Origin of the sequence: Christiangramia fulva, assembly GCF_003024155.1 — a bacterium.
Classification (GTDB): Bacteria; Bacteroidota; Bacteroidia; order Flavobacteriales; family Flavobacteriaceae; genus Christiangramia; species Christiangramia fulva.
Genome location: NZ_CP028136.1, coordinates 2,938,213 through 3,168,898, shown reverse-complemented (window position 1 = coordinate 3,168,898; position 230,686 = coordinate 2,938,213). Strand labels below are relative to the sequence as shown.

195 protein-coding genes, 1 tRNA gene, 1 other RNA gene and 1 pseudogene (1 of these 198 cut by a window edge) are annotated in these 230,686 nt (G+C 39.7%); 84 read left to right on the top strand and 114 right to left on the bottom strand.

Annotation, left to right across the window (positions count from 1 at the left end):
* On the bottom strand, positions 1-30 hold the 5' end (the start) of the coding sequence (gene galE, locus C7S20_RS14100; protein ID WP_107013078.1) for a UDP-glucose 4-epimerase GalE. 1,011 nt of this gene lie to the left of the window's left edge; only the first 30 of its 1,041 coding nucleotides appear in the window; the start codon lies at positions 28-30; its stop codon lies beyond the left edge, outside the window.
* 144 nt (positions 31-174) lie between these two features.
* Between galE and C7S20_RS14095 the strand changes: the two genes are divergently transcribed.
* The 4 genes from C7S20_RS14095 (at position 175) to C7S20_RS14080 (ending at position 3,824) form a co-directional block, all read left to right on the top strand.
* Positions 175-459 carry a DUF3817 domain-containing protein gene (locus tag C7S20_RS14095; RefSeq protein WP_107013077.1) on the top strand — a complete coding sequence of 95 codons (285 nt, stop codon included), beginning with the start codon at positions 175-177 and terminating at the stop codon, positions 457-459.
* A gap of 3 nt (positions 460-462) precedes the next feature.
* Positions 463-1,743, top strand: a complete 1,281-nt coding sequence (locus C7S20_RS14090) for a mechanosensitive ion channel family protein (RefSeq protein WP_107013076.1) — start codon at positions 463-465, stop codon at positions 1,741-1,743.
* Positions 1,744-1,748: 5 nt separating this feature from the next.
* Positions 1,749-2,828, top strand: coding sequence for an endonuclease/exonuclease/phosphatase family protein (locus C7S20_RS14085; protein WP_107013075.1), 1,080 nt, complete (start codon positions 1,749-1,751; stop codon positions 2,826-2,828).
* Between the two features lie 81 nt (positions 2,829-2,909).
* A complete protein-coding gene (locus tag C7S20_RS14080; RefSeq protein WP_107013074.1) occupies positions 2,910-3,824 on the top strand; it encodes a mechanosensitive ion channel family protein in 915 nt (304 codons plus the stop codon).
* Between the two features lie 3 nt (positions 3,825-3,827).
* On the opposite strand, the gene C7S20_RS14075 is transcribed toward C7S20_RS14080, so the two are convergent.
* From C7S20_RS14075 to C7S20_RS14060, 3 genes are all read right to left on the bottom strand, one after another.
* The gene (locus tag C7S20_RS14075) at positions 3,828-4,214 is read right to left on the bottom strand and encodes an acyl-CoA thioesterase (RefSeq protein WP_107013073.1); all 387 of its coding nucleotides are present in this window, start codon (positions 4,212-4,214) and stop codon (positions 3,828-3,830) included.
* Between the two features lie 87 nt (positions 4,215-4,301).
* Entirely contained in the window at positions 4,302-4,709 is a 408-nt protein-coding gene (locus tag C7S20_RS14070; protein WP_107013072.1) for an NUDIX domain-containing protein, read from the bottom strand.
* Positions 4,710-5,036: 327 nt separating this feature from the next.
* Positions 5,037-6,395, bottom strand: coding sequence for an NAD-dependent succinate-semialdehyde dehydrogenase (locus C7S20_RS14060; RefSeq protein WP_107013071.1), 1,359 nt, complete (start codon positions 6,393-6,395; stop codon positions 5,037-5,039).
* Between the two features lie 170 nt (positions 6,396-6,565).
* On the opposite strand from C7S20_RS14060, the gene C7S20_RS14055 reads away from it, so the two are divergent.
* Entirely contained in the window at positions 6,566-6,973 is a 408-nt protein-coding gene (locus C7S20_RS14055; RefSeq protein ID WP_107013070.1) for a glyoxalase, read from the top strand.
* On the opposite strand, the gene C7S20_RS14050 is transcribed toward C7S20_RS14055, so the two are convergent.
* Together C7S20_RS14050 and C7S20_RS14045 are read right to left on the bottom strand one after the other, a co-directional pair.
* Positions 6,950-7,678, bottom strand: a complete 729-nt coding sequence (locus tag C7S20_RS14050; protein WP_107013069.1) for a DUF3307 domain-containing protein — start codon at positions 7,676-7,678, stop codon at positions 6,950-6,952. The two genes, C7S20_RS14055 and C7S20_RS14050, sit on opposite strands and share 24 nt — an antisense overlap.
* The gene (locus C7S20_RS14045) at positions 7,668-8,330 is read right to left on the bottom strand and encodes a hypothetical protein (protein ID WP_107013068.1); all 663 of its coding nucleotides are present in this window, start codon (positions 8,328-8,330) and stop codon (positions 7,668-7,670) included. The genes C7S20_RS14050 and C7S20_RS14045 overlap by 11 nt, the downstream gene beginning before the upstream one ends.
* Before the next feature lie 183 nt (positions 8,331-8,513).
* Between C7S20_RS14045 and C7S20_RS14040 the strand changes: the two genes are divergently transcribed.
* Positions 8,514-8,966: a transcription elongation factor gene (locus tag C7S20_RS14040; RefSeq protein WP_107013067.1), complete on the top strand. Its 453-nt coding sequence runs from the start codon at positions 8,514-8,516 to the stop codon at positions 8,964-8,966.
* On the opposite strand, the gene C7S20_RS14035 is transcribed toward C7S20_RS14040, so the two are convergent.
* Positions 8,967-11,012 (bottom strand): HD family phosphohydrolase, encoded by a 2,046-nt coding sequence (locus C7S20_RS14035; protein ID WP_107013066.1) that lies wholly within the window; start codon positions 11,010-11,012, stop codon positions 8,967-8,969.
* 112 nt (positions 11,013-11,124) lie between these two features.
* Between C7S20_RS14035 and C7S20_RS14030 the strand changes: the two genes are divergently transcribed.
* Entirely contained in the window at positions 11,125-12,306 is a 1,182-nt protein-coding gene (locus C7S20_RS14030; RefSeq protein ID WP_107013065.1) for an acetyl-CoA C-acyltransferase, read from the top strand.
* A gap of 20 nt (positions 12,307-12,326) precedes the next feature.
* Positions 12,327-13,076, top strand: coding sequence for a C40 family peptidase (locus tag C7S20_RS14025; protein ID WP_107013064.1), 750 nt, complete (start codon positions 12,327-12,329; stop codon positions 13,074-13,076).
* Between the two features lie 73 nt (positions 13,077-13,149).
* Here the strand turns inward: C7S20_RS14025 and C7S20_RS14020 are convergent, their stop codons facing one another.
* Together C7S20_RS14020 and gyrA are read right to left on the bottom strand one after the other, a co-directional pair.
* Positions 13,150-14,400 carry a tetratricopeptide repeat protein gene (locus C7S20_RS14020; RefSeq protein ID WP_107013063.1) on the bottom strand — a complete coding sequence of 417 codons (1,251 nt, stop codon included), beginning with the start codon at positions 14,398-14,400 and terminating at the stop codon, positions 13,150-13,152.
* A gap of 20 nt (positions 14,401-14,420) precedes the next feature.
* On the bottom strand, positions 14,421-16,952 hold the full coding sequence (gene gyrA, locus C7S20_RS14015) for a DNA gyrase subunit A (protein ID WP_107013062.1): 2,532 nt from the start codon (positions 16,950-16,952) through the stop codon (positions 14,421-14,423).
* Between the two features lie 248 nt (positions 16,953-17,200).
* Between gyrA and C7S20_RS14010 the strand changes: the two genes are divergently transcribed.
* Positions 17,201-19,765 carry an ATP-dependent Clp protease ATP-binding subunit gene (locus tag C7S20_RS14010; RefSeq protein ID WP_107013061.1) on the top strand — a complete coding sequence of 855 codons (2,565 nt, stop codon included), beginning with the start codon at positions 17,201-17,203 and terminating at the stop codon, positions 19,763-19,765.
* A 114-nt stretch (positions 19,766-19,879) separates the two neighbouring features.
* Positions 19,880-20,257, top strand: coding sequence for a hypothetical protein (locus C7S20_RS14005; protein WP_107013060.1), 378 nt, complete (start codon positions 19,880-19,882; stop codon positions 20,255-20,257).
* Here the strand turns inward: C7S20_RS14005 and hutH are convergent.
* Positions 20,254-21,765, bottom strand: a complete 1,512-nt coding sequence (hutH, locus tag C7S20_RS14000; RefSeq protein WP_107013059.1) for a histidine ammonia-lyase — start codon at positions 21,763-21,765, stop codon at positions 20,254-20,256. The genes C7S20_RS14005 and hutH overlap by 4 nt on opposite strands.
* A gap of 90 nt (positions 21,766-21,855) precedes the next feature.
* Complete coding sequence (locus C7S20_RS13995) at positions 21,856-23,394, bottom strand: NAD(P)H-hydrate dehydratase (RefSeq protein ID WP_107013058.1); 1,539 nt, start codon at positions 23,392-23,394, stop codon at positions 21,856-21,858.
* A 133-nt stretch (positions 23,395-23,527) separates the two neighbouring features.
* Between C7S20_RS13995 and gcvT the strand changes: the two genes are divergently transcribed.
* The 4 genes from gcvT to C7S20_RS13975 all read left to right on the top strand — a co-directional run bounded on the left by gcvT (position 23,528) and on the right by C7S20_RS13975 (position 26,616).
* Complete coding sequence (gcvT, locus tag C7S20_RS13990; RefSeq protein WP_107013057.1) at positions 23,528-24,610, top strand: glycine cleavage system aminomethyltransferase GcvT; 1,083 nt, start codon at positions 23,528-23,530, stop codon at positions 24,608-24,610.
* 6 nt (positions 24,611-24,616) lie between these two features.
* Positions 24,617-25,432 carry a sugar nucleotide-binding protein gene (locus C7S20_RS13985; protein WP_107013056.1) on the top strand — a complete coding sequence of 272 codons (816 nt, stop codon included), beginning with the start codon at positions 24,617-24,619 and terminating at the stop codon, positions 25,430-25,432.
* Positions 25,433-25,518: 86 nt separating this feature from the next.
* Positions 25,519-25,809: a 4a-hydroxytetrahydrobiopterin dehydratase gene (locus C7S20_RS13980; RefSeq protein WP_107013055.1), complete on the top strand. Its 291-nt coding sequence runs from the start codon at positions 25,519-25,521 to the stop codon at positions 25,807-25,809.
* A gap of 90 nt (positions 25,810-25,899) precedes the next feature.
* Entirely contained in the window at positions 25,900-26,616 is a 717-nt protein-coding gene (locus C7S20_RS13975) for a YebC/PmpR family DNA-binding transcriptional regulator (RefSeq protein ID WP_107013054.1), read from the top strand.
* On the opposite strand, the gene C7S20_RS13970 is transcribed toward C7S20_RS13975, so the two are convergent.
* Both C7S20_RS13970 and C7S20_RS13965 read right to left on the bottom strand, forming a co-directional pair.
* Positions 26,617-27,156, bottom strand: a complete 540-nt coding sequence (locus C7S20_RS13970; protein ID WP_107013053.1) for a 1-acyl-sn-glycerol-3-phosphate acyltransferase — start codon at positions 27,154-27,156, stop codon at positions 26,617-26,619.
* Positions 27,157-28,356 carry a proline dehydrogenase family protein gene (locus C7S20_RS13965; protein WP_107013052.1) on the bottom strand — a complete coding sequence of 400 codons (1,200 nt, stop codon included), beginning with the start codon at positions 28,354-28,356 and terminating at the stop codon, positions 27,157-27,159. It lies immediately after the preceding gene.
* Between the two features lie 89 nt (positions 28,357-28,445).
* On the opposite strand from C7S20_RS13965, the gene aroB reads away from it, so the two are divergent.
* Both aroB and C7S20_RS13955 read left to right on the top strand, forming a co-directional pair.
* On the top strand, positions 28,446-29,516 hold the full coding sequence (gene aroB, locus C7S20_RS13960; protein WP_107013051.1) for a 3-dehydroquinate synthase: 1,071 nt from the start codon (positions 28,446-28,448) through the stop codon (positions 29,514-29,516).
* 76 nt (positions 29,517-29,592) lie between these two features.
* Positions 29,593-29,907 carry a hypothetical protein gene (locus C7S20_RS13955; RefSeq protein ID WP_107013050.1) on the top strand — a complete coding sequence of 105 codons (315 nt, stop codon included), beginning with the start codon at positions 29,593-29,595 and terminating at the stop codon, positions 29,905-29,907.
* Between the two features lie 70 nt (positions 29,908-29,977).
* Here the strand turns inward: C7S20_RS13955 and C7S20_RS13950 are convergent, their stop codons facing one another.
* The 6 genes from C7S20_RS13950 to C7S20_RS13925 all read right to left on the bottom strand — a co-directional run bounded on the left by C7S20_RS13950 (position 29,978) and on the right by C7S20_RS13925 (position 36,569).
* Positions 29,978-30,526, bottom strand: a complete 549-nt coding sequence (locus tag C7S20_RS13950) for a type 1 glutamine amidotransferase domain-containing protein (protein WP_107014245.1) — start codon at positions 30,524-30,526, stop codon at positions 29,978-29,980.
* Between the two features lie 123 nt (positions 30,527-30,649).
* Positions 30,650-31,660 carry a YihY/virulence factor BrkB family protein gene (locus tag C7S20_RS13945; protein ID WP_107013049.1) on the bottom strand — a complete coding sequence of 337 codons (1,011 nt, stop codon included), beginning with the start codon at positions 31,658-31,660 and terminating at the stop codon, positions 30,650-30,652.
* The gene (locus C7S20_RS13940) at positions 31,660-32,178 is read right to left on the bottom strand and encodes a DinB family protein (protein ID WP_107013048.1); all 519 of its coding nucleotides are present in this window, start codon (positions 32,176-32,178) and stop codon (positions 31,660-31,662) included. The genes C7S20_RS13945 and C7S20_RS13940 overlap by 1 nt, the downstream gene beginning before the upstream one ends.
* Complete coding sequence (locus C7S20_RS13935; protein ID WP_107013047.1) at positions 32,178-34,760, bottom strand: phosphoenolpyruvate carboxylase; 2,583 nt, start codon at positions 34,758-34,760, stop codon at positions 32,178-32,180. Before C7S20_RS13935 ends, C7S20_RS13940 begins: the two co-directional genes overlap by 1 nt.
* A gap of 84 nt (positions 34,761-34,844) precedes the next feature.
* Positions 34,845-35,324, bottom strand: a complete 480-nt coding sequence (locus C7S20_RS13930; protein WP_107013046.1) for an Lrp/AsnC family transcriptional regulator — start codon at positions 35,322-35,324, stop codon at positions 34,845-34,847.
* A 72-nt stretch (positions 35,325-35,396) separates the two neighbouring features.
* Complete coding sequence (locus C7S20_RS13925; protein ID WP_107013045.1) at positions 35,397-36,569, bottom strand: M14 family zinc carboxypeptidase; 1,173 nt, start codon at positions 36,567-36,569, stop codon at positions 35,397-35,399.
* Positions 36,570-36,849: 280 nt separating this feature from the next.
* Between C7S20_RS13925 and C7S20_RS13920 the strand changes: the two genes are divergently transcribed.
* Together C7S20_RS13920 and C7S20_RS13915 are read left to right on the top strand one after the other, a co-directional pair.
* Entirely contained in the window at positions 36,850-37,248 is a 399-nt protein-coding gene (locus C7S20_RS13920; RefSeq protein WP_107013044.1) for a helix-turn-helix domain-containing protein, read from the top strand.
* A gap of 31 nt (positions 37,249-37,279) precedes the next feature.
* Complete coding sequence (locus tag C7S20_RS13915) at positions 37,280-37,660, top strand: DNA topoisomerase IV (protein ID WP_107013043.1); 381 nt, start codon at positions 37,280-37,282, stop codon at positions 37,658-37,660.
* On the opposite strand, the gene mscL is transcribed toward C7S20_RS13915, so the two are convergent.
* The 5 genes from mscL to ychF form a co-directional block, all read right to left on the bottom strand.
* Positions 37,657-38,103: a large-conductance mechanosensitive channel protein MscL gene (gene mscL, locus C7S20_RS13910; protein WP_107013042.1), complete on the bottom strand. Its 447-nt coding sequence runs from the start codon at positions 38,101-38,103 to the stop codon at positions 37,657-37,659. The genes C7S20_RS13915 and mscL overlap by 4 nt on opposite strands.
* Positions 38,104-40,749 (bottom strand): DNA gyrase/topoisomerase IV subunit A, encoded by a 2,646-nt coding sequence (locus C7S20_RS13905; RefSeq protein ID WP_107013041.1) that lies wholly within the window; start codon positions 40,747-40,749, stop codon positions 38,104-38,106.
* Positions 40,749-41,243 carry a hypothetical protein gene (locus C7S20_RS13900; RefSeq protein WP_107013040.1) on the bottom strand — a complete coding sequence of 165 codons (495 nt, stop codon included), beginning with the start codon at positions 41,241-41,243 and terminating at the stop codon, positions 40,749-40,751. Before C7S20_RS13900 ends, C7S20_RS13905 begins: the two co-directional genes overlap by 1 nt.
* Positions 41,240-43,102, bottom strand: coding sequence for a DNA topoisomerase IV subunit B (locus C7S20_RS13895; protein ID WP_107013039.1), 1,863 nt, complete (start codon positions 43,100-43,102; stop codon positions 41,240-41,242). The genes C7S20_RS13900 and C7S20_RS13895 overlap by 4 nt, the downstream gene beginning before the upstream one ends.
* Before the next feature lie 154 nt (positions 43,103-43,256).
* Positions 43,257-44,351, bottom strand: a complete 1,095-nt coding sequence (ychF, locus tag C7S20_RS13890; protein ID WP_107013038.1) for a redox-regulated ATPase YchF — start codon at positions 44,349-44,351, stop codon at positions 43,257-43,259.
* 187 nt (positions 44,352-44,538) lie between these two features.
* Here ychF and treS point away from each other — a divergent pair, with 187 nt between their 5' ends.
* A complete protein-coding gene (gene treS, locus C7S20_RS13885; protein ID WP_107013037.1) occupies positions 44,539-47,847 on the top strand; it encodes a maltose alpha-D-glucosyltransferase in 3,309 nt (1,102 codons plus the stop codon).
* A 27-nt stretch (positions 47,848-47,874) separates the two neighbouring features.
* On the opposite strand, the gene C7S20_RS13880 is transcribed toward treS, so the two are convergent.
* Positions 47,875-48,087: a hypothetical protein gene (locus tag C7S20_RS13880; RefSeq protein ID WP_107013036.1), complete on the bottom strand. Its 213-nt coding sequence runs from the start codon at positions 48,085-48,087 to the stop codon at positions 47,875-47,877.
* A gap of 282 nt (positions 48,088-48,369) precedes the next feature.
* Between C7S20_RS13880 and C7S20_RS13875 the strand changes: the two genes are divergently transcribed.
* Positions 48,370-48,930: a hypothetical protein gene (locus C7S20_RS13875; RefSeq protein ID WP_107013035.1), complete on the top strand. Its 561-nt coding sequence runs from the start codon at positions 48,370-48,372 to the stop codon at positions 48,928-48,930.
* 20 nt (positions 48,931-48,950) lie between these two features.
* Here C7S20_RS13875 and C7S20_RS13870 read toward each other — a convergent pair whose 3' ends face one another.
* The gene (locus tag C7S20_RS13870; protein WP_107013034.1) at positions 48,951-49,700 is read right to left on the bottom strand and encodes a ZIP family metal transporter; all 750 of its coding nucleotides are present in this window, start codon (positions 49,698-49,700) and stop codon (positions 48,951-48,953) included.
* Positions 49,701-49,734: 34 nt separating this feature from the next.
* Positions 49,735-51,543 carry a family 43 glycosylhydrolase gene (locus tag C7S20_RS13865; protein ID WP_193510769.1) on the bottom strand — a complete coding sequence of 603 codons (1,809 nt, stop codon included), beginning with the start codon at positions 51,541-51,543 and terminating at the stop codon, positions 49,735-49,737.
* A 184-nt stretch (positions 51,544-51,727) separates the two neighbouring features.
* Here C7S20_RS13865 and C7S20_RS13860 point away from each other — a divergent pair, with 184 nt between their 5' ends.
* Both C7S20_RS13860 and C7S20_RS13855 read left to right on the top strand, forming a co-directional pair.
* Complete coding sequence (locus C7S20_RS13860; protein ID WP_107013033.1) at positions 51,728-52,114, top strand: hypothetical protein; 387 nt, start codon at positions 51,728-51,730, stop codon at positions 52,112-52,114.
* Positions 52,111-52,308, top strand: a complete 198-nt coding sequence (locus C7S20_RS13855) for a helix-turn-helix transcriptional regulator (RefSeq protein WP_107013032.1) — start codon at positions 52,111-52,113, stop codon at positions 52,306-52,308. Before C7S20_RS13860 ends, C7S20_RS13855 begins: the two co-directional genes overlap by 4 nt.
* A 180-nt stretch (positions 52,309-52,488) precedes the next feature.
* Here the strand turns inward: C7S20_RS13855 and C7S20_RS13850 are convergent, their stop codons facing one another.
* From C7S20_RS13850 to C7S20_RS13825, 6 genes are all read right to left on the bottom strand, one after another.
* Positions 52,489-53,628, bottom strand: a complete 1,140-nt coding sequence (locus C7S20_RS13850) for an efflux RND transporter periplasmic adaptor subunit (RefSeq protein WP_107013031.1) — start codon at positions 53,626-53,628, stop codon at positions 52,489-52,491.
* A gap of 7 nt (positions 53,629-53,635) precedes the next feature.
* Complete coding sequence (locus C7S20_RS13845; RefSeq protein WP_107013030.1) at positions 53,636-57,982, bottom strand: CusA/CzcA family heavy metal efflux RND transporter; 4,347 nt, start codon at positions 57,980-57,982, stop codon at positions 53,636-53,638.
* Positions 57,983-58,056: 74 nt separating this feature from the next.
* Entirely contained in the window at positions 58,057-59,430 is a 1,374-nt protein-coding gene (locus tag C7S20_RS13840; protein WP_107013029.1) for a HAMP domain-containing sensor histidine kinase, read from the bottom strand.
* Positions 59,427-60,098 (bottom strand): response regulator transcription factor, encoded by a 672-nt coding sequence (locus tag C7S20_RS13835; RefSeq protein ID WP_107013028.1) that lies wholly within the window; start codon positions 60,096-60,098, stop codon positions 59,427-59,429. Before C7S20_RS13835 ends, C7S20_RS13840 begins: the two co-directional genes overlap by 4 nt.
* Positions 60,099-60,167: 69 nt before the next feature.
* Entirely contained in the window at positions 60,168-60,872 is a 705-nt protein-coding gene (locus C7S20_RS13830) for a response regulator transcription factor (RefSeq protein WP_107013027.1), read from the bottom strand.
* On the bottom strand, positions 60,862-62,130 hold the full coding sequence (locus C7S20_RS13825; protein WP_107013026.1) for a sensor histidine kinase: 1,269 nt from the start codon (positions 62,128-62,130) through the stop codon (positions 60,862-60,864). The genes C7S20_RS13830 and C7S20_RS13825 overlap by 11 nt, the downstream gene beginning before the upstream one ends.
* Before the next feature lie 289 nt (positions 62,131-62,419).
* Between C7S20_RS13825 and C7S20_RS13820 the strand changes: the two genes are divergently transcribed.
* Positions 62,420-62,857 (top strand): nucleoside deaminase, encoded by a 438-nt coding sequence (locus tag C7S20_RS13820; RefSeq protein ID WP_107013025.1) that lies wholly within the window; start codon positions 62,420-62,422, stop codon positions 62,855-62,857.
* Between the two features lie 3 nt (positions 62,858-62,860).
* Here C7S20_RS13820 and C7S20_RS13815 read toward each other — a convergent pair whose 3' ends face one another.
* A complete protein-coding gene (locus C7S20_RS13815) occupies positions 62,861-64,486 on the bottom strand; it encodes an ArnT family glycosyltransferase (protein WP_159039940.1) in 1,626 nt (541 codons plus the stop codon).
* Between the two features lie 171 nt (positions 64,487-64,657).
* Between C7S20_RS13815 and C7S20_RS13810 the strand changes: the two genes are divergently transcribed.
* Complete coding sequence (locus C7S20_RS13810) at positions 64,658-65,116, top strand: outer membrane protein assembly factor BamD (protein WP_107013023.1); 459 nt, start codon at positions 64,658-64,660, stop codon at positions 65,114-65,116.
* On the opposite strand, the gene C7S20_RS13805 is transcribed toward C7S20_RS13810, so the two are convergent.
* The gene (locus C7S20_RS13805) at positions 65,117-66,214 is read right to left on the bottom strand and encodes a fatty acid desaturase family protein (RefSeq protein ID WP_107013022.1); all 1,098 of its coding nucleotides are present in this window, start codon (positions 66,212-66,214) and stop codon (positions 65,117-65,119) included.
* A gap of 169 nt (positions 66,215-66,383) precedes the next feature.
* On the opposite strand from C7S20_RS13805, the gene mgrA reads away from it, so the two are divergent.
* A complete protein-coding gene (mgrA, locus tag C7S20_RS13800; protein ID WP_107013021.1) occupies positions 66,384-67,379 on the top strand; it encodes an L-glyceraldehyde 3-phosphate reductase in 996 nt (331 codons plus the stop codon).
* A gap of 3 nt (positions 67,380-67,382) precedes the next feature.
* Here mgrA and C7S20_RS13795 read toward each other — a convergent pair whose 3' ends face one another.
* From C7S20_RS13795 to C7S20_RS19570, 5 genes are read right to left on the bottom strand one after another with little or no spacing between them, the layout of a single operon-like run.
* Positions 67,383-68,351 carry a type I phosphomannose isomerase catalytic subunit gene (locus C7S20_RS13795; RefSeq protein ID WP_107013020.1) on the bottom strand — a complete coding sequence of 323 codons (969 nt, stop codon included), beginning with the start codon at positions 68,349-68,351 and terminating at the stop codon, positions 67,383-67,385.
* The gene (locus tag C7S20_RS13790) at positions 68,348-69,973 is read right to left on the bottom strand and encodes an ArnT family glycosyltransferase (protein ID WP_107013019.1); all 1,626 of its coding nucleotides are present in this window, start codon (positions 69,971-69,973) and stop codon (positions 68,348-68,350) included. Before C7S20_RS13790 ends, C7S20_RS13795 begins: the two co-directional genes overlap by 4 nt.
* Complete coding sequence (locus tag C7S20_RS13785; protein ID WP_107013018.1) at positions 69,957-70,583, bottom strand: lipid-A-disaccharide synthase N-terminal domain-containing protein; 627 nt, start codon at positions 70,581-70,583, stop codon at positions 69,957-69,959. Before C7S20_RS13785 ends, C7S20_RS13790 begins: the two co-directional genes overlap by 17 nt.
* Entirely contained in the window at positions 70,576-71,292 is a 717-nt protein-coding gene (locus tag C7S20_RS13780) for a glycosyltransferase family 2 protein (RefSeq protein WP_107013017.1), read from the bottom strand. The genes C7S20_RS13785 and C7S20_RS13780 overlap by 8 nt, the downstream gene beginning before the upstream one ends.
* A complete protein-coding gene (locus C7S20_RS19570; RefSeq protein WP_159039939.1) occupies positions 71,289-71,456 on the bottom strand; it encodes a hypothetical protein in 168 nt (55 codons plus the stop codon). The genes C7S20_RS13780 and C7S20_RS19570 overlap by 4 nt, the downstream gene beginning before the upstream one ends.
* Before the next feature lie 193 nt (positions 71,457-71,649).
* On the opposite strand from C7S20_RS19570, the gene C7S20_RS13775 reads away from it, so the two are divergent.
* Positions 71,650-71,904, top strand: coding sequence for a hypothetical protein (locus C7S20_RS13775; RefSeq protein ID WP_107013016.1), 255 nt, complete (start codon positions 71,650-71,652; stop codon positions 71,902-71,904).
* 206 nt (positions 71,905-72,110) lie between these two features.
* Positions 72,111-72,184, top strand: a tRNA-Arg gene (locus C7S20_RS13770).
* Between the two features lie 409 nt (positions 72,185-72,593).
* On the opposite strand, the gene C7S20_RS13765 is transcribed toward C7S20_RS13770, so the two are convergent.
* Positions 72,594-73,976 (bottom strand): YopA family protein, encoded by a 1,383-nt coding sequence (locus C7S20_RS13765; RefSeq protein ID WP_107013015.1) that lies wholly within the window; start codon positions 73,974-73,976, stop codon positions 72,594-72,596.
* Between the two features lie 464 nt (positions 73,977-74,440).
* Between C7S20_RS13765 and C7S20_RS13760 the strand changes: the two genes are divergently transcribed.
* On the top strand, positions 74,441-74,950 hold the full coding sequence (locus C7S20_RS13760; RefSeq protein WP_107013014.1) for a hypothetical protein: 510 nt from the start codon (positions 74,441-74,443) through the stop codon (positions 74,948-74,950).
* Positions 74,951-75,527: 577 nt separating this feature from the next.
* On the opposite strand, the gene C7S20_RS13755 is transcribed toward C7S20_RS13760, so the two are convergent.
* Genes C7S20_RS13755 through C7S20_RS13745 form a run of 3 tightly spaced genes read right to left on the bottom strand, consistent with a single transcriptional unit; the run spans position 75,528 to position 78,050 of the window.
* Positions 75,528-76,511, bottom strand: coding sequence for an MlaD family protein (locus C7S20_RS13755; protein WP_107013013.1), 984 nt, complete (start codon positions 76,509-76,511; stop codon positions 75,528-75,530).
* Positions 76,512-76,516: 5 nt separating this feature from the next.
* Complete coding sequence (locus tag C7S20_RS13750) at positions 76,517-77,269, bottom strand: ABC transporter ATP-binding protein (RefSeq protein ID WP_107013012.1); 753 nt, start codon at positions 77,267-77,269, stop codon at positions 76,517-76,519.
* A gap of 4 nt (positions 77,270-77,273) precedes the next feature.
* Entirely contained in the window at positions 77,274-78,050 is a 777-nt protein-coding gene (locus C7S20_RS13745; RefSeq protein ID WP_107013011.1) for an MlaE family ABC transporter permease, read from the bottom strand.
* Between the two features lie 168 nt (positions 78,051-78,218).
* On the opposite strand from C7S20_RS13745, the gene nadE reads away from it, so the two are divergent.
* Positions 78,219-80,099, top strand: a complete 1,881-nt coding sequence (nadE, locus tag C7S20_RS13740; RefSeq protein ID WP_107013010.1) for an NAD(+) synthase — start codon at positions 78,219-78,221, stop codon at positions 80,097-80,099.
* A gap of 67 nt (positions 80,100-80,166) precedes the next feature.
* Entirely contained in the window at positions 80,167-82,092 is a 1,926-nt protein-coding gene (locus C7S20_RS13735; RefSeq protein WP_107013009.1) for a glycoside hydrolase family 97 protein, read from the top strand.
* 65 nt (positions 82,093-82,157) lie between these two features.
* Here C7S20_RS13735 and C7S20_RS13730 read toward each other — a convergent pair whose 3' ends face one another.
* The 16 genes from C7S20_RS13730 to C7S20_RS13655 all read right to left on the bottom strand — a co-directional run bounded on the left by C7S20_RS13730 (position 82,158) and on the right by C7S20_RS13655 (position 105,534).
* Positions 82,158-83,126 (bottom strand): transketolase family protein, encoded by a 969-nt coding sequence (locus tag C7S20_RS13730; RefSeq protein ID WP_107013008.1) that lies wholly within the window; start codon positions 83,124-83,126, stop codon positions 82,158-82,160.
* 2 nt (positions 83,127-83,128) lie between these two features.
* Entirely contained in the window at positions 83,129-83,977 is an 849-nt protein-coding gene (locus C7S20_RS13725) for a transketolase (RefSeq protein WP_107013007.1), read from the bottom strand.
* Positions 83,977-84,630: a fructose-6-phosphate aldolase gene (gene fsa, locus C7S20_RS13720; protein ID WP_107013006.1), complete on the bottom strand. Its 654-nt coding sequence runs from the start codon at positions 84,628-84,630 to the stop codon at positions 83,977-83,979. Before fsa ends, C7S20_RS13725 begins: the two co-directional genes overlap by 1 nt.
* A 6-nt stretch (positions 84,631-84,636) precedes the next feature.
* Positions 84,637-86,256, bottom strand: coding sequence for a sodium:solute symporter (locus tag C7S20_RS13715; RefSeq protein ID WP_107013005.1), 1,620 nt, complete (start codon positions 86,254-86,256; stop codon positions 84,637-84,639).
* A 1-nt stretch (position 86,257) separates the two neighbouring features.
* Positions 86,258-87,448 (bottom strand): aldose epimerase family protein, encoded by a 1,191-nt coding sequence (locus tag C7S20_RS13710; protein ID WP_107013004.1) that lies wholly within the window; start codon positions 87,446-87,448, stop codon positions 86,258-86,260.
* Positions 87,449-87,466: 18 nt separating this feature from the next.
* Positions 87,467-88,975 carry an L-arabinose isomerase gene (gene araA, locus C7S20_RS13705; RefSeq protein WP_107013003.1) on the bottom strand — a complete coding sequence of 503 codons (1,509 nt, stop codon included), beginning with the start codon at positions 88,973-88,975 and terminating at the stop codon, positions 87,467-87,469.
* Positions 88,976-88,984: 9 nt separating this feature from the next.
* Positions 88,985-89,686 carry an L-ribulose-5-phosphate 4-epimerase gene (locus C7S20_RS13700; protein WP_107013002.1) on the bottom strand — a complete coding sequence of 234 codons (702 nt, stop codon included), beginning with the start codon at positions 89,684-89,686 and terminating at the stop codon, positions 88,985-88,987.
* Positions 89,673-91,364 (bottom strand): ribulokinase, encoded by a 1,692-nt coding sequence (locus tag C7S20_RS13695; RefSeq protein ID WP_107013001.1) that lies wholly within the window; start codon positions 91,362-91,364, stop codon positions 89,673-89,675. The genes C7S20_RS13700 and C7S20_RS13695 overlap by 14 nt, the downstream gene beginning before the upstream one ends.
* A gap of 78 nt (positions 91,365-91,442) precedes the next feature.
* Positions 91,443-93,422 (bottom strand): alpha-L-arabinofuranosidase C-terminal domain-containing protein, encoded by a 1,980-nt coding sequence (locus tag C7S20_RS13690; RefSeq protein ID WP_107013000.1) that lies wholly within the window; start codon positions 93,420-93,422, stop codon positions 91,443-91,445.
* Positions 93,423-93,457: 35 nt separating this feature from the next.
* Positions 93,458-94,438, bottom strand: coding sequence for an arabinan endo-1,5-alpha-L-arabinosidase (locus C7S20_RS13685; RefSeq protein WP_107012999.1), 981 nt, complete (start codon positions 94,436-94,438; stop codon positions 93,458-93,460).
* Position 94,439: 1 nt separating this feature from the next.
* Entirely contained in the window at positions 94,440-95,387 is a 948-nt protein-coding gene (locus C7S20_RS13680; RefSeq protein ID WP_107012998.1) for a glycoside hydrolase family 43 protein, read from the bottom strand.
* 1 nt (position 95,388) lies between these two features.
* Positions 95,389-97,770, bottom strand: coding sequence for a glycoside hydrolase family 127 protein (locus C7S20_RS13675; protein WP_107012997.1), 2,382 nt, complete (start codon positions 97,768-97,770; stop codon positions 95,389-95,391).
* A gap of 13 nt (positions 97,771-97,783) precedes the next feature.
* Positions 97,784-99,304, bottom strand: a complete 1,521-nt coding sequence (locus C7S20_RS13670) for an arabinan endo-1,5-alpha-L-arabinosidase (protein WP_107012996.1) — start codon at positions 99,302-99,304, stop codon at positions 97,784-97,786.
* A gap of 1 nt (position 99,305) precedes the next feature.
* Complete coding sequence (locus tag C7S20_RS13665) at positions 99,306-100,859, bottom strand: alpha-N-arabinofuranosidase (RefSeq protein ID WP_107012995.1); 1,554 nt, start codon at positions 100,857-100,859, stop codon at positions 99,306-99,308.
* 82 nt (positions 100,860-100,941) lie between these two features.
* Positions 100,942-102,495, bottom strand: coding sequence for a RagB/SusD family nutrient uptake outer membrane protein (locus tag C7S20_RS13660; protein WP_107012994.1), 1,554 nt, complete (start codon positions 102,493-102,495; stop codon positions 100,942-100,944).
* Positions 102,496-102,519: 24 nt separating this feature from the next.
* Complete coding sequence (locus C7S20_RS13655; RefSeq protein ID WP_107012993.1) at positions 102,520-105,534, bottom strand: SusC/RagA family TonB-linked outer membrane protein; 3,015 nt, start codon at positions 105,532-105,534, stop codon at positions 102,520-102,522.
* Positions 105,535-105,727: 193 nt separating this feature from the next.
* Here C7S20_RS13655 and C7S20_RS13650 point away from each other — a divergent pair, with 193 nt between their 5' ends.
* From C7S20_RS13650 to C7S20_RS13635, 4 genes are all read left to right on the top strand, one after another.
* Positions 105,728-106,417 (top strand): NUDIX hydrolase, encoded by a 690-nt coding sequence (locus tag C7S20_RS13650; protein WP_107012992.1) that lies wholly within the window; start codon positions 105,728-105,730, stop codon positions 106,415-106,417.
* 227 nt (positions 106,418-106,644) lie between these two features.
* Positions 106,645-108,495, top strand: a complete 1,851-nt coding sequence (locus tag C7S20_RS13645; RefSeq protein WP_107012991.1) for a peptidase MATCAP family protein — start codon at positions 106,645-106,647, stop codon at positions 108,493-108,495.
* Positions 108,492-109,538 (top strand): glutathione synthetase, encoded by a 1,047-nt coding sequence (locus tag C7S20_RS13640; RefSeq protein WP_107012990.1) that lies wholly within the window; start codon positions 108,492-108,494, stop codon positions 109,536-109,538. Before C7S20_RS13645 ends, C7S20_RS13640 begins: the two co-directional genes overlap by 4 nt.
* Positions 109,539-109,549: 11 nt before the next feature.
* Positions 109,550-110,467: a M14 family metallopeptidase gene (locus tag C7S20_RS13635; RefSeq protein ID WP_107012989.1), complete on the top strand. Its 918-nt coding sequence runs from the start codon at positions 109,550-109,552 to the stop codon at positions 110,465-110,467.
* On the opposite strand, the gene C7S20_RS13630 is transcribed toward C7S20_RS13635, so the two are convergent.
* From C7S20_RS13630 to truA, 4 genes are all read right to left on the bottom strand, one after another.
* Entirely contained in the window at positions 110,464-110,793 is a 330-nt protein-coding gene (locus C7S20_RS13630; RefSeq protein ID WP_107012988.1) for a hypothetical protein, read from the bottom strand. The genes C7S20_RS13635 and C7S20_RS13630 overlap by 4 nt on opposite strands.
* Positions 110,794-110,870: 77 nt before the next feature.
* Entirely contained in the window at positions 110,871-112,013 is a 1,143-nt protein-coding gene (locus tag C7S20_RS13625) for a lactonase family protein (protein ID WP_227009013.1), read from the bottom strand.
* Between the two features lie 16 nt (positions 112,014-112,029).
* Positions 112,030-113,109: a magnesium/cobalt transporter CorA gene (gene corA, locus C7S20_RS13620; protein ID WP_107012986.1), complete on the bottom strand. Its 1,080-nt coding sequence runs from the start codon at positions 113,107-113,109 to the stop codon at positions 112,030-112,032.
* A gap of 52 nt (positions 113,110-113,161) precedes the next feature.
* Positions 113,162-113,950 (bottom strand): tRNA pseudouridine(38-40) synthase TruA, encoded by a 789-nt coding sequence (truA, locus tag C7S20_RS13615; protein ID WP_107012985.1) that lies wholly within the window; start codon positions 113,948-113,950, stop codon positions 113,162-113,164.
* Positions 113,951-114,116: 166 nt separating this feature from the next.
* Here truA and C7S20_RS13610 point away from each other — a divergent pair, with 166 nt between their 5' ends.
* From C7S20_RS13610 to C7S20_RS13570, 9 genes are all read left to right on the top strand, one after another.
* Complete coding sequence (locus C7S20_RS13610) at positions 114,117-114,389, top strand: DUF4242 domain-containing protein (protein WP_107012984.1); 273 nt, start codon at positions 114,117-114,119, stop codon at positions 114,387-114,389.
* Positions 114,390-114,570: 181 nt separating this feature from the next.
* The gene (locus C7S20_RS13605) at positions 114,571-115,647 is read left to right on the top strand and encodes a DUF3616 domain-containing protein (RefSeq protein WP_107012983.1); all 1,077 of its coding nucleotides are present in this window, start codon (positions 114,571-114,573) and stop codon (positions 115,645-115,647) included.
* A 55-nt stretch (positions 115,648-115,702) separates the two neighbouring features.
* Positions 115,703-117,889: a S9 family peptidase gene (locus C7S20_RS13600; protein ID WP_107012982.1), complete on the top strand. Its 2,187-nt coding sequence runs from the start codon at positions 115,703-115,705 to the stop codon at positions 117,887-117,889.
* Positions 117,882-118,364 carry a GyrI-like domain-containing protein gene (locus C7S20_RS13595; protein ID WP_227009012.1) on the top strand — a complete coding sequence of 161 codons (483 nt, stop codon included), beginning with the start codon at positions 117,882-117,884 and terminating at the stop codon, positions 118,362-118,364. Before C7S20_RS13600 ends, C7S20_RS13595 begins: the two co-directional genes overlap by 8 nt.
* A 1-nt stretch (position 118,365) precedes the next feature.
* Positions 118,366-119,187 (top strand): DUF1853 family protein, encoded by an 822-nt coding sequence (locus C7S20_RS13590; protein ID WP_107012980.1) that lies wholly within the window; start codon positions 118,366-118,368, stop codon positions 119,185-119,187.
* A 47-nt stretch (positions 119,188-119,234) separates the two neighbouring features.
* Entirely contained in the window at positions 119,235-120,116 is an 882-nt protein-coding gene (locus C7S20_RS13585) for a cation diffusion facilitator family transporter (protein WP_107012979.1), read from the top strand.
* A gap of 131 nt (positions 120,117-120,247) precedes the next feature.
* Complete coding sequence (locus tag C7S20_RS13580) at positions 120,248-121,402, top strand: baeRF7 domain-containing protein (protein ID WP_107012978.1); 1,155 nt, start codon at positions 120,248-120,250, stop codon at positions 121,400-121,402.
* A 128-nt stretch (positions 121,403-121,530) separates the two neighbouring features.
* Positions 121,531-122,268, top strand: a complete 738-nt coding sequence (locus C7S20_RS13575) for an NYN domain-containing protein (RefSeq protein WP_107012977.1) — start codon at positions 121,531-121,533, stop codon at positions 122,266-122,268.
* A 2-nt stretch (positions 122,269-122,270) separates the two neighbouring features.
* Complete coding sequence (locus C7S20_RS13570; protein WP_107012976.1) at positions 122,271-123,125, top strand: pirin family protein; 855 nt, start codon at positions 122,271-122,273, stop codon at positions 123,123-123,125.
* A gap of 19 nt (positions 123,126-123,144) precedes the next feature.
* Here the strand turns inward: C7S20_RS13570 and hisIE are convergent, their stop codons facing one another.
* From hisIE to C7S20_RS13460, 22 genes and pseudogenes are all read right to left on the bottom strand, one after another.
* A complete protein-coding gene (gene hisIE / locus C7S20_RS13565; protein ID WP_107012975.1) occupies positions 123,145-123,765 on the bottom strand; it encodes a bifunctional phosphoribosyl-AMP cyclohydrolase/phosphoribosyl-ATP diphosphatase HisIE in 621 nt (206 codons plus the stop codon).
* 4 nt (positions 123,766-123,769) lie between these two features.
* Entirely contained in the window at positions 123,770-124,525 is a 756-nt protein-coding gene (gene hisF, locus C7S20_RS13560; RefSeq protein WP_107012974.1) for an imidazole glycerol phosphate synthase subunit HisF, read from the bottom strand.
* 29 nt (positions 124,526-124,554) lie between these two features.
* On the bottom strand, positions 124,555-125,280 hold the full coding sequence (gene hisA / locus C7S20_RS13555; RefSeq protein WP_107012973.1) for a 1-(5-phosphoribosyl)-5-[(5-phosphoribosylamino)methylideneamino]imidazole-4-carboxamide isomerase: 726 nt from the start codon (positions 125,278-125,280) through the stop codon (positions 124,555-124,557).
* Positions 125,281-125,318: 38 nt separating this feature from the next.
* Positions 125,319-125,546, bottom strand: a pseudogene (locus tag C7S20_RS19795) (four helix bundle protein); the annotation flags it as partial.
* A 137-nt stretch (positions 125,547-125,683) separates the two neighbouring features.
* Entirely contained in the window at positions 125,684-126,289 is a 606-nt protein-coding gene (hisH, locus tag C7S20_RS13545; RefSeq protein ID WP_107012972.1) for an imidazole glycerol phosphate synthase subunit HisH, read from the bottom strand.
* Between the two features lie 30 nt (positions 126,290-126,319).
* The gene (hisB, locus tag C7S20_RS13540; protein WP_107012971.1) at positions 126,320-127,462 is read right to left on the bottom strand and encodes a bifunctional histidinol-phosphatase/imidazoleglycerol-phosphate dehydratase HisB; all 1,143 of its coding nucleotides are present in this window, start codon (positions 127,460-127,462) and stop codon (positions 126,320-126,322) included.
* Positions 127,455-128,507 (bottom strand): histidinol-phosphate transaminase, encoded by a 1,053-nt coding sequence (hisC, locus tag C7S20_RS13535; protein ID WP_107012970.1) that lies wholly within the window; start codon positions 128,505-128,507, stop codon positions 127,455-127,457. Before hisC ends, hisB begins: the two co-directional genes overlap by 8 nt.
* Position 128,508: 1 nt before the next feature.
* Complete coding sequence (hisD, locus tag C7S20_RS13530; protein ID WP_107012969.1) at positions 128,509-129,792, bottom strand: histidinol dehydrogenase; 1,284 nt, start codon at positions 129,790-129,792, stop codon at positions 128,509-128,511.
* A gap of 20 nt (positions 129,793-129,812) precedes the next feature.
* Positions 129,813-130,676 carry an ATP phosphoribosyltransferase gene (gene hisG, locus C7S20_RS13525; protein WP_107014243.1) on the bottom strand — a complete coding sequence of 288 codons (864 nt, stop codon included), beginning with the start codon at positions 130,674-130,676 and terminating at the stop codon, positions 129,813-129,815.
* A 204-nt stretch (positions 130,677-130,880) separates the two neighbouring features.
* Complete coding sequence (locus C7S20_RS13520; protein WP_107012968.1) at positions 130,881-131,696, bottom strand: prohibitin family protein; 816 nt, start codon at positions 131,694-131,696, stop codon at positions 130,881-130,883.
* A 15-nt stretch (positions 131,697-131,711) separates the two neighbouring features.
* Complete coding sequence (locus C7S20_RS13515; protein WP_107012967.1) at positions 131,712-133,745, bottom strand: hypothetical protein; 2,034 nt, start codon at positions 133,743-133,745, stop codon at positions 131,712-131,714.
* Positions 133,746-133,842: 97 nt separating this feature from the next.
* The gene (gene fabG / locus C7S20_RS13510) at positions 133,843-134,589 is read right to left on the bottom strand and encodes a 3-oxoacyl-[acyl-carrier-protein] reductase (protein ID WP_107012966.1); all 747 of its coding nucleotides are present in this window, start codon (positions 134,587-134,589) and stop codon (positions 133,843-133,845) included.
* A gap of 132 nt (positions 134,590-134,721) precedes the next feature.
* A complete protein-coding gene (gene sucD, locus C7S20_RS13505; protein ID WP_107012965.1) occupies positions 134,722-135,597 on the bottom strand; it encodes a succinate--CoA ligase subunit alpha in 876 nt (291 codons plus the stop codon).
* Between the two features lie 131 nt (positions 135,598-135,728).
* Positions 135,729-137,351 carry a M56 family metallopeptidase gene (locus C7S20_RS19890; protein ID WP_159039938.1) on the bottom strand — a complete coding sequence of 541 codons (1,623 nt, stop codon included), beginning with the start codon at positions 137,349-137,351 and terminating at the stop codon, positions 135,729-135,731.
* Positions 137,352-137,385: 34 nt separating this feature from the next.
* The gene (locus C7S20_RS13495) at positions 137,386-137,751 is read right to left on the bottom strand and encodes a BlaI/MecI/CopY family transcriptional regulator (protein WP_107012963.1); all 366 of its coding nucleotides are present in this window, start codon (positions 137,749-137,751) and stop codon (positions 137,386-137,388) included.
* Between the two features lie 104 nt (positions 137,752-137,855).
* Positions 137,856-138,248, bottom strand: coding sequence for a nuclear transport factor 2 family protein (locus C7S20_RS13490; protein WP_107012962.1), 393 nt, complete (start codon positions 138,246-138,248; stop codon positions 137,856-137,858).
* Positions 138,249-138,256: 8 nt separating this feature from the next.
* The gene (locus C7S20_RS13485; RefSeq protein ID WP_107012961.1) at positions 138,257-139,186 is read right to left on the bottom strand and encodes a UDP-3-O-(3-hydroxymyristoyl)glucosamine N-acyltransferase; all 930 of its coding nucleotides are present in this window, start codon (positions 139,184-139,186) and stop codon (positions 138,257-138,259) included.
* Entirely contained in the window at positions 139,187-139,753 is a 567-nt protein-coding gene (gene efp / locus C7S20_RS13480; protein ID WP_107012960.1) for an elongation factor P, read from the bottom strand.
* A gap of 9 nt (positions 139,754-139,762) precedes the next feature.
* Positions 139,763-140,548, bottom strand: a complete 786-nt coding sequence (lpxA, locus tag C7S20_RS13475; protein ID WP_107012959.1) for an acyl-ACP--UDP-N-acetylglucosamine O-acyltransferase — start codon at positions 140,546-140,548, stop codon at positions 139,763-139,765.
* Positions 140,549-140,554: 6 nt separating this feature from the next.
* Positions 140,555-141,955: a bifunctional UDP-3-O-[3-hydroxymyristoyl] N-acetylglucosamine deacetylase/3-hydroxyacyl-ACP dehydratase gene (locus C7S20_RS13470; RefSeq protein ID WP_107012958.1), complete on the bottom strand. Its 1,401-nt coding sequence runs from the start codon at positions 141,953-141,955 to the stop codon at positions 140,555-140,557.
* Entirely contained in the window at positions 141,948-142,976 is a 1,029-nt protein-coding gene (lpxD, locus tag C7S20_RS13465; RefSeq protein WP_107012957.1) for a UDP-3-O-(3-hydroxymyristoyl)glucosamine N-acyltransferase, read from the bottom strand. The genes C7S20_RS13470 and lpxD overlap by 8 nt, the downstream gene beginning before the upstream one ends.
* A 24-nt stretch (positions 142,977-143,000) precedes the next feature.
* Positions 143,001-144,230: an HD domain-containing protein gene (locus C7S20_RS13460; protein ID WP_107012956.1), complete on the bottom strand. Its 1,230-nt coding sequence runs from the start codon at positions 144,228-144,230 to the stop codon at positions 143,001-143,003.
* Positions 144,231-144,362: 132 nt separating this feature from the next.
* On the opposite strand from C7S20_RS13460, the gene porX reads away from it, so the two are divergent.
* The 5 genes from porX to C7S20_RS13435 all read left to right on the top strand — a co-directional run bounded on the left by porX (position 144,363) and on the right by C7S20_RS13435 (position 149,064).
* Positions 144,363-145,916, top strand: a complete 1,554-nt coding sequence (porX, locus tag C7S20_RS13455; RefSeq protein ID WP_107012955.1) for a T9SS response regulator signal transducer PorX — start codon at positions 144,363-144,365, stop codon at positions 145,914-145,916.
* Between the two features lie 128 nt (positions 145,917-146,044).
* Positions 146,045-146,449 (top strand): tRNA (adenosine(37)-N6)-threonylcarbamoyltransferase complex ATPase subunit type 1 TsaE, encoded by a 405-nt coding sequence (gene tsaE, locus C7S20_RS13450; protein ID WP_107012954.1) that lies wholly within the window; start codon positions 146,045-146,047, stop codon positions 146,447-146,449.
* A gap of 280 nt (positions 146,450-146,729) precedes the next feature.
* Positions 146,730-146,876 carry a hypothetical protein gene (locus C7S20_RS19640; RefSeq protein WP_162496972.1) on the top strand — a complete coding sequence of 49 codons (147 nt, stop codon included), beginning with the start codon at positions 146,730-146,732 and terminating at the stop codon, positions 146,874-146,876.
* 602 nt (positions 146,877-147,478) lie between these two features.
* Positions 147,479-148,681, top strand: a complete 1,203-nt coding sequence (locus tag C7S20_RS13440) for an alanine dehydrogenase (RefSeq protein WP_107012953.1) — start codon at positions 147,479-147,481, stop codon at positions 148,679-148,681.
* A gap of 8 nt (positions 148,682-148,689) precedes the next feature.
* Entirely contained in the window at positions 148,690-149,064 is a 375-nt protein-coding gene (locus tag C7S20_RS13435) for a hypothetical protein (protein ID WP_227009011.1), read from the top strand.
* A 38-nt stretch (positions 149,065-149,102) separates the two neighbouring features.
* Here C7S20_RS13435 and bcp read toward each other — a convergent pair whose 3' ends face one another.
* Positions 149,103-149,555, bottom strand: a complete 453-nt coding sequence (gene bcp, locus C7S20_RS13430) for a thioredoxin-dependent thiol peroxidase (protein ID WP_107012951.1) — start codon at positions 149,553-149,555, stop codon at positions 149,103-149,105.
* Between the two features lie 32 nt (positions 149,556-149,587).
* Here bcp and C7S20_RS13425 point away from each other — a divergent pair, with 32 nt between their 5' ends.
* Positions 149,588-150,244, top strand: coding sequence for an endonuclease III domain-containing protein (locus C7S20_RS13425; protein WP_107012950.1), 657 nt, complete (start codon positions 149,588-149,590; stop codon positions 150,242-150,244).
* A 48-nt stretch (positions 150,245-150,292) separates the two neighbouring features.
* Here C7S20_RS13425 and C7S20_RS19670 read toward each other — a convergent pair whose 3' ends face one another.
* Together C7S20_RS19670 and C7S20_RS13420 are read right to left on the bottom strand one after the other, a co-directional pair.
* The gene (locus tag C7S20_RS19670) at positions 150,293-150,442 is read right to left on the bottom strand and encodes a hypothetical protein (protein WP_193510768.1); all 150 of its coding nucleotides are present in this window, start codon (positions 150,440-150,442) and stop codon (positions 150,293-150,295) included.
* A gap of 60 nt (positions 150,443-150,502) precedes the next feature.
* A complete protein-coding gene (locus C7S20_RS13420; RefSeq protein WP_107012949.1) occupies positions 150,503-151,087 on the bottom strand; it encodes an RNA polymerase sigma factor in 585 nt (194 codons plus the stop codon).
* A gap of 232 nt (positions 151,088-151,319) precedes the next feature.
* On the opposite strand from C7S20_RS13420, the gene uvrA reads away from it, so the two are divergent.
* Positions 151,320-154,115 carry an excinuclease ABC subunit UvrA gene (uvrA, locus tag C7S20_RS13415; RefSeq protein ID WP_107012948.1) on the top strand — a complete coding sequence of 932 codons (2,796 nt, stop codon included), beginning with the start codon at positions 151,320-151,322 and terminating at the stop codon, positions 154,113-154,115.
* A 129-nt stretch (positions 154,116-154,244) separates the two neighbouring features.
* Positions 154,245-155,522, top strand: coding sequence for a hypothetical protein (locus C7S20_RS13410; protein WP_159039937.1), 1,278 nt, complete (start codon positions 154,245-154,247; stop codon positions 155,520-155,522).
* Positions 155,523-155,660: 138 nt separating this feature from the next.
* On the opposite strand, the gene C7S20_RS13405 is transcribed toward C7S20_RS13410, so the two are convergent.
* From C7S20_RS13405 to C7S20_RS13390, 4 genes are all read right to left on the bottom strand, one after another.
* Complete coding sequence (locus C7S20_RS13405) at positions 155,661-157,118, bottom strand: lipopolysaccharide biosynthesis protein (RefSeq protein ID WP_107012946.1); 1,458 nt, start codon at positions 157,116-157,118, stop codon at positions 155,661-155,663.
* Positions 157,118-158,401: a glycosyltransferase family 4 protein gene (locus C7S20_RS13400; RefSeq protein ID WP_107014241.1), complete on the bottom strand. Its 1,284-nt coding sequence runs from the start codon at positions 158,399-158,401 to the stop codon at positions 157,118-157,120. Before C7S20_RS13400 ends, C7S20_RS13405 begins: the two co-directional genes overlap by 1 nt.
* Before the next feature lie 11 nt (positions 158,402-158,412).
* On the bottom strand, positions 158,413-160,827 hold the full coding sequence (locus C7S20_RS13395) for a YfhO family protein (RefSeq protein ID WP_107012945.1): 2,415 nt from the start codon (positions 160,825-160,827) through the stop codon (positions 158,413-158,415).
* Positions 160,828-160,899: 72 nt separating this feature from the next.
* Positions 160,900-161,181, bottom strand: a complete 282-nt coding sequence (locus C7S20_RS13390) for a DUF4834 family protein (RefSeq protein WP_107012944.1) — start codon at positions 161,179-161,181, stop codon at positions 160,900-160,902.
* 104 nt (positions 161,182-161,285) lie between these two features.
* On the opposite strand from C7S20_RS13390, the gene C7S20_RS13385 reads away from it, so the two are divergent.
* Positions 161,286-162,272 carry a transporter gene (locus tag C7S20_RS13385; RefSeq protein WP_107012943.1) on the top strand — a complete coding sequence of 329 codons (987 nt, stop codon included), beginning with the start codon at positions 161,286-161,288 and terminating at the stop codon, positions 162,270-162,272.
* Between the two features lie 70 nt (positions 162,273-162,342).
* On the opposite strand, the gene capB is transcribed toward C7S20_RS13385, so the two are convergent.
* The 3 genes from capB to C7S20_RS13370 form a co-directional block, all read right to left on the bottom strand.
* Positions 162,343-163,605: a cysteate-C-fatty acyltransferase gene (capB, locus tag C7S20_RS13380; RefSeq protein ID WP_107012942.1), complete on the bottom strand. Its 1,263-nt coding sequence runs from the start codon at positions 163,603-163,605 to the stop codon at positions 162,343-162,345.
* 143 nt (positions 163,606-163,748) lie between these two features.
* Positions 163,749-164,789, bottom strand: coding sequence for a cysteate synthase (capA, locus tag C7S20_RS13375; RefSeq protein ID WP_107012941.1), 1,041 nt, complete (start codon positions 164,787-164,789; stop codon positions 163,749-163,751).
* A 78-nt stretch (positions 164,790-164,867) separates the two neighbouring features.
* On the bottom strand, positions 164,868-166,931 hold the full coding sequence (locus C7S20_RS13370; RefSeq protein ID WP_423738338.1) for a S9 family peptidase: 2,064 nt from the start codon (positions 166,929-166,931) through the stop codon (positions 164,868-164,870).
* Positions 166,932-167,056: 125 nt separating this feature from the next.
* On the opposite strand from C7S20_RS13370, the gene C7S20_RS13365 reads away from it, so the two are divergent.
* Positions 167,057-167,383: a YbaB/EbfC family nucleoid-associated protein gene (locus tag C7S20_RS13365; protein ID WP_107012939.1), complete on the top strand. Its 327-nt coding sequence runs from the start codon at positions 167,057-167,059 to the stop codon at positions 167,381-167,383.
* Positions 167,384-167,572: 189 nt separating this feature from the next.
* Here the strand turns inward: C7S20_RS13365 and C7S20_RS13360 are convergent, their stop codons facing one another.
* Complete coding sequence (locus C7S20_RS13360) at positions 167,573-168,601, bottom strand: threonine aldolase family protein (RefSeq protein ID WP_107012938.1); 1,029 nt, start codon at positions 168,599-168,601, stop codon at positions 167,573-167,575.
* Between the two features lie 52 nt (positions 168,602-168,653).
* On the bottom strand, positions 168,654-171,044 hold the full coding sequence (locus tag C7S20_RS13355) for a zinc-dependent metalloprotease (RefSeq protein ID WP_107012937.1): 2,391 nt from the start codon (positions 171,042-171,044) through the stop codon (positions 168,654-168,656).
* Positions 171,045-171,141: 97 nt separating this feature from the next.
* Between C7S20_RS13355 and prfB the strand changes: the two genes are divergently transcribed.
* The 4 genes from prfB to C7S20_RS13335 all read left to right on the top strand — a co-directional run bounded on the left by prfB (position 171,142) and on the right by C7S20_RS13335 (position 175,653).
* Positions 171,142-172,240 (top strand): peptide chain release factor 2 gene (gene prfB / locus C7S20_RS13350; RefSeq protein ID WP_159039936.1). Its coding sequence is split into 2 segments (ribosomal slippage): positions 171,142-171,204 and positions 171,206-172,240, totalling 1,098 coding nucleotides; the frame shifts between segments, so codons are not numbered across the junction.
* 66 nt (positions 172,241-172,306) lie between these two features.
* The gene (gene arsC, locus C7S20_RS13345) at positions 172,307-172,648 is read left to right on the top strand and encodes an arsenate reductase (glutaredoxin) (protein ID WP_107012935.1); all 342 of its coding nucleotides are present in this window, start codon (positions 172,307-172,309) and stop codon (positions 172,646-172,648) included.
* Between the two features lie 18 nt (positions 172,649-172,666).
* Positions 172,667-173,035, top strand: a complete 369-nt coding sequence (locus tag C7S20_RS13340; RefSeq protein WP_107012934.1) for a hypothetical protein — start codon at positions 172,667-172,669, stop codon at positions 173,033-173,035.
* 113 nt (positions 173,036-173,148) lie between these two features.
* Positions 173,149-175,653: a TonB-dependent receptor gene (locus tag C7S20_RS13335; RefSeq protein ID WP_107012933.1), complete on the top strand. Its 2,505-nt coding sequence runs from the start codon at positions 173,149-173,151 to the stop codon at positions 175,651-175,653.
* Positions 175,654-175,700: 47 nt separating this feature from the next.
* On the opposite strand, the gene C7S20_RS13330 is transcribed toward C7S20_RS13335, so the two are convergent.
* The gene (locus C7S20_RS13330; protein WP_107012932.1) at positions 175,701-175,883 is read right to left on the bottom strand and encodes a hypothetical protein; all 183 of its coding nucleotides are present in this window, start codon (positions 175,881-175,883) and stop codon (positions 175,701-175,703) included.
* 193 nt (positions 175,884-176,076) lie between these two features.
* Here C7S20_RS13330 and fumC point away from each other — a divergent pair, with 193 nt between their 5' ends.
* Entirely contained in the window at positions 176,077-177,474 is a 1,398-nt protein-coding gene (fumC, locus tag C7S20_RS13325; RefSeq protein WP_107012931.1) for a class II fumarate hydratase, read from the top strand.
* 79 nt (positions 177,475-177,553) lie between these two features.
* Here fumC and C7S20_RS13320 read toward each other — a convergent pair whose 3' ends face one another.
* Positions 177,554-180,787, bottom strand: a complete 3,234-nt coding sequence (locus C7S20_RS13320) for a cytochrome c biogenesis protein (RefSeq protein WP_107012930.1) — start codon at positions 180,785-180,787, stop codon at positions 177,554-177,556.
* Positions 180,788-180,916: 129 nt separating this feature from the next.
* Here C7S20_RS13320 and C7S20_RS13315 point away from each other — a divergent pair, with 129 nt between their 5' ends.
* From C7S20_RS13315 to C7S20_RS13275, 9 genes are all read left to right on the top strand, one after another.
* Complete coding sequence (locus C7S20_RS13315; protein WP_107012929.1) at positions 180,917-181,678, top strand: Rossmann-like and DUF2520 domain-containing protein; 762 nt, start codon at positions 180,917-180,919, stop codon at positions 181,676-181,678.
* Complete coding sequence (locus C7S20_RS13310) at positions 181,662-182,177, top strand: KdsC family phosphatase (protein ID WP_107012928.1); 516 nt, start codon at positions 181,662-181,664, stop codon at positions 182,175-182,177. Before C7S20_RS13315 ends, C7S20_RS13310 begins: the two co-directional genes overlap by 17 nt.
* Positions 182,177-183,088, top strand: a complete 912-nt coding sequence (locus C7S20_RS13305; RefSeq protein ID WP_107014240.1) for a geranylgeranylglycerol-phosphate geranylgeranyltransferase — start codon at positions 182,177-182,179, stop codon at positions 183,086-183,088. Before C7S20_RS13310 ends, C7S20_RS13305 begins: the two co-directional genes overlap by 1 nt.
* A 4-nt stretch (positions 183,089-183,092) precedes the next feature.
* Entirely contained in the window at positions 183,093-183,683 is a 591-nt protein-coding gene (locus tag C7S20_RS13300) for a Maf family nucleotide pyrophosphatase (protein ID WP_107012927.1), read from the top strand.
* 18 nt (positions 183,684-183,701) lie between these two features.
* The gene (locus C7S20_RS13295) at positions 183,702-184,583 is read left to right on the top strand and encodes a septum formation inhibitor Maf (RefSeq protein WP_107012926.1); all 882 of its coding nucleotides are present in this window, start codon (positions 183,702-183,704) and stop codon (positions 184,581-184,583) included.
* Positions 184,583-185,122: a mechanosensitive ion channel domain-containing protein gene (locus tag C7S20_RS13290; protein WP_107012925.1), complete on the top strand. Its 540-nt coding sequence runs from the start codon at positions 184,583-184,585 to the stop codon at positions 185,120-185,122. Before C7S20_RS13295 ends, C7S20_RS13290 begins: the two co-directional genes overlap by 1 nt.
* Before the next feature lie 67 nt (positions 185,123-185,189).
* On the top strand, positions 185,190-187,679 hold the full coding sequence (locus C7S20_RS13285; RefSeq protein ID WP_107012924.1) for a PIG-L family deacetylase: 2,490 nt from the start codon (positions 185,190-185,192) through the stop codon (positions 187,677-187,679).
* Between the two features lie 115 nt (positions 187,680-187,794).
* Positions 187,795-189,498, top strand: coding sequence for a sodium:solute symporter family protein (locus C7S20_RS13280; protein ID WP_107012923.1), 1,704 nt, complete (start codon positions 187,795-187,797; stop codon positions 189,496-189,498).
* Positions 189,495-190,469, top strand: coding sequence for a Gfo/Idh/MocA family protein (locus tag C7S20_RS13275; RefSeq protein WP_107012922.1), 975 nt, complete (start codon positions 189,495-189,497; stop codon positions 190,467-190,469). Before C7S20_RS13280 ends, C7S20_RS13275 begins: the two co-directional genes overlap by 4 nt.
* A 126-nt stretch (positions 190,470-190,595) precedes the next feature.
* Here the strand turns inward: C7S20_RS13275 and C7S20_RS13270 are convergent, their stop codons facing one another.
* Positions 190,596-191,441 carry a DUF2911 domain-containing protein gene (locus tag C7S20_RS13270; RefSeq protein WP_107012921.1) on the bottom strand — a complete coding sequence of 282 codons (846 nt, stop codon included), beginning with the start codon at positions 191,439-191,441 and terminating at the stop codon, positions 190,596-190,598.
* 142 nt (positions 191,442-191,583) lie between these two features.
* On the opposite strand from C7S20_RS13270, the gene C7S20_RS13265 reads away from it, so the two are divergent.
* The 3 genes from C7S20_RS13265 (at position 191,584) to C7S20_RS13255 (ending at position 194,160) form a co-directional block, all read left to right on the top strand.
* On the top strand, positions 191,584-192,090 hold the full coding sequence (locus tag C7S20_RS13265; protein ID WP_107012920.1) for an SRPBCC family protein: 507 nt from the start codon (positions 191,584-191,586) through the stop codon (positions 192,088-192,090).
* Positions 192,091-192,157: 67 nt separating this feature from the next.
* Positions 192,158-192,853, top strand: a complete 696-nt coding sequence (locus tag C7S20_RS13260; protein ID WP_107012919.1) for an SDR family NAD(P)-dependent oxidoreductase — start codon at positions 192,158-192,160, stop codon at positions 192,851-192,853.
* Complete coding sequence (locus tag C7S20_RS13255; protein ID WP_107012918.1) at positions 192,853-194,160, top strand: cryptochrome/photolyase family protein; 1,308 nt, start codon at positions 192,853-192,855, stop codon at positions 194,158-194,160. Before C7S20_RS13260 ends, C7S20_RS13255 begins: the two co-directional genes overlap by 1 nt.
* Here the strand turns inward: C7S20_RS13255 and kdsB are convergent.
* Together kdsB and C7S20_RS13245 are read right to left on the bottom strand one after the other, a co-directional pair.
* Positions 194,157-194,885, bottom strand: coding sequence for a 3-deoxy-manno-octulosonate cytidylyltransferase (gene kdsB / locus C7S20_RS13250; RefSeq protein WP_107014239.1), 729 nt, complete (start codon positions 194,883-194,885; stop codon positions 194,157-194,159). The genes C7S20_RS13255 and kdsB overlap by 4 nt on opposite strands.
* 38 nt (positions 194,886-194,923) lie before the next feature.
* Entirely contained in the window at positions 194,924-196,360 is a 1,437-nt protein-coding gene (locus tag C7S20_RS13245) for an ATP-dependent DNA helicase (RefSeq protein WP_107012917.1), read from the bottom strand.
* Between the two features lie 124 nt (positions 196,361-196,484).
* Here C7S20_RS13245 and C7S20_RS13240 point away from each other — a divergent pair, with 124 nt between their 5' ends.
* From C7S20_RS13240 to C7S20_RS13220, 5 genes are read left to right on the top strand one after another with little or no spacing between them, the layout of a single operon-like run.
* Positions 196,485-197,135: a hypothetical protein gene (locus tag C7S20_RS13240; RefSeq protein WP_107012916.1), complete on the top strand. Its 651-nt coding sequence runs from the start codon at positions 196,485-196,487 to the stop codon at positions 197,133-197,135.
* Positions 197,119-197,931 (top strand): DUF3822 family protein, encoded by an 813-nt coding sequence (locus C7S20_RS13235; RefSeq protein WP_107012915.1) that lies wholly within the window; start codon positions 197,119-197,121, stop codon positions 197,929-197,931. Before C7S20_RS13240 ends, C7S20_RS13235 begins: the two co-directional genes overlap by 17 nt.
* Positions 197,931-198,467, top strand: coding sequence for an RsmD family RNA methyltransferase (locus C7S20_RS13230; protein WP_107012914.1), 537 nt, complete (start codon positions 197,931-197,933; stop codon positions 198,465-198,467). Before C7S20_RS13235 ends, C7S20_RS13230 begins: the two co-directional genes overlap by 1 nt.
* Before the next feature lie 12 nt (positions 198,468-198,479).
* On the top strand, positions 198,480-198,857 hold the full coding sequence (locus C7S20_RS13225; RefSeq protein WP_107012913.1) for a hypothetical protein: 378 nt from the start codon (positions 198,480-198,482) through the stop codon (positions 198,855-198,857).
* Complete coding sequence (locus C7S20_RS13220; RefSeq protein ID WP_227009010.1) at positions 198,827-199,672, top strand: glycoside hydrolase family 16 protein; 846 nt, start codon at positions 198,827-198,829, stop codon at positions 199,670-199,672. The genes C7S20_RS13225 and C7S20_RS13220 overlap by 31 nt, the downstream gene beginning before the upstream one ends.
* On the opposite strand, the gene rnpB is transcribed toward C7S20_RS13220, so the two are convergent.
* An RNA gene (gene rnpB / locus C7S20_RS13215) (RNase P RNA component class A) lies at positions 199,670-199,997 on the bottom strand. The genes C7S20_RS13220 and rnpB overlap by 3 nt on opposite strands.
* A 113-nt stretch (positions 199,998-200,110) precedes the next feature.
* Here rnpB and C7S20_RS13210 point away from each other — a divergent pair.
* Both C7S20_RS13210 and C7S20_RS13205 read left to right on the top strand, forming a co-directional pair.
* Positions 200,111-201,907 carry a DNA polymerase III subunit gamma/tau gene (locus C7S20_RS13210; RefSeq protein ID WP_107012912.1) on the top strand — a complete coding sequence of 599 codons (1,797 nt, stop codon included), beginning with the start codon at positions 200,111-200,113 and terminating at the stop codon, positions 201,905-201,907.
* Between the two features lie 2 nt (positions 201,908-201,909).
* The gene (locus C7S20_RS13205) at positions 201,910-202,491 is read left to right on the top strand and encodes a MiaE family protein (protein ID WP_107012911.1); all 582 of its coding nucleotides are present in this window, start codon (positions 201,910-201,912) and stop codon (positions 202,489-202,491) included.
* On the opposite strand, the gene C7S20_RS13200 is transcribed toward C7S20_RS13205, so the two are convergent.
* The 4 genes from C7S20_RS13200 to pdxH are packed head-to-tail and all read right to left on the bottom strand — an operon-like array spanning position 202,488 to position 206,634.
* A complete protein-coding gene (locus C7S20_RS13200) occupies positions 202,488-203,396 on the bottom strand; it encodes a Ppx/GppA phosphatase family protein (protein WP_107012910.1) in 909 nt (302 codons plus the stop codon). The genes C7S20_RS13205 and C7S20_RS13200 overlap by 4 nt on opposite strands.
* Complete coding sequence (gene ppk1 / locus C7S20_RS13195) at positions 203,393-205,495, bottom strand: polyphosphate kinase 1 (protein ID WP_107012909.1); 2,103 nt, start codon at positions 205,493-205,495, stop codon at positions 203,393-203,395. The genes C7S20_RS13200 and ppk1 overlap by 4 nt, the downstream gene beginning before the upstream one ends.
* 5 nt (positions 205,496-205,500) lie before the next feature.
* Entirely contained in the window at positions 205,501-205,986 is a 486-nt protein-coding gene (locus tag C7S20_RS13190; protein WP_107012908.1) for a SixA phosphatase family protein, read from the bottom strand.
* Between the two features lie 3 nt (positions 205,987-205,989).
* Positions 205,990-206,634 carry a pyridoxamine 5'-phosphate oxidase gene (pdxH, locus tag C7S20_RS13185; RefSeq protein ID WP_107012907.1) on the bottom strand — a complete coding sequence of 215 codons (645 nt, stop codon included), beginning with the start codon at positions 206,632-206,634 and terminating at the stop codon, positions 205,990-205,992.
* Between the two features lie 608 nt (positions 206,635-207,242).
* Between pdxH and C7S20_RS13180 the strand changes: the two genes are divergently transcribed.
* The 4 genes from C7S20_RS13180 (at position 207,243) to C7S20_RS13165 (ending at position 219,457) form a co-directional block, all read left to right on the top strand.
* Positions 207,243-214,844 (top strand): HYR domain-containing protein, encoded by a 7,602-nt coding sequence (locus C7S20_RS13180; RefSeq protein WP_107012906.1) that lies wholly within the window; start codon positions 207,243-207,245, stop codon positions 214,842-214,844.
* 12 nt (positions 214,845-214,856) lie between these two features.
* Positions 214,857-215,768 (top strand): PorP/SprF family type IX secretion system membrane protein, encoded by a 912-nt coding sequence (locus tag C7S20_RS13175; protein ID WP_107012905.1) that lies wholly within the window; start codon positions 214,857-214,859, stop codon positions 215,766-215,768.
* Positions 215,769-215,785: 17 nt separating this feature from the next.
* A complete protein-coding gene (locus C7S20_RS13170; RefSeq protein ID WP_107012904.1) occupies positions 215,786-217,660 on the top strand; it encodes an OmpA family protein in 1,875 nt (624 codons plus the stop codon).
* A gap of 309 nt (positions 217,661-217,969) precedes the next feature.
* Positions 217,970-219,457, top strand: coding sequence for a S41 family peptidase (locus tag C7S20_RS13165; protein ID WP_107012903.1), 1,488 nt, complete (start codon positions 217,970-217,972; stop codon positions 219,455-219,457).
* A 310-nt stretch (positions 219,458-219,767) separates the two neighbouring features.
* Here C7S20_RS13165 and C7S20_RS13160 read toward each other — a convergent pair whose 3' ends face one another.
* The 5 genes from C7S20_RS13160 to pyrR all read right to left on the bottom strand — a co-directional run bounded on the left by C7S20_RS13160 (position 219,768) and on the right by pyrR (position 223,241).
* Positions 219,768-220,274, bottom strand: coding sequence for a CAP domain-containing protein (locus C7S20_RS13160; protein WP_107012902.1), 507 nt, complete (start codon positions 220,272-220,274; stop codon positions 219,768-219,770).
* Between the two features lie 157 nt (positions 220,275-220,431).
* Complete coding sequence (locus tag C7S20_RS13155) at positions 220,432-221,349, bottom strand: ribonuclease Z (protein WP_107012901.1); 918 nt, start codon at positions 221,347-221,349, stop codon at positions 220,432-220,434.
* A gap of 25 nt (positions 221,350-221,374) precedes the next feature.
* Positions 221,375-221,710, bottom strand: coding sequence for a ribonuclease Z (locus C7S20_RS13150; protein ID WP_107012900.1), 336 nt, complete (start codon positions 221,708-221,710; stop codon positions 221,375-221,377).
* Positions 221,711-221,762: 52 nt separating this feature from the next.
* A complete protein-coding gene (locus C7S20_RS13145) occupies positions 221,763-222,695 on the bottom strand; it encodes an aspartate carbamoyltransferase catalytic subunit (RefSeq protein ID WP_107012899.1) in 933 nt (310 codons plus the stop codon).
* 6 nt (positions 222,696-222,701) lie between these two features.
* Positions 222,702-223,241 (bottom strand): bifunctional pyr operon transcriptional regulator/uracil phosphoribosyltransferase PyrR, encoded by a 540-nt coding sequence (gene pyrR / locus C7S20_RS13140; protein WP_107012898.1) that lies wholly within the window; start codon positions 223,239-223,241, stop codon positions 222,702-222,704.
* Positions 223,242-223,384: 143 nt separating this feature from the next.
* Between pyrR and C7S20_RS13135 the strand changes: the two genes are divergently transcribed.
* Entirely contained in the window at positions 223,385-224,224 is an 840-nt protein-coding gene (locus C7S20_RS13135; RefSeq protein ID WP_107012897.1) for a GNAT family N-acetyltransferase, read from the top strand.
* Here the strand turns inward: C7S20_RS13135 and C7S20_RS13130 are convergent, their stop codons facing one another.
* Positions 224,225-226,933 carry a S9 family peptidase gene (locus tag C7S20_RS13130; protein ID WP_107012896.1) on the bottom strand — a complete coding sequence of 903 codons (2,709 nt, stop codon included), beginning with the start codon at positions 226,931-226,933 and terminating at the stop codon, positions 224,225-224,227.
* A 274-nt stretch (positions 226,934-227,207) separates the two neighbouring features.
* Here C7S20_RS13130 and C7S20_RS13125 point away from each other — a divergent pair, with 274 nt between their 5' ends.
* The gene (locus C7S20_RS13125; RefSeq protein ID WP_107012895.1) at positions 227,208-229,583 is read left to right on the top strand and encodes an alpha-L-rhamnosidase-related protein; all 2,376 of its coding nucleotides are present in this window, start codon (positions 227,208-227,210) and stop codon (positions 229,581-229,583) included.
* Between the two features lie 99 nt (positions 229,584-229,682).
* A complete protein-coding gene (locus C7S20_RS13120) occupies positions 229,683-230,597 on the top strand; it encodes an alpha/beta fold hydrolase (RefSeq protein ID WP_159039935.1) in 915 nt (304 codons plus the stop codon).
* Positions 230,598-230,686: the final 89 nt, after the last annotated feature.

Genomic DNA, 230,686 nt, shown 5'->3' with positions numbered 1-230,686 from the left:
GCCGGTGACAAGAACCTTATTTTTATACATAAATTTATTTTTCAACCGCAAATTAAGAAAATTCAATAAGCTGTTCCTTCAGGAACCTATAAAAACCAAAATTAATATTGAAAGACCCCAATGGTCATAAATTTTATAAAGAGTATCTTTGAACAATTTTTAAAATCAAGCTTTATGTCTTTGGAAAAGCAGCTCACTTTATTTAAATGGATTAGTATTTTGGAAGGAATTTCTTTTCTTTTACTACTCGGTATTGCGATGCCGCTTAAGTATATCCTAGACATGCCTCAAATGGTGCAGCAGGTGGGAATGATCCATGGTGTCTTGTTCATCGGATATGTTCTTGGAGGCTTTCTTCTCAAACAACCCATGAACTGGAACCGCAGGCAGGTCTTGACCGTTTTGGGATGTTCGCTCATTCCCTTCGGACCGTTTTATGTTGAAAGAAAATATCTTTAAATCATGCAAGTTCGCGAAGGACTAAAAGACGGGATCGTTTTTTTTGAAAAGCTCTTTAAGAGACACGGCATGAACGAAGTTCTTGCTGAGTACATGAATATGCTTATAAACCTGGTGATCCTTACCCTGGTGGTGATTGGGGTGAATTATCTTATCAAAAGGTTTATCATAGGGACTTTCAAAACTTTTACCAATAAAACCAAAACCACATTTGATGATTTTCTTATCAAAAGTAATTTCCCGCGATATGTAGGGCGTATTGTGCCGCTTTATATTGTCTATTACTTTTTTCCCCTCATTTTTTCTGAATTTCCCCGCACACTGGAGATATTTTACAAATTGTTCAATATCTATGTGGTAATTCTTGTGGTTTGGATTTTCCGGAGTATTATCAGGACCACCAGAAATTACCTTAAAACAAGGCCGTCCTTTAATGATAAACCCCTGGAAAGTTTCAGCCAGGTGATCATGATCTTTATCTGGCTCATTGGCATCATGTTCATTTTTTCAGAGCTTACCGGGAAATCGGTGATTGGTTTTGCCATTTCTTTAGGTGCTGCCTCTGCAGTGATTCTCCTAATTTTTAAAGATACCATACTTGGTTTTGTCGCTTCCATACAGGTTTCAGTAAACGATATTGTTCGAATTGGCGACTGGATCACTTTTGAAAAATACGGTGCTGACGGGACAGTAACCGAAATTAATCTCGCCACGGTAAGGGTTCAGAACTGGGATAATACCTTCACCACTATTCCTACTTACAGCCTTATTTCCGACTCGTTTCAAAACTGGCGCGGAATGCTTGAATCTCCGGGCAGGAGGATAAAAAGATCTATTTATATTAAGCAGAATTCGGTAAAATTTCTTACCCCTGAAGATTTAAAAAAGCTGAAAAACATTAGCTTAATATCGCCCTATCTTGAAAACAGGCAGGCAGAAATAAATAAATATAACGAGTCACACAACATTGATAAAAGTCTCCTTATTAATGGTCGAAATCAAACAAATCTTGGTGTTTTTAGAAAGTATGCCGATTCTTATTTGCATGAACATTCTGCTGTTCACAAAGAGATGTATATCATCGTAAGACACCAGGCTCCAACTGCTCAGGGTATCCCCCTTGAGATTTTATGCTTCAGTAAAGACAAAAGGTGGGAAAATTTTGAATATATTTCAGCTGATATTTTTGATCATTTAATAGCTGCCATTCCTTATTTTGGGCTTCAGCTTTTCGAAAACCCTTCAGGAGATGATGTGAGAGCAGTGCTAGAAAGTATAAAATAATTTTTATGAAATTAAAATCCTTTCTACAGGCTTTTGGCATTTTTGCAGTACTTTTAACACTTATTCCTCTGTTTGCTGCAGATTTCTGGTGGATAAGAGTATTCGATTATCCACATATTCAGCTAACTATTCTTACCCTTACTGCCCTGGCTTCTTATTTTATAAGGTTTGAAATGAGGTCATGGAGAGATTACACATTTGTTTTGGTATTATTGGCGTGTTTTATTTTCCAGTTCACTAAAATCTATCCCTATACGCCTTTATCTTCATTAGAGGCGGGAAAACCGGGTAAAAACGCGGATATTAAGGATAGCTTTGTCATACTTACTTCTAATGTGCTCCAAAAAAACAAGAAAGCCGATCTTGTCATTAACGAGATAAAAAAAATAAATCCTGATCTGGCAGTATTCACCGAAACGAATACACGTTGGCAAAAAGATCTGCAAGAAGGAATTGGGCAAATGTATCCCTATAAAATTTCTGCTCCGCTGGATAATACCTACGGAATGATCCTTTATTCAAAATTAAAACTTGAAAATCCCCATACCAGCTATATTGTAGACGATAGTATTCCTTCCATGCATGCTGTTGTACAGCTGGCATCTGGTAAAAAATTTCAATTGCACGCGATACATCCCACTCCCCCGATGCCGCAGGAAAATCCTTCATCTACAGATCGTGATGCCGAACTAATGAAAGTAGCGCTTGAAACCCTGGATGCGAAAATGCCTGTTGTGGTAATTGGTGATTTTAATGATGTTGCGTGGTCACAAAGCTCTCACTTGTTTAAAAAACTCGGAGGTTTACTGGATGTAAGGGTGGGCAGGAATTTCTATACTACTTTTGATGTCAACAGTATAATAATGAGATGGCCTCTCGACCAGATCTTTGTTACCGAAGAATTTAGAGTTGCCGATATTTCCAAAGGATCAGATGTAGGTTCTGATCATTTTCCTTTTTACGCTAAGCTTTATCTTCAGCCTGAACTTGCCAAAGAGCAAATTCCTAAAAAGGCGACCAAAGAAGAAATCAAGACCGCGCGCAAGGAAATAAGGAAAGAAATTCGGCATGACGGACACCAATAAGAAGCGCCTCCACGTAAATCATAACATTTATTTAGGAGCTTCTATGAAGGGGAATCTATATTTTTAGGAAAACTGCTAAAAATGACCTCCACTTTTCAGGAAGAAAATACTTCTGTATCAGAGTCTTTTTCAAGATTTTATAATCGTTTGATCGACCAGCTTCCAGGGATCGGCCTCGGCCTTTTAATAATTATCCTGGGCGTTTTAATCGGCACCATGATCGGGAATTTTGCAAGAAATCGCATTTCCCACAGAACTAATGATCCTTTGATGAGCCGCTTTCTTGGGAAAGCCATTCGTTTTGTAATAATCATAACCGCGATTATGCTTGCCCTTCGTGCAGCTGGCTTGAACGGCATAGCCACAGGGATTCTTACAGCGGCAGGGGCAGGTGCTGTTGTCCTTGGTTTCGCGTTTAAGGATATTGGAGAAAATTTTATATCAGGGATCATTCTTGCCTTTAATCGTCCGTTTAATATTGACGATACCGTTGAAATAGGAGCTAATTTCGGAAAGGTGAAAGCCCTTGAATTTCGATATACAAAACTTAAAACCTTTGATGGGAAGGATGTGTATATTCCTAATTCTGATGTATTTAAAGAACCGGTTACCAATTTTACTGAGGATGGTTTTTTTCGCTGGAACTTCAAAGTTGGGATCGATTACGATGATGACATTAGCAAAGCTAAGATATGCATCATGGAAGCTCTAAAAAAAGATCCGATGGTCATTGAAGATGCCTCGCATGCTAATTTTGTTATTGAAGACGAATTAGCTACAAGTACTGTAAATCTAAAAGTTTTCTTTTGGGTAGACACGAAAGATTTCAGGATGCAGGCCCTTATCACCAAAGGAAATGTAGTTCGAAATGTGAAAGAAGCACTGATGCAAAACGGATTTTATCTACCTTCCGATATACAGGAGATCAAGTTGTATGGAGCGCAAAGAGATTCTCCCATTCGACTTCAAAATGAGTCAAAAAATAAGGAACTCTAATTTTTATTTCAGCCGGTCTTTTACAAATTCTACTTCTGTTTTGCCATGCGGTTTTGGTTTTCCCTGTTCATCGAGGCCAACCATCACTATTTTATCAATGCTAATAATGGTTTCCCTTGTCATTTTATTTCTTACCTCGCATTTTAAGGTAATCGAAGCTGTACCAAATTTTAAGACCTCAATTCCAATTTCAATAATATCACCCTCTTTAGCCGAGCTTTTGAAATCGATCTCACTCATATACTTGGTGACGGTTTTCGGATTTTCAAGCTGAACGATGCTATAAAGAGCACATTCTTCATCGATCCATTCCAGAAGCCGTCCGCCAAAAAGTGTACGGTTAGGGTTCAGATCCTGGGGCTTTATCCATTTGCGCGTGTGAAATCTCATTGTTTTTTCTTTTAAAAGTAGAAAGATTGGGTAGTTTCAGAAAATATCCCCACCCAAAATTTAGTTTTCAAAAGAAGAATTTCAGATTTATAGAAATTGCCTGGCTACTTTTATGATTTTATCATGATCAAAGGCCAGATCTGGTAATTTATCAACTTCAAACCAGCGGGCATCTTTGGCATCATCTGAAGGTTTCAGATCCTCTTCACAATAGATTCGGCTGAGAAAAGCTATAGTTACAGTGGGACCTCGGGGATCGCGACCGGGGGTACCAAAGGCCTTTACCTGTTCCATAGAATCTACTTCTACACCTGTTTCTTCCTTCAATTCCCTTTTCGCGCCGGTTTCTAGATCCTCCCCTTCTTCAAGAAAACCGCCGGGCAAAGCCCATTGATCTTGGAAAGGTTCATTTTTGCGTTTTACCAGCAGGACCTTGAACTTGTCTGCCTTGCAAAAAACCACGCTGTCTACAGTTATTGCTATGTTCTGTTTCATATTAAATTAATGTTTTCGGGATCTTTAATTCTGTGCCGAATCTCTTATTCAATTTTTCAATAAAATAAGCTGAAAGCAATGGCGAAGCTTCTTTCATATTCTCATGCACGAAGAAATAAAAGTTTTTCAATCCCAGTTCATGCCATTCTTTGATGTGATCAATCCATGCATCCAAACGGCTCTGTACTGTACCACCTACGCGAACCTCATTGAATTCATAGGATTTTAAAAGCTGAAAGAACCTGTTCGTTTTGGATATGTTTCAGTGGAAGTGAAAATCTGCGTTTTCTGGATCCTCTAATCTTCCGAATTTCATTGCGGTGAATTTCAATATTTATTAAAATATACCGTTTTTTTATTGACGAATTCCTTTATTCCGTCTTCCGAAAGTTCGCGGCCGTAACCGGAAATTTTCGTTCCTCCAAAAGGAAGTCTGGGATCGCTCTTTACCAGCTCGTTTACAAACACGGCCCCATCTTCAAATTTTGGATAAATTCTTTCGGCAAGATCCATGTCTTCAGTAAAAATAGACACACCCAGTCCAAAATCTGAGCGATTTACAAGCTTTACCGCCTCCTCTTCAGTTTTAAACCTGGTAACTCCAATTGCGGGACCAAAGGTCTCTTCAGTAAACATCGGCATTTCCGGTGTTACATCTTCCACGATGGTCGGCTCGAGATAGGCTTTATCCCTTTTGCCTCCAAGAAGGATCCTCGCGCCCTGTTTAACTGATTCCCTGATCTGTTTTTCCAGATCTTCGGCAAGATCTACCCGGGCCAGGGGTCCAATAAAAGTATCCTCGTCTAAAGGATCTCCGCTTTTTAATTCCCGTACCTGTTTTTCAAATTTCTCCATAAATTCATCGGCGATACTGTCCTGTAGCAGAAGCCTTTTACCGGCAATACAGCTCTGCCCGGTATTTTGATACCTCGCCATCACACAGGTTTTAACGCTTTCTTCAATGTTGGCATTCTCAAAAATCACAAGCGCATTGCTGCCACCCAATTCCAAAACTGATTTTTTAATTTCCTCACCTGCCACAGAAGCAACTGCCGCACCTGCCGGTTTACTACCGGTTAGAGTTACAGCCTTTACTCTTTTATCTCTGATAACATCCTCAACTTTACTGCTGCCAATCACCAGATTCTGAAAACATCCTTCTGGAAAACCGGCTCTCTCGAATATTTTCTGAATATTATTGGCACAACGCATCACATTGCTGGCATGTTTCAAGACCCCTATGTTGCCTGCCATCAACGCCGGAGCCGCAAAACGGAAAACCTGCCAATACGGATAATTCCAGGGCATAATTGCAAGTACCACTCCCAAAGGTTCATAACTTACAAAACTCTTATCTGCATCGGTTTCAATGGTTTTTTTTGAGAGATGTTTTTCAGCGTTTTCAGCATAATACTCACAGGCCCATGCGCATTTTTCAACTTCAGACAATGCCTGTTTTATAGGTTTACCCATTTCAAGAGACATATCTTTGGCATATTCCTGTTTATTCTTTTTAAGCTCCGCGGCAGCTTTCAGCATCAATTCCTTTTTTTCTTTAAAAGGGACATCGCGCCAGGTTTTAAATCGTTTTTCAGCTTTTTCAAGTTTTTGATCGATCTCTGATTTGGAAAGTTCTTCAAATTTCTCAAGAACTTCATCGTTATAAGGATTCCTGGACTCTATCATAATTCAATTTTCTTTTTCTGCTTTACTTAAAGATAAAAAGATGCTTGCGGCCTGGAAGGCAGATTAAGACATATTTAACTCCGCCGTTGTTTATAACCGGTTAACAAGTAAATGAAAGCAGCTTTATTCCGGCTTTTATAAATTCCTATATTTAAGAAACTTTACTTGCCATGAATCCAAGAGATTTTAACCTAACGGAGCTCAGGCCTGAGATTCCTTCAGCAAGAATTACAGAAAATATGAGTTCAGATGAGCGGTTTCAAAATGAAACACTACGTCCCGTAATTAAATTACAGGATGATTTACTCGTTGCTGTTTTTAGAAATTACGTTAGCAAACACAAGAATGCCTTTTATGAGCTGAAGCTGGAAAAAAGGTTGCTTTACATCGAAAATGCCATTCAAAGGGACATCAAATTTCGAAACAGCGTAAAGGGAATGATCATCGGGCAGTTTACTATTCAGGAATATGAAAATTACATTAAGAATTCATCGGCTTTGAACAAACGTATGATGAATATTGTAAGAGAAAGACTGCAAAGCAATATCCAGCTTTTAGAACGCGATCTGGCGTACTAAAAGTCCGATGATGATTGTGATAGAAAAGCTCAATAAAGTTCCCACCAGGACGTATTCGGTTTGCTTGCGTGCGCCGGCCTGAGATTTATCGCTGAACCTGAGAATCGATTTGGCAGCAATAAGAAAGCCTATTGCTGAAAAGTTGGAAGTTAGAATAAAAGTGAGCACGAGAATCCGTTCAAAAATTCCGATATAACGTCCCGCGGAATTGAGGCCGTCATTGAGCAGAACTCCATCTGCTTCGGTTTGCCATTTTTTGGTCGCTTTCCCAATTAGAAAACCTGCGGGAAAAATTATAATAAGATAACCCAGAAGAAGGCTTAGAAAAGTTGTGGATTCTAATAATTCACGGAAAAACGGAATTATATTTTCAAAATTTGAGGTAAGAAAAAGCCAGGCAACCAGGATAGCCAGTAGATGAAGGAACTGATCGAAAAGAAAAAGTTTAAGATTGTCTCCCTTATGGAGTTTCCACAAATCGGTAAAAAAGTGAGCTACACTTATAAAAACGGCTATATACCACCATTCCAGCCGCATTAGAAAAATAAAAGTAAGTAACCCTGCTATTAAAGAATGAACATACAAAAAGGCTGATCTTGATTTCTTTTCCCTTTTCTGAACGATCAATTTTGTGGGTTGTAGCGCAAAATCAGTGATGATATGCGCCAGCAGCAACTGAAGTAATATTAGGAGGCTATTTTCCATTTGAAAAATGTTCAGAAATTACCTTTTCATAACGCAGTAACAGGGCGTTGATTGCTTCCCAGCCCGCCGCCTTCTTTCGCTGATTGACCGCCGATTGACTGATATCAAGCTCTTCAGCGATCTCGGTTTCTTTTAGGCCTTTTAAAAGATAATAGATCACTTCAGCTGAAGCAGTGCTCCACTTATCGGCGAGCGTATCAAAAAGAAAAAGAGAAGTATTAAACTCTTCATTTACGGCCTCAACAGGAGTTTTTAGCTGCGTTTTCCGATTAAGAGTCTTCATACTATCAAGGGTTCGGCCAGAAAACTGAAAAGCCTGGCCGTTGGCTTCGGCAATCGACTCTCTTTCAAAATCATAAGTACCGATCCCAATAGCACATTTCATATCGGCCTTTATAGCCATGTTTCTTTTATTGCTAAGATCAGATTCGTCAAGCTGATTGATAGCAGTTTTAATCTTTAATACTACCCGCAACGCCTCTTCGGGATTTTTTAATATTCCCTGAAAACTGTCTCCCCTATAGATCCTGAAATCTGAACCAGATTCTTTCAAAATATCAAATTCCAGCTTCAAAACATGCAGGACCTTCTCCAGTAAGGTATGGGAATAACCGGAGGAATTAAGGAGATCGGCTGAAATTACTGCTATCATATTATCAAATATAGAAAAAATAAGATTAAAAGCTTATAACTATCTTTAATAAGCCTGTATGCTTATATTTTACAATTATAAGCTTAAACCTTCCCTGCCCCGCTTATTAAATATTTGCTAAATGTTCGGTAAGCCGGTAAAGCTTATTTAATTTTAAAATCCATCCAAAAAAGAAACCGGAAAATGATAAAAAATAAAGAAGAACTATTTATAAAATGCCTGGAAACCGTAAACCGTCAAATTGAAAAATACGAGCGGGAAATGGACGACATCAGGGAATCGATGGAAAACAATGACGTGCATACCGATTATGACGAGGATGACAGCAAAGGTCAACTGCTGAATGACTTTGAGAAATACGCCGAATACCTTGATAATTCGCGTAAAATGAAAGAAAAACTCAGCCGCATTGATCAGAAACACTACAGTGAAACAGTCGATTTTGGAAGTGTGGTAGAAACCAGTGAAAACTATTATTATATATCGGTAGCATTGGGAAAAATTGTACTCGATGAAGGAAGCGTAGTTTTTGCCATTTCAACAGAAGCGCCAATTTATAAAGAGATGAAAGGCAAAAAGGCCGGAGAAAGCTTCAGTTTTAATGGAAAAGACCACAAGATTGTAAACATCCATTAATTATTCGGGGTACTCAATACGCAAATGGTAAATATTCTTAAGCTTACGCTTAAGAATTTTTTTAACCATTTGAATCTCCTTAAAGGTAATATTTGAATTCAGGAACTGACCTTCCTCCATTTGTTTATTGATGATCTTTTCAACAAAATTGTCGATGAGCACAGAGGTTGGTTCTTTCAAACTTTTACTTGCGGCTTCAACACTATCACACATCATGAGAATTGCCGTTTCCTTGCTAAAAGGAATGGGCCCGGGATACCTGAAATCAAGAGAAGAGGTATTGTCATTGGCTTCTTTTTCTTTTCGGTAAAAGTAATATACCGTGGTTGTTCCGTGATGGGTTCGAATAAAATCAATTACTCTATCAGGTAAATTGTTCTTTTTGGCAATCTCGATCCCTTTAATCACGTGATCAATGATGATCTGAGCACTTTCACGCGGTGACAATTCATCATGAGAATTTACTGAAGTGGTTTGATTTTCAGTAAAATAAGTAGGATTCTGCATTTTGCCAATGTCATGATATAGAGCCCCAACCCTTGAGAGCATGGCATTTGCATTGATCTCATTCGCGGCGGCTTCAGCTAAATTTGCCACATTAAGGCTGTGGTGAAAAGTTCCCGGTGCCTTTTCTGCCAGTTCTTTTAACAGTTTTGAATTAGTATCTGAAAGTTCAAGTAAAGACATATCGCTAACCATTCCGAAGATCTTTTCATATACATAAATCAAGGGCTGCACGAAAAGTGTTGCAAGACCACCTAACAGAAAAGTGAGAAAAACTTCAATTTTCACATCCTGAATCTCTCCCTCCTGGATAATCGTAAAAGCAAAATAAGAAATGATATAAACCAGCGTAATCTGGCCAACTGAAATAAAAAGATTAGCCCTCTTGTAAAGTTCGCTAACGGTTAGTATGGTAACGATCCCTGCAATGATCTGCAAAAACATATATTCATAACTATTGGGAACGATAAACCCTAAAAGCAGAACCGTTAAAACATGGGTGAACAATCCCAATCTTGCATCAAAAAAAGCTTTGAGAGTAAGGGGCAGGATACATAAAGGTACCACATAGACATACTGAATATTAAAGTTTACCACGAGAGTAGTCAGCATTACCATAAAAATAATGTTGAAAAAAATGAAGGTCACCTTTACATTATTTTCAAAAATGTTCGGACGGTATTTTCTCATGAAAAGCAAAAGCATGAGCAGGGCCAGTGCAACAAGGGTGCTGTACCCCACAATGATCCAGTTGTAATTAGATTTGCTCCAGACCTGTGATTCATATTCAGCTTTTAGAGACCGAAGGATATTGTATTTATTCCCCTCAACCACTTCACCTTTGGCAATGATCCGGCTGCCCTGTTCTATAATTCCCCGCGTATAGGAAATATCATCGAGTTTACTTTGAAGATCTTTTTGTGTAAGTTCACTGTTAAAGGTAACATTGGGTTCTATGGAATTAAAAAAGACTTCTAAAAGTTCGGTTTTAAAAGAAGTAAAGCCCGCAGCTTCAATTTCATGAGTTATAAAAGATCGTACTTCTCCCTGCTTCATGATCTTTTTATAGGAAACTTCAGAAGCCTCATTTCCTTTTAAAAGATAAACAAGCTGGTCTGGTTCCAGCCGATTGCTTTCCTGAAGCAGCCCGTGTTCATAAATCTTGTCGATAGTTTTTGTGACAAAATTATCAATGATCTTTTGATAAGACTTAAGGATAGAATCAGCAAAAACATTCTGAACCTGTTGTAAGGCTTCCTTTTTAACTTTTGATGGAACAAGGGTATCATAGGAGTAATAAGGAATATGAGAATTTTTTATCTCATTCCGTTCTTCCTTTAATTCTTCATCAGATTTAAGTATGGCGAAATCAAAAGGTGCGTAAAGGTTTTCATATTGCCAGGGTTTCCCCTTGGGGATATCGTATTTGAATTTACCTCCTTTCGGAAGGAGATAAACAATTAAAACCGCAGTAAGCACGTATAGAAAAACCTTATAAAAAAGTGCCTGATTTTTATACAGCTTATTTATAAAATCACTCATAGATTCAAGAGCTAATGCCCAAATGTAGTAAAAATAGGTCTGAAAGCAGAGGTTATTTAATTCCTTATAAAATCACTAACTTCGCAATTCCTGAATAAAATAAAATATCATCATGAATAAAGACGTAGTAATAGTAAGCGCAGCAAGGACTCCAATTGGTAGTTTTCTGGGCGAACTTTCCACTGTTCCAGCACCAAAACTCGGATCTATTGCCATCAAAGGAGCCCTCGAAAAAATTAATTTAAAACCAGAAATGGTTGAAGAAGTTTTAATGGGAAATGTAGTGCAGGCAGGTGTAGGTCAGGCACCAGCAAGACAGGCATCATTGGGCGCGGGAATTCCCGATACCGTTCCCTGTACTACCGTCAATAAGGTGTGCGCAAGTGGTATGAAAGCCGTTATGCAGGGTGCCCAGTCAATTATGCTTGGCCATACCTCTATAGTAGTTGCCGGCGGAATGGAAAACATGAGCCTTATACCTCATTATCTGCATTTAAGAACGGGAAAGAAATTTGGTCCTGCCAATATGGAAGATGGAATGCAGAAAGACGGACTCGTAGATGCCTATGACCATAATGCAATGGGCGTTTGTGCCGATCTTTGTGCCAGGGAATATGAATTTTCGAGAGAAGAACAGGACAAATTTGCCATCCAATCTTATGAACGCTCAGCCAAAGCCTGGAAAGAAGGAAAATTTGATAATGAAGTCGTTCCTGTGGAAGTTCCACAGCGCAAAGGTGAGCCCTTGATCGTAAAAGAAGATGAAGAATTTAAAAATGTAAGAATAGATAAAGTGTCTTCCTTACGACCTGCCTTTTCAAAAGATGGAACTGTAACCGCGGCAAATGCCTCTACCATAAATGACGGAGCAGGCGCAGTTGTATTGATGAGCAGGGAAAAAGCCGAAGAACTCGGATTAAAACCTCTCGCCGTAATTAAAGGATTTGCTGACGCTGCGCAGGAACCAAAATGGTTTACCACGGCACCTGCCAAAGCCTTACCAAAAGCACTTGCCATAGCAGGTGTAAAACAGGAGGAGATCGATTTCTTTGAATTTAATGAAGCCTTTGCTGTAGTAGGCCTTGCCAATATGAAAATATTAGGTTTAAGCGATAAGAATACCAATGTAAATGGCGGAGCTGTTTCTTTGGGCCATCCGCTTGGATGCAGTGGCGTTCGAATTTTAATAACCCTGATGAATGTTCTTGAACAAAATCAGGCAAAATATGGTGCGGCTGCAATTTGTAATGGCGGCGGCGGAGCATCTGCAATGATTATTGAACGTATTTCTTAATTAATCAGCATTTTACTTTAATGCAATACGGAATTTGCCCTTTAAGTATTGTACCTCTAAGAGTGTCCCCTTCTCATGAAAGTGAGATGACTTCGCAGCTTTTATATGGCGAACATTTTAAAATTCTGGAAGAAAGATCCCAATGGTGCAGAATTCGGGGCGCTGCTGATGATTATGAGGCATGGGTAAACAATCTCCAGATCTATAAGATTTCTCAGGAAGAATTTTTTGAAATAGAAGAAAGTCCCCTGGAATTGTTATCAGATCTTATTGATCATATCACCGATAAAGAAGGATTATTAATGCCGATTGCCATGGGTTCGGTTCTTAATTTTGTTCAAAAGCTGCAACATCAATTCGAGGGAGAATCGCTTTCGGGTCAACTTCAGAAAGAGAACCTGGTGAATACAGCCTTGTTATATCTCAATGCACCGCATCTCTGGGGAGGTAAAACCGCCTTTGGAATTGATTGCAGCGGACTCGCCCAGATGGTCTATAAATTAAATGGCTATAACCTAAAAAGAAAGGCTGCTGAACAGGCTAAACAGGGAGAAGCTTTAAGTTTTATTGAAGAGAGCGAAGCTGGAGATCTTGCGTTTTTTGATGATAATGAAGGGATCATCAATCATGTAGGCATCATGATGAACGACAATTATATCATCCATGTTCACGGAAAGGTTAGAATAGACAGGATTGATCATTCCGGCATTTTTAATGTAGATTTTCGCAAACATACTCACAAACTCCGCGTGATCAAGAAGATCCTTTAAAATTGATCTTTTTAGAATTAGCATATAAAAAAAGCCGCTTCAAAAGCGGCTTTTAAAATTTTAAACGATCTTCTTATTGATTTGCCTGAGCTAACAACTCTTTCATCTTTTCAACCTTTTCCTGCATTCCTAAATTGGAATAAATATTCATTGCGGTTTTGATCACATTAGTATCGGTAGAGTCAACTTCCAGCGCTGCTTCAAGATAAGGCAGGGCTCTTTTATAGATTTCCTGTCTTTGTTTGTTTAGCTCATCATATTTCTTGGTGTCTTCCTTGCTCATTCCCAAGTTGTTCATCTGGTCAATAAGATCACGTTCATTGCTTAAAATGGCCGCAACTAGATTAATTCTTGCTTCATTATAATCGTCCTTAATAGCGATCGCTTTTTTATAATTCTCTATAGCTTTTTCATTTTTTCCTAATTCGGCATACATTAAACCAATATTATTAAAAACTATAGGATTAGTAGGATCCATTTCGCCAGCTTTCTCAAGGGTAGAAATCGCTTTTTCCTTTTCTCCCATTTGATAGTACATATTGGCTTCAGAAAGAACAAGAGTAACATCATCAGGATTATTGGCTTTTGCCTCATTCATCGCATCGATCGCTTTATCATATTCTTTTTGATTGATATAAATCCTTGCGATCAAAGAAGTAATATCTCCTTTTTTAGAAGGAATTTTTTCATCCTTTGGGTCTTTGTATTCTTTTGTTTTCAGCATCAGGTCTCTTTGAGATTTTGAACTAAAAGTTTCTCTCTCTCCGCTTTCAACATTCACTGCGGTATAAGCAACCCCGGAACCGTCATATCCCAGATCATTCAACATTTCAAGATAATCCACCGCTTTATCATAATCCTGAGCCTGTACAAGATTGTTGGCTGCATAATAAAGATAAATAGTGTCTTTTGGACTTATCTCGTAACTGGTGTAAAGTTTTTCAGCCGCTTCAGCATACTTTTGGTTGTTCTGATCATCAATGGCGCTTTGAATCATATTATTTTTCAAAGCTATTAACTTTTCTGCAGCATCATCATTTCCCATATCGGCTGCTTTCTGAAAAGCCATGGCTGCAGTTTTTAAATCATCGGCTGAGGCATTTTTGCCATTTCCCATATACGCCTGACCTTTATACAGATAAAAACGTTCTTTCCATTTATCATTCAATTCACCAAGATTAGGCTCTGCAACTTTCAGCTGAGCTTTAGCCTCGGCATAATTTCCATTTTCAATAGCATCTTCGGCATTTTTTACCTGATCTTTTTGAGCAACGGCTGCAAAAGTCAGAAGAGCCAGCGCTGCTGTAATAATATTAGTTTTCATTGTGGTTTTGGTTTTAGTTTTTATTCCTCACTATCGTCTGCAATAGTTGTGCCATTTGCTGATTCTGTACTGCCGGCAGGCTTTTCGGCCTCTTCGATGCTTTCTACGTCATCCTCATCATGCAGCACTTTTGCTACTGCGGCAATGGCGTCGTTCCCTTTCAGATTGATAAGTCTAACTCCCTGAGTTGCACGACCCATTACGCGAAGATCTTCCACAGCCATCCTGATGACGATCCCCGATTTATTAATGATCATTAGATCGTCGCTATCAGATACATTTTTAATTGCGACAAGTTGTCCGGTCTTTTCAGTGACCGAAATGGTCTTAACCCCTTTACCTCCACGGTTGGTGATGCGATAGTCTTCGAGGCTGGAACGTTTTCCGTATCCATTTTCAGAAACAACCAGAATATCAGAATCAAAATCGTTCACCGCTATCATTCCAACTACTTCATCGTTATCATCGGCAAGGGTAATTCCCCGAACTCCGGAAGCATTTCTGCCCATTGGCCGTGTTTTACTTTCTTCAAAGCGGATAGCCTTACCACTTTTTACGGCCAGCATCACCTGGCTATTTCCTGTGGTTAATTTAGCTTCCAGCAGCTCATCACCTTCTTTTATGGTAATTGCATTTATTCCGTTTGTTCGTGGACGAGAATATCTCTCTAAACGGGTTTTCTTGACCTGGCCTTTTTTGGTCGCCATGATCACAAAATGATTTTCTACATAATCCTCATCTTTTAGATCCTGGGTACAGATGAAGGCTTTCACGCGATCTTCAGGTTCAATATTGATAAGGTTCTGAATAGCACGGCCTTTTGAAGCCTTTGAACCTTCAGGGATTTCATAAACCCGCATCCAGAAGCATTTACCATTCTGGGTAAAGAACAGCATATACTGGTGGTTAGTTCCCACGAAAAGATATTCGAGGAAATCTTCATTCCTGGTATTGGAGCCTTTTTGACCAACGCCGCCTCGGTTTTGAGTTTTATATTCGGTAAGAGAAGTTCTTTTGATATAACCAGCATGGGAAATTGTGATTACAACTTTTTCATCCGGGATCATATCTTCGATACTAAGATCGCCACCGGAATATTCAATTTCAGATCTTCTTTCGTCGCCATACTTTTCTTTAACTTCCTGAAGCTCTTCTTTGATCACTTCCATTCTTCTCTCCTTTCTGGCGAGAATATCCCTGAGGTCTTCAATGGTTTTCAGAATTTCTTCATATTCGGCACGCAGTTTATCCTGTTCAAGACCAGTAAGCTGTCTCAATCGCATATCGACGATCGCACGCGCCTGGATTTCGGTCAATTCAAAACGCTCCATCAATTTCTCACGTGCCTCGTCGGCATTCGAAGAAGCTCTGATAAGCGCAATAACTTCATCAATATTATCTGAAGCGATGATCAAACCTTCAAGGATGTGAGCTCTGTCTTCAGCCTTTTTTAATTCATAGGTTGTCCTTCTAACCACCACATCATGACGGTGCTCCACAAAATGATAAATAAGATCCTTTAAATTGAGCATTTCGGGACGCCCGTTTACCAGGGCAATGTTATTAACACTGAAGGAAGATTGAAGTGCGGTATGTTTGAAAAGGGTATTCAATATAATATTAGGAATTGCGTCCCGTTTTAACTGATATACGATTCGCATTCCCTTACGGTCAGATTCATCCCTGATCAAACTAATTCCGTCAATCTTCTTTTCATTAACAAGATCGGCCGTTTTCTTGATCATATCGGCCTTATTGACCTGGTAAGGAATTTCAGTAACCACCAAACATTCCCGGCCATTGATTTCTTCGAGATGGGATTTTGCCCGCATCACAATTCGGCCACGGCCTGTTTTAAAGGCTTCACGAACGCCGTCATAACCATAAATAATCCCTCCTGTTGGAAAATCGGGCGCTTTTATATGCTGAATAAGTTCATCAATTTCGATATCGTGATTATCGATGTACGCGATGGTTCCATCAATAACTTCTGAAATATTATGTGGAGGCATATTCGTTGCCATACCAACGGCAATTCCGCTTGCTCCGTTAACAAGAAGATTAGGCACCCGTGTAGGAAGAACTACCGGTTCGCTCAGGGAATCGTCAAAGTTCAATTGGGTATCAACTGTTTCTTTGTCGATATCGGCAAGTAGATCTTCACTTATTTTTCGCATTCTTGCTTCGGTATATCGCATCGCTGCCGGACTGTCACCATCAACAGAACCGAAGTTACCCTGACCATCTACAAGCATATACCTCATACTCCATTCCTGGGCCATTCGCACCATGGTATCATATACCGAAGAATCACCATGAGGATGATATTTACCCAGAACTTCACCTACAATTCTTGCAGATTTTTTATAAGCCCTGTTAGAAAGAACTCCTAACTCATACATCCCATATAACACCCTTCGATGAACAGGCTTTAACCCATCACGCACATCCGGCAGAGCACGTGACACAATGACCGACATCGAATAATCGATGTAAGCCGACTTCATTTCATCTTCAATATTTATAGGAATAAGCTTTTCTCCTTCAGCCATATTTATATATTTAATTTTATCTTAAAATTCTAACGCGGCAATTTACGCATTTTCTCCTTGTTTTACAGGCCTTCAAGGCCATTGAACTTCAATTTTTATTAACAAATTTTTATTGGCATTTGGTTAATAAGTTCACTAATTTACCTTTTGATTATTGAAAGTAATTTTGTCTATTAGCTACTAACTCCTTATTAGGTACAGTTTTTGAACTTTCAGGAGTGAACAAAAAATGAGAAAGGAAAGAAAAGATGGATGATAATTTTTCACCAAGAGTAAAAGATGTGATTGCGTACAGCAAGGAAGAAGCATTGAGACTCGGCCACGATTTTATCGGGACTGAACATCTTATGCTTGGTTTGCTGCGAGATGGAGATGGAAAAGCTATAGAAATATTGAATGCTCTGGAAGTAGACCTTGGACACCTGCGACGTAAAGTCGAGATCTTGAGTCCGGCGAACCCCAGTAATGTGTCGATAAGTAATGAAAAACGCAACCTGCACCTAACCAGGCAGGCAGAGCGCGCATTGAAAACAACATTTCTTGAAGCTAAATTATTTCAAAGTTCCTCAATAAATACCGCACACTTACTGCTGTGTATTCTGAGAAATGAAAACGACCCTACAACTAAACTTTTGAACAAATTGAAGATCGATTACGACGGAGTAAAAGACCAGTTTAAATATATGATCGCCAGCGATGAGAATGATTTTACCGACAGCCCTTCTGCGGAATCTTTCTCAGATGACGATACCTCAGGTGATGAGGCCACCCGGGAAAATCCGTTTAGCAGCAGTGGAAGCGGCGGCACCGGAAAAACTTCCAAAAAATCGAAAACACCCGTTCTCGATAACTTCGGAAGGGACCTGACCGCATTGGCCGAAGCCGATAAACTGGATCCTGTAGTTGGTCGTGAAAAAGAAATTGAAAGGGTTTCCCAGATACTTAGCCGACGAAAAAAGAATAATCCGCTGTTGATCGGTGAACCCGGTGTGGGTAAATCGGCAATCGCTGAAGGACTTGCATTAAGAATTGTAAAACGAAAAGTGTCAAGAATCCTTTTTGACAAAAGAGTGGTTACCCTTGACCTTGCAAGCCTGGTTGCGGGAACTAAATATCGCGGACAGTTCGAGGAACGAATGAAAGCAGTAATGAACGAGCTGGAAAAGAATGATAATATAATTCTTTTCATAGATGAGATCCATACGATCGTTGGTGCCGGTGGTGCTACGGGAAGTCTGGACGCCAGCAATATGTTCAAACCTGCACTTGCACGTGGAGAAATTCAATGTATTGGAGCTACGACTCTCGATGAATATAGACAGTACATCGAGAAAGACGGTGCCCTGGAAAGAAGGTTTCAGAAGGTGATCGTAGAACCTACCACGGTTGAAGAAACTATTGAAATTCTTAACAATATCAAGAATAAATACGAAGAACATCATAATGTCGTGTACACACCTGAGGCGATCGATGCCTGCGTGAAACTCACTAACAGATATATGACCGACCGTTTTCTTCCAGATAAGGCGATCGATGCCCTGGATGAATCCGGATCACGGGTACATATAACTAATATAGATGTTCCCAAGCAGATACTTGATTTGGAAAGGAGACTTGAACAGGTTCGGGAAAATAAAAATTCTGTTGTTAAAAAACAGAAATATGAAGAAGCTGCGAAGTTGCGTGATGATGAGAAGAACCTTGAGAAGGAACTAAGCATTGCACAGGAAAAATGGGAAGAAGAATCGAAAAAACATAAAGAAACAGTTTCTGAAGAAAGTGTCGCTGATGTTGTATCGATGATGACCGGAATTCCTGTTAATAGAATTGCTCAAACCGAAAGCAACAAACTGGTAGAACTTCCAAAGAAAATCAAAGGAAAAGTTATTGGTCAGGATGAGGCCGTTGGCAAAGTGGTGCGCGCAATCCAGCGTAACCGTGCCGGGCTTAAAGATCCGAATAAGCCAATTGGTTCTTTTATTTTCCTTGGGCAGACAGGTGTAGGTAAAACCCAGCTGGCAAAGGTTCTGGCCCGCGAACTTTTTGACAATGAAGATTCTCTTATTAGAATTGACATGAGCGAATACATGGAGAAATTCGCTGTTTCCAGATTGATCGGAGCCCCTCCGGGATATGTGGGATATGAAGAAGGTGGACAGTTAACCGAAAAAGTAAGAAGGAAGCCTTACGCGGTAATTCTTCTGGATGAGGTTGAAAAAGCCCACCCTGATGTATTTAATATGTTATTGCAGGTTCTGGACGATGGTTATCTTACGGATAGCCTTGGCAGAAAAATCGATTTCCGCAATACCATTATCATCATGACATCCAATATCGGAGCAAGAAAGCTTAAAGATTTTGGTCAGGGAGTTGGTTTTGGTACTTCAGCGAAGAAATCACAGGTTGATGAGAATGCTCGAAGCGTGATCGAAAATGCTCTTAAAAAAGCCTTTGCTCCTGAATTTCTTAACCGTATCGATGATGTTGTGATCTTTAATACGCTTGAGCGGGAAGACATTCACAAGATCATAGATATCGAGCTTGCCAAGCTTTTTGAAAGGATCAGGGACCTAGGTTATAACCTTAATCTTACCAATAAAGCGAAAGATTTTATCGCCGAAAAAGGTTTTGATAAGGAGTATGGTGCAAGACCTTTAAACAGAGCTATTCAGAAATATATCGAAGACGCTTTGGCGGAAGAGATAATCACCTCCAACCTTAAGGAAGGAGATACTATTGAGATGGATCTCGATGAAAAAAATGATGCGCTCAATATTAAAATTGTGAAATCTGTTAAAGAAACTGAATCTTGATAACAGTAAAAATCAGAACTTTAAAAGCCGGTTTAAACCGGCTTTTTTATTGCAATTTTCTTTTTGACTTTCTGAAATTAAGCTACCTTTATACCATTAAGCCCTACACAAAAAATGACAACAAAAGAGATTGATCTTGACTTTGGAAAAGTCATTATCCATAAAAACATTCTCATCGCAAAGCTCAATGAAGGTATTCTTTTCGATGTAGAAAGCAATCGCAAATTATTAGATTTAGGAAAAGAAATTTTTAAAGGCGAAGATTACGGGTATATTTCTCATCGTGTGAATTCTTACGCTGTCGACCCTATGGTTTATTTTGAATCTGCCAATGTCCGAAACTTAAAAGCGATCGCTGTGGTAAGCTACAATGAATTTACGCGCAAAAATGCTGAAATGGTAGAAAGAAATTTTTATAAAGACCCTGAAAATGCTTTTGGAGTTTTTGTAACTCTTGAAGAAGCTGTTGCCTGGATGCTTACAAAATTTTAATCTACTATAAAGTCAGTTATTCTATAGTTTTGGATAAACGACCGGGCCTTTTTGATAAAAGGAGCCATTGTCACATCTTCTTTCAAAACGGGAACTTCTTTCCTGAAATCCTGCAATATTTCTTTAATTTTTGGAGAAGTCTTTGCCGGCTCTCTGAAGTGCATTGCCTGGGACGCATTGAACAATTCTATTGCCAAAACGGTATGTAAATTTTTTATAGTTTTCAATAGTTTTGTGGCGGAATTAGCTCCCATACTTACATGATCTTCCTGCCCATTTGAAGAAACAATTGAATCTGTCGAAGCTGGAACAGAAAGCTGTTTATTCTGGCTCACAATACTTGCCGCAGTGTATTGCGGTATCATAAATCCGCTGTTCAAACCCGGGTTTTCTACCAGGAAAGCCGGTAATCCACGAAGTCCTGATACCAGCTGGTAAGTTCTTCTTTCAGAAATATTGGCGAGCTCAGAAACGGCTATCGCAAGATAATCCAGGCCTAAAGCCAATGGCTGACCGTGAAAATTACCTCCCGAAATTATTTTATCGGCTTCAATAAAAATATTTGGATTATCGGTAACCGAATTGATTTCGGTTTTAATCGTTTTATGAACAAAAGCAAGGGTGTCTTTACTCGCTCCATGGACCTGAGGAATACACCGAAACGAATATGGGTCCTGCACATTCTTTTTCTCTGAAAGTGCAATTTCACTGCCGTCGAGAAATTCCCTTATCCTCTCAGCTGTTTTTACCTGCCCGCGATGCGGACGAACCTGGTGTACCAGATCGTCAAAAGGAGACAAATTACAATCAAAAGCATCTACAGAAATCGCTCCTATAAGATCAGCCCAATAAGATAGTCTATAGGTTTGAAGAAGTGCATAAACACCATGAGCACTCATGAACTGGGTTCCATTAAGAAGGGCGAGACCTTCTTTGCTCTGTAGTTTCAGGGCTTGCCAGTCAAACTTTATAAGAATTTCCTTTCCGCTCCAGCGCTTCCCATTATAATAAACTTCCCCATCACCAATAAGCGGTAGAGCTAAATGCGCCAGGGGGGCAAGATCTCCAGAGGCTCCAAGTGATCCCTGTTCATAAATAACGGGTAAAATATCATAGTTATAAAAATCGATAAGCCTTTCGATGGTGGCCAATGCCACACCGGAATTACCATAACTTAAAGACTGGATCTTTAATAGCAGCATAAGTTTAATCACAGGTTTGGAAACCCGGTCTCCCGTTCCGCAAGCGTGTGAACGCACCAAATTTTCCTGTAATTCAGTAAGTTTTTCTGAAGTGATCTTTACATTACAAAGCGCGCCAAAACCTGTATTTATGCCATATACCGGCGAATCGCTCTGTTTTATCTTTTCATTGAGATAAGTCCTTGCTTTTTCAATATTTAAACGGGCTTCATCACTTAATGCCAGTTTTTTATCATTTTCGATTATTTCCTGTATATCCTGGAGGTCTAAAACGGCCGAACTTATATAGTGAAAATCTTGATGCATTTTAATTTATTGGTTATTGGCTTCGCAAAAATCCCACTTCCTTTAAAAGATTCCAAATATTATATGGGTAAAAATATCAATATGAGAATTTTATTGACTTTCTGCCTCATATCCTGAAAAATCTTCAGATATTAACTTAAAAGCCTTTCCCATATTTTTGGCGATATCCCCGGCCAAAACGCTTTCCATCCCCAGTTTTGAGGCGGCAATATCTCCTGATAGTCCATGGGCATAAACACCCAGAACCGCAGCCGTAACCGGATTGTATTTTTGCCCGATAAGTGAAGTTATGACTCCCGAGAGTACATCACCGCTACCCGCAGTGGCCATTCCGGGATTTCCCGTGCTATTTATATAGATCTCATCATCGCTGATAATGAAAGTATGAGCCCCTTTAATCAAAAGTGTTACTTTGTATTCTTTACTGAATTCTTTGGTCTTTTCCAGTTTTTCAAAATCATCCTTCCACTCTCCTATCAATCTTTTCAATTCTCCCGGATGAGGCGTTAATACTGAATTTTCAGGAATTAGCTTAAGCAACTCATTATTTTTAGAAAGTATATTGAGACCATCGGCATCGATTACTACCGGTTTTTCTACTGATCGCAGAAATTTTTCCATGGCTTCGACTGTTTGCTTTGCCTTCCCAACGCCCATTCCAAAGCAATTAACATCTGCTCCGAAACCTTCGGGAAAATTGGTTATTATTTCTTCATTTTCATCGGTAAGCACCATGGCTTCGGGTAATCCTGACTGAATAATCTGGTATCCGCATTTCGGAACATACAGGGTGCATAAACCCGTACCGGTTCTCAAAGCTGCAGTAGCCGAAAGTAAAACACTTCCAATTTTACCATAGGAACCGCCAGAAATCAACACATTTCCATAATCGCCTTTATGAGAATTCTTTTTCCGTTCCTTATAGAACATTCGGGCTTCCTCATCTTCAATAAGAAAAATTCCCGATTTACTTTCAGAAATACACTGCCTGTCCAAACCGATATCTAAAATTTCAACTTCACCCGCATAATCCATAGTTTGCGGGAGATAAAACACAAGTTTCGGGGTTTGAAAACTAAGGGTATAGGAAGCATTTATTACCGCCGCATCTTTTTCGGGAACACGATCTGAAAATAATCCGCTGGGCATATCAACCGCAAGTACAAAAGCTCCGGATTTATTAATAGTTTTTACCAGTTTGCCCATCCAGCTTTCAATAGGCCTGTTCAGGCCAATTCCAAAAATCGCATCGATCACAAAATCACCTGTCCCGATTTCAGGAAAATCATCCTCCCCTTTGATCGAGATAGGCCAGTTTCGGGTAATCTTTTTCAACTTTTCATAATTGGCAAGAAAATCATCTGAGCGTTTGTCACTGTAATTCACGATAAAAACCTGCACATCGTACTTATGCTGAATCAGGTGGCGCGCCACCACTAATCCGTCTCCCCCATTATTTCCAATTCCGCAGAAAATTTTAATCGGTATGGGAGCTCCTTCAAGTCTTTTATGGATTTCTTCAAAAACAAGAGTTGCGGCTCGTTCCATGAGCTCTTCTGAAGTTATACCCTGTTTTTGAATAGTGATCTTATCGGCTTCTGAAAGTTGATCGGCAGTAAGTATTTTCATAAAATCAGTATCATTTTGTGGCTTAATTCAAAGATAAGCTTTCTAAAAGAGATTAAATATTATCAGATAAAAAGGCTAATTAAATCTTGTATTCATTCTGAATTGAATAAATTTGGGCAAATTTTCGGAAATAATGAAAGAAACAGCACTTTCTAAAAAACATAAAGAGCTAAACGCTAAAATGGTTCCCTTCGCGGGATATAATATGCCTGTCTCTTACGAGGGCGTGAATATAGAACATCAGAATGTGAGAGAAGCTGTGGGGGTATTTGATGTCTCGCATATGGGTGAATTTCTTATAACGGGTCCTAATGCACTGGAGCTTATTCAAAAAGTCTCCAGTAATGACGCTTCAAAACTTGTTGACGGCAAAGCACAGTATTCCTGCATGCCAAATGAAGACGGTGGAATTGTGGACGATTTGATTATTTATCGAATGGATGCTGAAAAATATCTCCTGGTGGTAAATGCTTCAAATATCGAAAAAGACTGGAACTGGATCGCTCATCATAACTCGGTGGATGCTACCATGAGGGATATGAGCGATGAGATGTCTCTCCTGGCCATTCAGGGCCCGAAAGCCGCCGAAGCCATGCAGTCGCTAACAGATGTTGATCTCGCGAATATGAAGTTCTATACCTTTGAAGTGGGAACATTTGCCGGGGTCGATAAAGTGATCATTTCAGCAACAGGCTATACCGGTAGCGGGGGTTTTGAAATTTATTTCAAAAATGAAGATGCAGAGCAAATATGGGACGCTGTACTAGAGGCAGGAAAAGATTTTGGCATTAAACCTATCGGCCTCGCCGCACGGGACACTTTACGCCTGGAAATGGGATTTTGTCTTTATGGAAATGACATTGATGACACCACCTCTCCTATTGAAGCCGGTCTTGGCTGGATCACCAAATTCACCAAGGATTTTGTAAACAGCGAAGCACTGAAAGCTGAAAAAGAAAAAGGGCCAAAGCGCAAACTTGTGGCTTTTGAACTGGATGAAAGAGGAATTCCCCGCCAGGATTATGATATTGTTGACGAGAATGGTAAGAAAATTGGAGAAGTAACTTCGGGCACCATGTCCCCATCTCTGGAAAAAGGGATTGGGCTTGGATATGTACCTGCTGAAGTTGCAGGAATTGGAAACAAAATTTTTATTCAGATAAGAAAAAAAGCCGTTCCTGCCACCCAGGTAAAATTGCCCTTTTATAAAGGATAATTTTTTTTGAAAAGAATACTCATTTTAGGTGCCAGCGGCTTTATAGGCAATGCCTTGTATAAAGAGCTATGCTCCTATTTTGATACGCACGGCACCTACCGCACTGAAACAGATGTTTTTCGCGAAAATCAGCAGTTTCATCATTTCGATTTGGAAACTGAAAACGTGGAAATCCTGCTTGAAAATTTAAAACCAGATGTCATTATTTCCTCCTTAAGAGGAAATTTTGACGCCCAGGTGGCGACCCATTTTTCTATTATCAACTATATTTTGCGTACGAACTCGAAACTTATGTTCATCAGTTCTGCCAATGTTTTTGATGCGTTTACAAATTTTCCTTCTTATGAATATGACAAAACCTTAAGCCAGAGCATTTACGGAAGGTTTAAGATAAAAATCGAAAATGCGCTGCTTCGTTTGCCTAATCATAATTACAATATCCTGCGCCTTCCCATGGTCTTCGGAAAATCCTCGCCCAGGATTAGAGAATTAAAGACCCTGATTGAGCTTGGGGAACCGGTAGAAGTTTTTCCGAATGTGGTGATCAATGCTACCGAAATTCAGAAGGTAACTCAGCAGGTGCATTACATCATCAACCGCAAAAAACAGGGAGTCTTTCATCTTGGGAGTTCTGATCTTACCCATCAAAAAGATTTTATAGAAGATATTTGTCTTGAGCTTGGTTATGAAAATCCGCTGTTCAAAAATGTCTACGATTCAAATTACGACAGGTTCCTGGCCGTACTTCCCAAAGACAATAAACTGCCAAAAAACCTGGAGATCACCATTAGCCAGGTAATTGAGGCATCTACTAAAGCCTAGCTGTTAATCTTATATTAAGAAACCTTCATTTTCAGCCTGCTACCGCTTAATTCTTTACTTTTATTTAAACCGAAAAATAAGAAATCATGAAAAAGCTAAGCGAGGACGAAATACAGGAAAAACTGAAGGATTTTGACGGATGGACCTATGCAAAAAAGGCTATTCACACTTCTTTCCAGTTTGAGAATTTCAAGGAAGCTTTTACGGTTATGACGCGTATAGCTTTTGAAGCTGAAGACCAACAGCATCACCCAAACTGGGGGAATGTGTATAACCAGCTTGAAATTTCACTTTCTACGCATGACGCCGATGGAGTTACCGAAAAAGATTTTAAAATGGCCCGGGCCATCGAAGATATTATCGAAGCCGGTAACTAGTAAAAAAATCTTACCATCGAGCTCCTGATTTTCATAGTTGAATTAGGAGCTTTTTTATATTTTTGCGGCATCTTTATTATACTTTGAAAAATGGGAAGAGCATTTGAATTCCGCAAGGCGCGCAAAATGAAACGCTGGTCGGCCATGGCCAAGGCCTTTACAAGAATAGGAAAAGACATTGTAATGGCAGTGAAAGAAGGCGGCCCCGACCCCGATACCAATTCTCGTTTGCGCGCGGTGATCCAGAACGCGAAAAGTGTGAATATGCCTAAAGATAATATCGAAAGGGCTATAAAACGTGCTTCTGATAAGTCACAGGGTGATTATAAAATCGTTCTTTTTGAAGGCTATGCTCCCCACGGGATCGCTGTTTTAGTTGAAACCGCTACCGACAATAATAACAGAACGGTTGCCAATATCCGTTCTCATTTCAATAAAAGTGATGGAAACCTGGGCACTTCAGGCTCGGTTGAATTTATGTTCGATCACACCTGCAATTTCCATATCAACAAAGAAGGAATTGACCCCGAGGAACTTGAACTGGAGCTTATAGATTTTGGAGCCGAAGAAGTTTTTGAAGACGAAGACGGAATTCATATTTATGCGCCTTTTCAGAATTTTGGAGCAATTCAGAAGGAACTTGAAAGCAGGGAAATTGAAATAATATCTTCCGGTTTTGAAAGGATCCCGCAGGTTACCAAGACTCTCAGCCCGGAAGAAGCCGAAGATGTGGAAAAATTGCTCGAAAAACTGGAAGAAGATGATGACGTACAAAACGTGTATCACACCATGGAAATTTCGGAATAATCAGAAGTTTTCAGGGATTTTCCCTTCCACACCTTCATAATAGCTTTTTATCCTGGCAAAATCGGTGTCAAAATTTCCGGTAGGCCAAAAAGGATCCGAAATTTTCACCAGTTTTTTCCGAAAATCAAAAGAAGCCATAATAATTGGGACTTTTGCTTTCACAGCTATAAAGTAAAAGCCGGTTTTCCAGCGCTCTACTTTTTTGCGAGTGCCTTCGGGTGAAAGTGCCAGCCTGAAAATTTCGTGCTCCTCAAATAGCTGAACAATAGCATCTACTTTTTTCTGATTTTGATTTCGATCTACGGGAGAACCGCCAATCATACGGAAATACCAGCCATAAGGAGGCCGAAAAAGCTCCTTTTTCCCAATAAAATCAATATGAATGTTCATGATCTTCCGCACTAAAAGACCAATGAAGAAATCAAAGTTACTGGTATGTGGAGCGACAATAATGACGCATTTTTTAATGCTGGGATCGAAATGATTTTCCAGATCCCAGCCTAAAATTTTAAAGAAAATAAGCTTTGATAGCCAATGCATTTATTCTCTGGCGTGCTTTACAGAAGTATGGCCTTTACGCCTTTTCTTTTCTTCGCGTAAAAGGGAAAGTTCCCTTCCGGTTTGTCCTTTTACCGAAGTATTTTCTTCTGCTCGTCTTAAAAGGTACGGGATCACTTCTTTAACAGGTCCAAAAGGCACGAGTTTAGCCGAATTATATCCTTTTCTCGCCAGGTTATAGCTAATATGGTCACTCATTCCATAAAGCTGGCTAAACCAGATTCTTTTATCATCGCGGGAAAGGTCTTTATCTTCAATAATTTGAAGCGCCAAATAACTGCTCACCTCGTTATGAGTTCCTATAAAAAGGGAAATATCATCAAGATGGTTAAGGCAGTAAGAAAGGATACTGTTAAAATTTACATCTGTGGCTTCCTTACTTTCACAAATAGGCGTTGGATAACCTAATTTTTTGGCACGGGCGTTTTCTTTTTCCATATAAGCTCCCCGCACAATCTTTACCCCTACTTTAAAACCTTCTTTTTTAGCTTTTTCATGAAGCTGTTTAAGATATTCTGCCCGATCCCAGCGGTAACATTGAAGGGTGTTGAAAATTAGCGCTCTTTCCTTATTGTATTTGCGCATCATTTTTTCCATAAGCTCATCGGCGGCAGTTTGCATCCAGGTTTCTTCAGCATCAGCATATAGCCTTACGCCCAGTTCATAGGCCCTTTTACAGAGTTTCTCAACTCTTTCTTTTACCTTTTCCCATTCCTCCTGCTCTTCATCTGAAAGGTTGATTTTTTCACTTACTTTCTCCCAGATTTCGAAACGGCCAATCCCCGTAGGTTTGAACATCGCAAAAGGAATCTCTTCCCTTTCACTGGCATACTCGATGAGGCTTAATTTTTTATTCATCGCAGCATCAAATTCGGCATCGGTTTCTTTACCTTCTACCGAATAATCAAGGATACTATGAAGATTTTCTTCATACATTTCCCTGGTGGTTGGTTTACAATCTTCCTCTGTAATTCCACCACAAAACTGCTCAAAAATGGTCTTTTTGATAATTCCTTCAACAGGAAGGTGAAATTTTAGTGAAAAATTGGTCAGAGCAGTACCGGCCTTGACAAGTGTAGGGCGGTTTATCATTCCAAAAAGGAAGAGGGCTCTGTCAAGCTCCGCATCAGATTTTAACTTAAATGCGGCCTTTGTATTATTAAAAATTTTTTTTCTAATCATTTTGGTAGTATACTTACATCAAAGATAAAAATTAAGCACCAATTAATCTTTTTTTTAGGTGCAAATTATAAGCGAAAAACCCAGTAAAAATGAATGTTTCACGGGATTTAACCAATCCGGTTTTTTATGGCGAAAATGCCTTTGACAAATTAAATAAGTTTCTGACTAACAGCGATATATCTACCCTCTTTATTTTGGTAGACAGCAATACCCACGAATACTGCCTGGCTTCCTTTCTTCAAAAACTGAAAACCACACTAAAAACTGAAGTAATAGAGATAGAAGCCGGAGAAGAATTTAAGCACCTGCAGACCTGCGAAGGGGTGTGGAATGCGCTTTCTGAATTAGGAGCCGACCGGAAAAGCTTAATGCTGAATCTTGGAGGCGGTGTGATTACCGATCTTGGCGGTTTTGTGGCCTCAACTTTCAAAAGAGGAATAAATTTCATTAATATTCCCACTACCCTTCTTTCTATGGTTGATGCTTCTGTTGGCGGAAAAACGGGCGTGGATCTCGGAAACCTGAAAAACCAGATAGGTGTCACCAATCAGCCGGAAATGGTATTGATAGATTCTGCTTTTTTGAAAACACTTCCGAAGGAAGAAATGAGAAGCGGACTGGCTGAAATTCTCAAACACGGATTAATTGCCGATGAAAAATACTGGCAAAAAGTTTCAAAACTTGATCAACTCGAGCTTAATGATCTCGATGAAATTATACAGGAATCCGTTAATATTAAGGCTGCGGTAGTAGAAAAAGATCCTGTTGAGAAAAACATACGTAAAACACTCAATTACGGCCATACTCTTGGACATGCAATAGAATCTTACTGTCTAACCCATCCTGAAAAAAAGAAACTCCTCCATGGCGAGGCTATCGCTATCGGGATGATCCTGGAAACTTTTATTTCTGTTAAGCAAACAGGTTTTCCTTCAGAAAAACTTGATAATATAAATTCGGTTATAAAAAACATTTACGGAAAACACCAATTCAACGACAGCGATATTGAAGAAATAAGTCAATTAATGAAATTTGATAAAAAAAATGCTCATGGAAAGATCAATTTCGTACTGCTGGAAGACATCGGTAAACCGGTAATAGACCGGGAAGTAGATCAGGCTAACATTACAATGGCCTTCGAATATTATCTGGAGAACTGAGGTTTTTTATATAAATCTTCTTTCCTATTGCTTCAAATTTGAATTTTTATTTATAATTGCATAAACCATTCAAACTATGAAAAGGATAATCGTAGATTACAAAAAATTAACTCCAGAAATTTTAAGCCTCCTGGTCGATAAGTATCCCGACGGCTATGATGATGACCAGATTATATCTTTCAAAAATGCAAAAAATGAAACCGTAGATGCCGTTGAAGTTCGCACCGAGGATACTGTTTACCTGGTTAAGGTAAGTACCAGGTTAGAAAATACCATGGCTAATTTTGATGAAGACGATTACGATGATTCAGAATTTTCCGATCCTATTGTTGATCTTCCGGAAAAAGGTGAGGAAGCCGAAGAGGATGAGGAAGACGATCTTGATAAATAACAGCTCAACCTAAACAAAAAAAGGAACGCCAAACGGCGTTCCTTTTTCTTTGATCGTATTACCTACCTGACTAGGCGTGTTGTAAATCATGCTTTCCTTCTTTGATCTCTTCGATCACTTTGGCATTGAAAGCTTCAAGATCATCAGGATTTCTACTGGTTACCAGAGCCTGGTCTACCACAACTTCTTTATCTACCCAATTAGCACCGGCATTTTCAAGATCTTTTCTTACTGTATGGTAAGAAGTCATTGTTCTACCTTCTACCACTTCTGCGTTAATTAAAGTCCATGCCCCGTGGCAAATAGCCGCAACCGGTTTACTTTGTTTAAAGAAATCACGAACAAATTTTAGAACATCTTCGTTAGTCCTTAAATTATCAGGATTCATAACACCACCTGGCAAAACAAGGGCATTGTAATCTTCAGCAGAAACATTGCTGATATTTTTATCAACAGTGTATTCGCCGCCCCAGTGATCTTTATCCCAGGCTTTTATTTTTCCTTCCTTCGGGCTCACAATATCAACTTTAAAACCTTCTTTTTCCATAGCTTTTTTGGGAGAGGTAAGTTCAACTTCCTCAAACCCGTTAGTAGCTACCATTGCAATTCTCTTTTCCATAATCTTCTTCATTTTTTGATTCTCTTAAAGATACCAATCGATCTACTTAATTACCTTTAAAGCCTTACTAAATCTTGGGTTGCTTACGTTAAAGCTTTACTAAGTGAAGAAAAAATTGAATTTTTACCTGTCCTTACTTTCTTGTTTTTCCTGCTTTTCCTTTGTGAAGTCTAAATGTGATTTCAATTTATCCAGAATATGCTTTTCATCTTCGAGTTCCATTTTTCTCTCTTCGAGTTTAGCCATTTCCTGATAGATCGCGGGTTCACCAAATCTGTTTGGCTCAACTTTTTCCTTCCTGAGCAAAGCATACTGCACGGTAAATTCGGCGCCAAAAAAAAGAATTAAGCAGGTAAAATATACCCACAACAAAATAAGTACGATGGAAGAAGCACCTCCATAAACAACACCTGGATGCGTTTGGCCAAAATAAAAGCTGATAATATACTCTCCCAGCAAGAAAAGAACGGTGGTTACCGAAGCTCCAACATAAGTAGTTCTAAGCCTAATTCGAATGTCTGGAAGTAATTTAAAAATAGCCGCAAAAAGCGTTGTTATGATAATGAAAGAAATAAAAAAATTCCCCACCCTAACCATGAAACCCGTGATATTAGGCAAATATTCACCAATTTTATCAGCCAGGAGTTTAAGAAGTGTAGAAACAACCATGGCGATTAACAGCAAGAGGCCAAGCACGAAAACCATTCCGAGAGAGATCACCCGATCAAGGACGAGCCTCAAAAAATCGGTTTTTTTGGCAGCAACATTCCAGATATTGTTCATGGCCAGCTTAAGCTGAAAAAAAACTCCGGTAGCCCCAAATACAAGCATTAAAATTCCAAAAATCACCGCCCAGGTTGAATTCTGTGATAAAGCGGCATTTTGTATCATGGCTTCTACTGCATTGGCAGTATCATAGCCAATAAACCGGCCAATTTCACTGGTTAACCTTCCCTGTACCGCATCTTTTCCGAAGAAATATCCCGCTATGGTAACCACGATGATCAGTAGCGACGGAAGTGAAAAAAGTGCGTAGTAAGCAATGGTGGCACTGCGGCCATATGCCCCGTTCTTGACCCAGCTAAAATATGCCTTCTTAAAAAGTTTTAAGTATGTTTTTAGCTTTTTCCACATCAAAGGTATCTTTCATTAATGATATTCTTATGATGTAGGGCATGACCGGCCATAACGAAGGCAATAGCGCGTGGACTCGCAGGGTTCCCGTTTACCGTTCCCTGCCGGCTTAACATTTTTTCATTAAAATTTCTATACATCCAGATAGCCGCTTTTCTAAGTGTGCGAAATTCTTCCACAAGTTCGGCCCCTTTTCGGGTGCCGGCTTCACTGGCTTTCACATACTGGTCATGATCAAATCCGGGAAGAGGTTTTTCCTCTCCCCGGGCAATGCTCAAAGCTCTGTATTGAAAAACCCTTTCGGTATCTATTATATGCTGAATTACCTCTAAAATTGACCATTTTTCATTTTCATACCTGTATTCCCATTTTTCCTGGGGAAGGGATAGCAGAAAATGGCAAATCTCAGCAGTATTTTTTTCCAGCGTTTCTATCAGACTGGCATCCTCCGGAATAAGATTGATATACCGCCAGTAAAAGTCACCGATTTCATTTTTTTGAAGCTCTTTTCTCTTCATTAGGCTGAATTTCGACTTGCATTAATATTTCCATAAAGCGAACGGGTGACCATTTTTTCATATACTTCCAGCTTATCCCCCGCTTTTGAAGGATCTTTGCTTAGGTCATGAACCATTCGCAAGGCATGCTGCTGGATGGTGAGAAGCGGAAGCACAATGCGCTCCCTCGCCTGGATACTTGCTCTTCCGGCCGGCTGGTTTTGCATGAGATCATCATAGCCGGTAACCTTCAGCAACATTCTTTTTGATCGTTCAAATTCTTCATGGATCAGCTCCCAAAATTCTCCAAATTCCTCATCATTCTTCATATATGCAGTTAAAGGAAAGAATGACTTGGTTAGACTCATCATGCTGTTTTCCAGCAGTGTCTTGAAAAATTCAGAATTTTCATAAAGTTGCTTCACCCTATCAAATTCGCCTTTTTTCTCCAGGTTTTCGATTGCCGTACCTACACCAAAGAATCCTGGAACATTTTGTTTTAACTGGCTCCAGCTTCCTACAAAAGGTATGGCCCGAAGATCAGATAAATTCAGTTCAGCAGACTTATTCCTTTTAGATGGGCGGCTTCCAATATTGGTTTTGGCATAATACTTTAAGGTACTCATCTTTTCCAGGTAAGGTATGAATTTAGGGTGCTTTTTAAAGTCGGAATAAGTTTTATAACTTATATCTGCCAGTTCAGTCATGGTTTTTCTGTCTTCCTCTTTAAGGCGATTCTTTCCTTCGCTAAAGATCTCATTAGCAATCCCGGCACTCACCAGCTGTTCCAGGTTATAAGTACACGAATCCCTGGTGCCAAAATTAGAACTAATGGTTTGTCCCTGAACAGTGATCTGAATTTCCTCATTTTCAATTGTAGGCCCTAAAGAAGCATAGAACTGGTGAGTTTTACCTCCACCTCTTGCCGGCGGACCTCCACGGCCATCAAAGAAAACTACTTTGATGCCATATTCGCGGGATATTTTGGTAAGGGACTCTTTTGCTTTATAAATACTCCAGTTCGCCATGAGGTATCCTCCATCTTTAGTACCGTCACTAAAACCAAGCATAATAGTTTGCTTATTCCCCCTGCGCTCTAGGTGCTTTTTATACACAGGATTGGTGTAGAGTTTTTCCATTACATTATGAGCATCCTGAAGGTCTGGAACAGTTTCGAAAAGCGGGATTACATCTACATCTGGATCTTTCCAACCACACATTCTCATAAAAGCAAACGGCTGAAGCACTCCCTGCACACTTCCGCAGTTACTAATGATATATCTGTTTGCTCCCTCTTCGCCATTTTTCTGCTGGATCTCCTGCATTGCATAGATCGAAGAAAGCGTGGCCCTTCCCATACCTTCCTCTAATTTTTCAGGATCAATTTTGCCTTTTACATTACTGAGAATTTCCACCTGTTCTTCTTCGGTACGCTCATGGAAATTAGCCGGAAATTCACCATTGTTTTTGCTGGAAAATTCAATGATTTCATTAAGAACATCCTGATGAATCCGGGAATCCTGCCTGATATCAAGGGTTGCAAAATGATAACCGAAAAGTTTGGTTTTATTCAGTAGATCATCTACTTCTTCTAAGAATAATGACCTGTGATCTTTCTCAAGTATATCTTTGATTTGATGTAGTTTATTTCTGAATTCTTCAAGGCTTAATCGAACTTTCCCTGTGGTGGAAACAGCCGATTCATATAAACTTTCTTCAAGTTCTCCCATTATCTCGTGAACGCCTCTGAAAGTAAGTCGGCGTTTCAACTTTCTTACATCTTTATAATAATTCTGCAGAATGGTTTTGCGCAGTTTTTCGGCAACTTTAAGCGTAATTTCAGTAGTAACAAACGGATTTCCATCACGGTCCCCTCCGGGCCAGAAACCTAAATTTATAACCTGGTTACCTACTTCATCACCGCCAAACATATTATACTGTATATAATTATGGATCTTGCTGGCACTCTGGTAAAAGACGTTTTCAAAATACCAGATCAGACTCACAGCCTCGTCATAAGGAGTTGGTTTCTCCTTTTTGAAAAAAGGAGTTTTTCCCAGCTGGGCCAATAACTGTTTGATCTTAATCAGGTCATTTTTTTGTATGGCTTTATCCAGATCGGTAATTATTCCCAATACTGAACCAGGATAAAACTGTGTAGGGTGTGCCGTTAAAGTGGGTCTGACCTTAAATCGCTTTAAGAAATCTTTCAACTCATCGATCTTCTGAGTAGCTTCAACTTCTTCCTTAACGCTGCGCAGGGTACCTCTACCGTCCATATTATGAACAACGGGGAAAGAGGCATCTTCAATAGCATCAAATAACACTACCTGTCGCTCGATATACTGGATAAAACGGAACAACAAATCTATTTTCTCTTCTTCCGTGGGATCCTCGCCGTATTTATTAAAGAACCGTTCAACAATTTCTGAAGGATTCTTGTTCTTTTTAAACCCATTTTCACAAACTTCCAGGAACAGTGGCAAAAGGGCTCCAGTTTTCCTGATTTCATCATAAGGAAGCGTAAGAAAAATACTGTTATAAACCTGGTATTTTGCGAGTACGTTGTTGTTAAATCTCTCTAATCTGGGTTCTCTTGTCATGGTTGCTTGGTGTTTCTATTAAAATTAAAAAAAAACCCTCTAAACGCAACAGTCTAAAGGGCCTTTAATATAAGTTTAGTACTGTTACAGATCCTTGAAAATGGAGTGCATCAGCCGTTTCTTATCATTGATGCTTTCTTCTAAAGAAATCATTGTTTCGGTTCGATATACCCCTTCAATATCATCCAGCTGGAAAATTATTTCCTTGGCATGCTGCGTATTACGAGCCCTTATCTTACAGAAAACATTAAATTTTCCCGTAGTGACATGTGCTACAGTAACAAATGGAATCTCATTGATCCTTTCCAGAACGAATTTTGTCTGGGAAGTATTTTTAAGGAAGACGCCTACATAGGCAATAAAAGCGTAACCTAATTTTTTATAATCGAGGGTTAGTGAAGAGCCAATAATAATTCCGGCCTCTTCCATTTTTTTTACCCGAACGTGAACTGTTCCGGCAGAGATAAGCAATTTTTTAGCAATATCTGTAAAGGGCGTCCTGGTATTCTCGATGAGCATATCGAGAATCTGATGATCTGTTTCGTCTAATTTAAACTTGGCCATTTTGAAACTTCGGTTTTAATGAAGTTCAAAAATAATACAAATTCATTGAATTATTGTCAAATAATTGGAGAATTAGCCTTCTTTAAACACCAATTCTTCATTTTTTAAGATAATTTTATTAACTACAACGTTTTCGAGAGGTGCAGATAATCCAGGAATCTTTAATTCTTCTTTATTTGCCATGATCTCTCTATGGCCAAATCCAGAGATGAAAGACGCCTTTTTTTCCAATATTGGCTCGAATTCTATTTTTCCTTTCACTAGCTTTTCAGAATAATGAATCGCAACATCTACTATCTCCCCTTCCACCTGCGCTTCCCTGATGATAATATCCTTAAAAAGCTTCTTATTTTCAGGAATTGAAAAATAATCTTCGAAATCATCTGAAATATCTTTCTCTGTAAAAGATGAAATACGGTACAAGGCAGAAATCAGGGCTTTAAATACATATTTGCGGGTTTTCTCGCGCTGATAATCACCGGGAAAATGCCCGGCTTCAAAGAGTAAAGTTGGCGTTGAAAGGCTTTGAAAGGTATCGCCCGCACAATTAATATTAAAGGCATCGTCGTACCTGCCAATCATACCTGGCAGATCTTCCCGAAGATCAGTAGCAATCCCGGCAATCAGTCCCATGCTTATTTTCCGGGATTCATCAATACTTCTTTTCGGATCTTTAGAAGGAGTTAAAAAAGAAAGTGTTGCGGGATTTCTCCTGGCGCCTGCACTGAAAATAGTACGCTGATCATGCAAATTCAAACAAAAATCAGGTAAAATTTCATTGTAGGTATCTTTAAGAATGCTGCTTTCAGGCTGACTCAGCTTTTGCATATCTCTATTTAGATCCACCTGATTCGCATTTACGCGTGTATACGCCCTTGCTCCATCAGGATTAAGAATGGGAATAATAAAAAGGGAACATTTGGATAAAATCTCCTGAAAGATTTCATGATCAATTTCCTTAATGAAGGCATTGCACAAATCCAGCACCGCTTTGGTCGTGGTAGATTCATTGCCGTGCATCTGCGACCACATGAGAATTTTCTTTTTACCTGAACCAATCTTAAAAAGTCTTATAGGTTCTCCTGCAACCGAATTACCAATTACCTTAATATCTATTTCTGAAGAAAAATGATCGAGATGCTTTTTCAGATTATCATTGTTGATATACCTGCCTGAAATTTCAGCTAATTTAATTGCCTCATACCACTCATCTTTTAGTAGATCCTGAAACCGATTTTTTTTCATGTTTACAAAACTAAACAATGTATTTTTTACAAATGTAAACATGTCAATTCAATCGAAATGTCTACAATTGTAAACGAGCGTGGAGGCTTTAGCTTAACCAGACTTGGAAATTATCCTATCCTTAGGTTTTGTAGTTTTAAATATCTGTTTTTTAGTTTATTAATAATGTTTATCTCAATTAAAAATTGAGTTTATTTCAAAGAATTTGCAATTGTAAATAGGACAAGTCTTATTTATTATTTACATTTGTAAATATTCTGTTAGGATTAGAAAATTCACAATGGTAAACACGGAACAATTCGCGGAAAGACTTCAGAAAATACTGGAATATTATGAACTTTCGGCTGCAGCATTCGCTGATGAAATTGAAGTGGGTCGCTCCTCTATTTCTCATATTATTTCAGGAAGGAACAAACCAAGTTTGGATTTTGTAATGAAGGTCGTGAAAAAATTTCCTGAGGTAGAACTCTACTGGCTGTTAAATGGAAAAGGTTCCTTCCCTTCTTCCTCCGCATCTCCCGAAAAGGAAAAATCAGCCGCTACAACTCCTCCAATTCCTGCTCAGGAAATCCCCGGGATAAAGCCTGAAATGAACCCAACTAAAACAGAAGGGGGTAAAACCATTAGTAAAATTGTTATTTTTTATACAGATGGAAGTTTTGAGGCCTTCGAAAATTGATAATCCGCAATAAATTGAATTATTTTGCGGTATGAAAAAGCTCATTCTTCTACTCCTGATGGTTTTTAGTGTTTATTCCTGCTATAATCCTGAAAAAAACTGCAAAGATTTCCATACAGGGACCTTCAAATTTGAAACTTATATAAATGGGGAACTGGTAACCTCAACTTTTATTCGGAACGATTCCATTGAAATTGAGGAATTCCAGGGAGAAATTGATACTTCTTCAGTGAGATGGGTGAATGATTGCGAATACATTCTCCGAAATTTAAATCCTGATAATATGGCTGAAGAGAAGGCCATAGAAATGCGAATTCTCACCACGAATAAAAACGGATATACCTTTGAATACGGTGTTGTGGGCGACCCGCAGAAGTCAAGAGGCTCGGTTACCAGAGTAGAAAAAGACTAATTCTGACGTTCTTTCAGGATCTTGTTTTGCTCTTCCATTAAATCTCTTAAATTCGAAAGCAATTCAATGTCTTTTGGAGTAGTTACTTTAACATTCTTCGGATCCTGGGATTTAGCCCTGAACCGGTTCATAAACCTGATAAATAGAAAAAGTACAAATCCAACAATAATAAAATTGATGAGGTTTTGCAATAGAATTCCGTAGCCAACAGCTATTTCCTGAACGTAATTCGCGGCACCTGGATCACCAACGGCTTCTCTTAAAATGATCTTTTTATCGGGAAAATGAATATCACCTGTTAAAAGGCTTAAAGGCGGCATGATCACCTGCTTTACCAGCGCATCTACCACTGAATTGAAGGCGGCACCAACGATGATCCCCACGGCCATATCGACCATATTGCCTTTAACAGCAAATTCTTTAAATTCCTTTAGCAATCCCATTTACTCGTCAAATAAGGAAGGTTGGCCATCTGAAGATGACTTTTTATCTACCTTTTTTATTTCTCCAGATTTGATATCTTCTGCCGTAATGTCTTTCTCTGAATCGGTTTCGTCTTCAGTATCTTCTTCATCCTCGTTTTGTCCTTCATAAGGAATTGGATCCAGAAGATTAATTTGGTTAACTTTTTCAGTAGTTAATTGATTTCCAAGAGCTTTAATCCCTTTCACTGAAATAAATTCTTCAAGGTTAATTTCATCGTTTTCCCGGCGTTCTTTTCCTTTAGGTTTTGTATAAACTACTTCTGCAACAGGATAATAATCGGTAGAAATCACCTCCAAAAATGAATCGGGATGTTCACTGATAAATTTCTCTTCCTTATCTGGATTTTCAATCAGGAAACGCTTTACATAATAACGCTCCTTTTCAGGCTCCCAGTAAATTGCGGAAATAGGTTTGTCTTTTACCCATTTCTCAAGAACTACCATTTCTTCGTCAAATCTGGTGGTTAATTCCGGTTTTATGGTTTTCGCCACTCCATCTTGCGTGATGACCAGCAAACGATCTTCCCCACGGAATTCACCTAAAAGTTCTCCACGTTCATCTACATTGAGTCTTTTCACGGTTTCATCAAACCAGATCCTCCTGGGTTTTAAGGTAGAGACTCCTTCTTCTTTAAGCTCAATTCGTTTTACCGAATATTTTGTAACGATATTTCCTTTTACGTTTCGGCCTTTAATAAGAACTTCAGCAAAATCCAGATCGAATTTTACCTTTCTGATACTTCCAACCTGGCGAAGGAATACAGTGACCACCTCAGCCTCCCCATTTGGATTGGCAGAAAAATAAAGCACTTTCGAATCTTTCTTCCCTTGCGTAAGATCATATTCCCTATCCCTGGTAATCGAGGTCACGGCAAAACGTTTTACATAAACATTTCCGCCTTTACCATCACGGTAGATCATATTGTAGATCGTGCGCTTATCTTTTTTCTTGAAAATAGCAACATGAATAATATCTTTTCCAATAAAAGTCTTGGAATCGACTTTTGTGACCATCATGGTACCATCGGCGGTGAAACAAATCACATCATCGATATCGGAACAATCGGTTACATATTCCTCTTTTTTCAGGGAAGTGCCCACAAAACCTTCTTTGCGGTTCACGTAGAGTTTGGTATTCCTGATGACTACCTTAGTAGCTTCAATATCATCAAAAATCCTCAGTTCTGTTTTTCGCTCCCGATCCTGCCCGTAATCTTTCTTCAGTTTTTTGAAATAATCTACAGCGAAATCTACGATATTGTCAAGATGATGCTTCACCTGGGCGATTTCTCCTTCGAGGGCTTCTATTTTTTGTTGTGCTTTGTCAATATCGAATTTGGAGATCCGTTTGATCCTGATTTCGGTCAGGCGAATGATATCTTCTTCAGTTACCTCGCGTTTTAAATGTTTGGTAAAAGGTTTCAAACCCTCGTCAATAGCGCGAATTACTCCTTCCCAGGTTTCTTCCTCTTCAATCTCACGATAAACGCGATTTTCAATAAAGATCCTCTCAAGGGAAGCGAAATGCCATTGTTCCTCAAGTTCATTCAGTTTGATCTCCAGTTCCCGCTTCAATAATTCCAGCGTGTGATCTGTAGATCTTCGTAAAATTTCAGAAACTCCCAGGAAGATGGGTTTATGATCAATAATCACACATCCCAGCGGAGAAATTGAATTTTCACATTGCGTAAATGCAAAAAGGGCATCGATGGTCTTATCGGGAGAAATGCTTGACGGCAGATGAATAAGAATTTCGACTTCGGCTGCTGTATTGTCTTCGATCTTTTTGATCTTGATCTTTCCTTTGTCGTTTGCCTTCAGAATGGAATCAATGAGGCTCGTAGTGGTTGTCCCGTAAGGAATTTCATTAATTACCAGCGTATTTTTGTCCAACTGACTAATTTTGGCGCGTACTCTGACTTTTCCGCCCCGTAAGCCATCATTGTAATTGGAAATATCGGCAACCCCGCCCGTTGGGAAATCGGGAAATAATTTGAATTTCTTTCCTCTTAAATGCAGGATCGAAGCCTCGATAAGCTCATGAAAATTATGCGGAAGAACGCGGGTGCTCAATCCCACGGCAATCCCTTCAGCTCCCTGAGCCAAAAGCAATGGAAATTTTACCGGAAGGTTTACCGGTTCATTCTTTCGTCCGTCATAGGAAAGCTGCCATTCAGTAAGCTTCGGACTATACAGCACCTCCAGAGCGAATTTTGAAAGTCTCGCTTCAATATAACGAGGCGCGGCAGCACGATCGCCGGTTAGGATATTTCCCCAGTTTCCCTGGGTATCAATGAGCAGGTCTTTTTGACCAATCTGAACCATCGCATCCCCAATACTGGCATCTCCGTGAGGGTGATACTGCATGGTGTGGCCCACAATATTGGCAACTTTATTATAGCGACCGTCATCAAGGTCTTTCATGGAATGCATGATACGGCGCTGAACCGGTTTGAAACCATCTTCGATGGCGGGAACAGCTCTTTCCAGGATCACATATGAGGCATAATCAAGAAACCAGTCTTTGTACATCCCGGTGACCCGGATGAGTTCTTCCTTTTTTTCAAACTGCTCTTCCTGAGCTCCTTCTTGGTGTTCTTCCATTAGGCAGTAACTTTAGGGGTGGTTTCCAGCACTTTATTAAGTGCGTTAACCATACCTTTTTTCTTTTTTCTGGTTAGAAATGTGGTGTTAAAAGTATATTTCCGAAATCCTCTTTTCCTCCTGGACCGAATGTAAATGGTTAATGCTGAATAAATTCCGTAATCTACAAATTTGAATTTCCCCAGTTTACGTTTGGGAAATTCAGCTTTCTTCACCCGGTATTCCATGAATTTGGAAAAGAAAACGCCGTTATTCTTAAAATTTAATGTTTCACCATCGCTGTCGAAATCGAAGGTTTGCCCAATCCGGTGGATATAAAGTGCCAAAACCAGGGTTACGATATTGGGCAGAATATGGCCAAAAGTAAGATGCTGTTCAGAATCTGAAGACAGCGCAACCTCGATATTTACAAAGATATTGGTTATAAAAACGGCAACCAGCACGATATAAATAGAAGGTACAACCTTTATTTCATTCCTGTTTGTAAACCTCATATTCCCAGTTGTTCAACAAGATCAAGTTCAACTTTGAGGTTATCGATGATAAACTCCTGTCGATCGGGCGTGTTTTTTCCCATATAGAATTCCAGCATCTCTTCAATAGATTTTTCCTTATCAAGCATCACCGGATCCAGACGTATATCGTCACCTATAAAATGTTTGAATTCATCAGGAGAAATTTCACCAAGCCCTTTGAAACGTGTAATTTCAACTTTTCCCGAAAGTTTCTCGATCGCCTGCCTTCGCTCCATTTCGCTGTAGCAATAGATCGTTTCTTTTTTATTTCTTACCCTGAAAAGAGGAGTTTGCAGAATGTAAAGGTGATTTTCTTTGATCAATTCTGGAAAGAACTGAAGGAAAAAAGTGATCAGCAATAATCGAATATGCATTCCGTCGACGTCGGCATCAGTAGCGATCACAATATTATTATACCGAAGATCTTCCAGCGATTCTTCAATATTCAAAGCCGCCTGCAAAAGGTTGAATTCCTCGTTTTCGTAAACAATTTTCTTGGTAAGTCCGTAGCAGTTCAATGGTTTTCCTTTTAAACTGAAAACGGCCTGGGTAACAACGTCCCGGCTTTTTGTAATGGAACCACTCGCCGAATCACCCTCGGTGATAAAAAGTGTCGTTTCAAGGGAACGTTCGTGCTTGCTGTCGCCAAGGTGTACCCGGCAATCTCTTAGTTTTTTATTATGCAGACTGGCTTTTTTAGCCCTTTCACGAGCTAATTTCCGAATACCTGAAAGATCCTTACGTTCCCTTTCAGCCTGTAAAATTTTTCTTTGAATCTTTTCGGCAACATTCGGATTTTTATGAAGATAATTATCCAGTTGCGTTTTTACAAAATCGTTGATGTAAGTCCTTACCGTTGGAAGATCACCTCCCATATCGGTAGATCCAAGTTTGGTCTTCGTTTGACTTTCGAAAACCGGCTCCATCACTTTTATGCTAATCGCGGCAACCACCGACTTACGAATGTCGCTCGCGTCGTAATTTTTATTGAAATGTTCCCGTATCGTTTTTACCAGTGCCTCGCGGAAGGCTAAAAGATGGGTTCCTCCCTGGGAGGTATTTTGGCCGTTTACAAACGAATGATATTCTTCACTGTATTGAGATTTACTGTGGGTGATAGCCACCTCGATATCATTCCCCCTCATGTGAATAATGGGATACAGCATATCTTCCTCACTAATGCTATCCTGAAGAAGGTCTTTTAAACCGTTTTCGGAATAGAACTTTTCCCCATTAAAAACTATGGTCAGCCCGGGATTGAGATAAACATAGTTCTTGAGCATTTTTTCTATGTACTCATTCCTGAACTTATAGTTTTTGAAAATAGCCTCGTCAGGAACAAAAGTGATCTTGGTTCCCCTCCTTCGGGAAGTTTCTTCAAGATGCTCCTCATCGGTAAGATTTCCTGTTTCAAATTCGGCGGCATGGCTTTTACCGTCACGGCTGGATTCCACACGAAAATAAGAAGAAAGAGCGTTCACCGCTTTGGTACCAACACCGTTTAGACCTACCGATTTTTTGAAGGCGCGGGTATCGTATTTCCCGCCGGTATTCATTTTAGAGACAACATCCACAACCTTTCCCAGAGGGATCCCCCGGCCAAAGTCTCTTACGATCACTCTGTTATTCTGTACCGAGATCTCAATAGTCTTCCCGGCACCCATAACAAATTCGTCAATACTGTTATCGATAACCTCTTTTAGCAGAAGATAAATTCCGTCATCCTGGCTGGAACCGTCGCCAAGTTTCCCGATATACATCCCGGGACGCATGCGTATATGTTCCTTCCAGTCCAGTGACCGAATATTCTCTTCGGTATATTTAGTATTCTCGCTCATAAGTAGTCTTGGAGTTGTAGCCCTAAATATAGCATTTAAGCCAAGAAGCCGAAACAGAATCGCCTGAAAGTAATTAACAAAGATTTAGGATGAAATGTTAATTGCGCAATGAGAATTACGAAAATTCTACTTCGTTTCTCTGAATTCCAAATTCCTAAACATTAAAGCGGAAGTGCATGATATCACCATCTTTAACAATATACTCCTTGCCTTCAACCCTCATTTTTCCCGCTTCTTTCACTTTTGCCTCACTGCCGTAGTTCACATAATCTTCGTAACTAATCACTTCAGCACGAATAAAACCTTTTTCGAAATCGGTATGGATCACTCCTGCTGCCTGCGGAGCACTGGATCCCACTTTTATGGTCCACGCACGCACTTCCTTTTCGCCCGCGGTAAAATAGGTTTGAAGGTTTAGAAGATTATAAGCACCTCTGATCAATTTTGCTGAACCTGCTTCATCAAGGCCAATATCCTGAAGAAACATCTGTCTTTCTTCATAATCTTCAAGTTCTGCGATATCAGCTTCTGTAGCTACGGCGAGCACTAAAACTTCAGCATTTTCGTCTTTTACCGCCTCTTTTACTCTTTCAACATGGGCATTTCCCGCAACTGCTGACGATTCTTCCACATTACACACATACATCACCGGTTTATCGGTAATAAACTGAAGCGGTTTTATGAATTCTTTCCTTTCATCTTCGGTTAGGTCTATCGCACGAACCGATTTTCCTTCTTCCAGCCCCTGTTTCACTTTTAACAGAGCAGTCTCTTCTTTCTGAGCCTCCTTATTTCCGGTCTTTGCCGCACGTTTTACCTTTTCCAGCTTCTTATCAACCGTTTCCAGATCTTTAAGCTGCAATTCCATATCGATCGTTTCCTTATCCCTAATAGGATTGATAGAACCATCAACATGAACAATATTGTCATTCTCAAAACACCTTAGCACATGCAGGATCGCATCGGTCTCACGGATATTTCCTAAAAACTGGTTTCCAAGACCTTCACCCTTACTGGCTCCCTTTACAAGGCCCGCGATATCAACAATTTCTACTGTCGCGGGAACGATTCTTTCAGGATTAACGAGCTCACCCAATTTGGTCAACCTCTGGTCGGGAACATTCACAACTCCAATATTTGGCTCAATGGTGCAAAAAGGGAAATTTGCACTTTGGGCTTTGGCGTTGCTTAGACAGTTAAAAAGGGTTGATTTCCCAACGTTTGGAAGTCCTACGATTCCTGCTTTCATAAAATTATTTTATTAGGTGCTTTTTTGCGGCTGCAAAGATACGTAATTGTATTTAATATCATTCTGTGCCTTTTAATTGAAAAACGGCGGTATTCGCGTATGGTTTAGTATTTTTTTAACTGATCACAGTTTCAGATTTTATAATTTAGGAAGATAGCTTCAATTGAAAACACTGAAATAAAATTTTATGACAATTTCTCCTAATCCCGATGACCAGCTCTGGTATAAAGACGCCATTATTTATGAACTTCATATAAAAGCTTTTTTCGACAGCAATGGCGATGGGATTGGTGATTTTGAAGGCCTGTTAAAAAAGCTTGATTATCTCGAAGATCTTGGGGTCACAGCTATCTGGCTGCTTCCTTTTTATCCTTCACCCCTGCGCGATGACGGGTATGATATCGCTGATTATTATTCAATAAATTCCTCTTACGGCGATTTAAAAGATTTCCAGCATTTAGTTAAGGAAGCACATAACCGCGGACTTAAAGTTATTACCGAGCTGGTAATTAACCACACCTCAGACCAGCATCCATGGTTTCAGAGGGCGCGAAAAGCTCCACCGGGATCGGATGAAAGGGATTATTACGTTTGGAGCGAAGATCCGCATAAATATAAAGATGCGAGGATCATTTTTACCGATACCGAACCTTCCAACTGGAGCTGGGATTCTGAAGCTCAGGCATATTACTGGCACAGGTTCTTTTCCCATCAGCCGGACCTGAACTTTGATAATCCTAAAGTTCAGCAGGAAGTGTTCAATATCCTTGATTTCTGGATGAAAATGGGTGTTGATGGTTTCCGCCTCGATGCTGTGCCTTACCTTTTTGAAAGAGAGGATACCAACTGTGAAAATCTTCCGCAAACACATGAATTTCTTAAAAAACTTCGCGCTCACGTAGATAAGAAATATGATAATAAATTGCTGTTAGCCGAAGCAAATATGTGGCCAGAAGATTCGGCTGCGTATTTCGGGGATGGTGACGAATGCCATATGAATTATCATTTTCCCATCATGCCCAGGATGTTCATGGCTCTTAAAATGGAGGACCGCTACCCTATTATTGATATTATCGATCAGACGCCGGAAATTCCTGAAAACTGCCAGTGGGGAATTTTTCTAAGGAATCATGATGAACTTACCCTCGAGATGGTGACCGATGAGGAAAGGGATTATATGTATAAGGTATACACCAAAGATCCGCAGGCAAAGATCAATGTAGGAATTCGGCATCGTCTGGCACCACTTCTCGAAAACAACCGGAGCAAGATAGAACTGATGAATGTGCTTTTATTCTCCCTGCCCGGTACTCCCATAGTATATTATGGTGATGAAATAGGAATGGGTGATAACTTTTATCTTGGTGACCGGGATGGTGTGAGAACACCCATGCAATGGACTGCCGACAGGAATGCCGGATTTTCACTCGCCAATCCGCAGAAACTTTATTTACCTCTGATCATCGATCCCGAATATAAATACGAATCGATTAACGTGGAAACTCAGCAAATGATCTCTTCTTCCCTGCTTTGGTGGATGAAAAGGATCATTGGAATGAGGAAAAAATACAAGGCATTCGGCCGTGGCGATATTAAATTCCTTACCCCTGGAAATTCAAAGATCATCGCTTATACAAGATGTTATGAAGACGAACAAATTCTCGTTCTGGCAAACCTTTCAAGGTTTTCCCAACCTGCCGAAATAGATCTCGAAGAATATAAAGGCTACACTCCCGTGGAGGTTTTTAGTCACAATAAGTTTCCGAAGATCACCGAAAAACCTTATTTATTTACCATGTCTCCTTATGGTTATTACTGGTTTATCCTGGAAAAAGAAAGGGAACGTGTAAAAGGAGAAACAAAAATCCCCGTACTGAAAATTGACAGCTGGAGCAGTCTGCTAAAAAACAGAAATGTTCAGAAGCTATCGGCAAAAATTCTTCCACCCTATCTTCATAATCGGCGGTGGTTTGAAAGTTATGGTCGTACCCTTCAGGAAATTATCGTGAAAGACAGCATAGATCTGAAAATAAAAGATCTGCCGTCGCAGATCCTAATTCTCGAGGTAACATACAATGAAGGACTGCCTGAACTTTACCAGCTTCCCATAGCTTTTGCTGATTGTGAAGATGAAAGGCTGGTTAACAAAATTCCAAAAAAAGGAATTATTGCTGAACTTCAAACAGGTAAGAAGAAAGGCCTCCTCTTTGATGCGATTTACGCCCCGGCATTCAGGGATTTTATACTGGATAATTTCAGAAATCCTTCAAAAACGAAATCCCGTCTTGAGTTCGACCTCAGGAAAAACAGCCTCGAAGAACTTGAGGAAGATGTGAAATCTGATTTACTGGACACCGAAAACCGTCGTACTATTTTCAGGTATGCCAATAAATATGATTTCAAACTCTATAGAAAGCTCGATCAAACCTTTAATCCCGATGTGGAAACCATAAAATTCCTTTCCACAGAAACAAATTTTGACAATATTCCCAAATTCTGCGGATTGATGCAATTCACCCAAAGAGGAATAAAACCCTATTCCATGGGAATGCTTCAGCAGGTAACTGAAAACCAGGGCGAGGCATGGATACATATAAAAGATGCGGCAGACCGGTATTTTGAAAATGTCCTTACCAGGTCTAAGAATATCGAACGTTCTGAAGATGATATTCAGCTTACCCAGCCCCTGGGATTTGAGGAATTTCCAGAATATATGCAGGAATTAATGGGTATTATCCTTCCGGAACGGGTTTATGAGCTGGGAGAATTTACTGCACGGCTGCACAATGCGCTTTCCAAAGACCATTCTGTTCCTGATTTCAGCAAAGAAGAGTTTTCACTGCATTACCAGCGCTCCCTCTACTCCGGGCTGCAAACGCTCACCCGTACAACTTTGCAACATCTAAAAAGCAATATTAAGCATCTACCCGAAGAGTTCCAGGAGGAGGCCAAAGAGGTGGTGGGAATGCGAAGTAGTATCTTAAAATGTTTTAAACGCATTTATGATCACAAGATCCCGGTGATGAAAATTAGAACTCATGGAGATTATCATCTAAAGCAGGTGCTTTGGACAGGGCGGGAATTTATCGTAAATAGTTTTGAAGGCGACGCTTCAAAATCGTTTAGTGAAAGAAGGATAAGAAGATCGGCAATGCGCGATCTTGCGGCCATGATACGCTCCATTCATTATGCAGCGTACAGCAGCATTCTCTCCCCGGAATTCGATCAGCAGCGTAAGGAAGGGAAACTGGAAGAATGGGCTGAAACCTGGCATTATTATGCAAGCAGGCTCTTTATAAAAGGTTACCTCGAAAAAGCCGGAAAAAGCGATTTTATTCCTGATGATCCGGAAGATTTCAGAATTCTGATGCACACTTTTCTACTCGAAAAAGCACTTTTTGAATTGAGCTATGAGATCAATAACCGGCCGGAATGGGTGATCATTCCACTTAGGGGAATAAAGGCAATTATTAACTACAATAATAAATTTCTTTAGGCTGAAAGCCCTACTCCAGCATAAATCTTATTCCTGAAGACAATACCTGCATGACTGCAAATGCGGGTATTTTTGTTTAAGGGTTTGAAAAGCCACTAGCTGATTCGGAAATAAACCGGCGTATTTCCGGGTTAAGGGATTGAGAATATAATGACAGTTCTCCCGGTGTAAGATCACTCCACTTGCAGAAGATACATTACTCAGATAAAAATAGATAATTTCGGTTGGATCGGTTTTCATACTTCTATTTTCAACAGGTAAATCAAATAATCCACCAATTAGTTTAAAACCTTGTTGATCCCTTTGCTGATATAAGAAACGGCCGGAAATGAGTAAAAATAAACTTCAGAAAAATTGGCATAATTTTCCCCATTTTGAGGGAATTATCCCCAAAACTTATTCTTTTTTGCCACGGCGATTAAAATCTTAATACGCTAATAAATTTTTGTTAAAAACTTCTCTTAAAAGGTACTACTCGACTGCATTCCTTAAATTAAATAGGAAGATTAAAAATTGAAAAAGATGGATACGAATGAAGATGTTTTTGGATCTCTGGCGAAAGCTGGAGGTGCCATTGGAAAAGGTTTGATTGCCGGTTTTGCAGGAACAGTGGCTATTACTATTTCACAAATGATCGAAATGAAGATTACCGGCAGGCAAATGAGTGATGCTCCGGTAAAGGTAGGGGGAAAAGTACTTGGCGTAGAGCCTAAAGGCAAAGCAAAAGTGGAACAAGAAAAAGAATTCACCCAGGACAGAAAACCTACTCCCAATACCAGGCAGGATATGGAAGAAAATAAAGAAAGATTCTCTCAGTTTATGCATTTTGGATATGGAACTGGCTGGGGAGTTTTTCGAGGAGCCATGGATCTTGCCGGTGTTCACGGAGCCGCTGCCGACCTGGCATTATTTGGCGGAATTTGGGGAACAGCCCAAATCATGCTTCCCGCGGCAACCGAAAGTAAGCCTATTACCAAATGGAGCGCTAAACAGATAGCTATTGATGTTTTTCATCATGCTGTTTATGCCGCTGCTGCCGGTTTGGTCTATGAATGCATGCGAAAAGCTGAAAATAAAAGCTAATTTCTTTAAATTCGGGATAATCACGCGAGATGTGACAGGAGAAAAGAACCGAGAAATCCGAGCACGGTTACAATTCCTATAAGATTATGTCCTTTATCAAAAGCTTCAGGGATCATTGTAGCCGAAACCATATTTAGAATTGCTCCCGCGGCTACCGCTAAAGTTGTTCCGGTGATGGTAGCGGAAAGCTGCCCAAATACGGTATAACCCAAAATAGCCGCTATTCCTGAAATAATAGCGATGCCACCCCAGATCCCAAAAATGAATTTTTTTGATCTTCCCGCATTTTTCATTCCTGAAGAACTTGAAAGCCCTTCGGGTAAATTGGAAATGAAAATAGCGATTACGGTTGCGAGGCTTATTGTGCCGCCACCAAGCATGCTTATCCCAATGGCCATAGATTCGGGAATGCCATCCAGCAAAGCTCCCATGGCTATAGCAAGGCCGCTTCCCTCATTTTCTTCTTCTGAAGGTTGTTGACGGGATCTTTTACGGTGTTTTGCACCTAATTTTTCCAGAATGAAATTAGCAACAAAATAAATCAGGGCACCACTGATGAATCCGAAGGAGGAAGCCCAAAGGCCGCTTTGTTTAAAGGCTTCTTCCATCAATTCAAAAGAAAGTGCCGAAATGAGAACTCCGGCCCCAAAACCCATTATAATGGCAATTTTGCGTGGCGAAAGTTTGATGTAATATCCAATTAATGAACCTACTACGAGAGAACTCCCTGAAAATAATCCCCATAAACCGGCTATTATCCAATGCGACATTTTAAAGAACTTAGTGGTTGGAATTTCTTTTTAATTAATCAACATGCAGAATTTTACTTTTTTCAGAAATCCCGTTTTCATTGAAAGCCTCAACCTGGAAGTAATAATCCTGATCGGTATTTAGCGCCCTTATTTCATAATCTGAGTCATTATACATTAACACCGAGAGATTTAGTTTATTTTTTTCAATGCCCCAGTAGAGAACATAACCGGTTGCTCCCTTTACCTTTTCCCAGCTAAGATCGGCGTTTCTTCGATCTTCCTGTCTTTCTACTTTAAAGTGTTTAGGAGTTTTGGGTTTAGGACCCTGTCCTTTTCCGAAGATTCGAAATTCTGAAATAGAAAGAAAATTATTAGTCACATATTTATGGTCATATCTTATATACCTTGCCTCTACCGGTTCCTGCAATTCGATATACGCGTGAGGCATATCTTTTTTATTTTCAGAATAATCAGCAATGGTTTTCCATGATTTGCCATCCAGGGAAGCTTTTATTTTGAACTGTTGCCTTAAGGTGTCAGGCCTTCCAAAAATATGGCTGTTGAAATCCTGAAAATTAATCTGAAGTGCCCTTACCCGCATTGGTTTCTGAAGGTCTACCTGCACATAAATTGAGTCGTTATTAGCTTCCGAAACCCAGTAAGAACGAATATTCTCATCATTGATACTTTGGATGGAAAAATCTTTTATCTGCTCCTGCATATAACCTTCCCCGCTCTCATCAACGACGTTTATATCTTTTTTTACCACAGGAGAATTGGTAGAAACGGGTTTTTTATACGAAAGGAGCATCCAGCCGGTAAATCGGTGTTTGTGATCTTTTGCTTCAGAAAGGTCAAGGTAATGCGGATAATCGCCGTAGGCCGTGTTCACATACATCTGGCCATCGTCTTCAAATCCGGCGGGATACATCCCGATTCTTCTTTCAAATTTGTAATTAACAGAAATCGCCATCGTGGCGAAATGCCAGTAATTACCGTTTTTATCCTTAATGGTACTTCCATGACCAGAGCCGGTGAGAAAACCTCCCGGTTTATAGGAAACAGGATTGTAAGGTGCATATTTAAAAGGCCCCATAGGACTGTCACTGGTATAAACCCCGTCGGCATAAACATTCCACTGGGTTCCCGGAGCACCAAATTCGAGGTAATAAGTGCCGTTGTGTTTCACCATCCATGGGCCTTCGATATAAGGATCGATATCTGAAGTATGGTTTTGCCCGAAACGCTCCCAGCCATGTTTTTCCGGATGAAGTTTAAAAAGGTCTTTTTCTTCTCCTTTCGGAATAAAATAATTAGCCGTGTCCAACTCCACTACCCGAATTGGCCATTTATTTGAAGATTCCTCATAAAGATAAACCCTTCCGTCATCGTCAACAAATAGATCAGGATCCTGAATTCCGTTTGAAAGGTTGATAACGGCAAAATTTGTTTTCCAGTCCCCAAGCTCCGGATTATCGGTCTCGATGATCGGTCCCCTACCCGAAGGATCCCCATAAGCGATAATTTTATCTTTATAAACGGCAGCGGCGGGAGCGTTGGAACCTTTGAAATACCAGCTTTGCGGACGAATGAACTTCCAGTTGCTCAAATCATCTGAAACCCAGTAACCATGAGACCTGGTCACAAACAAATAGTATTTCCCCTTATACCTTACTACCGCAGGATCAGCTCCTGAACGATAAGAAACATCATAGCTCGCCCTGTAATGCGACATATAGGAATAATCAATATCCAGCGGATTGCAATAGGTCTTAAAATTCTCTTTTGATTTTACCGTCTGCGCGAAAGAAGAGGTAACAACAAAAAGGCCGGTCAAAAAAGTGAAAATTAAAGATTTCATCAGAAATAATTTAGTCTTATTCAAAGTTCGGATTTTTTAAAAAGAGATTTCAGGATGCGTGTACTAAGCTTCAGTTAAAATGTTAAGTGTAGAAAAAAGGTAAATCAACTTTTATTTACTTTTTGTAAAATAAACTTTACTTTTTAATTTATTTATCTATATTTGTGTCAAATAAACTTTACATATGAATACAAATAAATACACTTTAAAACTGGCTTTCTGGACCTTAGGATGGGTCTTAAGTCTGGCGCTGGTGACATTTGGAGCGAAATTCATCTGGAATTTCAATGTTACTATTTCGGTGATAATGATCCTGGCAAACCTGCTGATAGGAGTTGGTATGATCCTCGCAAATATCCGGCTGCTTCAGCAAATAGATGAGCTACAGCGCAAAATTCAACTGGATGCAATGGGCATCACCCTTGGAGTGGCATTGGTTGCCGGCATAGGTTATTCTGCTTTGGATATTACCAATGTGATTGGATTTGACGCCGAGATCTCCCATCTGGTCTTTCTGCTTGGAATAACCTATATCGCCGCCATTTTAATCGGAAATGCCCGCTACAAATGAAAAACCGACTCAAAGTACTGAGGGCAGAAAATGATATGACCCAGGCCCAGCTTGCAGAGGAAACCGGAGTTTCACGCCAGACCATAAACGCTATTGAAAAAGGCAAATTTGATCCCAGTTTACCTTTAGCTTTCAAATTTGCAAGGCTTTTCAAGCTACAAATTGAAGATATTTTTGAAGATGAAAAGAATTGAAATAACTCTTTACCTCAAGATTATTTTCTTTGTCCTTGCTTTCTTCTTCAACACTTTAGTAATTTTTAAAAAATGATCTCCTTAATACTTTATCTTCTCAGCTTCCTTATCACTTTCCTATTTCTCTGGCTTTCGGTAAAGTGATCGGTCATTAATCAAAAATGAGGTTTCAGGACTAAATTATTCCGCTGTGATCAATGGAAATGCACCTTTTACCAGCAGCTGGTCTCCATTTTTAAAATCGGCTGCATTTTTTATGAGAGTATAACCTTTATAGCTATCTCCCGTTAATACTTCTCTTCGATCGAGGTAATAAATATTTTTTTCTTTCGAGTTAAGAACAAGAACATAATTCTTGTCGTCAAGCGAAACCACGCTTTCTGAAGGAATCGCCATAGCTTTTTGCGATCCGATCACGATCTGGGCATCCACAAACATCCCCGCTGCGAAATTATTATTTTCTTCATCTTTAAAATGACCGTGAACGCGCACGGTTCGTTTATCTTCATCTATAGATTTGCCAATAAGGTGAATTTCGGCTGCAAGAGTGTCTTCTGTAGCCTCAGGAATATTAACAAGAATGTCCTGCCCCGCTTTAAGTTTCATAACATCTTTTTCAAAAACGTTCAATTCCAGGTGGAGGTGATTGATATCAGTAATTTGCATAAGCTTATCAGCAGCCGAAACGTGCATTCCTTTACTAATCATCATTTCTGTTATGCTCCCTGAAATTGGAGCGTAAAGATTTACTGTTGAAGTTATATTTCCTTTTTCCACATTGGAAGGATCGATATTGAGCATCTGCAGCTTTTTCTTCAATGCATTATACCTGGAAAGGTTTCTTTTATAATCGCTTTCGGCTTTGAGAAAATTCTTTTGGGAAGTGATTTTTTCTTCGGCCAGAGTTTTTTGTCGCTCGTATTCCGACTTTAAAAACTGAAGCTGCTCCAGTGCATCCAAATAATCCTGCTGTAATTGTACATAATCAGGGTTTTCCAGGCTCACCAAAAATTGTCCGCGCTCCACCTTATCGCCAATTAAAAGCGGGGTATCTTTCACATAACCTTCCATATACGGACTTATTATTGCCTTATTTTCCGGCGGAACATCAATAATTCCCGTAGATTCCACCATCTGTGGAAAATCCTTTTCCTGGATCTGGCCCAGCCGCATATCATTGCCTTTGAACTGATTCTCTGTTACCTGAATATCGGATTTGACCTCGACTTCTGAAACAATTTTCTTTTCAGAATTTGCACAGGAAGCGAGCATTAGACCCAAAATTGATAAAATTAACCGATGTATTATTGTTGTTTTCATCACCAGATTATAGTGTTAAATAATTTATTTGAATTACAGTTTGATTGTATTTGTTAAGATCATCCAGGTAAGCCAGCCTGATCTGAAATGCATTTTCCAGACTTTGTATGTATTCAAAAAAGTCTATTTCACCATTTTTATAGCTTACCACGGCTGTTTTTTCTATTTCTCCCGCAAGGGCGTTCCCTTCTTCTTCGTAATAGGAAAGCGATTGCTGATATTTCTGCAGGTCATTCAGCAACATCTCGTATCTTGATTGCAGCTGCACCCTGTAATTTGTAAGTGTATTTTCAGCGATTTTTTCTGAAATTTTGGCGGCTTTGATCCGGGAGGAATTTGCATTAAAAAAAAGAGGAATTTTTAGTCCCACCTGATATCCAATCAGATTATCTGAAATAGCCGAATTATCGGCTTCAAAATAATTAAGAGTGATATCGGGAAGCAAATGCTGCTTTTCCAGCCCTGCCTGAGATTTTCTCACTTCCATCTGATTCTGATAGAAATCAAGACCCGGGTGGTTTTCAAGGCTTATATTCCTCAATTCCAACTTGTCCAGGGGTACTCCGGGCAGATAAAAATCCTTTTCGGTTTGAACAAGAGATTTGATTTCATCAAATGTTGACCTGATGTCTTTTTCGCTTTGCTGAAAAGCTGTCTCCAGTTGTTTTTGCCTGGCCCGTGCCGTGATCTTCTCGAGGTAATTAGATTCTCCCAGCTCAAATTTTCGTTCGGCAGCATGGGCGAAATTCTTATAAAGACTATCAATTTTCTCATATACCCTGCTTTTTGCTTTTTCATACTGAAATCTGTAATAAGCGGCGGCTAAAGCCTGTTCAAGCTGAAGAGAATTGAGATCAAAAGCACTGCTTTGGGTTTTTGTGATTTTCTTCTGAAGTTTATTTCGGGCAAAATAGACTGTGGGAAAAAGAAAATCCTGTTGTACCCCGAAAGTTTTCAGCGGTACGTTACCGGAAAGGTTACTTTCGTCATATTGATAATAAACTGCTGTTTTACCAAAGTCGAATGCAGTTCCTTCGAGTGCCCGGGCTTCATCAACTCCAAGCGACGAGGCTTTAAGGGCATTATTGTTTTTAAAGGCCAGTTCCCGAAGTTCTTCAAAACTGTTTACAGGCCTGTTTTGGGAAAAACCAGGGATACTTAGAAGCAATAGAATTGTAGCTAACGCCTTAATGCGGTGATTTTTATTGTTATTCAGACGTTTTATCTTTTTAGGTTCTTCATCTTTATGGAACATAGAGTAAACCACCGGTAGTACAACAAGTGTAAGTAAAGTGGAAGTTATGAGCCCTCCAATCACCACCGTTGCCAAAGGTCGTTGAACCTCAGCGCCTGCGCTGTTAGAAATGGCCATAGGCAGGAATCCGAGTGCTGCAGCCGATGCGGTAAGCAAAACAGCCCGCAGACGATCCTTCGCTCCGTTAACAATGAGTTCATCGCTGTGCGGCATTCCTTCTTCCCGTAATTCTTTGAAATGTTCGATCAAAACAATACCATTCAGCACGGCGATACCAAAGAGCGCGATAAAACCAACACCCGCCGAGATACTGAAAGGCATATCCCGCAACCATAAAAGAAGAACTCCGCCCACGGCCGCAAGAGGGATTGCAGAAAAGATCATTAAAGCCTGCCTCATGGAATCAAATGCGAAATAAAGCAAGAGGAAAATCAGAAATAAAGCGATAGGCACAGCTAATTTCAAACGTTTTGTAGCGCTCTGCAGATTCTCAAATTGTCCGCCATAAGTGATGCTATATCCTGGAGGCAGGCTAATATCTTCATCAACTATCTTTTGAATATCTTTTACTACCGATTCCAGATCCCGATTACGAACATTTACACCCACCACAATTCGGCGTTTGGTATTATCCCTGGAAATTTTCGCAGCGCTCTTTTGATAAGTAATATCGGCTACTTCACTAAGTGGAATCTTTCCACCGGCCGGAATATCTATATAGAGATTTTTTAAATTTGAAATATCCTGGCGCTTTTCTTTTGCCAGCCTGAGCACAAGATCGAATCGTTTTTCCCCTTCAAAAACGCTACCCATAGATTTTCCTGAAAAGCCCATGGTTACAATTTCATTAAGGTCATGGATATTCAGCCCGTAGCGGGCAATTTTGTCCCGGTCGTATTTCACATTCATTTGCGGAAGGCCCACTATCTTTTCCACGCTGATATCAGAAGCGCCATCAACGCCTTTGATCTTTTCTTTGATCTGGTTGGCCTTGGTATTTAATATATCCAGATCTTCACCGAATACTTTAATGGCAATATCGGCCCTAACCCCAGTGATCAGTTCGTTGAACCTCATTTCAATTGGTTGTGTGAATTCAATTTCCATATTTGGAAAAACGGAAAGCGCCTTTTTAATTTTTTCAGCTAATTCATCTTTAGATTCGGCAGAAACCCATTCGCTTTTTGGTTTCAAAGTAACAATGACATCGGTTTCTTCCATAGACATGGGATCGGTAGGTACTTCGGCGGCGCCAATACGGCTTACCACCTGTTCTACTTCCGGAAAACTATCACGAAGTATATTTTCGATTTTCGTGGTGGTTTCTATGGTCTTGCTCAATGAAGTACCGGTTTTCAATACCGGCTGGATCACGAAATCTCCTTCATCTAACTGCGGAATAAATTCCCCGCCCATCGTTGTGAAAACATACACTGAAAGAGCGAGCAATCCTGCTGCTACGCCAATGACAAACTTTTTCCTTTTCAGCGCCCAGTAAATGGTTCTTTCATAGCGCCTGTTCAAAAATGAAATGATCCGCACAGAAATATTCTTAGGGGAAGGCTGTTTTGCCTTCAGAAAAACTGAAGACATTACCGGAACGTAGGTCAGGCAGAAAAGCATAGCGCCTATCAATGCGAAACTGAAAGTGAGTGCCATAGGACGGAACATTTTACCTTCCACGCCGCTCAGGGATAGAATTGGAATAAAAACAATGAGGATGATCAATTGCCCGAAAATTGCCGAACTCATCATTTTTGAAGCGCTTGAATAGGTGGCCCTGTCTTTCAGGTTTTTGGTCTCCCTTCCTGAAAGTTCTCCATATTCCTTCTGTTTTCGGGTGATCTGGTAAGCGGTGTATTCCACAATGATCACCGCCCCGTCTATGATGATCCCAAAATCTATGGCACCAAGGCTCATAAGATTGGCATCAATTCCGAAAATATACATCAGGGAGAGAGCAAATAACAAACAAAGGGGAATAACTGAAGCTACAACAAGTCCGGACCTAAAATTTCCCAGAAGCAAAACCACTACAAAAATTACGATCAAACAACCCAGGATCAGGTTTTCGGCAATGGTATTGGTGGTTTTGGCGATAAGGCTACTTCGGTCTAAAAAAGGTCTTATCATTACTCCTTCTGGAAGGTTTTTAGACACTTCTTTCACCCTTTCTTTTACGGCATTGATGACTTTATTTGAATTTGCTCCTTTCAGCATCATCACCTGCCCCAGTACTTTCTCGCCCTCACCATTTCCAGTAATGGCTCCGTATCTCGGCGCGTGGCCGAAACCTACTTCTGCTACATCTTTAATATAAACAGGCGTTCCATTGTCATTTTTTACCACAATATTGCGGATGTCATCCAGCGAATTTACCCTTCCCTGGCCGCGAATGAAATAGGCCTGCCCTGATCTTTCAATATAACCGCCACCTGCCACGCTGTTATTCTTTTCCAGCGCATCGAAAATAGTGGTAACCGGAATGTTCATCGCGTTCAGCTTTTTCGTATTGATGGCGACCTCATATTCCTTAAGATATCCACCCCAGGCATTGATCTCGACCACACCGGGAATTCCCGATAACTGCCTTTTTACGATCCAGTCCTGAATGGTTCGCAATTCACGGGCAGAGTATTTATTTTCATAACCGGGTTTGGTGTCTAAAATATATTGATAGATCTCTCCGAGGCCAGTCGTAATCGGGCCCATTGTAGGTGTGCCAAAGCCTTCGGGAATTTTTTCGGAAGCAGATTTTATTTTTTCGGCGATAAGCTGACGCGGAAGATAGGTTCCAAGGTTTTCTTCAAAGACAATAGTAACCACTGAAAGACCGAACTTGGAAACCGATCGGATCTCCTTCACCCCTGGCAAATTCGCCATTTCAAGCTCTACTGGATAGGTTATGAACTGCTCCATATCCTGCGTGGAAAGATTTTGTGAAGTAGTGATCACCTGAACCTGGTTATTGGTCACATCGGGTACCGCGCCTATGGAAATATTGGTAAGTGAGTAAATACCAAATCCAACGATTACTGCAGTGAAAACGAAAATGATCAGCTTATGGGTAAGACTGAATTTTATAATTTTTGATAACATGAACCGGATTTCTTATTTTTTTCAAATCTATTACCGGTCCCTTAGCTCTTTCTGAGGGTTATCTTAAGATTCGCTTAAAAATATACGCTGAAAATACTTCCGTTATTGAGTTCGCTTTCAACCTCAACTTTGGCATTAATAGCATCTGCTGATTTTTTAACAATTGATAAACCAAGTCCGTTTCCGGGAATATCTTTATGATTTAGCGCGTCTGAGCGGAAGAAATTATTGAAGAGTTTTTCCTGATCTTCCTTCCTGATGCCTATTCCGTGATCTTTAACCATACATACCAAATGGCCATCGATTTCTTTAAGTACAATTTTTATAGAAGCATCCCTTCCGGAATATTTTATGGCGTTATTGATGATATTATCCATTATAAGGTTGGAATAATATTCAGGTACCTGAGTGTCGATTTCAGGCTGAAATTGAAGATCTATTTTAAGATTTTTCTTTTTAATTTCAGCTGTATATCTTTCTAAAATCTGATCGAGAAGTTCGGGAAGCAGGATCTTTTTTTGCTTATTTAAATCGGATGCTGAATCCATGCGAGCCAGCGTCAGCAGCTGTTGAATGATATTGCTCATCATATCAATTACAGATAAGCTGTATTGGATCTTTTCTTCATACTCCTCCCTGCTCCTTTCTTTTCTAACGAGCACTTCCAGCGTCCCTCTTAAGGAGGAAAGCGGAGTTCGCAGTTCATGAGAAGCATCTGAGGTAAACTCACGTTCGCGCTCAATGGTCTTTTCAATACGGCTGAGCAGTTCATTGATCGCTGCAGAAAGTTCGTAAAGTTCATCTTTTTGTGCCGGTAACTCTACCCGTTCACTTAGATTTTCCTGAGTTATCCTGTTGGTGGTGGTAATAATGGAACGTATTGGTTTAATACTTCGATGCGCCAGGTAACTCGAAATAAAGAAAAGTCCGAAAAGGATAATCGGAAATAATATTAACAGCGTATTTTTCAGTTTATCAAGAAGAATGAGTGACGCGTCCAGGGACATTCCGGCAATCACATAACCTTTGATCACCCCGTTTCTTTTAACCGGTAGTTGCACCTGTCGAATCAATTTATCTGAAAATCGGGAGTTAAAATGACTTCCGTCAGGCTGGAGTGAAGATATTTTAAGCTCCTCATCTTTTAAATTCGGAGATTTGTCAAAAATGGTACCGGTGGTATCTATTAATTGTATAAAAACAGGGTTTACCTGCACTTCCTGATGCTCCCGTTCTTCCAGTTCTTTTTTATTATAGAAATAGATACTGTCATTTCGCACAACAATTTCTTCACTATGTTTATTTATCTCGAAATTGAGATCATGATCAAGATTGGCATATACCGTTTCTTTTACAATCAGGAAAATAGTAACAAAAACCACGGCTATAACAATCGCTGTGGCCACGATATAATGTAATGCTATTCGGTTTCTGAAGTGGAGTTTCATATTTCTTTGGCAATGTAACCTACACCACGCACGGTTTGAATATAATTATCATTTGGGCCTAATTTCAATTTTTTTCTTAGTGAATTGATGAAAACATCAATAACGCCCGTGTTGTATTCAAAATGTATATCCCAAACTTTTTCTATTATTTGGGTACGCCGGCATACCCTCCCCTTATTGCGCATCAGGTATTCAAGCAGCGCAAATTCTTTCTGAGTAAGTAAAATTTCCTCAGAATTTCGAAATACCTGGTGAGTGGCAGTATCGAGTCCAATATCTCCAAGAGTGAACTTTAAATGATTTTCGGAAGTAACCGGCCTAAGCTGAACTCTTATACGTTCCAGTAATTCGGCAAAATGAAAAGGTTTTTTCAGGTAGTCATTCGCCCCTGACTGAAGACCGAAAATGGTTTCATCAACAGTATCTTTCGCGGTTAGAAAAATAACCGGTGTTTTGGGAAAATTCTCTCTGAACCTGCGGCAGATTTCGATACCGCTGTAGCCGGGAACCATCCAGTCAAGAAGTAATAGATCATATACGCCGCTTAAGGCAAGTTCAAGGCCTTTCTTCCCGTCTTCGGCCACATCAACAGCAAAAGATTCTTCTTCCAGGCCCTGTTTGACGAAATTGGCAATTCCAGGTTCGTCTTCAACGATTAAAATTCTCATGCTACAAAACTTATTCAATAAATTTAAACCATTCTTATCGCTCTCTTAAGATTTGCTTAAAATTCCTGATCATTCAACCTTTAGAATAAACCCCCTTTTATGTACATTTTCGATGCTGAGGTGAGGATCTTTTTGAAGGTATTTTCGAAGGTGAGAAATAAAAACATTCAGGCTCTTACGATTGAAATAATCGTCTTTCCCCCATATTTTGGTAAGCAGTTCTTTATGTGAAGACAACTGATTTTTATGAATAATCAGGAATTCCAGGATCTCACTCTCCCTGCCGGTTAGAGAAATGCTTTCTTTTTCATGTTTAAGTTCCTGATTCTGACTATCGAATGTATATTCCCCAATTTTATAGGTTTCTTTTGGCTGATTTTCTGTGCCCTGATCGGTCCCCATTCGTGAAAGAATGGCTTCGATGCGTGCTACCAGTTCTTCTTCATCTATGGGTTTTTTAAGATAATCAACTGCTCCCAGGGAAAAGCCTTTGAGAACATCAATTTTAAGGGAACGCGCCGTAAGAAACAGAAACGGAAGATTAGGGAAATCTTTTTGAAGTCTTCCCGCGAGATCGAACCCATCAATGTCCGGAAGCATCACATCAAGAATAGCCAGGTTAAAATCCTGGTTTTTTCTCAGAATTTCCAAAGCAGATTTCCCATTTTTCGCCCATTCTACAGAGAAATTTTTGATCTTCAGATACTCTGATAATAAATATCCAAGCGCATCGTCATCTTCTACAAGTAATATTTTTTTTGTTTCAGGCTGCATTTCTTAGTGGTAAAATGATGAAAACGGTGGTACCTTTACCCGTTTCGCTTTCAATTTTAATTTTTCCTTTATGTCTTTTAATAATTTCCTTTACATAGCTGAGTCCAAGGCCATAACCTTTTACTTTATGGACATCGCCATTTGAAATTCGATAATATTTTTTAAAGATATGCTGCTTTTCTTTTTTATCGATTCCAATCCCGTTATCGGCGACACTAATAATAAGATTTTTGCCTTCTTTCACAGCTTTTAGTTTTATTTCCGGCACATCTGAATATTTCCTCGCGTTATCGATCAAATTGGCAATGGCATTTTCGAGATGGTTCGCGGCAGCCATGACCATAAAATCGCGTTCTTCTATTTCACACTGAAAACTGGTCTTTTCCACTTCAGAAATTTCCCTGTAGTAATCACACCATTCTTTCAATAGAGGCCGAAGGTTGATTTCTTTTAATTCAAAAAGCTTTTTTCGGGATTCAAGATTCCCGAGTTCAAGCACCTGGTCTATGTGCCTTTTTAGTTTTTCCACCTGTTGACGGATCATTGCAACTATAGGTTTTTGTTTTTCCTGGACACTTTCCTCGAGGATCTTAGTGGCCAGGCCTACTGAAAAAACCGGTGTTTTAAGCTCGTGGGTAAGATTATTAATAAATTCATTGGTAGTGGTAATCACATTACTTTGCCAGTAAAATGAACGAAGAATCCAGACTACCACGAGAATGATCGCTAAAATAAAAAGTAAACTCGGGACGGTTAAACCGTTCAACTGTGAAATGAAATAAGAGTTTAAATCATTGAACTGTAATTCCAGGATGAGAGGTTTTTCAATGACTGTAGGAAGGTAACCTTCCAGTGAGAAGGGGTAATTAATTAAGGAGGAATCTTCATCAAAGGGATGCGGAGATTGAAGATAATCCAAAGTATCGCGGGTATAAAGGCGATAACTGAAATCGGTATTTATTCCATTTTCTGAAAGCTGCTGCCTGATAAAATCGTTTAAAAAATATCGGGAAGCATCCTGAACACTGTCTTTGCTTAATTTGAAGTAATTGTCTTTGGTAATTGCCTGAGCTACCAGGAAAGATAATTGATTTTCGGTAGCGAGTTCCTCTTTAATCCCCACTCCGGCAGAAGCGATCTTTTTATCGAATTGTACCCTCGCCAGGTTCAATCCAATGCGAAGATACTGGTACTGAACCACGAAAAGTCCCAATACTGAGATGATAAAAATGGCTATGTAAATATTTCGGCGCTTCACAACTATGCAACTATATTACTAAAAATTACGCTTTCTTAGAGCTGGTTAGTTTTTTATTAGTCTTATTAACCTTTCATTAATCTTTCTTGACCTATTGTTATTCCTGCGGATCCTTCTTCTGCCTTAAATTAGCGGTATTGAACACAAACAACAATAGATAAGATTTAGTTTTAGGGAATAATTTAATTTAAGCTCACAACACACAAAAGATCTTTAAAACTGAACAATAAAAGAAAGCCTGGTAAAAATTGCCGGGCTTTCTTTTATTTTTAACCCAAATTAGAAATGCATGGATAAGTTTCTGAAAGCAGCCATTGAGCAGGCTCAAAAAGGCAGAAAAGAAGGAGGAATTCCTATTGGAAGTGTTCTGGTCCACCAGGGAAACATCCTTGGTAAAGGCCATAATCGCCGGGTACAAAATAACAGTGTTATTTTACATGCCGAAATGGATGCCCTTGAAAATGCCGGCAGACTGCCTGCAAAGGTTTATCGCGAAAGTGTTCTCTACACCACTCTTTCTCCATGCCCAATGTGTACCGGAGCGATTCTTTTATACAAAATTCCGAAGATTATCATTGGGGAAAATACCAGTTTTATGGGTGCAGAAAACCTTCTAAAAGATCACGGTGTGGAAGTGATAGTTCTAAATGATGAAGAATGCATCCAAATGATGAACGATTTTATCAAAGAAAATCCCGGTCTCTGGAATGAAGATATCGGGGAATAAATTCTAATAATAGATCTTCCATTTTCCTGCTTCCTCTACTTTATATTTTGATAAATAATGCTGAAGGGAATCTGGTAAATTGCCTTTTCTTCGCATGATCAATACATTTTTATCTCCCTGCAGATAATCAGTAAAGCGCCTGAGATCTTCCGGTTTATTAACATTGAGATAGGTTTTTTTATACTCAGAATCCTGTTCAAACTGAACTTCCCTGTTTGTATTAAAATTACCTTCATGAACGGTGATTATAGGCCTGTCAAGGTAAAAAGCTGTAGACGGTATCATATAATCATAAACCATAATATTTTCGGCATTTTCAAGCTCACCGTTCTCAAGTTCTGCCGCAAGGTCACGAGTGGTATTGATCAAATACGGATTCTGATCTCCAACAAAAGCAAAAGCCGCGATCACACAGGTAGTGAACGCAACACCTAAGGCCAGTAATTTTGATCTTGCGGAAGTTGAAAATTTTATGCTCAATACCAGCCCGAGAACCGCAATTACAACAATCGCTATAATTGAAATCACATCCAGCTGAATTTGGCCGATCAGCTTTAGTAGAATTAGCGCCAGGATAAAGAGGACAAAAAGCACATAATAAGTAATATTGAAATTTTTCTTTAGCCTTTGGGAGCTTTCCGAAAGGAAAAATCCGCCTACTACCGCTAATAGTGGAAAAATAGGAAGAATATAAAGCACCAGTTTTGAAGAAAATGCCGAAAACATTAAAAATACAATTCCGGAGGACCAGAGCAGTATTTTGATGAATTTTCGTTCGGTTTCTGGTGTGGGTTTATATTTTTTAACTGAAAGAATTATGGTGTAAATAAACCAGGGTAATCCCACCAGTGGTGCTAAAACAATAAAATACCAGAAGGGTTTGTCCCGGTGGAAAGTTTCGGCTGAAAGTGCCCTGTCTACCGTATGCTTCTGAATAAAATAGTTCCACAGTTCAGGGATTTCCCTGATGATGAGGATGAACCAGGAAGCCGAAACCAGTAAAAAAAGCAGAAAACCGAGCAGGTGATGGATAGAAAATTTCCATTTATCTTTTAAAATCACTTTCCACGGAATGGTAAATGCCAATACCGGAAGAATAATTACTGGGCCTTTATTTAGAAATCCGAGGCCCATTAAAAAATAGCACAGGTATAAATAAAATGTTTTCGACTTGATCTTGTAAACCGCGTAAGCATAAATGCAACCCAGAATTGTAGTGGCAAGATATGAGTCGGTAGTAAGGTTTCTACTGGCAATAAGCACAATGGGGAACGTGAAATAAATTGCCGCCGAAGAAAAGGCGATCTTTTCATTTTTAAACAACAACATGGCCAGTTTGAAAACCAGCAACAACTGAATAATGAGGGAAACCTGAAGGAAAAAACGGGCGCCAAATTCGTTGATCCCGAAAATATTATAACCAAGCGCGGTAATATAGTAAGTGAGTGGCGGTTTATGGAAATGCTGAATATCGAGCAGGCGAGGATGCAAATAATCACCGGTTTTCACCATTTCACGACTAATTTCAGCATACCTGGCTTCACTGCTTTCGGTAAGACCCCAGCTACCAAGGCCTACTGTTACAATCACAAAAATTAAAAGCAGAAACGAATAAAATCTGGTTTTCAAAATAAAATGTACTTGATTAACGGCTTCGAAATTAGTCAAATTTCGATAATTATCGGCTCCATTTACATGTGGAGTAAAAAGCAATTGTTAATTAAGGAATAGAAAGAGGCCCAACTGCTTAAGCTTTGTAATTTTGCAATCTGAAAAAATCTTTAAAATAGGCCCTACCCTATGAAAAAATTAAAACTTTTATTAGCGGCTGTTAGCCTGATGGTTATCACTTCCTGCGGAAAAGATAATGACGACATTCTTTCTACCGATGCGCAAGTAAAAGAACTGAAATTACTCCTTCAGGACGGAAACTGGAAAATTTCGAATTTTGTGAAAAACCAGGAAGATCTTACCGCTTATTACAGCGATATTGTTTTCAGTTTTGAAAATAATAATGTTTTAAAAGCTGTTTCAGCCGGCAATGAAATACCAGGAACGTGGAGGATCAGCAATGATACAGGTAATGATGTTGATTCTTATTTTGACGTGGATTTCAATCTTTTCTTTAATGATGATTCAAAATTGAAGGAGCTGAGAAATGATTATTCGGTGATTTCAGCAAATTCTGAAAAAATTAATCTCGAAATTGGAGAAAATCCCTTGGGAAATACCGTCAGCCTTAGCTTTAGCAAGAATTGATCACATGGTTTCCTCAAAGATATTTTCATTGAAAGCATTGGCTTTTAAAAGCCTGTAATGACCTCGAAGCGATTCCAGCAAACTCATTTTGCGGTATTCCAATCCGTTTTCTTTTGCGAATTTTTCAATTACCGGGGTTATTTGCGGATAATAAACATGAGCTATATCGGGAAATAAATGGTGAGCAATATGATAGTTGAAACTTCCCATAAAAAACCGGATGAAAAAATTATCATTAGAGATATCATTGGTACACCGCAGCTGGTGTTCCATCCAGTTATATGGCATTTTTCCCTTTCCATCGGGCTGCGGAAAATCACTGTTAATATTAGCGTGTGGAGAAAGCAATACCAGTAAAGAAATAAAACTGGCAGTAAATACCATAACTACAAACCCGCTAATCACATTTAACCACGGCAGGTCAAGCACGAATTTGGGAATAAAAATGAGATAACCCAGGAAAACCGCCTTAAAGAAAAATAATTTGAAATATTCTTTTTTTGGGATCTCGGCTACCTTTCGAACCAGCACATCCTTTTTGAAAAAATCTTTAAAATCCCTTACCAGAAGCCAGTTAAAAAGGTAAAGAGGATAAAGAAACGGCAAATAGATATACTGGTATTTATGGAATTTCTTGAATTCGCTTTGCGGAAACACCCTCACCAGCGGACTTTGTTCAAAATCGCTGTCCCAGTTCATAATATTGGGATACGTGTGATGCAATTTTATATGCCTTATTTTCCAAACATAACTGTTGGCGCCTAAAAAATCGAAAAAATGAACGCAAAAATCGTTCAGCCACCTTTTTTTAAAGATAACACCGTGAACTGCATCATGGATAAGATTTAGAAATATAAGTATTAATAATATTCCAAGTAAAAAATAGGAAGAATAGAACACCAGTGGGTTTTTCCCGTATATCAGCAGAATGCTATAAGCAGCTATATAAAGCAGCGGAAAAAGAACCGCTTTTATTTTTAGCTGGTTTCTCTTTGGAGAATTTTTTACAATACGATTTACTTCACTCCTGAGTTTCCTGAAGCTAGCTTTTTTTGGTCTTTGATAAATGGGTTTTTTAGTAATAGTTGGTTCTTCCATATTTACCAGTTTAGAAAAAAGGGAAAATCCTATTTCTAAGTTAGAACAAGTAAGAATTAAAATCAATATTTTAGTAATAGCTTAAGATAGAAATCAGTAAATACTTAAGATTTTCTATATTTTAAGATGCTTTTCTTAAATTCGATAAAATTCAATAAAAAACCATTTTATGAGCAGTTATAAACCGGCTGAAAACCGTTATGAAAAGATGAAATACCGCCGTTGTGGCCATAGTGGAATAGATCTTCCGCTTCTTTCCATTGGCCTTTGGCATAACTTTGGAAACCATGACGACCTGGAAAATTCACGTGAGATACTCAGAACAGCTTTTGACAATGGGATCACCCATTTCGATCTGGCCAATAATTACGGGCCGCCCTACGGAAGTGCAGAGCAAAATTTCGGACGTATTTTTAAAGAAGATTTTAAACCATATCGCGATGAGCTTATCATTTCAACCAAGGCGGGCTGGGATATGTGGCCGGGACCTTACGGTAATTTTGGATCACGAAAATATCTTATAGCCAGTCTTGACCAGTCTTTGAAAAGAATGGGATTAGATTATGTTGATATTTTCTATCACCACCGCCCAGATCCTGATACGCCGCTTGAAGAAACTATGGGCGCGCTGGATCAAATTGTAAGACAGGGTAAGGCGCTGTATGTGGGAATTTCCCAATATAACGCTGAAGACACGAAAAAGGCCGCAAAGATACTTAAAGAACAACGCACTCCTTTTCTTATTCATCAGCCGCGGTATAACATGATAGACCGCTGGGTGGAAGACAAACTCCTGGGAACCCTTGATGATCTTGGTATTGGCAGCATTGTATTTTCACCTTTGGAACAGGGAATATTGACCAACAAATACCTGAATGGCATTCCGGATGATTCCAGGGCAGCTACTGAAGGAAGTTATCTCGATAAATCTCAGATAACCGATAAGGTGGTAAAGCAAATGCAGCAGCTTAATGAAATTGCCAAAAAGCGCGATCAAAGCCTCGCGCAAATGGCCGTGGCCTGGCTTTTAAAAGACCAGCGTGTGACCTCTGTATTGATAGGTGTTAGCCGTGTTTCACAATTAGAAGACAATATTAAGGCTATAGGAAATATTGAATTTTCTAAAGATGAATTAAAAGAGATCGATTCGATCCTTGAAAAATAAGCTTCAGATATAAACCTCAAGTAACTCTGCATTATCTGCTTCCAGCAAAACCTCTTTGCAGGAAGCAGGTATCAGAATACTTTCTCCTTTTTTAATATTTTCAGAATTTCCTTCCAAACGGATCTTAGCTTCACCTTCCACGCACATATAGATTACGAAAGAATCAAGTGAAGAATAATCTTTCTTTAATTTCCCTTTTACCGGAAGAAAATTAGTTGTGAAATATTCACAGGAAGCAATTTGAGAAGACGAATTGATTTTTTTATCATACGTCAATTTGTAATCGTCTTTTTGTTCGAAATCTATAGCATCCAGTGCCAGTGCAGTGTGTAATTCACGGCTGTTTCCTTCATCATCTTTCCTGTTCCAGTCAAAGATCCGGTACGTAACATCAGAGGTTTGCTGAATTTCGGCCAGCAATATTCCTCCTCCTATCGCGTGAACTTTTCCGGTATTTATAAAAACGGCATCTCCTTTTTCAACCTCTTCAAAATGCAGCAGCTCGGTTATTTTTCCTTTTTCCAGATATTCCAGATATTCCCTTTTATCAAGAGTTTTATTGAAACCAATATTTAATTTCGCACCTTCATCGGCTTGTAAAACATACCACATTTCGGTTTTTCCAAAAGAATTGTGGCGCTGTTTTGCCAGTTCATCATTGGGATGAAGCTGTACGGAAAGATCGGTTTGCGCATCGATAAATTTGATAAGCAATGGAAAATCATCACCAAATTGATCATATATTTTTTTTCCAACCAGATCAGCTTTGTGGCTATGGATAATTTCTTTTAAAGTACGCCCTTTTTGACAGCCATTATCTACAACCGAAACATTTCCTTCAACGCCGGAAATTTCCCAGCTCTCTCCTATTCTATTCCGGTTGGTATCTTTGTTTAATATTTCCTTAAGTTTATTGCCACCCCAGATCTTGTCTTGTAAAATGGGTCGGAATTTAACTGGATAATTAATCATTTTTTGTTGGTTTTTTGTATTAAATATAATTCCCGAAACAGTCTTTCTTTATGTGTATTTCCAACGGGATTCATGTCTATTTCGTCTATTTTTTTCGCTATATAATTTCTGAATATTTCAGATATTTCTTTTTCCTGCTCTTCTGTAGCTAATAATAAAAACCGATTTTTCTCAGGAAGCTCATAATTTTCACCATTCCACAGCACCTTTATAGGTTTACCAAATTCCCAGATAATTTCAGGGGTAAATCCTTTCAGTTCAAATATCGGGAGAGAATATTTTTCAATATAAGCATCTACAGAGCGAATACTCCTATAATGCGGATTAGTTTCAATTTTTCCTGCCATTGGAAGACCAAAAAATACAATACTAATGATGAACCAGACGCTTAAATAAAAAACCGGTTTTATTTTCTTCTGTTTCAGAAATATCAAAATAAAAATCCCGATGCTCAAAAGACAGACAGATGTCATTAAGAACCATGGCCAGATGTCTCCTAATTTTTCCTTGAAGTAGATAATTCCGGCAAAAGGAAAGGCTATTCCTATCACCGCGATTAGGATGAAATTGAAGTAGACCACCCAACTTTCCTTTCGCGGCATCATATCAAAACGGCGAAAAAGATACTCCATATAAAAAGCCGTGTTCATTGCCAGCGGAATAAGCACAGGCAGCAAATAACGGGATTTCTTTTCAGGAATTACTGATAAAAGTATGACGGAGATAAGCGTCCACAAAAGGGCGAATTTATAAGCGGGTTTATTGAAAACCCTGTTTTTAAGATACGGATAAAGCAGTGCAACAAATGCCGGCAAAGTCCAAATTCCGCTCTGTACAAAAAAGCTCCAGTAGTAATAAAAGGGCCGCACGTTATAATCTAACCAACGGCCGGCTTCCCTGCCTGTTATTCGGGAAACGTCATGAGTATCGAAAAAATACACATATAAGCTCCATGAAGCCGAAACTATTACAGTAACTATAATTACCAGTAATAAAGCAGGCCAGATCTTTTTAAAGGAGCGATACCGATAAACGATACCATACGCAATTAAAAAAGGAAGCAGAAGTGCATACATTGAAACCGGGCCCTTACTCAGAAAAGAAAAGCCTATAAAAAGGCCGGCTCCCAGTGCATTTTGGTATAAATGTTCCTCGTTTTGAAAAGTCTTGAGAAGAAGATAAATACCCATGGTCATAAAAGCGTGGGTGAAAATGTCCCATTGTCCGTCCCGGCCAGAGAGAAGAATATAGAACGAAGTAGCGCCGATAAGGCCTGCTACAAAAGAAAATTTTCTATGAGCCGTAAGCCGGAGACTTATTTTATAAAGGTAAACCACCAAAAGGCTTCCCATAATTGCCGCTGGTAATCTAAGCGCGAAAAGACTTTTCATCCCGAAAAGCATCATTGAAATAGCGGTTAGCCAGGTAGGAAGAGGCGGTTTTTCATAGCGTGGTTCCCCATTGATCGTTGTGAAAATCCAATGATTCATAGTCACCATTTCCCGGGCAGTAATAAAATTCCGGGCCTCCATAATATTCACATATATGGCGTCAAGATTCACGAAAAAGATCGCGAAACAAACAAGAACCAGTAGAAGAAGGTAATTATCCTTTAATTTCATTCTTCTGAATATATAGATTACGCGTGTACATGATCACTCCTATTCCATGCCCCACAAGCAATACAGGATCTCTTCTGAAGATGCCATAGACCAGGATCAGGCCGGATCCCAACAAACTCAACAACCAGAATCCCATGGGCAGGGATGAAATCTTTCTCCTTTCAGAATAAACCCATTGATAAACGAACCTTAAGGTAAAAATTAATTGCGCAAATGAGCCTAAAATTAGGAGCCAAAATGGAATATCTTCATTATGGAACAGCTTCTGAACATTGTAGACGTTATTATTAAAGCCATAAATAACAATAAGTACAGGGAAAATCCACAGAAAGATACGCAGGAATTTTGGCATTTTCAGCCATTCTCCCTGCAACTGTAAATTTCTGATATAGATAAAATATGTGAGCGCCTGCCCCAGCATAATGGCAAAATCATCTCGTAAATAACCATATAAAAAAAGAAGAAAAGATGCGAGTAAACTTAGCTGCCAAAACAGGACGGGAGTTATAATTTTTTTACTCTTTTCACTAAGTACCCATTGCAGGAACATTCTACCCGAAAAAAGAAGTTGTGCCAAAAATCCTATTGCATAGACCAGCCAGCTACTCATTTTTTTCCTTCACATTATAATTGATGTACGATTTGCGCATCCACACATAGGCAAAGCAATCAATTAAAGGTCCCATGAAACGATTTTTGAAATTATATTTAGATTTTCCTGCCAATCTGGGGTAATGAGGGATTTCTATTTCAGCAATTCTTCCATTCTGCAGCAGGACCATGGCCGGCAAAAACCTTTGCAGACCTTTGAACATGGGAATTTTTTTGGCGTAAGAAGTTTTGATGATCTTTAATGGGCAACCTGTATCGTGCATATGGTCACGGGTAAACATTATTCGAACACCGTTTCCAATTTTAGAAGAAATTCGTTTGATCAGGGTATCTTTTCGTTGTTTTCTCCAGCCGGTCACCAGGTCATTTTTACTGGAAAGTGAAAAAAGAATTTCAAAATCTTCAGGATAGGTTTGTAAATCGGCATCCAGGTAGCCAAGCCAGGGCGTATCAATATGATCAAAAGCCGCTTTTAAGGCGGCACCTTTTCCGAAATTTCTTTCGAAAAGAAGGTAATGAAAATCTTCATTAGCATCACAAAACTCTTTGATCATTGCCGGACTTCCATCTGTTGATCCGTCATCTACCAGCAAAACTTTTGATTTTTTAGAAGAACTTTGAAGATAGTCCTTAAGCTTCTGGAACAGTTCAGGAAGACATTCCTGCTCATTATATACCGGAACAATAATGGTGAATTCGTAATTCATGCTTTTGCAGTAAAATCGTCGCTAACTGTGATAAGTCTTTGCCCATTTTTCATCACCAGCGACACTGAGTAAAATCCGGTGGCAACATAATTAGCAGAAATTATTGAAGTTTCATGGATCTCTTTCTTTAAAACAGGAGAGATTTTTAGCATAAATTCAGGCATAAAAGTCTTGAAAAATTTTCCGCTGCTAAATTAAGACAATTTTAATTAATGCTCTGAAAGCTTTTTACCGAAGAAATCGGGCGTTTTGAAGATTTTTCGGTTGGGTTTTATGTCTGAGAACTATTTCCTTCTATATTTGAATTGCCAAATCTATAGTGAATTTCCTGCATGGCTAACTGTACAACAACAAGTTATGCTTAGACAACAGGAATATATTTTAAATACCGAAGAGGAATTTCAACAAATCGAATCGGTAAAAGACCAGTTAAAAGATCTTCATGAAAATGGAAATTTCTTCCATTTTTCATTGCAGACTCTTGAGCTAATAAGAAGATTCAATAATTTATATATTGAATATTTCGAGAAAGGAAATGAATCTGCCAGCAACTTTAATCAACTGGTAATTATTTCCAATAACCTTGAAACTCACCTTGTAAGGGAAAATTAGAACTAACCAGCCATTTTATATAAGAAAACTTCTCTTATTGGGGAAGTTTTTTTTGTTTTAGCAAATTTCATTTTTGACAAAAAAGCATTGTTTTATTTATAAAGAGGTTTATATTTGCAACCGCAAAAAAGAGGTCGCGTAGCTCAGTTGGATACCTGCCTGCCGGCAGGCAGGGAGCATCAAAACCTTAAGTTCATTATAATATTGGTCGCGTAGCTCAGTTGGATAGAGCATCTGCCTTCTAAGCAGACGGTCACAGGTTCGAATCCTGTCGCGATCACTTTTTTAAGGTAACTTTCTGAAAATAGAAAGTTACCTTTTTTTTGACACAGCATCTTTTAAGGTCAATTTGAACCTCCTCATTTCAAAATATCTCTAAAAAACTACTTTTTTCGTGTTTGTATGGTAACAGGTTTATATCTTGGATAACAAAAAGTAGTATAAAGGTTAGAATCATAATCAAAGAGTGATCTTATGGCTATTCGAACCTTTATCTTTTTTGATTTTTTCATACTAACTGATCGCAACTTTTAGTGTTAGGGAAGTAGCACTATTGGGTAAGTATCGAAAGTTAAAAATCCTCAATAAAACTTCATGAAGTTCGATTGGTCATTTTAACGAAAGACAGAGTGGAAAGTCTTCTGTTTTGAACGAAAAGTCGATGGATCATCAAGGTTTTTGATCAATGGTTAGCCAATGAAGTCATTTTTTTCAGATGCCCAAGGCACTTTTTCTGTGTCTGACGAGTACTCTATAGTTGTCCTATTGACATATTTACCATTGTAACCCAGAGTGTAGAGTAGGCATAGCTCTAGATACCATAATGAAAGGTTATTAGCCTCACGTTTAAAACTAGGAGAAAGATTGACTAGTTTAGTTCTTTTTTCAGATTCTCCATGCACAATTGCGTTTCGATAAAAAACAGTGGCATCTATGGCATCTTCTTCATTTTTATTTTTCGGATCATTAAGAAACTTTTTAATCTCAGCATATTTTTGTGGCACTTCGTTTTTAATACCAATACGAGATAAAAGTAACCTAATCTTATTGGCCGCACTTAATCTCACTTCTCCTCTGAGAATGCCGTCCTTTTCGATCATATACCAGTTATAAAACATCTCTAAAGCACTTTGGGAGATAATCATACTTGTGGTTGAATGATACCATGGTTTGCTGTTAGCCTCCGAATACCATTTTACTGCAGAGCTAATCATATTCCTGTAGTCATCTTTTCTCCAAAAATCTATTAAGTTGGAATAAACTATTTCCATAGCCTTAAAGTCCGAATGTTCTAAAAAATAACGAGGGAAGCAAGACGAACCTCTTTGGTGATAAGAATCTATGCCAGCGCTCCTGTAATCGGTCCAAAGTGTTTCTCTATCATTTACACCAGAAAAGAAAAGAGCGGATATCTGAATACCGCTTAATAACTGAAGAAAGCAGTTTAAAACCTGTATCTCTTTTTTCATATCCTGGAGACTCTTCGGAGTTTTGAAGGTCATTTTACCTGAGTAAGTGATGTGGTAGCCTCCAACATCTTTTAGAGCAGCTATTCGTTCTCCAAAGTCCGGTAGTTTATCTATATTCAAGTCATAATCGGCTAGTTTCAGGAAAATTCTACCTTTATACCATCCTATCTCTTCTGACCTTATATTTTGTCCATCAAAACGCTGCATATTAGGAATAGAGAATCTCACCTCGTTTACAGGGATCGTGGTGTCCCCCGAAAGACAATCAAAAGAGAATATTCCCTTAATAAAGTATTGGTTTTTGATATATTTTTCTTGGATGGCGATGGCGTCACCTAAGAAATCTCCGTTGGTTTTGAAGACTTTAAAATCCTTAATCTGTCCCTCTAAAAACTTAAAATCTTTTGTTGCACCTTCCACGTAAACTCCGATTTGCGGAAACCATTTAAATGCAATACTTCCCACGAAGATAATTTCCCCAGTTTCAGTTTTAATCAGAAATTCTTCTTCTCTAAGAATGTAAAGAGGTTGATTGGGATGGTCAGTTGAGATAATAGGAGAGGTGTATTCAGCAATCTCAGATAATTCTTTATTTTGCTTCAAGTTCAGCAAGTTTGATTAGTAATAAATAAAGATAGCAATTCTACTTTTTAATGGAAATTATATGTTTTAAGGAAGCATAAAGTATCCTTCGCAATTTGACGTAATTTCGTATGAGAGGTGAGAAAAAATTCAGGTTAATATAGGGGATAAATTGATACAACATTTAATACAGCAACTAATACAGCAACCGCTTCTTACTATTATACCTGTTTATACGAAATACAAGTTAAATAGTCGAATAGACCTTTTACATGCAATTTCGGCTATTCTCGTGCTATTTGGAATATATTCTGAAATCCTTTCGCGATCACAAATAAAATAAAAGGGTTAAAGCTTTTTTTTATTTGTAAATAATTTGCAAAAACAAATATTTTTTTGTTATTAAAGAAACTATTGTATTTTTAGAGCAAAAGAAACTTCCCCTACGCGTCTCTCTAAAAATCTAACTGATTAAATTTATTCTTATGAGGAATTTTTACGTTATCCTGACATTTTTTTGTTTCTTTTTTCATTCATGCTCAAAGGATGACAACAAAAAGGAATCAGATAACGTCTTTTCGCAAATTCAGGGAACTTGGGTCTACTCAGGAGGTACTTTTTCGGGTAATGGAATTAATGGTACAACCGACCCCTATTTTTACAATACCACTTTGGAGTTTTACGGTGAGCCTAGGGACGAAATAATACAAGGGAAAGTGCAATATCCTAATAGCTTAGAATGGAGTAGTCTGTTCATAAAAATGCCAAAAGACAAATACATGTTTGATACTTTTATCGACAATGGTGTTAAGGTTTCAAATGTTAACCGGCTATATTATTATTATACGGAGAACCTTATTCCCTCATCCGGTGAGATCATAGAAATTGACCTAGTTCAAGAATTCAATATTAAAAGCATTTCTGAAACCGAAATGATCACAACAAAAGAAGCAGAAGGATATACAATAGAATATCATTTCATCAAAAAAAGATGAGGTTAGGAGAAATATATTAACGGTAAACTTAATTATTCTTAATCAGCCAAAAGCCATTTTTCTTTTTAAGAGATCAGTTTTACATACATATACAGGATAATTATTTTCCTATTTTCCTTTTAGATAAAGACTTTAATATTTCCTTTTAATTGCCTAAAACAAATTCTTCATTTCCAAAATCAATTTGTGGTTGGTAAAAGGACTTAATCTGGGGGTGGTTTTTTTTGCTTATAAGAGTGCTGATTCAGTTTCTTTTCTAGACAAGTACGAGTGTTTTCCAAGGCTAGCACCTCAATTCTTAATTGAAGAAGCAGAGCTGATTAAATACCTCTCTTTTTGGGCACACAGCATCCTTTAAAGGCTCCAATTAAGCCTTAATTTCCGTCTGATCCTTTTTAAACCTATTTTGCAATTTGTCTCAGACAAACTGTCGTAAAGTTTCATTCAATTATGGTATGATTTTTTAACATGGAAAAAACTTACAGGGCTTTACAACATGTCTAGTAATAATCGCAAATGTTCTTTAAGCATGCTTATGATTGACCATAAAGCCCTTTCACAAGGGCTTTTTCAATTTTTAATCTTTCTTCAATTCTTTTTGCTTCTGCCTTTCCAGTTTTTTAAAATAGTGTCTAAAGAAAAAATTATCTCTTAAAGCCTCCATATTTTCATTGAATTTTACCGAAGACTCTTTAATATTAAGCATGGTAGTATCTATATTTTTAACCAGCGCCTCATTTTTAGTGAGGTAATTTAATGCTCCGTTGCCGCCGCGAATTTCCTTTACCAATCCGTCTATTTCTGCTGAAATCGCATTTATCTTTTCGGATGAATTCTCAAGATTGGTGATTATATCTTTCATCTGATTTGCCCGAAGAGTATCGTTCAGCAGTACACCGGCCACACCTTTCTGAAGATCAAAGTTTTCCAGCTGACGGTTGATCTTTGCAATCGCTAAATCTGCTTCTTCACTGGCATTTTTAAGGTTAAATAGGCTTTGCTTAATATTTCCAGCCATGGTAGAATCACTAATTAGAACGCCCAGAGTACCTTTGCCTTTAAGAATTTTATTGGTGATCTTTAAAAGATCAGACGTGAGCAAAGCAGCATTTTCATTAGTCACATTTAAGGTAGACAGCATGTCATCTGCGCCAATTCTGCTATAAGAAGCAATTGTATCTCCCGATTTTACAGGTGCAGGATTCAAATTGCCGGGAACAATATTCAGTACCATACTACCTACGAGTCCGTCTGATCCAATAGAGGCGATGGCATCTTTTTGAATGAATTTTCCTGTTGATTCATCTATCATCATCTCAACCAAAATTCTTCGTTCTCCTAACATTTCAATCTTTTTCACATTTCCAACGTTTATTCCGGAATAGCGTACATTATTGCCAATTTGGAGGCCATTTATATTTTCAAATTCTGAATATAAAATGATATTAGATGTGAACATATGTTGCTTATTACCTATAAAATAAAGCGCTACAATAAGTATAAGAGTCCCGATAACCACGAAAACTCCTAATTTCAATTTTTGTGAGTTTGACTTTTCCATGACTTTTAATTTTTAAAGAAAGCCTGTACTTTGGGATCTTTTAAATTAGATAATTCTTCAAAAGTTCCTTCTGCATAATTAATACCATCAATAAGTAGAATCATTCTGTTAGAGATCACTCTTGCGCAATCTACATCATGAGTAATGATCAAAGAAGATGTGTGATAGGTTTCCTGCACCTTTCTCATCAATTCGATGATCTCTTTGGAGGTGATGGGATCCAGACCTGTTGTGGGTTCATCATAGAGTATGATTCCGGGTTTTAAGATTAGCGCACGTGCCAGGGCCACCCTTCTTTGCATACCGCCGGAGAGTTCAGAAGGCATGAGGTCTATAGTATGTTCAAGACCCACATTCCGCAATGCTTCGCGAACAAGATTTTCGGTATGACCTTTAATTTTTTTCATTTTTTTATGTCTTCTTAGAGGAAATTCGAGATTTTCTCTCACGGTCATGGAATCGTACAGCGCACTTCCCTGGAAAAGAAAACCTATTTCGGTTCTTAGAATATCCAGTTTTTCGTGTTCCAGACTTGTAATATCCTGGCCTTTAATTTTTATGCATCCGCTATCAGCCCTCATCAAACCTACCAGACATTTTATCATTACCGACTTTCCGGAACCCGATTTCCCCATTACCACCAGGTTTTCACCTGCGTATAGCTTCAAATTGAATCCATTAAGCACCGCATTTTCTCCAAAGCTCTTGCTTAGATTTTCAATTTCCAGGATCGGTTCTATGTTTTTAAGATTTCCCATAGCTTCAGAAAAAAATATCGGCGACGAACACTGCTATAAAATCTATAAAAAAGAGGAGCATGGAAGAATAAACCACTGCCGAGTTTGAAGCCTCTCCTACTCCCACCGTACCTTTAGAACAATAATATCCCTTGTAACAACCAATGAGGCCAATCGCAAATCCAAAAAAGAATGATTTTATGGTTGCCGGAATAAGATCTGTAAAAGTTATGGCATCAATCACCTGGTTGAAATACAGTAAATAGGAAACCTCTCCTTTTAAATGTTCCACAATCGCTGAACCGATAAGTGCAATAGCATCTCCCATGACAATTAAAAGTGGAAGCATAAGCGTTGCCGCCATGATCCTGGTAACCACCAGGTATTTGAAGGGATTTGTTCCAGAAACTTCCATCGCGTCTATCTGCTCTGTTACGCGCATCGATCCCAATTCGGCGCCAATTCCAGAACCAATTTTACCGGCGCAGATTAGTGCAATAATTACCGGACCAATTTCCCTGACTATAGAAATGCCAACCATAGAAGGCATCCAGGATTCCGCTCCAAATTCCATAAGTGTAGGGCGGGATTGAAGGGTGAACACCAGGCCGAGGATGAATCCGGTTACTACCACAAGCAACATCGATCTATTGCCCATTTTATAACACTGATGTAACAGCTCCTTAAATTCGAAAGGCGGTTTTACGGCTTCTTTAAAAAAACGACCGGCGAAATAAGAGATCTCTCCTACTTCAGAAAAGAAAAGTTTTGATTTTTCGCCTAAGCCTGATGCAGTTTCCATTTAACGGAGTGTTAATAGTATAAAGTTAGGCTGAAGGCAGTGGTAAATAAATGATAATAATCAAATTTAAGGAAAATAGATTCCGAAAAAACAATTAATAGCTAACTGAATGGTGAAAATACTTCAATGAATATTCGAAGATGATTATATTAACGTAAAAATTGAAGTATGAGCAGTCAAAAATTGAAAATTGCGGCATGCCAGATGAAGGTGGTGCCGGGGCATCCCGATATAAATACCAAAAAAATAATAACCTGTATCAGGGAAGCAAAAGAAAATGGAGATGATATCATCATATTTCCGGAAATGGCCATTCCGGGCTACCTCCTTTCAGATGAATGGGAAAATGAAGCTTTTCTGGTTGACTGTCTGAGCTATAATGAAGATATCGTTCATGCTTCTGGAGATATTATGGTGGTGTGGGGAAATGTCGATATCGATAAAAACCATCCGGGTGAAGACGGCAGGATTCGTCGGTTCAATACAGCATTTGTAGCTCAGAATGGGGAAATGATCGGGAAATTTTATAAAACTCTTCATCCCGATTACCGAGAATTTGATGATGACCGCTATTTCTATTCAGCAAGAAAACTGGCCCAGGATGAAAAAATCCCGATTAAAGATTTTCTTCAGCCCTTACAAACAGAGATCAATGGAAAACACAGAAAAATAGGGATCACCCTCTGCGAAGATATGTGGAGCCAGGATTATTCAATAAGTCCCATAGATCTCATTCTGGAAAACGGAGCCGAATTCATCATCAATATATCCTGCTCACCCTGGACCTGGAGGAAAAATAATAAAAGGCATCAGGTAGTACGGGAACATCTAAAAAATCATCCCGTTCCCTTTATTTACGTTAATAACATCGGAATTCAGAATAACGGGAAAAATATTTTCCTCTTTGAAGGAAATACCACATTTTATCACCCCGATGGTTCGTTGTATAAAATTGCCAAATCATATGAGGAATGCAGCCTTCGCGGAAGTATTTTCAGCGAGGAAAAGGAAGTTCATGAAAATCCTTTGCTTTCAAAAAAAATTGATCACGAAGAGTTGCTCCAGGGGTTACTATATGGAATTAAGAATTTTTTTAAGTCTATAAAGGCTGAAAAAGTTGTAATAGGACTTAGCGGTGGAGTTGATTCTTCCCTGAGCGCCTATCTTCTTGCAAAAGCCCTGGGCCCTGACAGGGTTTTCGGCGTAAATATGCCCTCACAGTATAATTCGGAAATCACCAAAGATATCGCCCGGAAATTAGCTGAAAAGCTCGGGATCTATTATGCGATTATTCCTATTCAGGAGGCCTATGATTTTACTGAAAAACAGCTGGAATCTACACAATTTGAAAGCCTGGACGGTTCAGAAGATAAAATAAACCTGGAATTGGATACCCTGGATAAGGAAAATATTCAGGCGCGGGATCGCGGCGGCCGCGTTTTGGCAGGAATTGCCTCTGCACTTAACGCAGTTTTTGTCAATAATGGGAATAAAAGTGAAACCGCCATCGGTTATGCCACGCTATATGGCGATATCAATGGAGCGCTGGCCCCTATTGCCGATCTCTATAAGAATGAAATCTATTCGCTATGCAGACATATTAATGAAATTGAAGAAAAGCCAATTTTTCCTAAAAAGTTATTTGAGATTCCTCCTTCAGCCGAATTAAGTGCTGAACAAAATATCGAAGAAGGAAAGGGCGATCCTTTATATTTTCCCTATCACGACAAGCTTTTCCGGGCTTTTATAGAATTCCGCCTCGATCCGGAAGATATTCTCGAAATGTATATTGACGGCAGCCTGCTTGAAAAATTGAAAATCGAAGAAGGAGTTATTGAAACCTATTTTGAAAATAATGAAAAGCTTATTCTCGACCTCGAAGATAAATGGAGAAAATTTAAGATCTCCTATTTTAAACGAATCCAGGCACCTCCAATAATTGCCGTTAGTCGGCGCGCGTTTGGTTTTGACCTTCGGGAATCACAAAACGGCGTTCATTTTACCCGAAGATACCAGAAATTAAAAAAGAGATTGCTGAAAATAGATTAAATAGCCTGGTAGCTATTAGTAATTTTAGAAATATTTATATCTTTAAGTGTTTAAATCACACTTTTATATGAGAAAATCTGCTATATGTATCCTGGTCCTCCTGTTTTCAGTTGCTATTCAGGCACAAAAGAAACCAGCGAAAATGGTGAATACCGATAACAATATTCGTGTCCGTCTGGTCCAGAATAATGCCGGTATCCCTACTATTTCATCCTTTTATAAAGATGAACAGGTTTTGGAGAATTCCGACCTGGGCCTTCAGCTGGAAAATTCAAATTTGAGCACTGAGTTACAATTTTTAAATATAATGGGGCCGGTAAAGATTCATGAAGAATATTCAATGTTGCAGGGCAAAAAGAAAAATATAACCTATGAGGCGAATCAGTACCTCGCAAGTTATTCCAATAAAAAGGGTGATACATTGCAGCTCATTTTCAATTTATCAAAAGACGGTCTTGCCTTCAGATATTTTCTTCCAAATCATACAGGAGAAACACGAAAAATAGAAGAAGAAAAAACTCAGTATTCTTTTCCTAAAGGAGCGAAAGCCTGGGTACAACCAATGTCAAAGGCGAAAACCGGTTGGGAAAACACAAATCCATCCTATGAAGAACATTACCAAATGGAAATTCCCGTAGACCAAGAATCTCCAATAGGTGAAGGATGGGTATATCCGGCTCTTGTTCATATAAAAAATTACTGGATCCTTATTAGTGAATCTGATCTTCATCGGGATTATGCAGGCACGCATCTTCAGAACACCGGGAGAAAAAACAGTTTACAGGTAGTTTTTCCTCAAAAGGAAGAAGTTTTTCCGGGAGGAGTTTTAAAACCACATTCATCAAAAGACTGGTATTCTCCATGGAGAATACTGGCAATTGGCGATTTAAAGACAATTACCGAGAGTACTTTGGGAACCGATGTTGCGACTCCGGCCAAATATACCAATACCGATTTTATCGAAAGTGGCCTGGCCTCCTGGAGCTGGGTATTATTAAAAGATAATTTCACCACCTTCGAAACCAGCCGAAGATTTATAGATTATGCCTCCCGAATGGACTGGAAATATTGCTTAATAGATGCCGATTGGGATCAAAAAATAGGCTACGAAAAAATGAAAGAGCTGGTGGAGTACGGTAAAAAAAGAGATGTTAAGATTCTTGTCTGGTATAATTCATCAGGTAGTTGGAATGGTACACCTTATACTCCAAAAGGAAAATTGCTTACCAAAGAATTACGCGAAAAAGAATTCAATAAACTCAACGATATTGGTGTTGCCGGTATAAAAGTAGATTTCTTTGGCGGAGACGGCCAGTCTATGATCGCTTATTATCATGATATTATGGAAGATGCCTATGCACATAAGCTGCTGGTAAATTTTCACGGGGCGACCCTTCCCAGGGGTTGGGAACGTACTTATCCTAACCTCATGTCCATGGAATCTATAAAAGGGGAAGAATTTATCACCTTCGAACAGCAAAATGCTGACAGGGAACCTTCTCATGCGGCAATAATCCCCTTCACTCGAAATGTTTTTGATCCTATGGATTTTACACCTATGGTTCTGGATAGCATTCCCGGAATGACAAGAAAAACCAGCAAAGCTTTTGAACTTGCCCTCCCTACTCTTTTCCTTTCCGGTATACAGCATATTGCCGAAATACCTGAAGGTATGGCAAAACAACCTCAGTATGTAATTGATTATATGAGAAATATTCCTACCAATTGGGATGAAAGCCGCTTCGTCAGCGGATTTCCAGGAAAAGATATTGTCATGGCCAGAAGAAAAGGCGAGACCTGGTTTGTTACTGGTATAAACGGTGAAGATATACCAAAAGAGGTAGAACTCGATCTTTCTTTCTTAAATGGAAAAAAGGGAATATTAATAACCGATGATGATAAAAAAGGATTTAAAAAAGAAGAAATTACAGCGACTGATACTTTTTCAGTTTCAATGATTCCCCACGGAGGATTCGTGATGAAATTTGAATAAAAAAAAGCTGCCTAAGAAATCTTTCAATTATTATAGACAGCCATCAAATTTAAAAATAAATCGTTCTATTTTCTCCTCAAAACCTTTTTAGCCTTTTCGACAATAGCCTCGGCATTTAATCCGTATTTTTCAAAAAGCTGCTCGGGTGTTCCACTTTCCCCGAAAGTATCCTGAGTGGCGACAAATTCCTGAGGTGCGGGGTGATTTTCAACTAAAGTACGAGCAATACTCTCTCCAAGTCCGCCCAGAAAATTATGTTCTTCAGCGCTAACCACACAACCAGTCTTTTTTACTGATTTAAGAATAGCTTCCTCATCGAGAGGCTTGATGGTGTGGATATTTATCACTTCCGCGCTTATACCTTCTTCAGCAAGTTTTTCAGCCGCCTGTAGGGCTTCCCATACCAGATGGCCTGTTGCAATGATGGTTACATCTCTTCCTTCGTAAAGTTTCACAGCCTTGCCTATTTCAAATTTCTGATCTTCAGGAGTGAAATTTGCTACTTTGGGGCGGCCAAAACGCAGGTAAACCGGTCCGTCAAGTTCTGCAATGGCAAGCGTGGCTGCTTTGGTTTGGTTAAAATCGCAGGTATTGATCACGGTCATTCCCGGCAACATTTTCATCAATCCAATATCTTCCAGGATCTGGTGGGTTGCACCGTCTTCTCCCAAAGTAACTCCGGAATGCGATGCACATATCTTCACATTTTTTCCAGAATAAGCGATACTCTGGCGAATCTGGTCATAAACCCTTCCGGTCGCAAAATTGGCGAAAGTACCTGCAAAAGGTATTTTCCCTCCAATAGTCATCCCAGCGGCCATTCCCATCATATTGGCTTCAGCGATTCCAACCTGAAAGAAGCGATCGGGATTTTCATCGATAAAATCCTGCATTTTCAGAGAGCCAACAAGGTCGGCACATAAGGCCACCACATTCGGATTCTTTCTTCCCAATTCGGTAAGTCCCGCTCCAAAACCAGAACGAGTATCCTGCTTGCCTGAATCTGTATATTTCTTTGTTGTTGCTGTTTCCATAATTAGTAATCTCCTAAAGTTTCAGGGTTCTGAGACAAAGCTTTTTCCAGTTGCTCATCATTGGGAGCTTTTCCGTGCCAGGCGTGTGTATGCATCATAAAATCAACACCATGGCCCATTTCGGTATGCATGAGCACACAAACCGGTTTTTTATTTCCTGTTCTTGATTTTGCTTCAGTTAAACCATCATAAATTTGTTGAAGATCGTTTCCGTCTTCAATTTCCAGCACATCCCAGCCAAAAGCTTCAAATTTCGCCCTGATATTTCCCATGGGAAGAACATTTTCGGTACTACCGTCTATCTGCTGTCCGTTAAGGTCAACGGTAGCAATAATATTATCCACCTTATTGCCGGCAGCATACATGATCGCTTCCCAGTTCTGCCCTTCCTGTAACTCACCATCACCATGCAGTGAGAAAACAAGGTGTTCATCTTTATTCAGCTTTTTTGCCTGGGCGGCTCCAAGAGCAACAGACATTCCCTGCCCAAGAGATCCGGAAGCAACTCGCACTCCGGGTAAACCCTCGTGAGTTGTTGGGTGACCCTGTAAACGTGAATCGATCAGGCGGAAGGTATTGAGCTCTTCCACGGGAAAGAATCCGTTTCGAGCTAGCACACTATAAAAAACAGGAGAAATATGACCGTTGGAAAGGAAGAACAGGTCTTCTCCTATTCCATCCATTTTGAAATTGGTATCATATTTCATGATCTCATTGTACAAAATGGTAAAGAATTCGGTACATCCCAGCGAACCGCCGGGATGACCTGAATTTACCTTGTGCACCATTCTGAGAATATCCCTTCTTACCTGCGTGGCGAAATCTTCAAGTTTTTTTAACTCATGTTTCATTACTGAAAAGATTTTGCATCCTGAAGAAATTTTTCGAGTCCGCTATCGGTTAACGGATGTTTCAAAAGTCCGTCAATGGAAGAAAGTGGACCGGTCATCACATCGGCACCCAGTTTTGCGCAGTTTACCACATGCATGGTATGGCGTATCGAGGCTGCCAGAATCTGGGTTTCGAATCCGTAATTATCATAGATAAGGCGGATATCTGCAATTAACTGAAGTCCATCAGTAGAAATATCGTCCAGTCTTCCCAAAAACGGCGAAACATAAGTCGCGCCTGCTTTTGCTGCGAGCAAGGCCTGCCCTGCTGAAAATACCAGCGTACAGTTGGTGCGAATGTCATTTTCAGAAAAATAGCGGATCGCTTTTATTCCCTCTTTGATCATGGGCACTTTGACCACGATTTGCGGATGAAGTTCAGCCAGTTCTTTCCCTTCTTTGACAATTCCATCGAAATCGGTTGCCACAACTTCTGCCGATACATCACCGTCGACGATCTCACAAATGTCTTTATAATGTTGTAAAATATTCTCTCTTCCTGTGATCCCTTCCTTCGCCATCAGGGAAGGATTGGTAGTCACTCCGTCTAAAACACCCAGGTCCTGAGCTTCTTTAATCTGATCAAGATTCGCAGTGTCGATAAAAAATTTCATAGTGTTTTATTTTCCGTTGAAAAATAGCATCACAGCTGCCACTATCCCAAGAATGATAATAGAAACTACGATGTCTTTCCAGTTATAACTTAATTTATTATTCTTTTTCTCTTCCTCTGAAATAGTCTGGAAGGTTAGATTCTCTGTCTTTTCTTTCGCCGGAACGCGAGTAAGTAAACTTACCACAACGATCAGCACAATACAGAACAGGAAGAACCATGCTCCGAATGATAGAAAGTTCATATCTCCCAGGTAATACCAGAAGCTGTCATGTGCAAACGATTCTTTAGTGATCTCCAGCACGATACGCAACGCACCCACCAGTAAACCAACAACCAGTGTGGTCAAAGCACCGGGAGCATTGATCCTTTTATAGAAAATTCCCAATAAGAAAACGGCTGTGATCGGGGGAGCGATATAAGACTGAACGCTTTGTAGATATTCATAAAGCACTCCGGAGATATTGGCCATGATAGGAATCCAGATGATACCGATAATTACGATAATTACCGTAGCGATCTGACCTGTTCTTACCAGTTTCTTTTCGGGAGTATTGGGTCTCAATTTCTTGTATATATCCACCGTAAAAAGAGTAGAACAAGAGTTGAATACCGAAGCCAGTGAGCTCATCAGGGCTGCAAGCAATCCTGCGGCCACCAACCCACGTAAACCTGAAGGCAATAAATTACTCATCAAAACAGGAAAAGCCTGATCTGGTGAATCCCACTCCAGTTCACCTCTCATTTTCAGGGTTAAAGCGATAATCCCGGGAATAAGAAAAAGAAACACCGGAAGCAATTTCAATACTGCTCCAAAAATGGTCCCTCTACGGCCTTCCTTTATATTTCGTGCAGTTAATGCTCTTTGTACAATATACTGGTCGGTACACCAATACCAGATCCCAACGATCGTACTGGTGATAAGAAGTGATGGCCAGGGAAAATCGGGATCGGTAGCCGGTCTCCACATATTCAAATATTCAGGGCCTATGGTCTGGGTCATACTTTCCCAGCCTCCAACTTTATCCAGGCCGATGATGGTAAGGGTTGCCGCACCAAAGACAAGAACAATAGCCTGTAAAGTTTCAGTGTAAACAACTGCTCGCATTCCTCCGAGAATTGTATAAATTCCTGTAAGAATAACTGTTCCCAGCGCTCCTGTCCAGAAATCAATTCCGAGTAAAGCCGAAACCACTACGCCACCGGCATAAATGGTAACCGAAATTTTCGTAAGTACATACGCAATGATCGAAAAAACCGAAAGTACCCAGCGAGAACGGGCATCGAACCTTTTCTCAAGAAATTCGGGCATTGTAAATACGCCGCTTCGTGCATAGAAGGGAAGGAAAACCCATCCCAGGATAAGAACCACCCAGGCCTGAATTTCATAAATCAGCATAGGCAGTTTATCCCCCGCTCCTGCGCCGGCGAGTCCTACCACGTGTTCAGAGCCAATATTGGAAGCAAATATCGAAGCTCCCACCACAAACCAGCCTACATTTCTACCGGCCAGGAAGTAATCTTCAGTGTTCGATTGTTTTTTTTGGATCACCCAGATCGCGATTCCCAAAAGAACGGCAAAATAAATGGAAATGGTGATCCAGTCTAAAGTATCTAAAGTCTGCATGTTATTTTACTGAGAATTTATAAGAGGTTTGAGAAGTATATTTTTCTCCAGGTTTCAGCACCACTGAAGGAAATCCCTTCTGGTTAGGTGAATCGGGATAATGTTCCGTTTCCATACAAAAACCGGTTCGTTTTCCATAGGTTCCTCCGCCTTTGGCAGGAAGTGTTCCGTCAAGAAAATTTCCTGTGTAGAATTGCAAGCCGGGTTCGTTGGTGTAAACCTCCATAAATCGGCCACTTTCAGGATGATATGCTGAAGCAGCAAAACGCACGCCGCTATCCTGATTGTTGAGAACCCAGCAATGGTCAAAACCGGGGCCCCTTTTCAATTGTTCATTAGAATTTTCAAGTTCAAGAGCTTTACCAATTTGGGTAGGCTGTGTAAAATCGAAAGGAGTACCTTCTACCGATTTTAACTCTCCGGTAGGAATCAAAGTTTTATCTATTGGCAAAAATTGATCGGCATTTATTTCCACCAAATGATCAAGGATTTTTTCACTAAAATCTCCTGAAAGGTTAAAATAAGAATGATTGGTAAGATTTACGATCGTGGTTTTATCGGTCGTTGCCTCATAAGAGATATCTAGCGAATTATCTTTATTAAGAGTGTAAATTACTGTTACATCTAGATTTCCAGGGTATCCTCCGGCTCCATCCTTACTGGTATGAGTAAGTTTAAGAGAAGCTGAATTTTCATCGGCCTCACCGGGTTCCACATTCCACACAACTTTATCAAAACCTTTATTTCCGCCATGTAAATGGTTAGGACCATCATTGGTTTCCAATTGATATTCCTTCCCTTCTAAAGTGAATTTGCCTTTTGCGATTCGGTTTCCATAACGGCCTATGATCGCGCCAAAGTAGGGACTACCATTCTCGTATTGGGAAAGAGAATCCAGCCCCAGAACGATGTCTTCATAATTTCCATTTTTATCTGGGGCTTTATAGGAGGTAATAATTCCTCCATAAGAGATAACGCTCATTTCGAGACCGCTCTCGTTTGAAAGAATATATTTTTCAACTTTTTCCCCGTTTTTGGTAGTTCCGAAATCTTCAGTTTTAATAGTAAAACCGGTTTCGGCCTGCTCTTCTACAGCGGTTTGCTCCTCCTCTTTTTGCCCGTTTTTACACTGACTGAATAAAAATACCATGGCCATTAAAGCAATTTTGAAAAGATTAGTGGTTGTTTTCATAATTAGGTTTGTTTGTTATTACATTCCGTGCTGGAACAAATGATAGTAGGCCTCGTTGGCATTCAATCTATCTTTGAAATCCCTCACGGTTGTTTTTTCATCGATTACAAGAAGTTCTATTCCTGCAATATCGGCAAGATCTTCTAAAAATTCGGTATTTATTGCCTGGGTATAGACGGTATGGTGAGCACCACCAGCGAGAATCCAGGAAGTCACCGCTGTTTCCATTTCAGGCATTGGCTCCCAAAGCACGCGGGCAACGGGAAGATTCGGAAGATCGGCTTCCGGTTCTACGGCTTCCACTTCATTAACGATCAACCTGAAACGATTCCCCAGGTCGACGAGGGAAGCATTAAGCGCTTTTCCCTTTGGTGAATTAAAAACCAGTCTTACAGGATCTTCTTTTCCTCCAATTCCAAGCGGATGTACTTCACAGGAAGGTTTCGCATCAGCAATGGTCGGACAAATTTCCAACATATGAGAACCCAGAACATAAGCATTATCCTGTTTGAAATGATTGGTATAATCTTCCATAAATGAAGTTCCTCCTTCGAGTCCCTGGCTCATCACTTTCATTGCGCGAAGCAGAGCCGCGGTTTTCCAGTCTCCTTCAGCTCCAAAACCATAGCCATCGGCCATCAGTCGCTGTACGGCAATTCCGGGAAGCTGTTTCAGCTCCCCAAGATTTTCAAAGGTATCGGTAAAAGCCTTAAAGCCTCCTTCTTCAAGAAAAGCTCTTAGGCCAAGTTCAATTTTAGCCGCGTCTACCAGCGACTGTCTCTTTTCTCCACCTTCCTTTAAATTATCGGCAAGATGATAGCTTTCTTCATATTCCTTCAGCAAAGCCTGAAGCTGCTCATCGGTCACTTTATTTACGTGTGCAACCACATCTGATGAATCATAAGCATTTACCGAAATTCCAAATTTGATCTGCGCGGCCACCTTGTCTCCTTCGGTTACGGCAACCTCCCGCATGTTATCGCCAATACGGGCAACTTTCAGGTTTTGAAGTTCATCCCAGCCAAGCGCTACCCGGCTCCAGTTGGAAAGTTTTTTCTGAACGCGTTCCGATTTCCAGTGACCTACGATAATCTTTCTCTTTTTGCGCATTCTTGACATGATGAATCCGAATTCGCGGTCTCCATGAGCCGACTGGTTCAGGTTCATGAAATCCATATTGATATCCTGCCATGGAATTTCAGCGTTAAATTGCGTATGCAGGTGGCAAACCGGTTTTTTAAGAAGTGAAAGTCCGTTGATCCACATTTTAGCTGGGGAAAAGGTATGCATCCAGGTCACAATCCCTATACATTCTTTTTTACTGTTGGCTTCCAGCATCACGTTTGTGATCTCATCGGGCGTTTTAACGGTATCTTTATGAATGATTTTAACAGGTATTGTCTTTGAGTCGTTGAAACCTTTTACGATTTCAGCGGAATTTTTTGCTACCTGTTTTAAGGTTTCTTCTCCATACAGATGCTGGCTTCCCGTAACGAACCAGATCTCTTTTGTTTCAAAATTTGTCATTTTCTGTTTTTATTTCTGACCGTAGTAAGCATCCTTTCCGTGCTTACGCTCATAATGTTTTTTAATAAGTGAATCTTTAAGTCTTGGGGCATCAGGATTTATCTGAAGCGTTAAATAGGCCATTTCAGCAACCGCTTCCAGCACTTTACTGTGATAAACCGCCTTTGCCGCATTTTTTCCCCAGGTAAACGGACCATGATTTCCGAGTAAAACCATGGGCACTTCTTTATAAGAAAGCCCTTTTTCTTTAAAGCAATCCAGGATTTGAATGCCGGTATTGTGCTCGTAATTTCCTTCTATCAAGTCATCCCTCATGGGGGCTGCACAGGGAATATCTTCGGTTAAATGATCGGCATGAGTGGTTCCAAAAATTGGAATATCTTTTTGTGATTGTGCCCAGGCTACCGAATAAGTTGCATGCGTATGTGCAATTCCGCCGATTTCATCCCAGTTTTTATAAAGGAAAGCATGTGTTTTGGTATCAGATGAAGGGCGCATTTTTCCTTCAATGACGTTATTTTCAAAATCGAGAATAACGATGTCTTCAGGTTTCAGTTCCTCGTAAGGAACACCGCTGGGTTTAATGGCAAAAACGCCATTTTCACGATCTACAGCACTTACGTTTCCAAAAGTATAGATCACCAGCCCCAGCTCATTGAGCTGCATATTCGCTTCGTAACACTCCTGTTTTAAATCCTTAAACTTCGACATTCTCTTTATTTTTTTTGCTGATATTATTTTCGATAAAAGCAGCCAATTCCTTGTATTCGTTCATGAATTTAGAATATTCTGTCAACTTTTCCGGTTGCGGATGATATTCGGCTTCAAAAGGACTTCCTAATTTCTTGCTCGCTTCAATGACATTTGAATAATGTCCGGCGGCAACGGCTGCATAGATCGCTGCTCCAAGTGCCGGTGCCTCGTCAGATTCCGCAACTTTAATTGGCATATTGAGTGTGTTTGCAAGGGTTTGCATAATGTAAGCCGATTTTCTTGCCACACCTCCAATACCAATCACCTGCTCTATTTTCACGCCTTCTTCCTGAAAACGCTCCACGATCATCTTCGCACCAAAACAGATGGAATTGATCAGTGCTTTAAAGATATGAGGCGCTTTGGTCCCTAATGACAAATTACTAATTGCCGCTTTTAATTCCTGATTGGCATCGGGAGTCCTTCTCCCGTTGATCCAATCAAGGGCCACGGGAATACTTTCTCCAAGATCAAGCTCTTCAGCCTGTTTGGACAGCTGCGGAATAAAGTTTCCTTCAACTTCCAGTCTTAAAGCCTCCTTTTGTTCTTCGGAAAGAATTTCAGAAGAATAGACAAGATTTTCCAGGGGCCAGTTCAGAACATCTTTGAACCAGGCGAGCACATCACCAAAAGCAGACTGTCCAGCTTCCAGACCAATCATGCCGGGGATTACCGAGCCGTCTACTTGTCCGCAAATACCTTTAACAGTAGTGGTTCCTATTTCATCATTTGGCGAAACCATGATATCACAGGTGGAAGTACCCATTACCCTTACCAGGGAGTGTTTATCGATCTGGGCTCCCACTGCACCTGAATGAGCGTCAAAAGTTCCAACTGCAACAACGCAATTCGTTGAAAGGCCTAATTTTCGGGCCCAATCAGCATTAAGATTTCCGGCTACCTGGTCAGAAGTATAGGTTTCAGAATATAACTTGTCTCGTAATTGAGCTAAATACGGATCCAGTTTTGTGAGAAAATCTTCCGAAGGAAGACCGCCCCATTCCTTATGCCACATAGCTTTATGTCCCGCGGCGCATCGGCTTCTTTTAAAATTTTCAAGATCAGAATCTACCAGTAAATAGGTCATCAGGTCGCAATGTTCCATCCAGGAATAAGCCGCATTTTTCACTTTTTCATCCTCGCGAACGATATGAAGTATCTTTGCCCAGAACCATTCCGAAGAATAAATTCCGCCTTCGTATTTGGTATAATCCGGACCTCCCCAGCTGCGTGCAAGATCATTGATCTCGTTGGCCTCATTTATAGAGGTGTGATCTTTCCACAAAACCATCATGGCATTAGGGTTTTCAGCAAATTCCTTTTTTAATGCCAGCGGCTGTCCAGCCTGATCGACCGGAACCGGTGAAGAACCCGTGGTATCAATACAGATTCCGGTAATGGCATCGGCCTTTACCCCGCTTTTAGTGATTACCTCCTTTATAGTATTTTCAAGGCCCTCGATATGATCAAGAGGATGCTGGCGAAATTGATTTTCAGAAGGCGTACAATATCTTTTTTCTTTCCATCGCTGGTACCAGTGTACCGCCGATGCTTCTTCTTTACCGCTTTCCACATTGACCAAAACCGCCCTTACCGAATCGGTTCCATAATCAAGTCCTATCACATATTTACTCATTTCTATTCGTTTAATATTTTCAAATATATCAAAATAGAATTATTAAGTGTAATAAAAACACTTATAATTACTCAAATATTATTTTATATTGATTTTAACCACATTTACCGAATAAGGCTCGAGTTCAAGTTCAAGTTCTCTACCATCGATTTCCAGGCTCTTAACCTCGGGACTTATATTTTTTCGATTTTCCAAAGAATTTTCAGCGGATAAATCGTCATCTTTCAATACTATTAAATCTCCTTTAGAACCCGGTTTCACACCCTTTAGTTTTAATTCGACCTCCATTTCTTTCTTTGAGGTATTGACCAATTTCACAATGAGCTGATTATTTTTCTCATCGCGTACTGCCGAAGCATAAAGATCCTGCTGCCCTGTTAAAGGCTTACCATTCTCTGTCACCGAAACAAGATCGGTTCCCTTATTATTGGCGAAGAGCTTTTGAACATAATAATTGGGAGTTCCATAAGATTTCAAATTATCGAACCAGATCAGATCGGGAGTCCACTGCCAGGCATCTTTATGAGCCATTAATGGAGCATAAGAGGTCATATAAACCACATCGGCATTTCTTTCCAACCCGGTCATGAACGCCGCTTCAGAAAGTGCGGTTTCCCAATTGTTCTTATTTTCGGGACTGGCAATACCCACACTTTGTGCTGCGTACTCTCCGGCAAAAACTTTTGGCCCGTTACGGTCATAATCATCATATCGGGTGGCATTCTCGCGGAACCATTTAGGCGGCTTATAATAATGTTCGTCAATGATCTCGGCATTAAGCTTTTTTAATTGCTCCCAGCCATAATCGAAATAATCGCCTTCCGGAAAAGGTCCGCTACCGGAGACAATTGTTATATCAGGATATTTTTCCTGTATTGCTTTCTGAAAAACTTTAAAACGTTCAATATATTCCGGGCCCCATTGTTCATTCCCGATACCGATGTATTCCAAACCAAAAGGTTCGGGATGTCCCATTTCAGCGCGGATCTTTCCCCATTTTGAATCAACGGGACCATTTGCGAACTGGATGAGATCAATGGCATCCTGAACATAGGGATCAAGTTCGTCCATAGGAACCAGTTCGCCGGTATTGAACTGGCAGGCAATTCCCACCCCCAAGATTGGCAAAGGCTCGGCACCTATATCCTCAGCTAACTGAAAATACTCGTAATAACCAAGTCCGAAACTTTGATAATAATCGGGAGTAAGCCTATGAGAAAATTCAGTATTCCATCGGTTTACCAGCAATTCACGGTCTTCTACAGGGCCTACCGTCTTCTTCCACTGGTATCTTTTGGCAAGTGTTCTCCCTTCCACGATGCAACCACCGGGAAAACGGAGAAAACCTGGATCCATATCGGCCAATAACTGAACGAGATCTTTGCGCAGACCGTTCTTTCTTCCTTTCCAGGTATCCACCGGAAAAAGTGAGATCATATCCAAATCTATGTCGCCGTTGCCCTCAAAGGTGACCTGAAGTTTGGCTTTTTCAGCGGTTTCAGTAGCGGTAAAAACCGATTCGTAGGTTTTCCACTGCTCAGAATCGGGAGAAATACTGGTCTCTCCAATCACTTCCCCGTCTTCATCAATTAGCTTAAAATGGATCTTTTCAATTCCCTTTGGCTGAGCCACTTCTACCGATAAGCGATATTCAGCATCTTTCTTGATACCCATGCCGCGGTAACCCTCATTGATAAGTTTATATCCGGAAGCGTCATTCACGGTAATCCGGGCAAAATTGTGATTTCCGGTGGTGTCCTGAAACTGTATAATACGGGCGATTCCTGAGTTTTTATTAAAGGAATGTCTATCAGAATTCGGTTCTATCCATCCCATTTTCGGAAGTTCGAATTCAAAAGATCGGTTTTTCACTTTTTCGGCATATAAACCGCCATCGGCCGCGAAATTGATATCCTCGAAGAAGATCCCGTACATGGTAGGCTGAATTTCAGCTACCGTTTTCGCCGCGTTTACTTTCAGCTCATGTTCCTGGGCCGTCATCGTTCCCAGTGAAAATATCACCGAAAGAATCATTAATATTTTATCAAACTTTTTCATGCTTAGCTTATATTTTGATTTTTTTTTGAAAATTTTTAATTAAAAGGTTCTAATTCCGGCCATCCATCTACCCATTTGATCTCTTTTATTCCAAGCTTCGGAGCACCATTGTCATGGGCGTCGTAAGCATGGAAAAACATCAAATCTTTCCCTTCAAAATTATAGATACTATTGTGGCCTCGGCCGTACCAGTCTTCATTCCCTTTAAGAATGACCGTTCCACCTCCTTCAGATAATGGGATTCCCTCTTTATCAACATAAGGTCCTGTTACATTCTTAGACCGGCCTACTGCCACCTTATAGGTACTGTTCTCACCCCGGCAACAAAGATCCCAGGAAAGGAAAAGATAATACCAGTCGCCTTTTTTATAGATAAATGGAGCTTCCAGTGCCGCGTCCCCAGGATCAGCATCAGGGATTTTGAAACTTCTTTCCCGTCTTGCAATGGTATGCCATTCCTGAGGTTTAGCTATCTTGGTAAGATTCTTATCCAATTTCACCAATTTAAGTCCGTTCCAGAATGATCCGAAAGCCAGCCAGGGCGTGCCTTCTTCATCAATTATCAAGTTCGGATCGATGGCATTCCACATATCGCGGTTAGGAATTGAGCGAATCACGATGCCATGATCCACCCAGTTATAGTCTTTATCATCAGGATCAAGTGTGGTATTGGTAGCAACCCCAATGGCAGAAGTATTCTTTGCAAAAGCCGAAACTGAATAATAGAGATAATATTTCCCGTTATGATAAGAAATATCGGGTGCCCAGATGTGGTTCTTAAAATCGGGAACCACAGAATCTGTCCATTCTGGCTTTTCAGGAAATACCGGAGGTTCTTTTTTCCAGTTTTTAAGGTCTTTGGAACTATATACACCAATACCCCATCCGGTATTATAGAGATAATAGGTATCGTTCTGTTTAATTACAACCGGATCGTGAACTCGAATGTCCTGAGCATTGGAATTCATAAAAATCCCAATAAAAATCAGAAAAAATATACTTATTGAATTTTTCATATTATTCGTTTTTAAGACCTTCCGAAGTCATAATAACTTTTCTCAGGCTCCCATCTTCATTATAATACAAGGAATCAATGCAGACCGAACGATGGAAACTTCCTCCTCCTGGCTGAATACCTCCATTATGATAAATAAAATACCACTTATTCTTGAAATTGATAATTGCCTGATGGTTGGTATTGCTGTTTCCGGCAATTTCATTTAAAATGCCTTTATATGCCCAGGGTCCTTCTATAGATTTGCTCATAGCGTAGGCTGTCCTTTCCGGAAAACCGTATGCATAACTCAAATAATACCAGTCGCCTTTTTTGTGGATCCAGGGAGCTTCGGTATATCCAGGTAGTTTTACAGAATGTATAGGCCCGTCAAATTCGATCATATTCTTCTTCAGTTTCGCCCAATAACACACTGTATTTCCCCAGTAAAGATAGGCCTGGCCATCATCATCTATATAAACGGTAGGATCGATATCATCCCAGGAAATATTAGTCTCTTTGGTCATGTCATTGGTGACAAGTGCAGAACCCCGGGCGTCCTTGAAAGGTCCCAAAGGATTATCGGCTACAGCGACTCCAATTGCTTTTCCAGGTTTGGTAGCATGTTCCACGCTCACATACCAGTAAAACTTTCCATCACGTTCAATGACCTGGGCTGCCCAGGCATCGGCTTTTGCCCAGCTAAAATCAGATACTTTTAACGGAACAGGATGCTCTTTCCAGTTTTTCATATCGGCTGAAGAATATACCAGCCAGTCATTCATTTTATAAAAATGAAAGTCATCGGGCGCCTCATCGTGACCTGTGTAAAGGTAAACCGAGTCTTTATAGACCAGTGCCGCAGGATCAGCCGTGAATTTATCCTTTATAACCGGGTTGAAGAATTGCTCATTCTGTGCCTGAACGAAACCGAAGAAACCCAATAGTAGAAAATATAAAATCCTTCTCATTTTATTCTTTTTTCATTAATCTAACGCCATATATGCCGGCAGTCCGGAAACCCTCCATTGCCTCAAATCGTACGGTGAGTTTTTCGCTATTTTCTGCCATAACTTCTTTAGGTAGCATATAATCTTCTGTAAAAAAAGTATAACCTTTACTACCATCAAGGTTTTCTTCAGCAATTAATATGTCATTTACATAGATTCTAAACTTACGGTCGCTGTCAAGACCAAAGTAGGTGATTCGAACCTTTTCGGCTTCGTGGTTATTATTTTTAAGTTCATAGCTAAACCAACCGGACGCGTCGCGCCAATGCCTGTCCTGATTCACACCGATATTGGAATTCTCACTTTTAATAAAATGATCGGACTCCGGTTGCTGTTCGCCGGGCGCCACTTTATCGATCGTAAGGACTTCCAGTTTTTGTTCTTTAACTTCTTCTTCCCTTCCTTTTTTCTCGATTTTGGCAAGGCTTTCAGGAGTTTCTACCGGAAGGTAAATCACATACCTTGAATCGTGAATTTTATAAAAAGGAACAAATTCGAGCTTCTTAAATTTGGCAGGATATAAAATTTCTGAAGCCGAAAACTGAAGTTTAGAATCGTCTGCTTTTTGAACAAATTGAGAAATATCCTGGGAGGTTTTGTTTAAAAAAAGAGGCGTTTCAGATAGCGGGATTTTTTTTCCTTCAGGAATATGTCCGCCCCTACTGGCATCAGCATATAATCCTTTTAAATCCTTTTCTCCTGTCTTAGCTCCCAAAACAATCGGCCCATATTCCAAAGCGTTGTAATCGGACCCGTCTGGAAGAGCTTCAGAAGAAATATGCATGGGCAGCTTAATTTCTACCTTATCAGCATTTTTCCATCTTCTTTTTACCGAAACGTAAGATCCGGCTTCATTTTTAAAGTCGACCGGTTTTCCATTCACCAAAACCCGATACTCACCCCGATTTACCCATGAGGGATAGCGCAGCATTAGGTTTAACTGTTGTGGTTTCTCCAATTTTAGAGTAAGCGAGGTTGACTGCTCTTCGGGGAAATTCGTTTGCTGAATAAGTCTAAGATTTTTGTCCTTCCACGTTAAAATGGAGGGAATAAATAAATTCACATATAAATCTTCGTTGGTATGCGCATATATAAATTCATTGTATTTCCCGTGGTTTTCCATACCTGAACCCACACAGCACCAAAAGCTGGTTTCGGGCTGTGAATATACTCTGTAATGTTCTGGCCGCATTGGCGTGAAATAGACAAAGCCACCTGTATCGGGGTGCTGGGAAGAAAGAATATGATTATAAAGTGCTTTTTCATAATAGGCCGAATACTTTTCTTCCGGGTGAGCTTCAAATAACTTTTCAGTTAATTTCAGCATATTATAAGTGTTACAGGTTTCAGGCCCCTGTACGCTATTGATCATGGATGAAAAATCATCGGCCGGATTAAAATGTTCACGTACGCTGTTACCACCAATGGCAACGGTGCGTTCATTTACCACATTATTCCAGAAATAAGTAGCGGCATCATGATAATCTTTATTCCCGTCTACTTCAGAAATGGTTTCAAAACCGATCACTTTCGGAATCTGGGTATTGGCATGCATCCCATTGAGGATATCTTTTTTATCCTCCATTGGCTTTAATAATGCCTTTTGGGAGAAATTATAAGCCAGGTCAAGGTATTTTCTATCCCCAGTAATTCTTGCAACATCGGCAAAAACTTCATTTAAACCTCCATGTTCAGATTTCAGCATTTCCTGGATCTGTTCTTTCGACAAATTTTTTGTTTCTTCGATCATCCAGTCAGTAAAATCTATAAGCATTTCTTTGGCCTGTTCCAAACCGGCAATCTCATAGGCATCCCTCAAACCTGCATAAGTCTTGTGAATATTATACAATGGCACCCAACGATCATTTAGACTAAAACTGCCGGCATCTATTTGGCCATTGGCGATCTCTTTCCACAGTTCTTTACTTCCCGGAACCCCTCCAATATATCCGTTCCCGTTTGCCTCCTGAACTTTTTTTAATTCGTCAAGCATATATTTTAAGCGATCAAGAGCTTCCTGGTCACCGGTAGATGCAAACATTTGTGCCAATGCAGTTAGATAATGACCGGCAATGTGGCCGTCAAGACCGGTGTTTTCCCAATTCGGATAATTTTCAGCTTTCGGATCAAGTCCGGCTTCTTTCAGAAAAGGCGCCAGCAGGCGGTCAGGCTCCAATTCCTTCATATAATGAAGATCGGTGAGCATGGCTTTCCGAAAAGGGCTTTCGGTAAGCTGAACGTCCTGCAGTTTGAATAACCTGATCTTTTCAGTTTGAGCATGCATCAACCCGAAGCTCAAAAAAGCCATGAGTAAACAAATCTTATATGCTGAAAATAGTTTCATCAAACCAAATTTTTTAATCTATCTTCTTACCCCAGACCGCAGTGCCTTCGTTATTCAATCCGGTTAAAAGGATTGTTCTATCGATATTATTTTCCCAGTCGCGGCCATATTCAACATACAGTTTATCAGTAAATCCATTACCCCAGTTCAAGGTCAGCCACGGAGCATCATAAGTCCAGGAGTTTGCGCTGTCTCCGTTAATGGAGCCGTCAGCATTCAACTCAAGAGAAATAGAAGTTTGAAAATCGGGGGAAGTCTGTTCATCGGCAAACCCGGGAACCACTGAATATCCCAGGATGATTTGCTCATAAGTCCCAACCAGGTCATTTTCAGAAATAGTGCTTTGCTCCACATCGGCAAAACGTTCGGGAGATACCACCGGCCAGCCATCTTTTGTCCAATGGATTTTCCGTACATGGAGATCCATAAAATAACTGTCAACGCCCGGCCTTCCCTGGTGGGCAATAAAATATTGGCCTTTACCATTATTAAAAACAGTTGGATGCGCCACACCCTGCCATCCCGAATGACCGTTAAACTTGTAAGGTGCAAGAATCATGGGGATATTGTCTGAAGCCTCATTAAGATTATCTCCATTAAAATCATAGAAAGGGCCTTCTGGAGAATCACTTCTTCCCACTCTTACATTATATTTGGTCTGAAGCCAATCGTAAGAAATGAACATATAATATTTTTCAAAATCGGAATTGTAAATAACCTCGGCTCCTTCAATGTTCCCGTTGATTTTTCCCCCGGTAAAACCTCTTTGAGCAACGCGTGTACCTTTTGATCCTGGATTTTTTGGTAATCCTGTTGAAGGATCCAGTGCAAGCACATAAATCCCGTCCCAGGCTGAACCATAATACAGCCATTGCTCGCCTGCAGGAGTTTTAACTACCGTTGGGTCAATCGCATTGGTTTGTACGGTATTATCATTTTGGGAAGTAACCACTAATCCTTTTTCCGTCCATGGTCCTAAAGGAGAACTAGCGGTGGCCAATCCGATAACGCTCAGGCGCGGAGTAGGGCTACTCAATGAATAGTACAGACGATATTCGCCATTATACTCCATGGCGTAAGGGGCCCAGAGCGATTGAAAAGGATCATCACCCTTTGATTTTATAAACTGACTTCCTTTTTCAGGCAATCCATCGAATACCCACCCTAGAAAACTCCATTTAATAAGGTTTTTAGATTTTCTAATTTGTATCCCGGGCCTGATTTCCGATCCGTAAGAAACATCGGTGCTATAGGAATAATAAGTGTCACCAGCCTTAATTATCGAAGGATCGTGGACGTTGTAAAGTCCCCAGCTGTAAACATTTTCAGCTCCGGCTACATCATAATAAGTATCGGTAATGGCCGTAAAATCAATTCCCGTTTCGGTGGGATTTTCTTCGCCTCCGCCATTCTGACCTTCTCCAGGTGCAGGATTTGGTCCTGGATCTTTGGGATCATCTTTACTACAGGAAAACAGTGAAATTGAAACAATTCCCAGGATGAATACCCATATATGTAGTTTGTGCTTTTTCATATTATTTTTCAGAAAGCATTACCACGGAAAATGGAGGAAGCTCAACTTTTAATTTTCCCTTCTTTAATTTAAAATCTTTAAATTCTTTTGGCTGAATTTTTTTCGGATTTTCAAATGAATTATAATCCTGAACTTTGTTAGAAGTCAAAATTTCAGCGGTTAAACCATCAATTTTAAGATCTGAAAGATCCAGTTCTACTTCATGATCTTCTTCCGCATCAATATTCACCAGAGAAACATGCACTTTTCCTTCCTTAGAGCGGGAAGCAGAGACCGAAATAGCCGGAAGGCTTTCCCCGTCTAATTCATAATCTACACTTTCAAGTTCAACAGGAATCAAATCGGCGTCCTGATGCACTTTATACATTTCCATTACATAATAGGTGGGAGTGAGCAACATCTTTTCACCATCGGTAAGGATTACTGCCTGAAGCACATTAACGGCCTGGGCCAAATTCGCCATTTTCACCCTCCTTGCATGGTTATTAAAAATATTGAGTGTGGTGCCGGCAATCATAGCGTCACGCATGGTATTTTGCTGATACAGGAAGCCTGGATTGGTTCCTTCTTGCGGATTATACCAGCCACCCCATTCATCAACGATGAGGGCCACTTTATTTTCAGGATCATATTTTTCCATGATCGCGCTATGTTTTGTCACCAGCTCATCCATCATCAGTGCGCGTTGCATGGTTTTGAAATATTGTTTTTCGGTAAAATCGGTTGCAGAACCTTTATCATTCCATTCCACGAAAGAATAAGAATGAAGGGCCACACCGTCAAGAAGGAATTTCGGGATTTCTCTCATAAGAACTTCTGTCCAGTGATAATCATCAACATTGGCGCCTGAAGCAATACGGAATAATCCCGCACCATTAGACCAGTCGGTCATGAAAGTGGCGTATTTTTTATAGATGTTGGCGTAGTATTCAGCGGTCATATGGCCACCGCAACCCCAGGCTTCGTTACCGATTCCCCAGTATTTTACATTCCATGGGTCTTCTCTACCATTTTCCCGGCGAAGGTTTGCCATTGGGCTTTCTCCGGCGTGATTAACATACTGCACCCAGTCGGCTAATTCTTTTACGGTACCGCTACCCACATTGGCTGCCAAATAGGGTTCGGCTCCGAGTTCTTCACAAAGATTGAGAAAATCGTGAGTTCCAAAACTGTTATCTTCTGTTACTCCTCCCCACCACTGGTTCACTATAGTAGGACGATCTTCTTTAGGGCCTATTCCGTCTTTCCAATGGTAGGTATCGGCAAAACAGCCGCCAGGCCATCGTAACACCGGAATATTTAAATTTTTCAGAGCTTCAATAATATCGTTTCGCACTCCGTTGGTGTTTGGGATTGAACTATCCTCTCCAACATAGAGTCCGCCATAAATTAAATGACCCAGGTGTTCGGCGAAATGTCCATAAATATTTTTGTTAATAACAGTAGGATTCTCGGAAGGATTCAATACAATTTCAGATACCTCCTGAGCTTTTACTCCGGTCGCAGCAATCGCGAATATTACCGTTAATATAAAATTCAATTTTTTCTTCTTCATCATTCTGTTAATTAAAACCTGATGACCCAGAGGCCATCAGGTAATTGAGCTAAAACAACTATTAAAACTATTCAGAAATCTCTTAGTAACCAGGATTCTGTTCAGTTCCGGGATTATTATCTATTTCCAACTGTGGAATAGGGAAATATTCTCTTCCTTCCTGATAGAACTGGAATTCAGGATCTCTCTGTATCAACCAGTCAAGTCTGCTATCAAGCCATCCCCAACGACGAATATCATCAAACCTGTGACCTTCCAGTGCAAGTTCAAGAAACCTTTCATGAGCAATTTGTTCAAACATTTCCTGTTTTGTCATATTAGGTTTTACTTCTCTAAGGTCCGGAAGATTTACACGATCTCTTACCATTTGAACATAGTCATAAGCGGCATCGGTATTTCCTGTTTCATTCAGGGTTTCGGCATACATCAAAAGGACATCTGCATATCGCATGATCCTTTCGTTTATTCCGGAACGCCAGTCGAATTCATCAGCCCTGTCGCCGTATGAATTTTGATATTTATTGACGAATAGCGCATTAAGATCGGAAGGATTGTTCGCGTAGAATTCAGAAAAATCATGTCCGTAAAGAGTATATCCATTAGGATCGTTCCATGCAATGGTGACATTCAATCGCGGATCAACTTCTCCATTCACTGTTTTCTCTTTCATAAATTCGTCAAACAGGGTCTGTGTTGGTTGTACATCAGTCCATCCGAATCCTCTTGGAGCATAGGTGATGGCCCGGGCAGAAGTTTTACCCCATCCTGATTGCGGTGCACCACCCCAGCCAAGATCCACTCCACCGGCTTCCCGGCTGAATTGCACTTCGAAGATAGATTCAGAATTATTCTCATTTTCCTTCGTGAAATTGTCTTTATAATCGTCAACCAAAGAATATACACCAAGGTCAATTACTCTCTTGAAGCTTTGTTTCGCAGATTCAAATTGATCATTGAACAGCTGAGCTTTTCCCAGGTAGGCAATAGCTGCGCCTTTTGTTGCGCGGCCAACATCACCTGCATCTAAACCAGATACATCATTATAACTTACCGGAAGCATCTCTATAGCTTTTGAAAAATCATCCATTACCTGCGCCCAGGCTTCTTCCTGAGTTTTTTGTTCATGATAAATCTCTGTACTTAAGGGAACAGGAACATTTTTGAACAGGTCAACAGCATGAAAAAGATATAAGCCTCTTAAAAAATAAGCCTGACCTAAAATTCTGGTTTTTAAATCTTCATTTTCAAATTCAATATCCGGCACATTTTCCAGCACCTGGTTGGCGCGATAAATACCCTGGTAATAAGTTTCAAAGGCCCAACCGTAAATAGAGGGATCGGCAATACTGGAATTAAATCTTCCCACATTAAACATTGCTCCCCATGGACTTTGACTCCTGGAGTCATCACCTTTTAGATCTAAAAGCAACGGAGTACTTCTCATATACGTACCATCTGTTAACAAACTTCCATAAACAGAGTTAATACCTAAAAGGGCGTCATTAGCGTCTTGCCAGAATGATTCAGTTGTTTCTGTATTAGGATCATTCTGAACAAGATCTTCTTCTTTCACACAACTGTTCATTAGGACGAGCCCAGAGATCAGTAGTGTATATAAAATTATTTTATTTTTCATTTTTATTCGTTTTAATCAGTTTATTTAAAAATCTACCTGTACACCTAATGCCACTGTTCGTGGATTAGGGAAACTTCCTCTCGCAAAACCTCTTGAAAATAAACCATCGCTTAGGAAATCGGGATCATAACCTCGATATCCGCTGATTGTTAATACATTTTGACCAGTTACATATACCCTCGCCTGACTTACGAATAAATCTTCTGGTAGCGGAATGGTATAACCTAATTGAACATTCTGAAGTTTGATATAACTTCCGTCTTCTATAAATCTGTCTGAAGCTCTGTTATTTCCGTTTGGATCTCCAATAATCGGCCTTGGCACATTTGTATCGGTATTTTCTGGCGTCCAGTAATTTAGTTCATCAATATGGTGGTTGGTATATTGCCCGACCATCAATCCCTGATAGGTAGCGTTGAAAACTTTATTACCCGCATTTCCCTGCCAGAAAAATGAAAAGTCAAAATTCTTATAGGTACTGCTAAAATTAAGACCATAATTCACTTTTGGAATGGTCACGCCCTGGAAGGTACGATCATCATCAGTAATGAGGCCATCGCCATTTACATCTACAAATTTAACATCTCCAGGTGCTGCACCAGGCTGATTGGCATGAGCATCAATTTCTTCCTGGCTTTGAAAAATACCTTCAGTTTCGAAAGCATAAAGTTCACCTATTGAACGACCTACCTCTGTTCTTGAGGCTGCTCCTGAAATTGGAAGATCATCTTTTCCAATCTTGATAACTTTATTACTGAGGGTTCCTAGATTTGCCGAAATGTTATATTGAAAAGCATGCTCTGCGTTACTGTAGCCAAGAGTGAACTCTAAACCACTATTTTCAATAATCGCGGCATTGGTGGTAATACTTGCAGGAAATGCACCTGTGGAATACGGAAGAGGCACATCGGCCAAAAGATCGCTTGATCGCTTTTTAAAATACTCAGCAGTAAATTGCAGTTTATTATTAAACATCCCGGTTTCTATAGCCGCGTTAACGGTTTCTGTATCTTCCCATTTTACATCTGGATCTTTTATATCTATAGCAATGGTTCCCGGTGCAAGACTATTACCAAAAGCATAACTTGCAAAAGGATTCACTACTGCAGCATAATCATAAACCCCAATAGTATTGTTACCAAGCTGGCCATAACCACCTCTTATTTTAATAGTATTCCACCATTCCGGCAAATCTATAAAAGACTCATTATGAAGTTTCCATGCTCCTGAAACCGAGAAATAATCACCAGTATTGTTTTCGGGTGCAAAAAGGGAAGTTTTATCCCTACGGAAATTTACCGTTAAAAGATAACGATCATCATATCCGTAATTTATTCTACTTAAATAGGAAAGAGACGTAACTGTATTTCTGTATTCGGTACCTGAAATAGCATCGGCATATTGAATTTCACCTATTTCATCTGGAAGAAAACCTACTCCTCTGCCTGTAGTAACCTCGTAATCACTGCGCTCCTGAATCACACCTGCCAACGCTCCAATGGTATGTTTACCAAATTCCTTATCATAGGTAAGCAGGTTATCAATAATTGTTCTAACCGTGCTTCCATTAGATACGTCTAATGCTGCTTCATCTGGAGTAGTAATATAGTACCACCCCAGGTCGCTGGGCGGATTAAAGAATTTATTCTTAAAATCAAGCCTGTCGGCACTTGCTCTGAACTTATAGGTAAGTCCATCAAGAATATCATATTCAGCATTTATATTTCCCAGAAAACGGTTTCTTTCACTCAGGTTTGTAATGAGACTCTGATAACCAATAACATTCAGGGTTATTGCTCTTTGAGTAAGGTTATCGGCTCCACCAAAACCTCCCAGCCTATTTTCATCGTAAACCGGCATAGTGGGAATTGCCTGAAGCAAATCTACCACAGCAGTTTCACCGGGTAAATATTCGCTAAAGTTATTTTTATCAGAACTGGTATAAGCCAACTTCGCACCATATCGAAAACGGCCTTTTTCCCCATTCAGATCTAAAGTGGTGGAATACCTTTCGTAATCCTGCGGAGTTGTAAAATACCCGGTATTTTTAAAATAATCAAGATTTAAATTATAACGCATAGTTTCTTTTCCTCCTGAAAGACTAAGGTTATGATCCTGTACCACACCGGTATCATAAGCCGCTTCCTGCCAGTCAGTATCTACATCGTCAATATATAAGGAACTGTTCGGATCATTACCAGGAACGACTTCCAGGCCGGCATTTATCTCTGCAGCACTGGTTATTTGCTGATATTGAACCCGATTGGTAAGTGGAATGGTTTTAGGAACTGTTTGAAATCCGATCTCCGATTTGTAGGAGATTCGGTTAACACCTGCTGTACCCTGTTTAGTAGTGATGATTACAACGCCATTTGCACCTCGTTGTCCATAAATTGCAGCAGCAGATGCATCTTTAAGCACCTGGATACTTTTGATTTCCCCGGTAGGAAAATCGAAGGGTGAGTCTACAATCACACCATCAATAACGAAAAGCGGATTGTTATTATTAAATGAAGTTATCCCTCTAATTTTAATGTTCACAAAACCTCCTGGTTCTCCGGAAGATTGGACGGTCACACCTGCAGCCTGCCCCTGAAGGAGTTTGGCAACATCAGGAGAAATAACCTTTTTAGCTTCATCGGCATCTACCACACTTACAGATCCTGTAAGATCTGATTTCTTCTGTGTGCCGTAACCAACCACAACAACATCATCAAGAGATTCCATGTCGTCAGCTAAAGTTACATCAAGGCGATCCTGATTATTAACCTCTATTTCCCTGGATTTAAAGCCTACATAAGAAAATTGAAGAACTGCTTCAGGGGAAACTTTTATGGAATATTCTCCCTCCATATTTGTCACCACTCCATTAGAGGTTCCTTTTTCAATAACGTTTACTCCAGGAAGCGGTAGTCCATCGCCAGCAGATTTCACTACGCCGGTTACCACATGTTGTTGGGCAAACGTAGAGAGGCTCATAAAGGCGAAAATCGCGAATAATAGGCGAAATCGGTTTCGCCGGGTTTGCTTTATTCTCATAGTTTAAGATTGAAATTAATAAGTGTGATTTTTACATTTCCAAATTAATTAAAGTTTTTTTAAAAAACCAAAATTATTTTTACAATTATTTAACTTTGTATGTGTTAAAAAGAGAATCCGCTAATGATTCCGGCCGTTTATTTTGTAAAAATATTTTAAAAGCCATCTGAAGAATATTTTTAAATTTGCCTCCATGATTAATAATTACTCTGCTGAAGACAAGGTTCTGCTCGCTGTTGACTGTATAATTTTTGGTTTTGATAAAGAAGATTTAAAAATTCTTCTCATTAAAAGAGATTTTGAACCTGAAAAGGGAAAATGGTCTTTAATGGGCGGTTTTCTGCAACAACAAGAAAATCTTGATGAGGCGGCCAGCCGAATTCTTCGAACTCTTACCGGGATCAACAATGTTTACATGGAGCAGCTCCACAGCTACAGTAAAGTTGATCGCGATCCCGCAGAACGAACTATCTCGGTAGCTTACTACGCCCTAATAAACATCCAGGACCACAATGAGGAGCTTATAGAAAAATACAGCGCAAAATGGTTTAGCGTAGCCAAAGCTCCAGATCTTATTTTTGACCACAATATCATGGTCAGGCACGCCATAAGCCGTCTCCGATATAAAACATCCAAAGAGCCTATAGGCTTTGAACTTCTTCCTCCTAAATTCACCATGCGCCAGCTTCAAAAGCTGTATGAAGCCATTCTCGATGAAAAACTCGATAAAAGAAATTTTATTAATAAGATCAACGGTATGGATATTCTCGTGAAACTAAAGGAAAAAGACATGAATTCCTCCCGAAAAGGATCTTTCTTACATATGTTCGATGAGCAAAAATACAACCGCAAAAAGGCTGATGGCTTCTCATTTAAACTCTAATTAGAATTTCTTAATTTTCAAGACTCTTTTAAATTTCCTGTAGCCTTTACCTCTCTATTTTCTCAATATTAATTTAAGCTTTCTTAAAGTATTGTCAAATCTATAGAAAGCACTTTGTATACATCTTTTTCTTCCTAACTTTAAAAAAACCCGATTTTCAGATTTGTTTAATAAAGGACTGGGATGCAGGTGTTTTTAAAGAATTTACTTCGAGAAGACAAAGACAAATGCAGGAAATAACCGATTTAACAAAAGAATCGATTAATCAAATTTTAACAACTCTTCATAAGGAGAAAGAGGTAAGCTGGTCGCTGCCCGGAGATGGGGTTCTTCATATTGAAAAGGAATTACCCTACCTGGTAATTTATCGCAGGAAGAAAAATGACCGCGGTACTGCAAGATTTGTTACTAACGAGGCCTCTTATTTGATCATTGGAGACTCTGATTTTTCCGATTATCAAAAACTCCTTTTCAGATTATCTGATGAACTTTCGGCGAAATTCAAATCGTACCTGTTATTCGAAATCTATTCCGGATCTGATGAATCAAGGAAGATCATTATAAAAGGCCCCGCAGACCGATTGCCATCGACACTTGAAACGCTGCAGAAAAACCTTTCCGAAGTCAACCAGGAATTTACAGGTCTGAATCTGGAAACTGAAATTATAGATACTCCCAATAGGCACCCAAAAGACAAAGAACCTTTAATGGATATGGAAACCGCTAAAAATTGTGGTGCCGTAATCGTAGGGCTTGAACTCCCGCCGGTTTACCGCAATGGCGGAAATCGCCTGTTCCCTGTATTTTTTCGGAATTTTAAGGATTTTCTTATCCACGCCATGCACCAGTCTTTTTTTGAATTTATCAGGGTACAGACCTCCAGTGGAATCGCCAGTTACAATGTTCTTGGAAGAAAATATTTGAAAACAAAAGTTTTCGAAATCGATAAAAAACTTACGGAAATCGAAAAATCTTACCAGTTTTTATGGCTCATTTCCCCTTCTAATATTTATGAAATCAAACAGGAGTTTTTTAAGAGCAATTTTGATCATGTGATTGATTATCACTACCGTCTTTTACCGGTAGACCCTGATGTTCTAAAAAGACGTCTTTTCAACCTGAAAATCGAAGAAATAGATGATCCTACCATGTCTTTTCTTTTTCGGGAAAAGCGCGAGGAACTCGATTTACAAATTTCCATGCTCAATGAACGCGGAACCCGTAATTTCATGTATGACAGCATCCGTCTTTATAAAGGCATAGAAAAGGAATTATGTGAAGAGGCCCGTAATATCCTTTCTGAAGTTGAGGAGGAAGAACACAGCCACGACAAGAATCTGCTGGATGCACGATCTTTCAGCAGTATGGCTCGTAAGGAATTTGATTTTTACAGGAAGCAGGATGAAAACTTCAAAAGTAAGATCCATATCAGGAAGGATGTGAATATAATGATGGTTTCCCAGGGTGAATTATACCTTCCTGAAGATTATAAAATGAGCCCGAAAGAAGCCGAAGCGCTTATCCAGCATGAGGTGGGAACCCATGCCCTCACCTACTATAACGGAAGCAAACAGCCTCTACAGCAGTTAAGTATAGGTTTAGCCGATTATGATCCCATGCAGGAGGGAATGGCAGTATTGTCTGAATATATGGTAGACGGCCTTACGGCTAACCGTCTGCGTATTTTGGCCGGAAGGGTAATCGCAGGTGAAGCCTTGATAAACGGGGGTAATTTTCAGGAAATTTTCAGATTGTTACGATCAGAATTTGGATTTCTTCCGGAAAGGGCTTTTAATATTACTTCCCGAATTATGCAGGGTGGCGGATTTCTAAAAGACATCATTTATTTAAAAGGCCTTGTTCAATTGAAGCAACACCTTGAAAAAGGAGGCGAGCTGGAACCTCTCCTCGCGGGAAAATACGGATTCAAACACCTGGAAATTATCGAGGAATTAATGGAAAGAAAAGTACTGAATCCACTCAAAATCAAGCCCAGCTACCTGCATAGCGAAAAAATGTATAAAAAATTAGAATTAATCAGGCAGGGATTAGAACTGCCACAAATGGTTTGCAAATGAAAATATGTTTTGTGTTGAACGATGTTGCTACTGAAGCTAAAGGAACTTCTGTAGCCTTAATGACGATGGCTCATCAAAGAGGCCATGAAGTCTTTGCGATGGGAGTGGGTGATTTCAGCTTCCATCATGATGCGCCGATAAGCATCAACGCAACCCAGGTGCCGAAAAATACCAAAACGAAATCGACAAAAAAATTCCTGGAGGCACTGCAAAGCAGCAAAGCCAGAAAGAAAAAAATTGACGCTACAAGTTTAGACGTTCTCTTTATAAGAAATAATCCTACTGAAGAAAAAGAAAGACAATGGGCAGAGCAGGCCGGTGTCGCCTTTGGAAGAATGGTGCAACAACTGGATGTGCTGGTATTGAACGATGCTTATGCCCTTTCTCATGCTTTTATCGATAAGCTTTATTTTGAAGAATTACCCCCTGAAATAAAACCCGACTCCATCATTACCCGGGATAAAGACCAGATCCTTGATTTTTTCGAGAAACAGAATAAGAAAATGGTCTTAAAACCTTTGGAAGGTTCCGGTGGGCAGGACGTTTATCTCATCGATGAAAATGAGAAGAACCTAAACCAGATCATCGAACATCTGAGCAGCCAGGGTTATGTGATAGCACAGGAATTCTTACCCGATGTAAAAAATGGAGATGTTCGGGTGCTTCTGCTAAACGGAAAAGTGATGGAGAAAAATGGTGAAAAAGCGATCATCAGAAGAGTGAGCGGTGAAGGTGAATTCAGGAGTAATTTTAAACTCGGTGCCACGGCAGACAGCAGTGATCTAACTCCTGAGATGAAAAGAATTATAAGCCTTACAGCGCCCAAACTAATTCGTGACGGACTCTTTTTCGTGGGGCTTGACATCGTAAAGGATAAGCTCATAGAAATAAATGTGCTGAGTCCCGGCGGAATGGAACGATTTAAGGATATTGGCCTGCCTCCCTTTACCGATTATGTAATTGAGGCAATTGAAAGAAAAGTGGAATATAAAAAACAATATGAAGGTCAGCTTTCTAACAGGACACTGGCTACGATGGAATAAAAACTTGTTTTATGAATGAAGAATTGAAAGAAGAAATTCCAAGAATTATTGGTAAATATACTTCCGGAAAAAAAGGTCCATTGCTTTTTGTAAGCGCAGGGATCCATGGGAATGAACCAAGCGGAGTAAAAGCCCTGGAAAGAGTTTTTGATGAGCTTGAAAAAACCCGACCGGAAATAAATGGCACTTTCGTGGGAATTTCAGGTAATAAAATGGCTTTGAATGAGAACAAAAGGTATATTGATGAAGATCTTAATCGCACCTGGACCACGGAAAACATTGAGGCCGGCGGAAAAGATACCCATGAAACCAAAGAGATGTTCGAGATCATCGATATTCTGAAGAAGTATCCCGAATCTAATTTCACCAAACGTTATTTTCTCGACTGCCACACGACCTCCTCTCCCAGCCTGCCTTATATTTCGGTTCAGGTAGTGAATGATAATGATGAATGGGCGCATCGGTTTCCAACCTACATCATCCGGGGTTTTAGCGATATTATCACCGGCGATATTGATCATTATTTAAGCAGAACAGGAATGACGGGTTTCGTATTTGAAGCCGGGCAACATACTGATAAATCTTCGGTAGAAAATCATGAAGGCCTTATCTGGCTAGCTTTAAAGGAAGCCGGTGACCTTGATTTAGAACGAATTTCCACTTATCCTGACTGTGTGAACCGTTTTGCTGAAAAGAATGCTCCGCCTCAAAAAACTTTTGAAATTATATACAGACATGGTTTGGATGATGATGATATTTTTGAGATGCAGCCGGGCTATGAAAATTTTCAGAAAATAGAAAAAGGAGAGCTCCTGGCAAAACAGAATGGTAAGGAAGTGAAAAGCGAATGGAACGCAAGGATTTTTATGCCCTTATACCAATCCCAGGGAAATGACGGCTTTTTTGTAGTCAAAGAAGTGGAAAACTAGTTGTTTCTTACTATTCCGATCACCTTACCCGTCCTGCAATCTACGCGTAGAAGTTCATTGGCCTCTACCCCGTAACTGCCGGAAGGTACGCGGTAATCTCCCATCCCTTCCAAAGATTCCACGAGATAAATTTCAACACCGGTTCGGGGATCTATCAACGGATTTTTACAGGAATTTTCTTCGAATTCCACACCGGGTTTTGTCATGAAATTTTCGGGGATATCAATAGCCTCTCTTATTGGCTTATCGGCAAAAGGTGGAAGGGTTCCGCAAGCAAAAACTACCATTAATATCCCATAAAGAAATACATTTCGGTATAACTTCATAAAAAGGAATTAGTTCATTTTGATGCCAAAATATTAAAAATATTCTTTCCTCTAATAAGCTAAAACAGATTTAGGAATTATTTCACAAACTCCAGGCAAACAGGAGTTTTGATCTCAAAAACTGAAGATTTCGGCGTGAGTTTTCCTGTATTTTCATTGATCGTATAAATAGTAATATTCCCTGTATCCTGACTTGCCGCGTACAGGTACTTTCCGTAAGGCGAAATGGTAAAGTTTCTGGGAGTTTTGCCGGCAATGGGAACATAATCGATAACACTCAATTTCCCCGTGTCCTGGTTCACCGCATAGATCACAATACTGTCATGAAAACGGTTGGAAGCATATAAAAACCTGCCTGAAGGATGAAGGTGAATATCTGCCGGAGCATTCTTCCCTTTGTAACTGGCAGGAAGGCTGGATATATTCTGAATAAGCTCTAAACCACCATTTTTTAATACTTTAAAAACACTCACGCTGCTGTTTAGTTCGTTTACCGAATAGGCATAGCTTCCGTTTTTAGTAAAAACCATGTGACGGGGACCCGCTCCCTTTGGTAACTCCACAAATTTTTGTTCTGAAGGTTTTAAGGTTCCGGTGGTAGCATCAAAATCATAGATCCAGATCTTATCATTACCAAGATCGGCTATATAGGCATTTCTATTATCACCGCTGATGGTGACAGAATGAGCATGAGATTTTTGCGGATTTTCGATATTGAGCTCCTGCACCAGGCTCAGACCACCGTCATTATCAATTTTAAATTCTCTAACGACTCCTCCAACATAATTACTCACAAACAAATATTTTCCTGACTTATCCAGCTCGAGATGGCAGGGTGCAAATGCTCCTGAACTCTCTTTATCTAATTCTTCCAGAGAACCGTCTTCTTTTATCTTATAGGAATAAACCCAGCCATTCTCTCCCTCACCCGGCCCAAGTTCGCTAACCGCAAAAAGAAAATTACCTTTTTTCCCCGCTTTCACAAAAGAAGGATTCACAATATTTGAAGCCGCCGTGCAAACCAGCTTTAAATTCCCCGAATCTACCTTTTGATGAACGTAATAGATCCCTTCAGCCTTTCCATCAACATGGCCTTCTTTTTTCGTATAGGTGCCAACATACATTTTATTAACGGAATCAACCGGTTTTTCAGAAGGAGCCTGGGAAAAAGAGTAATTGGAAACTACAGTTCCAACTATCAAAGTGCACAAAATTTTCATTGTTAGTTTCATAGGTTTAAAGCCATTTTTTTCTTTTGAAGTAATACAGCATTGCCATAAATATTATAAACATAATTCCTAGAAGCACGAAATAGCTGTATTTCCATTCCAGTTCTGGCATATATTCGAAATTCATTCCGTAGATACCGGCAATAAAGGTCAGCGGGATAAAAATACTGGCCATAATCGTCAGCACTTTCATAACTTCATTCATTTTATTGTTGATCGTGGAAATATACATGTCCATTAGGCCCCAGATCATTTCGCGATAGATATCGATATTTTCTGAAATTTGGACAATATGATCATGCAGGTCCCTGATGTAATTTGTGGTTCGTTCCTCAATAAGAATAGTTTCCATTCTTTCCAGCCGGCCAATAACCTCGCGTAATGGAAATACAGCTCTTCGAATGCGAAGTATATTGCGTTTTAATTCCTGAATATCGTAGGTAATATGGTCGCTGGGTTCAGAAGTAAAAAGGCTGTCTTCCAAAGCATCAATACGGTCGCTTACATCATCTATAACCAGAAAATAATTATCAATAATGGCATCGAGGAGGGCGAACATTAAGTAATCTGCAGAACGACCTCTTATCCGGCCTCTAGAAAATTCAATTCGTTCCCGTACCGCATCGAACACATCACCGTTAGATTCCTGGAAGGTGAGTAAATAATTTTTACCAACCACCATACTGATATGCTCGTTTTCGAGATCGCCGTTTTTATAGTAAAGCATCTGGGCGACAATAAATAAGTAATCTTCGTATTTCTCGATTTTGGGTCGCTGGCCAGTGTTTACAATGTCTTCCATCACCAACGGGTGCAATTCATAATAGTCCCCCAGTTTTTCGATTTCTTCCACATTATTAAGACCATCGATATTGAACCAGGTTATACGGTCTTCATCTACAAATTTGAAAGCATCCTCGGGAGTGGTGGAACTAAACCTTTCGTAGTTGGTTTCATTGTAATCAATTACGTCGAGCTTGGTTTCAGTAGAAACTTTATTGCCCACATAGGTCATGGTCCCCGGGACCTGGTTCAGGGTTTTAGTAGCTTTTGGGCGCTTCAGCAAATACTTTCTTCGTTTTGCCATTAAATTTTTTTATAAAAATAGAAGAATTTTCGGTTAATTCAGGAAACTCGCGTTAATCAAAGATGGTTTTGTTCAAAATTAATCCTGATGCCGGAGCGATATAATCCATTTGAAAATGGCTGTTTTCGGCCTGAAGGCTTTCCTGAATGTCTTCTAAAGATAGCTCTCCCCTGCCCAAAAGTACCATTGCTCCCATCATCAATCGCACCTGATGTCGAAGAAATCCTGCTCCATGAATATGGAATACATAGGATTTCTGCGGAAAAAAATTCGCGGTATATAATTGGTTTTCTTCAATTTCAGATTTTATGATCGTTCGCTCAAAAGTGCTTTTTTCAGAAACTCTCACCGAATAATTTCTGAAATCATGCGTACCCTCGAACATTCTTGCACCGAGCTTCATTTTTTCAATATCAAGATCTTCCTGAAAGTTGGCCATAAAAGGAGCACAAAAAGGATGATATTTTTCACCACAACAAAAGAGATATGCATATTCTTTCATTTTTGAATGCTGGATAATACTGAATTTAGCATCTACTTCTTCAATTTCAAGAGCTTTAATGTCCTGTGGAAGGTTCTTATTGAAAACTTTCAGAAACTCATCTATATCTTCAAGAGGTTCATGATCTACAAAAAGTTCAAAAGCCGTATTTCCCGCAGAAACCATCGCGTCGGTACGGCTGGTTCCAAGAATTTTGAATTTAGCTTTAGGCATTACCCATCTTAAGGTCTTATGCAGCAAACCTTCGACGGTTTTTACATCTGGCTGCCGCTGCCAGCCGTGCAGGCGATACCCGAGATATTGAATTCTGATTAAATAGTAGAAGCGATTGCGCTGCAAATCGAAAGTTTAGAACAAAGATATTCAATATTTGGCGCTTTGAAAATCACAGAAAACTTTCAGCTACTTTTGAAAATTATTACTCATTTTCATTTAAATTTATCCTGCTTCCAGGATCTATTGCTTTCCCTTTTATTGCCCTTGTTAAACTTAAAATTTCATAATTATGCCAAAGTACATTATTGAAAGGAAGATTCCGGGTGCGGGTCAAAAATCTAAAGAAGAGCTCCAGGCCATTTCTCAAAAATCCTGTTCTGTTTTAGAAAATATGGGGCCGCAAATTCAATGGCTCCAGAGCTATGTTACCGGAGACAAAATTTATTGTGTTTATATAGCACCCAATGAAGAAATGTTAATGGAACATGCTAAGAAAGGTGGTTTCCCGGCTAATGAAATCAATAAAATTGAAACTATCATCGATCCCGTAACCGCCGAATAGTATTAATTAACACTGCTTTTTATTTACTCCCTTTCCGGGAGCCTTCCAAAAATTGCCTTTTCTTTTCTTCAATAATATTTCTTTAACATACAGGTTAGGATTTTATTAAAGTTCTCAGCGATATGCAAAATTTCCTTTAGATTGGAAATGGACTGGTTATTGTAACCTTTTAAAATACGCTATGAAACCACGAAATAAAAACCTTTCAAAAAAATGCCTGATTCAATTCAAAAAAGGATTTCGTAACATTGAAGATCTGCGAAGGGAAATTTCCAGCAGCCTTGCTACCAAAAATAATCTTTGGCTCAGTTATGATGAAGATGCCGGAATAGAAAGACTTACGCGAACCCACAAAGGTTTTGGATACCATACTCATTATGAGCTTGGTGATTTTTTCGATCTTCCTGCCGAAGGCGGTGAAGCCGATATGGAAGCTCTGGCTTATGCAGAACCTTACTTGTGGTTTTGCGGAAGTATGAGCCTGAAACGCAATTCTCCATCTGAAGGTGACTCCCTGGAAGAACAGCTGCAAGATCTTTTCCAGATTGATCTCGATGCCAACAGGTTCAGTCTTGGTTGTATTCCCTGTATAAAAAGCAACGGAACATTCGAATTGCTCAAAGAAGCAAAATATAACGGAAAAACCATTAAACCGCTGATGCTTCGCGGTGGAGCCAAAAGTACCGAGCTGCATAATGCTCTTATGAAAGATGAACATCTCGAAAGATTCATGATGCTACCCAGTAAAGACAACGGTTTTGATATTGAAGGCCTGGCAGTAGACAACGACAGGATCTTTATAGGACTTCGCGGGCCGGTATTAAATGGCTACGCAGTGATTTTGGAAATAAGTTGTAAAGAATTTGACGGACAGCTTTTTTTAAATAAAAAGCCGGGAGAAGATAAACTCTACCGCAAACATTTCCTCAACTTAAATGGCATGGGAATTCGTGAATTGAATATTGACAAAAAAGGAAATCTTTACGTCCTGGCCGGTCCAACTATGGATCTTGATGGCACTATTAGTATCTATAAGGTCAAAGGTGGCCTGGAAGACAATTATGCTTCAGTGGTTTTAAAACCCGAAAGGCTTTTCGATGTTGCTCGAGGAAGCGAGATTGAACATGGAGAAGACAAAGCCGAAGGAATGGCTTTTCTTTCGGACACTGAGATCCTGATCACCTACGATTCACCCATAAAAGAAAGACTTGACGGCGACAATGCTGTATGGATGGATTGTTATGAAATTGAAGCCTAGCTAAACTGAAAAGAAATATTTAAATTGCCGCCTCTTAAAATCTGATAAAAAAAACATGAAAAAAGACCCACTTTTATTACTGCTTTTATGCCTTATAACCTTTTATTCTCATGCTCAAATTAGTAAAGATTCGGTAACCAAAGCCGAATATGAACATGCTACACAATTTTTAAGTTTTAATACCTATCCTAAAGTTTACCGAAGTTTTGTAAGTCCGAAGTGGCTTGACAATAGTAATTTCTGGTACAAAATTTCCACTCCTCATGGAGATGAATTTGTATATGTAGATGCCGAAAACGGTAAAAAACAAACGGCTTTTTCAAAAGAAAATCTGCCTGTTAAGGTTTCAGAAGATCAATCCCGAAATTACAGTCGTGATGAGGTGGTTTCTCCTAACGGAAAAAAGGTTGTCTTTATTCGTGACTGGAACCTTTGGATGCGAAATCTTGAAACCGGAAAAGAGACGCAACTGACTTTTGATGGTGAGAAAAATTTTGGTTATGCCACCGATAATGCGGGATGGACTCGAAGTGATAAGCCCATCGTTCTTTGGTCTCCCGACTCTAAAAAGATCGCTACTTTCAAACAAGATCAGCGCAATGTAAGCGACATGTACCTGGTAGATGCCAAAGTTGGCGCGCCGGAGCTTAAAGAGTGGAAATATCCGCTTCCTACAGATGAAGAGATCATCAAAATTCATCGTGTGATCATCAATACCGACAAACCCGAAGTGATCAAACTCGATATTCCTGCAGATCCGCGCCGCGGAACCATATGTGATGATATTAGCTGCTCCGGCGCTTTTGATGATAATCAGTGGAGTGATGACAGCAGCAAACTTGTTTTCGTTTCAACTTCAAGGGATCACAAACATGAAAAAGTGAGAATGGCCGATGCCGAAACCGGCGAGGTTCGTGAGATTTTTGAAGAAAATGTAGATACCCAATATGAATCTGGAATGGGTTCTATCAACTGGCGATACCTGCCTGATACCAACGAAATTATCTGGTATTCTGAAAGAGACAATTGGGGTCATCTTTACTTATATGACGCGAAAACGGGCGAACTAAAACATCAAATAACTAAAGGAGATTTTGTTGTAACTCAGCTTGTGGGAATGGATAAAGACAAGAGAAAACTTTATTTCCTGGCCAACGGTCGTGAAAAGGGAAGGGATCCTTATTTTTCCCATTTTTACCGTATTGATTTCAGTGGAAAAAATTTGAAACTGCTCACTCCTGAAAATGGCAACCATAGTATTGCCCTTTCTCCGGATATGAAATATTTCATCGATAATTATTCTCAGCCAGACGTTCCTAATGTTGCTGAATTGAGAACCATTAACGGAAAACTGGTAAGCACTCTTGAAAAAGAGGACATTTCAAAATTAAAGGAAGCTGGATGGAAAGCTCCTCAGCCAATTACCGTTAAATCGCGTGATGGTCGCTGGGATCTTTACGGCCTAATGTTCACTCCAACAGATCTTGATAAAGACAAGAAATATCCCGTAGTGAATTATATTTATCCCGGCCCACAGGGCGGAGGGGTTGGGAGCCGAAACTTTTCTCCATCCCGCAGCGATCACCAGGCTCTCGCCGAATTAGGTTTTATTGTGGTTGTGATTGACGGAACTTGTAATCCAGACCGCTCCAAGGCTTTCCACGATGTCTGCTACGGAAATATGGCCGATAATACACTGGAAGATCAGATTTCAGGCCTTAAGCAGCTCGCGGAAAAATACCCGTATATGGATCTTGACCACGTGGGGGTTTGGGGTCATTCAGGTGGAGGTTTTGCCGCAGCCGCAGCCATGTTCAAATACCCCGATTTCTATAAAGTGGGAATTTCAGAATCTGGTAACCACGATAACCGAAATTATGAAGATGATTGGGGAGAAAGATACATTGGCTTGTTAAAAGGAGATAATTACGAAAAACAAGCTAATCAAAATTTTGCAAGTAATCTTAAAGGAAAACTTTTACTTGCGCATGGTGCCGTTGATGACAATGTGCCTCCATACAACACTTACCTGGTAGTTGACGCGCTCATAAAAGCGAAAAAAGATTTCGACCTTATCATTTTTCCACATGCCCGCCACGGTTACGGCAAAGATTATTATTATATGATGCGTCGCCGATGGGATTATTTTGTCGAAAACTTGATGAAAGCAGAACATCCAAAAGAATTTATTATAGATCCTACTTTTAGGAAGACGCAATCTGAAAATAATTCGAATGCCTAAGATTCAACATATCACGGCAAAAAAGCTGGTAGGGATAAAAATCGCTACCAGCCTTGCCGATGATAAGACCAGTTTGCTCTGGAAGCGTTTTATGAATTTAAAAGACGCGATTCAAAATGAGGTAAATACCGACCTTTTTTCGGTTCAGGTATATGGCGAGAATTTCATATCAGGTGATTTTGATACCAATTCGGTTTTTGAAAAATGGGCGGCCATAGAGGTTAATAATTTCGATTTTATCCCAAAGGGCCTTCAAAAACTGATAATTCCGGAAGGTGATTATGCTGTTTTCACGCATAAAGGAACAGCCCAGCAATTTGCCGAAACCTCTAAATTCATCTTTGAAGACTGGTTGCCAAATTCCGATTATCAGCTGGAGGCGAGGCCTCATTTTGAAGTGCTCGGAAAAGATTATAAAGGTCCCGAAGATCCCAAATCTGAAGAAAAGATCTGGATTCCCGTAAAAAAGAAATAAAATGGATATTGTGGAACAGTTCAGGGGATTTTGCGCTACGCCTTCCCTTCAGTATCCCCAACTTATTCCGGGCATCCATCCTTTCCAATTTCCCAATGTTTCCATTACTGAAGATCTTATTAGCGATCTGAAAAAAATTGAGCATCCGCGAAACCGACTTCTGGGAAAACGAATGGAAAGCTTTTTTGAAATTGCCCTGAAACATTCGAACAGGTATGAAAAAATCGCTTCCAATATTCAAATTTTCAGAAAAAAGGTCACCCTGGGTGAAATTGATTTTCTGCTGAAAGATCTTCAGAATGATGAAATTCTGCATGTAGAACTGGTTTACAAGCTCTATTTATTCGATCCTGACTTGCCTAAAGGTTACAGCCGGTGGATCGGCCCGCGCAGAAAAGACAGTCTTCCACAGAAATTAGAAAGATTAAAGGAAAAACAGTTTCCTTTACTTTTCCTGCCGGAAACCCGCGAAAAACTTAAAGATTTGAATCTGGATTTTTCAAATATCAAACAGCATTTATGTTTCAAGGCAAAACTTTTTCAGCCTGAAAATAAAGCGGCAGAATTACAAAATTTAAATCCGGACTGCCTTACAGGCAAATGGATACACTGGGAAGACTTTAAAAATATAGATTTTGAGGAAGGAGTTTTCTGCAGCCCAAAAAAAGTATTTTGGAGCATGTCACCTGGAAATAATAAAAGCTGGTTAAATTTTCCTCAAATAAAAGAAATCGTTTCAATTCTGATTGAAAAAGACCGTCCACCACTTATCTGGATGAAAAAAGGCGAAAAAACGGAAAGTTTTTTTGTTGTTAACTGGTAAAGCAGGCTTTTAAAATTATTATACTTTTGTGAACCTAAAACTCATTTATGCAGCCGGGAACCCGGGAAGCCATTAAAGCATCTTATTTCAGCATTGCAGGTAATGCTTTACTTGCAGTGGTAAAAGGTTTAACAGGGATCTTCGGAAATTCGTATGCGCTTATCGCCGATGCCATAGAATCTACCACCGATGTTTTCTCCTCAATTTTGGTCTTACTCGGTTTAAGGTACGCATCCAAGCCCGCCGACGAGAACCATCCGTATGGCCACGGCAGAGCAGAACCGCTTTTTACTTTTATGGTGGTAGGCTTTCTCATAGTTTCGGCTACGATCATAGCCTACGAGAGCATTGATAATATCAATACGCCGCACGAAATTCCCAAGCCCTACACCTTAATAGTTCTTGCCGTTATCATATTAATTAAAGAGATTTCTTACCGGTTCGTTTCCAAAAAAGGAGACGAAACCAATAGCTCTGTTTTAAAAGCCGATGCCTGGCATCATCGGAGTGATGCCATTACCTCGCTAACCGCTTTTATTGGTATCAGCATCGCATTGATCATGGGGAAAGGCTACGAAAATGCCGATGACTGGGCGGCGCTCTTTGCTTCGGGCTTTATTCTTTATAATGCATATCTTATACTCAGGCCGGCCCTTGGCGAAATTATGGATGAGCACATGCACGAGGAACTTGAAGGCAAAATAAGAACGATTGCACAGCTCAATCCCGGAGTGGTGGAAACCGAAAAATGCTATATCCGCAAGACCGGGATGACTTATCATGTTGACCTTCACATTGCCGTAAAAGCCGAAATATCGGTAAAAGAAGGACATGATATTGCTCACAGGGTCAAAGATGACCTGCTACATAATATTCCCGAAATCGCCGATGTTCTCATCCACGTAGAACCCGATGACGAGCTGGAATAAAAACTATTGATATTTCTTTTATAAATCTTCCGCTGAATTAAGAAAGTTTTAGCACTAAGTACCGCTCTTAGCCTTTGATATATCTGCCTTTAACCGTATCTTATTTCTGTAATTAATCAAAAAAAAGAATTATGTCGTTGATAAATGAAAGTGAATTTAAAAAGCTCTCGCAGTTCGAAAATGAAACCTGTGTATCAATTTTTATCCCTACGGAAAGAGGCGGTAAGGAAGTGCTGAACGAAAAAAACAGCAAACATTTACATTCTCAATGGATAGAAACAAGAAAAAAGTTAAAAGATCAGGGAGTTTCTGATGAAAAAATAGCTAAAATAGGTAAACCCATTGATGCGCTTATCGAAAACAGGGATTTTTGGAGGCACCAGTCCGATGGATTAGCTGTTTTCTCAGCTCCGGGTTTTTTTGAAAAATATACGCTTCCGGTCAACTTTGAGCCCTACACCTATATTTCCGAAGAATTTTATGTGAAACCGCTCGTACCGGCCATGAATGATGATGGAAAATTCTATATTCTCGCCGTGCAATTAGAAGATGTAAAATTTTACGAAGCCACGAGGTACAGCATTACGCCGGTTGAAATTGATGACCTCACTCCTTCCCGACTCGAAGAGCGCGTTGGTTTCGATTTTAAAGAAAGAAGCCTGCAGTTTCGCACCCAGCATGAAGGAGGCGCTAAAACTCAATTCCATGGTCATGGAGATGATCAGGGAGATACCAAAAAAGAGATCAAACAGTATTTCAGGGCAATTGATGACGGATTAAAAGACTATATTAACAGGGAAAACCTACCCCTAGTAGTTTCCTGCCAGGATTATCTTTTTTCGATCTATAAAGATGCAAACACCTATAACCAGTTAGTCGACGAGGTGGTAAAAGGAAATCCGAACGATACCGATATGCTGGGCCTACATGAAAAGGCACTACAGGTAGCGGAACCTTATCTCAGCGAAAAGCGACATGAAAAGCTTAAAAAATACAAAGAACTCAGCAAGACCGAAAACACCACTTCAGCGATCAGCGATATCATCCCGGCTATTTACCAGGGAAAAGTGGACACGCTTTTTATTGAGAATCGTGCGGAAGTCTGGGGAAGATATGATCATGATAAAATGAAGGTGAGCTTTTCAGATAATCACAACAATTCCAATACATCATTGCTGAACCTGGCTGCGAAGAAAACCATAGAAATGGGCGGCGATGTCTATCTTGTAGAACATGAGTTCATGCCGGAAAAAGAATCTGAAGTGAACGCTTTATTCCGATTTTAAGGTACAGTGAAAATGAATGAATTTTGAGCCTGTCAGAACTACTTAAAATTTTTCTGTCGGGCTCTTTTTTATAAAAATTGAATCAATCGTAAATTTAATAGTACCTTTAGTTTCCCAAAAATAAAATTATGGAAACCAACCTCGCAGTGCTTATTGACGGCGATAATATACCTTCAGCTTATGTGAAGGAAATGATGGAAGAAATTGCCAAATATGGCAATCCAACCATTAAAAGAATTTACGGTGACTGGACCAAGCCACACCTTAACAAATGGAAAAATATGCTCCTGGAGAATGCCATTCAGCCCATTCAGCAATACGGCTATACCCAGGGAAAAAACGCGACCGATTCTGCCATGATCATCGATGCGATGGATATCCTGTATTCCAATAAGGTCAACGGATTTTGCCTCGTGTCCAGTGATTCCGATTTTACAAGACTGGCAACAAGGTTACGTGAAGCAAGCATGAAAGTCATTGGGATCGGAGAAAAGAAAACTCCGGATCCTTTTATCGTCGCCTGTGATAAATTTATTTACCTGGAGATCCTTAAAGGCGAAGAAAAAGGCACAGAGGATGACAAACGAAAATCGAAGTCTGGAAAAAGGGAAAATGTTGATAAGATCACTCCCAAGGTGATAAGGCTTATTTCCCAAACCATTTCTGACGTTGCCGATGAAGACGGATGGGCTTTTCTGGGCGACGTGGGAAGTCTGCTTCAAAAAAAACAGCCTAATTTCGATTCCCGTAACTATGGATTTCAGAAACTGACGCCCATGATCAATTCCATCAATAAATTCGAGATTGAATCTCGTGAGAATGCGAATTCAAAATTCAAACTCATTTACGTTAGAAATAAATCCTGAAAATGAGAAATATAAAGAAAATTCATAAAGCCGAATATCGACCCATGGGCGATCTGGAGACCTGGTCTCCCCTGCCTACTCGTAATCTGCAAATGATCGATCCCTTTATTTTTCTGAATCACCATGGCCCGCAGGTATATCCTCCAAATAATAATGGTCTGCCGTTTGGCCCTCATCCGCACCGCGGGATGGAAACCGTAACCTTTATTTTAGATGGAGACATCGCACATAAAGACAGCGGCGGACATAAAAGCGTGATCGAGAGCGGTGGCATACAATGGATGACCGCCGGCAGCGGACTCATTCACGCTGAAGTCTCTTCTGATAAATTCAAAAAAGAAGGAGGTCCGCTTGAAATTTTACAACTTTGGGTAAATCTTCCCAAAAGGCTGAAAATGTCGGCTCCTAAATATAAAGGCCTTCAGGATGATCAAATTTCAAAATGGAAGAATGAAAACGGTAGCGTTAAAGCTAGTGTAGTTTCGGGAAGTTTTAAAGGAATTCACGGCGCATTTGACACCCCTACTTCTGTAAATCTTGCAACTATTGAATTCAAAAAAAATGCGACACTGGATCTTGAAATTCCTACCGGCGAAAATATCTTTTTTTATGTCATTAAAGGAAAACTGGAGGTGAATGAAATTGAGGTTCCGGAACTACATCTGGCAGAATTCTCAAAAAACGATGAGAAACTCGAAATAAAGGCGCTTGAAGATAGTACACTTCTTTTAGGTCATGCCGAACCTTTTAATGAAAAAGTGGTGTTTGGCGGACCTTTTGTGATGAATTCAGAAGAAGAGATCCAACAAGCCTATGAAGATTACAAGGCTGGAAAGATGGGCGAATGGGAAGGCTAATTCGCCCGGCCTTTTTTTCCTAATGCCTTTTTTCAAGCACTTTCACCACATCATTCAATTTGAAACCTTTCGCTTTAAGAAGAATTAAATAGTGAAAAAGCAGGTCGGCACTTTCATTTAAGAACAGATCGTTATTATTATCTTTCGCCTCTATAACAGTCTCCACGGCCTCCTCTCCCACTTTTTGCGCGATCTTATTGATGCCTTTGTCAAAAAGGGAAACAACATAGCTGGATTCATTTTCTTTCCGCAATTCAGGTTCGGTTTCACTTAACTTTTTCCGATTTTCAATAATTCCTTCCAGTTGAGTTAGGAAACCATATGAAGTATCATTTTCCTCCGCCCAGCAGGTATCTGTTCCTTTATGACAAACCGGTCCCTCAGGTTTCACTTCCACTAAAAGCGTATCGTTATCACAATCGAGTTTGATATCCACAAGATTGAGGAAATTACCGCTTTCCTCGCCTTTTGTCCACAAACGTTTTTTTGTACGACTGTAGAAAGTCACTTTTTTGGTGCTGTTGGTCTTTAGAAAAGCTTCCTCGTTCATATATCCCAGCATCAGGACTTTTCTTGTATTTGCATCCTGAATAATGGCAGGTACCAATCCGTCGCTGTTTTTATTGAAATCGATATTCATAATTCTATAATCTTACCGGAATTCCGGCGTTTTGTAATTCCTTTTTTAGGTTCAAGATCTCTATTTCCTTAAAATGAAAAACACTGGCGGCCAGGGCAGCATCAGCTTTTCCATTCTGAAAGGTATCTTTAAAATGTTCAATATTTCCCGCTCCTCCCGAAGCGATTATCGGGATATTAAGTTCTTCCGAAAGTTTGGCCAAAGCTTCATTTGCAAAGCCGTTTTTGGTGCCGTCATGATCCATAGAAGTGAACAGGATTTCACCTGCGCCTCTTTCCTGAACTTCATGCGCCCATTCGAAAAGGTCAATTTCCGTTGGAACCTTTCCACCAACAAGATGCACCTTCCAGGAATTTCCAATTTGCTTCGCGTCAATGGCCACTACTACACACTGACTTCCAAATTTTTCGGAAAGCTGATTGATCAAATTTGGATTCTTAACCGCGGAAGAATTGATGGAAACTTTATCGGCTCCGTTCTTAAGCAAAATGTCGACATCTTCTACAGAAGATATTCCACCACCGACCGTAAATGGAATATTTAGTTTTTCGGCGACTTTTAAAACAAGATCAGCCAGGGTCTTTCGTTTCTCTTCAGTAGCCGAAATGTCCAGAAATACCAGTTCGTCGGCACCTGCTTCAGCATAAGCCGCAGCGAGTTCCACTGGATCTCCGGCGTCTCGTAAATCGACAAAATTAACTCCTTTTACCGTTCGGCCGTTTTTGATATCGAGACAGGGAATGATTCTTTTTGTAAGCACTTTTTTAAATTTTAGAATTTTTATAAATTCTATTGATGTAAAATATAATTTTCAAGGTCGGAAAGGCTAATTCTATTCTCATAGATAGCCTTCCCAATGATTACTCCTTCACAGCCGAGCTCTTTGAGCTTCGGTATTTCATTAAACTCAGAAATACCCCCTGAAGCAATGAGCCTGATCGAATCGGTTTCGGCGAGAATAGCATTATAAAGTTCAAATGCGGGACCTTCCAGCATTCCGTCCCTGGAAATATCAGTACAAATTACATATTTCACCCCCTTTTCTTCGTATTCCTGAATAAATGGAATAAGATCTTCATTCGAGCCTTCCTGCCAGCCGGAAACCGCTATTTTTCCATTCTTCGCATCGGCACCAAGAATAATTCTTTCGGGCCCATAATCACCGATCCATGATTCGAAAACATTCTTTTTCTTCACCGCAATACTGCCGCCTGTAATTTGTTTTGCTCCGCTTTCAAAAGCGATACGCAGATCCTCATCAGTTTTCAGTCCGCCACCAAAATCAATTTTCAACTTAGTTTTAGAAGCTATTTTCTCCAAAACCTTATGATTGACAATATGTTTCGATTTAGCTCCATCCAGATCCACCAAATGAAGATACTGAATCCCATGTGCTTCAAATGATTTGGCTACTTCAAGCGGATCTTCATTATAGATCTTTTTGGTATCGTAATCACCTTTGGAAAGGCGAACACATTTACCGTCTATGATGTCTATGGCAGGAATTATTCTCATATTAAGTTAGAATTTAGAAGTTAGAAGTACGAAAAATCTCATTTTTGAAGCTTCTTTCTGGTTGTATTTATTGATGCTACCACAATCGAAACAATCTCATTACATTCGGAATGTAATTCCTTAGCTTTTTCCTTATTATTTTCAAGTACCGCAATTAATAACTCCAAAAAATACATACTTTCATCAGCCTCTTCTTCAACAATTTTTAATTTATTTATAAAATCAGCATCCGATTTTGCGCGCTGAGCCGCTCTGTAATTGGCTCCAACTGAACTTGATTAACGAATTAACTGATTTACATATGCATTGTATTCACGACTATGTGGAATAGAACTGCAAAATTTCCAGCAATCAATCGCAAACTCTTTTGTTCTTTCTTTTAAACTTTTCATTGAGCGTACTTCTAATTTCGTACTTCTAATTTTAAAAAATTCCAAAGAATTTTTTCTCCTGTTTTACTGCTTTTTTCGGGATGAAACTGTACTCCGTAAAAGTTATCACGATGTAAAGCCACTGAAAATTTTACACCGTATTCACTACCGGCGATCTCATCTTTGCATTCAGGAACAAAATAACTATGAACGAGATAAACGTATTCTCCTTCTTCTATACCTTCAAAAAGAGCCGACTTTAGATTATCGATTTTATTCCAGCCAATCTGAGGCACTTTCACTCCTTTTCCGAATCTTCTTACTTCTGCCTTGAAAATTCCAAGTCCGTTAGTATCTCCTTCTTCCGAGTGATCACACATCAGCTGCATTCCAAGACAAATTCCAAGAACCGGCTGTTTTAAAGTTGGAATGACTTGGTCCAGACCGGTTTTTTTCAGCATTTTCATAGCACTACTAGCCTCTCCAACCCCGGGAAAAATCACTTTATCGGCCTGTCTTATTTCTTCTGCATCACTGCTCAAAACAGCTTCAAAACCCAGCCGTTTAACTGCAAATTTGATGCTTTGGATATTTCCGGCGCCGTAATCAATTATTACAATTTTTGTTTTATCTGCCATTTAATTCTAACTTCTAAAATCTAACTTCCTTTAAAGCATTCCTTTTGTAGAGGGAAGGATCATCTTTTCGGCATCTCTTTTTACGGCCATTTTTATCGCTTTCGCAAACGCCTTAAAAATTGCCTCTATTTTATGATGTTCATTCGTGCCTTCTGCTTTGATATTCAAATTGGCTTTGGCTCCATCGGTAAATGACTTGAAAAAATGATAAAACATCTCGGTAGGCATTTTACCTATCATTTCACGTTTAAATTCGGCGTCCCAAACCAGCCAGTTACGGCCGCCAAAATCGATAGCGGCGCTGGCAAGGCAGTCATCCATAGGTAAACAGAAACCATATCTTTCGATCCCTTTTTTATTGGCAAGCGCTTTTGAGAAAACCTCTCCCAAAGCGATCGCGGTATCTTCAATAGTATGGTGTTCATCGACTTCAAGATCACCTTTAACCTGAATATCGAGATCCATTTGGCCGTGACGGGCAAGCTGGTCCAACATATGGTCGAAAAAGGCAATCCCGGTGTCAATTTTGCTTTTCCCCGAGCCATCAAGATTTATTCGAATTTGAATATCTGTTTCATTGGTTTTTCGCTGAACTTCAGCAGTTCTGGATTCCATTTTCAGAAATTCATAGATCTCTTTCCAGGAATCGGTTTTGAGAACGATATGTTTTTCAACCTCAGAAAGATCTTTTTCCACTTCATTTTTCCCTAATTCCTTATGATTATCTATAAAAATTCCCTTTCCTCCAAAATTTACGGCAAATTCCATATCGGTCATGCGGTCCCCGATCATGTAAGAATTCTTAAGGTCATATTCGGAATTATCGAGATAATTCTTCTTTTTCAACATCCCAATTTTTGGCTTGCGATCGGGGGAATTATCTTCTGGAAAAGTTCTGTCTATAAGGACATCCAGAAACTTGAAACCTTCGTTCTCGAAGGTCTTTTCTATGAAATTTTCGATTGGCCAGAAATCTTCTTCAGGAAAACTGTCGGTTCCCAAACCATCCTGATTGGTGACCATAACAATTTCATAGCCCAGCTCGGCAGCGATTTTAGGCAGATAGGCAATCGCGCCGGGATAAAATTGCAGTTTCTCCAGGTTATCTATCTGGTAATCTTCAGGTTCGTGAATAAGCGTTCCATCCCTATCCACAAATAAAATTCTACTCATCTTCAAGTTCTTTTAAAGCGTTGATCAGTTTATCGTTTTCGCCCCGGGTGCCAATGGTTATCCGAAGACAATTTTCACAAAGTGGCTGATTACTCCTGTTTCTCACCACCACCTCTTTTTTCAGCAGTTGATCATATCTTTTGTTTGCGTCATCCACTTCAATAAGGAAAAAATTAGCATCCGATTTATAAATTTTGGAAATATAATTCACTGAAAGTAAAACTTCAGATAATCGGGCTCTTTCATTCAATATTTCAGATACTTGTGATTGTATTTTTTCTTTTTCTGAAAGTATTCCCAGCCCCTTTTCCTGTGTAAGCTGATTCACATTATAAGGCGGTTTAATTCTCGTTAATATTTTCACGATTTCTTCCGATGAGTATAAAATTCCGAGACGAATCGCCGCCATTCCAAAAGCTTTTGAAAAGGTCTGCGTGACGATCAAATTCGGAAAATTTTCAAGCTCCTGAAGCCATGATTCATTTTCAGAAAAATCTATATAAGCTTCATCAATTACCACCAGTCCGGCAAAATTGTGTAGAATTTTCAAAACTCTTTCCCTTTCGAATGAATTCCCGGAAGGATTATTGGGCGAACATAGAAAAATGATCTTGGTCGCCGGATTAACTTCATTTAAAATCGCGGTAACGTCAGGCTGAAAATCGTGATTTAGTAAAACTTCCCTGTTTTCAATCTCATTGATATCGGCCAGCACCTTATACATTCCATAGGTAGGCGGCAAAGTGATCACATTGTCATTTCCCGGTTCACAAAAAGCCCTGAAAATCAAATCCAGCACTTCGTCACTTCCATTTCCCAGAAGAATCTGCTCTTTCGGAATCCCTTTCCACTCAGAGAGCTTTTCTTTTACTTTATTCTGATATGGATCAGGATAGCGGTTTAAACCATTGTCAAAAGGATTTTCATTGGCATCCAAAAAGACCATTTCATTCTCGGAAGCCTGGAACTCGTCCCTGGCCGAAGAATAAGGTTTTAATACCGAAACATTCCTGCGCACCAGTTTTTTTAAATCGAATGTCATCATTTTAATCCTCTTCTTTTAATCGTAAACTTACCGCGTTCTTGTGCGCCTGTAAACCTTCGGCTTGAGCAAGCAATTCTATGGCAGGACCAATTTTTTGGATTCCGCTTTTCGAAATCTTCTGAAAAGAGATTGTCTTCATAAAACTATCCAAGTTAACGCCGCTGTATTGCTTGGCATAACCGTTTGTTGGCAAGGTGTGGTTAGTTCCCGAAGCGTAATCGCCTGCACTTTCAGGCGCATAATTACCAATAAAAACCGAGCCCGCATTTTCCACGTTTTCAACAAAATATCCTTCATTCTTCGAACAAACGATAAAATGCTCGGGGCCATATTCATTGATGAGCTCCAAAGCCTCTTTTTCCTCACGAACAACTATTAACCGTGAATTCTCTATGGCTTTTTCAGCGATCGCTTTGCGCGGAAGCTGTTCCAGCTGTTCTTCTATTTCTTCGGAAACCTTAACCGCCATCGCTTCAGAAGTAGTCACAAGGATTACCTGACTGTCTTTCCCGTGTTCGGCCTGGCTCAAAAGATCGGAAGCCACAAATGCCGGATTGGCAGAATCATCAGCATACACCAGTAATTCCGAAGGGCCGGCGGGCATATCGATGGCTACCTGATATTTTGTGGCCAGCTGCTTGGCAACGGTCACAAACTGATTGCCGGGGCCAAAGATCTTATAGACCTGCGGAATATCCTCGGTTCCAAAGGTCATGGCTCCAATTGCCTGAATTCCGCCTACCTTAAAAATTTTCGTTACGCCACAAAGCTTCGCAGTATAAAGAATCGCAGGATTGATATTTCCGTTTTTATCAGGTGGAGAGCAAAGAACAATTTCTTTGCAACCGGCAAGATTCGCGGGAATCGCCAACATTAAAATAGATGAAAATAGCGGAGCTGTACCTCCGGGAATATAAAGTCCGACTTTTTGAATTGGTTTTTTCTCCTGCCAGCATTCCACGCCAGGCATGGTTTCCACTTTGAATTTTTCGGTTTTCTGCGCGGCATGGAATTTTTCAATATTCTTTTTAGCGAGGTCTATAGCTTCTTTAAGCTCTTCAGAAATTGAAGTACTTGCTTCCCGGATCTCGGTATCACTCACTTTCAGCTCATCCAGTTTAATACCGTCAAAAAGCTCGGTGTACTTTGAAATAGCCAGATTCCCCTTGCTTCTTATCTCATCAAAGATCTGATTCACGGTTTCTTCAATATCGGCAACCGACTGCGTAGGCCTTTTCAGAATTTCCGCCCATTCAGCTCTATCGGGATTGACAATCTTTTTCATAATCTTAATATCAGCAGTTATTATATTACCATTTTTTCGATGGGTGCGACAAGAATTCCTTCTGCTCCATTTTGTTTCAGCTCGTCGATCACCTCCCAGAATCGCTCTTCATTGATCACGGTATGTACCGAACTCCAGCCTTCTTCAGCAAGCGGCAAAACTGTGGGACTGCGCATCCCGGGTAATAATTTAAAAATTTCAGGCAGTTTATCGTTGGGAGCATTCAGCAAAATATATTTCGAAGTTCGTGCGTTAAGCACCGATTTCAGCCTGAACTGGAGTTTTTCAAGGATCTCTTTTCGGCTGTCGCTTATTTCCGGAGAGATCGCTAGAACCGCTTCGCTTTTTAGCATGACTTCAACTTCCTTCAGGTTATTCTTAAACAAGGTGCTACCACTGGAAACTATATCACAAATCGCATCGGCAAGTCCGATATTTGGCGCAATTTCAACAGAACCATTAATGATATGAAGCTCCGCGGAAATCCCATTTTCCTCTAAATAATTATTCAGCGTATTGGGATAAGAAGTTGCGATCTTGAGTCCGTCGAGATCTTTGATTCCCGAATATTTGAAAGTCTTGGGAACGGCAAGAGAAACACGGCATTTTGAAAATCCGAGTTTTTCACCGCGAATGATGTCCTGCCCTTTTTCTACCAGAATATTTTCTCCAATTATCGCGACATCAACCACCCCGTCCCTGAGGTATTGCGGAATATCGCCATTACGTAGGTACATCACCTCCAGGGGGAAATTTCCGGAAGAAGCCTTCAACTGCTCCTTGCCATTATCTATAGAAATCCCGGCATCTTTTAAAATCTTCAGTGAATCTTCAAAGAGTCTCCCTGATTTTTGAACTGCAATCCTTAATTTTTCCTTTTTCATCTTTAAAATTAAAATAAAAAAACCCGTTTGATTACTCAAACGGGTCATGATATATTAGTTGTTTTTACAGCATATCAAAATAACCTCGCCTGAGCGCGGAGGATAAAATGATGATGATGTACAAAATTTGTTCTCATTGTGATCACAAAACTAAAGATAAATTTTTAACTGCAAACAATAATCTTTAAAATTTCGATTATTTTATTAATTGTTTCCAAGAATTAAAGGTAGACCTTCCTTACCGGAACCAATAACCACTGTTTTGGCATTTGGTGATTTAGCAAGTTCTAAAGTTGCCTGAATTCCTTTCTCCTGCAAAATTTTATCAGTTAAAGATGCATTAAGTATCTCGTTAGCCCTCGCCTTCCCTTCTGCATCAATACGCTGTCTTTTGGCTTCCTGTTCTGCTTTGGTCAAACGGTACTCATATTCCAGGGATTCCTGTTCCTGTTTGAGCTTGCGTTCTATTGCTTCCTTAATAGTTGGAGGTAGTGAAACGTCTCTTACCAGCACCTGATTCACCTGGACATATTGATCTTCAAGGAGAAGCTGAGTTTCTTCAAATATCTCCTGTTGAATAGCTTCCCGTTTGGTAGAATAGAGTTGCTCGGGATTATATCTCCCCACAACCGCACGAGCCGCCGATCTTACTGCCGGTTGAAGCAATCTTTGAATATAATTCTCTCCTTTTTCCCGGTGAAGTTTTCCTAATTCATCATAGGCAGGCTGAAACCAAACAGAAGCATCCAATTCGATCTCCAGACCGTTAGAAGAAAGAACATTCATTTGTTCTTCAATAGACTGCTGCCTGACTTCATAAACAAAAACCTTATTCCAGGGAGCTACGATGTGAAAACCTTCTGAAAGAGGAGGTTCATCGGTAACCACACCGCCTCCAAATGTTTTATATAATACGCCAGCCTCACCAGAACCAATGGTCATAGTTGAGTTAGCAACGAATATTATTAAAATGACTATACCTATGATAATGGGTATAGTAAGTTTGGGTAGTCTTTCCATAAAAGTGTATTGAGTTTAGATTAATCCTAAGTATTTTCGGTAGAACCATTCAACGGTAAGAACAGAAATCAGTAAAAACAGCAGGTAATACCAGTCGATCAAAGGTACGGATTTAAGTTGGCTTTTCTGTACCGGTTTTAAGGAAGAACTGTTTAGCAAAGCCGATTTGAGGGAATCTATCCGATCTGGAAAAAAAACTTCAGTATTATTATTTTCAGCAAAATCCTCCATGGCATTTAAATTTGCTGAAGAAAATTGTTTTTCAATATTATAAGATATCACTTCAAAACTACCGGATGCCTTTATACCAGAACCTTTTTCAGAAACTGTAAAACTATAAGTTCCGGCAGGAAGATCGCCGGCATTGAACTGATAGAAATTATCCCTGACCATAAAATCAGAGGTGATCTCTTTATTTTCAATAGAATCTTTTAAATGGATCTGGAGATTGCCATTAAGATCCAACTGGTAATTTTGATCATAATACTGAGCGCTTATGATCACTTCTTCATTTCCGTAATAAAAATTATTGTAGTCAAGGCTCAACCTTTCTCTTTTCCGGGAAGCAGAAAGATTCTGAATGATCTTGCTGAAAAAATCATCAAATTCGCGAAAAGATTGTGTTTCCCTGAAAGATTTCGCCCTCCAACGCCAGATACCTTCTCCCAGCAAAAATCCTTTTTTAGGCGAATTTTTTGAAACAGCTAATAAAGGCTCGTCGGTTGTGACACCCTGCATTTTCTGAAAAAGCATTACATCAAAAGCGCCCTGATCATATTCAACTTTTCCAAATTTAACGCTCAGAGGTGGAAGATCATCAAAACCGATATCTTCAAACTGGAAAGCACTAAAGTTTTTGTTATAAACAGGGAAAATTTCCTGAGGTGGCCCGGCCGATTTTTTATTTACACCCAGATCAAGCGAATTAATAAAATCCCAATCAGTTTCGGTACCTGTAATTAATAGAAAATTATTTTCATCAGACTCAATTTGAGATGAAATAGATATAAATTGATTGTTTGGCTGATAAATTATAATTAACTGATAATCTTTAAATTGCGGTTTTTTAATATTTCCTATAATTAGATCAAGAGAGCGCTGCGAATTACTTTCGATTGATTTTTTTATAGCACCCAAATCGGGATGCTCAATAGAAGAAAGCAGCAGTACTTTAGTTCGCTCATCAATAACCTGAACTGCAAAATTTTTCCCGTTATTGGTAATATTTTTCTCGTTTGGCAAGGCTTTTATTACCGCCTTATAAGATTTTACTCCAAGGGATTTTACAGGAATATTCGTGTTAATCACCGCGGAACCATTTTGTTGATCAAAGCTCAGGTCTTTTGAAAAAAGAACTTTTCCATTTTGAAGAATTTGTAATTCAGAAGTGACTTCCTTATCCCCATTGTAATTCACAAAAATCTCTACAGGAAAATTATTATTGAGAAAAGCATACCTATTCGTATTGATTCGGGAAATGGAAAGATCACTATAGTTTGCGGTATCCCCTATGATCACAGGAAAAAGTTCTTCATCACCGGATTTTTTAAAATACCGAAAATCACGTCCGGAAGTTTGATTCGCGTCAGAAAGAAAAATGATCGCTGAATTTCTGTTCTTTGAAATCTCTGAAACTTCAGAAAGAGCCTGGAAAAGATCGCTTCCGGTAGAAGAAAAATCAAGGCTGTCGCTATTTAGAAGATTTTTTCCGAAAGAAAACCTCGCAATTTCAAAACGATCCTGCAGGGCTTTATCATTTAAAAGGAGGTTTTGAAGCTCTTTTAAAGTGTCCTTACTATTTAAAAATTTTATCGACTCTGAATTATCAGCAAGAATATACAAGGAAGGTTTTTCAACAGTGTATTTGGTCCGGGTAATTTTGGGGTTGATCAATAAAAGAAGAATGATAAAAACAGCCAAAAACCGCAGTGCGAAAAAAATATAGTCTTTTTTTACCCTTACAGGCTTTTTGAATAAATACTGGTAAAAAGCGAACCCCAGCGCTACTAAAAGCGCCAGGGTGATTAATAAAATTGTATTTATCGCCATGAAAATTTGAAGTTATGCTTGTCGCTCAGCTCTCCAATTTAAATAAAATCTTCAACGAAAAGCTTAATTCTAACTTCTTACTTCTAAAATCTGATTTCTAGGTGTGCATTCCGCCATCCACATGTATAATCTGGCCGGTGATATATGAACTCAGATCACTTCCCAAAAATACGCAGGCATTGGCGATATCTTCAGGAGAACCTCCACGCTTCAAAGGAATCGCATCTCTCCAGCCCTGCACGGTTTTTTCGTCAAGCTTTTCGGTCATTTCGGTTTCGATGAAGCCGGGAGCGATCACATTGGTGCGGATATTTCTTGAACCGAGCTCCTGGGCCATAGACTTGGAAAATCCGATAATTCCAGCCTTAGAGGCCGCATAATTCGCCTGACCAGCATTTCCGGTAACTCCTACCACAGAGCTCATATTGATAATGCTTCCGCTGCGCTGTTTAAGAAAAGTGCGCTGAGCGGCTTTGGTCATATTAAAAATCGATTTCAGGTTTACTTCGATCACACGGTCAAAATCTTCCTCGCTCATTCGCATTAGCAGATTGTCTTTGGTGATACCGGCATTATTCACCAGAATATCGATAGAACCGAATTCTTTCACCACTTCATCAACGAGTTCCTGAGCTTCAGAAAAACTTGCAGCATTCGATTTATATGCTTTGGCCTTCACTCCCATTCCTGACAGTTCCTTAGCCAGCGCTTCCGCTGATTCTGCCGAAGAATTATACGTAAAAGCCACATTGGCTCCATGTTGAGCGAAAACCTGTGCAATTCCTTTACCTATTCCACGGCTTCCACCTGTAATTATGGCATTTTTTCCTTCTAATAATTTCATATTATGGATCTTGGTTAATTGTCTTTTTCCAAATATAACAAAAGCAAAAAGGCTTCTAATAAAAAATCCTTCTGAAAATGGTCCCGGATAGAAGCGGGTTTCAGAAGGATTTATAAAATTTATATGAAAATTTTAGCCGTTGAGAACTTCAGAAACTTTCTTTCCTATTTCGGCTGGGGAATCAACAACATAAATTCCATTTTCTCTTAGGATTTTCTTTTTAGCCTGAGCGGTATCTTCACTTCCGCCAACAATTGCTCCCGCATGACCCATAGTACGTCCTGCAGGCGCTGTTTCTCCGGCGATAAAACCTATAACAGGTTTTTTATTACCGTTTTCTTTTACCCATTTTGCAGCATCGGCTTCCAGTTGTCCGCCAATTTCACCGATCATTACGATACACTCTGTTTCGTCGTCGTTCATCAATAGCTCCACCGCCTCTTTAGTAGTAGTCCCGATAATAGGATCACCTCCAATACCAATCGCAGTAGTGATTCCCAGACCCTGCTTCACAACCTGATCTGCTGCTTCATAAGTTAAGGTACCAGATTTGGAAACAATTCCCACTTTTCCTTTTTTGAAAACGAAACCGGGCATGATCCCAACCTTGGCTTCACCCGGAGTGATAACTCCCGGACAGTTAGGCCCTATCAAACGGCAATCGCGGTCTTTAATATAATCTGAAGCCTTCACCATATCGGCAACAGGAATTCCTTCAGTTATAGTGATAATGACTTTTATACCTGCGTCGGCAGCTTCCATAATCGCATCGGCTGCAAAAGCAGGCGGTACAAAAATAATGGAAACATCGGCTCCTGTCTCTTTAACAGCTTGAGAAACTGTATTGAAAACGGGCTTGTTAAGGTGTTTTTGACCTCCTTTTCCTGGGGTAACGCCACCAACTACATTGGTACCATATTCTATCATTTGCTCGGCATGAAAAGTACCTTCACTTCCGGTAAATCCCTGCACGATGACTTTAGAATTTTTATTGACTAAAACGCTCATAAGTGTTCATTGAATTTTAGGAGTACAAAAGTAGGTTTTTAAAAATAAAACCTAAAGGCTTTTATTCGTTTATTCAGGTCATAATTCCTAAAATTCCCATAAAAAACAGGGAGTTTGAAAAAATTAGGGCTTTATTGATCAGAATAATTATTATTTCTGATAGAATCTCTCTTTTCCAAAATTTCCCGCCGGTGTTCCTGGATCATTCTTTGTCTTTCACGCATCATGGCCTGGCGCTCTTCCATCATTTGCTGCCTATGTCGCTGCATCTCAGCCATTCGCTCCTGAATTTCCTGGCGACGCTCCTGTATTCTCTCTTTAAATTCCTGCTTTTTTTCTTCCAGGAGTTCGGGATTATCAGCATATCTTTCTTCAAGATCACGCATTCTCTCCTGTTCCCTTTCGGCCATGCGTTGCTCCTTCATCGCCATTTTTCTTAAAGAATCATGTCGGGCTGGTGGCATTGGAGGATGTTGCGGATGCGCAGGAGCTGGCGGTGCGGGAGGAACTTCACCTCCATGTTCGGCTGGTGGCGGTGGTGGCGGTGGCATATGCTCATGAGCGGAAGCCGGTGGTGGTGGAGGTGGCATATCCCCTATTTTCGGTGCCGGCGGCGGTGGCGGTGGCAAAAGGGTCATGCCGGTAATTTTGGCAAAACGGGTGTTTTGAAATTCTTCTTCCAACTTATCAATAAGACCATCTTTGGTATCACGGGTTTGCACGTTAAAATCTATTTCACTTATTTCTTCCGCAGAAAGTCCGTTGGTAATTTTATCGAGTTCTTTACCAAAATTCTTCAGCTTTATTTCTTTTCCATTTAAACTAATTGACTCTCCTTCGATCATTATATGAATTTTGGAGGGCTGCTGAAAAAGATTTAGCGGAAGATCAGTACTATTTTCATTAGAATGCACCGGTTTTGCGACGATATCATTGTTAAAAAGGAAAATACACAATGCTAAAACGGGAATAAGAAATCCCAGGCGGGTCAGAAATCGTCTTGATGAAAAGTTTTTAGAAATCATAAGAATTCGTTTTTTGATTAATGAATTATTGAAGGGGCTATAAAGGCTGTTGTGATGAGTCGCCGAAGTATAGCTGAAAAGTAATTGTGAATATTCTACCGGATTCACCGCACCGGCAAGCACTTTTCGATCAGCCAAAAATTCATGGTTGAGTCTGATCGATTTTTTAAGTTCAAAAAATACGGGGTTGAACCAGAAAATGACCTGTAAAAGTTCAATAAGGAGAAGATCCCAGGAATGCTTTTGATCTACATGGGCTTTTTCATGTTCCAGAACTGCGTGGGATATATTGTTGTTTTCGAAATCAGATTTTCCAAGGAAAATATAGCGCAGGAAACTGTGAGGAATAAGATTTCGCCTAAGAAGCACAAAAATATAGGGAAATTCTGATTTTTTCTCGTTTTCACTTATTTCGCGACTGATAGTAAAAAGATTTCTGATAAACCGAAAAGAAAAGAAAAGAACTCCGCAAAGGTATATTCCGAAGCCAGTGAACCCGGCTATTTTGTGCCAATTTGTAGCAGAAGGTATCGCTGCACTCGTCACAGAATTATCAACTGGAAATAACAGAGTATTTGCGGTCTCGGGTGCTGCTTCAATAGTATATGTTATGGTGACAAAAGGCAGAATAAGTGAAATTATTACTGTTGCCAGCAAGTAAAATCTTTTAAAAACCGGCATGTTTTCATCTTCCAGCAGAAACCTGTAGAAGCCGAAAAGAATTAGCATACAAAGGCCCGATTTGATAACATACTCCAACATCTCAATTCTTTTTTATGCGTTCATCTATGAGTTTTCTAATCTCTTTCAATTCCTCTTCCGAAAGATCGGTTTCCTGCGTAAAAAAAGAAGCGAATTGGGAAGCCGAATCATTAAAGAAATTCTTGATCATGCCGTTAACCTGCCGTGAGAAGTAAGATTTTTTCGACACCTTTGGAAAGTATTCCCTGGATCTTCCTAACTGGGTATAACCAACAAAACCTTTATCCTGCATTCTCTTCAGCAAGGTAGCCACGGTAGTTACAGCCGGTTTTGGATCGGGGTAAGCTTCGATTAGCTCTTTCATGATCGCTTTTTCCTGCTTCCAGAGAAGTTGCATTAATTGCTCTTCTGCATTAGATAAATCCATATTGCCAATAATTACTCTACAAACGTAGAATAAAATATTTAATTCTACAAATGTAGAATGTAAAAGTTATAAAAAAAGTCCGCTTAAAGAAGCAGACTGATTTTTTAAGCCCAGGGGCTTTTCTCGATTTCTTCGCCCAACTGACTTATCTGGACGCCCCGGTACAATTTTTTGTCCTTTAATTCCCAAATAGCGACAAAATGAGCCAAAGGCATTTCCTCATCGGGATTTTCAATAGTGCGAACATAATAGGTAAAGTGAATGGCTACATTTTCCCTTTTAGCGAATACCTTCTCTACTTCAGCTCTCAGTGAATCGAAAGAAGACGCGAGTTCTTTGCTTATTTTCTGAATTCCTTCCAGGTTCAGTTTTTTAACCCCCGTTGTAGCATACCAGGTAAGTTCAACCTCCGGATGAAGAAAACCTCTTACACTCTCATCCTCACTGATATTAGTCTGGTAAAATTTTTGAACAACTTCGGTCGCTTTAATACTCATGGTATAAACTATTTGAATGTTTTTACAATTTCCGGCAATTTCTTTATTGCCGCATATTCCTTCAGTTTTGTACGAACTTCCCCGAATGGTGTGCCCCAATAGGTTGTATTTGGCTCCGTATCTTTTGAAACTCCACACTGGGCCATGAGCACAGTTCCTTTGGCTATGGTCACATCACTGCGAATTCCGACCTGCCCCCAAATGGTTACCTCATCTTCAACTCTCACGGCACCGGCAATTCCAACCTGAGAAGCAATAAGACATTTTTTTCCAATTACGGTATCATGTCCGATTTGTATCAAATTATCAAGTTTTGATCCTTCACCAATAATGGTGTCACCGGTAACACCCCTGTCTATGGTACAATTTGCTCCAATCTCAACATTATCTTTGACAACTACTCTCCCACCAGATAAAAGTTTATCAAAACCCTCGGCTCTTTTTTTATAATAGAATGCGTCACCACCGAGAACGGTCCCACTGTGAATGATCACATTATCACCAATCACGCAATCCTTCCCTACATTCACACTGGAATGAATAAGACAGTTTTTGCCAATTTTCACATTAGATCCAAGCACCACATTAGGCTGAAGAATGGTATTTTCACCGATTTCAGCATCTTCAGCAATCATTTTGTTCGATGCTTCGAAAGGCTTAAAATGACTTGTTAGCTTATTGAAATCCCTGAAAGGGTCATCTGAAATCAATAAGGCCTTTCCTTCGGGACACTCTACCTTTTTATTGATCAAAACAATGGTCGCTGCCGATTTCAGGGCTTTATCGTAATATTTTGGATGATCTACAAAAACAATATCGCCGGGCGTAACAACATGGATTTCATTCATTCCCTGTACCGGAAAATCGTCATCACCAATGTACTCACATTTGATGATCCCGGCAATCTCCTTCAGACCATATTGGCGTGGAAATTTCATTTATTCCTTGATTCTTTCTTTATAGGTCCCTTTTTCTGTTTCGATCTTGATCTTATCGCCCTCGTTAATGAAAAGAGGCACATTCACCTCAAAACCAGTTTCAACAGTTGCAGGTTTCGTGGCATTGGTAGCCGTATTGCCTTTTACGCCCGGTTCGGTATGAGTTACTTCCAGAACAACGCTGGCAGGCATCTCAACTGAGAGCGGCATATTGTCTTCAGTATTTATAAGAATAGTTACCACTTCCCCTTCTTTTAGCAATTTTGGCATATCAAGGGCATTTTCAGTAAGCCTGATTTGGGTGTAATCTTCCACATTCATAAAGTGATAGAATTCTCCGTCTTCATAAAGGAACTGAAATTTATGGGTTTCTACCCTAATATCTTCAATTTTATGCCCTGCGGAAAAAGTATTTTCCAGGACTTTCCCGGTGGTTACACTTTTAAGTTTTGTTCTTACGAAAGCCGGACCCTTTCCTGGCTTCACATGAAGGAACTCAACAATTTTATAAATGTCGTGGTTATAGCGGATACAAAGTCCGTTTCTAATATCGCTGGTAGTAGCCATTTTTATATTTTAATTTGAACTGAAGTATCCTTTCATGATACCTCGTTGTGAGTTTTTAATAAATTCCAAAATTTCATCCCTTTCGGCAGTGGCCTGCATTTCAGCTTCAATAATAGCAACTGCCTGGGAATTATTATAATTTTTCTGATAAAGAATTCGATAGATATCCTGTACTTCCCTGATTTTTTCAGTAGAAAAACCTCTACGGCGAAGACCTATAGAATTAATTCCTACATAACTCAGTGGCTCTCGGCCAGCTTTGACAAAAGGAGGAACATCTTTTCTCACCAGGGAACCACCGGTAACAAACGCGTGTTTACCGATACTACAAAACTGCTGGATAGCTGCCATTCCGGCCAACACCACATATTCACCAACATTGATGTGGCCTGCAAGCGTACTGTTATTCGAAAAAATACAATTATCGCCCACGATGCAGTCATGGGCAATATGGCAGTAAGCCATGATCCAGCAGTTGTTTCCAACCACTGTTTTCATACGATCGGTGGTTCCCCTGTTAATGGTCACACATTCTCTAATGGTGGTATTATCACCGATGATGGTAAGAGTATCTTCGTCGTTAAATTTTTTATCCTGAGGAACGGCAGAAATCACGGCTCCGGGAAAAATGCTGCAATTCTTCCCTATTCGTGCGCCTTCCATTATAGTCACATTGGAACCAATCCAGGTACCTTCTCCAATCACTACATTGTTGTGAATGGTCGCGAAAGGCTCAATCACAACATTTTTTGCAATTTTGGCACCGGGATGCACATATGCTAAAGGTTGGTTCATTATTATTTATTTTGATTTTACAATTTGAGCCATGAGAATTGCTTCTGTGGCCAGTTTGCCATTCACATAGGCATATCCCTGCATCTGGCAAATCCCACGCCTGATTGGCGCAAGAAGGTCGAGTTTAAAAATAAGTGTGTCGCCGGGAACCACCTGCTGCTTAAATCTTACATTATCGATCTTCATGAAATAAGTAAGATAATTTTCAGGGTCGGGAACCGATTTCAGGGCCAAAATTCCGCCAGTCTGGGCCATCGCCTCCACCTGAAGAACACCTGGCATTACAGGTTTTCCTGGAAAATGTCCCACGAAAAAAGGCTCATTCATAGTGACGTTTTTCACCCCAATTACATGCGTATCGGTTAATTCATATATTTTGTCAACGAGCAGGAAAGGTGATCGGTGGGGAAGCGTGTTCATAATATCGATCACATCCATCAAAGGTGGCTGGCTGAGATCTACTTTTGGAACATTATTTCTTTTTTCGGCTTTGATCACTCTGGCCAGTTTTTTGGCAAACTCGGTATTTACATGATGGCCGGGCTTGTTGGCAATAATCTTTCCTTTTATACGTGTTCCCACAAGAGCCAGATCGCCCAAAACATCCAGCAATTTATGTCTTGCCGCTTCATTTGGATGATGAAGTGTAAGATTATCGAGGATCCCATTCGGTTTTACTGAAATGTTGTCTTTTTTAAAGGCTACTCTCAGCTTTTTCAGGGTTTCCTCCCCTATTTCCTTATCTACATAGACAATGGCATTATTAAGGTCACCGCCTTTTATAAGCCCATGTTCCAACAAGGCTTCAAGTTCATGAAGAAAACTAAAGGTTCGGGAATCGGCTATTTCGGTTTTAAATTCAGAAAGGTGCTCGATAGAAGCATTCTGGGTTCCCAGGACTTTAGTACCGAAATCGACCATGGCTGTTACCTGGTATTCATCGGCAGGCATCGCGATGATCTCACTTCCTGTTTCCTGGTCCCGGTAAGCAATAATGTCAGTAATTTCAAATTCCTCCCTTTCTGCATCCTGCTCTTGAATACCCGCTTTTTCAAGGGCTTCCACAAAAAATTTGGAAGAGCCATCCATTATTGGAGGTTCTGAAGCATTCAGCTCAATAAAAATATTATCGATCTCAAGCCCAACACAGGCGGCAAGAACATGTTCAGAAGTCTGGATCATCACTCCATTCTTCTCCAGATTGGTTCCCCGGCGTGTATTAACGACATACGAAACATCCGCTTCAACTTGCGGTGTACCTTCAAGATCGATTCTTCTAAAAACATATCCGGTGTTCTCAGGGGCAGGTTTAAAAGTAAGTTTTACTTCTTTTCCCGTATGCAGGCCAACACCCTCCAGAGAAACTTCTCTCTCAATGGTTTGTTGTTTTGAAACTTTATCAGCCATCTTTGTTAATCTTTTTTTCCAGTTGGTTAAGTTTATTCATTGTTTGCGGCAAATTCTTAAAATGTATATAAGATTTATTATAATTACTATAAGATAATGCCGGAGAGCCCTGGAGCATCTCATCATCTTTGATATCCCTTCCTATTCCAGATTGCGCCTGGATCTTCACCCTGTTACCAATACTCAGGTGACCGGCTATTCCAACCTGGCCGCCAATCAGGCAATTTTTGCCGATTTTTGTAGAACCAGCTATTCCGGTTTGGGCGGCAATAGCCGTATTTTCTCCAATTTCAACATTATGGGCGATCTGGATATGGTTGTCCAGCTTCACTCCTTTTCTGATAATTGTGGAACCGAGAGTAGCTCTATCTATAGTGGTTACCGCGCCAATATCAACATTGTCTTCGATGATCACATTTCCTATTTGAGGCACTTTTGAATACTGCCCCGAATCATCGGGGCTAAATCCGAAACCATCAGCACCAATTACGGCACCACTGTGAATTGTACAATTATTACCGATAATACTTTCAGAATAAATCTTCACTCCGGCGAAAATAGTAACATTATCACCAATTTGAACATTATCACCTATATATACATTGGGGTAAATTTTTACATTTTCACCCAAAACGACCTTTTCTCCAACATAGGCGAAAGCGCCAAGATAAAGTCCGCCGCCATATTTAGCGGAATCAGAAATAAATGTTGGCTGTTCAATCCCAGATTTATTAAGCTTTACCTGATTGTAATATTCAAGGAGCGTCGAAAAGGCTTTATACGCATCCTTTACCTTGATCAAAGTGGTATTGACAGGATGTTCGACCTCAAAATCACGATTTACAATAGTGATGGAAGCGTTGGTTTTATATAAAAAAGAGGTGTATTTAGGATTACTTAAAAAAGTAAGGGAACCTTTAGAACCCTCTTCGATTTTAGCTAATTCCGAAACTTCAGCCTCAGGATTTCCTTCAACTTCCCCTTCAAGTATTTCGGCTATTTGTGCTGCTGTAAACTTCATTCTGGCAAAAGTAAAAAAAATGTGCTAATCTTTAACTTTAGGATAACACATATAGTATTTGGTCACCGTATGCGTCAGTGCTTTCAAATTGAACTGATCAGAAACCTTTACCACATCGCTTATTTTCCCGTTTTTATGCAGGATATTGATGTTATCGTTTTCCTGTTGATAGGCAAGGTTGGCAATTTCGCCATCAAAAACAAAATATGCAGCTTCCTCTTCGGAAATATTGTATTTCTTCTGAAGTGCTTCTGATCTTTTTTTCAGTTTTTCTACGGAAGGTTTTTTCTTTTTGATCTTCACCTTAAGAAGATCCCTGTTTATGATCATCGCACACAGATTTTTAAGTACAAAATCATCGCAATGCATCCATTCTTTCATGGCTGAAAGAACATCATTATCATCAAGCCTGGCAAACATTTTAAGAACTTTCGAATCAAAATTTTCCCTGGTTATTTTGTTTTTCAGAAAAAACATTAAAGGCGTGCTGGCATGAAGTTCGGTGCCGTTATCAATAAGCTCCTTTGCCCTTTTAAGGACTCTTATCAAAAGTTGTTCGGCAACAAGGCTGGTTTTATGTAAATAAACCTGCCAGTACATAAGCCGCCGACCTACAAGAAATTTTTCTACCGAATAAATTCCTTTTTCTTCAATGACCAGCTGATCATCAACGACATTGAGCATGGTAATGATACGCTCGCTATTGATGTTACCTTCAACGGCGCCGGTATAAAAACTATCCCTTTTCAAATAATCCAGGCGATCCATATCCAGCTGACTCGAAATAAGCTGATTCATAAACTTGCGCTCATAAGAGCCTTTGAAGATATCTATGGCCAGCGTTAAACTTTGGTTAAAGTTCGAGTTCATTTCTTCCATAAAAAGAAGAGAAATGCTCTCGTGATCCACCCCTTCCACGAGGCTGTTTTCCATGGCGTGACTAAACGGGCCATGACCAATATCATGCATCAAAATGGCAATTTGTAATGCCTCTTCTTCTTTTTCAGAAATGGCAACACCTTTATAGCGAAGCACCCGCACTGCTTTTTGCATTAAATGTATACAACCCAGGGCATGATGAAATCGGGTATGATGAGCACCGGGATAGACCAAATAAGAAAGCCCCATTTGGGAAATTCGGCGTAATCTTTGAAAGTAAGAATGTTCAATAATGCGAAAGATCCGCTCGCTCGGGATGGTAATAAATCCGTAAATTGGATCGTTTAATATTTTAAGTTTAGTTTGCGACGCCAAGCCTTAATTTTATGAATTGAAAAACAAAGATAAGGCGAAGTTAGAAATACCAGCCTTGAAGAACTAAATACGAGGATAATCTCACATTATAAGATTATTTCTAATTTCAGAAATAAAAATTCAAAACAACAAATGAGCAATATCAAAATACTTTGGGTAGACGATGAAATTGATTTACTAAAACCACATATCATGTTCCTCGAATCGAGGAATTATGAGGTAGAAACCTGTAAAAGTGGTACGGAAGCCCTTGAAAAGATTGAAGAAGAAAATTTTGATATTGTTTTCCTCGATGAAAATATGCCTGGACTCACCGGCCTCGAAACACTTTCAGAAATAAAGGAAAAACGGGAAACTATTCCAATCGTAATGATCACAAAAAGTGAAGAGGAATATATTATGGAAGAGGCAATAGGCTCAAAAATTGCCGATTACCTTATAAAACCCGTCAATCCTAACCAGATCCTTTTAAGTATAAAAAAAAACCTGGACCATTCAAGACTTATTTCCGAAAAAACAACTTCTAACTACCAGCAGGAATTCAGGAAAATTGCCATGGAAATGTCTCAGGTGAATTCTCATGAAGAGTGGGCCGAACTTTATCAGAAATTGATCTATTGGGAGCTGCAGCTTGAAAACATAGATGATTCCAGTATGTTTGAGATCCTCGAGTCCCAAAAACTGGAAGCTAATAACCAGTTCTTCAAATTTATTTCCAAAAATTACCAGCGCTGGTTTGAAAAAGATGGGGAACCACCTGTAATGTCGCATACGCTATTCAGAAAATATGTACTTCCGGAAATAAAACAAGACCAGCCCACTCTTTTAATAGTCGTTGATAATTTAAGGTATGACCAATGGAAAACACTTGAACCCATTGTCTCTAATTATTATAAAAAAGAAAAGGAAGTTCCTTATTACAGTATACTTCCCACAGCTACTCAATATGCAAGAAACGCGATTTTCTCTGGTTTGATGCCCAGTGATATGGAAAAACTTTTTCCAAGATACTGGAAAAATGACACCGACGAAGGCGGAAAGAATCAATATGAAGCAGAATTCCTGGAGGAGCAATTAAAAAGACTTGGAAAAAGCGATCTGAAATTTGAATATCATAAAATAAGTAGTTTAAAGGCCGGAAAAAAACTGGTAGACAGCTTTAAAACTCAAAAAACCAATGATCTTACTGTTGTAGTTTACAATTTCGTGGATATGCTATCTCATTCCAAAACTGAAATGGAAGTGATAAAAGAGCTTGCTTCAAACGATAAATCTTATCGCAGCCTTACTCAAAGCTGGTTTAAAAATTCGCCCCTGCTGGAGATTATCCAGAAGGCACAGCAATCTGGATTTAAACTTATCATTACAACTGATCATGGGACCATCAATGTGAAAAATCCTTCTAAGGTTATAGGGGATAAGAATACGAGTTTGAATTTGAGGTACAAAACAGGAAAAAGTCTTACCTATGAAGATAAAGAAGTATTGGCTATTGAAGAACCAAAAAGCGTACACCTGCCAACATTAAATATGAGCAGTTCTTACATTTTTGCCAAAGAAGATCTGTTCTTCGCTTACCCCAATAACTACAATCATTATGTGAGTTACTACAAGAATACCTACCAGCATGGAGGGGTTTCTTTAGAAGAAATTGTAATCCCATTTGTAGTCTTAAACCCTAAATAATCGATGAAGTGCATTTTTTTTCGTTGTAATGCATTTTTTAAAAATATATCTAACTGATTACCAATAAAGTGTAGCATTTAAAGGATATTTTACATATCTTTACTATCCCAAATCTGACATATTGAACTATGGAGTTAACCTATAAACTTCAAGAACTGGATGTAGCCGTAGATTACATTCTTAGTAATACAAAAAGCAAAACACTGCTTTTTTACGGTGAAATGGGTGCTGGAAAGACCACTCTTATAAAGGAGCTGGTAAAAGCACTCGGTGTACATGATGTGGCATCCAGTCCGACGTTTTCATTAGTTAACCATTACGAATCAGACGAGGGATCTGTTTATCATTTCGATTTTTATCGAATTGAAGATGAAACAGAGGCTCTGGATATTGGATTGGAAGATTATCTCGAATCTGATGCCTGGAATTTGATAGAATGGCCGGAAAAAGTAGCTAATTTATTGGGGGATAACCCGCAAAAACTGCTTATAGAGGTCGATTCTGAGAATACCAGAAAGTTAAAGTTTTGTTAAAGAAAATGATTTTACGTCAAATTAAGGCGAAAAATAATTTGTAAGAATTTTATTACTTTTAAAAACAAAATAAAAAGTGGATTGATATAAATCAATTCAATAATCGATTTATAATTAAATTTAAACTAACATAACTAAAGAAAAAAGTGTGGTTTTTAGGCCTGTTTTTGGCCTGAAAAAGGCTGCAAAGATACGACTAATGTTTTAATTTATAGGAATTTAAGTTGTTATATGTTTGTTCTTGAAAACAAAACGAATTACCAATTTAAATCCTCTAGTTATGAAATTAAAAGCATTACTTTTCGCAGCCGCTATATTTGGAGCAAGTTTCTATGTAACTTCAACATCTAATGACAATGTTCAAAAAGATCCAATCAAAAAACAAGCTGTCGATAAAAGGCTCATCAGAGTACCTCCTGCTGGGTAGTATCATAGCGCTAGCAATAGCGTTTTCACCTTATTTATTTTATTTATATGAAATTTTCCCAAGCAATCCTGTTTGGGAAACTTCATTTTTTACTTACGAGAGTAAATATTATCAAGATGTATTAACTGCAGCATGGACCTATTTAGGTAAATTAGTACCTTTTCTTCTTCTTCTTTTATGGTTCTTTACTTGTAAACATTGGTGGTATCATGTTATTTTGATACCTACATCTATGTATTTTTACCAAATAATTGTTACATTTTATTCTGATTTTTACGGGAATGAAGCCTATATTATGGATACTAATGGATTAATATATTTAGCACCATTCTTCATAATAATCCTTTCTATAGTATATTTAGTTCGAATTAAAATTTTTGATAGAATATACGGTATTGATCTATCAGAGTTAAATGAAACCCATGTTTCAGTCTTTTCTCCTATTTCTGATAAAGACATGAAAGATATAAAAAATTTCCAGGATGAGGAAGATGAACAATATGATGATTCCAATATGATCCTGGAAGACTATTACCGTAAACTGTAATTCTGTTTATATTTTCTAAATTAAGTTGTAATTTAACTGCTTTAACACCTTAAACATGGCGAAGCAGCAGGTATCTCCTTTTACCAAAGAACAACTGATCCCTCAGGAAGAAACCCTGGAAATATATAAAAAACGTGGAGATCTATTTATAGGCATCCCTAAAGAGACCTCTTACCAGGAAAAACGTATTTGCCTAAGTCCAGATGCAGTCGCGGCTATAACAGCCCATGGACACAGAGTCATGATCGAAGCCGGTGCGGGAAAATGGGCGCGGTTCAGTGATAAGGATTACTCTGATGCTGGCGCTGAGATCACCAAAGACACACAAAAAGTATTCTCCTGCCCTATCATTCTAAAAATAGAACCACCGTCTTTTGAAGAACTGGCTTATATCAATCCGCAAACAATCCTCATTTCCGCGTTGCAAATAAAAACGCAATGCAAAGAGTATTTTCAGAAACTTGCAGAAAAAAGAATCACGGCACTTGGATTTGAATTTATAAGAGATGAAGATGGAAGTTATCCTATTGTAAAAGCATTGAGTGAGATTGCCGGTACCGCTTCGGTGCTAATAGCCTCAGAAATTATGAGCAATCATGTTGATGGGAATGGTTTAATGTTCGGAAATATCAGCGGTGTTCCGCCCATTGAAGTTGTTATTATAGGCGCCGGAACCGTAGGTGAATTTGCTACACGATCGGCTTTGGGATTAGGGGCCAATGTAAAAGTTTTTGATAGTTCCCTAACTAAACTTCGGTATATACAGGCCAGTGTGGGAGCAAAATTTTATACAAGCACCATTCAACCTAAAAATCTCAGCAAAGCCCTGAAAAGATGTGATGTGGTAATTGGAGCCGTTAGAGGTAAAGATCGATCTCCTGTTTTGATAACCGAAGATATGGTAAGGTCTATGAAAAGAGGCGCTGTTGTTATTGATGTTAGCATTGATATGGGGGGCTGCGTGGAAACCAGCGAAATCACCTCTCATGACGACCCCATTTTCACCAAACACGATGTGATTCATTACTGTGTCCCCAATATTCCATCCCGTTACGCCAAAACCTCTTCGCTATCAATCAGCAATATCTTCACTCCCTACCTTTTACATATTGGTGAAGAAGGCGGACTCGAAAATACCTTGAGATTTGACCGCGGTCTACGGAATGGTTTGTATTTTTACCACGGAATTTTAACCAATAAATCGATTGCCGACTGGTTCAATCTTTCATACCGTGACATCAATCTCTTGATTTTCTAATTATGCGAATGCTTCATCGTTTCGGGTATTATGGCCTGGGATTTTTCTTTGGAATTGTAATTGTCTTATTTTTTTTAGGCGGAAAAAGAGCTTCCTGCAGCTATGGACCAAACGGAAGGGTATTGCTTCAGCTGCGCTCTAAAGACCGGGTTTTTTCTGAAGAATCCCTTCAATTTTTCAAATCTCAGCAAATAGATACTTCGGTGGTAGCGAGAATATTTAAAAATGGAGATGTTGACTTCGGAAAGAGTGAAGTGCATAAAAAGCCCTGTAATATTTACTATGTTTCAGGTAAACCCGCTAACGAAACTATTGAACTAAAGGTCGTAAATTGTGATAGTATTGCGACCATCGAAAAGGCGAGCATAAAAAAAGACGAATAAAATTCGCCTTTTTCCTATAAAAATTTATTTCTCAGTAATTATTTAAGAATTTGATCAGTATGCTCTTTAGTTTTTACGTTTGAGATAACTTCTTCAATTTTTCCATTTTCATCAATAAGAAAAGTGGTGCGATGGATACCCTCGTATTCCTTTCCCATAAACTTTTTCGGTCCCCAAACGCCATACGCATTGATCAACTTTTTATCCTCATCGGCTAAAAGCGGATACTGAAAATCGTATTTTTCCTTGAAATTTTGCTGCTTCTTTTTTGAATCGGCACTTACTCCCAGAATTTCATAACCTTCCTCCTTCAATTTATCATAATTCTCATTCAAGTTGCAGGCTTCTGCTGTACAGCCAGGAGTACTTGCTTTTGGATAAAAGAACAAAACCAGTTTCCTGCCTTTATAGTCAGAAAGTTTGATTTCATTTCCATCCTGATCTTCAGCTTTAAAATCGGGAGCCTTGTCCCCTGCTTTCAATGTTGTCATAATTGCTATTTTTACCCAAAATTAAAGCTTTTATGACTAAAAAAGAAAAAGTTCAGTTCGTAATAGACACATTAAACCATATTTATCCTGAAATCCCCATTCCGCTGGATCACAAAGACCCGTATACCCTTTTAATAGCCGTACTTCTTTCAGCGCAAAGCACCGATTTAAGGGTCAACCAGATTACCCCAAAACTTTTCGAAATTGCCGATACTCCTTTTAAAATGGTAAAACTTTCGGTGGAAGAAATTCGGGAAATAATTAAACCGGTAGGACTTTCTCCTATGAAATCAAAAGGTATTCACGGACTTTCAAAAATCCTTATTGAAAAATATAACGGAGAGGTTCCTGCAGATTTCGAAGCGCTTGAAGAGCTTCCCGCCGTGGGACATAAAACCGCAAGTGTGGTGATGTCACAGGCTTTTAACATTCCCGCTTTCCCCGTTGATACTCATATTAATCGCCTCATGTACCGCTGGAACCTCAGTAATGGCAAAAATGTAGTTCAAACTGAAAAAGACGCGAAACGACTTTTTCCTAAAGATTTGTGGAATAAGTTACATCTTCAAATTATCTGGTATGGTCGCCAGTATTCTCCTGCCCGTGGCTGGGATCTGGATAAAGATATAATCACCAAAAAAATTGGAAGAAAAAGCGTGATTAATGAATATTTGAAAAAACAGAAGTGAGTTAGAGAAATAAAAAAGACCTGCGGCTAATTACAGGTCTTTTTTTAACTAATTCAGAAGCATTTCAAACTTCATCTTCTGGCATTCAATCACACTCAGTGCTTGAGAATAACTTAAAAGAAACTGAACTGTTTCTTTTGATGGTTTTTGATTAATTTTTTCTTCTTTCGAAGAATTTTTAAAGTAAAGTTTCCCCATTTGGTAAAATTTAATGTTGGTTTTAATGAATAACGCAACATTAAGGGGAATATTGTTTCTTTAATTCGTTAAAATTAAGTTACGTTTTTCGATGATTTTCCTCAGATTAATAAGTGCATATCTCATGCGGCCCAGGGCAGTATTAATACTTACTCCGGTGCGTTCAGAAATTTCCTTGAAACTCATATCCTTATAAATTCTCATGGTAAGCACTTCCAGCTGATCTGGCGGAAGTTCTTTTATTAATTCCTGCACATCAGACTCAATCTGGTCTTTGATCAATTGTTTTTCAGCATTCAAAGAATTATCGCTCAAAACAGAGAAAATATTAAAATCCCCGCTATTGTCGAATTTGGGCATTCGCTTGTTTTTTCTGAAATGATCAATAACCAGGTTATGGGCGATCCGCATTACCCAGGGAAGAAATTTTCCTTCTTCATTATATTTTCCGCGTTTCAGGGTTCGGATCACTTTAATAAAAGTATCCTGAAAGATATCTTCTGCAATATCCTTATCAAAAACTTTGGAAAAAATAAAACTGTAAATACGGTGTTGATGACGATTGATGAGAGCGGCCAGAGCATCTTCACTTCCATCCAGATAATGCTTTACCAGTAAAGCATCAGAAAGCTTGGTGTTATTCATAACAGTTACTTTAATGTTCAGGACTTAGGGCTTCCTGAGGGTTAGGTTATTTAGGGTTTTAAAAAGTAACTGTATGCAATAGGCAATAAATTTCGGATTGTTATGCTTCAAATATAGCAACATAAAATCGAGAAATACAAATAAAACCTTAAATATTTAACATTACTATAGGTTTTTCCCAGCTTTCTTTCCCGCCTCATATTGAGTAACTTTGCAGCCTTACAATTAAAATATGGTCGCAGATATAAGCAAAGTAGATCCAAAGAAAAACATTATTATTAAAGGTGCTAAACTGCACAATCTTAAAAATATCAATGCCGTCATCCCCCGCAACAAGCTGGTAGTGATCACAGGTTTGTCTGGTTCGGGAAAATCCAGTCTGGCTTTTGATACGCTTTATGCCGAGGGACAGCGTCGTTATGTGGAAAGTCTTAGCTCCTACGCCAGGCAATTTCTTGGCCGTCTGGATAAACCGAAAGTGGATTATATAAAAGGAATCGCTCCCGCCATCGCGATCGAGCAAAAGGTAAATTCTACCAATCCGCGATCAACGGTTGGAACTTCTACTGAAATTTATGATTATCTAAAGCTGCTTTTCGCGCGGATTGGAAAAACTTTTTCTCCTGTTTCCGGAAATGAAGTCAAAAAAGATACTGTCACCGATGTGATCAACTATATTAAACAATTTCCCGAAAGGGAAAAATTGCTTCTTCTTGCCCCTATTCACGTGGAGGAAGGCCGTTCCCTTGAAAAGAAAATCAAGATCCTCGCGCAACAGGGTTACAGCCGTATAAAAATTGATAAAGATGTTGTGCGTATCGATGAAGCTGATTTCAGTAAAACCAATCAGGACAATACCAGCCTGGTGATAGATAGAATCATTACCAAAGACGATGAGGATTTCTATAACCGCCTTGCCGATGCTGCTGAAGCCGCTTTTTTTGAAGGTAAAGGAGAACTTTGTGTTGAAAAACTTTCCGATCACAGCGAAAGACATTTCAGCAACAAATTTGAGCTCGACGGAATGACCTTCATTGAGCCGAATGTTCATCTCTTCAGTTTTAATAATCCTTACGGGGCCTGCCCCAAATGCGAAGGTTATGGTGATGTGATCGGGATAGATGAAGATCTCGTAATTCCCAATACAGCTCTTTCTATTTATGAAAATGCCATTTTTCCGTGGCGTGGGGAAAGTATGAGCTGGTATCGCGACCAGCTGGTCAATAACTCCCATAAATTCGATTTTCCTATTCATAAACCTTATTTTGAGCTTACCGATGAGCAGAAGGATCTTGTTTGGAACGGCAATCAATATTTTGACGGGATCAATGAATTCTTTCAGTTCCTGGAAAGCAAGGCCTATAAAATTCAGAACAGGGTAATGCTCTCTAGATACCGCGGAAAAACCCGATGCTCTTTATGCAAAGGAAAAAGACTTAGAAAAGAAGCTGAATATGTAAAAATCAACGGTTATAGCATTACCGACCTCGTGGAAAAACCGCTTGATAAAGTCAGAGAGATCTTCAAAAATCTGGAATTAAATGAATATGATCAACAAATCGCAAAGCGTCTTTTAACCGAAATTCAAAATCGGCTGGAATTTCTTTCAAATGTTGGTCTCGATTATCTTACACTCAACCGTAAATCGAATACGCTTTCAGGCGGGGAATCACAACGGATCAATCTTGCGACTTCCCTCGGAAGCAGCCTGGTAGGCTCTATGTATATTCTGGATGAACCTTCCATTGGCTTACATCCCAGGGATACCGAAAAATTGATTGGCGTACTTAAAAACCTGAGAGATCTCGGGAATACCGTAATCGTAGTTGAGCATGATGAAGAAATTATGAATGCCGCTGATGAGATCATCGATATCGGTCCCGAAGCGGGAACAAACGGTGGCCATGTAGCTGCAACCGGAACCATGCAGGATATTCTGAAGTCTGATTCCCTTACCGCCGGATACCTTAACGGAAAACTACAAATTGAAGTACCCGAAAAAAGAAGAACTTCAAAAAATTCTATAAAAATCAAAGGAGCAAGGGAAAACAATTTAAAAAATATAGATGTTGAAATCCCTCTTGGAGTTTTTACAGCGATCACCGGAGTTTCGGGAAGCGGAAAAAGTACGCTGGTGAGAAGGATCTTATACCCTGCTGTTCAAAAAGAAATTGGAGGATACGGAGAAAAAGCCGGGCAATTCAGTTCTATTGAAGGTAATTTCAAGAACCTTGGAACTATCGAATTTGTTGATCAAAACCCAATCGGCCGGTCTTCACGATCAAATCCGGTGACTTATATCAAGGCTTATGATGACATCAGGAATTTATTTGCCGATCAGCGGCTTTCCAAATTGCGCGGTTTTAAAGCCAAACATTTTTCTTTCAATGTAGAAGGCGGTCGTTGTGAAACCTGTAAAGGGGAAGGCGAAGTGACTATTGAAATGCAATTTATGGCCGATGTCCACCTGGAATGCGAGGTTTGCAATGGTAAGCGGTTTAAAAAGGAAGTTCTCGAGGTGACTTTTCAGGATAAAAATATCGATGATATTCTGAATATGACCATTGATGATGCCACCGATTTCTTCAAGGATCACGGGCAGGATAAAATTGCAAAAAAATTAAAACCTTTAAGAGATGTGGGACTCGGTTATGTTCAGCTTGGCCAAAGCTCGTCAACTCTTTCAGGTGGTGAGGCACAACGCATCAAACTCGCTTCTTTCCTCATCAAAGGAAATTCGAACCAAAAGGCTCTTTTTATTTTTGATGAACCTACCACCGGCCTTCATTTTCACGATATTAAAAAGCTTCTGAAATCTTTTAACGCTTTAATTGCCAAGGGGCATACTGTAGTCGTGATCGAACATAATATGGATTTGGTAAAATGCGCCGATTATATCATTGATCTTGGTCCCGAAGGTGGTGAAAAAGGAGGCTATGTTGTCGCAACAGGTACTCCCGAAGAATTGAGCAAAGTAAAAGATTCTTATACGGCTCAGTACCTTAAACAAAAATTAAAATGGCCATAACCTTCTGTTTTTAAAAGTTTTACCGAACTCCTTTATCGCTCAATCACGGCTATAATGAGTCTTTTCGGACTTTGGCACGTGCTTTGTATTTAACAAGACAAAATGTTCTTAAATAAATACATTACTAAAATGAAAAACCTGACCTATATTTTTGCTTTCCTGTTCATTGGATGGTCAGCGACAGCAGCGGAGATGGCGAAATCCGTTTCAATAAATTTTTACGACGAGCCTTTTATTTTTGTTGAAGATGGCGTTGAATTCGCTGTTTATCCTAACGGAGAATTTGATTTTTACTTTAATCCTGATTTCAGGAGAGGAAGTTCATTCCATGTTGCGACACCTAACGTAAATATTAGCTATAATTCCGGTTATAATTATGAACCTTACGTACAGTACGACGATTATGGAGCCGTAATTCAAATTGAAACCGTGCCCGTTTATTACGATTATTACGGAAGGATCGTTCAGGCAGGTAATGTGGTAATCAATTATAATTCATTTGGCATGGTGGCCAGCATTGGTAATATGTATATGCATTATAATAATTTCCACCACTTTACACATTGCTCAGGTTTTGTAAATATATATAACCGTCATTATGGTTACCGCCCATGGCACGATTATTATCGTCGTCCATCTGTGAATGTAAGCATAGTTTTTAATCAGCCATACCGTGCTTATTATCAGCCCCAAAGGATCTCTTATAACCGTTATGTAACAGTTTATAATACCTACTATTCAAATCATAACGGTCGTCGGAATTTTTACCGTCCAAATGATCGGGTAGCGAGTTACCATTATGGCGAAAGAACCCAAAGTAAAAGGGAAATTAGAAGTGTTCACCGTACAAATGACCGCATTGCTCAATCCAGGCAAAGTGCTTCAAGACAAGCGGCAGAAAGGAACAAAAGAACAACAAGAAATTCTGATTATTCAGGACGTTCTCAAAAAGACCGCTCCCAATCTCAAATTTATAGTGGTCGTAATGAACGAAGTACAAATTCCAGAGGCCGTTCTGTAGAAAGAAATATTCCGCAAAACAGAAAGGGAGTTTATAGCAGAACTTCACCTGCGAAAAGAAGTGAAGTAATAAGAAACAGGAATACGCAAAGCCGTACGTCCCGTTCAGAAAGAAAACCAGATGTTCAGTCAGGGTCTCACTCGAGAATAGAGAGAAAACCTGCAACAACTCAACGGAGTGCTACCAGGAGTTCTCATACAGTAAAACCGCAGGTGCATTCCAGAAGTCAATCAAGGGTGCAACGCAAGCCTGCTACTATTCATAGAAAGAGTTCTGCCAGGAGTTCGCGCTCTCATGTTGAAAAGAATAGAACAATTTCACGACCAACAATGCGAAGTAGTTCTGTTAACAGATCAAGGTCAATAAGATCAAATTCCGATCAATAAGAACAAAAAAAATATTAGAAAATAAAAGTTCGGCACGGAATATGAATACTAAATAAAAGAAAATAGTTCATAATTTAATTTTTTGGTTGGTTAGTTGGAAAACCCCTGAAGCCTCCCCGGCAGATGGGGTTTTCTCGTTTATGAGAGTTTCATAATCCGGGCGATAATCTCATTGACTTCAGCCGAAATTCTAAGCCTGTAAATAAGAAAAATATACATAGCGCCGGTGATAATTGCTTTTAAGGCAATATTTAATAGCGGATGGAAATTAAAATCCCAGAAATAAAATCCGATAGTAAATAAAAAGGTGATTCCTAAAAGGATCCAGGTATTTCTGCTAAACGGATGAATTTTAAATTTTTTGAGTACTATATAAATTTTTGAGGTATTATATAATGCGAATGCAATAAAACTGGCGATAGCCGCGCCTTCTATACCAAACTCCGGGATCAAAAGAAGATTTAAAAGGAAAGCCACGATTACCAGTACCACACCCACTCCAAGTGTGATGCGGTAGTAATCAGAATTGAAAAGAATACTATTGTTGTTTCCCAGAAGATTGTCATAGAGCTTCACCAGTGAAATAAGCAAAACTATAGAAATACTGATATCATATTCAGGCGGAATAAGCTCATACAGCTCATTAACGTTTGTAATGATCCAGATAAAGATCAGCGCACTTACAATAAGCAAATTCAGCGAGCTTCTTTCATAGAGATCTTTGAGGCCAACCTTATCTTTTTTGTTGAGCATCGCAGCAGTCATAGGGTTGGTAATTTGATGCATCGCTTTCTGCGGAACCGAAATCACGGTCGCGATATACACCGCGATACCGTAAACAGCAACGTTCTCGATTGGCAGATAATGCTCGATCATCACTTTATCCAGATCCAGAAGAACAGTTGCTACAGAGGCGGCCAGCAGGATTAAAGCAGAATATTTTATCACTGAAGAAAGGTTTTTCGGAAACTTAAGCCGGAAAGTTGGCCTGTGTAGCGAAAAAGCATAAGCGGCCATCACGAACATCCTGAAAACGTAAATGCCGGCCATGGCATAAATGAAAGTATTGAGAGTTATCCATTTATAAAATACCGCGAAAAGCAAAATACTTATGCAAAGCCGATGGAAAACCTCCTTCATCATATTGCCAAAGACGCTCTTATAATAAAGTTTTGACCAGGAAAAAAATACTTCAAAATAAGCCGTGGCAAGAGCGATCACGAAGATCAACCAGATATAGGGCTGTACAAGCTCATTACCGTTTTCGAAATAGTTCAGAAGAAAATCGTAAAAAACGAGTCCTAATATTCCCAAAACAAAACCTGCAATCGTTGGGGTATAAAGAACAAAACTTAGCAAACGATCCTGGTTTCCTCTGGTTTTATAAGCGGTGAAAAATTTAATTAAAGTACTGTGCACGCCAAAAACAAGGAAAGGCCAGATAAGGTTGGAAGCTGATAAAAGGAAGCTTACCAGTCCGTAATACTCTTTTTCCAGAAAATAAGTAAATAGAAAAAGGGTGTTTACCGCCCCTATCCCAAACCCGATATAGGTGGTCACCATATTCTTGAATGACTGATTAATGATGATCCCCATTACAGATTTTTGATTAATTCGGCTAGTTTTTTCGTGGTTTCCCGGCGGTGGTATTTGGAAACTTCAGATGCCAGGAGCAATTCTTCGCCATTTTTGAATTTCTGATATTCTGAAAATATAAAATTTTTAATTGTTTCCTTATCACCATACTGAAAAACCTGGCCCGCACCAGCATCGGAAAGGATCTTTCCAACATCCCAGTTGTGAGGGCCAATGGCAAGAATTGGTCTTTTGGAAGCCAGATATTCGAAAAGTTTTCCCGGAATAATTCCCCTCGTAATTTCAGAATCTATCTCTAAAAGAAGTAATAATGCGCTTTCCCGCTGAAGCTTAACAGCTTTTCCATGGCCAACATAACCTTTTAATTCAAGAAATGAAGAGAGACCAAAATCTTTCATAGAAGAAACCACCTCTTCACTAATCCTTCCGGCGAAAGAAAGCTGTAGATCCTTCTCGAATTTTGGATTTTCTTTGATCAATTCCGATAAAGCCTTCCATAGATTTATCGGATTTCTGCCTGATAATAAAGAACCAACATGAGAGATGATGAATTTATCATTCGAATATGGCCGGTTGTTTTCTTCTATATCGAAACCATTAGTAATAAGGCAGATCTCTTTTGAAGTTTTTTGCTGAAATTCTTCCCTGGTGGAAAAACTGGTAGCGATAATCTTATCGGCAGTTTGCAAAACTTCTTTTTCAAGGTTTTCATGTTTTTCCCGGGAACTCCTGGTAAGCTTCAATTTCTCGTGATAGCCTATCTGCGTCCAGGGATCACGAAAATCAGCAATCCATTTAACATTAAAGTGCTTCTTTAAATTTAAACCTATAAGATGCAAACTATGAGGCGGTCCGGTAGTGATAAGAGTTTCTATTTTTTCTTCCTTTAGGAAAGCCGAAAGGTATTTAACTGAAGGTTTTACCCACAGCACCCTGGCATCTGGAATAAAGAAATTTCCCCTTATAAAAAGCATCATTTTCTCAAGAAAGCTCTGTTTTTTTTCTTCGGCAATTATCCCGGAACTGATCTTTTCCGTCTCCTTTTTTGAAAAAATTCCTGCTAGTTTGTAGGGCTCACGTATAGGTTGCCGCAAAATCTTTATTCCTTCAGGAACTTCATCTTGTAGGCTTCCATCTATTATGGGATAACCTGGATTTTCCGGAATATAAACTACAGGTTCAATTTGAAAATCCCGAAGATATTTTACGAATTTAAGCCAGCGTTGTACGCCGGGGCCGCCTGCAGGAGGCCAGTAATAGGTTATGATCAGGACCTTTTTCATCAAGAGTCCGATTAATTTCGTTTTTTCCACTCGAATCCTGCTCCGCCTATAATTATAAGTGCCACAAGTATGGAACTTACCAGAGTAATCGTACTTCCCGTTTTTACCACCTGTGGTTCGAATTTAAATTCAACAGTATGTTTTCCGGCAGGAATATTCATCGCCCTCAGCACATAATTTGCTCTTATATGATCTGCTTTTTGACCGTCTATATAAGAATTCCAGCCAGGCTGATAATAGGTTTCTGAAAAGACCGCGAACTGCGGAGAAGTAGAAGCAGTCTCGTATTTGAGGTGGTCTGGCTGATCGTAAGTCAGATTTATGGTCGCGGTGGAATCGAATTGAAAATCTCTTATCTCCCGTTTGAATTTTTGCCTAACTACCGCGGTATCCTGAAGATCGGTGTCTTTTAGGGCAAGAATCGCTTCATCAGCCGAATCAACCCATTTTATCCCCTTAACGTACCAGGCATTTCCAAATGCTTCGGGATTCTGTTGCGCCTGTGCCTGGCCTTGCTTATCAGGAATAATAAAATATTTTACATTCAGCATATTCAGGATTTCCATATTGTTCTGGGAAATATAGAAATCATACAGATCCTGGATCCTTCCCGGTTTTGCGGCATGGTATCCGCCTAAAGCATTATGAAAATAGGAAGTACGGCCAGTATTAAAAGGACTACCGGTAATATCGAAAACCCTGTAATGAGATGTGTCTTTTAAAATGGCGGCATCGGCTTGCAAGGGCTGAAAAGGCCTTTCCATCTCACTGGTATTCACAAAATCATCTTCATTTACATACCTGAAATCCACCCCGATCAAATCGATCAGGAACAAAATAGCAATTCCGCCAATAACCAGATTTGGCTTTAATTTATCCTTCAGAAAACCGAAGATCAGTGCCGCGACAAGGGCAATAAGAATCAGGGAACGAATGACATCGGCAGTAAAAATCGCTTTTCGATCTTCTTTTAAAGCTCGCATCAGATCCATTCCAAACTGTTGTGAGAGAGCCGCATCGCTTCCGCCTGAAAAATCCAGAAAAACCGATTTGAAAAGCAGAAAGATCAGCAATAGACCCCCGCAAATAATGGAACTCCAATTTAAGGCATGAAGTTTCGCTTCTTTGGTAACCGAATTAGAAAGCAGTTTACAAACCCCTACAACTCCCATTGCCGGTACACAAAGCTCAATGATCACCTGGATTGATGAAACCGCCCGAAATTTGTCATAAAGCGGCACCACGTCTATAAAAAAGCGCGTAAGGAATTCGAAATTTCGGCCCCAGCTTAATAGAAGGGCGAGAATACTCCCGCCAACAATCCACCATTTAAGGCGTCCGCGAACAAGATAAAGCGCAAATACAAAAAGAAAAATTACTGTCGCACCAATATAGGCAGGTGCTTTCACATAGGTTTGGTCCCCCCAGTAGGTTGGTGCTCCCTGGACGATCTGTCGCGCCTGATCTAGGGGCACGCCCATCTCCTGCATTTGTTTATAAAGATTGCTATCGGTACCAATATTCTCTGAACTTCCCCCACCCATAAATCGAGGCACGAAAAGGTCCAGTGTTTCTAAAATTCCATAGCTGTACTCGGTAATATATTCGTAGCCAAGTCCGTGTTTTTTATCTTTATTTCCGTTAGGAGTAATCGTTAATTCCGATTTGCCACGAGTGCTAAAATCGGCATATTCGCCGGTGGCCATCAAAGAAGTGGCATTCAGGGCGATGGCGAGAATAACGGCACCCACCATTACTCCCAGCGATTTAAAATAATCGGGCATAAGACCTTTTTTAAAAGCATCGACGAGGTAAACAACTCCAAGAACAATCACCAGCAGAAGCAAATAATAGGTCATCTGGAAGTGATTTGCGACGATTTCCAGAGCCATTCCGATAGTTAATAATAAAAAGGTCCAGATATTCCGTTTTCGGAAAATAGCAATGATACCGGCAAGCACCAATGGCATATAAGCGATCGCATGCGCTTTTGCGTTATGCCCCACACCGAGTATGATGATCAAATAAGTTGAAAAACCAAAAGCAATGGCACCCAGGGCGGCGAGCCTGTAGTCAAGTTTCAGGCAGAGCAGTAAAATGTAAAATCCTATGAAATACAGGAACAAATAATCTGCAGGTCTGGGAAGGAAGCGGATTAAGTGATCCAGTTCCTTAATGTAATTATGAGGATAATGAGCGCCCAGCTGGTAGGTGGGCATTCCGCCAAAAGCGGCATCGGTCCAATAGGTCTCTTCCCCGTTTTGCTCTCGAAAATCATTCTGCTGTTTCGACATCCCGATGTATTGAACGATATCGCTTTGAAAGATCTCCTTTCCTTTTAAAACAGGGCTGAAATAAAAAAGTGATAGTATTACGAATCCTGCCAGTACGAAAAGATGAGGCAGAAATTGCTTGATTTTGGCCATTAAACCGGACTTTTGTTAGCTAAAAAGAATCGAATAAGAAGGAAAAAACTCCCTCTGTGTTAAAATCCGAAATTAATCAATTTCTTCGTAATCGATGTATTCACCTACCTTTTTATCATTATTTCTATTGGATCGGGGCTTTTTATCAATGCTTACTTTCCCTTCCTTTTCTTTTTGAGATTCCTGAAATCCGCCAAACTGATTGAACTGCTGTTCAAATTTCTTTCCCATTTTCTTCATAAAATACCTCAAGATCATGGGGCCGAAATAGCGAAGTAGTATTTTAAGGCCGAAGTATACCAGAAGGATGATAAGTATCGTTCTTATTACTCCGGTGAATGATGCTTCCAACATTTTTTGCTTTTTGCAAAAATAAAAAGATGAGGTTAGAATGGCCGGAAAGACGAGCATAAAATTATAATAAACTTTCTATCTTTGAGAGAACCAAGCCAAAACTCATGCAAAAAACAAGCATTCTAAGCCTGCTGCTATTTTCCCTTTTTTCACTTCAGCTCCAGGCTCAATATACCGAAACCATTAATTCCAACCGTCCCGGACAATCGCAGGGAGCTTTTGCGGTGGGAACGGGAGTGATCCAGCTGGAAACGGGGGGATATTTTGGGAATGATCACTACAGAGCACTGGGAAGCGATACTGATCTTTGGGGAATTGATTACCAGCTTCGGTACGGAGTCTTTTTTGAAAATCTTGAACTGAACCTGACTGGAGCTTTCGAATCTCAGGATGTAACACGCAATTTTCTCGGAAATTCTTCTAATTATAAGGTTGCCAATTTCAGGGCCAATACAATTGGTGCGAAATACCTCATTTTCGATCCGTATAAGACTTTAGAGAAAGACAAACCCAATCTTTACAGCTGGAAGGCGAATCATCGTTTTAAATGGAAAACCCTGATTCCGGCGGTATCGGTTTATGCTGGTGCGAATTTCTCATTTGGAGACAATCCCTATTTATATGAAGGCGAGGCGAAATTCAGCCCTAAAGCAGCTTTAATAACTCAGAATAACTGGGGGAATACGGTGTTGGTGCTTAATTTCATCGGCGACCGCCTTGGAGAGGAATTTCCCACTTATACCGGCATTATTACCGTTACACATACCTTGACGCAACATCTGGCAATATTTGGCGAATACCAGTGGATCTCCAGTGATATTTATGCCGATGATATCTTTCGCGGCGGAGCCGCTTACCTTTTCGGAAAAAATTTCCAGGTAGACCTATCCGGGCTTTTCAATATAAAAGAAACACCTTCACGCTGGCAGATTGCCGGAGGAATTTCGTACAGATTCGATTTGCATGAGCTGGATGAGTTCCTTGAAGAATCAAATGAAGGAAATCAGCGCAGGGCAAGGAGTGAAAAAAGATTTGGCCGAAAGCAGAAAAAAGCTGAAGAGGAAAATGAAAATGGCAACGGTGGCCTTTAAATTTGGCACTATTTAAAAGTGAAAAAGCCCTGCAATGACAGGGCTTTACATTTCAAATATTATAATATTCTTATTTATTGGCCATCGCAGCTTCTACTGAAGCGGAAAGTCTTTTATATGTTCCATTTTCAAGTCTTTCACGTATCGCTGAAAATGCTACAAGTGTTTCCTCCACATCCTGAAGAGTATGACTTGCGGTTGGGATCATTCTTAGAAGGATCAATCCTTTTGGAATCACAGGATAAACAACAATCGAGCAGAAAACGCCGTGGTTCTCCCTAAGGTCTTTTACAAGCGCCATTGCCTCTGGGATACTTCCTTTTAAATAAACCGGAGTCACACAACTTTGTGTCGTTCCAATATCGAAGCCTTTATTCTTCAATCCATTCTGAAGCGCATTCACATTTTCCCAAAGCTTCTCTCGAAGTTCAGGCATGCTGCGAAGCATTTCCAAACGTTTTAAAGCTCCCACAACCAGCTGCATCTGCAGTGATTTCGCGAACATTTGTGATCGAAGGTTATATTTAAGGTAATCGATGATCTCTTTGTCGGCTGCGATAAATGCACCGGTACTGGCCATAGATTTAGCGAAAGTGGCGAAATACACATCGATTTCATCCTGAACTCCCTGCTCCTCTCCTGCTCCGGCACCTGTTTTACCAAGCGTTCCGAAACCATGTGCGTCATCAACAAAAAGCCTGAAATTATATTTTTTCTTAAGCTCAACGATTTCCTTCAGTTTACCCTGCTCACCTCGCATACCAAATACACCTTCAGAAATAAGAAGGATCCCACCACCGGTTTGTTCTGCAATTTTGGTAGCACGCTGGAGATTCTTTTCGATACTCTCCATGTCGTTATGCTTATAGGTAAATCGCTGGCCTAAATGCAATCTTACCCCATCAATGATACAGGCATGCGCATCTACATCATAAACGATGACATCCTGTTTGGAAACAAGAGCGTCAATGGTAGAAACCATACCCTGGTAACCAAAATTAAGAAGGTAAGCGGCCTGTTTATGTACAAAAGAAGCAAGTTCATCCTGCAGTCTTTCATGTAAGCTGGTATGACCACTCATCATGCGGGCACCCATTGGGTAAGCAGAACCATATTCGGCTGCAGCTTCGGCATCTACTTTTCGAACTTCGGGATGGTTGGCAAGTCCCAGGTAATCATTAATACTCCAGGTAATCACCTCTTTACCCCGAAACTTCATTCGGTTAGATATTGGCCCTTCAAGTTTTGGAAAAACGAAGTAACCTTCAGCCTGTTCAGCCCATTTGCCCAGCGGACCTTTATCTTTATAAATTTTATCAAATAAATCCTTCATCGGTCATAATTTAGACGAGCCGCAAAAGTATGTAAAATTGGCCCAATTCTACAAAGTAATTTTTTCAACATGGCAAACTACTAAAAACAAAAGCATCCTACAAAAAATAGGATGCTTTTGTTAATAAATGTTAATATTTTATCTTACTTAATGATCTCAATAGGTTGAGATGCGGCTTCGTTTTTGGTATCGAAAAAGCCCTGTTCAGTCATCCAGTCATCGCTGTAGATCTTGCTCATATAACGGGAACCATGATCTGGAAAAATAACTATCACTTCAGAATCTTTATCGAACTCTCCTTCTTCAGCAAGTTGTTTCAGACCCTGAGTGGCTGCACCACTGGTATACCCCACAAAAAGGCCTTCAGTTCTTGCCAGTTCACGTGCAGTATGCGCCGCTTCTTCATCGGTTACCTTTACGAATTTGTCAATAACATCAAAATCGGTGGCCGTTGGAATAAGATTTTTACCCAAACCTTCTATTCGGTAAGGATAAATTTCCTCTTCATCAAATTCACGGGTTTCGTGATATTTTTTCAGTACCGAGCCAAAAGCATCAATACCTATAATTTTTATATCAGGATTCTTCGATTTCAAAAAACGCGCTGTACCAGAAATTGTTCCACCCGTACCACTACAGGCTACAAGATGGGTTAATTTTCCTTCGGTTTGCTTCCAGATTTCAGGTCCGGTTGTATTGAAATGCGCGTCAATATTTAATTCATTGAAATACTGGTTGATATAAACCGAACCTTTAATTTCCTCATGTAAACGCCTGGCAACCTGGTAGTAAGATCGTGGATCATCAGCGGGAACGTTAGCCGGACACACATAAACTTTGGCGCCCATCGTCCTGAGCATATCAATTTTGTCTTTCGAAGATTTGGAGCTTACTGCAAGAATACATTCATATCCTTTGATAATGCTAACCATCGCGATGCTAAAACCGGTATTCCCGGATGTCGTTTCTATAATGGTGCTACCTGGTTTGAGAATTCCGTTTTTTTCCGCCTCTTCAATAATATACAAAGCAATGCGGTCTTTCGAAGAATGGCCGGGATTAAAACCTTCTACTTTGGCGAAGAAGTTTCCTTTAAATCCGTTGGTAATTTTATTTAGGTGAATTAACGGGGTATTGCCTATAAGTTGCAATATATTATCGTAAACCTGCAAGTCTTCTTTCATAAATAGAGGTCTTTTTTTGAAAAAAGGTTAAGAACTGCAGAAGCCCAAAACCGGTCAAATTTAAGGCAAATTTTTTAATTATTGCCCGATTCCTTCCAAATCCAACAGAAATGCATATTCTTCGGCCACTTCCCTAAGGGCTTCGAACCGTCCAGAAGGCCCTCCGTGGCCGGCCTCCATGTTCGTATGAAGAAGCAACACATTAGAATCGGTTTTATACTCGCGTAGCTTCGCCACCCATTTTGCCGGTTCCCAGTATTGCACCTGGGAATCATGAAGCCCAGTGGTTACAAGCATATTCGGATAATCCTGCCTTTTAATATTATCGTAAGGCGAATAAGATTTCATATATTCATAATATTCCCGGTTATCGGGATTTCCCCATTCATCATATTCCCCGGTGGTGAGCGGAATACTTTCGTCAAGCATCGTGGTAACCACATCAACAAAAGGTACAGCAGCAATTACCCCATTATAAAGCTGTGGAGCGCGATTGATCACTGCTCCCATCAGCAATCCGCCGGCAGAACCGCCCATGGCATATAAATGCGCTGCAGAAGTATATTTTTTATCAATCAGATATTCTGAAACGGCTATAAAATCATCAAACGTATTGGTCTTTTTGAAAAGTCGGCCTTCCTCGTACCAGTTTCGGCCCAGATATTCGCCACCCCTTACATGAGCGATCGCGTAGATGAATCCGCGATCCAGCAAACTAAGTCTTACCGAAGAAAAATAAGGATCGATGGTTGAACCATAAGAGCCATAGGCATACTGAAGCAACGGATTGCTGCCGTCCATTTTAGTTCCTTTGCGGTAAACGAGGGAAACCGGAATTTTTGTACCGTCATCTGCCGTAGCCCAGATCCGCTCGGCAGCATAATTATTTTTATCGAATTTTCCACCCAGCACTTCGTGTTCTTTCAGAACCGTTTTCTCCTTTGTCTTCATATTGAATTCAACTACCGAAGTAGGTGTAGTCATGCTATTGTAATTATACCTCAGCACTTCCGTGTCGAAATCAGGATTAATACTGGTGTAGGCCGTATAGGTTTCATTATCGAAAGGAATATAATATTCAGAATCGTCTTCCCAGCGAACGATTCGAATCTTATTCAGGCCGTTGTTCCGCTCACTCACAACCAGGTAATCCCTGAAAATATCAATATCTTCCAAAAGAAAATCTTCCCTGTGTGGAATTACATCCACCCAATTTTCCATTTCGGTTTCTCCAACCAGCGTTTTCATTAGCTTGAAATTCGTAGCACCGTCTTTATTGGTCATTACATAAAAATGATCTTCAAAATGTGAAATGCTATATTCCAGGCCCCGAACCCGTGGCTGAAAAACACGAAAATCACCTTCGGGATGATTGGCATTTAGAAAACGATATTCGGTTGTAAGTGTGCTGTGTGAACCAATAATTATAAACTGGTGGGATTTCGATTTATAAACATACGCGCTGAAGGTCTCGTCTTTTTCCTCATAAATAAGCGTATCTTTCTTAGGATCGGTTCCCAGGATATGCCTGTAAATTTGAAAAGATCTCAGCGTTTGGGGATCCTTCTTCGTATAATAAAGCGTTTTATTATCATTTGCCCAGGTAGAACCTCCGGTGGTATTTTTGATCTCTTCAGGATAAATTTCGCCGGTTTCCAGATTTTTGATCCTGATAGTATATTTCCTGCGGCTCACAGTATCGGTCCCGAAAGCTACGAGTTGGTTATTGGTACTAACATTAAGTCCGCCAAGGCTATAATAATCAAAACCTTTCGCCATTTCATTTACATTGAACATCACCTCTTCAGGAGCATCGGGTGATTCTTTTTTCCGGGAGTAAATGGGATAATCACCGCCCTTCTCATAACGGGTTATGTACCAGTAACCGTGCAATTTATAGGGCACAGATTCGTCATCTTCCTTGATTCGCGCCTTCATTTCCGCAAACAATTGCTGCTGAAATTCTTTAGTATGTGCAGTCACCGCTTCGTTATAGTCATTTTCAGAATTCAGATATTCGATCACACCCGGATCTTCACGTTGATTCATCCAGAAATAATTATCGATGCGCACATCGCCATGCTTCTCCAGTTTCTTCGGAATTTTCTTCGCTACAGGGGCTTTAATATCTTTTCTCAAAATTTATTTTTGTTTTGGGCGGTTGCAAAGGTAATTTATCCTGACAGAAAAACGAATAGCCTTTTCATTTTGACAGATTTAAATACCGATTTAGTAACTTTGAAGCTGATAATTTTAAAACTGAAACTATGTTTGGAGATATGATGGGCATGATGAATAAACTGAAAGAAGCCCAGGAAAATGTTGAAGCGACCAAAAAACGACTGAACACCGTTCTTATCGATGAAGAATCCAGCGATGGACTATTGAAAGTTACCGTTACCGCAAATCGTGAGGTTAAAAATATAAGCGTAGCTGATGAATTACTTGAAGATAAAGAGCAGCTGGAAGATTACCTTGTGCTTACGCTGAATAAAGCCATTGAAAAAGCTTCAGATATCAACGAAAAAGAAATCGCCGCAGCCGCCAAAGGGGGAATGCCCGATATCCCGGGACTTACTGATATGATGAAGTAAGCGATAAGTTCTAAGCTATAAGTTTTAAGCCTTAAGTACGATTTACGAAATTAAGGAGAAAGATCTTCAACATTATGAATTTTGAACAGGGTCAATTTCTACTAATATTTATATAAGCTTAAGGCTTAGATTCTTTTAAATGAGATTGCTTTTCAGATAAATTCCATTAAAAAACTTATAGCTGATTACTTAGGGCTTAAAGCTACTAAGACTTTCCAGAAATCGATTGTGCATTTCCTCGGTGTAGTCAAGATGGGTCACAATTCGCAGTTTTCCCTGCCCCATATTACTGATCTGGATATCATTTTTATGAAGATATTTCATAAAAGTCTCTTCTTTTGAAGCATCGGCCAGATAGAAAATGATGATGTTAGTTTCTACAGGCTCCACTTTACCGATATAATTTTGCGCTGCCAAAGTTTCTCCTATTTCCTGTGCTCTTTCGTGGTCTTTTGCAAGCCTTTCCACATGATTATCTAAAGCGTAAATTCCCGCCGCGGCCATAAAACCAACCTGACGCATTCCGCCGCCCAGAACTTTACGAACGCGAATGGCGTTTTTCATCAGTTTCTTCTTACCGATTAAAACCGAGCCCATTGGTGTTCCCAATCCTTTTGAAAGACAAACTGAAATAGTATCGAAGATCTTTCCGTAATCTTTGGGATCTTCACCTTTTTTTACTAATGCATTAAAAAGTCGGGCGCCGTCAAGGTGAAGGCCCAAACCATGTTTATCACATACTTTTTTGATCTTTTTTATTTCTTCAAGATCATAACAGGCGCCGCCACCTTTATTGGTGGTATTTTCCAGGCAAACCAGGGAAGTCAGGGGACTATGGTAAAAGTCCGGCGGATTGATATTTTCCTTTACCTGTTCAGCAGTGATCATTCCACGATCTCCATCCACAAGTTTACAGGAAACGCCACTATTAAACGAAACTCCACCACCCTCGTAATTATAAACGTGCGCCCATTTATCGCAAATTAACTGTTCTGCCGGTTGTGTATGCAATTTTATGGCTGCCTGATTGGCCATACTGCCAGTAGGAAAAAATAAAGCATCGTCCATCCCGAACATATCCGCCAATTTTTTTTCCAGTTTATTGATGGTTGGATCTTCTTTATAAACATCATCCCCCACTTCAGCGGTCATAATTGCCTGAAGCATTCCTTTGGTTGGACGTGTAACGGTATCACTTCTTAAATCTATTTCTTTCATCTTTTTTTAAACTTTTGCTCAAATTTAGGTTTAAAGCAGCCTTTTTCCAATCTTAATTCCCCCCTATTGGCGAACCATCAGGAATTTTTGGAACATTGATTTCCATCTTGAATTCTTCCGGCTTTTCGCGGAATAGTTTGATATTTCTATACATTTCCTTAGATACGGCATCATTTCTGCCTCTCAACCAGTTTGCCAGCTCATCGATTTGCTGATTTGTTTCTGCCTTTACCATTGGAGTTGCATTGTCATTTATCGCTAATGCCAGCAAATGCTTCAGCACCACAAAATTGATCGTATTCTGAACACTTTTCAAATATTCATCTTTAGGTTCATTTTTAATGGTTTTTGAAATAGTCTCCTTCAGCATTTCAGAAAGACCGGGAAGTTTTGGATCAAGCGCATGTTGTTGCACCAGTCTTTCTGCCCTTGCCGGATGGAACAGGAATGACAGGGTCATTTCAGCTGCGGTAGCCGGAGCACCAAGCACATCAAAAGCCACATCAGTATTACTTTTGAAAGATTCGCGATCACGATCAAAACCATAGGCCCGAGGCGGAAAAAGTTCCAGTTTTTCTTTTGGAATGGCGAGCTCTTCCGCAGAAAGGGTTTTTAAAATACTCTTTAAAGCCTCTTTTTGAGCTTTCGCATCTAAATGCTCTACAATATCATTTCCATCGCCTTTAACGGCATAGGTATATCTCAATCCGCCGATCATCTTTGAAGCGGCTTCGGTTTGATATCGGTGGAAAAAATAAAGCGGCACGAACACATCTTCCAAAACAGAATAAGGCTCGTTGGTGCGGATATTATCTTTTGAAAAATTACTGATCGCTTTTTTCCGAATTTCAAGCACCCTGTCGAGTTCATCGGCTGCATTCTTTCCATTATCCCATAAATGTGCAAAAGCATGAGCACCTCCGGCAGCACGGGCATCAGAATCTGTAATAAAAGTAAGTCCCTGAATACGGGCGGTATCAAGAATTGTATTGAGATATTCCCGCTGCGTCTTGCCTTTCGGTGTATCGCCATAGCTATAATTAACGGCAACTTTATCCCATTCTCCTATTCCGGTATCATAGGCATTTGAGAAAGTGATCTTGCCATTTTTCATCTCGAATTGAGGATGCGGATAGTCCATTACCGAAGCACGGTCGGCCGCGCTGGCAGCGAAATTATGAGCAAATCCGAGTGTATGCCCAACTTCATGAGCTGCAAGTTGCCTGATTCTTGCCAAAGCCAGTTCCATCATTGGGTCGTGATTATCATCGCTGTTTCTAAAAGGATGGTCCATCATCGCCTGGGCGATTAGAAAATCCTGACGGATCCTTAAACTTCCCAGGCTTACATGGCCTTTAATGATCTCTCCTGTTCTGGGATCGACCACACTGGCGCCATAACTCCAGCCACGCGTGGAACGATGCACCCATTGTATCACATTATAGCGCACATCCAGAGGGTCGGCTCCTTCAGGTAACATTTTCACCTGAAAAGCATTTTTATAACCTATATTTTCAAAAGCCTGATCCCACCAGCTTGCGCCTTCCAGCAAGGCTGAACGAACCGGCTCAGGAGTTCCGGGATCGAGGTAGTAAATAATCGGTTCCACCGCTTCGCTTACTTCAGCCTGCGAATTTTTCTTTTTTAACCGATGCCTGATGGAATAGCGTTTTTCAATAGGTTCATAAACCGGTGAAGCATAATCGTAGTAAGAAATATAGATCGAGCCGCTACGGGGATCAAAAATTCGTTTTTCATAATTATCATCGGGTAACTTTACAAAAGAATGATGCTCGGCCACCGTAATATTCTTAGGGTCGGGAACAACAGAGCGTACCGTCTTGCCTTTGGGTTCACCCTCAAAGGTTAACAGCGCTTCAAATTCGACATTTTCAGGGAAGGCTTTGGTGCGTTCCAAAGCGAGCGCGCTCTTTGATTTATCGAGTTTATAGCTTCCGTAATTGCCGCTTTTCAACCTGTCTGCAACGCCGTGCACGTCCTGCATAAGAAAGGGAGTAAGATCAATGATATATTTACCATCTTTTTCCTCTTTAATTTCGAATCCGAAAATGACCGATTGTGCAAAGGCCTCTTCCACGCTTTCCTTTTCAGCTTGATTTTCGGTGATCGCACGGTAACGCTGATTGGGTTCTACCAGCAATAATTTATTCCCGGCTTTTACAAATTTCACGATCGCCTCGTCGCCCAGCTGTCCGCGATCCAGACCAATATCGTTAGAGCCCACGCCGGTTGTAAGAAAGTGAGTGTAGAGAAATTCGTGATCCAGGGAATCGACTTCCAAATAGATCTCATCGTCTTTTCCGTTATAATGAAAATTGAAATAACCTTTATAAGCTTTTAAATTTTCTTTCTTTTCGAGGAATTGGGAGCTTACAGAGAATGAAATACTGAAAGCCAGAAGGATAAGAGTAATTTTGCGCATGCATCAATTTTTTTGAACCAGCTAAAACTATAAAATAATCGTTAAATACTTTTCGGAAACTACCCTAAATTCTATTTTTACCTCAAATCGACAATACATGATAACCACAGAAAACATTAAGGATCTTAAGGAGCGCCTGGTTGCGTTAAGGAGGTATCTTTGACATTGATGCCAAAAAGATTGAAATAACCAATAAAGAAGAAAAAACCTTCGCTCCTGATTTTTGGGATGATCCTAAAAAAGCTGAGCTCATCATGAAAGAGGTTAATGCGGAAAAGAAATGGGTGGAAGATTACGAAAAAGCCGAAACCTTTGTTGACGACCTTGAAGTGATCTATGAATTTTATAAGGAAGATGAAGCCACCGCTGAAGATGTAGCCGAAAGAGAGAAAAAAGCTCTTGATCTTATAGAAGACCTGGAGTTTAAAAATATGCTTTCAGAAGAAGGTGATGATATGAGTGCCGTACTTCAGATCACCGCAGGAGCTGGAGGAACCGAAAGTTGCGACTGGGCCCAGATGCTTATGCGAATGTATTTGATGTGGGCAGAGAATCGAAACTACAAAGTGAGGGAACTCAACTACCAGGGCGGTGATGTTGCAGGAATTAAAACTGTAACGATGGAAATCGAAGGTGAATATGCTTTCGGCTGGCTAAAGGGTGAGAATGGAGTACACAGGCTGGTGAGAATTTCTCCATTCGACTCAAATGCCAAACGCCATACCTCCTTTGCTTCGGTGTATGTGTATCCTTTGGTGGATGAAAGCATTGAAATAGATATTAATCCGGCCGATCTCAGCTGGGAGACCATGAGATCATCGGGTGCCGGAGGGCAGAATGTGAACAAGGTAGAAACCGCGGTGCGATTACGCCACGCCCCAACTGGCATCGTTATTGAGAATTCTGAAACCAGGTCGCAACTTGAAAATAAGAACAAGGCGATGCAATTACTGAAGAGTCAGTTATTCGAAATTGAGTTGCAGAAACGCCAGGAAGCGCGAAGGGAAATTGAAGATTCGAAAATGAAGATCGAATGGGGATCGCAAATTCGAAATTACGTGATGCACCCCTATAAACTGGTAAAAGATGTTCGTACAGGCGAAGAAACAGGGAATGTAGATGATGTAATGAATGGTGAACTTGATGACTTTCTGAAAGCCTATCTTATGATGATGGGACAGCGAAAAGAGGAATAAAAAATTAAAACAGCTTTTTAAAATTAAAATATTTATTTATTTTAAAAGGAGAAATAAAAAATTCGAATGCTGAAAATATACCATAACCCAAGGTGTAGAAAATCCAGGGAAGGCCTGGAAATATTAAAAAGTTCAGGGAAAGATTTTGAAATTGTTGAATATCTGAAAGAACCTTTGAGTGAAGAAAAACTTAAAGAAATAATAGAAAAACTCAAAATCGCACCCATTGAACTGGTTCGAAAAAATGAAAAGGTCTGGAAAGAAGAATATAAAGAAAAAGATCTTAGCGATGATGAACTTGTTCGTATCCTGGTAAATAATCCCAGGCTAATTGAAAGACCTATCGTAGTGACAGACAAAGAGGCAGTAATTGGAAGGCCTCCGGAAAGAATTGAAAAACTGATTTAAAAAAATTGTAAGGTGGAAATGAAACTTCAACATAGAATAGCATTAATAAGTGTGGCTGCAGCGGCAGTTGCCGGTTTCGTTTATTCTCAAATTTATATACATGAGAAAAATCGCCATGAGATAAAGGAAATTGCTGAAGAACTGGCGTTGACCTGGAAAGAACAGCTCGATCTAACTGAAGCACAAACTTTGATGCTTCAGGATGCGATCATTGAATATACCATCAAAAAGAATGAAGTAATTAATTCCAGTCTTGGAACCAATCAGCAGGTTAGGAAACTTCAGGCCATCCAGCGTAGTGAATACAATTCTTTAAAGAGGTTTTTAGATGAAGACCAGTTTGAGAATTATATTTCTTTAAATAAACAGCTCACCCGCAAAAGCTGATTTACAAATTATTAGAAGTTGTTTTAACATTTTTAGTTTCCGTTTAACGGAAAATTAACCCCTGTTGATTAAACTAATCGGATTTCTATTGGTCAAAAGACAAAATTTGATCAATGACCAACAGAAAAATTTTCGTTGTAAGCCTATTAGTAAGTCTATTTCTCGCTACTTTCCAAAATGCTCAGGCAAAAGAGCCAACATCTGATAAAAAATATACCGTTACCGGTAAAGTCATAGATGATGCATTAAATGTACCTCTTGAGTATGCTACCATTTCAATTGTAGATGTTAACGATCCCAAGAAGATAACTGGAGATGTAACAAATGCAATGGGCGAATTTTCTGTAGATGTGCCCGAAGGAACCTATAATATCATAGTAGAATTTATTTCCTATGAAAGTAAGACCTTTAACAACGTGCCCATTAATGATGATCTGAACCTTGGAACCATAAAACTTGGTCTGGGTTCGGAAAATCTTGATGAGGTGGTCGTACGAGCTGAAACCACCCAGGTAGATATCCGCCTGGATAAGAAAATTTATACAATCGGGAAAGACCTTACCACCGCCGGGGGAACCGTAAGCGACGCTTTGAACAATGTGCCTTCGGTAACTGTGGATATTGACGGAACTATAAGCCTGCGTGGTAATGAGAATGTGAGAATTCTTATTAATGGAAAACCTTCTGCCATAGCTGGCTACGGATCTACCGACGTACTGCAGCAATTACCGGCCGATGCTATTGAAAAGGTGGAGGTGATCACTTCGCCCTCTGCAAGATATGGAGCAGAAGGAACGGCAGGTATCCTTAATATTATCCTGCGTAAGGATAAAACTCTCGGATTTAACGGTTCCCTGTCTCTTAACGCCGGTATTCCTGCAAATGCGGGAGTTTCGGGAAATGTTAATTACCGTAATAAGAATTTCAATATTTTCAATACAACCGGTTACAGATATTTTGAAGCACCCGGAAACGGATATTTCGATACTAAATATAAAAACGCGGCTAACAATGAATTCGACAGGATTATTGAAGATCGCGATATGCAGCGTTTAAATCGAAACTTCAATTTTAATCTGGGAATGGAATATTATCTTACTGATCGTTCTTCTCTTACAGGTAGTTTTTTCTATCGCGCCGGCGAAGACCGTGATAAGACCACCAATGTTTCAGATTATTTCATGAACAGCGAAAAAGCCTTTGGTTCAACGCGTATCGAGAGGGAAAATCAGGATGAAAAAGATTATCAGTTTGCCTTGAATTATGTGAATAAGCTTGATGACAATGGACAAAAACTTACTGCAGATTTTCAGTATGAAACCGGAAAGGAGAATCAGATTTCCCGAATAAACGAAGTAGAGAATTATAATAATATCAATTACGACGGCCGCTTATTTGACGAGCGTATCACTAATGATGAAGATCAAACGGAATATTTGCTCCAGGCCGACTATGTGCTTCCCTTTGGCGAAGATTCCCAATTTGAAGCGGGTTACAGAGGAAACTGGGAAAACACGGTCACCGATTACAAATTGTACCAGGAAAATGAGAATGGTAATCTGGAATTAAATACTGAACTTACCAATGTTTTTGATTATACTGAAAATGTCAATGCTTTTTATACCCAATACGGAAGCAAATTTGGTGATTTCTCTTTCCTGTTAGGACTCAGACTTGAAAATACACAGTTAAAAGGAAAGATCAATTCAGAAATTCCTGCCGATCAGCTGGAACAGGTATTTGGATTTCCAATCGATACCGATTTTGACAATAACTACCTCGGTCTTTTCCCTACCGTCAATTTTATTTATGAACTTGCTGAAAATGAAAATATCACTTTAGGATATAATAGAAGGATAAATAGGCCCCGCGGCTGGTTTATCAATCCATTCCCTTCCAGAAGCAGTAATAATAATATTTTCCAGGGGAACCCTAATTTAAGACCTTCCTATTCTAATGCTTTTGATCTGGGATATCTTAAAGACTGGGAAAAGTTGACTTTTTCATCTTCGGTTTACTACCAGCATGAAACAAATTCTTTTGAACGAATTCAGGAAAATGTGGAAGGAACAAATATTATTAGAACCATTCCTGTAAACCTTTCCACCCAGGACCGTTTTGGAGGTGAATTGGGACTTCTGTACAATCCTGCGAAATGGTTAAGAATGAACGGAAGCTTCAATTTTTTCCAGTTTGAAACCCAGGGAGAATTTGCGGGAAAAAGTTATTATGCGAAAAACAACAGCTGGTTTGCACGTTTTAGCTCAAAAGTGACGCTTCCTGCGAAGATAGACTGGCAAACAAATGCCTCTTACCGTGGGGCTGCACAAGACGTACAGGGTACCCGGGATGGAATATTCTCTCTTGACCTGGCTTTCAGCAAAGACATTCTTAATGATAATGCCACTCTTTCCCTAAATGTAAGAGACCTTTTTAATTCGAGGAAATATTCAGGATATACAATTACCGATGAAATTGAGAGATACAGTGAATTTCAATGGAGAAGAGGCCAGTCTTTTAACCTGTCATTTATCTATAGGTTCAATCAGCAGAAGAAAAGACAGGAACGGCGCAATGAAGGTGGTGATGATATGATGAACGAAGGACAGTTTAAGTAACAGAAAGAAAAAAGCACAAAAAAAGGGACCTTAAAAAGTCCCTTTTTTTATTGTAATTTTTCTTCTTTGGCTTTTCTTCTAGCCTCACGCTTTTCTTTGATCATTTCTCCGATAGAACCTCCTAACCAGTATGGTACTACGAAACCTATCAGAAAGATCATTAACCAAAATCCCATGGTAAGGATGATCAAAAATGCTAAAAAACCGAGATATTGATCGAATTCGAACATAACTGTAAAGTATTTCAGAGTCTGGTCAAAGATATAAACTCTCGGGCGCTTATCACAAAAAATTCTTAATTAAATATGAAACATACTTCAAAATCTTATAACCTCGCCAATTTTAATTTCCAAATTTCACGCAATTTTAAAGCTTAAAACTTCTCTAAGATGTAAATTTGTGCTACAATCAATTATAGCTATTATGGACTACAGAATAGAGAAAGATACCATGGGGGAAGTAAAAGTCCCCGCTGACAAATTATGGGGTGCCCAAACCGAACGTTCCCGCAATAATTTTAAAATCGGGCCACCTGCCTCTATGCCGCTTGACATTATTTATGGGTTTGCCTACCTTAAAAAGGCCGCGGCCTATACCAACTGTGAACTGGGTGTACTTCCGGTAGATAAACGCGACCTTATAGCACAGGTTTGTGACGAAATTCTCGAGGGAAAACATGACGATCAATTTCCACTTGTGATCTGGCAAACCGGAAGTGGAACCCAAAGTAATATGAATGTGAATGAGGTGATCGCTAATCGTGCTCATCAAATTGCCGGAAAAACTGTAGGAGAAGGAGAAAAGACCCTTCAGCCTAATGATGATGTAAATAAATCACAATCTTCTAACGATACTTTTCCTACCGGAATGCATATCGCGGCCTATAAGAAAATTACCAAAACCACACTTCCCGGTGTAAAGAAACTGCGTGACACATTAAAAAAGAAATCTGAAGAATTCAAGGAAATAGTGAAGATCGGGCGTACACATTTTATGGATGCCACTCCCCTCACCCTGGGCCAGGAATTCAGCGGATATGCTGCTCAGCTGGAACATGGCATAAATGCCCTGGAAAACACCTTACCCCATCTTGGTGAGCTTGCTCTGGGAGGAACAGCTGTAGGTACCGGCCTCAATACCCCAAAAGGTTATTCAAAAAGGGTGGCAGAGTTTATTTCGAAATTCACCGATATGCCCTTTACTTCAGCTCAAAATAAATTTGAGGCACTCGCAGCCCACGATGCGCTGGTGGAAACTCATGGCGCTTTAAAACAATTAGCCGTTTCTCTTAATAAAATTGGAAACGATATTAGAATGCTGGCGTCAGGACCAAGAAGCGGAATTGGAGAGATCATCATTCCCGCTAACGAACCTGGATCTTCCATAATGCCCGGAAAGGTGAACCCAACGCAGTGTGAAGCGCTTACCATGGTTTGTGCCCAGGTAATCGGTAATGATGTAACTATAAATGTGGGAGGAATGCAGGGACAATTTGAACTGAACGTTTTTAAACCTGTAATGGCTAACGCTTTACTTCAAAGTGCCGAATTACTGGGAAATGCCTGTGCTTCTTTTGAAGAGCATTGCGCAAGGGGAATTGAGCCGAATAAAGAGCGGATCAAAGAACTGGTTAATAATTCATTGATGCTGGTCACTGCTTTGAATACCAAAATTGGGTATTATAAGGCAGCCGAAATTGCCAATAAGGCACATGAAAACGGAACCACCTTAAAAGAAGAAGCTGTCAATCTTGGTTATGTAACTGAAGAGCAGTTTGATGAGTGGGTGAATCCTAAAGATATGGTTGGAAACCTTAAATAGTTCTCCCATTACCCTAAAATAAAAAGCGTCATTTCAGGCAATTTGAAATGACGCTTTTTATTTATGTATGTTTTGGGATTTACTCTTTGGAAAGGTGTTTTTTAAATCTCCAATAGGAAACTCCACCTAAAAGGGCAACTCCAGCAAGCGTATAATACACAAAGGTTGGAGTGATCACTTTATCACCGCTAGCGTAAGAATGCAATCCTGCAAGATAGAAATTCACTCCAAAGTATGTCATCATAATACTGGAATAAGCCAGCACCGCCATAAAGCTGAAAAACCACCTGCTTCTAAGTCCGGGTACCAGCCGCATGTGAATCACAAAAGCATAGATCATAATACTGATTAAAGCCCAGGTTTCCTTAGGATCCCAGCCCCAGTAACGACCCCAGCTTTCATTGGCCCATTGGCCTCCAAGGAAATTTCCGATGGTGAGCATGACCAGGCCAACTGTCAAAGCCATTTCAGCAATTACAGTAATCTCCTGGATATTTATATGCATTTTTTCCTTATTCTTATCGGTAGTCAAAATCATCAGCACCATTGAAACCACTCCCAGGATCATTCCCAGCGTAAATGGACCGTAACTTGCCACGATGACCGACACGTGGATCATCAACCAGTAAGAATTCAATACGGGCTGTAAATTGGCAATTGCGGGATCCATCCAGTTCCAGTGAGCGATCATCAGGATTATCGCTGCGACAAAAGCCGTGGATGCCATGGTGAGATTGGATTTTCTTCCGAAGGCTACTCCGAAGAACATCGTAGCCCAGGCAACATAGATCATCGATTCGTAGGCGTCACTCCAGGGAGCGTGTCCCGAAATATACCATCTGAACGCAAGTCCGGCTGTATGCAGTACGAACAATATAACTATGGCAACAGCGCAAAGTGTTATCAAGGTCCTGATGAATTTATTGTCCTTCAGGATTTGTATGATCACAAAGATCAGCATCACCGAACCAGCGAGCATATACATCCAGAAAAGATTTCTGAAAACATCGTATTTGTTATAGAAAATTTCGGCATTTATTTTTCTTTCTGATGGCATTACCTCTGAACCAAATTTCTTCTGATAACTTTTTATACTCTCAAGATATTCATTCGCTTTGCTATAATCTCCCGTTCCTTTCGCCTTTTGAAGCGCATTCATATAAATTGGAAGGATCTGACTGGCATAGACAGAATCCATTCCTTTCAGGCTCGATTCGGCAACTTCAGGATAAGATATCCATTTGTTATTCTCATCGTTCGGAATTGGAAAGATCTTTAATACCTTTCCCTGTAAGGCCTGGTAAAGCAGATTTACCTTTTTATCGGTTTCTATAAAATCTTTTTGAAACTGGTTGGGAACAGAAGCCTGATAAGCCGATTCCAAATAGGGAGAAAGTTTATAAGTCCCGTCTTCATTGAAAAAATCGACCAAAGAAAGATATTTTTTTCCTTCTTCAACTCCCAAAAGATGATGCAGGCTGTCATTCTGTTTTTTTACATAAATTAAGGGAGTACTATACCATAAAACCGGATTTTCAGTCATGGAAACCAGCACCTGATCTGAAGTTAGTCCCTCGTATTCATCGCTTTTGCTCAATTTTCGCAGCAATTCAGAAGAATAGGTATTGGCAGGTTTCATTCTTCCTCCCGCATCCTGAATGATAAGTCTTCCAAATTTAGCGGCATGTTCCTTACTAACTGCATTTGCTTTTAGCAAGCTATCCACCCGTGCCTGGTTAAGCTCCATGTGAACATGTTCCTGTTCTCTGGTTTGCTCCTGCTGCTCCGGAGTTTCCTTCATTCTCTGCCCGGGCTGTTCCTTTTGAACATTTTCCTGTGCATTCACACCGAAGCCCAGGGAAATAAAAATTAAGAGTGTGGCGAGATTTTTCTTTTTCGATTTAATTTTATCCAGCATAACTTTTAGATGACCGAATCGGGAATTTTTATCAAACAAAATCCACATAAGTCCGAAATAAAGAAGAAAATATCCAAAATAGGTGATACGTGTCCCCCATAAATCATGGTTTACCGAGAGAATTGTTCCCTGCTCATCAGGCATAAAACTACTCTGGAAAAAACGATAACCTTCATAATCAAGCACGTGGTTCATAAATATTTCGTAGGGTTGCGGCGCCTGTCCGTCATCAATGATTTCAACCTTACTTTTAAAAGAAGAATAGCCGGGCGTGGGCCTATCAGCTGTTCCGGGATATTTTTCAGCAATAAAATCTTCGAGTTTAAGCGCGAAAGGAAGCTCCCTTTCAATAGATCCATAGTTCAGGAAAATTTCCAGTCCGGCAAGATCGATCTTTTCAGGATCTGAAGCGGTACCTTTTCCCCCGAGCAAGGTCACTTTTTTTGATTCTCCTTCTGAAGAAACCTTGAGCATAACCGCATCCAGATCGTCTTTGGTTGGATTCTTTTTCGGCACTACACCATATTCACCTTTTACCACGGGATCTGGAAAAACGAATTGCAGATCTCCCAAATTGTAAAGGGACCTCAGCATTAAAGTTTGTGTGGAATCGGCAACAAGGCGGCCCTGTTTTTTATCGGCCATTCTCATATAACTTCCTTCAAAAGGAGATTCTATATGATAATCTCCCTCTTCGTCAAGGCTGATATTAATAGCTCCTTCGGTAGGTTTATTAAAAGAAAACAGGATATTATGAATATTACTCACCTCCCCTTCCTTGAGATAATGATCATGGCGCTGGCCTCCTCCGGCTTCCACCACTTTTAAATAATTATCGCCGTCTTCGGTGGGAATAAGGGTTTCTTCAGCACCATTTATAAAATTGGTCACTTCAAAAGTGACTGGCTGCCCGTTATAATCGGTGTTAAGTTTATAGTCGTTTTCTACTTCAGGACCAAAAAGGACTTTCTCCTGAAGTCGGCGCCTGCGGGGTTCCCCATTGATCTCACCATCCAGAAAAAAAGTAAGATAGGTTCCGTCAGACAGAAATTTATTGGTTGTTTGCCCTTCCCGTATGGGCATTATTCCTTCGTAACTGATATACCTGGTAACAAAAGCACCAATCAGGATAAAAATAAAAGCGAGGTGAAGCACCAGGGAGCTCCATTTTTCTTTTTTATATAATTGATATCGCTGAATATTTCCGAGGAAATTGATAAGGAGGAACAACATTATTCCCTCAAACCACCAGGTATTGTAAATGAGAATTCTCGCAGTTTCTATGGTGTACCAACTTTCTATGAAGGTACCCATGGCCATGGCGATCGCGAAAATTATGAATAAAATGGCCATGATTCGGGTAGAAAAAAGGACTGAGGCTATTTTTTTCTGCATGGAAGAACTTGTATTTTAACGGCTGCAAATTTAAGTATTTAATATCAGTTAACCTGCCTAAATCAAAAGCAATCTCCCCCATGACAATTGTTAATTTTCATCAGAGGATTTTTTTGGTAATTTAGCCGTATGATAAAAGTGGTGATTATTGGCGCCGGAAATGTGGCAACACACCTGTACCGTACTTTTTCAGAAACTGAAGACGTAGCGATACTGCAGGTTTATAATCGCAATCCCGAACATCTTAAATTCGTAAAGGAACCGGAAAAACGGATTTCTGATCTTCAAAATCTGGAAAATGCCGATGTGTATCTAATCGCGATTAAAGATGAGGCTATTCCTGAATTTGTATTAGAAATGCCGGAAACTGACGGAATTCTTGCGCATACCTCCGGAAGCCAGCCAATGAACATTCTTAATAAATTTGAAAATTTCGGGGTTTTTTATCCGCTTCAGACTTTTTCGAAAAATAAGCAGATCGATTTTAAAAATATTCCCGTTTGCCTTGAAGCCAATACGAAAGCTAATTTCCATCTTCTGAAAAAGCTGGCTGAAAAGATCGCCGAAAACACCTACGAAGTGAATTCTGAACAACGCAAAGCACTTCACCTTTCGGCAGTTTTTGTCAATAATTTCACCAATCATATGTTTGCCATGGCTTCAGAATACTGCAGGAAAAATGAACTGCCTTTTGATATTTTAAGGCCGCTGATCAGGGAAACCGTAGACAAGATTGAAAGCCTCGATCCCATCGATGCGCAAACCGGACCGGCACTGCGTAATGATAAAAAAACCATTCAGATGCATCTCGAAATGCTGGATGAAAATCAGAAAAAAATATATACAATTTTAACCGAATCTATTCAGAAATTACATGGAAAAAAGTTATAAGGAACATCTTAATAAAATTAAGACTTTCGTTTTTGATGTTGATGGGGTTTTGACTGACGGATCTATTCAAATTTCCACTCAGGGTGAACTTTTACGCACCATGAACATCAAGGATGGCTACGCCCTGAAAATGGCCAAAAACGCGGGTTACACCGTTTGCATCATTAGTGGAGGTAAAAATGAAGGAGTAAGAAAGCGGCTTCGCGATTTGGGAATTAATGATATTTACCTGGGTGTGGAAGACAAGGTGGAGCAACTGGACGAATTTTTTGATATTTATGATATCACTCCTGACGAGGTTCTTTATATGGGCGACGATATTCCTGATTATTATCCCATGAAACTGGTAGGACTTCCCTGCTGCCCGCAGGATGCCGCACCTGAAGTCAAAGAAATCTCGCTATATGTTTCTCATAAAAGCGGCGGCAAAGGCTGCGTTCGCGATGTGATAGAACAGGTGATGAAAGTGCAGGGAAAATGGATCCAAAAAGAAGCTTAATGCACTATTTCAAACTTGTCAGGGCGGGTAATCTTTTTTTTATAGCACTCACCATGTTTCTCATTAAATACGGGCTTTTTGAGCCTTTTGGAGTGGCTATCACTTTAAATTTATTCGGATTTTCGTTGCTGGTCCTGGCGGTTATTTCGGTGGCAGCTTCCGGCTATATTATTAACGATATTTACGATGTAAAGGCCGATCTTCAAAATAAGCCTGACAGGACAATCGTAAACAACAAGATTTCGGAAAAAACTGCTTACCGGCTCTTTTTTGTTCTGAATATTCTTGGCGTGGGACTGGGGTTTTATCTTTCCAATATGATTGGACGTCCTGGATTTGCAGCGTTTTTCATTTTCGGCTCGGCCATTCTTTACCTTTACAACTCCCAACTTCAGCAAACTTTGCTGGTGGGAAATATTTTGGTTAGCTTGATTGTTGGCCTTGTGCCGGTTGGTGTGGGTTTATATGATCTTTTACCGGCCATTACCCCGCAAAATCAGCAAACCCAATCGGTGATCTTTTCAATTCTTATCGATTATTCCATTTTTGCCTTTTTGATCAACCTTTTGCGGGAGATCACCAAAGACCAGCAGGATGTAGATGGAGATTACAATTCGGGTTACCGTACCTTACCCATTGTTTTAGGAAAAAACCGAACCAACAAATTGCTTTTTGGCCTTGGATTAGTTCCTATGGGTTTTCTTATTTATTATACCTATACCTATCTTTTTGAAAATATTTCAGCGGTTTTATACAGCTTATTTCTGCTTATGGCTCCACTCCTATTCTACCAGGTGAGCATTTTGACCGCCAGCAAAAAGAAGGAATACGGAAGATTAAGTCTGACCTTGAAGATCATTCTGTTTTTCGGACTCATTTCCATAGGTTTGCTTCAGTTCATTTTACTATGATATTATGCTGAAAGATTCCCTGAAAAATCATGAAATTATTCTTGCCTCAGGCTCTCCCCGCAGGCAGAAGTTTTTTGAAGAGCTGGAAATTCCGGTGAAAATTGACGTGAGGCCGGTTGAGGAAATCTATCCTGAGAATTTAAAAGCTTCAGAGATCACCGATTATCTGGCCAAACTAAAAGCCGAATCCTTTAAAGGCGATATTAGGGAAAATCAGGTGGTGATCACCAGTGACACCATAGTTTACCTTAATGATATTGCACTTGGAAAACCTTCCGATTTTAAGGAAGCCGTAGAAATGATATCCTCACTTTCAGGTAAAGAACACGATGTAATTACCTCTGTTTGTTTTACTACGGCCCAGAATCAAATAGTACTCAACCATACCACCAGGGTGTTTTTCGGTAAACTTGAGCAAGAGGAGATCGAATTTTATGTAAAAAAATATAAGCCTTATGATAAGGCCGGAGGTTACGCGATTCAGGAATGGATTGGGCTGATCGGGATCGAAAAGATCGAAGGCAGTTATTTCAATGTTGTGGGATTGCCCACGCACCTTGTCTATAAAACTCTCAAAGAACTTTTAGATACTTAAATATTGTAACTTTGAAACATGTTGCGATTCCTAAATCTTCTTTTTCTCATTCTTTGCCTTTCCTCTTGCGGAAATAAAAAAGATTCCGCTTTAAAATTGTCGCAGGAATTTAAAGATTACTGGTATTCGGGGAAGGCTGAGATCACTTCTTATGATCTGGAGCAGGCCCGCTATGGAGAAATGCGTAACGGCCATGCGGTTCTTATTTATGTCACCGAAGATTTTTTGCCAGACGAGCAGGTAAAAGCAGATGAACCGAATGATGACAATATCTCAGTTCTCAAGCTCAACAGCACCAAAAAATTCAATACCGGCATTTATCCTTACAGTATCATGCAAAGCTGTTTTTATCCGCTTAACGGAAAAGGGCATGCGTTAAAAGTTGCCGCTTCGGTTCAGGAATGGTGCGGGCAGGTTTATATTCAGTTGAATAACCGAAATAATTATGAAATAACCAGCCATTCCTATTTTGCCGGTGAAGCCGACCAGGATTTTAACGTGGAAAAAGCTCCCCTGGAAAATGAAGTCTGGACCCAGTTGAGAATTGGGCCCAAAAGTGTTCCAACCGGAGATTTTAAAATGATCCCTTCCCTCGAGTACCTCAGGCTTCATCATAAAGATCTAAAAGCTTATTCGGCACATGGAGAATTCTACACTGATAAAAATTATAATGTATATACGCTTGAATATCCTGAACTGGAAAGAAAGCTAAAGATCTATTTAACACTTAATTTTCCGTATTCCATAGAAAAATGGGAAGAGACCTCGGCTTCAGGTTTCGGAAAAAACAAAAAAATACTCACCACAAAAGCTGTGAAAAAACAGCGTCTAAATATAGATTACTGGAATAGAAACACCAATAAAGATTTATATTTGCGCGAGAAATTAGGATTAAACTGATGTACGAAATTTTCTATTCATATAAACAAGAGCTTATTTACAGCCTGGTCGTTTTGATCCTGCTTATCCTTATTCAATACATCCTGCGAAAATCGGCACATCGGGTGGGAAAAAGAAGTGAGATCAATTTGACACGCACCCGTTTGATGCTGAAATACATCAACATCCTGGTAATCCTTATCGCTATTTTTTTAATGGCCATCGCCTGGGGAATGGAGCTCACACAATTAGCCCTTATATTTTCTTCGGTTTTTGCCGTTATTGGGGTGGCACTTTTCGCGATCTGGTCTATCCTGAGCAATATCACTTCAGGGATCATCATGTTTTTTTCATTTCCTTATAAAATTGGAGATACCATTAAAATTCATGATAAGGATCTTCCTATTGAAGCGGTCATTGAAGACATCAAAGCCTTTCATTTACATTTGAGAACCAAAGAAGGCGAACTTATCACCTACCCAAACAACCTGCTTCTACAAAAGGCGGTTTCCTTAAAAGAACATCATGGCTATTCAGATGAAGGAAAGGATGCTCTTTAATAAAAGAAGATAAAAAATTCCCTGTTCCGAACTTAAAGTTTTTATATTTGGTAAAACCCAGCACTTCATGAGAAAACTTTTTATTGCTGTTTTCCTTTTAAGTCTTTCTGTTATAAGAGCGCAGGCTCCCGAAAAATGGAGTTCTTCAGACATATTTGAGCATATCCAGAAACTGAATTTTTTAGGTTCTGTTCTCTATGTAGGAGCCCATCCCGATGATGAGAATACGCGTTTAATATCCTATTTCTCAAACGCTAAACATGCACGAACCGCCTATCTCTCCATGACCCGTGGAGATGGTGGCCAAAATCTTATCGGTCCCGAACTCAGGGAAAAACTGGGTGTGATTCGTACCGAGGAATTGCTTGGAGCACGCAGAATAGATGATGGACAGCAGTTTTTTACCCGTGCCAATGACTTTGGATATTCCAAAACACCTTCAGAAACCCTGAAAATTTGGGATAAAAATGAAGTTTTAAGTGATGTGATTTGGGTTATAAGGAAATTTCAGCCAGATGTGATCATAAACCGATTTGACCACAGAACTCCCGGCACCACGCATGGCCATCATACTTCTTCGGCAATGTTAAGCGTCGAAGCCTTTGATCTTGCAGCAAAAAAATCGGCATTTCCGCAACAATTGGAATATGTGGATCCATATCAGCCAAAACGTTTGTTTTTTAATACTTCTCCCTGGTTTTATGGGGGCGATGAAGCTTTTGAAAAGGCCGACAAGTCAAAATTCATAAGTTTTGATACCGGAACTTATTTCCCAATGAAAGGACTTTCAAATCCCGAAATCGCAGCATTAAGCCGCAGTCAACATAAATCACAGGGATTTGGCAGCACGGGAAGCCGCGGTAAACAAATTGAATATCTGGAACTTTTAAAAGGAGAAATGCCTGAAAATTCGGAAAGTGTTTTCGCAGGCATAGATACCACCTGGAGCCGTATTGAAGGAGGACAGGCGATAGGGAAAATTCTTTACGCGGTAGAAGATAATTTTGATTTTGAACATCCGCAGAAAAGTTTACCGCAACTCCTACAAGCTTATTCCCTTATCCAAAACTTAAAGAATGATCACTGGAGAAAGATAAAATCTGAAGAAATAAAAGATATTATCTATGCCTGCGCCGGGCTTTATCTTGAAGCTGCCGCAAATCAGTCGTCGATAACACCTTCAGAAATTATTCCCGTGCATTTGGAAGCCATCAACCGCAGCAATTCTGTAATGAAACTGGAATCTGTGGAATTATCCCCAAATAATTCCAAAGTTGAACCAAATGTGATCCTTCAGGATAATGAAGACTGGGAAAATACGCTGAACTTTAAAATTCCTTCCGATGAAGATTATACAACTCCTTACTGGTTAAAAAATCCCGGAAGTGTGGGAATGTACACAGTACAAGATCAACAGCTTAGAGGTTTACCCGAAACACCTTTAAAGACAAAAGCTATTTTTCATATTTCCATAAACGCTACGCCACTTTCGTTTACAACCCCGGTAGTTTACAAATATAACGACAATGTAAAAGGAGAGACTTTTGAAAATTTTGAGATCGTACCTCCGGTGGATATCAGTTTTAAAAACGATGTCCTCATCTTTAACAATCAGGAACCGCAGGAGATCACTATCACTCTTACCGCGCATAAAAATGATATTAGGGGAACACTTTCGTTAGACGCCGGAAAGGAGTGGAAAATTGAACCCGTGCAGGAAAATTTTTCCATTTTACAGGATGGCGGACAGGCAAATTTGAAATTCAAAATCACACCTCCTGAAGGACAAAGTGAAACTCAGCTTATTCCGAAAGTGAAAATCGGCGATAGAATATACGACAAGCAACTTGAAAAAATAAGCTATAATCATATCCCCAATCAGAATATTGTAACTACGGCAAGATTAAAACTGGTAAAGCTAAAAATTTCAAAAAAAGGTGAGAATATCGCTTATATTGAAGGTGTTGGAGAAGTAGTGCCCGAGAGCCTTGAACAAATTGGTTATAAGGTTACCAAAATAAAACCGGAAGATATCACCGCAGCGCGACTGCAAAATTTTGATGCCGTGGTTGTGGGAATACGGGCTTATAACGTTGATGAAAATTTAAAATTTAAACAACAGGAATTGTTCGATTACGTGAAAAACGGCGGAACGATGATCGTACAGTATAATACCAACCGGGGTTTGGTTACCGAAAATCTTTCGCCGTACAGCCTGCATATATCACGGGACCGGGTTACCGAAGAAGATGCTGAAGTTACCTTCCTGGCTCCTGAACATGAAATTTTAAATTCGCCAAATAAGCTTAGCAAAGCCGATTTTCAAGATTGGGTACAGGAACGTGGCCTGTATTTCCCCGACACCTGGAGCGAAGAATTCATCCCCATTTTAGGCATGCACGATACCGGAGAAAACCAGTTAGACGGAAGCCTGCTGGTCGCAAAATATGGGCAGGGCTATTATATTTACACCGGCTTGAGCTTTTTCAGGCAATTCCCGGCTGCTGTTCCGGGGGCTTATCGCCTTTTTGCCAATTTAATCTCTATAGGAAAATAAATGGAGCAGGATCAACCCGAAAAATACGAGTGGAAAACCAGCTATACCGTCGTCATTGTTGCGAATGTCATTTACATTATTGCTTTTTATTACATAATGAATCATTTCACCTGATATGCAGCTGATAGACTGGGTCATACTCATAGGAACGATTACCTTCATTGTTTGGTATGGAGTTTACAAATCACGCGGCAGTAAAAATGTGCACGATTTTATTGGAGGCGGAAAAGATGCCAAATGGTGGACCATCGGTTTATCGGTAATGGCAACTCAGGCGAGTGCGATCACCTTTCTTTCCACACCCGGCCAGGCCTACCACGACGGGATGGGATTTGTCCAGTTCTATTTTGGGCTCCCAATAGCCATGATCATTATCTGTATCGTATTTATTCCTATTTATCACCGGCTGAAAGTGTATACAGCCTATGAATACCTCGAAAGTCGTTTTGACCGAAAAACCCGCACCCTCACCGCTTTTTTATTCCTGGTTCAAAGAGGACTTGCTGCCGGAATAACAATTTTCGCACCGGCTATTATTTTATCGGCGGTTCTGGGTTGGCATTTGACCTCTCTTACGGTAATAATTGGATTGCTGGTAATAATTTACACGGTTTCTGGAGGTACTAAAGCGGTAAGTGTAACCCACAAACAACAAATGGCAGTGATCTTAACGGGGATGGTCGTTACTTTTTTCATCATACTAAATTACCTGCCAGATTCGGTGAATTTTACCAAAGCTCTTGAAATTGCCGGAACCGGTGGTAAAATGGATATACTCGATTTTTCTTTTGACCTGGAAAACCGATATACCCTCTGGAGTGGACTCATTGGCGGAACTTTTCTCGCCCTCGCCTATTTTGGAACCGATCAAAGCCAGGTACAACGATATCTTTCGGGCGGCTCCGTAAGGGAAAGTCAGCTGGGAATGATCTTCAACGGACTTTTAAAAGTTCCTCTTCAGTTCTTCATCCTGCTGGTTGGAGTGATGGTCTTTGTTTTTTACCAGTTTCATGAGGCACCGCTTAACTTCAATCCCGCGGCTACCCAGACTGTTCTTAATTCCCAATTTTCTGAACAGTACCAGGATCTCATGGTCGAAAACAGGAATAATCAGGAGAAAAAACAACAGCTCAGTCTTTACTATGCCGAGAATGAATCCACAATGAGCAAGGCTGAAATTGCCAATTTCAAAAAAAATTATAATCAACTTCAGGAAAATGAAAATAATTTGCGTGAAGAAGCCCGCATGTTTATTGATGCCTCTGATGTCGATGCCGAAAGCAATGATAAAGATTATGTGTTTATACATTTCATCCTTCATAATCTTCCTAAAGGATTAATAGGACTTTTACTGGCGGTAATTCTTTCTGCGGCAATGTCTTCTACGGCTTCTGAATTGAATGCGCTGGCCTCAACCACCACGATTGATATCTATAGAAGGAGCATCAAAAAGTCTGAAAGTGAGGAACATTATCTCGAAGCCACAAAATGGTTTACTTTAATGTGGGGGTTAATTGCCATTGCCTTTGCCAGTATAGCTAATCTTTTTGATAACCTCATTCAGTTTGTCAATATCGTGGGGAGCATTTTTTACGGGAATGTACTGGGGATCTTTCTACTGGCGTTTTTCTTTAAAAAAATCAAAAGTAATGCGGTATTCATTTCCGCAATAATTACTCAGATCGTGGTGATCATCGTTTTTAATCTTGATATCATGCCTTATCTTTGGCTTAATGTGCTGGGATGTTCCCTGGTAATCGCTCTTTCTTTTATGATTCAATTTGGAAGTAAACAGAATAAAACTCTTAAAACAACATGAAGAAGATAAAATGGGGAATCGTAGGCCTTGGTAAGATCGCAAATAAATTTGCGAAAGACCTGCTTGTGGTTCAAAATGCGGAGCTTTATGCCGTGGCAAGCAGGAATCTTGAAAAGGCAGAAGCTTTTAAAAAAGAATATCAGGCGCAGAAAGCCTATGGATCTTATGAAGAATTGATGGAAGATAAAGCGGTGGATGTGGTTTACGTGGCCACGCCTCACGTTTTGCATCATTCTATTTCAGTGGCCTGTATGAAAAAAGGAATCGCCGTACTTTGCGAAAAACCTTTTGCGATGAATACCGAGGAGGTTAAAGAAATGATCAAAACTGCACGTGAAAACAAGGTTTTTCTTATGGAAGCCATGTGGACCCGCTTCCTGCCCCACTTCGAATTTATGCTTATGGAGATCAATTCAGGTAAAATGGGCAAAATAAAGAGCATAAAGGCCGATTTTGGCTTTCCTGCTGAATTTGATGTAAACGGCCGACTTTTTAATAAATCCCTGGGTGGCGGAAGCCTTCTTGATATAGGAATTTATCCTGTTTTCCTTGCTTATTCCTTACTGGGAAAACCCGATAAAATTGAAGCAGAAGCTAAATTTGCTGAAACCGGGGTTGACAGCAGCTGCGAAATAAAATTCCATTATAAAAACGGCGCTACTGCGCTGCTGGAATCTACCGTTCTTAAAAAGACTCCAACCACAGCTGAAATAGAACTTGAAAAAGGAAATATTTTTATTAATTCACGCTTTCATGAACCCTCTTCGATAAATATTCTGATGAACGAGGAAAAATGGGTTAAAGAGTTTGATGTAAATACCACCGGCTATTTTTACGAGGCTGAGCATGTAACTCAAATGCTGCTCGAAGGTAAAACCGAAAGTGAGAAAATGAGTTTTAATTCCAGCCTTGATCTTATAGGATTGCTCGATGCCATTCGAAAAGAGATCGCTCTGGAATATGACCTGTAAAAAGAGCTGCCCGAAATTTTTTAAATCAGCACCCTGAAATTAAAATCCATTTTTGAAAATCTAAGCAGATTTTATAATAGTTTCAGCGTTGGGAAATTAAAAATTTCAGGCAGTCTTTAATTTTTTCTATTTCATGGCGCCCCATTCTTTGAGGGAATCTTCATTAAGTTTTACATAATCGGGATTTCCATTCTTTTTAGCGGAAGCAAGAGATCTTTTCGCGCTTGCGATAGCCTCCTGTTTTTTACCAAGATCGGCTTCAATCAAAGATTTTTTTCGGAATACCCAGTATGCATCTTCCCCAGCCATTTCGGCTGCTTTTTTGATCCATTCATAAGCTTTATTCAGATCTTTGCCGGCATCGTGATAATATGCCGCCGCCGAAAAATAATCATTAGCTGTAGGTCCATTCATTATACGATCTATACTGGCCATGGCCTTTTTTTCAGTAGGTACCTGAAAAGGCAGTGAGGCTATTTTATTGGCCCAAACAAATTCAAGAACTCCCGAATCATTGGTAAGATTATTTAAAAAGATAGTGAATGTTTCCACATCAAAAGGAAGTTCGTCAACCTCAGCTGTAGCCTTTAAGGCAACTTTAGATTCGTCCCATTCCTGTGGAACTCCCCAGTTATCGGTGTTCTTATAAAAGATCACCTGCCAGTTTTTTTCCCTGGGAACAGTATAAATAGCGTACTTCCCTGCCTTTAGGGTATTCCCCTCAATAGTAACGTCATCGCTAAAACTAATTGTGGTATTGGCATTAGCTCCGGTACGCCAGAGTTCCCCATAGGGAACAAGATCACCAAAAATGGTCCTGCCCTTCATTCCGGGGCGGGAATATTCTATTGCCACATCGGTAAGACCTACTTTCTGTTGGATCTTTCCCTGCGGACTTGGTTGTGGAGCCTCAACCTGAGCAGACATAACTGCTGTGGTCAAGACTAAAAAAAGCAATTGTAATTCTTTCATTTTTAATGAGTTTAGTCTTATAAATATAACTAATAAAAGAAGAAGATTTAGCCTCAATAAAATTAAAAATCAACTATTATTTAATTTTTGTTTAACTTTTATTACTTTATTTTAAACATTTTTGCTACTACCTTTACATCTGATGAAAATTTACACTTTACACAGCATTCAAAAATTGCCTATTTCCCGGGAGGAAGCCTGGAATTTTTTATCAGATCCAAAGAACCTTAAGGTAATCACGCCAGATTACATGGGTTTTGAAATCCTTTCAGGAGGTGATCGCGAAATGTTCCCGGGGCAGATCATCCAGTATCTTGTTTCTCCTGTTGGAGGCATTAAAACAAAATGGATCACCGAAATTACCCATGTAAAAGAAGGTGAATATTTTGTAGATGAGCAGCGCTTTGGCCCTTACAAAATGTGGCATCATAAACATTTTCTCAAATCAATTCCCGGTGGCGTGGAGATGGAAGATATCATAGACTACAAACTTCCCTTCGGAAAAATCGGGCAATTCACGCATCCTTTTCTGGTGAAACCCAAACTGGCCGAAATCTTTGAATATCGAAGGAAAAAATTGATTGAAATCTTCGGTGAATTCAAAGAAACGGAAAATGAACCTACCCTTAAACAGGATATTTTGAATTAATTATCAGGAAACGAACCAAAATTTTTTACCAGTAATCCGAAACTTTTCCGAGGGAAAACATTAAAAAATGAAAAAGAATATATTACTTATTGGAGGTTCCACCGGAATAGGAAGGGAACTCGCCGAAATTCTGGCTGCTGAAAATTCGGTAATCGTGGCCTCGCGGAACAAAGAAAATCTTTCAGACAAGATCCGGCACCTGAAATTTGACGTTCTGGAAGATGATATTGCAGAACTGGACCTCCCCGATACAATTGATGGGTTTGTTTACTGTCCCGGTAGTATTGATCTCAAACCATTTAAAATGATCAAACCTTCGCATTTTGAACAGGAAATGAACTTAAATTTCTTTGGAATGGTGAGATGTCTCCAGGGAATTCTGCCAAAATTGAAGAAATCTGAGCAGGCAAGTCTGATCTTTTTCAGCACCGTCGCAGTTCAAACCGGAATGCCCTTTCATACCAGTGTAGCTGCTGCCAAGGGCGCTATTGAAGGTTTCGCCAAATCATTGGCGGCTGAATATGCGCCTTCTTTTAGGGTGAATGTGATAGCTCCTTCTCTAACCCATACCCCATTAGCTGAAAAAATACTTTCAAATGAAGAAAAAATTAAAAAAATGGATCAGAGACATCCATTAAAACGCATAGGAAAACCTAAAGATATCGCCAGTCTGGCAGCCTTTCTTTTAAGTGAAGACAGCAGCTGGATCACCGGACAGGTTTTAGGAATTGATGGAGGTCTTTCCACACTGAATGTGAATTGATGAGTCAGCAGGTGAACATATTCTGGTTTAGAAGAGACCTGAGATTAGATGATAATACAGGTTTTCTGGCTGCCTTAAAAGATGATCTGCCTGTTTTGCCAGTTTTCATTTTCGATACGGAAATTTTAGATAAACTGCCTGAAGATGATGCCCGCGTAAGTTTTATTTTTGATAATCTTCAAAAAATGCGGTCCCAACTTCAGGATGAACATGGAAGTTCGATCGCGATATATTATGGCACTCCTTTTAAGATTTTCAAAAATTTAATTCAGGAATTCAAGGTCAACAAAGTTTTTACCAATCGTGATTATGAGCCTTATGCGAAAGATCGCGATACGGGAATTAAGGAATTCCTGGGGAAAAATAACATCGAATTTTACGATTTTAAAGATCAGGTGATCTTTGAAAAAAATGAAGTGGTAAAACAGGATGGAGATCCTTATGTTGTATATACTCCATATAAAAATACCTGGAAGCAAAAATTTAAAAATACCGAGCTTTCCTTCAGCCATACCAAAAGATATTTGCACAAGCTTCTGCAAAATTCAAGGTTACCAAATCTTAGCCTAAGCGACATGGGTTTTAAAAAATCCCAAGTAAAAGTTCCCGATTTTCAGCTTACTAAAGGTCTTATTAAAGATTATGAAAAAACCCGGGATTATCCCGCCCAAGAAGGAACTTCGCATTTAGGTCCGCATTTGCGTTTCGGTACGGTTAGCATTAGAGAGGTAGTAAGGGAAGCCGATAAATTCCATAACAAAACTTTCCTTGAAGAATTGATCTGGCGGGAATTTTTTATGCAGATCCTTTATCATTTTCCCGAAACCGTGACTGATGCCTTTAAGAAAAAATATGACCGTATTAACTGGAGAAATAACGAAGAGGAGTTTGAGAGGTGGAAAGAGGGAAAAACCGGCTATCCTCTGGTCGATGCCGGAATGCGGCAATTGAATAAAACCGGTTTCATGCACAATCGCATCAGGATGCTGGTGGGGAGCTTTCTTTGTAAACATCTGCTAATCGACTGGCGTTGGGGTGAAGCTTATTTTGCCGAAAAATTGCTGGATTACGAAATGTCTTCAAATATTGGGAATTGGCAGTGGGTTGCCGGTAGCGGTGTGGATGCCGCTCCATATTTCCGAATTTTCAACCCCACCACTCAAATAGAAAAATTCGATAAAGACAAAGAGTATATCAAAAAATGGGTTAAAGAATATGGCACTGATAAATATCCCGAACCAATGGTCGATCATAAGGAAGCCCGGGAAAGAGCCTTGAAAACTTACAAAAAAGCCGTGAGCAGTTAACTGAGTAATTTTCTGGCTTTCTCGAGATCTTCAGGAGTATCAATACCTATATTTCGCACATTTGTTTCTACCATTTTGATCTTCTTGCCATATTCAAGATAGCGAATGCATTCGATCTTTTCAGCAGCTTCAAGAGGAAGCATTGGGAGTCGATAAAAATCCATTAAAGCCGATTTCCGGAAAGCATAAATTCCTATGTGCTTATAATAAGTAACCACGGCTGCCGTATCCCGCGGATAAGGTATCGGAAACCTGGAAAAATAAAGGGCAAAACCCTCTTTGCCTGTAATGACCTTCACATTGTTGGGGTTGGTGATTTCTTCACTATCGCTTAAAGGAGTTTTCAGGGAAGCAAGATCGATCTCTTCATTTTCATCATTTAGGAAAACTTCAAGCAGTCTCGTCAGGCTATTGGTATCAATAAAAGGTTCGTCCCCCTGGACATTTACCACGATATCAACGTCCATATTTTCCACGGCTTCTGCAATGCGATCACTACCGCATTCATGTTCCTTTTGGCTTCTGATAGCCGTTCCCCCAAAATTCACCACTTCATCGTAGATCTTATCGCTATCGGTCACCACGTAAACTTGATCAAAAAGGCCTGTGTTTTTAGCCGATTCATAGGTGCGCCTGATCACAGTTTTGCCGTTCAGATCTTTCAGAAGTTTTCCGGGAAAACGGCTCGCTTCATAGCGGGCGGGAATCATGGCAATTATTTTCATAGGATGTTTTTCCATATAATATTCAGTAAAAATAAGGATTATGGCGCGGCAAAAAAATCATCGTTAAAACCAATCAGGTATAATTTATCTTTCGCTCGTGTCACGGCGGTATAAAGCCATCTAAGGTATTCCTTTCCCACACCATTAGGCAAATAGGGTTGCTCTATAAATACGGTATTCCACTGTCCACCCTGAGATTTGTGGCAGGTAATTGCATACGAGAATTTTATCTGCAAGGCATTGAAATATTTGTTGTTCTTAACCTTAAGGAATTGCTTGTATTTAGAACGTTCAGAAGCGTAATCTTTTTTCACTTCTTCATAAAGTTTATTACTTTCTTCATAAGTCAGCGATGGCGAATTGCTGGTTAAAGTATCCAGGATCACCACGGTTTCAAAAGGCCTCATTTTTGGATAATCTACCATTTGAACTTTTACTTCCGCAAAGCGAAACCCATACAGTTCTTTAAATGCAAAAATTTCCAGAACCTTAACTATATCCCCATTAGCGATAAAGCCTGCTTCGGAAGAGGGTTTGATCCAGAAATAGTTGTTTTTGACCACCATAAGATAATCTCCGGCCGACATTTCCTCTTCCTGAAATAAAATCCGCGAACGAATTTGTTCATTATACATGTTCGCCCGTTTATTAGATCGCACGATAATGCTGGTATCTTCGTGGCCGTTACTGTGATACGAATCCTGGATCGCATCCATGATCTCGTAACTGTCTATGAGCCTTATAACATCGGCATTTGAGGAAAGCTCGAACTTAAAACTTTCATAGAAACCATCCTGCAAACTTTCCCTAATCAGGGTGGCATTATGCAGAATATCACTTCCCTCACTTTGCCTCACCACTTCATCGAGTTCGATAAAAGAGATCTCTTTATTATAATTTATCCCCAGCTTTTCTTCCTGAAGTGCCGGGCTAACCTCCATTTTCACCGGTGGCAGCTGGGCCGTATCCCCAATTAGGATCAACTGGCAGTTCCTTCCCGAATAGACGTATTCAATGAGGTCATCTAAAAGAGAACCATTTTCAAAAAGTTTCGAATTCCCGCCGTCATCTGAAATCATAGAGGCTTCATCTACGATGAAAATGTTATTTATATGCTTGTTCTGCTGAAGGGTGAACTGCACTCCTCCTCCACCAGATTTTTTAGGATAATAGATCTTTTTATGAATGGTAAAGGCTTCTTTCCCCGAATAATTAGAAATTACCTTCGCTGCTCTTCCCGTTGGTGCAAGTAAAACACCAGATTTTTTAACCTTCCAGATGTTCTTGACCAGAGTACTGATAATAGTGGTCTTTCCGGTTCCGGCAAAGCCTTTTAAAACGAATAATCGGTTTTCTCCACTATTAACAACGAAATCTGCAAGCATTTGCAGAGCAATATTTTGCTTTTCGGTTGCATCAAATCCAAGGTCCTCTTTGAGTATTTTGAAGAAACTGGTTGGGGTGGGTTGAGCCATATAGAATGCCTAAAATCTCAAAGATAAGAATGGATTTTTACGACCAAAACTTTTACGAATAAAAAAAAGTTGTAGATTTGTCGTGTAACCTTTAACCTTCAAATTAAAACATAAACTTAAAAAAATGAGATTTGTAATACAGATACTTCTTTGGTTAGTAATTATCTTCCTCGCATATCTTACCTTCAATGCGGTATATGAACCAATCCAGTTCAACAAAATCAAAGAGAAAAGATACGCCAAGGTTATCGAAAACCTTAAGGACATTCGGGCTTCAGAACTAGCCTATAAAGAAGTAACTGGCCGTTTTACCGGAAGTTGGGATAGCCTTATTCAGTTTCTCGATACCGCTGAATTTGCCATTACCCAACGTCGGGATACCACTTTTCTGGATAAAGAATATAAAAAGACCTATGGTGTAGACCAGTATATTGAAAAAGTAGTGGTAGACACTCTTGGATTTTCTTCTGTTAAAGATTCTCTTTTTAAAGGAAACGAATCTTACAAGAACATGATGAACGTGCCAATTAAAGGAGTAGATGCTAAATTTGATCTTAAAGCGGGAACATTAGACAAAAAAGGTAATAAAATCCCGGTTTTTGAAGCAAAAATTGCCAAAAGCAAGATACTTTACGATCAGGACAGAACTCTGGTTCTTCAGGAGAACGATGTACAATCTGTTGATGATGTTAACGGAAGATATATCAGCGTAGGCTCAATGACCGAGGTTAACACCAGCGGTAACTGGCCAAAAGTTTATGGTGACAACGAATAATCATCAACCAAAACATAAAAAACTGTCCATTCAGGTTAGCTTGAATGGACTTTCTTTTTGTATCCTGGATCGAAATGAAAATTCTATTGTTTTTTATCACAAAATAAATTTTGGAAAACAGCTTGATCCTATTAAAATACTTGCCAGGATCGAACTGGAATATGAAAAACAAAAAGAACTCGATCAACCTGTAGACGAGGTAAATCTTATTTTTACCAATCCGCTTTTCAGTCTTGTACCTGCAAATATTTTTGATGAAAATAACGCTTCCAATTATTTAAAATTCAATACAAAAATTTTACAGACAGATTTCATTGCTTTTGATACCATCCATGATGAAATAATTAATGTCTACATCCCCTACACCAACATTATCAATTATTTCTTTGATAAATACGGGGAGTTTGAATATAGACACAGTTTAAGCGTGCTCATTGACAGCCTGCTTAAACTGCAAAACCAGGGCCTCACCATGTACATCCATACCTATCATAACAATTATGACCTGGTAGTGGTTGAAAACGGTAAATTACTTCTGGCCAACAGTTTTGAATACGATACCAAAGAAGATTTTCTTTACTATATACTTTTTACGGCAGAACAGCTCGATCTTGATCCCAACACCTTTCAACTGGTCCTGATCGGGGATATTTCAAAAGATTCTGAAGAATATAAAATGGCATGGGATTATATCCGAAACATCAGTTTCCTCGGGCCTTTTCATTCCTTCAGTTTCCAATCTTCTGAAAAACCTGAAATAGATACTGAAGAATATCTTTTACTAAATTCGTTCTAATGCGCATCATTTCCGGAAAACATCGCGGCAGGCGTATCATCGCTCCTTCCAAACTTCCTGTACGACCCACCACCGATCAGGCCAAAGAAGCCCTGTTCAATATTCTGAACAATTCCTATCACTTCGAAAACCTTTCGGTTCTGGATCTTTTTTCAGGAACCGGAAATATTTCTTTTGAATTTGCCGCTCGGGGTTCTGAAAATATTACTGCGGTAGATGCCAATTTTGACTGCGTGAAATTTATAAAGAAAACCGCTGAAGAACTTGAATTTCCCATTACCACCATTAAAAGTGATGTTTTTAAATATCTTCAAAAAGCTCCGGTAAAATCTGATATTATTTTTGCTGATCCTCCGTATAATTTGGCAAAAGAAAAATTTGCTGAAATTGCCTCACTTGTTTTCGAAAAACAGATGCTTTGCGAACAGGGTGTTCTAATTCTTGAACATTCAAAACACATGGAACTTGATGATCTGCCCTATTTTCGAGAATCCAGGCGGTACGGAAGCAGTGTTTTCAGTTTCTTTGAAAATTGATTATCTTAAGGCATGACTAGTTTAAAAAAGATAGAACTGGACTTCGCCAACCTCCAGTTTTTCGATGAGTATGTTATTTCGCGGATTAAAAATGACGTTCTTCTGGAAAAAAATAATGTGGAGATCTTGCGAAAAATGTGTCATGATTTCTATGGTTTTAAAAAGTTCGTCTATATAGCCGACAGGGAAAATGATTATAATGTAAACCCCATTATTTATCTCACGCTTCTGGAAAGAAATACTCTTATGGGTATTGCCGTGGTTAGCCGGGTAATTTCAAAACTCAAAACCGCAAATTTTGAAAAACAGTTTTCACCGGTCGCTTTTGAGCTTTTTCAGAATTTAGAGGAAGCAAAAGTATGGGCGCAAAGTCTCATCCATCAGGAATGATCAAAAGGCTTTCTCTTTTTCTCCTATTTTCACTATTTTTTATCGGAATGTATTCACAGGACTATCAACTTTTCTGGCATGATGAATTTAATTATCATGGAAAACCGGATAAGGAGAAATGGAATTTTGAAAAAGGTTTTATCAGGAACCTGGAAGAACAATACTATACTTCCCGGAGAAAAAATGCGCGGGTAAAAGATGGAAGATTGTTTTTAACCGCCCTGAAAGAAAAGTACCGAAACCGGAATTTTGAAGCCGGTGCTTCTAACTGGAAATATTATACTCATTTTGCCAATTATACTTCGGCAAGTATCAATACCAAAAACAAATTCGAAATTAAGTATGGTCGTATTGAGGTGCGTGCTAAACTACCCGCAGGAAAAGGTGTCTGGCCTGCAATATGGATGTTGGGAGCCGATTTTGATGAAAAAGGCTGGCCTAACACGGGAGAAATAGACATCATGGAACATGTGGGAAAAGCTCCTGATGAAATTCATGCAACTGTTCATTTTCCATATAACAATTCAATGGGTTATGATTCCAAGGGCACGATGAAAAAGATCAACAACCCGGCCGAAGATTTCCATGTGTATTCTATCGACTGGGATGAAAATAAAATTGATTTTTTAATTGATAATGAAATTTATCACAGTTTTCGAATTGCAGATGCCGGAGAAGAAAACAATCCGTTTAGGAAACCATTTTATTTAATAATTAACCTTGCTCTTGGTGGCAATTGGGCAGGAGAAGTAGATCCGGAAATATTCCCGCAGCAATTTGTGATCGATTACGTAAGAGTTTTTACCAAAAAATAAAAAAGCAGGCCTGTAAGCCGGATTCTGTATTCTGGTAAGTGACCAGAATCTTTGTCATTTATCTGAGATTTGTGTTGCCACAAATCTTTAGCTGCCTACCCTCCGGCGTGCGGACGGGCCGCCCGACAAAACCGGTATACATGGCATTGCACCGCATAGAGTTTACCTGATTTCACTACAGCATTACCTGTACATCCTTTCTGTTGCACTGGTCCTGTCCCGCCGGGGCGGGACGATGGGTGTTACCCACTATGCTGCCCTGTGGTGTCCGGACTTTCCTCCCCGATAACCCTGAGGTGATCAGAGCGACAAAGCGGCCTGCTGCCGGCAAATGTAAGGCAAATAATGTTGATTTCTTTAAGCTTTTGTTCATAAATAAGAGACTTACAACTGGACTTTAAACAGGTGATTTTTATATTTGTATTTTAATAGTTTTCGATGGAGCATTTTGTAGTATCAGCGCGGAAATACCGACCGCAAACCTTTAAAGACGTGGTAGGCCAGCAGGCCATTACCAACACTTTGGAGAATGCCATCAAAAATAATCACCTGGCCCAGGCTTTATTGTTCACCGGCCCGCGTGGCGTGGGAAAAACTACCTGTGCGAGGATCCTGGCCAAACTGATCAATCAAAGGGAAACACAGAATCCCGATGAAGATTTCGCTTTTAATATTTTTGAGTTAGATGCCGCTTCGAATAATGGTGTTGATCAAATCAGGGAATTGATAGACCAGGTGCGTATCCCTCCGCAGGTGGGAAAATACAAGGTCTATATTATAGATGAGGTGCACATGCTTTCTGCATCGGCTTTCAATGCTTTTCTGAAAACACTGGAAGAACCGCCAAAACATGCAATTTTCATACTTGCGACTACCGAAAAGCATAAGATCATCCCAACAATACTTTCACGTTGCCAGATCTTTGATTTTAAAAGGATAAGCGTTACCGACGCCAAGAATTACCTGGCCGAAATTGCTGAACGCGAAGGTGTTAATGCCGAAGATGACGCGCTTCACATCATCGCTCAAAAAGCAGATGGCGCCATGCGCGATGCGCTGTCAATCTATGACCGCGTGGTAAGCTTTAGCGGAAATGACCTAAGCCGTAAGGCCGTAACCGAAAACCTGAACGTACTCGACTACGATACTTATATGCAGGTGACCGACCTTATTCTTGAAAATAAGATCCCTCAGCTACTGTTGAAATTCAATGAAGTACTTTCAAATGGTTTTGATGGTCATCATTTTATTGCCGGCCTTGCCTCCCATTTCCGTGATTTACTGGTTTGTAAAGACGAAAAAACAATAGATCTTCTTGAGGTTGGCGATCAGACTAAAGCCAAATATTTCGAACAATCCCGAAAGACTTCCTATCAGTTTTTGCTGCAGGGGATAGATCTTGCCAACGAATGCGATCTAAAATACAAAAACAGCCACAATCAACGGCTGCTTGTGGAGCTTTGCCTAATGCAACTCGCCTCGATAAGCTTCGATGGCGAAAAAAAAAAGTCTAAACCGGGAATAATCCCCGCTTCTCATTTCGAAACCGAAGCCGTTAGCCTTTCTTCCGAAGAAAAAGAAATGGTACGGGAACATGAGCATGACAGCTCATCGCATACGAATACCAGGCTTCCGGAAGATAAAAAAGCGCAGGAAAGCTGCGCGAAAGATGAGGAAGAACAGTATTATTCAAAAGAAAGCCCTGCTCACGAAGAGCCTTCAGAAACACAAAAAACTCCTGATCCAACTGAAAAAACACCTCTTCCGGAGATAAAAAGGGAAAGAGTTTCCGGACTTTCCCTGAAAAGCATTCATAAAAAAAAGGAGATAGCCGAGCGGCAAAAAGCAGCCATGCCAGCAGAAAAAGTGATGGATGAAGCTTTCACCGAGGAAGATATGATACATCACTGGAAGCAATACACGGAAAAGCTGAAGAAAAAAGGCGAAAAAATACTTGCTTCAATTTTAGAATCCCAAACACCGGTGCTAAATGGAAAAGAAATTCAGCTCGTTTTTCCAAATGAAACCATGAAGCTGGACCTTCAGAAGGAAGAACCACGGATGATGGGATATTTAAAGAAAAAATTAAAGAATACCCATATTTCCCTTCAAATAAAGGTAGATGAGGCTACTTCAAGAAAATATGCCTTTACACCTCAGGAAAAATATGAAAAACTAAAAGAAAGCAATCCTTTAATCGATAAATTAAGGGCAACTTTTGATTTAGATGTTTGATTATGTTAGGACTAAAATTACCCACCGATCCGCGATGGGCTAATATTGCGGAAAAGAACCTTGAAGAAATTCTCGTGGATCATGCCTATTGTGAGCAAAAAGCGGCTTCCACAGCTATTTCCCTTATTGTTACCTATCCCGAATACCCTGAGCTGGTTACCGCTATGACTGCCCTTGCACGGGAAGAAATGGGCCATTTTAAGATGGTTCATGACAAAATTCTGGAGCGCGGATTAAAAATGGGCTGGGATCGAAAAGATGAATATGTCTTAAAATTGAAAGATTTTTTTCCAAAAGGAGGCAGCAGAAACACTCAACTCATTCACCGGCTGCTAATTGCGGGACTTATTGAAGCTCGCAGCTGTGAGCGATTCAGGTTGCTTTCAGAAAAACTGGAAGATAAAGAACTTGCTAAATTTTACCGGGATCTCATGGTTAGTGAAGCCAATCATTACACCATGTTCCTCAAATTTGCCAGAAAATATGGTGATCGCGAAGAAGTTGACAAAAAGTGGGAGGAATTACTGGATTTTGAAGCCGAAGTGATGAAAGATCTCGGAAAAAAAGAGAGCATCCACGGCTAAACCTTGTCTTTGCGTCGTTTGGAAGTATTGTAAAGTGATTTTATAATTCCATCTGCAAGTCCAATCTTGGGCACGAAAATTCTATTGGCCTTTGCCCATTTCATGGAATTGAGATAGATTTTAGATGCGGGAATGATCACATCGGCCCGGTCATTTTTCAGGTCCAGCTCGGTGATCCTTTCCTCGTAGGTATAAGAATTGAGCTTTTCATCATAATCTTTCAGGTATTTTAGACTTAAGGGTTTTCCTTCATTTTTACCGCTCGTCTTAAAAATGTTGTTAATATTACCACCCGAACCTATCAAATCTATATTCTCGTAATCTTTGGTTGTTTCTTTTACCCAGTTCTGCATTTCTTCCCAGGTCTTATGTTCCACTAGGTCTTCCATCATTCGAACCGTACCTACTTTAAAAGAACGCGAGGCAACAGTTTCACCGTTACTGTACAAAGTGTACTCGGTACTTCCACCACCCACATCAACATACAGGTAATTACTGTCATTTTGAATGAGTGCATGCAGATCTGTAGCTGCAATAATCGCGGCTTCATGCGTGCCATCAATGATCTCAATTTGAATATCGGTTTTTTCCTTGATGAGTTTTGCGATCTGCTCTCCGTTTTCGGCCTCTCTCATTGCCGAGGTAGCGCAAGCTTTATATTTTTCTACTCCGTGTGACTTCATTAACAGACCAAAAGCCTGCATGGTATCGATCATACGCTGTGTATTTTTTTCAGAAACCTTCTTTTTCAGAAAAACATCTGCTCCAAGGCGAATGGGAACGCGAACGAGAGAGGTTTTGCGAAAATTGGTTTCCGCACCTTTTTTTTCAGTGATCGTAGAGATCAATAAACGCACAGCATTGGAACCTATATCGATTGCAGCAAAAATCTTTTGATTTATCATGAGTTTACATCAATTTTATTCAAATAATAATCATATAAAGCCACTTGTGACCGAATTTTGGTGCCTTCGGTATTTCTGTACGGATTTTCCATTCCGGGGCGGTGATACCTGGCCTTAACATTATCATTCCAGCTTATTTCAAAAGTTTCTATAAGCTCCTTCTTAATATCTTCATCATAAATGGGACAGGAAACTTCTACCCTTTGATCGAGGTTGCGGGTCATAAAATCTGCAGAAGAAATATAGACTTTCTGATCTCCTGCATTTTCAAAAATAAATACCCGCGGATGTTCCAGAAATTTATCGACTATACTTATAGCTTCAATATTTTCGCTGAGGCCTTCTATTCCCGGAATAAGACAGCATATTCCGCGAACCAGCAATTTTATGGGAACCCCTGCCTTGCTTGCCATATATAATTTGTCAATGATACCGTAATCACTTAGGCTATTCAACTTTAAGCGGATACCACAGGCTTTACCGTTCCTGGAATTATCAATTTCCTTTTGAATTAAATTATAGATGGCATGCCTGGTGTAATGAGGAGAAACTATAAGATGTTTATATTTATTTACCTTATAATTGGTTTCGAAAAAATCGAATAATTTATTCAGTTCCTTGAGAATAGCCGCATCGGCCGTAAAGAGCGTATAATCTGTATAAACCCGGGAAGTACTTTCGTTAAAATTCCCGGTACTAATAAATCCGTAGCGCTTCAGCTTTCCTTCTTCTTCCCGTTCGATCACACAGGTCTTACAATGTACCTTGAGACCCGGAACGCCAAAAATCAACTTCACCCCTTCTTCCTGCATCTGCTCAGCATATCTAATATTGGCCACTTCATCAAATCGCGCACGGAGTTCTATTTGTACAGTAACCTTTTTACCATTTTTTACCGCATTAATAAGTGAACTGGCGATATGGGAGATTTTGGCCAGCCTGTAAATGGTAATTTTTATTGTTTTCACCTTTGGATCAAGTGCCGCTTCCCTTAAAAATTTCACCACATACGCGAAACTCTGATATGGAGTGTATAGCAAATAATCTTTTTCGGCAATTCCTGCCAGGACGCTTGATTGCAGAATGAGTCCCGGAATAGGAAGCGGTTCCCTTACCTCATATTGAAGATCATCTCTACCGAGGCTGGGGAATTCCATATAATCGCGCCGGTTATGGTAGCGGCCACCGGGAATGATACTATCAGTTGAATCGATCCCCATTCTGTTCATTAAATAGGTAAGCGTGTCTTCCTCAATATTCTTATCATAGACAAAACGTACCGGATCACCTTTAATACGATCTTTAACGCTATCAGAAATTTTTTCGATAAAGCTTTTACTAAGGTCGCTGTCAAGGTCAAGTTCGGCATCCCGTGTGATCTTGATCATATGAGCCGTAAGGCTTTCATATTGAAAAATATTGAAAATAGATTTCAGGTTATACCTAATAAGGTCATCTAAAAGAATTATATACTGCTGACCGTTTTCTTCAGGCAGCACCACAAAGCGTTCGATGCTTCGGGGAATTTCGATCAAAACATATTTCTTTTCCTTAACCGGTTTTTTAAGGACTTTTGAAATTCCCTGCTGTGGCTTGGTTTGGTCTTTCATTACCATCTTTACAGCAAGGTAGGCAGCACTGTCTTTTAAAGAAGGGATTTCAGAAAGATCATTAAGAACAATGGTTACCAAAGCCGGGCTAACCTTGCTAAGGAAAAAATTCTTTATAAAATCCTGCTGATTGGGGGTTACCTGATCTTCTTTTATAATATTGATCCCGTGGTCAATGAGCCGGGTTTGAATATCATCCAGGATCTTTAGACTTTCAGCCTGCTGGGCGATAACTATTTTGGTAATTTCTTCGAGAAGTTTACTGGCCTTAATTCCGCCTAAGGCGCTTTTTCCGGTCTTTCCCGCCAGGTCGATACGCTTAACCGTCGCGTAGCGCACTTTAAAAAATTCATCTAAATTATTAGAAAATATTCCAAGGAATCTCAACCTTTCTATAAGTGGAACGCTTTCATCTGCCGCTTCCTGTAAAACCCGCGCATTAAATGACAGCCAGCTTAGTTCTCTGTTTGTATATCGTTTTTCCAGCATTAAATCTATCGAAGGTTTTTAGGCAATAAAGTTAGTATGGTGGTGCCCTGTTCTATAGAATTCCAGGAATCGGTATCAAAATCTATCACCACCAGCCCTGTAGTACTAAGGTTGTCTATTTCTTTATCTCCTAACTCATTAACAAGCATGGTTATTGCCGGATTATGGCCGAAGACCATTAATTTATGAATATCATCCGGGCAGGACTGGATCACATTAAGCAGTTCATCCCGGTCAAAAGTGTATAGCTCCTCCACTATCTTAAAATCTTCATCGGGAATTTCAAGAGCTTTTTTAAAGGTTTTTGCTGTTTCCAAAGCCCGTTTCGCCGGACTACTCCAGCAGGTAGCAGAAAATTTATAAAAATGCTGGAAGGTTTTTAGCACCTTTTCGGCATCATCATAGGCCCTTGATTTCAACGGTCTTTGCTTATCATTAACTTCTTCCTCCCAGGAAGATTTCCCATGTCTTACTAAAACTAATCGTTTCATAAATTAAGGTGATAATCGTTCAACAATCCATTTTTCCTCATTAGATCTGTACCTTATGCGGTCATGCAATCGGTTCTTTCTTCCCTGCCAGAATTCAAAACATAATGGTTTAATTATATAACCTCCCCAATACGCCGGTCTGGGAATAGGTTTGTCTTTATATTTCTTTTCCAGTTCGTTTAATTTTTTGACCAGCACATGTCTAGATTCGATAACAGAACTTTGTGAAGAAGCCAAAGCACCAAGCTGACTGCCTCTAGGACGGATCTGAAAATATTCATCAGATTCTTCCTGCGGAAGTTTTTCAGCCTCTCCTTCTATGATCACCTGTTTCTCGAGCTCCGGCCAAAAAAAGGAAATACAGCAGTTTGGATTGTTTTCCAGGTGCCGGCCTTTATCAGAATGGTAATTTGTAAAAAATTTGAAACCTTTTTCCGAAAAGGATTTCAGGAGTACCACCCGCGATTTAGGATGCCCGTGTTCACTAACCGTGGAAAGTGTCATGGCATTGGCTTCCTGAATATCTTCAGATAGATCGGCCAGATTGAACCAGGAATGGAAAAGAAAATAGGGAGAATCAGGTAAATCATCTTCCTGCAATTCTCCTTTTTCATAAGAACGGCGATACGCCTTGAGATCGTTTTCCATTTAAAATGAAGTTTACCGCAATTTACAAGTTTCACGAAAAAAGCAGAAAGATTTAGGATTTAATTCACTACCAATTTTTCCGTCATTTTTCAACGGAAACTCTTAAAAAAAACATAAAGGAAAAGAAGAATTACCTGTCATCCGGGGTTAGTTTTTAATACAAATTGAAGGAATGCTTAAAAACCGAAAGAGCTGTTATTCAAACTTTTAAATTGACAAGAATGGAGGGTTTTCCATTAGAAATTCTTCCCGATTCTTACAAGATTCTTACAATTTCGAGGGAATTTTAGGTCATTTTTAAACTTTGAAATACCGAAAATTGTGTATTTGAACGAGTATAATCTACATTATATCTAATAATTTAAAGATCCTCTTTTTTAGTGAGATTTTATAATAATTTTACCCTCAGAACACCGATAAGAGTCACCCCCAAAAACTTCTTAAGGTAATACCCCTCAATTTTTTACCTGGTGTTTATACCCTTAAAATAAAATACTGAGACCCCAAATCAGATGGAAATTGATTTTTCTTTAACTGGAAGATCAAATTGTAGAAAAAAATTATCGTAGAACGATATAAAAAAATTGAACATTCTAAACATTACTAATATGATTTGGAAAACTACTTTCTCATTTATTAGAAGCACAATTGGCAGGATAAAAACCTATAAGCTTCTATTTTTAATTTTGTTCATAGGTATGGGTTTTTCAACTAATACCCATGCTCAGTGTAATAGTCAGAATATTACTCTATCGAATTTCTTTTTTGGAGATGCGTATGGAGATCCGCTTGATCCTTATGGCAATTATCAAATTGGAGATACCGTAAATGGATATATTTACGGCACCTTTGGTGGTAATTCAACCAATGGTTATTCTCCATATTTAGAATTCAGCATATTTATCAATGGAAATCCTATTGTTAATGGCGATAAAAGTTATTGCTTGAATTTCGATGATGATGGTGATGGTATTAATGATGTTGATCCTAGTTTGAAATTTAATCAAATTCCTAAGGGCTATAGAATAAAACTTGCTAGTTTCTCCTGGACTTATGGAGATGAGATTTCCATCAAAAACTTTTTTATGAACTGGCAAACAAATACCAATAGTGTTTGTCAAAAGGAATCCAGAAACTCTCAATGTTATGGTAACCCTGAAGGTTATATCGTTAGAACCCCTTTAGTAGCCAATTTTGATTATACTCAAGATTGTAATAGCTACGTTGTTACTTTTGATAATAAAACAACAGGAGGTGATCCAACGGCTTATGAATTTTCATGGGATTTTGGAGGATTAGGAACTTCTACTGAAGAAAACCCATCATTCGACTTCCAATCAGCGGGAGATTACCAGGTATCCCTTACTTCTAGATATTTCAATACCGAAATAGGCAAGTTTATAACCAAAATCTATACAGAAAATGTTTCAGTTTTTGAACCTCAAACCGCAAGCGCTGGTATTGATCAAAAATCTTGTGATAACTCATCCTTTACCTTAGCCGGAAACACTCCTACAGAAGGTACTGGAATGTGGTCATTAGTAAGTGGTTCTGCCACTATTTCCACTCCGGGTTCAGCTACCTCTTCAGTAATTGTTGAGGAAGGAAATACTGCTACACTTAAATGGACTATCACATATGGAGATAATTGTACTTCTTCAGACGAGGTGGTAATCACAAATTATGAAGAAATAATTGCAAATGCAGGTCCAGATCAGTCTCAATGTAATAATTCTGCCTTTACCCTGGCCGGTAATGATCCTGCTGTAGGTACTGGTATGTGGACTGTGGTAAGCGGAAGCGCTACCATTAACAATGCTAACGCTTACAATTCCTCAGTAACTGTTCCTGCCGGTGTAACTGCCGTATTGAAATGGACCATCACTAACGGTGATTGCTCTTCTGAAGATACTGTTTCCCTTACTAACTATCAGCAAGCAACTACTGCCGATGCTGGTGATACTCAGTCTCAATGTAATGATTCTGCCTTTACCCTGGCCGGTAATGATCCTGCTGTAGGTACTGGTATGTGGACTGTGGTAAGCGGAAGCGCTACCATTACTGATCCTTCTTCTTCTACTTCTTCAGTGACTGTTCCTGCCGGTGTAACTGCTGTATTGAAATGGACCATCACTAACGGTGATTGCTCTTCTGAAGATACTGTTTCCCTTACTAACTATCAGCAAGTAACTACTGCCGATGCTGGTGATACTCAGTCTCAATGTAATAATTCTGCCTTTACCCTGGCCGGTAATGATCCTGCTGTAGGTACTGGTATGTGGACTGTGGTAAGCGGAAGCGCTACCATTAACAATGCTAACGCTTACAATTCTTCAGTAACTGTTCCTGCCGGTGTAACTGCCGTATTGAAATGGACCATCACTAACGGTGATTGCTCTTCTGAAGATACTGTTTCCATTACTAACTATCAGCAAGCAACTACTGCCGATGCTGGTGATACTCAGTCTAAATGTAATGATTCTGCCTTCACCCTGGCCGGTAATGACCCTGCTGTAGGTACTGGTATGTGGACTGTGGTAAGCGGAAACGCTACCATTAACAATGCTAACGCTTACAATTCTTCAGTAACTGTTCCTGCCGGTGTAACTGCCGTATTGAAATGGACCATCACTAACGGTGATTGCTCTTCTGAAGATACTGTTTCCATTACTAACTATCAGCAAGCAACTACTGCCGATGCTGGTGATACTCAGTCTAAATGTAATGATTCTGCCTTCACCCTGGCCGGTAATGACCCTGCTGTAGGTACTGGTATGTGGACTGTGGTAAGCGGAAACGCTACCATTAACAATGCTAACGCTTACAATTCTTCAGTAACTGTTCCTGCCGGTGTAACTGCTGTATTGAAATGGACCATCACTAACGGTGACTGTTCTTCTGAAGATACTGTATCCCTTACCAACTACCAACAAGTTACTACTGCCGCTGCAGGTGATGACCAGTCAAATTGTAATGACTCTTCATTTACTTTAGCTGGAAACAATCCTACTGTGGGTACTGGAGCATGGAGCATTGTGAGCGGAAACGCTACCATTACTGATCCTTCTTCTGCTACTTCTTCAGTGACTGTTGCAGCTGGAGATACCGTGGAACTACAATGGACCATCACCAACGGTGACTGTTCTTCTGAAGATACTGTAAAGCTTACTAACTACCAACAAGCGACTACTGCCGCTGCAGGTGATGACCAGTCTAACTGTGATGATTCTTCATTTACTTTAGCTGGAAACAGTCCTACTGTGGGTACTGGAGCATGGAGCATTGTGAGCGGAAACGCTACCATTACTGATCCTTCTTCTGCTACTTCTTCAGTGACTGTTGCAGCTGGAGATACCGTGGAACTACAATGGACCATTACTAATGGTGATTGTTCTTCTTCTGATACCGTAAAACTTACTAATAATGTACTTCCTGATGCTCCAATAAGCGGTGGCGATCAATCTGTATGTTATATAGAAGGACAAAGCTTAACCGCTACTGCTTCAGTTCCTGACGGATATACTGTATTCTGGTTTGATTCATCAACTGGTGGTTCACCCGTAACACCTACTCTTTCATCTGTAGGTTCTAAAACTTATTATGCAGCAGCTTCCAACGATGCTACGGAATGTATAAGCTTGACAAGAACTGCTGTAACTCTTGAAATCCTTCCTGAAATAACTTTAACTGCAGAAGCTAATACAGTAACATGTAATGGAGCGAAGGACGGAAAAATAACATTTGATAGTAACGGAACTGTTACCATTTATAACAGCTCCAATGCTGATGTAACTTCTGATAACGGATCGCTTCCTGCAGGTATTTACACAGTAGTTGCCACCGAAACCGAAGGAAATACTGATGCTTCTTGTTCTAAAGAATTAGAAGTTGAAATCAAAGTTCGTGACAACGATTCTCCAGTAATTTCAGTTCCTGAATCTATAGACGTTGAAATTTGCGAGGCTTCAGGAATCACTGCCGCCAATGCCAGATTCCCTCTTGATCTTGACGGGTCTGATAATATTCTTGACAGTTTCACTGCCACCGGTTATTCAGCCAGTGACGATCAAACTGTAGAAAGCATTACTTATATAGACGTGGTTGATGAAAGCGGTTGTATGCCGGTTGTTACCAGAACTTTCTCTGCAAAAGATAATTGTGGGGCTGAGTCTACTGCTGTTATGACTATCAACTTAATTGATAAAACCAAACCATTCTTTAACGAGCCTCTTCCAACTAAAGAAATCACCGTGGAATGTACTGCCATACCAGATCCAGCAGAATTAACTGCTGCCGATGAATGTGCAGGGACACTTGAAGTTGCTTTCACAGAAAATAAGGAGGACAATGGGGACGGTTGTGGTAATACCTTCACTATCACCAGAAACTGGGCTGCTGAAGATTGTTCAGGAAACATGGTTTCCTTTACTCAAATTATAAATGTAATTGACACCACTGCTCCTGTTTTCGACCAGAAACTTCCAAAAGCTGATATAACCGCTTCCTGTGATGACGTGCCTGCAGCTATGGAGCTTACTGCTACCGATGCCTGTGAAGGTTTTGTAAATGTGGTTTACAATGAATCAAAACAGGATGATGATGAATGTGCTACTAACTATACATTGGTTAGAACCTGGACAGCAACCGACTGTGCCGGAAATGAAGCTTCATTTACTCAAACTGTTCATGTAAGTGATACTACTAAACCTGAATTTGTTGGAGAACTTCCCGCTGCCGAATTTACTGTTGAATGTGATAACATTCCAGCGGTTGGACCTCTTAACGCTACCGATAATTGTTCTGCTGAAGTAAGTGTTAATTTCAGTGAAGCGATAACCGGTCAGGATGATGAATGTCCCAATGTGTACACCATCACCAGAACATGGACTGCTGCTGATTGTGCCGGAAATGAGATTTCTCATACTCAGGTGATCAATGTTGTGGATACTCAGGCTCCTGCTTTCAACGAAGCAATTCCTGCAAATATGACCATGGAATGTGAGAACCTTCCTGAGCCTCCAACCATCACTGCTACCGATAATTGCGATTCTAATGCAGAAGTAACTTATTCTGAAACTTCTACTAAAGAAAACGAAACTGATAAGGAATACGTAGTGACCAGAACCTGGACTGCTACCGATTGTGCAGGAAATGAAACTACAGCAAGTCAGGAAATCACAATTGCCAATACAGGCGCACCTTCTTTCAATGAAAATCTTCCCGGTGATATCACCGTGGAATGTGATGACGTGCCTGAGGCTCCGGTGATCACTGCCTCTGATAACTGTGTGGATGAAGTTGAAGTTGTGTTCAGTGAAAAAATTACAGGTCAGGATGATGACTGTGCCAATGTGTACACTATCACCAGAACCTGGACCGCTACTGATGAAGCCGGAAATGAGACTTCACATACACAAGTAATTAATGTAATAGACACTACTGCTCCTCAATTCGATCAGGAGTTACCAGAAACTAATATAACTGCTGAATGTAGTTCAGTGCCTGACGCGGATACGCTTACGGCTACTGATAACTGTTCTGGAAGCGTAGATGTTGATTATTCTGAAGATATCACAGGTCAGGATGATGATTGTGCTAACACTTACACTATCACCCGCACCTGGACAGCTGCTGATTGCGCCGGTAATGAGACTTCATTCACTCAGGTGATCGAAGTGATCGATACCACCGCTCCTACTTTTGATGGCGAGCTTCCTTCAGAAACTCTTACTGCCGAATGTGATAACGTTCCTGCTGCAATGACTCTTACAGCAAGTGATAACTGTGCTGAAACAGCTGCAGTAAGCTTTAGTGATGAAATCACAGAAAAAGATTCTGATGCTGATAATAATTATATCATAACAAGAACCTGGATTGCTGCTGATTGTGCCGGTAATGAAACTACTTTCGTTCAAACTGTGACAGTTGAAGATACTACCGCTCCGGTAATTACTTCATGTCCTGAGCCAGTAAACGTTTCTGCCGATATGGGAGTATGTTCTGCCTCAGGTGTACAACTTGGAATGCCAACAGCTACCGATAATTGTAATTCTCAAGTAAGTATTACCAATAATGCTCCAGAGGTATTCCCTATTGGTGAGACTACTGTTACCTGGACTGTTTCTGACAATGCCGGAAACTCTTCTACCTGTACTCAGGTGGTAACTGTGATCGATGATCAGAATCCTGTAGTAGAAACTATGCAGAACATTACCGTAAATAGCGACGCTGGAATTTGTGGAGCCGTTGTTGAATTCGGGATGGTAGGCGCTACTGATAACTGTGAACTGGAATCGGTTGAAGTAACCGCCGGTTATACTTCAGGTTCAGTATTCCCAATAGGAACAACCACTGTAACCTGGACTGTGACCGATGCTTCAGGTAATATTGCTACTTCAAGTTTTACTGTAACCGTTGAAGACAACGAGTCTCCAGAGATTAGCTGTCCCGGTGATATGACTGTAAGTACTGAAGATGGTCAGAATTATGCTGTAGTTGAGTTTGCCGATGCTACTGCAACCGATAACTGTGAGGTTAGTGTTGAACAAACCGGTGGACCTGTATCTGGTTCTCAGTTCCCAATAGGAACTACCGTAGTGACATTTACTGCTACCGATGCTTCTGGAAACACCTCAGAATGCAGCTTCAAAGTAACTGTGGAAGATAATGAGAATCCAACGATTGATTGTCCAGACAATATCGACACCAATGTGGATGGTGGAATTTGCGGGGCAGCCGTAGAGTTTACCGCACCACAAGGAATGGATAATTCCGGAAACGTTACTGTGGAACAAACTGCGGGACCTGCTTCAGGTGAAGTATTCCCTGTAGGAACCACTACCGTAACATTCACCGCTACCGATGAAGCCGGTAACACCGCTGAGTGTAGCTTTACTGTGACCGTGAAAGATGACGAAGCTCCGGTAATTGAAGATAAAGATGATATTACAGTGAATGTAGATCCTGATACCTGTGGCGCCGTGGTGGAATATACCATTCCGCAGGCTACCGATAACTGTGCTGTAGACAGCGTGGTACTTACTGAAGGTATGGAATCTGGTTCAGAATTCCCTGTAGGAACAACTAAAGTAACTTATGTAACCACCGACAATGCCGGTAATACTGCAAGTTCAAGTTTCAATGTAACTGTAATCGATAATATCGCTCCTACCATTCAATGTCCTGGTGATATTGATATGGAAGTTGCAAGAGGTACAACTACCGTGGTTGTTGAATACACTGCGGTAACCACTACCGATAATTGTGACGGTACCACTGTGGAAATGACTTCAGGAATTGCTTCCGGCGGTGATTTCCCACTCGGAACAACAAAAGTTACTTATACCGTAACCGATGCTGCCGGAAATACCGCTACCTGTTCTTTCAATGTAAATGTAACAGAAGAAGCGCTACCTCCAGTGCCTGATGCTCCCGAGGTGACTATCACTCAGGCTATTTGTGCCGATCCTTTCGGAATGATAACAGTAACTAATATTGAAGAAGGAATCACTTATAGCATCGATGGAGAAAATTACCAGGCTGAAGGTATCTTTACCAATCTTGCTCCTGGACCATACCAGGTAACAGCAAAAGATGAATTTGGCCAGGTTTCCGAAGCTACTACTGTAACTATTGAAGAACCAACTGCCGCGGTAATAGAAACTACCACAACCGATCTTTGTGTGGAAGATGCATCTTTCAATTTGTTCGACCTGCTTCTTGGTGAATATGATACTACCGGAACCTGGATCGACACAGAAAACACAGGAGCTCTTACAACAAGCTTTATCGATCCGTCAATGCTGGAAGTTGGAACCTATACTTTCGAATATCAACTGGAAGGCAACTGTCCTTCAACGACTCAGGTAACCGTTTCTATAAATGACGATTGCGTGGTGTTACCTTGTACTATCAATGACATTCGTGACGGTATCTCTAAAGTAGTTACTCCTAATGGAGATATGCACAACGATACTTTTGTAATCCAGGGTAATGTAGATTGCGGATTTATCTTCGATGTGAAAATATTCAACCGTTGGGGTGCTAAAGTCTTTGACGCTAAAAATTATCAGGATAACTGGAATGGCTATTCAGAAAAATCTTTCACCAGCTCAAACCAGTTGCCTGCAGGAACCTACTATTATGTGGTTGAAGTTAGAAACAGCGAATTCAAACCAATCACAGGTTATATCTATCTAGGAACAAAATAAAAAAGGGAAACCATGAAAAAAGTATATTTAATAATATTAATTCTTTTTGTTGCAGCCCCAGGATTTTCGCAACAGCTCCCTCAGTTTACGCAGTATATGTATAATACTATTTCGATAAATCCTGCGTATGCGGGAAGTCGGGATGCCTTCTCTATCATCGCTTTGCACAGAAGTCAGTGGGCCGATTTTGAAGGTGCGCCAGTAACTCAAACCTTATCTATCAATTCTCCTTTGAGCAATGACAAGGTTGGTTTGGGACTGTCGGTCATTAATGACAATGCCGGGTACGAAAATTATACTTATGCCTACGGGGATTTCTCCTACCGATTGGATCTAAGTGAAGATGTTACTCTTCGTTTGGGACTAAAGGCCGGAGCAAGTTATTACAATCTTGAAGAATCATTGTTCAATGAACCAAGTGTTGCCGATGATCCCTTTTTCCGGGATCGACTGAACCGCTGGTCGCCAAATTTCGGAGTAGGTTTTTATCTATCTTCCCAGAACTGGTATATAGGAGCTTCAGCACCTAAACTGATCAATAATGATAACAACAAGTTCAGCGAATATCTCGCTCTTGAACAGGTTCATTATTATCTAACCGGTGGCTACGTCTTTGATTTGAGCGACAACGTAAAGCTCAGGCCTACCACTATTTTGAAAGCCACTAAAGGTGCACCACTTTCTTTAGATCTTACCGCCACAGCAATTTTCAATGAAAAATTCTACCTGGGCGCATCCTACAGAATAAATGATGCCATTGGAGCCTTCCTGGATGTGGAACTTTTTGATGGCTTCAGAGCCGGTTATGCCTACGAATATCCAATTTCTGATATTCGACCATACACCTCCGGATCTCATGAAGTATTACTGATCTACGAAATAAGGTTTAAAAACACCAGGTACAAATCACCTCGATTCTTCTAATATAAAGCCTGTTTATTATGAAAAAATTCTACTATCTAATCATATTTCTGCTTCTTTCCACCAGTATGGTGGAGGCCCAGAGTGGCAAACAGAAAAGAGCTGATAAACTTTACAACGAGTTTGCCTATCTAAAAGCAGCAGACCTATATAAAGAATTAATCGCCGACGATTATCATGTATCTGAAAACAGTAAAAAACTGGGAGATACTTATATGATGCTCAGAAGTCCGGAAAATGCCGTGCATTATTATGGAGATGTAATCAATGAAGAAAACCTCGACCCTGAATATTATTACCGATATGCCCAGGCACTCAGAGGTGTAAAAAGATACGACGAATCACGCCAGTGGCTTCAGAAATATCTCAATAGCGGGAAAGATTCTGAAGAAGTTGAGAAAATGATCGATAAAAAAGATTATAAGGCTAAGGTGACTTATACACTGCAACCTGCAAATTTCAATTCAGGTGTGAGCGATTTTGGCGTGTTTGTAAAAGGTGATAAAGTCTACTTTGTCTCTGCACGTGCCGATGCCAATGTTAAAGAAAAAACCTATAGTTGGAATGGTGAACCCTTCCTTGATGTATATGTCATGGATAAAAATACAGGTGAGATCAAACCTGTTCCCGGAGATATTAATACCAAATTGCACGATGGTCCTGTTACTATCTCTCCCGACGGAAAAACCATGTATTTCACCAGGAATAACTACATTAATAATAAAGAAGGGAAACCCAACAAAAATAATAAGCAAAAAACCAATAATCTGAAGATCTATTCGGCCACCCTGAACGGCAATGAATGGACAAATGTAAAAGAACTTCCATTTGATTCCAATGATTATTCGGTGGGTCATCCAACCCTCTCTCCCGACGGAAAAACACTTTATTTCACTTCAGATATGCCTGGAGGAATGGGTGGAACCGACATCTACAAAGTGAGCATTGAAGAAAACAACAGTTTTGGAACTCCTCAAAATCTTGGAGAGCCTGTAAACACTTCTCATGATGAAACCTTTCCTTATATGGATGCAGATGGTACCCTGTACTTTTCTTCAAATGGACATGCGGGATTGGGTTTATTCGATATTTTTAAAATTGATATGGAAAATGGAAATGAAGTGGAAAACCTTGGAGAGAGCATCAACAGCAATATGGATGATTTCGCCTATTTTCAGGTACCCGATTCAAAAGAAGGTTATGTTTCCAGTAACCGCGAAGGAGGGAGTGATAATATTTTCGTCTTCAATAAACTCAATCCGTTAGTTTTAAAAGGAACTGTTACCGATGCAGTTAATGACAAACCTGTCGCTGATGCCACGGTAAGAGTAATGAATGATGACAACGAACAAATCGCTTTTCTTCAAACCGATCCTTCCGGAAAATATCAAACTGAGATCACCCGTGGAATCGTTTATCCTATCGAGGCAAAACAAATAGAATATGAAACTTTTACAGGAAAAGTAGATGCTAAAAATGCAAATGATAAAGATGAAATAGTTTATAATATTCAGTTGAACCCAGTAAAAGATGTAGAATATTTAGCTGAAATCGATAATATTTACTTCGATTTTGATAAATCTAATATTCGTCCCGATGCGGCAAAAGAACTGGACAAATTGGTTGAGCTAATGAAAAATGAATATCCTGATCTAGTAATTGCCATTGGCTCACATGCCGATAGAAGAGGTACCGATGAATATAACCAGAAGTTATCTGAAAGACGGGCTAAATCTACTTACGATTATCTTGTTGCTCACGGCATTGATCCTTCAAGAATAAAAGATTATAAAGGTTACGGCGAGAGCAAACCTGCAATTGAGTGTGATCGCTGCACAGAAAAAGAATACCAGTTAAACAGAAGATCTATGTTCCATGTGGTTAAAATGGAATAATATCTAACTAACCGAATGAAAGAGGCGATTGATTTATTGAATTCCCCCTATTATCGCGGAATTTTCCGAAAACAATAAATCGATCCGCCTCTTTCTGTTATAAAAATCCTACTCTCGATATTCGGGGTTTTCAAAGTAAAAGTAAAAATCGACCCCAACAGATCGATGGAAAGAAAAAGGTTCAGCCTCTAGCCTGGACCTTTTTCGATATTCCGCTACTTCATTTTTTCCCTTTTTTGGCATAGTTACTGCTAATATTTAAGCGGCTACATTATTGTAGCTTAAAATTTGCTCCAAAAAAACCTGAAAATGAAGAAGATATTTGCATTACTTTCTCTTTTTGCGCTTTTTACTGCCTGCCAAAAAGAAGAGATTGAAAAAACTAATCTTAACGGCAGTAATAGCAGTAATACATCAACAGGAAATAATTTAGAAGAAAGCGTGGATTACCAGGTAAAGGATTTTGTCTGGACCGGCCTCAATAAGTTTTATTTGTATAAAGAGGATGTTTCAGAATTAACCGATAATTTCTTTTCTGATAATTCTGAAAGAAAGGACTTCTACGAATCCTACAACTCACCCGAAAATATGTTTAATGGCCTGCTGTCTAATAGTGATCAATTCAGTTTTATTATTGATGATTACAACAAGCTGGAAGAAATGTTCGACGGAATTAGCGGTTCTACTGGAATTAAATACGGATTTGGGAAAATAAGCGGTACCAACAATTATTTCGGCTTTATTGAATATATCCTTCCCGGAACTTCAGCTGAAAAAGCCGGGCTGGAAAGAGGTAGTGTTTTTACAGAAGTTAATGGACAAAAATTAACCAAAACCAATTTGCAGGACCTCCTGAGTTCATCGTCAATTACCATAAACGTGGGAAAGATTGTTGACGGAACAATTCAAATGACCAATCGGGAAGTGACGCTTACCGATACCCGATATACTGAGGATCCAATTTATATGGCAAAAACCTTTAAAGAAGGAAATCATACCATAGGTTATCTAATGTACAACAGCTTTATTGATAATTTTGATGAGGAACTAAATACTACCTTCGGAGATTTTAAAGCTCAGGGTGTTACAGACCTGGTTTTGGACCTGCGGTATAATGGAGGTGGATCTGTAGAAACTGCGATCGATCTTGCGAGTATGATCACCGGCCAGTTTGAAGATCAGGTTTTCATGAAGGAACAATGGAATAAAGATTTTCAGGAATATTTTGAGACTTACAAGCCCGCATCGATTATAAACCGTTTTGACACTGAAATCCGAACCGGGGAGAAAATAAATAGCCTTAATCTTGATAAAGTTTATGTATTGACTTCAAAAGGAACAGCTTCGGCAAGTGAGCTTGTAATAAATGGTCTTGAGCCGTATATTGATGTAATACAGATAGGTGATGCCACCCGCGGAAAATTTCAGGCTTCGGTTACGCTTTATGATAGTCCTGATTTTTTAAAGGAAAATTCCAATCTTAATTCGGAGCATACTTATGCCTTACAACCGCTTGTGTTTAAAAGCCTTAATGCTGACGGAAAAACAGATTATGCTGAAGGATTACAGCCGGATATTGAATATATTGAAGATCTGGAGAATATGGGAACTTTAGGAAACACTTCAGAACCTATGCTTCAACTGGCGATAAATGCCATTACGGGAGGTACCGCAAAAAGCAGGGCTTCTGTAATTAGAAATTCCAATAAAGAGAAGATCGAGATCATTGGCCAGGGTAATATGAATGAATTAAATTACCAGAGAATGTATATCAAAAAAGTACCCAGCATTCAATAAGGCTACAAAGATAAAAAGCTAAAAGGCCCACAATTCCGTAGTATCAGGATTGTGGGCTTTCTGCTTTATATTAGTTTACAGCCCAAAATATTTTCTACCAGCACCAGCAGGAGCAGGAGTTTAAGAATAGGTAAAACATTTAGTTTAAAATTATCTTTAAGGAATGTGAAGAAGTTCTAAATCTGATTACCAGAAATTTCCCGGCAGGGGTAAATCAAAACTTTAGCTTAAAATTAACCCCATAAAAAAAAGGGCCAGCCTCTAGCCTGGACCCTTTTCTTCGATTTGGGGGGAAAACAAAACTTGCGGTTTACTTTTTTATAAATATATTGGTGAAATAATTCTTTCCTTCAGCATCCTGCCTTACCGAAATTCCGAAATGGGTAAGGTTTCCTTCAATATTATGCCTGTGCTCGGCACTCTTTAACCATGCATTTACAACAGCATCAGCAGTACGATAGCCATAAGCAACATTTTCACTAACTGTTTTTGCTCCTAGTTCATTCATAAGATAAGAAGCACGCTGTGCAAAATTATCATGGCTCGGAGTTCCCTGATCGATCATATATTCATCGTGCATTTCAGCTTCAATAGAAATATCGTTTATAGACTGGAGCTCATTAAGACCTTTGGCCTTTCTGTAAACATTTATTTGTTCCAGAATATCCACTTCAATCTCAGAATAATCATAATTGATTTTTCTGGTGGCCACCTGGTCATAAGGTGTAACCTCGTCTTGAAGACTCTCTTTAGAACATGATGTAAGTAATATCGTACACATCATTAACATAAAACCTGTTAAAGTAATTTTTCTCATAGGTACACATGTTAGATTCAGGGAAGATAAAAGTACACATATATTCGATTAAATACATAGCTAGGCTAAAGAAATTCTAATTATCACCTATTTTTTAACATTTCTTGTAGGAATTTACGGCCGAATACTGGAAATCAGGTGTTTAGAAGCATAAAAATCATTGTGGTATTTCAACGGTAATTTCTTTACCGTCATCGGCTAAAACTACATTCTGGAAAATAGTTTGGGCTTCGTTTAGAAAGAGTTCAATATTTGAATAGCGGGTGGAATAATGGCCCAGGATCAGCAATTTAACTTCCGCTTCTTTAGCTATTGCTGCTGCCTGGCGGGCGGTAGAATGTTTAGTGGGAAAAGCCAGATCCTGTTGTTCCTCCAAAAAAGTAGATTCATGATAAAGAGCAGTGCAATTTTTAATTAAAGGTACAATGGAAGGGTCATAAACGGTATCGCTGCAGAAGGCGTAGGATTTTGGAGGCGGTGGATCGGCGGTTAGTACACGATTTGGAATTTTTTCCCCATCTTCTGAAATTACATCTTTTCCTTTTTTTATGCTTTTATAGAGGGAGACATCAATATTATATTTCACGGCTTCATTGATAAGCAATTTTCTGTCGCCGGGTTTCTCAGAGAAAAGGAAACCATTGGTGTAGATCCTGTGCTTTAACGGAATGGTTTTAACCTGTACCTTTTCATTTTCAAAAAGCAATTCAGGTTCCTTAGAAGATAATTCGTGAAAGATAAGCGGATAATTAGTCCAGGAATTGGCTAATTTCATCTGAAGGGTAATTACTTCCTTTATGCCCTTCGGTCCATAAATATGAAGTTCTTTTTCCCGGTTTAGCAGCCGAAAAGTGGAAATTAGGCCTACAAGCCCGAAAAAATGATCCCCGTGTAAGTGAGAAATAAAAATGTGCCTGATCTTGGAAAATTTTACTTTATTCTTCCTGAGTTGTACCTGGGTTCCTTCCCCGCAATCTATTAGAAAAAGATGATTCTTTATTTCAAGAACCTGAGAAGTAGGATTGGTAAAACTTCGGGGAGTAGCTGCATAACATCCAAGAACTGTAATTTTCATTCAAAGGTTTTTTTCAAAGGCTTGATCAGAAACCCAAATCTCTCTGTATTTCGTCCATTTGTATAAGGTCTTCGGCTTCCTGTAAAGTAGGGACCACAACCAGCTCTTCAGGTAAATCATCGATCCCCAGTGAATCATTTACAATTACAAAACTTTTATTCCTGTTTCGATGGGTGTCGGAAGCTTCTAAAAATCCAAGTAAATCCCGGGTATGCAGATTTTTATTCGCGGAAAGATCTATAACCACATTCTCACCCGAATAATCCTTCTCTTTTTGTGTCACTTCAGATATAAAACCGGTAAGATCTTCAGCCTCCTCCTTTTTAATAAGGAGAAAATTATCTTTTTCTGAACTTTTCATAGCAAAAATATTACTGCTAAAGTTAACAAAAAGTATTGGCTAAACGAAACTACTATTGTTTGATCTTAGAAGCAAGAAGGTAAATTACTGCCATTCTTACCGCCACTCCATTTTGAACCTGATCAAGAATAATGGCATTTTCTGCATCAGCGACATCGCTGGTAAGCTCCACTCCCCTGTTAATTGGTCCGGGGTGCATGATAATGATCTCTTTATTAAGAGATTCCAGAAGTTTTTTATTCAGGCCGAATTGCTTAACATACTCCCTTGTGCTGGGAAAATAGCTAATATCCATTCGTTCATTCTGAACCCTTAGCATATTGGCAACATCACACCATTCCAACGCTTCCCTGAAATTGGCAATAACCTTTACTCCCAGAGATTCAATATGTTTTGGCATAAGTGTCGCGGGGCCGCAAACCCTAACTTCAGCTCCCTGCATTTGCAGGGCAAAAATATTTGAAAGGGCCACCCTGCTATGCAGAATATCACCCACTATGACCACTTTTTTACCTTTTACCTCCCCCAGTCTTTCCCTTATCGAAAAAGAATCCAGAAGCGCCTGAGTAGGATGTTCATGGGCACCGTCTCCGGCATTGACAATACTGGCATTTACATGTTTAGAAAGAAAAATTCCGGCACCGGGATTTGGATGTCTCATCACCACCATATCTACTTTCATAGAAAGTATGTTATTGACGGTATCTATAAGCGTCTCCCCTTTTTTCACCGATGAAGACGCTGCCGAAAAATTGATCACATCTGCACTAAGCCTTTTTTCTGCGAGTTCAAAAGAAAGCCGCGTACGAGTACTGTTTTCAAAAAAAAGATTGGCAATGGTAATATCCCGCAGCGAAGGTACTTTTTTAATGGGCCGGTTAATGACTTCCTTAAAATGATCGGCTGTTTTAAAAATAAGATCAATATCCTCCTTCTTAAGATATTTGATCCCCAATAAGTGATTAACACTTAATTCGCTACTCATTTTTTTCTATTTTGGAATAAGATAAACTGCATCTTCACCATCATTTTCTTTCCAGCTTACCTTTACTTTTTCTTCATTGATAGCATCAACCTGCCGGCCATTGTAATCTGGCTGAATGGGTAAATGCCTGCTGAACCTTCTGTCTATAAGACTTAGCAATTCTATTTCTTTTGGCCGCCCAAATGATTGAATTGCCGTTAAAGCGGCCCTTATACTTCTGCCGGTATACAAAACATCATCTATAAAAACCACGCTTTTTTCCTCAACTATAAAATCAATACGGGTTTTGTTAGCCTCCAGGGGTTTCTCGCCCCGCCTGAAGTCATCCCTGTAAAAAGTAATATCCAGCTGGCCCGATTTAATATCGTGCAGCCCGTATTCTTCCTGTAATATCTTCAGAATTCTTTCGGCAAGAAAAACTCCTCGTGGTTGGATCCCAATAATTACCGTATTTTCAAAACTGGTATGTCTTTCAACCAGCTGACAAGCCAAACGATGAAGTATGATATTGATTTCGTTGGAGTCTAGCAGGACTTTACGGCTCATATGTCTTTTTGTGAGTTGAAACAAAAGTAAGGTTTTTTTTAATTTCAGCTTCTTCTGAAGCTTACCAAAATATGCTCAAAAAAGAAGAGTTTATGAACAGGTTTTTAAAAGCTGGGAATATTTATTTTTGTGAAAACTGACTTATGAATATTCAAAGCCTTCATAATACTTCAATCATTCAGCTGAAGAATTGTTTTAACGCTTCTTTTGCCAATTATGCAGTTCCTTTAAAGTTAACTGGCGAACAGTTACAGCAGAAATTCAAAAATGATAATGTTGATCTGCGGTTTTCTTCCGGGGTGTTCGAAAATGAAGAATTAAAAGGATTTGTTTTCAAAGCCATCGATATTCAAAATGGCGGCAAAATGTGTTATAACAGCGGCACCGGTGTGCTTCCTGAATTTCGCGGTCAGGGATTAACTTCTAAAATGTATGAATTTCTTCTTCCGAAATTGAAAAAAGAAGCTGTGAAAAGCTGTATTTTGGAAGTAATCGATTCTAATATTCCCGCTATAAAAACCTATGAGAAGATCGGATTTAAAAAAGTACGGGAATTGATAAGTTTTAAAGGAATTCCTCAAATAAAGTTACCTGGCCCGGAAGGTATTAAAGTACAGGAGTCTGTTTTTGATTTAAAAGGTTTAGAAAAATTGAAAGATTTTGAAGCTTCCTGGCAAAATTCCGGGGCTGCTATCGAGCGATCCAAAGAAAACCTTTCCTTTTTAAGCCTGAAAAAAAACGATGAGATATTAGGATTTGCAGTTTTTAATCCTATTAATGGTCGGATTTCCCAATTTGGCATTCACCAGGACCACCGCCGTAAAGGTCTTGGCAAATTCCTATTCAAAAAAATAAGTCAACACCTGCAGGGCCCGGTTACCATCATTAATGTTGATAGCGAGCATACCGCAAGTATTGACTTTTTACAAAATATACAGCTTGATCCATTTTTAACTCAGTACGAGATGAAAATGGACCTTTAGCTATTCCTTTTCTTTTACCAGCCTAAAACCGGTGTATTTAGCAGGAGTTTTATTTTCATTGCTATAGGGATCTACAAAATCATAGGCGCTGAAATCATAAACCTTCAATTCATCCCCATCTTTGTAATATTCTGCAACATTTCCTCCAATATCGAAAATTTGTTTTTCAGAGATTTTTACTGGCAGATGGCTTCCTACAGGCTGTATAAGACTTGATTTTAATTCAGCTGTTTTCTTCTTTAGATCGTCTACATCCAGCTGGTTGAGCTCGTATCCGGCCCAGTAATTTAAATTGTTCTGACCTTTAAAATTCTTTTTGGCCAGTTTGGAAAGCTTTTCTGCTTCTTTTTTATTCGGAAGTCGGTAATTCGAACCTGTGGTTTCATTTAACCAGTTCAAATAATTCCCGATTTCCTCCTTGCTCAAGCCTGTTACCGGCTCGTTTGCATGAAGCACATCCAGTTCTCCTCCCTTAAATTGTTGATATTGCGCATTGGTAACTTCAAAACGCCCGATCGAGATAGTATCTTTTCCCAGTGAAACCATTTCAGGAGTTAATTTCCCGTTTTTCAGGCTGCCGTAATAGCCATTTTCATTCATATTCTTTTGAATGATAAGTTGCGCTGCCAGCGGACTTTCTTCTTTAAAAGCCTCATTTTTATTTTCCTCTTTCTCAAACAGGTATTTATCAATCCATGCGATCTCCTCTTTCATTTTCCGAAGCTGATGCGTCACTTTCTGCAATCCGTGTGGCTGTCCCGGAAACCATAAAAATTTCACCGGAGCCTGTCCTACCTGTTGTAAACCTCGATAGTATTCCCATCCCTGGTCACGTGGTACCGCACGATCTTCACTTCCGTGGAAAATGATTGTTGGAGTTTTAATTTTTTCGATCTCAAAAATCGGAGAATTTTCAACATACCATTGGTTATAGGTTTTTCCATTGGTATCATCCCAGGGAGCGCCGCCCATGTAACTCTGGTCAAAAGTAACCCCGAACTGGCAGGTCCCGTAATCGGAGGTCCAGTTAACGTCTCCTGCCCCCGGTGCCGCTACCTTGAACATATCAGGATACTGCAGCGTCATCCAGGTGGTAAGAATAGCGCCGTTTGACCAGCCTTTAATCCCCAGTTTATCCATGTCTATCATCCCCTTTTCGTTGAGAAAATCAATTCCTTTTTTAATGTCTTCCTGGTCGAGGATATAATAATTTCCGTTTTTAATAGATTCGATAAATTCGAGGCTATGAGATCCCGAACCGTGATAATTTGGCTTTAGCACAAAAGCGCCTTTATCGGTATAGATCTGCGGGAAATATGCCCAACTTTCTGACCATGAATCCTGGTCTACTCCTGTTGGCCCTCCATGAATTGAAACAATCAGCGGATATTTCTGATCTTTTTTATAGTTCTTCGGATAAAATAATATTCCGCTGATAGAATCATTGTTTGCGCCTTTCCAGTAAATAACTTCAGATTTTGCTATTGGCTTTTTCTTCAATTTATCATTCAGGGAAACAAATTCTTTAGTATTCTCAAGACCTACATTCCTACGGCCTTTTTTTAGATCGGTCACATAATATTCAGGTAATTTGGAAGCGGTGGAATAGGTATAAAGAAGTTTTTGTCCGTTTTCACCCATTTCGAGCAATTCAACATGTTTTGCCTTTTCGCCAAGGTCGAATTCACGCATTTTCCAGCTATCACCATCTTTTATATAAGCCGCGACCTTTTTTAAAGCGCCATTAGCCAATTGTGCGATCACATCGTCCCCCGAGATCATATAATTATATTCCAGGCCATTCTCCCAGTGAAGATCAACTTTTTTGTAATTATTAGAGGAAAGATCATAATAGTACAATTCTGAAATTCCGGCTCCCTCCCATTCCGGATTAGAAGATTTAGTAGCCAGGAAGAAAAATCCGTTAGAATTGGCTGTGAATTTGAAATTCCCCGGCGACTGAAGCCCTTTCAGAATTTGAGTTTCTTCGCCTGTAGAAAGATTTTTCAGAAAATAGGTAGGCTTAGGATTGCCGTCCACGCCAAAATCAGGACTCAGGGTGAGACGATAAATAAGATATTTGCCATCACGCGAAACTTCATAATCCGAAACCCTGTAATCATTATTGGTGATCCTTTTTATTTCCTCAGAATCAAGGTCATAAGAGTAGATCCTTTTAGGGTTCCAGTGCAGTGTATCTTCGATTATCTGCGTATTGTCCTTTTCATTTTTAATATCATAAAGACTTTTTCCTTCCGAAGAAACAAAGAAAAGGGTATGCTCATCTTTCCATTTAAAGTCACTGATGTCATTCTCAAATTCATGGACCTCTTCAGGTTCACCTCCGTAAAGGCTCAGCTTCCAAAGCTTTTTGCCTTCATCTCTTGAAGATGTGAAATAAATATTTTCATTGTTTTTTCCGAAAAGAGCATTTCCTTCGCTTTCCTTTCCGCGGGTTAGCTGAACGGTTCTGAATTTATCTTTTTTATCTTTATCGAGATACGTAAGATAAAGGTGATTTACAAATTTGTCTTCTTTTTCAAGAGATTCCTTTTTAGACCAGATCACCATTTTCGAGTCGTGAGAAAATAGCGGATTCCCTACATATTGGGTATTAATAATTTCTTTAGGTTCCCATTTTTGATCCTCCTGGGCATTTATTGAAGAAATCAAAAGCAGCCCTAAAAGGCAGAGTAAAGTTTTTTTCATAAGTGTATTCAGATTTTTTATAAATATAATAATATTGATGTTTAAGAAGCTAATTCCTTAACAAATTCAAGTGATTCAAGACATTTCCGGAAAGATTTTAAAAATTTACAAGGCTTTTAAACAATAAAAATAGTCACTTAAATATTTAGTAATTTTAAGGCGATCAATTCTTTAGCCTGACGTTCTTTACTTTTTTTTAATCACCTACAAAATGGATTTGAAAATTTTTGAGGTGTAATATTTATATATTTTATTTTTTTCTGAAGCTTTTCCTATGAAAAATATCCTCAGCTACTTTTTATTATTCTGCATTACAATTTGTAACGCCCAGAATTCCCCTTCATTTGAAGAGCTCCTGAAAGATGTATCTTCTATTGAAGGAAAGCAGGAGTATCTGAAATCCCCGTTCGTAACCGCCGGCAGAAGAACTTATATGGTAGGTTTCCAGGATGGATCGTTTCCCGAGATCGGCTGGCATATAAAAGGTGAAATGGGAGGCGTTTGGAATCATCCTATTAAATTATTTGATGGTTTTGCAGCTGAAATAATTTCGGAAAAAGATACAATCAGGCTGGATAAAGCCGACTCTTTTACAAATTATCCAATAGCCAGTAAGCAGAACTATAAATTTCCCGAAAAAGAAATTGAGGTAGAAAGATGGCAGTTCATACCCGATGAAAACCAGGGCTTTGTATTTCAGTATATCATTCACAATTACTCGAAAAAGGCAAAAAAACTTCATTTCAATTTAAAAGGATTTTCAGACCTGCGTCCTACCTGGCTCGGCGAACGAACGAATATGAACGACGGCCCGGACAAGGCAAATTTTAATACCAAAACGAACTATGTAGTTTTTCGAGATAGCCTAAATCCCTGGTTTGCCACGATGGGCAGTGATCAGAAACCTCGAGCTTACAAAGAAATTTCTTCGGCTTACGGGGGAAAAGGAACCGGATTTTTGCTTGATTTTGAGATCGAAATTCCTGCGAATCAGTCTGAAAAAATTAATTTTTTTGGCTCAGGATCCTACAAATCGGTGGCAGAAGCAAGTGAAAATTACCGTGATATCCGGAAAAATTTAATACAGGAAATTCTATCTAAAAAGGAGAAATATCAGGGATTAGCCGCACGTTCAAAACTGACAATACCCGATAAAAAAATCCAGCAGTTATTTGAGTGGCTCAAATACAATTCAGAATGGCTGGTCCAGGAAGTTCCGGAAATCGGTACGGGAATTACCGCGGGAATACCCGATTATCCATGGTGGTTTGGGGTAGATAGCGAATATGCGCTGAAAGGCTACATGGCCGTGGGTCAGGAAGAAGCCGTAAATAAAACAATCAGGCTGCTGGACAGCGTTTCTATGGCCGTAAATGGCAATGGCCGAATCATTCACGAAATGTCCACTAACGGAGCAGTATTCAATAAAGGGAATATCAATGAAACCCCGCAATTCGCCTCGCTGATCTGGGAAATTTATAAATGGAATGGTGACAAACACTTCCTTCAGAAATATTTCCCCACCATCAAAAAAGGCCTGGAATGGCTCCTGCAAGAAAATGATAAAAATGGCAATCTCTTTCCCGATGGCTTCGGAATGATGGAAATTCACGGCCTTGACAGCGAGATGATCGATGTGGCAGCCTATACGCAGCGCGCTTTTGCCGATGCCGCGAAAATTGCTGCAGAACTTGAGCAGGATTCTTTGAAAACTGAATATTCTCAACTGGCGGAAACTCTCAGGAAAAAGATCAATTCTCAATTCTGGAGTGAGGAATTCAATTCCTATGCCGATTTTATAGGAACCGATGAACAGGCATTGAAGCTAATTGATGATGCTATTGTTCGCGCCGACACGCTGAACAAACCATGGTCGGTTAAAGAACTGCGACAAATCAAAAAATATATTCAGGAAAATCCTTCCAGTGAACCTCGGCCTTTTGTATTACATCATAATTGGGTAGTGAATACCCCGATGGAAATGAAAATTGCCGATTCCGCCAAGGCAATAAAAGCACTCAAAACTGCCGAAATTTATACCAATCCGTTTGGTGTTTTTGTGACCGGTATAGACCGGGATGAATCTTCAGAAAATGGAGATGGAAGTTTTAAAGGCAGCAAAAGTTTCTCCTACACCGGTGCGGTGATGACGCTGCCTACCGGCGTACAGGCGGTCGCCGAGAATAATTATGGCCATCCCGACAAAGCACTGGAATATCTTAAAAAAATGAGCCGCTCCTTCAGTTATGCCTTTCCCGGCAGTATGTATGAAGTTTCACCCGATTATGGAATGATCACCCAGGCCTGGACGATCTACAGTTTCGCTATTCCCATTATTCAGCAGTTTTTTGGCATTCAGCCGATGGCTTCTGAAAAAACGATCAGCATCCGGCCACAGATGCCTTTAGAATGGGAAAATGCTTCCCTGGAAAATGTCAAGGTAGCCGGTAATTCTGTTTCGGTAATTTATTCAAAAGAAAATGGACAGCTTTCTTTAAAAATTGTTCAAACTCAGCCTGATTGGAAATTGAAGATCATTCTTCCAAAAGGATATTATGAGGTGAAAGGAAATCTGATTTCCGAAGAAAAAAATAAGAATATGACTTTTCAAATGAGCGGGAAAGAAATAGAAATCAAAGAAAAGCTTTAATACTTCCCAAAATTGCTTAAAAAAACAGGAGAAACCGTAACAAAAATTTCGGTTAAGCGTCTTTCTATTAAACACTCAACAACTATCAAAGTTTTACAAATGAAAAAACTGTTTTTAGCTATATTTTTTCTTAGTCTTGGATATATAGCGAAAGCTGAAGAAAAACAAATCACCACCTCAGACGGGGTAGATCTTTATGTGAAAGTTGAAGGAAAAGGCATTCCCTGCCTTTATATTCATGGCGGCCCCGGCTCCGGCAGCTATTGGTTCGAAAAATTCTTCGGTGATTTTATGGAAGATCATTTTACCGTGATCTATTTAGATCAGCGCGGGGTGGGCAGATCAGGCAGTCCGGAAAACGGTGATTACAGCATGGAGCGAATGGCCAAAGATTTTGAAGAAGTTAGAAAGGCCCTTGGTTATGACCAGTGGCTTACCCTTGGCCACTCTTTTGGCGGAATCCTTCAAATGGGCTACGCAGAATTATATCCTCAAGCTCAGAAGGGAATGATGATGATCGACTGTACTTTATACCTAAACGATAGCTTCTGCCAAAGCTGGGCGCCAAAAGCCTCTGAATTCCTGGGAGAAAAATACGTGGGCTGCGAAAATGATACACTTCCACTATTGGAAAGAATGGGAGACCTGGGAAATCGCCTTCGGGAAAAAGATCTTTTCTGGAAAATGGCCTACACTAAAAAAGAAAGCCAGGCAATTATGGATTCCACTTACCTGAAATTCGAGAAATGGAACTATGATTTCGGAAATGCTGCTCTTTCTCTGGATGATTACTGGAAGAATTATTTACCTGATACTAAAAATATCGAAATCCCGGTTCTATTCTTCCATGGAGCTCAGGATTTTATGGTAGGCCCCGATCATTATAAAAAAGTGCAATTTCCCCATATGCTATCTGTCGAATTTAATGGAGGTCATATCCCTTTCCAGGAAAATAAAGAAGATCTAAAAAAAGCCATTTTGGCTTATGTTCAGAAATTCCATTTTCAGGTATAAGAGTTAATCCCCTTATTAAGACAAAAAGCCTCCCAAACGTGGAGGTTTTTATTTTATAAAATATCAGGAAAATATTTCTTCTTTATAAT

What these genes read in the sequence shown, in the direction of transcription:
- C7S20_RS13385 (WP_107012943.1), top strand. Translation starts at nt 161,286, where the DNA reads ATGCAAAAAACAAGCATTCTAAGCCTGCTGCTATTTTCCCTTTTTTCA.
- C7S20_RS13365 (WP_107012939.1), top strand. Translation starts at nt 167,057, where the DNA reads ATGTTTGGAGATATGATGGGCATGATGAATAAACTGAAAGAAGCCCAG.
- C7S20_RS13640 (WP_107012990.1), top strand. Translation starts at nt 108,492, where the DNA reads ATGAAAATATGTTTTGTGTTGAACGATGTTGCTACTGAAGCTAAAGGA.
- C7S20_RS13160 (WP_107012902.1), bottom strand. Translation starts at nt 220,274, where the DNA reads ATGAGAAAAATTACTTTAACAGGTTTTATGTTAATGATGTGTACGATA.
- hisB (WP_107012971.1), bottom strand. Translation starts at nt 127,462, where the DNA reads ATGAGTAGAATTTTATTTGTGGATAGGGATGGAACGCTTATTCACGAA.
- C7S20_RS13240 (WP_107012916.1), top strand. Translation starts at nt 196,485, where the DNA reads ATGAGATTTGTAATACAGATACTTCTTTGGTTAGTAATTATCTTCCTC.
- C7S20_RS13585 (WP_107012979.1), top strand. Translation starts at nt 119,235, where the DNA reads ATGCAGCCGGGAACCCGGGAAGCCATTAAAGCATCTTATTTCAGCATT.
- C7S20_RS13700 (WP_107013002.1), bottom strand. Translation starts at nt 89,686, where the DNA reads ATGTCGAAGTTTAAGGATTTAAAACAGGAGTGTTACGAAGCGAATATG.
- kdsB (WP_107014239.1), bottom strand. Translation starts at nt 194,885, where the DNA reads ATGAAAATAATTGCCATGATTCCCGCCCGCTATGAAGCGAGCCGTTTT.
- C7S20_RS13950 (WP_107014245.1), bottom strand. Translation starts at nt 30,526, where the DNA reads ATGGAAAAGAGAATTGCAATGGTAGCTACTAACGGGTTTGAGGAAGTT.
- C7S20_RS13395 (WP_107012945.1), bottom strand. Translation starts at nt 160,827, where the DNA reads ATGGCCAAAATCAAGCAATTTCTGCCTCATCTTTTCGTACTGGCAGGA.
- C7S20_RS14030 (WP_107013065.1), top strand. Translation starts at nt 11,125, where the DNA reads ATGAATAAAGACGTAGTAATAGTAAGCGCAGCAAGGACTCCAATTGGT.
- hisD (WP_107012969.1), bottom strand. Translation starts at nt 129,792, where the DNA reads ATGAAAAAGATTGTCAATCCCGATAGAGCTGAATGGGCGGAAATTCTG.
- C7S20_RS13965 (WP_107013052.1), bottom strand. Translation starts at nt 28,356, where the DNA reads ATGATTAGAAAAAAAATTTTTAATAATACAAAGGCCGCATTTAAGTTA.
- C7S20_RS13285 (WP_107012924.1), top strand. Translation starts at nt 185,190, where the DNA reads ATGAGAAAACTTTTTATTGCTGTTTTCCTTTTAAGTCTTTCTGTTATA.
- C7S20_RS13755 (WP_107013013.1), bottom strand. Translation starts at nt 76,511, where the DNA reads ATGGAAAAGTCAAACTCACAAAAATTGAAATTAGGAGTTTTCGTGGTT.
- C7S20_RS19640 (WP_162496972.1), top strand. Translation starts at nt 146,730, where the DNA reads ATGAAATTAAAAGCATTACTTTTCGCAGCCGCTATATTTGGAGCAAGT.
- C7S20_RS14075 (WP_107013073.1), bottom strand. Translation starts at nt 4,214, where the DNA reads ATGAGATTTCACACGCGCAAATGGATAAAGCCCCAGGATCTGAACCCT.
- C7S20_RS13780 (WP_107013017.1), bottom strand. Translation starts at nt 71,292, where the DNA reads ATGAATTACGAATTCACCATTATTGTTCCGGTATATAATGAGCAGGAA.
- C7S20_RS13795 (WP_107013020.1), bottom strand. Translation starts at nt 68,351, where the DNA reads ATGATTAATTATCCAGTTAAATTCCGACCCATTTTACAAGACAAGATC.
- C7S20_RS13300 (WP_107012927.1), top strand. Translation starts at nt 183,093, where the DNA reads ATGCTGAAAGATTCCCTGAAAAATCATGAAATTATTCTTGCCTCAGGC.
- C7S20_RS13440 (WP_107012953.1), top strand. Translation starts at nt 147,479, where the DNA reads ATGGCGAAGCAGCAGGTATCTCCTTTTACCAAAGAACAACTGATCCCT.
- C7S20_RS13880 (WP_107013036.1), bottom strand. Translation starts at nt 48,087, where the DNA reads ATGAAAACCGATCCAACCGAAATTATCTATTTTTATCTGAGTAATGTA.
- C7S20_RS13355 (WP_107012937.1), bottom strand. Translation starts at nt 171,044, where the DNA reads ATGCGCAAAATTACTCTTATCCTTCTGGCTTTCAGTATTTCATTCTCT.
- mgrA (WP_107013021.1), top strand. Translation starts at nt 66,384, where the DNA reads ATGAGCAGTTATAAACCGGCTGAAAACCGTTATGAAAAGATGAAATAC.
- C7S20_RS13810 (WP_107013023.1), top strand. Translation starts at nt 64,658, where the DNA reads ATGAAAAAATTAAAACTTTTATTAGCGGCTGTTAGCCTGATGGTTATC.
- C7S20_RS13625 (WP_227009013.1), bottom strand. Translation starts at nt 112,013, where the DNA reads ATGAAAATTTTGTGCACTTTGATAGTTGGAACTGTAGTTTCCAATTAC.
- fsa (WP_107013006.1), bottom strand. Translation starts at nt 84,630, where the DNA reads ATGAAATTTTTTATCGACACTGCGAATCTTGATCAGATTAAAGAAGCT.
- mscL (WP_107013042.1), bottom strand. Translation starts at nt 38,103, where the DNA reads ATGGGATTGCTAAAGGAATTTAAAGAATTTGCTGTTAAAGGCAATATG.
- C7S20_RS13270 (WP_107012921.1), bottom strand. Translation starts at nt 191,441, where the DNA reads ATGAAAGAATTACAATTGCTTTTTTTAGTCTTGACCACAGCAGTTATG.
- C7S20_RS14020 (WP_107013063.1), bottom strand. Translation starts at nt 14,400, where the DNA reads ATGAAAACTAATATTATTACAGCAGCGCTGGCTCTTCTGACTTTTGCA.
- gcvT (WP_107013057.1), top strand. Translation starts at nt 23,528, where the DNA reads ATGAAAGAAACAGCACTTTCTAAAAAACATAAAGAGCTAAACGCTAAA.
- C7S20_RS13695 (WP_107013001.1), bottom strand. Translation starts at nt 91,364, where the DNA reads ATGAGTAAATATGTGATAGGACTTGATTATGGAACCGATTCGGTAAGG.
- C7S20_RS13790 (WP_107013019.1), bottom strand. Translation starts at nt 69,973, where the DNA reads ATGAAATTAAAGGATAATTACCTTCTTCTACTGGTTCTTGTTTGTTTC.
- C7S20_RS14060 (WP_107013071.1), bottom strand. Translation starts at nt 6,395, where the DNA reads ATGATAGAGTCCAGGAATCCTTATAACGATGAAGTTCTTGAGAAATTT.
- C7S20_RS13245 (WP_107012917.1), bottom strand. Translation starts at nt 196,360, where the DNA reads ATGGCTCAACCCACCCCAACCAGTTTCTTCAAAATACTCAAAGAGGAC.
- C7S20_RS13320 (WP_107012930.1), bottom strand. Translation starts at nt 180,787, where the DNA reads ATGCAGAAAAAAATAGCCTCAGTCCTTTTTTCTACCCGAATCATGGCC.
- C7S20_RS13275 (WP_107012922.1), top strand. Translation starts at nt 189,495, where the DNA reads ATGAAGAAGATAAAATGGGGAATCGTAGGCCTTGGTAAGATCGCAAAT.
- C7S20_RS13200 (WP_107012910.1), bottom strand. Translation starts at nt 203,396, where the DNA reads ATGATAAATCAAAAGATTTTTGCTGCAATCGATATAGGTTCCAATGCT.
- C7S20_RS13135 (WP_107012897.1), top strand. Translation starts at nt 223,385, where the DNA reads ATGAATATTCAAAGCCTTCATAATACTTCAATCATTCAGCTGAAGAAT.
- C7S20_RS13975 (WP_107013054.1), top strand. Translation starts at nt 25,900, where the DNA reads ATGGGAAGAGCATTTGAATTCCGCAAGGCGCGCAAAATGAAACGCTGG.
- C7S20_RS13600 (WP_107012982.1), top strand. Translation starts at nt 115,703, where the DNA reads ATGAAAAAAGACCCACTTTTATTACTGCTTTTATGCCTTATAACCTTT.
- C7S20_RS13750 (WP_107013012.1), bottom strand. Translation starts at nt 77,269, where the DNA reads ATGGGAAATCTTAAAAACATAGAACCGATCCTGGAAATTGAAAATCTA.
- capB (WP_107012942.1), bottom strand. Translation starts at nt 163,605, where the DNA reads ATGAAGGATTTATTTGATAAAATTTATAAAGATAAAGGTCCGCTGGGC.
- araA (WP_107013003.1), bottom strand. Translation starts at nt 88,975, where the DNA reads ATGACAAATTTTGAAACAAAAGAGATCTGGTTCGTTACGGGAAGCCAG.
- hisIE (WP_107012975.1), bottom strand. Translation starts at nt 123,765, where the DNA reads ATGAATATCGATTTCAATAAAAACAGCGACGGATTGGTACCTGCCATT.
- C7S20_RS13580 (WP_107012978.1), top strand. Translation starts at nt 120,248, where the DNA reads ATGTCGTTGATAAATGAAAGTGAATTTAAAAAGCTCTCGCAGTTCGAA.
- C7S20_RS13805 (WP_107013022.1), bottom strand. Translation starts at nt 66,214, where the DNA reads ATGGAAGAACCAACTATTACTAAAAAACCCATTTATCAAAGACCAAAA.
- lpxD (WP_107012957.1), bottom strand. Translation starts at nt 142,976, where the DNA reads ATGAAGTTTACAGCAGCACAAATAGCCGAAATACTTGAAGGGGAAGTT.
- C7S20_RS13900 (WP_107013040.1), bottom strand. Translation starts at nt 41,243, where the DNA reads ATGAGGTTTACAAACAGGAATGAAATAAAGGTTGTACCTTCTATTTAT.
- C7S20_RS13255 (WP_107012918.1), top strand. Translation starts at nt 192,853, where the DNA reads ATGAGTCAGCAGGTGAACATATTCTGGTTTAGAAGAGACCTGAGATTA.
- C7S20_RS14055 (WP_107013070.1), top strand. Translation starts at nt 6,566, where the DNA reads ATGAATCCAAGAGATTTTAACCTAACGGAGCTCAGGCCTGAGATTCCT.
- C7S20_RS13665 (WP_107012995.1), bottom strand. Translation starts at nt 100,859, where the DNA reads ATGAAGAAGAAAAAATTGAATTTTATATTAACGGTAATATTCGCGATT.
- C7S20_RS13840 (WP_107013029.1), bottom strand. Translation starts at nt 59,430, where the DNA reads ATGAAACTCCACTTCAGAAACCGAATAGCATTACATTATATCGTGGCC.
- C7S20_RS13895 (WP_107013039.1), bottom strand. Translation starts at nt 43,102, where the DNA reads ATGAGCGAGAATACTAAATATACCGAAGAGAATATTCGGTCACTGGAC.
- C7S20_RS13400 (WP_107014241.1), bottom strand. Translation starts at nt 158,401, where the DNA reads ATGAAAAAGGTCCTGATCATAACCTATTACTGGCCTCCTGCAGGCGGC.
- C7S20_RS13210 (WP_107012912.1), top strand. Translation starts at nt 200,111, where the DNA reads ATGGAGCATTTTGTAGTATCAGCGCGGAAATACCGACCGCAAACCTTT.
- C7S20_RS13670 (WP_107012996.1), bottom strand. Translation starts at nt 99,304, where the DNA reads ATGAAAAAGCACAAACTACATATATGGGTATTCATCCTGGGAATTGTT.
- capA (WP_107012941.1), bottom strand. Translation starts at nt 164,789, where the DNA reads ATGAAAGAAGACTTGCAGGTTTACGATAATATATTGCAACTTATAGGC.
- C7S20_RS13150 (WP_107012900.1), bottom strand. Translation starts at nt 221,710, where the DNA reads ATGAAAAGTTCAGAAAAAGATAATTTTCTCCTTATTAAAAAGGAGGAG.
- C7S20_RS13875 (WP_107013035.1), top strand. Translation starts at nt 48,370, where the DNA reads ATGGATACGAATGAAGATGTTTTTGGATCTCTGGCGAAAGCTGGAGGT.
- C7S20_RS13925 (WP_107013045.1), bottom strand. Translation starts at nt 36,569, where the DNA reads ATGAAAAAAAATCGGTTTCAGGATCTACTAAAAGATGAGTGGTATGAG.
- C7S20_RS13690 (WP_107013000.1), bottom strand. Translation starts at nt 93,422, where the DNA reads ATGAAAAAGTTTGATAAAATATTAATGATTCTTTCGGTGATATTTTCA.
- C7S20_RS13635 (WP_107012989.1), top strand. Translation starts at nt 109,550, where the DNA reads ATGAATGAAGAATTGAAAGAAGAAATTCCAAGAATTATTGGTAAATAT.
- C7S20_RS13865 (WP_193510769.1), bottom strand. Translation starts at nt 51,543, where the DNA reads ATGAAATCTTTAATTTTCACTTTTTTGACCGGCCTTTTTGTTGTTACC.
- C7S20_RS14090 (WP_107013076.1), top strand. Translation starts at nt 463, where the DNA reads ATGCAAGTTCGCGAAGGACTAAAAGACGGGATCGTTTTTTTTGAAAAG.
- C7S20_RS13405 (WP_107012946.1), bottom strand. Translation starts at nt 157,118, where the DNA reads ATGGGGATCATCATTAATCAGTCATTCAAGAATATGGTGACCACCTAT.
- pyrR (WP_107012898.1), bottom strand. Translation starts at nt 223,241, where the DNA reads ATGAGCCGTAAAGTCCTGCTAGACTCCAACGAAATCAATATCATACTT.
- C7S20_RS13205 (WP_107012911.1), top strand. Translation starts at nt 201,910, where the DNA reads ATGTTAGGACTAAAATTACCCACCGATCCGCGATGGGCTAATATTGCG.
- fumC (WP_107012931.1), top strand. Translation starts at nt 176,077, where the DNA reads ATGGACTACAGAATAGAGAAAGATACCATGGGGGAAGTAAAAGTCCCC.
- C7S20_RS13870 (WP_107013034.1), bottom strand. Translation starts at nt 49,700, where the DNA reads ATGTCGCATTGGATAATAGCCGGTTTATGGGGATTATTTTCAGGGAGT.
- treS (WP_107013037.1), top strand. Translation starts at nt 44,539, where the DNA reads ATGACAATTTCTCCTAATCCCGATGACCAGCTCTGGTATAAAGACGCC.
- C7S20_RS13820 (WP_107013025.1), top strand. Translation starts at nt 62,420, where the DNA reads ATGGATAAGTTTCTGAAAGCAGCCATTGAGCAGGCTCAAAAAGGCAGA.
- C7S20_RS14070 (WP_107013072.1), bottom strand. Translation starts at nt 4,709, where the DNA reads ATGAAACAGAACATAGCAATAACTGTAGACAGCGTGGTTTTTTGCAAG.
- bcp (WP_107012951.1), bottom strand. Translation starts at nt 149,555, where the DNA reads ATGACAACATTGAAAGCAGGGGACAAGGCTCCCGATTTTAAAGCTGAA.
- C7S20_RS13570 (WP_107012976.1), top strand. Translation starts at nt 122,271, where the DNA reads ATGAGAAATATAAAGAAAATTCATAAAGCCGAATATCGACCCATGGGC.
- C7S20_RS13760 (WP_107013014.1), top strand. Translation starts at nt 74,441, where the DNA reads ATGAGGAATTTTTACGTTATCCTGACATTTTTTTGTTTCTTTTTTCAT.
- C7S20_RS14005 (WP_107013060.1), top strand. Translation starts at nt 19,880, where the DNA reads ATGACAACAAAAGAGATTGATCTTGACTTTGGAAAAGTCATTATCCAT.
- ppk1 (WP_107012909.1), bottom strand. Translation starts at nt 205,495, where the DNA reads ATGCTGGAAAAACGATATACAAACAGAGAACTAAGCTGGCTGTCATTT.
- C7S20_RS13915 (WP_107013043.1), top strand. Translation starts at nt 37,280, where the DNA reads ATGAAAAAGCTCATTCTTCTACTCCTGATGGTTTTTAGTGTTTATTCC.
- C7S20_RS14010 (WP_107013061.1), top strand. Translation starts at nt 17,201, where the DNA reads ATGGATGATAATTTTTCACCAAGAGTAAAAGATGTGATTGCGTACAGC.
- C7S20_RS13935 (WP_107013047.1), bottom strand. Translation starts at nt 34,760, where the DNA reads ATGACAAGAGAACCCAGATTAGAGAGATTTAACAACAACGTACTCGCA.
- arsC (WP_107012935.1), top strand. Translation starts at nt 172,307, where the DNA reads ATGCTGAAAATATACCATAACCCAAGGTGTAGAAAATCCAGGGAAGGC.
- fabG (WP_107012966.1), bottom strand. Translation starts at nt 134,589, where the DNA reads ATGAAATTATTAGAAGGAAAAAATGCCATAATTACAGGTGGAAGCCGT.
- C7S20_RS14080 (WP_107013074.1), top strand. Translation starts at nt 2,910, where the DNA reads ATGACCTCCACTTTTCAGGAAGAAAATACTTCTGTATCAGAGTCTTTT.
- C7S20_RS13190 (WP_107012908.1), bottom strand. Translation starts at nt 205,986, where the DNA reads ATGAAACGATTAGTTTTAGTAAGACATGGGAAATCTTCCTGGGAGGAA.
- C7S20_RS14085 (WP_107013075.1), top strand. Translation starts at nt 1,749, where the DNA reads ATGAAATTAAAATCCTTTCTACAGGCTTTTGGCATTTTTGCAGTACTT.
- gyrA (WP_107013062.1), bottom strand. Translation starts at nt 16,952, where the DNA reads ATGGCTGAAGGAGAAAAGCTTATTCCTATAAATATTGAAGATGAAATG.
- C7S20_RS13940 (WP_107013048.1), bottom strand. Translation starts at nt 32,178, where the DNA reads ATGAAGAGAAAAGAGCTTCAAAAAAATGAAATCGGTGACTTTTACTGG.
- C7S20_RS13775 (WP_107013016.1), top strand. Translation starts at nt 71,650, where the DNA reads ATGCTTAGACAACAGGAATATATTTTAAATACCGAAGAGGAATTTCAA.
- C7S20_RS13930 (WP_107013046.1), bottom strand. Translation starts at nt 35,324, where the DNA reads ATGGCCAAGTTTAAATTAGACGAAACAGATCATCAGATTCTCGATATG.
- C7S20_RS13155 (WP_107012901.1), bottom strand. Translation starts at nt 221,349, where the DNA reads ATGAAAATTACAGTTCTTGGATGTTATGCAGCTACTCCCCGAAGTTTT.
- C7S20_RS13850 (WP_107013031.1), bottom strand. Translation starts at nt 53,628, where the DNA reads ATGAAAACAACAATAATACATCGGTTAATTTTATCAATTTTGGGTCTA.
- C7S20_RS13265 (WP_107012920.1), top strand. Translation starts at nt 191,584, where the DNA reads ATGAAAATTTACACTTTACACAGCATTCAAAAATTGCCTATTTCCCGG.
- C7S20_RS13335 (WP_107012933.1), top strand. Translation starts at nt 173,149, where the DNA reads ATGACCAACAGAAAAATTTTCGTTGTAAGCCTATTAGTAAGTCTATTT.
- C7S20_RS13305 (WP_107014240.1), top strand. Translation starts at nt 182,177, where the DNA reads ATGCACTATTTCAAACTTGTCAGGGCGGGTAATCTTTTTTTTATAGCA.
- C7S20_RS13730 (WP_107013008.1), bottom strand. Translation starts at nt 83,126, where the DNA reads ATGGAAACAGCAACAACAAAGAAATATACAGATTCAGGCAAGCAGGAT.
- C7S20_RS13590 (WP_107012980.1), top strand. Translation starts at nt 118,366, where the DNA reads ATGGATATTGTGGAACAGTTCAGGGGATTTTGCGCTACGCCTTCCCTT.
- C7S20_RS13310 (WP_107012928.1), top strand. Translation starts at nt 181,662, where the DNA reads ATGGAAAAAAGTTATAAGGAACATCTTAATAAAATTAAGACTTTCGTT.
- C7S20_RS13905 (WP_107013041.1), bottom strand. Translation starts at nt 40,749, where the DNA reads ATGGAAGAACACCAAGAAGGAGCTCAGGAAGAGCAGTTTGAAAAAAAG.
- C7S20_RS13715 (WP_107013005.1), bottom strand. Translation starts at nt 86,256, where the DNA reads ATGCAGACTTTAGATACTTTAGACTGGATCACCATTTCCATTTATTTT.
- corA (WP_107012986.1), bottom strand. Translation starts at nt 113,109, where the DNA reads ATGGCAAAACGAAGAAAGTATTTGCTGAAGCGCCCAAAAGCTACTAAA.
- sucD (WP_107012965.1), bottom strand. Translation starts at nt 135,597, where the DNA reads ATGAGCGTTTTAGTCAATAAAAATTCTAAAGTCATCGTGCAGGGATTT.
- C7S20_RS13595 (WP_227009012.1), top strand. Translation starts at nt 117,882, where the DNA reads ATGCCTAAGATTCAACATATCACGGCAAAAAAGCTGGTAGGGATAAAA.
- C7S20_RS13845 (WP_107013030.1), bottom strand. Translation starts at nt 57,982, where the DNA reads ATGTTATCAAAAATTATAAAATTCAGTCTTACCCATAAGCTGATCATT.
- C7S20_RS13520 (WP_107012968.1), bottom strand. Translation starts at nt 131,696, where the DNA reads ATGGAAAGACTACCCAAACTTACTATACCCATTATCATAGGTATAGTC.
- C7S20_RS13280 (WP_107012923.1), top strand. Translation starts at nt 187,795, where the DNA reads ATGCAGCTGATAGACTGGGTCATACTCATAGGAACGATTACCTTCATT.
- C7S20_RS13650 (WP_107012992.1), top strand. Translation starts at nt 105,728, where the DNA reads ATGATTAATAATTACTCTGCTGAAGACAAGGTTCTGCTCGCTGTTGAC.
- C7S20_RS13980 (WP_107013055.1), top strand. Translation starts at nt 25,519, where the DNA reads ATGAAAAAGCTAAGCGAGGACGAAATACAGGAAAAACTGAAGGATTTT.
- C7S20_RS13290 (WP_107012925.1), top strand. Translation starts at nt 184,583, where the DNA reads ATGTACGAAATTTTCTATTCATATAAACAAGAGCTTATTTACAGCCTG.
- C7S20_RS13645 (WP_107012991.1), top strand. Translation starts at nt 106,645, where the DNA reads ATGCAGGAAATAACCGATTTAACAAAAGAATCGATTAATCAAATTTTA.
- C7S20_RS13970 (WP_107013053.1), bottom strand. Translation starts at nt 27,156, where the DNA reads ATGCATTGGCTATCAAAGCTTATTTTCTTTAAAATTTTAGGCTGGGAT.
- C7S20_RS13230 (WP_107012914.1), top strand. Translation starts at nt 197,931, where the DNA reads ATGCGCATCATTTCCGGAAAACATCGCGGCAGGCGTATCATCGCTCCT.
- C7S20_RS13360 (WP_107012938.1), bottom strand. Translation starts at nt 168,601, where the DNA reads ATGAAAGAAATAGATTTAAGAAGTGATACCGTTACACGTCCAACCAAA.
- C7S20_RS13725 (WP_107013007.1), bottom strand. Translation starts at nt 83,977, where the DNA reads ATGAAACATGAGTTAAAAAAACTTGAAGATTTCGCCACGCAGGTAAGA.
- C7S20_RS13575 (WP_107012977.1), top strand. Translation starts at nt 121,531, where the DNA reads ATGGAAACCAACCTCGCAGTGCTTATTGACGGCGATAATATACCTTCA.
- C7S20_RS13435 (WP_227009011.1), top strand. Translation starts at nt 148,690, where the DNA reads ATGCTTCATCGTTTCGGGTATTATGGCCTGGGATTTTTCTTTGGAATT.
- C7S20_RS13490 (WP_107012962.1), bottom strand. Translation starts at nt 138,248, where the DNA reads ATGAGTATTAAAGCGACCGAAGTTGTTCAAAAATTTTACCAGACTAAT.
- hisC (WP_107012970.1), bottom strand. Translation starts at nt 128,507, where the DNA reads ATGATGACATTCGATTTAAAAAAACTGGTGCGCAGGAATGTTTCGGTA.
- C7S20_RS13225 (WP_107012913.1), top strand. Translation starts at nt 198,480, where the DNA reads ATGACTAGTTTAAAAAAGATAGAACTGGACTTCGCCAACCTCCAGTTT.
- C7S20_RS19890 (WP_159039938.1), bottom strand. Translation starts at nt 137,351, where the DNA reads ATGCTAATTCTTTTCGGCTTCTACAGGTTTCTGCTGGAAGATGAAAAC.
- C7S20_RS13260 (WP_107012919.1), top strand. Translation starts at nt 192,158, where the DNA reads ATGAAAAAGAATATATTACTTATTGGAGGTTCCACCGGAATAGGAAGG.
- C7S20_RS14025 (WP_107013064.1), top strand. Translation starts at nt 12,327, where the DNA reads ATGCAATACGGAATTTGCCCTTTAAGTATTGTACCTCTAAGAGTGTCC.
- C7S20_RS13920 (WP_107013044.1), top strand. Translation starts at nt 36,850, where the DNA reads ATGGTAAACACGGAACAATTCGCGGAAAGACTTCAGAAAATACTGGAA.
- C7S20_RS13470 (WP_107012958.1), bottom strand. Translation starts at nt 141,955, where the DNA reads ATGGCTGATAAAGTTTCAAAACAACAAACCATTGAGAGAGAAGTTTCT.
- C7S20_RS13610 (WP_107012984.1), top strand. Translation starts at nt 114,117, where the DNA reads ATGCCAAAGTACATTATTGAAAGGAAGATTCCGGGTGCGGGTCAAAAA.
- C7S20_RS14035 (WP_107013066.1), bottom strand. Translation starts at nt 11,012, where the DNA reads ATGAGTGATTTTATAAATAAGCTGTATAAAAATCAGGCACTTTTTTAT.
- pdxH (WP_107012907.1), bottom strand. Translation starts at nt 206,634, where the DNA reads ATGGAAAACGATCTCAAGGCGTATCGCCGTTCTTATGAAAAAGGAGAA.
- hisH (WP_107012972.1), bottom strand. Translation starts at nt 126,289, where the DNA reads ATGGCAGATAAAACAAAAATTGTAATAATTGATTACGGCGCCGGAAAT.
- C7S20_RS13410 (WP_159039937.1), top strand. Translation starts at nt 154,245, where the DNA reads ATGAAAAACCTGACCTATATTTTTGCTTTCCTGTTCATTGGATGGTCA.
- C7S20_RS19570 (WP_159039939.1), bottom strand. Translation starts at nt 71,456, where the DNA reads ATGCCTGAATTTATGCTAAAAATCTCTCCTGTTTTAAAGAAAGAGATC.
- C7S20_RS14040 (WP_107013067.1), top strand. Translation starts at nt 8,514, where the DNA reads ATGATAAAAAATAAAGAAGAACTATTTATAAAATGCCTGGAAACCGTA.
- C7S20_RS19670 (WP_193510768.1), bottom strand. Translation starts at nt 150,442, where the DNA reads ATGGGGAAACTTTACTTTAAAAATTCTTCGAAAGAAGAAAAAATTAAT.
- C7S20_RS13680 (WP_107012998.1), bottom strand. Translation starts at nt 95,387, where the DNA reads ATGAGAAGGATTTTATATTTTCTACTATTGGGTTTCTTCGGTTTCGTT.
- C7S20_RS13315 (WP_107012929.1), top strand. Translation starts at nt 180,917, where the DNA reads ATGATAAAAGTGGTGATTATTGGCGCCGGAAATGTGGCAACACACCTG.
- C7S20_RS13130 (WP_107012896.1), bottom strand. Translation starts at nt 226,933, where the DNA reads ATGAAAAAAACTTTACTCTGCCTTTTAGGGCTGCTTTTGATTTCTTCA.
- uvrA (WP_107012948.1), top strand. Translation starts at nt 151,320, where the DNA reads ATGGTCGCAGATATAAGCAAAGTAGATCCAAAGAAAAACATTATTATT.
- C7S20_RS13745 (WP_107013011.1), bottom strand. Translation starts at nt 78,050, where the DNA reads ATGGAAACTGCATCAGGCTTAGGCGAAAAATCAAAACTTTTCTTTTCT.
- C7S20_RS13605 (WP_107012983.1), top strand. Translation starts at nt 114,571, where the DNA reads ATGAAACCACGAAATAAAAACCTTTCAAAAAAATGCCTGATTCAATTC.
- C7S20_RS13125 (WP_107012895.1), top strand. Translation starts at nt 227,208, where the DNA reads ATGAAAAATATCCTCAGCTACTTTTTATTATTCTGCATTACAATTTGT.
- efp (WP_107012960.1), bottom strand. Translation starts at nt 139,753, where the DNA reads ATGGCTACTACCAGCGATATTAGAAACGGACTTTGTATCCGCTATAAC.
- C7S20_RS14050 (WP_107013069.1), bottom strand. Translation starts at nt 7,678, where the DNA reads ATGGAAAATAGCCTCCTAATATTACTTCAGTTGCTGCTGGCGCATATC.
- C7S20_RS13180 (WP_107012906.1), top strand. Translation starts at nt 207,243, where the DNA reads ATGATTTGGAAAACTACTTTCTCATTTATTAGAAGCACAATTGGCAGG.
- C7S20_RS13660 (WP_107012994.1), bottom strand. Translation starts at nt 102,495, where the DNA reads ATGAAAAATAAAATAATTTTATATACACTACTGATCTCTGGGCTCGTC.
- C7S20_RS13420 (WP_107012949.1), bottom strand. Translation starts at nt 151,087, where the DNA reads ATGAATAACACCAAGCTTTCTGATGCTTTACTGGTAAAGCATTATCTG.
- C7S20_RS13785 (WP_107013018.1), bottom strand. Translation starts at nt 70,583, where the DNA reads ATGAGTAGCTGGCTGGTCTATGCAATAGGATTTTTGGCACAACTTCTT.
- hisA (WP_107012973.1), bottom strand. Translation starts at nt 125,280, where the DNA reads ATGAGAATAATTCCTGCCATAGACATCATAGACGGTAAATGTGTTCGC.
- C7S20_RS13855 (WP_107013032.1), top strand. Translation starts at nt 52,111, where the DNA reads ATGAAAAACCGACTCAAAGTACTGAGGGCAGAAAATGATATGACCCAG.
- C7S20_RS13630 (WP_107012988.1), bottom strand. Translation starts at nt 110,793, where the DNA reads ATGAAGTTATACCGAAATGTATTTCTTTATGGGATATTAATGGTAGTT.
- ychF (WP_107013038.1), bottom strand. Translation starts at nt 44,351, where the DNA reads ATGAAAGCAGGAATCGTAGGACTTCCAAACGTTGGGAAATCAACCCTT.
- hutH (WP_107013059.1), bottom strand. Translation starts at nt 21,765, where the DNA reads ATGCATCAAGATTTTCACTATATAAGTTCGGCCGTTTTAGACCTCCAG.
- C7S20_RS13675 (WP_107012997.1), bottom strand. Translation starts at nt 97,770, where the DNA reads ATGAAACTATTTTCAGCATATAAGATTTGTTTACTCATGGCTTTTTTG.
- C7S20_RS13515 (WP_107012967.1), bottom strand. Translation starts at nt 133,745, where the DNA reads ATGGCGATAAATACAATTTTATTAATCACCCTGGCGCTTTTAGTAGCG.
- aroB (WP_107013051.1), top strand. Translation starts at nt 28,446, where the DNA reads ATGAATGTTTCACGGGATTTAACCAATCCGGTTTTTTATGGCGAAAAT.
- C7S20_RS13120 (WP_159039935.1), top strand. Translation starts at nt 229,683, where the DNA reads ATGAAAAAACTGTTTTTAGCTATATTTTTTCTTAGTCTTGGATATATA.
- tsaE (WP_107012954.1), top strand. Translation starts at nt 146,045, where the DNA reads ATGGAGTTAACCTATAAACTTCAAGAACTGGATGTAGCCGTAGATTAC.
- C7S20_RS13165 (WP_107012903.1), top strand. Translation starts at nt 217,970, where the DNA reads ATGAAGAAGATATTTGCATTACTTTCTCTTTTTGCGCTTTTTACTGCC.
- C7S20_RS13735 (WP_107013009.1), top strand. Translation starts at nt 80,167, where the DNA reads ATGAGAAAATCTGCTATATGTATCCTGGTCCTCCTGTTTTCAGTTGCT.
- C7S20_RS13390 (WP_107012944.1), bottom strand. Translation starts at nt 161,181, where the DNA reads ATGTTGGAAGCATCATTCACCGGAGTAATAAGAACGATACTTATCATC.
- C7S20_RS13685 (WP_107012999.1), bottom strand. Translation starts at nt 94,438, where the DNA reads ATGAAAAATTCAATAAGTATATTTTTTCTGATTTTTATTGGGATTTTT.
- C7S20_RS13220 (WP_227009010.1), top strand. Translation starts at nt 198,827, where the DNA reads ATGGGCGCAAAGTCTCATCCATCAGGAATGATCAAAAGGCTTTCTCTT.
- C7S20_RS13655 (WP_107012993.1), bottom strand. Translation starts at nt 105,534, where the DNA reads ATGAGAATAAAGCAAACCCGGCGAAACCGATTTCGCCTATTATTCGCG.
- C7S20_RS13945 (WP_107013049.1), bottom strand. Translation starts at nt 31,660, where the DNA reads ATGTGGAAAAAGCTAAAAACATACTTAAAACTTTTTAAGAAGGCATAT.
- C7S20_RS13835 (WP_107013028.1), bottom strand. Translation starts at nt 60,098, where the DNA reads ATGAGAATTTTAATCGTTGAAGACGAACCTGGAATTGCCAATTTCGTC.
- C7S20_RS13235 (WP_107012915.1), top strand. Translation starts at nt 197,119, where the DNA reads ATGGTGACAACGAATAATCATCAACCAAAACATAAAAAACTGTCCATT.
- C7S20_RS13710 (WP_107013004.1), bottom strand. Translation starts at nt 87,448, where the DNA reads ATGAAAACAACCACTAATCTTTTCAAAATTGCTTTAATGGCCATGGTA.
- C7S20_RS13495 (WP_107012963.1), bottom strand. Translation starts at nt 137,751, where the DNA reads ATGGATTTATCTAATGCAGAAGAGCAATTAATGCAACTTCTCTGGAAG.
- hisG (WP_107014243.1), bottom strand. Translation starts at nt 130,676, where the DNA reads ATGAAAAAGGAAAAATTAAGGATTGCAGTTCAAAAATCAGGGAGACTC.
- C7S20_RS13955 (WP_107013050.1), top strand. Translation starts at nt 29,593, where the DNA reads ATGAAAAGGATAATCGTAGATTACAAAAAATTAACTCCAGAAATTTTA.
- C7S20_RS13175 (WP_107012905.1), top strand. Translation starts at nt 214,857, where the DNA reads ATGAAAAAAGTATATTTAATAATATTAATTCTTTTTGTTGCAGCCCCA.
- C7S20_RS13170 (WP_107012904.1), top strand. Translation starts at nt 215,786, where the DNA reads ATGAAAAAATTCTACTATCTAATCATATTTCTGCTTCTTTCCACCAGT.
- porX (WP_107012955.1), top strand. Translation starts at nt 144,363, where the DNA reads ATGAGCAATATCAAAATACTTTGGGTAGACGATGAAATTGATTTACTA.
- C7S20_RS13425 (WP_107012950.1), top strand. Translation starts at nt 149,588, where the DNA reads ATGACTAAAAAAGAAAAAGTTCAGTTCGTAATAGACACATTAAACCAT.
- C7S20_RS14045 (WP_107013068.1), bottom strand. Translation starts at nt 8,330, where the DNA reads ATGATAGCAGTAATTTCAGCCGATCTCCTTAATTCCTCCGGTTATTCC.
- C7S20_RS13340 (WP_107012934.1), top strand. Translation starts at nt 172,667, where the DNA reads ATGAAACTTCAACATAGAATAGCATTAATAAGTGTGGCTGCAGCGGCA.
- C7S20_RS13860 (WP_107013033.1), top strand. Translation starts at nt 51,728, where the DNA reads ATGAATACAAATAAATACACTTTAAAACTGGCTTTCTGGACCTTAGGA.
- C7S20_RS13995 (WP_107013058.1), bottom strand. Translation starts at nt 23,394, where the DNA reads ATGAAAATACTTACTGCCGATCAACTTTCAGAAGCCGATAAGATCACT.
- C7S20_RS13295 (WP_107012926.1), top strand. Translation starts at nt 183,702, where the DNA reads ATGTTGCGATTCCTAAATCTTCTTTTTCTCATTCTTTGCCTTTCCTCT.
- nadE (WP_107013010.1), top strand. Translation starts at nt 78,219, where the DNA reads ATGAGCAGTCAAAAATTGAAAATTGCGGCATGCCAGATGAAGGTGGTG.
- lpxA (WP_107012959.1), bottom strand. Translation starts at nt 140,548, where the DNA reads ATGAACCAACCTTTAGCATATGTGCATCCCGGTGCCAAAATTGCAAAA.
- C7S20_RS13830 (WP_107013027.1), bottom strand. Translation starts at nt 60,872, where the DNA reads ATGCAGCCTGAAACAAAAAAAATATTACTTGTAGAAGATGACGATGCG.
- C7S20_RS13145 (WP_107012899.1), bottom strand. Translation starts at nt 222,695, where the DNA reads ATGAGTAGCGAATTAAGTGTTAATCACTTATTGGGGATCAAATATCTT.
- C7S20_RS13330 (WP_107012932.1), bottom strand. Translation starts at nt 175,883, where the DNA reads ATGTTCGAATTCGATCAATATCTCGGTTTTTTAGCATTTTTGATCATC.
- C7S20_RS13485 (WP_107012961.1), bottom strand. Translation starts at nt 139,186, where the DNA reads ATGAAATTTCCACGCCAATATGGTCTGAAGGAGATTGCCGGGATCATC.
- C7S20_RS14095 (WP_107013077.1), top strand. Translation starts at nt 175, where the DNA reads ATGTCTTTGGAAAAGCAGCTCACTTTATTTAAATGGATTAGTATTTTG.